The following is a 230,686-nucleotide window of genomic DNA, read 5'->3' as shown; positions in this document are numbered from 1 at the left end:
ATCAGTATCCAGAGATTTAAGAGAACTTTTTCACTGTATTAACAGTGGTGTTTTTTCCGTATGTAATCAACTTTATTACGGAGTTCTTTTTTTCACATTCTCACTAAATAAAAGTATAGATTTATAAAAACATGCGTATGTAGAGCAAATAAACTGACTTAACTATTATCCAACCACAGTCATACGTTATTATGTAAGCATCCAATAGCAAAGTACATAAACATTTTTCTAACTGCATTTAGACTAAAAATAGATAGAGCAATAAAAAACTACTTACAGGATTCAGGAATGCATTCCTCAATTCTGTAAGTTTTTTTGTTTATTTATTGAAATCATGATAGGTGGCAACCTAAAACAGCTATTTTTCGTTTTTCAGTCTCACACCTCAGATCAAAATGATTCTTTTACAATCTTCTCTATAATTTGTTTCATTTTCCCTATGATTTGTTCATTTATTATATCTTTTGAAAGCGCTATAATGACAGTGCGAATGAGGTGAAAGGAGTTTTTATATGAGAAAAAGGAAGGGGTTAAAAGGTTTTTTTGGGAATTTATGGCGCTATAAGGCGCTTGTTTTGATGGCGATCCCTGGGATGATCTGGATGATTTTTTTCTTTTACATCCCGGTATTAGCGAATGTCGTTGCGTTTAAAAATTTCCATATTTCTGCGGATGGCTTTCTTGCCAGTTTAAGAGAGAGTCCATGGGTTGGATTGGAGAATTTCAAGTTTTTATTTTCTTCTGATCAAGCGTTTCTGATTACCAAAAATACGATTTTATATAATGTGACATTTATTTTACTGAATCTTTTGATATCTGTCGTGTTTGCAATCATTATGAGTGAATTGCGAAATAAACGATTGGTAAAAGTATACCAGACCATGTCATTGCTTCCCTATTTCCTTTCTTGGGTCATCATTAGTTACTTTGTCTATGCGTTTTTAAGTCCAGATAAAGGGATCTTCAATCAATGGTTGGCAGCAAGTGGGAGAGAAACAATCAATTGGTACAATGATCCTAAATATTGGCCATTTATTTTAGTCTTTATTGGAACATGGAAAGGGATCGGCTATAACAGTATCATCTATTTTGCTTCAGTTATGGGAATCGATCCGACGTATTACGAGGCAGCGATGGTGGATGGCGCAAGCAAGTGGCAACAAATCAAACATGTGACGATTCCACAATTGGTCCCTCTGATGACGATCTTGACGATATTAGCAGTTGGAAATATTTTCCGAGCGGACTTTGGTTTGTTCTATAATATCCCAAAAAATTCCGGAGCGCTTTATGAAGTGACACAAGTTTTAGATACTTATATCTATAATGGGCTGACATCCACTGGCGACTTTGGTATGACGGCCGCAGCTGGGCTGTATCAATCAGTCGTCGGCTTTGTTTTATTAATGATCACCAATACGATTGCTCGTCGTTTTGACAGCGAATCGGCATTGTTCTAAGGAGGAGAAAAATGAATAAAAAGAAAGTTCAACGAGTAGAGATTCGCTCGTTTAGTCAAACCACCAACTTTTTCTCCAATATTTTGATTGCACTTTTTGCTTTTTCTTGTGTATTACCATTTATTTTTGTCATTGCGATCTCTTTTACAGATGAATCCATTTTGGCCACGCAAGGGTATAGTTTTTGGCCTAAAACACTTAGTACATTTGGGTATACTTTTTTGTTTGACCAGATGCAAAACAAAATTTTTCAGGCTCTTTTCGTCACTGTTCTTGTGACAGTAGTAGGAACGTTGATCAATAGTACAGCAACTTCTTTATATGCTTATGCTATTTCTCGATCCAACTTTCCATTTCGTCGTTTCTTTACAGTCTTTTGTTTGATCACGATGTTGTTCTCACCAGGGATGGTTGCGAACTACTTAGTGATGACGAATTTATTACAACTGAAAGATACGATTTGGGCATTGATTTTACCGATGGCGGTCAGTCCGTTCAATATTATCGTGATGCGAACATTCTTTAAACGTTCGGTGTCTGATTCGATCATTGAATCTGCTAGGATAGATGGGGCGAGTGAACTTCGGATTTTTGTACAAATCGTCTTACCTTTAGCGATTCCAGGAATTGCGACAATCAGTTTATTTGCAGCTTTAGGTTATTGGAATGACTGGTTCAATGCGTTACTGTATATTCAAAACGATAATCTCGTTCCATTGCAATATTTATTGATGAAGATTCAAAGTAATATCCAATATCTTACTCAAAATGCTGGAGCAGGTAGTCAGTTAGCCGGCGGTCTTGCTTCTGTTCCTGGAGAGTCTGCTCGTATGGCAATCGTTGTTATCTCAACATTACCGATTGCGATCAGCTATCCATTTTTCCAAAAACATTTTGTTAAAGGGTTAACGATTGGCGGCGTCAAAGAATAAAGCACTAAAATAGGAGGAAAAAGATATGAAGTTATGGAAAAAATTAGCTTTTACAGGATTCTCAGCACTAACAGCAATCAGTTTAGCAGCTTGTGGGGGCGGTTCAGGTGACAAGGACGATGCAGCGGCCAGTGATACGACGACATTACAAATGTACCAGATCGGTGACAAACCAGATAACCTTGATCAGCTGCTGGAAGTCGCGAATAAACGTATTGAAGAAAAAATTGGTGTAAAAGTCAATATCAATTATATTGGTTGGGGCGACTATGAGAAGAAAATGAACGTCATCATCTCATCCGGTGAAAATTACGATATCGCTTTTGCCAACAATTACGTATCAAATGCACAAAAAGGCGCGTTTGCAGACTTGACTGAATTAGCGCCTAAATATGGAAAAGAAGCGTATGATTCTTTGGATGAAGCATATATCAAAGGCAATCTGATCAACGGGAAATTATATGCCTTCCCTGTAAACGCCAATGTCTTTGCACAACAAGTGTTGACTTTCAATAAGCCATTATTAGATAAATACAATTTATCGATTGATGGTATTGAAACGTATGCAGATGCAGAAAAAGTTTTACAAGAATTCCATAAAAAAGAACCGAATACAGCGGCTTTTGCCATTGGGCAAGGATTTAAAGTACAAGGGGATTTCGATTATCCATTAGGAAATACTTTGCCATTTGCGGTTGATTTGAATGGCGACAAAACAAAGATCATTAATCAATATGACAACGAAAATTACATCGAACTGTTACGGACGATGCATAGTTGGTATGATCAAGGATTGATCCCTAGTGATGCAGCGACTAGTAACAAAGATTATCCGTTAGAAGGTAATACATGGTTGATGCGTGGAGAAACACAAGGACCATACGATTACGGCGATACGATTTTAACAAATGCTGCAAATCAAGAATTAGTATCGAAACCAATTACTGTTCCTTTGAAATCAACAGGACAAGCGCAAATGGCAAATTTTGTTGTCTCTAATACATCAAAAAACAAAGAGAAATCAGTAGAGTTCTTAGCGTTATTGAATAGCGATCCTGAATTGCTTAACGGCTTGGTTTGGGGAATCGAAGGAGAGGCATGGGAAAAAGTTGGCGATGACAAAGTAAAATTATTAGACGGCTATCAGCCAAAAACACACATGTCTGCTTGGAATACTGGAAACAATAAGATTCTTTATACACAAGATACGATTACCGATGAAATGATCGCTAAAAGAGATCAATCGATTGCAGAAGCTGAAACTTCTCCAATCTTAGGCTTCAGCTTTAATACAGACAGCGTAAAAACTGAATTGAGTAATATCTCAAATGTCATGAATCAATACCTTGATGGATTGAACACTGGAACTGTCGATCCAGATGAAACCTTACCAAAACTAATGGACGCCTTAGATAAAGCTGGATACGACAAAGTACTGACAGAAATGCAAAAACAATATGATACATTCCGACAAGAAAACAACTAATCAAAGCTAAGGTTGTGACGGAAGTGTCTAGCTCCGATAAATAAGGCGGAATCCACGGAAATTGCTCTTGAATTTTTGTGGATTTCGTCTTATTTCCGAAGGAGTTACTTCTAGCTGATGACCGAAGATGTGCTTCTTGAACACCATTTATTTGGTTTTATATATTCCAATATGCTCAAGGTTACAGTATGTTTTTGTATAATAGGATATGATGAAGAATAAAGGGGGAAAGTCCTGTGTTAGGTAGAGCATTGGAAACAGTATTCATACGCGTATGGGTCATCATGAAATTGACATTGTATTTTTGGGGCTTAGCTGTGTGTGGCGGCGTCGTTTTAGGAATCGGGCCAGCTTGGAAAGTTGTCAATGAACAGTTTTATCTCCATGGTTTCGAATATAAAGACATCACGATCAGCGAAAGTTGGCAGATGTTCAAACAGTCCTTCGTGCGAGGAAATCAATTGTTTGGCCTTTTTTCGGCTTGTCTTTTTTTGCTTAGTTATAACTTGTATTTATCTGTACAGATTCAAGGGATTCTTTTCTTAGTGATTGATTTTATTATACTGTTCAGCATGTTGTACGCTTATGCGACGTATCAATATAGTATGATTTTAGATAGTGGCTATCAAATGACTTTAAGAAATCTGCTGAAGTTGAGTTTGATTTCCAGTTTCGCAAGTTTTTCAACTTTCTTAAAAATCATCCTTGGCAGTGGTCTGATTCTTTGGGTGACGTGGAATTATAAAGGGTTGATTTTATTTGGTTTGATTGGGTTACTTACAGTTTGGAACGGAACGATCACCAAACAATGGCGGGAAAATCTGGACTTGCAGTTGGAAACATATGAATAGGTTAGATTTTATCTTTTCAAAAGGAACGTTGTTAAACCGTTTATTGCGTAAATATGCGATCATGATGATTGCTTTGACGATGATTGCAACGATCATCATCAGCGTGCATACATTCATCCAAAGACAAATCCAAGCACAACAAGTAGTGAATGAAGCAGTTCAAAGTACGTTGCGAACGCTTAGTGATAAAACAACGTTAAGTAAAGTGATCAAAGATCAATTTGTAGGGGATTCAGATAAAATCGAGAATACCACCACTTATTTAACTAAACCGATCGATCAATATTTGATGTATGCGTACGACCGACAACGACAATCTGCTGATTTTCTTTCATTCCCTAACGTAGTTCGTGATATGTATGTCAATTATGAAGAGGTAAGTAGTGTGTACCTTGTGTTCAACCAATTACCAGAATATTTTGAGTCCACTAGAGAGAACAAAGGCGGGATAGTCAAGCAGGGAACGCCACAATTAAAACAGGCTTTTTATATCAAAATGACGATTACACAAGGTGGCGCAGAAATTGGCAGTATGTTTGTAGGGTTTGATAAAGATGAACTTGATGCAGCGCTGACGAATTTAAATACGTTTAATGGATTATCTCTTTACATGATTTCCGGAACGAGTAATCGGTTGTATACATTTCATGATCGAGCACTGGGCAAAGAACGAATCTTTAAGCAGGAAAAGTTGATCAATCAGACCCTACAAGCGGATTCTACATTACCAGTGGAGAAATTAGAAAAATCGAATTTTATCCAATCGCAAGAGGTGTCCGACGATTATCGTATTTTAGCCACATTAGATAAGCGTACGGTTCGCCAAGTAACAGAAAAAAGCTTAGCACCGTTAATTATTGGCGTCATTTTATTGGATGGTTTATTGCTTTTATTTTTATACAAGACGTTCAAACGTTATTCTCAACAAATCGATCGTGTCATGGAAGCCATGGATGAAGTGGCTAGAGGGAATTTAGATACTCGTGTGGATACTAGTATCACTGAATACGAGCTAAAAGACCTATCAGTCGGAATCAATGAGATGCTAGGCAGTATCAATCAATATGTGGAAGATATCTACAAATTAGAAATCAAACAACAAGATGCGCACATGCGTGCATTACAAGCACAAATCAATCCGCATTTTCTATACAATACATTGGAATATATTCGAATGTATGCCATCAGTGAAGGTAGTGAAGAACTAGCAGATGTTGTCTATGCTTTCTCTGCATTATTACGTAATAACACCAACCAGGAAAAGACGATTCATTTAAAAGAAGAATTGGATTTTTGTGAGAAGTATGTGTACCTCTATCAAATGCGTTATCCTAGCCGTATCGCCTATCATTTCACGATCGAATCATCATTGGAAGAGATTGAAGTACCTAAATTTATCATCCAACCATTAGTAGAAAATTATTTTAAACATGGCGTTGATTTTACTCGTTTTGATAACGCATTGAGTGTAAAAGTATTTGAAGAAAATGGATTTGTTCATCTTTTGATTCGTGATAATGGCAAAGGAATCACAGAAGAGCGATTAGCTGAAATCAGCGCACAGTTGGCGCAAAGCAAAGTAGAACTCAGTGGATCGATCGGCTTACAAAATGTCAATGAACGGTTGCGTGCTAGTTTTGGACCGAGTTATCAGATGACCCTAGCTAGAAATGCAACTGGTGGATTAACGATCCATATTACTTTTAAAATAAAAAGGGGAGCTGCTGATGTCTTATAACGTACTATTAGTTGATGATGAATATATGATCTTAGCTGGCTTACAAAAAATCATCGATTGGCAAAATTTAGGATTTAACGTTGTTGCTACTGCAGAAAATGCTATGCAGGGACTATCGATTTTAGAGACGCAGCCAATTGATCTAGTTGTCACAGATGTAACGATGCCTGAGATGAATGGATTAGAATTTATTGAAGCTGCTCAAAAAGAACATCTTTTTGAATTTATGATCTTATCGGGCTATCAAGAATTTGATTATCTAAAAAGCGGGATGCAGTTAGGCGCTGTTAATTATTTGATGAAACCAGTCAATAAAGCAGAACTGATTACTAGTCTTGAAACCGTCAAGAAACGCTTGGATCATCGAAGACAACAAAAAAATCAACAAGAAGTGTACCAAGAAATTCTATTTAGCCAATGGTTGAATGATGAATTGGATGAACCTAGTGAAGAAGAACTTTTAGAAAAACTAGGCAAGCGTCAGCGACGTGTCTTACTTGCACAAGTACCTAGGCAGGCTGAAACGACAATCAGTCAGTGGCTGACAAAAAGAAAAGAACCTTTTTATTACCAACGGAATTATGGAGAACTTGTTTTATTTGTTTTGTTGCTTCAGGAGGAGGCAGTAGAACTGTTTAGCCATTTTGTTGAACAGTCGCTGATGTGTGAGAATTGGCTGATCAGTATTGGGGATGAATCTTGTGATCCGGAAACGATACCGCAAAGCTTCCAGCATGCTAAAGATAATTTACAACTACATCAATTCTATGGGGATCAAAATCAACGTATTTTCTATGCCGAACAAGCAGAAATTAAACAATCAATTGATTTTGTATCATTTAGTCGTGTGTTGAAAAGTGGTCAGTTAGCGCTCGCACAACAAATGATTTCTGACTTTTTCGAGCAATTCCAACAGGCGGTCATGTCGCCTGAAGATATCCGTCATTTCAGTTTTTTATTATTTATGGATATCTATCGTGAGCTGATCCGTTTAGAAGATGATGAATACTTAACAGGCATCCAAAAAATCAATCAAGCAAAATCTGTCCAAGAGTTGCATCAACTCCTACTATCTTTATTGGAAAATCAGCATAATCAAAAATATAGTCAAAATGTCGAAAAAGTTCTTCAAATCTTACATGAGAAATATAAAGAACCGTTAACCTTGAAAGAAGTCGCAGAACATTTGCATCTGAATGTCATGTATCTAGGACAACTGTTTAAAAAAGAAACTAAAAAAAGCTTCTCTGCGTACTTGAATCACTTAAGAATGGAACAAGCAAAATGGTTGCTGATCCATAGTAATCAAAATATCAATGAGATCTCTAATGAAATCGGCTATAATAATACGACCTATTTTTCAAAATTATTCAAAAAAATCGTCGGACAGTCGCCTTCAGAATACCGAGAAAATCAAAGTCAAACAGAAGGAAGTTTCATCTGAATAAAAAACAGAGATCGTGAGATTTAACATCTCATTATCTCTGTTTTTATATGATTGAATAAGTAAAAACAATCATATAAAAAAACAAAAAACATAAAATATGTGATGGGTTTTATGTTAAAATGGACCATGTAGATTGTTTATGATGGTAGCTACTCAGGGGGTGATGCCTATGAGCATTTTCCTACTTCAACGAAGGGAGTAGCCTTTTGTCTGTTGCGGAAGCACTGGCATTGATGATCCAGTTCGGATCGTTGATGCTTGCGCTTGTTGGCATTATGCTGACAATCAGCAAAAAAGATAAAAAATAACCCCGTCATAAACTTTTAGCAGAAGTTGACGGGTTTATTTTAGCTCAAAACATGCTACCACAAAACGGCTACATTGAAGCGATGTTCACGCATCGCTTCTTTTCTTTAGTATAGCATCTTAACTAGGTATCTGTAAATAAAGAGTCATGGATAAAAAATCATTTGAGTAAGAAAATAAAAAAACAGAGGATATGCGAACGTAGTTCTCTTATATTCTTTTTTATATGATTGAATAAGTAAAAACAATCTTATAAAAAAACAAAAAATAAAAATATGTGAAAGGCAATATGGTAAAATAAACTATGTAGATTGTTTATGATGGTAGCTACTCAGGGGGTGATGCGTATGAGCATTTTCCTACTTCAACGAAGGGAGTAGCCATTTTGTCTGTTGCGGAAGCACTGGCATTGATGATCCAGTTTGGATCGTTGATGCTTGCGCTTGTTGGTATTATGCTAACAATCAGCAAAAAAGATAAAAAATAACCCCGTCATAAACCTTAGCGAGATTTAACGGGGAATTTCCAAATAATTTTGCTACCGTCATGCGGCTACATTGAAGTGATGTTGACGCATCACTTCTTTTCTTTAGTATAGCATCTTAACGAGTCATCTGTAAATAAAGGGTCATGGATAAAAAATCATTTGAGTAAGAAAATAAAAAAACAGAGGATATGCGAACGTAGTTCTCTTATATTCTTTTTTATATGATTGAATAAGTAAAAACAATCTTATAAAAAAACAAAAAATAAAAATATGTGAAAGGCAATATGGTAAAATAAACTATGTAGATTGTTTATGATGGTAGCTACTCAGGGGGTGATGCGTATGAGCACTTTCCCACTTCAACGAAGGGAGTAGCCTTTTGTCTGTTGCGGAAGCACTGGCATTGATGATCCAGTTTGGATCGTTGATGCTTGCGCTTGTTGGCATTATGCTGACAATCAGCAAAAGCGATAAAAAATAAACCCGTCATAAACTTTTAGCGAAGTTGACGGGTTTACTACGTAAAATTTTGCTACCACAAAACGGCTACATTGAAGCGATGTTCACGCATCGCTTCTTTTCTTTAGTATAGCATCTTAACTAGGTATCTGTAAATAAAGAGTCATGGATAAAAAATCATTTGAGTAAGAGGATAAAAAAACATAGTGTGTGCGAATACAGTTCTCTTATATTCTTTTTTTATATGATTTGACAGGTGAAAACAATCATATAAAAAAAACAAAAAATATAAAATATGTGATGGGTTCTATGTTAAAATGGACCATGTAGATTGTTTATGATGGTAGCTACTCAGGGGGTGATGCGTATGAGCACTTTCCCACTTCAACGAAGGGAGTAGCCTTTTGTCTGTTGCGGAAGCACTGGCATTGATGATCCAGTTTGGATCGTTGATGCTTGCGCTTGTTGGCATTATGCTGACAATCAGCAAAAAAGATAAAAAATAACCCCGTCATAAACTTTTAGCAGAAGTTGACGGGTTTATCATACGTTAATACATGCTACCACAAAACGGCTACATTGGAGCGATGTTAGCGCATCGCTTCTTTTCTTTAGTATAGCATCTCAACGAGTCATCTGTAAACAACGAGTCATGAGTGAAATCAATCATTTAATAAAGTCCTAATGAAGTCGCACATGCTCTAAAATTAGTGCTGAAGAGGATGGCAAATGGAATTAACTAAAGAGGAAGCACTGGGGTAGAAGCTTCCTTAACCACGCTTCTTTTCTAGCTGAACCACTGATATTATTCTTGGCGACTTAAAGAATAAGGCAAACTATCCTCTGAATAAGTTTTAGTATGAGGAACAATGCCTAAATGGTAGTTGATCGTGCCACCGTTTAGTAAATCTTGATGAGTAAAATATAGCTTTTCATAAGTGCAGCCATCTCGGCTTACATGGTGAATAAACTGTTGTTGGGGCTGATTAGGCGTAGCATGGATAGTCAATTGATTGCCGTTTGAAAGTGTTAAGATCACTTGATCAAACAGTGGGATACCAATGACATACTCACCGCTTCCAGGTGTAACTGGGTAAAAACCTAAACTGTTAAAGATATACCAAGCGGCCATACTGCCATTATCCTCGTCGCCAGGATAGCCAGTAGGTGATGCATCGAAAAGTTGCGTAAGCAACTGTTTGATCAAAGGTTGTGCCATTTCGGGTTTCCCAAGGTAATGGAAAAGATAAGGGTAGTGAAAACTTGGTTGATTAGAGATGGCTAATTGTCCAAATTCAGTGGCTGCCATCTCACTCATTTCATGGATTTCAAACCCATAACCACCGACTTCAAACTTAGGCGGTTGATTACATAATTCAACTAATTTGTTCTCAAAAGCTTGTTTTCCACCATGCGCTTCGATCAGACCTGCAAAGTCATGGAAAACAGCAAAACTGCTTTGCCATGCACTTCCTTCTGCGTAATCTGTGCCCCAAGAGATAGAGGAGAAATCAGGACGGAATTTTCCTGAGCAGTCTTTTGAACGCATAAAACCAGTTTCTGTATCAAAAACATTGCGATAGTTCATAGATTGTTGCTGATAGTGATGAGTTGTTTCAACATCAGCTAGTGTTTGAGCAACTTGACTGATACAAAAATCACTGTAGGCATAATCAAGTGTGTGATTGATCGATTCATGGTAATGGTTTGGCACGTAGCCATACTTTAAGTAATCGATTGTCCCTTGGCGACCATAATTTTGTTGATCACTTTGAACTGTCGCCCCTTTTTTCATGGCTTCTAAAAATTCCGGCATATTCTGACTGCCGATACCTTTGATGGCAGCATCAGCGATCACTGCATCGATCAATGTTCCAGGCATGAGACCTCGTTCATCTGGAGAAAGCCATTTAGGTAAGAAGCCAGTTTCTCGATAACTGTTTAAAAAACCTTCCAACATCTCTTCATATTTTTCGACCGCAATTAAAGAAAAGAGTGGGTAAACCGTTTTGTACGTATCCCAAAAACCATTATTTGTATAAAGAATCCCATTTTTTACTGTACAACTAGTGGTATCATAATGGATTTTTTTTCCTTCTGGATCAATTTCGTAAAAAGTTTGTGGGAATAGGAATGTCCGATATAAATTGTGATAGAACGTTTGCATTTGTTTTTGATCATGATGGTTGATTTTGATTCGATCAAAGTAGTTTTGCCATTGCTCCTGACTGTCTAAAAGATAGTCTTTTTCTTGTTTTTCTTGCTCTTGTTTCAAATTGTGGTGAGCTTGTTCATTACTAATGAATGACGTCCCTAGCCGAATCGTCTGTTGCTTGATATGACCAAAATAAAGAGCTACGGTGTCTGCTTGTTCGCTAGAATACTCGAGTTCACTAGTTGTCAGAGGCTGTTCGAAGCCCAAAACAAAATAAAAAGTGAAATTCGGATCTTCTGCGCCCGCAAAATGAGTGACTTGGCCTTCTAGTGTGTAGGCATCTTTTGCAGTAAGACGGAAACGGCCAGGAAATGCTAGTAATAAACCGCTATCATTTTGTTGGTAAGTGATGGAAAGGATGCCGCCATACATACTAGGGATCATTGTCGATTGAATACCGTAACGCAATTGGTCAATGGAAAGGTGGGTGGGACAAAAAGTACATTCTTCTGGGCGATACGAACTTTGGGCATGGAACACCGTGGGTTCTTGTAATACTCCACTGAACGGAGTCATCAAAAAGTGGCTGAAATCCCCCATCCAAGGACTAGGTTGATGAGTCAAACGATAGCCTTGGAAAATCCGGTCATCGGGGTGAAACCACCAACTACCTCTTTGTTCATTTGTCTGTGGGGCAAAATAGTTCATACCAAAAGGAACGCCTGTATAAGGCAGGCAATTCCCATTAGAAAAGTTGGCTTGATTCGCAGTGCCATGACGTGTATCAATTTGTTGAATGTCCATGTGTATACTCCTTTGTCGATAGTCGTTGGATCAAAGTAACAGGATGTTTGATGTCAGCCGGTTTTTCTTTTGTTTGTAACCACTGGATCATCGCTTTGCCCGCCAATTCGCCTAATTGGAGAAAATCTTGGGCAATCGTTGTTAAAGGCGGATCAACCAAAGCGGCAGCTTGGATATCATCGAACCCAATGACGGAAAAATCATTGGGAATGGTGTAACCCAATTGTTTTAACGTAGTCATTGCTTGAATTGCAACTAAGTCATTCTCACAAACAAATGCTGTAACGTTATGTGTATGAATATAGTTAGCTAATTCATTAGTGGTCGCCATTGGATCATTTAATGCAGTATGGAACGATAACTCTGCTTTATTCAGTGCTTCAAGATAACCGAGGTAGCGTTGTCTCACGGATTGTGGATGGGATAAATCACCAAAAAGATAAGCGATTTTTTTGTGACCTTGTTCAATCAGTTGATTGGTTGCTAAAGAACCACCTTGAAAGTTATCCGATAAGACAGTTGGAAAAGGTAACTCATATATTTTTTTATCTAGCATGAGTACTGGAAAGTCTTTTAAGGAAAGCTCAAAAAGCAAGTCAAGATGTTGATCTGTTTCAAAAGCATAATAAATCAAGCCATCAAATTCTTGCATCAAATCATTGGCTGTCTTTGTTTCTAAAAAATCTAAAGTCGTCATCATGACCTCGAATTGATGTTCTTGCATGATTGGATTCAAGCCCTGAGTAAAGTCACCCACGGATAAATCAGACAAGTAAGGCAAAAGAAATAAGATTCTTTTATGAGTAGAGAGACTACGTGAAGGCACACCTTTTTTGGGAGCTTTAACAAAACTTCCTTTTCCGCGTACACGATAAATCAATCCTAGTTGTTCTAATTCTGTCAATGCCCGTTTGGACGTGATCCGACTAACATTGTATTGTTGGGATAGTTCTTTTTCAGTGGGAACTTGACTGTCGACAGGTAAAGTTCCATCATGTATTGCTTTTTCTAGCGCTAAAAATATTGTTTTATATAATGGTTGCTCCATAATTACACCTCTTAATGATATATCATAATTAAATCATAGCATAATACTTGAAAAAGTAAATAGAAAAAAGTTTATTGAAAGCGTAGACATTTATAGCGCGAGCAGGTATAATCCATAATGACATATCAAATAAAAGGGAGTTTATATAATATGGTTTATAAAGATATACCTAATTCAGTGAAGCAATTTATGGATGACATCATACAAAAATGTGGAGAAGAGCATGCAGATTGGGCTAAGAATTTTTCTTCGGCTTTTGCGAATACGTTGTTGACCACAGTCAAACGGCAAGAGGATGGGACAACTTTTCTACTCACAGGAGATATCCCTGCAATGTGGTTACGTGATTCCACCGCGCAGGTTCGTCCTTATTTAGTGATTGCGAAAGAGGATGAAGATTTAGCTGACATGATCAGTGGGTTAGTCAAAAAGCAATTTTACTATATCACGATCGATCCATATGCAAATGCGTTCAATGAACAAGCAAATGGCGCAGGGCATCAAACCGATCACACTCAAATGAACGATTGGATCTGGGAAAGAAAATATGAAATCGATTCTTTATGCTACCCTGTTCAACTTGCTTATTTACTTTACAAGAATACCGGACGTACAGATCAATTTGACCACTCATTTATTGAGGGGATTCAAAAAATCTTAGAAGTTTTTCAAGTGGAACAAGACCATCGACAATCGCCTTACACCTTTACAAGAGACACCACAAGAAAAGAAGATACGTTAGTCAACGAGGGACGTGGATCGGCGATTGCGCCCACGGGTATGACTTGGTCAGGATTTCGTCCGAGCGATGATGCCTGTCAATATGGCTATCTTGTCCCATCCAATATGTTTGCTGTAGTTATTCTAGGATATGTGGAAGAGATTTTCACCTCAATTCTTGAAGACCAAGAAATCGTTGCAAAAGCAAACGACTTAAAAACAGCCATCCAAGAGGGGATTGCCACCTATGGAAAAATCGAAAATCAACAAGGTGAAATGATTTATGCGTATGAAGTAGACGGCTTAGGGAATGCCTCATTAATGGATGATAGCAATGTGCCTAATTTGATTTCAGCACCTTATTTGGGTTATTGCTCCAGTATAGATGAACACTATATAAATACGCGAAATACTTTGTTAAGTAAAGAGAACCCTTACTTTTATGAAGGGAAGTATGCAAAAGGAATTGGTTCTTCGCATACGCCCGAGAATTATATTTGGCCAATCGCCCTAGCGATGGAGGGAATGACGACAGAAGACAAACAAGAAAAAGAACGAATCCTTGATTTACTAGTAGCGACCGATGCAGGGACACACTTGATGCATGAAGGTTTTGATGTGAACAATCCGCAAAACTACACAAGAGAATGGTTTTCTTGGGCAAACATGATGTTTTGTGAATTAGTCATGGATTACTTTGATATCCGAGTGGAAAAATAAGGAGGAGAATAGATATGAAGAAAAAAGTGTATATCATTTCTCATAGCCATTGGGATCGTGAGTGGTACATGGCATATGAGCAACATCACATGCGATTAGTGGAGTTAATGGATGATTTGTTGGAGCTGTTTGAAACCGATCCAGACTTCAACAGCTTTCATTTAGATGGACAGACCATTATTTTAGATGACTATCTACAAGTACGTCCTGAAAAAAGAGAAGCAATCCAACAAGCCATCGATGCAGGAAAATTACGGATTGGACCATTTTATATTTTACAGGATGATTTTTTAATTAGCTCAGAGTCAAATGTTCGGAATATGTTGATCGGTATGGAAGAAAGTCGCAAATGGGGAACGCCGGTCATGCTAGGTTATTTCCCTGATACTTTTGGCAATATGGGACAAACGCCACAAATGATGAAGCAAGTAGGACTAGAAGCTGCTGCGTTTGGTCGTGGAGTGAAACCGATAGGCTTTGATAATCAAGTACTAGAAGCTGAGAACTATTCGTCACAATATTCTGAGATGTGGTGGAAAGGCCCTGATCAAACGGAGATCTTTGGGTTATTGTTTGCCAACTGGTACAGTAACGGGAATGAGATTCCAGCTGAGAAAGAAGCTGCGATTCGTTTTTGGGATCAGAAGTTAGCAGATGCCGAGCAATATGCGTCAACCAACCATCTATTGATGATGAATGGAGTGGATCATCAACCTGTACAAAAAGATATATCAAAGGCAATTCGATTAGCCAATGAATTGTATCCTGACTATGAATTTATTCATTCCAATTTTACGGATTATCTAGAAACGGTACAACAGGATCTTCCTCAGGATCTTGGCTCAGTTGAAGGAGAATTGACGAGTCAAGAAACCGATGGCTGGTATACGTTAGCCAATACAGCTTCTGCGAGAGTTTACCTCAAACAGTGGAACACAAAAGTACAACGTCAACTTGAAAATGTCACAGAACCTTTAGCAACGATGGCGTATGAAGTGACAGGAAAGTATCCGCACGATCAATTAGATTACGCTTGGAAAACACTGATGCAAAATCATCCTCATGATAGCATTTGCGGATGCTCAGTTGACTCCGTTCATCGAGAAATGATTCCGCGTTTTGAAAAAGCCAATGAAGTGGGGAGATTTTTAGCACAAGAAGCATTGGATCAACTGGCAACAGCTATTGATACCAGTGGATTTTCGAAGCAAAGCTATCCTTTTGTTATTTTCAATACAGCAGGAATGCCCAAAACAGGGTCAGCCGTAATCACTTTAGAGTTGGAACGAAAACGATTTGCAGAAGGGATTCCAGAGGAGCTATATCAAGAATTGGCGGAACAACCTAAGAAATACTACCATGTTGAAACGTCTGAAAAAAAACAGATCCCAGCTTTGATTTCTGAAGAAGTTGTATCATTTGGCTATGATTTACCGAAAGATCGCTTTAGAGTGCCATATATGGCAAGATATGTCACGATTGAGCTACCGATTGATGAAATGCCTGCATTTTCATGGGAAACATTCGCTTTAGTTGAAGGAGCCACGGATGAAAAACAAGAGTCGATGATTACTCAAGCAGGACGCTGTATTGAAAATCAATTCGTGCATGTATCCATTGAGCAAAACGGGACATTGACCTTATTGGATAAAACGACCGGGCAAGAATTTGAAGAGTTATTGACATTTGAAGACGTCGGTGACATCGGTAACGAATATATCTTCAAACAACCAGAGAATGAACAAGCGATTCTTTCAAAAGACCAACCGAGAAGTACTGTTGACATCATCAAGGATACATCTGAAATCGCTCAAATCAAACTAACTCAAACCATTGACATCCCTATTTCTGCAGATGATCGGTTAGAAAAAGAGCAACAAATGGTACGAGAGTTCCGCTTTAGACAAGCCCAACGCTCAAAAGAAACAAAGCCACTGACAATCACAACACTGATTACGTTGCGTGCAGAGAGCAAAAAGATCGATTTTACAACAACCATCGATAATCAGATGAAAGATCATCGCTTACGTGTCTTATTCCCAACAAAGTTACATGTGGAACAACATGAAGCAGATAGTATTTTTGAAGTCGTAGCTCGTCCAAATCAAGTCTCTGCAAGTTGGGAGAACCCGACCAATCCCCAGCATCAACATGCCTTTGTCCAATTAGGCGATGCAACCCAAGGAATAACGATTGGTAATTTTGGTTTGAATGAATATGAAATCTTGGATAGAAAAACCATTGCGGTGACATTACTGCGTTGCGTCGGTGAGATGGGCGACTGGGGTTATTTCCCGACACCGGAGGCACAGTGTTTAGGTGTTCACCAATTCGATTACAGTTTAGAGGTTCACTCTGGAAAAGATAAATTTGCCACATACAAACATGCTTATGCAGCTCAAATTCCATTTTCGACAAAGCAATTGTCCAATCAAGTAGGCAAACTATCACCGAAAAAACAATATTTATCAATCAAAGGGGAAACGTTTGCAATTACTGCTTTGAAACGAAGCAAACTTAATGATAAACTAGTAGCGAGAGGATTCAATATGTCTAGTCATTTAGAATCGTTGCATTTGACGAAAAATGGCAAAAAAGGCAAACGGTTGAATCTCATTGAAGAAGAATGTCAAGAGACGATTGACGAAATGCTCCAGCCTTATGAGATTCGGACAGTCGGCTTTGAGGAGGAATAATTGATGTATGGTGGAATAGAAGCAGGTGGAACAAAATTTATTTGTGCAGTATCAGATCAGGGAGAAATCATTGAAAAAATCAGTGTACCGACAACTTTACCAGAGGAAACATTGGCGTTAGTGTTTGATTTCTTTGATCGCTTTGAATTAGAAGCAATTGGAATCGGTTCCTTTGGTCCAATCGGTATTGATCCAACGAATGATCGCTATGGCTATGTCTTAGCTACGCCTAAACAAGGATGGCGAGATTTTGATTTCTTAGGAAGCATCAAACAACGATACGACGTTCCTTTGGCATGGACAACCGACGTCAATGCTGCGGCATATGGTGAATTGTTGAAAGGAGCGGCGCAAGGGAAAAACAGTTGCATCTACTTGACTGTCGGCACAGGCATTGGTGGCGGAGTTGTGTTGAATAGCGATATTCTTTCTGGGAGTGCGCATCCGGAAATGGGACACATCATGGTCAAACGTCATCCAGAAGACGACTACGAAGGAACTTGTCCTTTCCATAAAGACTGTTTAGAAGGATTAGCGGCTGGACCATCAATTGAAGCACGTACAGGAATCAAAGGCCAAAATTTACCTGAAGATCATCCTGTCTGGGATATCCAAGCGTATTATCTTGCACAAGCATTAGTCAATTATACGTTGACACTAGCACCAGAAAAAATCATTTTAGGCGGTGGTGTCATGAACAAAGCACACTTACTGCAAAAAGTGAGAGAACAATTTACGACATTGATGGCTAGTTACATGGAAACACCTCCAGTCGAGGAGTATATTGTTCAATGGGGAATGCCAAATGAGAGTGGGATTATCGGAAGCTTGCTTTTAGCGGAAAAAGCACATCGAGAAGGAAACGAATTTGCATAAATCTAAGAAGAAAATAGCGACTTTTAATTTTTAGATGGAAACTTGAATAAAAATAGGTATAGAGAACGACTGTCATTATTGGTAGCCGTTCTTTTTTATTCTCTATATCACGTACTAACGTTGTATTGACAAAAAGATGTATTTTTAGTACGATGTTGTTACAAATTAGAGCGGAGGGATAGATTATGGGACAATCCACAATTACATTTAGAATTCCAGATGATGAAAAAGAACTAGTAGCAGAATATGCTAAAGCACATAACTCATCATTGACGGAACTTTACAGGACGTCAGTTCTTGATAAAATCGAAGATGAGATTGATTTAAAATTATTAAAAGATGCAATGGCACTTTCTAAAAAGAAAAAAGAGAAGGGGATTTCTCAGTCTGACATGGAGAAGTTGCTAGATGAAGTATAAAGTTATCTATATGCCTCAAGCGCAGAAGCAGTTAAGAAAGATGGATCGAAATCAGGCAAGAATAATCGTTGCTTGGATTAGAAAAAATTTGGAAGGAACCAGCACCCCTCGACAACACGGTAAAGGATTGACGGGAAATCGAGGTGGTGAGTGGCGGTACCGCATTGGGAATTATCGCATACTAGCAAATATAATTGACTCTGAAATTATAATTGAAATATTTGCTATTGGTCATAGAAGCATTATTTACAAGAAATAATCGTTGCAAATGAGACTAGTTTGGAGCAACATGAATCCGAACTTAATTGATTGGAAAAACAACTTGTGTCAATAATTGGTCTTCCGGTGTGTCAAGCGGATTACTTAGATAGTAATCATAATAAACGCCAGTACTTTCCGAATGATTTTCTTGGAGATAAACCAGCATTGCCTCGTATGTTGCCTCAAGTGTGGCGTAAGAACCTTGATGTGTGGCGATTACGGCTTTTCCACCGTATGTTTGACTCATATACACCTCATCATTTGCAGAAATCTCCGTATTGATCGGAATCCCTAATTCGATATCAAAGACGGTAAAGTCTTCATTGCTATTCAGGTAAGCGCAGTAGGGGGCGCCAATCAGTTGGGCACCTTGTTCAGCAACAGCGTGCATCAATTTTTCATAGCCAGTATCTATTGTAGCGGTCATGTTCTCCATAGTAACAGCAGTCGCTTTGGTTGCTACAGCAATTTGGGACGAAAGGTTAGTTATTTCAATATTCATATGAATGATCTCCTTAATATTTTTTATATACATACTAATGTAAGTCTAGCATGTATGCGCTTACTGTCAATTCATATTTTTGATAGAAACAGGAAAAAACTGAGAATCGGGATCGTGTTAAGTTCCCAAATCTCAGTTATTTTGTTTATGACTATTTTCAAGTGTTTACCATAATCCCGGCAATGCTCGTGCAATGATTTTTTCTTGTGTAAATGGATGGAGCATATGAAGTTCCAACGCATGGAGCATCAAACGTTTCGCTGACTTCGTTTGATAGAGCGGGTCACCAACAATGGGGTGGCCTTGATTTGCTAAATGTACACGGATTTGGTGGGTTCGTCCTGTATCCAAGACACAATAGACCTTTGTTTTATCTGCCGAAACTTCGGCGACTTGAACATGTGTGATGGCTGGTTGTCCATTTCTTGGATCAACCACTCGTTTGCGACGATCATGACGATCTCTGCCGATTTTGTCTGTGATCGTTACATCTTGAGAAAGTTTACCCCAAACAACGGCTTGATAACGGCGGTAGATTTTTTTCTGTTCCAACATTCTACCTAAAATAGGTAAAATAAAAGGATTTTTAGCAAATAGAACAGCTCCACTCGTTTCCTTGTCTAATCGATGAACGACATATGGACGTTGCTTTTTTTGATCTAAGTAAGCAGCCAGATGATTCAATAACGTATTCGTTTCTGTCGGTTCATTCGGATGCGTTTTGATACCGACTGGTTTGTTGACGATGATCAAGTGCTCATCCTCATATAACACGCTGACTTTTGCTGCCTCCCCCAATTGGATCTCTTGGTAACTATAGTCAGTTTCCTCAAAGTGCAAAGTGATTTGATCTCCAGCTTTTGCTTCGTGATGGAATAAAACAGGTTTGCGATTCAATAAGACGTTTTTACGTATACGTAAAAAGTGTCGGACTTTTCTTGGTACAAGCCACTCATTTTCTAATAATTCTCGAATCGTCATGGTTGGATGAGATTCAGGTAACGTGATCGTGATGTCCACATGCTCACACCTTTCATTGAAATTCAGATTCATTGTAACATTTTTAACAGATATTTAAGAAAAAAATGGAAAAATTCCTTCACTTCATATGCTAAACTATCCACATTGTGAATAAACAAAGCGTACACCTACATCTCAAGCAGGACGTCACGCATAATTAGTTATGTTAAAATGAGAAGAATGAGATCAATAGACAGGAGAAGAAGTGAATGGATTTTCAGAGCATGTTAAGAAGAGTAAAAACTGCGCTCATCAGTTTTTGGCGATGGATTAAGCCTTACCTCGGACAATTCCATCGATGGCGTAAGCGCATTTGGAAAAAATATCATATCAACAAGTTGATTTTACTGATCGGACTGATCTTCGTATTGATCACGAGTATTTATCTATTTGTATTAGCAAAACAAGCGAATGTTGAAACACTGAAATCTGGTTTGAGTCAGTCGACCGTGATTTATGATAAAAACAACGAAGAGGCGGGGACGTTATATGCACAAAAAGGGTCTTATGTGGAGTTAGATGCGATTTCTCCACTGATCCAAGATGCCGTTATCTCGACCGAAGACCGGAATTTTTATCAACATCCTGGTTTTGATATCAAAGGGATTGCCAGAGCAGCAGTAAGGATGATCACATCTGGTGGTACAGGCGGGGGTGGCGGAAGTACCATTACCCAACAGTTAGCCAAAAATGCGTATCTTACACTAGATCAAACGTTTGACAGAAAAGCGAAAGAACTTTTTCTAGCGATTGAGATCGAGAAGAAGTACAGCAAAGAAGAAATTTTAACGATGTATCTGAACAATGCTTATTTTGGTAATGGGGTTTGGGGTGTACAAGATGCATCAAGACGCTATTTTGGAGTGGATGCTAACAATGTCACACTGTCTGAAGCTGCTACATTAGCGGGGATGCTGAAGGGTCCTGGTATCTACAACCCAATCGATCATCCAGAAAATGCCAATAATCGGAAAAATACGGTGTTAAGCGTGATGGCAGACAATGGTAAAATCAGTGAAGAACAAGCAACTGCTGAGTCTCAGACGGACATCACACACTATTTGAATGATACGTATACTGGTTCGGAGTCTGGTTATCGTTATCCTTATTATTTTGATGCAGTGATTGATGAAGCTGTTAGTGAATATGGCTTAGATGAAGCAGATGTCATGAACAAAGGCTATAAAATCTATACGTCATTGAATCAGAATTATCAGCAACAACTAGAAGCGACTTATCAAAATGATGCGTTATTCCCTCCAAATGCGACAGATGGTGCCATGGTCCAATCAGGTTCAGTTGCACTAGATCCGAAAACTGGCGGGGTGGCAGCGCTGGTTGGTCGACGTGGGGAGCATGTCTTTAGAGGATTCAACTTTGCGACGCAGATGAAACGTTCACCTGGTTCATCGATCAAACCACTTAGTGTGTTTGCTCCCGCATTAGAAGCTGGCTATACACCTTCAAGTATTCTTGAAGATAAACCACAATCTTATTATGATGCGCACAACTTTGATGGGACCTATCAAGGGGAAGTACCGATGTATCAAGCAGTAGCCCAAAGTTTGAATTTACCTGCTGTGTGGTTGCTTCATGAAATCGGACTTCAAAAAGGGTTTGATAAGACAAAAGAATTTGGCTTGCCTTTAGCTGATTCAGACAAGTATTACGGGTTAGCGTTAGGCGGTTTGGAAAATGGGGTCTCCCCAATGACCATGGCGGGAGCTTATGGCTCATTCGCCAATAATGGAAAGATGTACACGCCGCATTTGATCACTAAGATCGTCGACTCTACTGGAGCGGTCATCGTTGATAATACTAACAGTAAACCAAAACAGGTCATTTCTGAAGAAACAGCAAATCAGATGACTAGCATGTTACTAGGTACGTTCTCTAATGGAACGGGTGTTGCAGCGAATCCATATGGTTATACGGTGGCAGGGAAAACAGGAACGACAGAAACGAATTTTGATGCAACAAAAGCGAATGACCAATGGATCGTTGGATATACACCAGACGTAGTCATATCTACTTGGTTGGGATTTGAAGAAACGAGTGAACTTCACTATTTAGAAGGTACAAGTGGCAATGTGGTGGGGAAAGTCTTCAAATCAGCAGCAGAAGGCATCTTGCCTTACACCGAGCAAACAAGATTCAATGTTGCGGATGCCTATGCTACCGGCGGTCAAGTCGTCCCAGCAGATCAAGTACCAGATAATTCACAAACCAATGAAGAGAATCAGGGGAACTGGCAAGACAATTTAGATCGTTATGGCGAACAAGCAAAAGATGGCCTAAGGAATTTTGGCGATATGCTGAGAGAAGGCGTACAAGGTATCGGTGATGCAACACGAGATCTATGGCGTCGATTCCAAGGAGAGTAGGCACTTTGAAAACGAATCACCTCATGTTACAATAGAGTTTATTAAATAGAAGAAAAGAGGCCGTCGTATGTCAAATATTTATGATAGTGCAAATCAAATCGAACGTGAGATTCGTGAACTAAAAGAATTCAAAGAGCTAGAAGAAGCTTATGCAAAAGTAAAAGCGAATGAAGAAGCACACCAACTGTTTAAAGATTTCCAAGCGATGCAGATCGAATTACAAGAAAAACAAATGAGCGGACAAGAATTCAGCGATGAAGATGCTGCCAGAGCGCAAGAAATGGCAATGAAAATCCAAACAGAAGAAGTCATCAATGACTTGATGCAAAAAGAACAAGGGTTCAGCACGATCATCAACGATTTAAACCGTATCATCATGACACCAGTACGCGACTTGTACAGCGAATAGTCACCAACAAAATAACTCTCTGGCATGAAATCTCTAAAGGATTTCATGCCATTTTTTTTATGAAAAACAATTTTTTCTTTCAGAAGAAAAAGTGATGGACAGGCAAGGATCATCCTTTGTTATCATTAAGTTGCAGAAAGACACCGATAAACAAACGAGAGGATGTGAACCTATGCGAAAAAAAATGACGATCGAAATTACCGCACCTATTAAAGGATTGAATGTTACGAAACCTTTTGACTTAGCCCTTTTCAATCAATTTATCCTACATAAACGAACAAAAGAGTTACTACAGACACTAAAAAAATTGAAACATCAGCTTGTCGAAGATTCATGGGCCTATGATAAAAATTTTCGTTGGGTATCCACAAAAACGCATTTCGAGCATTATCAAAACAGTTTGATCTGGGCAGAAAAACTGGATCGAGTCATATATCAGCGGTTAACAGAAAAACAAAAGAATCACACGCCTTTTGCTCTTCTTTCATTTATGGTAACTCATCGCTATATTCACGAATATGCACGTTATACAGTGAAAGACCAACGAATGATCTTCCAAGAAATCCGCCAAAGTCCACAAGTAGAAAACAAAGATCTTTTTATGTTTGAAAAATTAAAAGAGGGTGTTAGCTTGGCAATTACGGCTAGAAGACCTTCATTAGCGGAAAAACAAAAGAACAATGATCGAACACAAAGCCTTTGATCGTATCGGTAAGTCCTAATTTAATAGACAAAACAAAAACTTAAAGCATATTACATGCTTTAAGTTTTTGTTTTGTCTGGGTAAAATTGTAAAGCCTTTGAATCATGTTTTAGATATGCGGAGCATTAAGATAATTTGCTAATGGAAGATCAGTTTCTTTTAGTAGTTCAACGACGAGTTGAGCGACTAAAGCAGCGCCTTCTGGACTAAAATGAGTGTTGTCACAAAGGCCTGAGGGATAATTTTCATAAGTATCAACTGGTAAATGCAAGTAGAACTTTTTTGTTTCTTCTTGCGTATACTGTTGAAGAGTTGCCTGTGAACGAGTGAAAACATCCAAAATGGGGTAGTTATTTTTTTCTGCGAATTGCCTCATTGCTTTTGGATATTCTCCTAAGCAATTCGGATCTAATTGTCCATTTTTCAAGTAAAGGCGTCGTGTGACGGGGGTCAAGAAAATTGGCTGTACATTTGAGGATAAGGCTGTTTGTGCATAGATAGCAAGTGCATCTATATACCCACCATATGGTTCTGTTCCTTTTGCTTCAGTGATTTTTTGGTCGTTGTGGCCAAACTGGATCAGCAAAAAGTCCCCTGCTTGAAATTCTTCTTCCAAGCGAGTGAATCGTCCTTCTTCAATGAATGATTTTGAACTACGGCCATTTTTTGCTTGATTGTTTATCTGAATCTTAGGCTGGAAGTATTTACCAAGAACTTCTCCCCAGCCAGTTTCTGGTCGAGCAGTCATGTTTTTGATCGAAGCAGTGGAGTCGCCTGCGATATGAATCGTTTGCATAGTCATTCTTCTTCCTCAAAAAAACCGAAATAGTTTCGCGCATTTGTATAACAGATATCTTCCACTAAGGTTCCTAAAAGATGGATGTCTTCGGGCGCTTCACCTCGTTCCACGATTTCACCGATCAGCTCACAGAGAACGCGTCGGAAATACTCGTGTCGTGTATAAGAGAGAAAGCTGCGAGAATCCGTCAACATACCGACGAAATTTCCTAAAACACCACCATCAGCAAGTTGTGTCATCTGTTCACGCATGCCTTCTCGGGTATCGTTATACCACCAACCAGAACCGAGTTGAAGTTTTCCGGCGGTTTCCTTTTGAAAGCAACCCATCAGAGCAAGAAGTAAGGGATAATCATTCGGATTGAGTGAATAAAGGATCGTCTTTGGTAATTGATTGGTTTGATCGGCATGATCGAGTAACTTTTGCAGGTGGCTGGTTAGTGGTTGGTCGTTGATTCCGTCATAACCAGTATCTGGCCCTAAGCGTGTGAATGCTTGGGTATTGCAGTTACGATAAGCATGGAGATGCAACTGCATCGTCCAACCATGCGCATGATACAAAGTGATCAGCCGGTTGAGTGTTTCCGTTCGATAAGCATCAATTTCTGTTTGTGTCAGTGTTTCTTTCGTCAATGCTTTCTGGAAAATCTGTTCAAGCTCATTTTCCGAAGCTGTATGATAGGACAAGCGATCTAATCCATGATCCGATAGGCGACAGCCATGCTGATGGAAATACTCGATCCTTTGACTCAATGCGGTGATCAAAGAAGTGTAATCAGCGATTGGTTTGCCAATTACGTGAGACAATTTTGACAACCATTCAGAAAATCCCTCGTGGGTGAGATTTAACGCAGCATCGGGACGGAATGCTGGTAATACTTTGAGATCAGGTTCTTCTTTTGCCAATAATTCGTGATAAACTAATTCGTCGATGGGGTCATCTGTTGTGCAAATGACAGTTACCCTCGCATTTTTCGCCATCTCTCGTCGCCGAAACGCTGGTTCAGCTAAACGTTTATTTGCTTGTTCCCAAATGTTAAGGGCGTTTTCTTCATTGATCAGTAAATCGATTTGGAAGAAACGTTTCAATTCAAGATGTGTCCAAGTATACAAAGGATTGCCTATGATTTTCGGTACCGTTTGACACCAAGCATAAAATTTTTCGTAATCTGAGGCGTGACCAGTGATTTTTTCTTCAGGAACCCCGCAAGCTCGCATCAAACGCCATTTGTAATGATCGCCACTCAACCAGGCTTCTGTCAAATTAGTGAAAGGTTTGTTCTCATAAATTTCTTTTGGTGATAGATGACAGTGATAGTCGATGATCGGCATTTTTTCAGCAGATGAATGGTACAGTTTTTTTGACCATTGATTGGTTAATAAAAAATCATCAGATAAAAACATTTACTTCACTTCTTTCAATTTCAGATTAGGTAGTGATAAGAAAAATCAAAGTGTGACACCATTTTTAAAAATAGCTAGTTCTCTTACGTCGTTGGCTTCATTTTTTGTCTCTTCTCCGCTCGCAACACGGATGATCTTATCGATAAATAAAGGTAAGACCTCTGCCATGGATTGAGTCAATAATTCACCAGCATCAAAGTCCATCCAATGTTGTTTTCGTTCGAATAAAGGTGTGTTGGTTGATACTTTCAGCGTGGGAACGTAAGAACCAAAAGGTGTTCCTCTGCCTGTGGTGAACAAGACGAGTTGACAATCAGCAGAAGCTAACGCAGATGCGGCAACAAGGTCATTACCGGGTGCCTCCAGTAAACTCAGCCCAGTTTTACGTACTTTCTCACCATAGGCTAACACATCGACTACCGTTGAATTTCCTGCTTTTTGGGTGCAACCAAGTGACTTGTCTTCTAAGGTAGAGATACCGCCTGCTTTGTTTCCAGGAGAAGGATTTTCATAGACTGGTTCATTATAAGAGAGAAAATATTGTTTGAAATCATTGATCAAACGAACGATCGATTCAAAGACTTCTTGATTTTCTGCTCGTGCCATCAGTACTTGTTCGGCACCAAACATTTCAGGCACTTCCGTCAAGATCGTGCTACCACCTTGTGAAATCAAATAGTCAGAAAAGGCACCTAGCAATGGATTAGCAGTAATCCCTGACAATCCATCCGAACCACCACATTTCAAACCGATCGTTAGTTTATCCAGAGGAACAGGAACACGGAAATCTCTTCGTGCGATTTCTGCTAATTCTTCAAGTAATGATACGCCATGTGCTATTTCATCAGTGACATCTTGGGCAGTTAAAAATTTTACTCGTTGTTTGTTATATTTATTTAAACTAGCCTTTAATTCTTGTATCGTATTATTCTCACAACCTAATCCAAATACAAGCACACCGCCAGCATTCGGATGATGGATGGCATCAGCTAAGATCTTTTTCGTATTCTCATGGTCCTTACCTAGTTGAGAACAACCATAAGGATGTTTTAAAATCGTGAGATGATCGAAAGGATTGTCATCTGCATGTCGTTTTTTAAACTCTTGGATGATCAATTCAGCAATTCCATTGACACAGCCAACGGTTGGAACGATAAAGAGATCATTGCGAATCCCAGCTTGTCCGTCTTCACGAAGATAGCCTTGAAAGGTGCGATTTTCTTGTGGATAGACGATGGGGCGTGATTTTGGTTGGTATTGGTAGCTTTCCTCACCAGAAAGATTTGTTTTGATATTATGCGTATGTATCCATTGCCCCGCTTTGACATCCGTCAAGAGATGACCGATCGAATAGCCATACTTGATCACATCAGCCCCTGCGCTCAAATCAGACAAAGCAATTTTATGGCCTAAGGGGATTTCTTCAAAGGTAGACAACGTAACATCATCGAAGCGAAGTGTTGTATTCGTTGGAATCGTGGTAGTAGCTACGACAACGCTGTCCTGTGGGTGTAATTGGATGATTCGAGTGGAGAAATCTGGATCAGTCATTTTTTTCATCCTTTCAATTCATGTAATACGTTACGAATGCCTTTTTGATCGATCTCTTTCACGTAAAGTGAAACTGTTTCTGTTAAATCTGGAAGTACGGATAGATCTTCGCCCCAAAGCGTTGGATTTTTCAATAGTTGAAGGACAGCAGTCTCTGGCTCAGTCCAAGCTTCAGCGAAACTAGCGAGTACCATAGCGTCATCGTTTACCCGGATTTTCGAATGATCGGAACGATAAAGCAAGATCAAGGCAGCAAATGAGACAGTCAGATAGGAAGGGAGCGCTTCCCTTTTTTCAATGTATTTTTTTAGAATAGGTAGTAATCGTGTTTGAAATTTGGCAACACTGTTCAAAGCAATCGCATGTAATTGATGATGTGCAAAAGGATTTAAGAACCGTTCGTTGATTTGTCTAGCGTACGCCAGCAATTCTTCTTCGGGTAAGCGTAACATTGGGATCAATTCACTAGTCACTAATGTGTTGATGTAATCGGATAGCAGAGGATCTTTCATGACTTCTTCGACTGTTGAGACGTTTGACAGTAGACCAATCGGCACCATTGCAGTATGAGGACCGTTGAGTAGGTGGACTTTCCGCTCACGATAAGGCGTCAAATCATCAGTCAAGACAACATTCAGACCTGCTTTTTTTAATGGTAAGCGTTCATTCAATTCCTCTGGTGCTTCGATCACCCACAACATAAATGGTTCAGCTTTGACCAACAGTTGATCGTCATACCCCAATCGTTGGTGCAATTCATCGATTTCATCTCTCGGGAATCCAGGAACGATCCGATCCACCAAACTGCAATAAAAATGATTTTCTTGGTGTAGCCAATCGACAAATTCTGTTTCAAGCTGCCAATTTTTTGCATACTGTAAAACGAATTTTTTTAAAAGCTCTGCATTGCGATCAATCAATTCGCATGGGATGATCGTAAGTCCGTTTTTATTCATTTTGAATCGATGATACAAAAAGGCAGTCAATTTTGCGGGGAAGCTTGTTGGAGGGATATCATTTCGAGTATCGGCTTCATGATAACTAATACCAGCTTCTGTCGTATTAGAAAAAACAAAGGCTAATTCATCGATTTCTGCCAATGCGAGGAATTCTTGCCATTGCTCGTAAGGGTTGAGCGTACGGTCGATCACAGTGATCGGCTCTGTCGTATCGATGACTTTGCCATCAATTAACCCTTGGAGTAGAACCGTATAGAGCTGATCTTGTTCAGCCAGCTTGTCACTTAAGCCGTGAGCTAGTGGCTGGACGATTGCAACATTTCCATGATAGAGTCCTTGATTGTTTAACTGCTGAAGTTGCCAATCAACGAATCCTCTCATAAAATTTCCTTCACCAAACTGTAGACAAGTGATCGCAGCTTGATTTTTAGGGTACTGCTTTTTAGTTAATCTTTCCATCGAATGATTTCCTTTCTGTGAGACAAAAAATTTATGATAAAATTCTCTGAAACGTAAAGAGAATTATCAATATTTGTTATTTTTATAGCGACTACATGCTTCTTCTTCACTGATTTGGTGTTTTTTTGTTTATAGCAAAATCTATTACTTGTTTTCATGCTTTAAGCAATCAATTGGTGGCGCATTCATCGTAATATGAATAAAAGTTTTAGTCAATAAGGCTTGCTATCGTTAGGTTTTTCTCTTTCAAAAAAACTTATGTTTTTAAATAGTAGTATGTTAATCTGAAAGAGTGAAGATACTCATTGCTTTAGAAGATAATCAATTTTACATAAAATGTAAGCCTTTTAATTCCGGAAGGGGAGAAAGCTGAATGAGGAATAAAATGTTGTTTTATCAAATGTTTATGCCGATTTTTATTATCGGTGTGGTACTGGTCGTTGGCTTTAGTTTGTTTATCTATACAAACACCTATGACTCGATTGAAGAGAACTACTTATTAGATAAACAAAATCTATTGAAACAAATCAAAACAAATGTAGAATGGAAGTTTCGCACGATTGAGTACTCTTTCGCTACATACGGCTCCACTAAAAACTTCTCCGAAATATTTCAATCTCCTTTGAATCATACCGACTACACTATTTATTCCGAAGTACGAAAAGAACTTAATTTTATTGAAACGATCGCAATGGAGGAAAATGCGTTTAAGTTAGTCAGCCTAAAAGGCGGTTGGGGTGTTGTGAATGGCTCGTTGAACCAACTTGAACCACAAAAAGTAACTGATCTGAAGCAACAATATGTCAATCAAGATCAACAAGTTTTTTGGACGAAACAACCAGATGGAATTGAAATGGTTGTTGCACTACCTAAAGCAGTCAGCGAAAAGTATGCGTTAGGTTTTGCTTCGATCGATCATCAGGCGCTGAAACGAATCATTGAACGAAGCAACGAAGACCACTTAACGATCTATTATGGAGAAGAACTGCTCTTTACTGATGCTGAATCATCAAGAGAAGGGATGATAACAGTCAAAAATATAGAAGCGAATGTACCAACAGTGGTTCAAAGAAATGGTCGGAATTTCATCTTGCTTCAATCTGATTACAATCAATGGCAGTATCAATTAGAGATCGATCCTGCAACTATAGGTACGACTGTCCGAAACTTGCAAATCGGATTAGCTACTGTATCCTTTACTTTGATCATTTTAGTGGGGGGCTTGTCCTACATCTTTTCTGAACGCTATGTTCGTCCCATCAGCCAGATTCAAGACCGACTGAATCTTCATTCGGAAGGCTTATCTGGAAAGAAACTAGAGAACGTTGTTCAGTCAGTGAGCCAAGTGATTGGTGAAAATGAACTATTGAGTGCGAATTTGATTACTCAGAAACCACAACTAGAAACATTATTTGTCTTGAGTCTCTTTAGAAATCGTGTGGAAAAACGGGAATTGGATCAACGGTTACGGCAGTTCAACTACGACTCGCAAAATGAATGTTACTATACAGCAATCGTGCAGATCGATCTTTTAGAAGACGGCCATGGAGGAGAACGAGATTTATTGCTATTGGCTATCAACCAAATGATTGCTGAGATCGTTCCTAAAGAAGAACGAATGATTCCTATCGTGCTGAACGAAGAAATGCAAGCAACGATTTATCGAATTTCTAAGGAAGAAGCATTCGCGAATAAAAAAGTAATGGATCACTGTCGTCAGATCCAAAAAATGATCCAAGAATATCTCAAATTGACTGTTAGCATTGGGATCAGTGAATGTTTTACTACGCTCAATGACAGTAAGCAATCTGTCGACCAAGCGAAAGAAGCCTTATACCATCGGGTAAACACTGGACCAAATTCAATTGTGTTCTACCATGAAATCATCTCAGAGCAGCAGGAGAAGACACTGATCAAATATCCAATGGAAAAACAAAATCGTTTATTTGAAGCAATCCGTTCAGGAGACGAACACGTCAGTCGACTTCTTCACGAATTGATCGTTGAGATGTTCACTCAAAATAAAAATCGACTGAATCGAGAAGTTGTCGCTATTCGGTTAGTCAATGAATTTGTTCAGTTGGGACAACTATTGGGTGTGAATATTACGCAGTTTGAAGAATTGAAGCAAATATATGTCAAGGTGTTACACACCTATCATCCTCAAGAACTTGAGCAATTGCTATTAGAATATTTTGTTCAACCAATCACAAAAAGTTCTCAAGAAATCACGGAGCAAGAGTTTAAATCGTTATCAGAAAAAATGATCCATATCATCTATAGCGAATATGATCGTGATCTATCACTAGACATGGTGGCAGACCGCCTGCACTATAATCCTAACTATTTGAGTAACGTGTTCAAAAAAGAAACCGGTGAAAACTTTGGAGATTTCATTCAGAACTACCGCTTAGAGATCGCTAAGAAATGGTTGACAGAAACGACGTTATCCGTGAAAGAAATTGCAGAAAGACTCAAATATCGTAACTCACAAAACTTTATTCGCTTTTTCAAAAAGAAAGAATCCGTCACTCCTGGTGAGTACCGTAAGAAAAACCGCTGAGGACAACTTAGTGAACGCCGATCATTAAAGTCCTAAATAAGTTACTTAGGAAAAATAGTTGTTTCGATTGCGAGAAATAGCACGATCTTTGAAAAATGAATTTTTCTTAGATCGTGCTATTTAAATGAATAATTATTTTTAAACGTATCTTTAAGTATGAAAGGGTCAACCTTTGACTGAGCCGACCAATGCCCCTTTTACAAAGTACTTTTGAACAAATGGATAAGCAACTAACATTGGCACTGTAGCAATTACGATGACGGCCATTTTGATCGTTTGTGCCGGCGGGATGATATCGACAGCACTACTCTCCGCTTGCATCCCGCTTGACACGATCACGATTTGACGTAATAAGATTTGGATCGGCCATTTAGAGGAATCGTTAATATATAAGATCGCCGTCATATACGTATTCCAATAGGTCACAGCATAAAAAAGGGAGATCGTCGCAATGGAAGGTAAAGCAAGGGGCAACATGATTTTGAAAAAGACCCCGAAATCAGTACAGCCATCCATCTTGGCAGATTCTTCTAAACTATTAGGTAAAGCTTGAAAAAAGTTACGCATGATGATCATATTCATGGCGTTGACAGTTACAGGTAAGATCATCGACCAGTACGAATTGATCAATCCCAAGGAGCGCACCACTAAGAATGTCGGAATCATTCCACCACTAAAGAGCATGGAAAAGACAACCATAAAGTTAAAAAAGCCTCGCCCAAAAAGATATTTACGTGATAATCCATAGGCCATCAATGAAGTCACGCACATGCTGACGATCGTCCCAAGCCCAGTAATACCAATAGAAACAGCCAAAGCTCGAAAAATCGTGGGTGTAGATAAGATGTAACGATAGGCATCTAAAGAAAACGTAGTCGGGAAAAGGATGAATTTTTTTGCTACGACTTCTTGTGTAGAGGCAAATGAAGTGGCGATGATATTTAAAAACGGTACGATACAGATCAAAGCTAATAATAGTAGAAAAATAGAATTAAAAATCGTAAAGCTTTTTTCTCCAAGCGAAACCTTTTTTTTCATTTAGAGAGAACCCTCCTTCAAACCATAAGTATTTTTGTACCTCCAATCTATCATCTGCTTGAAATTACGTACATAATCATTTTTTAGTGAGAGGAAATCATGAGGTTTCAATAGAAGAAACAGCATCACCTAACAAATCGATCAGATGAAGCAAAAAAGTGATCAATCAAGTGATGATCGGCAGTTACCTACGTCAGTGAAAATGATTATATACGGAATCACTTTTCTTCCTTTATGCTGTGGATAGCTAATGAAGTCACACAATGTTTAACAAGGAGGGCTTATGGAAAGTGTAAAAAGAGAGCTAGGTTCAATTACCTTATCAAAAAAGGAAGAACGAACAAAAAGAAGAAGGAAGACGATTGCTGGAATCAAAACGAATAAATTTCTGTACTTGATGATTCTTCCAGGAATCCTTTATTTCATTGTTTTTAGATATTTACCTATGGGTGGGTTAGTGATTGCGTTTCAAGACTATCAACCTTATCTGGGGATTCTTGGTAGTCCTTGGGTTGGTTTCAAGCACTTCATTCGATTATTTACTGAACCAACATTTTTTATGCTGTTGAGAAATACGCTGATTTTGTTTGGACTGAACATTTTTGTTTTTTTCCCAATGCCGATCATTCTGTCGCTACTATTGAATGAAGTAACGAACAAGCGATTCAAGAATAGTATCCAAACAATCATTTACATTCCACATTTCATGTCTTGGGTCATCATCGTCTCGATCACCTATGTTTTTTTGAATGTGGACGGTGGGGTCATCAATGAATTTTTGGCAAGTATCGGACTAGACAAAATAAGTTTTTTGACGTCGCCTGATTGGACACGAACAGTCTATATCGGACAGGTGATTTGGAAAGAACTAGGGTGGTCAACGATCATTTACCTCTCGGCGATCACCGCAGTCGATACGCAATTATATGAAGCAGCTGAAATGGACGGGGCAGGGCGGTTACGTAAGACATGGCATGTGACATTACCTGCGATTCGTCCAGTGATCATTACCTTGTTGATTTTGAAAATCGGTCAAACACTTGATTTAGGATTTGAGCATATGTACTTGCTACTCAATTCATTGAATCGCAGTGTGGCAGAAATTTTTGATACGTATATCTATACTGCTGGATTGAAGAACGGACAATTGAGTTTTAGTACTTCAATGGGCTTGTTCAAAGGTGTAGTGGGCTTGTTTATGGTCGTACTTGCGAACAAGCTTGCAAAGAAACTGGGTGAAGATGGTGTGTACTAGAAAAGGAGCAAGCAGATGTTGCAAAAGTTAGAGAGTACAAATAAAAAATTGATCAGACTCCTGCAACTCGTTTACTTAAATTTTTTGTGGGGAATATTAGTCGTTTTGGGTCTCGGACTATTCACATTTGGCCCAGCTTCTTATGCAACGGTCTCGGTGATCCGTAAGTGGTTACGTTCATCCGAAGATTTTCCACTAACACAGACGTACTTTCACTATTTTAAAGAGAATTATAGAGAAACGCTATTGATCAGTTGGTTATATCTTGCAGTTGCCTTCGTCTTATACGTGGATCTTGCCTACATCCAAAATTGGTACTTACGCGTAGTGATTTTGGTCATCAGCTTTTTTTATGTGTTATCTGCGCTGTATATTTTCCCGATTATGGCCCATTACCAATGGCAAGGGATGTTTTATAAAATCAAAATGGCTTTTTTGTTTGGTTTTTCTCAGTTACATTATTCACTCGTTTTACTATTGATCATTATGGGCAGTTACGCGGTAATTATTCGCTTAGCTCCTGGTATGTTGACGTTCATGGGGAGTAGCTTCTTCTTTTTTGCCATCACTTGGACAGCGGTACAACTATTTGATCGCCTTAAAAAGAAAGAAGTAGCAATAGATAAAAATACATTCAGTGAAGGAGAACAATTATGAAGAAAAAAACGTTAGTAACAGCAGGGATCGGTTTGCTCAGCATACTTGCTTTGTCAGCTTGTGGCAATGATTCAAGTGATACATCCGCAGATACAGAGGATGGGAAAACGCGAATCACTTGGTTGAACATTTTACATACAGCTTCGCCACCTAATGATACGATCGTTGATAAAATCGAGGAAAAAACCAATTCAGAGTTGACGTTCAACTGGATTCCTGATGCATCAAAAGAGGAACGGTTGACAACTGCATTAGCATCAAATGAACTAGGAGATATCGTGACATTACAAATTGCCATGTTAAAGAATTCCTCTGTACGAAATGCGTTGAAGTCTGGAGTTTTTTGGGATGTGTCTGATTACTTAGCTGACTACAAAAATTTAAGTAAAATATCAGAGGATCGAATCGAAGCGGCAAGTATCGATGGTGCATTGTATGGCGTACCTATGCAAAAAGATTACGCTCGTGCAGGTTTAGTTATCCGAAAAGATTGGTTGGACAATCTAGGCTTGGAAGTACCAGATACCTTGGATGAACTTTATGAAGTAGCGAAGCAATTCACAGAAAATGATCCAGACGGCAATGGTGTCGATGATACAGTTGGTTTTGGCGATCGCGCCCCAAGTGATATCCGTTATACGAGCTTCAAATTATTTACGTCGTATTACGGTGCGCCGAATGGTTGGAAAGTAGAGAGTAACGGTCAATTTACACCTGAATTTGATACAGATGAGTATATGAAAGCGATGAATTTTTCCAGAGACTTATTTGAAAACGGTTACTTAGCGCAAGACTTTGCAGTGACTCAAAAGACAGACCAACAGGAACAATTTGCACAAGGTAAAACAGGGATCTATACCGGGATGATCGATATCAAAAACCTGAAAAATATGGGGAAAGATATTCAACCAGAGATGGAGCTTGTGCCAGTAAATAAAATATCAGATGGTGAAGATGGGGATTACCATGTATGGTCAGAAGGAAATGGAGTAGGAGGGCTATTGGCATTTCCTAAATCCTCGGTCAAAGATGAAGCACAATTGAAGAAATTACTTCAGTTTATCGATGATTTATTAGAAGAAGATATGTATAAATTGATGACAGGTGGTATTGAAGGAACACATTACCAATTGCAAGAAGATGGCGCGATTGAATACATCGACATGGACCTTTGGCAACAGGAAGTGCAACCATTGTCCAGTTCAAGACCAAGTGAAGTTACATTTTCATTTAAAGATGCTGATCCAGAGAAAGAATTATCCAATCAATTAGTTAAGGAAAATGAACAGTTTGTTGTGTTAGATCCAACCGTCCCATTAGATTCAGAGAAAAACAATGAAGTCGGTTCAGAAATTGAAAAAATCATGATCGATGCAACTGTCCAATATATTATGGGGCAAATAGATGAAGATGGATTCAAACAAGCAATCAGCAATTGGCGTGCCCAAGGTGGCGATCAAATTGCTGAAGAATATGAAGAGGCTTATAAAGCTGCACAGTAATAGTAGATGTATCAAAGAAAGGGCTGTAACTATTCCAACCGCAGCCCTTTCTCTTTTAAAATGATTGATTGGAGGAAGAAGATTGAATTGGTCAGAGAAATTAGCAGATAGTATTATGGCACGTACACCCTATTTGTATCAAGATAAAGGATATGAACGAAAATGGTCATATGATTATGGTGTCGTTTTGAAAGGATTTCAGTTGTTATGGCTGAAAACGAAGGAGAAGAAGTACTTAGACTTCATCCAAACAAATATTGACTACTTCGTACAAGAAGATGGCTCGATCAAAGGCTATAAATTAGAAGAATACAATATCGATCATATCAATACTGGAAAACTGTTCTTTATCCTCTATAAAGAAACAGGAGATGAAAAATATCGCAAAGCAGCAGAAACTTGCGCCAAACAATTGTTGAATCACCCAAGAACATCTGAAGGTGTGTTTTGGCATAAGGCGATCTATCCTTGGCAAATATGGTTAGATGGTTTGTATATGGGGGCGCCTTTTTATGCAGAATATGTCCAAACCTTTACGTCGAAAAAAGACTATCAAGATGTTTTACATCAATTCGAGATCAGTTATCAGCATTTGCTTGATACAAAGACTAGTTTATTGTTCCATGCGTGGGATGAAAAGAAGGTCCAACCTTGGGCGGACACAGAAACGGGATTATCTCATCATTTTTGGAGTCGCTCAATCGGTTGGTATTTGATGGCATGTGTCGATAGTTACGAGCTGTTGCATAAAGAAGTGGACTGTCGATTATTATGGCAAATCTTGACAACCACATTAGAAGCATTATTGCCTTATCAATCAGAAACTGGCACATGGTACCAAGTAACAACCGAAACGAAGCGTAAAGGAAATTATCTAGAAGCTTCTGGTAGTAGTATGTTCGTCTATGCGATGGCAAAAGGGATTCGCTTAGGGATATTGGAAAAAGAAGTATGGCTTCCTCAGTTGAAAAAATCTTATCAAGGCTTATTTGATGAATTTGTTTTAGAAACAAAAGAAGGCTGGCTGAATCTGAATAAAAATTGCCAAGTTGCAGGTCTGGGAGGTGCGGATCGAAGAGATGGTTCTTATGCCTACTATATTAGTGAGCCAATCGTATGTAATGATCAAAAAGGTGTTGGGGCTTTTTTGCAAGCCTTAGTAGAAGTGGAAGGTGTATTTGAGTGATAAATATTTTAAGCTTAGGTGCCTCAGTCGATATACTCAACACGACGGTGATCCAACAAGCCATTGATCAAGTAGCAGAAGCAGGTGGGGGAAGAGTAACCATTCCAAGTGGGCAGTTTTTAACGGGGCCATTGTGCTTGAAAAGTAATGTGGAGTTGTATCTTTCTCCTGGAGCAGTATTGAAATTTACAGATGACCCAGCCCAGTATTCAGCCATTTTATCCAGTTGGGAGGGTGTACCTAAAAAGGTCTATGCTTCATGTATCTATGCGCAACATGCAGAAAATATTGCTGTCACTGGTTTAGGGAAATTAGATGGTAGTGGTCCTAACTGGTGGCGCATGTTTCGAGAGGAGTATGAAACACTTGAGTACCCTCGACCTAAACTGATTGGTTTTGATCATTGCCGACGAGTAACGATTCGTGATATCCAATTGGTCGACTCGCCGAGTTGGACCATCCATCCCAATCATTGCCAAGATGTAACCATCGATCATGTAGCCATCTGCAATCCTGCTGATTCGCCGAATACAGATGGAATTGATCCAGAGTCTTGTCATAATGTGCATATCAGTAATTGCCATATTGATGTTGGCGATGACTGTATTGCGATCAAAGCTGGGACAGAGGATGCCATTAATAAAGTGCCTTGTCAAAATATCACGATCACTAATTGTACGATGGTACACGGTCATGGTGGCGTAGTGTTAGGGAGTGAAATGAGTGGCGGAATTCGGAATGTAACGATTTCGAACTGCATCTTCCAACAAACCGATCGTGGGATTCGATTAAAGACACGCCGAGGTCGAGGGGGGATGATTGAAGATGTCCGAGTAACTAATCTGATCATGGACCAAGTATTGTGTCCTTTTGTCATCAATCTTTATTATTTTTGCGGACCTCGTGGCAAAGATCCTTATGTTTGGGAAAAGGAAGTGTATCCAATGGATGAGCGGACACCACAAGTTCGGCGGGTTCATTTTTCATCGGTAACTGCTCGAAATGTCCATGCTTCCGCGGGCTTTATTTATGGTCTAGCAGAACAAGCAGTTCAAGACATTTCTTTCGATCATGTCGATATTTCCATGGCAAAAGATGCAAAAGCGGGAGTGCCAGCCATGATGACAGGTTTAGAACCCATGCGCCAACAAGGATTTTATGTACGGTTTGGTAAACATATTTCTTTCCATCAGATCACGATCGATCATCATGAAGGACCAGCAATCATGATTGAAGATTCGGAAGATATCGAAATTAAACGTATGCGATCGACAGAGTTGGATAAAAAGAATGTATCTATTATAGAAGGAACTTAAATAAAATGGAGTTGATTGAGTACTTAGGGAGGGACGCACGTTGCTTGAGGCCGAGTGGTAGCTGTTTATCACAAAAAATCAACGATGATCAAGTAATTGAGTATTATCAATTGAGATTAAATGAACTTGAACCTGTTCCGGCCATTCATGTTTATCCAGTAAAAAAGAAGGAACCTTTGCCTGTTGTGATCTATCTGCATTCACATGGGGGTGATTTTTCACTAGGAAAAAGTGAATTGTTAGAAGGTACATCCTATTTTGTGGAGCCTTCGTTTGCGAAGACTTTGACAAGTATGGGATATGGTGTATGGGCAATTGATGCTTGGGGATTTGAAGAACGGGGAGGGATTGCTGAAAGTGAACTTTTCAAGCGATTCTTATTAACGGGGCGAACGCTTTGGGGAATGCGGATCTTTGACGTGCTAAGCTTGGTTGATTATTTGGAAACACGTAAAGATATTGATGTACAACGTATCGCAACGATTGGATTATCTATGGGTGGACTATTGAGTTGGTGGACAAGTGCATTGGATGAACGTGTGAAAGTCTGTATTGACTTAGCTAGTCAAGTGGAGATCGAAACACTCTTGAAACACCAGATGCTAGATTGCCACGGCTACTATTATTATGTTCCTGATTTATTGACAGAATATACGACCCTAGCGATCCAGCAAAAAATTGCGCCACGTAAACGGCTAACTATAGTAGGGAAAAACGATCACATGTGTCCAACAGAAGGCGTCTGTCACTTGAATAAACAGCTAGATTTGTATTATCAACAATTGGGAGTACCAACGAATTTTCAAGGATACTCTTTAAATGGTGGACACTTTGAAACACGTGATATGCGAATGAAGTGGCAAGCATTTTTAAAGGAGCACCTATAATGAAAACAGAAATCGTGATCGACCCGATTCCAAGAAAAGCAGACTATCAGACCATTCAAGCAGGAATTGCTCATCTTAGCTCATTGCCGAATACCGTAAAAAAGACCATGATCATTCGAGAAGGGGTCTATCATGAATATATCGAATGTCGGCTGTCAAATTTCCAAATGCTTGGACAAGGAGAAGTAAAGATTGTTGGGTGCCGTTTTGCGAAACAAAATCTTCCATCTGGCGAAGAAAGAGAAACATTTCGAACAGCGACACTATTTCTTGAGGGAGAAAACGTTCATCTTGAAAATATACAAATCATCAACAACGCCGGTGCAGGAGAACAAGTTGGGCAAGCAGTCGCGCTGTTCAATTACGCGCATCAAGTCCAGTTGATCAATTGTCGGTTGTGCGGACAACAAGATACGTTATGCACGGGACCGTTGCCGGCTACACAAAAAGATGGTCGTCTCTTCCTTACACCAGTGACAAACGAACGTAAGTATTGTCGACAATATTATGAACGATGTTGGATCGAAGGAACTGTTGATTTTATTTTTGGTGGAGCAGATGCAGTATTTGACCATTGTTCCATCAAGAGTTTAGCTTGTTTTTCTAATGGCTATATCACAGCCGCTTCAACGGCAAAAGAACAAGAACAAGGTTTTGTTTTTTTCAGGTGTGCAATCATCGCAGATTCTGAGGAACCTACTAACTATTTAGGCCGACCTTGGCGCCCATATGCTCAGACGACATTTGAAGAGTGTGATGTAGGAGCACATGTCCATCAAAGTGGTTGGCATGATTGGGATAAGAAACAAAACAGACAAACAGCACGCTTTTACGAAAAAAATAATAAATACCAAGGAAAAATTTGTCGCGAATCCTGGATCACTGTTGAAATGGAGGACGATTAGATGACGAAAAAATGGGAAATAAGTTTTGGCTTGATCGGTGGGTCTGCCGCTTTGTTGTTTTTCGGTGGAATTGCTGTGACTTTCAATCAAATGTCCCTTTCAAATTTTCGAGAAACATATCAAGCTCTCTCATTAGAGGGCTTTGGTAGTGTAAAAGAAACCTTTGAGTCACTGCGGAGCATGACGGGGTTGTTTAGCGTTAGCCTATTCCTCTCATTGGTTGGGCTATGTCTGGCTCTTTATCTATCGTTGAAGGGAAAAGCAAGTCCGATGGCAGCGCTCATTTATTTGGTTTCAGGAGTCCTGCTGTTGTTCGGTACACAATTCATTGCTTACCCTTTTGTCTTTTTCTATCTATTAGCAGCGGGTTCAAGCATGTATCGCCAAAAAATAGAGCAAAGGTGGGAAGCAGATGTTTCAAAGTAAAGCAATCAATCCAATCATTCGAGGATTTAATCCTGACCCGAATATTTTGAAAGTGGGTAGCTCTTATTATGTGATCGTTTCTTCTTTTGAATGGTTACCAGGCATTCGTGTATATGAGTCAACGGATCTAATCAACTGGGAACATAAAACGGATATTTTAACTGATCAAGTATCATTAAAGGGTCAACCGATCAATGGAAGTATCTGGGCGCCTCAAATCAGTTACTCAGATGGACGATTTTATCTTATTTATACAGATGTTAAAAGCGTAGCACGTCCTTTTAAAGATACTCACAACTACATGATGATCGCGGAAGCTATCGAGGGTCCTTGGGAACATCCAATCTATCTAAACAGTAGTGGTTTTGACCCCTCTCTTTTTCATGATCCACTTACAGGTAAGAAATGGCTATTGAATGAAATTTGGGATTTCCGACTAACTACACCTAATAAATCAGCAGGGATCGTCATTCAAGAATATGATGCAAAACAAAAACAACTAGTCGGTCCGATTCACACGATCTTTACAGGAACGGAACTTGCAAAGACCGAAGCACCTCATCTTTACTATGTTAATGATTACTATTATTTGTTGACTGCTGAAGGTGGCACTGGTAGTGGGCATGCTGTTACCGTTTGTCGTAGTCGTGATTTGTTAGGACCATACGAAGTCGATCCCCAAAATCCAATGTTGACGGCCAATGGTTATCCAAGCTCAAGTTTACAATGTGCGGGACATGCAAGTTTGGTTCAAACAGAATTCGACAGATGGTATATAGTCCATCTTTGTACTCGTCCTATCGAAGGCGTTGCTATCTTAGGTAGAGAAACAGCTATTCAAGAAGTGTATTGGACAGAAGATAATTGGTTGCGTATAAAAGAAGGAGGAAATCAACCCAGAGAGAGCATCAACATTCCCACACAAGAGAAAGTGATCCAAAAGATCGATTCTTATTTTTTTGATGATTTTGAAGGAGAAATGAGAAAAAGTTGGAACGCACGTCGTTGTTTACCAGACACAACTTGGTGTGATTTGACCAGTCGATATGGTTACTTAAGGATGCTCGCAGGAGAATCACTACAGTCAACGTTTGACCAACACTTATTAGCGATACGACAAACAACGTTTTCATTTATTGCACAAACTAAGATGGAATATGAGCCAAAGCACTTCAACCAAATGGCTGGACTACTTCTTTTTCTAAATGAAGAAAATTACTATTATTGCTGTGTGACATGGGATGAAGAGATAGGGAAATGTCTCCGATTACTTAGTGCAGTTGAAGGCTATGTTACGATCAGCCCTGACATTTATCCGCTAAGAGGAGAAGAGACAGTGATTAAAGTAGTTGTTGAAAAGACTCTTGGACAATTTTATGTAAAACGTTCGCAAGACTGGAAAAAAATCGGTGCTAAAATTGATATGCAGACACTGTCAGGTGGTTTTACAGGAAACTTTGTTGCCATTGGTGTGCATGATTTAAATGTAAGAGGAGGGAGCTATGCTGATTTTGATTATTTCAACTATCAGGAAATAGAAATGGAGTGAAATAAATAAAAAAAGATTAGGTGCAGTGAAAGTTAAATTTTACCTTGACCAATCTTTTTTTTAATGATAGTATAGTCAACGTTGCTGAAACATGAAAACAATCATGAAATTTGTTTAAAAGTTTTGTTGACAATCATATTTTCTTATGATAATATAACGAAGTTGGTTATGAGAAACTAGTTCATACATGTTGATTTCGCAAAGAAAAAAACAAAATTAACTGTTGACAAATAACAAACGATGAGTTATGATAAGTGAGTTGCTGAAACGACCTCGTGAAAAACGAGTTCAAAAAACTTTTAAAAAATAGTTGACAATCATTCGAGAGTTTGCTAAGATATAAAAGTTGCTACGGCAATCACAAACAATAAATCGAAACAGTTGTGTTTCGTTTATCACGTAGACCTTTGAAAACTGAACAAAGTAAGACAAACCAAATGTGTAGGGCGTCTTGATTCAATTCAAGACAACAAACATTTTTAACAAGCAAGCAATATGCTAGCAAACAATTGAGCTTAACAATCGAAAGATTGTTCTAACTTTTATTATGAGAGTTTGATCCTGGCTCAGGACGAACGCTGGCGGCGTGCCTAATACATGCAAGTCGAACGCTTCTTTTCCCACCGGAGCTTGCTCCACCGGGAAAAGAGGAGTGGCGAACGGGTGAGTAACACGTGGGTAACCTGCCCATCAGAAGGGGATAACACTTGGAAACAGGTGCTAATACCGTATAACAATCGAAACCGCATGGTTTCAATTTGAAAGGCGCTTTACGGTGCCGCTGATGGATGGACCCGCGGTGCATTAGCTAGTTGGTGAGGTAACGGCTCACCAAGGCAACGATGCATAGCCGACCTGAGAGGGTGATCGGCCACATTGGGACTGAGACACGGCCCAAACTCCTACGGGAGGCAGCAGTAGGGAATCTTCGGCAATGGACGAAAGTCTGACCGAGCAACGCCGCGTGAGTGAAGAAGGTTTTCGGATCGTAAAACTCTGTTGTTAGAGAAGAACAAGGGTGAGAGTAACTGTTCACCCCTTGACGGTATCTAACCAGAAAGCCACGGCTAACTACGTGCCAGCAGCCGCGGTAATACGTAGGTGGCAAGCGTTGTCCGGATTTATTGGGCGTAAAGCGAGCGCAGGCGGTTTCTTAAGTCTGATGTGAAAGCCCCCGGCTCAACCGGGGAGGGTCATTGGAAACTGGGAGACTTGAGTGCAGAAGAGGAGAGTGGAATTCCATGTGTAGCGGTGAAATGCGTAGATATATGGAGGAACACCAGTGGCGAAGGCGGCTCTCTGGTCTGTAACTGACGCTGAGGCTCGAAAGCGTGGGGAGCAAACAGGATTAGATACCCTGGTAGTCCACGCCGTAAACGATGAGTGCTAAGTGTTGGAGGGTTTCCGCCCTTCAGTGCTGCAGCTAACGCATTAAGCACTCCGCCTGGGGAGTACGACCGCAAGGTTGAAACTCAAAGGAATTGACGGGGGCCCGCACAAGCGGTGGAGCATGTGGTTTAATTCGAAGCAACGCGAAGAACCTTACCAGGTCTTGACATCCTTTGACCACTCTAGAGATAGAGCTTCCCCTTCGGGGGCAAAGTGACAGGTGGTGCATGGTTGTCGTCAGCTCGTGTCGTGAGATGTTGGGTTAAGTCCCGCAACGAGCGCAACCCTTATTGTTAGTTGCCATCATTTAGTTGGGCACTCTAGCAAGACTGCCGGTGACAAACCGGAGGAAGGTGGGGATGACGTCAAATCATCATGCCCCTTATGACCTGGGCTACACACGTGCTACAATGGGAAGTACAACGAGTCGCAAAGTCGCGAGGCTAAGCTAATCTCTTAAAGCTTCTCTCAGTTCGGATTGTAGGCTGCAACTCGCCTACATGAAGCCGGAATCGCTAGTAATCGCGGATCAGCACGCCGCGGTGAATACGTTCCCGGGCCTTGTACACACCGCCCGTCACACCACGAGAGTTTGTAACACCCGAAGTCGGTGAGGTAACCTTTTTGGAGCCAGCCGCCTAAGGTGGGATAGATGATTGGGGTGAAGTCGTAACAAGGTAGCCGTATCGGAAGGTGCGGCTGGATCACCTCCTTTCTAAGGAATATTACGGAGACTACACACGTTTGTCGATACTTTGTTCAGTTTTGAGAGGTCTACTCTCAAAATTTTGTTCATTGAAAACTGGATATTGAAGTAAAAATGTAAGTAATACAAACCGAGAACACCGCGTTGAATGAGTTTTTTAATAAGTTCAATTGCTTATTTTTCTTGATTGGACTTCTATCGCTAGAAGAAAAATCAAAACCCAACCGTAAGGTTGATAAGGTTAAGTGAATAAGGGCGCACGGTGGATGCCTTGGCACTAGGAGCCGATGAAGGACGGGACTAACACCGATATGCTTTGGGGAGCTGTACGTAAGCTATGATCCAGAGATTTCCGAATGGGGGAACCCAGCATCTTTTATAGGATGTTACGTATACGTGAATACATAGCGTATACGAGGTAGACGCAGAGAACTGAAACATCTAAGTACCTGCAGGAAGAGAAAGAAAATTCGATTCCCTGAGTAGCGGCGAGCGAAACGGGAAAAGCCCAAACCAATGAGCTTGCTCATTGGGGTTGTAGGACTCCGATATGGTAGTTCTTTCAGATAGTCGAATGACTTGGAAAAGTCAGTCAGAGAGGGTGAAAGCCCCGTAGATGAAATTTGGAAGGCACCTAGGAGGATCCTGAGTACGGCGGAACACGAGGAATTCCGTCGGAATCCGGGAGGACCATCTCCCAAGGCTAAATACTCCCTAGTGACCGATAGTGAACCAGTACCGTGAGGGAAAGGTGAAAAGCACCCCGGAAGGGGAGTGAAATAGAACCTGAAACCGTGTGCCTACAACAAGTCAAAGCCCGTTAATGGGTGATGGCGTGCCTTTTGTAGAATGAACCGGCGAGTTACGATTGCATGCGAGGTTAAGTTGAAGAGACGGAGCCGCAGCGAAAGCGAGTCTGAATAGGGCGTTTGAGTATGTAGTCGTAGACCCGAAACCATGTGATCTACCCATGTCCAGGTTGAAGGTGCGGTAAAACGCACTGGAGGACCGAACCCACGTACGTTGAAAAGTGCGGGGATGAGGTGTGGGTAGCGGAGAAATTCCAAACGAACTTGGAGATAGCTGGTTCTCTCCGAAATAGCTTTAGGGCTAGCCTCGGAATTGAGAATGATGGAGGTAGAGCACTGTTTGGACTAGGGGCCCATCTCGGGTTACCGAATTCAGATAAACTCCGAATGCCATTCATTCATATCCGGGAGTCAGACTGTGAGTGATAAGATCCATAGTCGAAAGGGAAACAGCCCAGACCACCAGCTAAGGTCCCAAAATATATGTTAAGTGGAAAAGGATGTGGGGTTGCACAGACAACTAGGATGTTGGCTTAGAAGCAGCCACCATTTAAAGAGTGCGTAATAGCTCACTAGTCGAGTGACCCTGCGCCGAAAATGTACCGGGGCTAAACATATTACCGAAGCTGTGGAGTACACCTTTAGGTGTATTGGTAGGAGAGCGTTCTAAGGGCGTTGAAGGTAGATCGTGAGGACTGCTGGAGCGCTTAGAAGTGAGAATGCCGGTATGAGTAGCGAAAGACAGGTGAGAATCCTGTCCACCGAATGACTAAGGTTTCCTGGGGAAGGCTCGTCCGCCCAGGGTTAGTCGGGACCTAAGCCGAGGCCGACAGGCGTAGGCGATGGACAACAGGTTGATATTCCTGTACTCGTTGTTTTTGTTTGAGCAATGGAGGGACGCAGGAGGCTAAGGAATGCAGACGATTGGAAATGTCTGTCCAAGCAGTAAGTCTTGATAGGAGTCAAATGCTTCTAACTTTAAGGACAAGCTGTGATGGGGAGGGAAATAATAGTACCGAAGTTCCTGATGTCACACTGCCGAGAAAAGCTTCTAGTGAGAAAACAACGACCCGTACCGCAAACCGACACAGGTAGTCGAGGAGAGAATCCTAAGGTGAGCGAGAGAACTCTCGTTAAGGAACTCGGCAAAATGACCCCGTAACTTCGGGAGAAGGGGTGCTGATCGTCAGATCAGCCGCAGTGAATAGGCCCAAGCGACTGTTTATCAAAAACACAGGTCTCTGCAAAATCGTAAGATGAAGTATAGGGGCTGACGCCTGCCCGGTGCTGGAAGGTTAAGAGGAGTGCTTAGCGTAAGCGAAGGTACGAATTGAAGCCCCAGTAAACGGCGGCCGTAACTATAACGGTCCTAAGGTAGCGAAATTCCTTGTCGGGTAAGTTCCGACCCGCACGAAAGGCGTAACGATTTGGGCACTGTCTCAACGAGAGACTCGGTGAAATTTTAGTACCTGTGAAGATGCAGGTTACCCGCGACAGGACGGAAAGACCCCATGGAGCTTTACTGTAGTTTGATATTGAGTGTCTGTACCGCATGTACAGGATAGGTAGGAGCCGTAGAAATCGGAACGCTAGTTTCGATGGAGGCGCTGGTGGGATACTACCCCTGCGTTATGGCCACTCTAACCCGCACCACTAATCGTGGTGGGAGACAGTGTCAGATGGGCAGTTTGACTGGGGCGGTCGCCTCCTAAAGAGTAACGGAGGCGCCCAAAGGTTCCCTCAGAATGGTTGGAAATCATTCGAAGAGTGTAAAGGCAGAAGGGAGCTTGACTGCGAGACCTACAAGTCGAGCAGGGACGAAAGTCGGGCTTAGTGATCCGGTGGTTCCGCATGGAAGGGCCATCGCTCAACGGATAAAAGCTACCCTGGGGATAACAGGCTTATCTCCCCCAAGAGTCCACATCGACGGGGAGGTTTGGCACCTCGATGTCGGCTCGTCGCATCCTGGGGCTGTAGTCGGTCCCAAGGGTTGGGCTGTTCGCCCATTAAAGCGGCACGCGAGCTGGGTTCAGAACGTCGTGAGACAGTTCGGTCCCTATCCGTCGCGGGCGTTGGAAATTTGAGAGGAGCTGTCCTTAGTACGAGAGGACCGGGATGGACTTACCGCTGGTGTACCAGTTGTTCTGCCAAGGGCATTGCTGGGTAGCTATGTAGGGAAGGGATAAACGCTGAAAGCATCTAAGTGTGAAGCCCACCTCAAGATGAGATTTCCCATTTCTTTAAGAAAGTAAGATCCCTGAGAGATGATCAGGTAGATAGGTCAGGAGTGGAAGTACAGTGATGTATGGAGCGGACTGATACTAATCGATCGAGGACTTAACCAAAATAAAATGAAAAAACTCGGAGAGTTTCTTACTGATACTTCAAATCCAGTTTTGAGTGAACAAGATTTACTCAATATAGATAACACCAAGTGTGGTGGCGATGGCGAGAAGGATACACCTGTAACCATGCCGAACACAGAAGTTAAGCTTCTTAGCGCCGATTGTAGTGAGGGGTTGCCCCTTGTGAGAGTAGGACGCCGCCACGCAAATGAAAAACAGTTGAACGAAAGTTCAGCTGTTTTTTTGTCTGGATGCGAACAAATTTTCGGTTTTTTGCTGAAAAAAAGCAATGGAAATGTTATGATAAACCATGTATAAACCAAAAAAGCCAACAGATATCGATCTGTTTTAGTAAAGCGATACAGACAAACTTGTATTTTATTATCTTATATTATGGGGAGGTAGTAGCTTAATGGTCAAATTTATTCATGCGGCAGATTTGCATATGGATCGTTCATTTGAAGGATTAGTGGGAATCGATGGAAAAGTTCAAAAGAAATTATTACGGGCTAATTTGACCGTACTTGAAAATATTGTGGAACAGGCAATCAAACATCAGGTTGATTTTGTTTTACTAGTTGGGGATAGCTTCCACCAGCATCGTCCTTCGCTAAAAATCCAAAAGCATTTTTCGGAACAAATCAAGCGTTTAGGAGAACACAATATCTCAGTTTTTTTAACATTTGGTAATCATGATTTTTATCAAAAAGAGAGATATTGGTTTGAATTCCCCGAGAATCTTTCTTTGTTTACGTCGGAAACAGTAGAGACACAGCAATTAACGACTAATGCTGGTGAAACAATCGCACTCAGTGGATTTAGTTACACAAAACAATGGATCACTGATGAAAAAGTATCTGAATTTCCCCAACGTTTTGCTGTTGACTACCATATTGGACTCTATCATGGTGAAATTGGGTCAAATCATGGGAATTATGCACCATTTCAAGCAAAGCAAATGGAAGCAAAAGGCTACGACTACTGGGCGTTGGGACATATCCATGTTCCCACCAAATTAAATGAAAAAGGAACAATTCTTTATCCAGGTGCACCACAAGGACATACCAAAAAAGAAGAGTCTGCGACTTCAGTAGTTCTAGTTGAACTTCAAGGAGCGATTTGTCGAACAACACCTATAAAAGTTGCAGAAGTTTATTGGGAACGCCAGCAAATTTCTCTCAGGGAAGTGAAACAAACGACGGATGTACTGAAGAAAATCCAACAAGAATTAGTGGAACCCAATGCGATGACACTCGTCGAATTTGAGATCATTGATTATGAGCACTTAGATCAGGAAGTGTTGGATCGTATTCACTCCGGAGAATTATTAGATTATTTGAAGGAAGAAACAAATAGGAAATTTTCAAATTTGATTATTTGGCGTATATCTACTTTAGAAAGAGATAATGAGGCGAAAATTTCTTTATCTGCTTCAACAGCGATGTTTGAACAATTATTCGAAAATTACCAAACAAAGGAAGACTTTCAGCATATACTACAAGAAGCCTACACAAATCAAGAGGCAATCAAAGTGTTGGATCTACTACCGGATTTTCAAGAATCTACGATACAAAAGGCCCAAGAAATCATTCGGCAAGACTTTTTGTTTGAGGGGGATACTGAATGAATATTTTAAAAATCGAAATAGCAGCTTTCGGAAAGTGGCGTCAGCAAACCTTTGATTTTACCTCTGGCAATCAGTTGATTTATGGTGAAAATGAAGCGGGAAAGTCAACGATCTATCAATTTATCCAAGCCATCCTTTTTGGGTTTCCATCTAAAGGGAAGAAAAAGAAAGATTACACACCGCGAGACGGTTCTGCATATGGTGGGAAATTATGGCTGAATCATCCCATACATGGAGAAATTTATGTTGAGAGATATAAACAACAAAATAGAGGTAAATCGAAGGTCACATGTAATGGCCAAAGTGGAAGTGATGAACTCTTAGAAAAACTACTTTCACCTTTGACGAAAGAGTTATTCCAACAGGTTTTTACATTTCAACAAGAGCAACTGAGTGAACTTGCTCATTTAACAGAAAAAGAATTACATGACGCGTTGATTTCATTAGGAATCACTGGAAGTTCTCATGTCTTTCAAAAAAGACAAGAATATTATCAATCAGCTGATAAGTTGTTTAAAAGAAAAGGTCAAAAATTAGTGATCAATCAGCGACTAAATGAATGGAAACAACTACAAGAAAAGATTCATCAAAAGCAAGAGCAAGAGGCGATCTATAGTCAATGGATCATGGAGGAGCAACGTCTAGCAGAACAACAACAGCTCTTATTGCATGATATCGAACAAATCAATCAAAGACTTACGTTATATAATCAACAAGAATTGAATTTCTCTTTATATGAAGAATGGCAATCACTGAAAAAAAATATGCTAGCTGAAGTACCGGATGAATCATTGATACAAGATTTAGAAGTATTTACTAAACGTTATCAACAAATGAATGAACGTCTGGAAGAACTTGAAGCTTCATTAGAGCGACATAGTGGGATGGATCAGCAGTCTGCACGTTATTATTTTTATTTAGAACAAGAACAAGAGTTGAAAGCACTACAGCAAAAGCAATTTTCAACTGAGCAATTAATGGATGAATGGCAAAGGCTTCAAGTAGAAACAAGAGAAACAGCGTCCGAATTGACAATCTTAGAACAGCGTTGGCACTGGGATCGTTTGCACCGACCACAGGAATTTATTGATGATAAAGAGTGGCGTTCTTTGTATACGATGGCGCAACAATTAAAGGATCACCATAATCAGTTGGCGATTCGCTTTGATATTGTGAAAGAACAGCAACAAACATTGGAAGCCGAGATCAATGAATTAGAAGTAGCCCACCCAACATTGATCCAAGCAGGACCGATCCAAGAAGTTCCAGAAAAACAATCCTTTTTAAAATTTTACATTAGTGCTTTAGTGTTAGCTGCAATTGGCCTATTCTTGCCCATGCCAGGGAAAATCTTAGGGCCCTTGCTTGCTTTAGGGGTGGTTGCCTATACGTTTACTCGTAGAAAAGGTAAGATACCACCAGCCCAAGGATTACCAGAAATCAAAGGGAAATGGCAAGAAAAATTAGGACAACTGGATATCGTATTAGCACAATTAGAAGAACTTACCCAAACACTCAATGAAAATAAACGTAAACAACAAAATTTAGAGCAATCAGTTACTGATTATGCCTATGGTCATTCATTGGGGACGATGAATACGATTGAAACGATGAAAAATGAGGGCCAAGAAGTAACAGATTACCAAAAGCTTTATGCTGTTTTTCAAAAGAAACAACAACGGGAACGAGAGATACAAGAACAGCTATTACAGATAGAAGAGGCATTCGAGTTAGCAAAAGAGTGGTTACCACTACAACATAAATCGCTCTCAGAAAAAATGGATCTGTTAGCAACATTTATCCAAGAGATGGAACAAATGAAATATGCTAGAAGTTATCAACAGAATACTTTATTGAAACAAGAAATCAATGCCTTGAAAAAGAAACAAAAAATGTGGTTGGAGGAATACAAAGAACAATTTGCTAGAGCAGAACTTTCCTATCCATCAGAAGTACCGATCTTTTTACAAAAGGCGGAGCAAACGAAACAACAACAAGCGCGTTTTGAAGAATTGACGCATATTCTTTCCCCGATTTTTAAAACTGTCATTACTTATAGTCAGTTGCAGACTCAGATTGCTCATGAATCCGAACGATTGCAAGAACTAAAGAGGGAAGAAAGTACGAAGAGTGAGCAACGTCAACGCTTGCAGTTGCAAATTGAAGGACTACAACAAGACGGGACATTAGATGAGTTATATCAACAGGAAAGTCTCCAAAAAGCACAACTACAAGTCTTATTTGAGGAGTGGGGTGGCTTAGTGATTGCTGGGATATTTTTAGGTGATCTTTCGACAGAATTAAGTGAACGGCAATTACCACAGTTACTCAAATTAGCTGGAGACTATCTAAGTATCCTAACTGATCGACAGTACCAAGAAATACAATTGAGAAACGATACATTGACATTAACAAATGGTACAGATGAGTTTCCGATTTATGAACTATCGACAGGGACAAAGGATCAGATGATTATGGCGATGCGGTTTGCTTATCTTGCTTTGGAAGCGAAACGTTCGATCTGTCCAGTGATCATCGATGATGGTTGGCTACACTACGATCATAAGAGAAAATACCGTTTAGCTAAATTGCTAGCTGAATTTAGCAAAACCTATCAAGTAATCTGCTTGTCTTCTGACCAAGAAATGGTAAGCTATTATCATGAGCTTGAACAATCTGTGAGAAAGTTAGAAGGTGCAAATAGTGAAAAAAATACGTGAATTAGTCGTTGATGAACAATTCGAACAATTCGTTTTGATCAAAAATGCAGATGTAAGAATCGCTAAGAACGGTAAGAAATTTATCGCTTTTACATTTCAAGATACATCAGGAACAATTGATGGCAAATATTGGGATGCATCAGAAGACGAGATCAAAAAATTTACACCAGGAACAGTTGTTTTTTTAAATGGTAAACGCGAGGTCTATCAAGGAAATCCGCAAGTAAAAATCTTGCATATGCGTTTAACAAAAGTTGATGAACCGAGTGATCCAAGTTTGTACATGGAAAGAGCCCCATTGAAAAAAGAAGAAATGGAAGAAGAAATCAATCAATTGTTATTTGAGATCACAAATGCACATTGGAATCGAATCGTGCGTTATTTACTCAACAAATATCAAAAACAATTTTTTGAGTATCCGGCAGCCAAACGAAATCATCACGCATTTGCTAGTGGATTGGCATACCATACAGTATCAATGTTACACTTAGGTAAAGCGATTGCTGATGAATACCCTGAATTGAATCGTCCCCTACTTTATGCGGGAATTATCTTACATGATTTAGGGAAAGTGATCGAGTTGTCCGGCTCAATGGCAACTGAATACACGTTAGCTGGTAATTTAGTGGGTCATCTTGTATTGATTGATGAAGAAATCACAAAAGCTTGCTTGGCGTTGAAAATCAGTGAAGAAGAAGAGGATGTCTTGATTTTGCGTCATATGGTCCTATCACATCATGGGTTGTTAGAATATGGTTCACCTGTTCGTCCTCGGATCATGGAAGCTGAAGTCTTACATCAGATCGACACGATCGATGCCTCGATGCAAATGATGACTACTGCGATTCGTCAAACAGAGCCAGGGAAATATACAGATCGAATATTTGGTTTAGATAATCGTAGTTTTTATGTACCAAAACAGAAATGATGGTAATTGTTCGAAAGACAATGAAAGATACGTAACAATTTATTGATATCATCTCACTAGTTTTAAAGAGGTCGAAACAGAAGTATTTACCCTCGATAAATAAGGTGACATCCACGAAAATTGTTTTTCAAACTTTTGTGGTTGTCGCCTTATTTCCGAAGAGGGGACTTTTGTTCCCGTCATTTATTCGCTTTTAGATGGTTCGAATGGATTATTACTCCAAACATTTTTATGAACCCAAATAATTTTTCATTTTCCGTTAGCAGAGACGGATAATGAGAACTTATCGTATTCAAAAAAAGTGGTTTAGGATGAGTTTTATCATCCTAAACCACTTTTTTAATACTTTCTCTAGCATTCATTTTTAAATGCCTAGACGCGCGTATAGTGCTTATTCGTTTGTTGATTCAGTCGTACTTTGCTCTGTTTCAGATGCTTCAGTAGAATCAGTTGATTTTGTTTCAGAAGTCTTTGTTTCTGAGCTTTCTGTTGCTGAGTCTTCAGTTGAAGATGTACTTGTCGTAGCTGAAGTAAATGGTGTCAAGATGTTTTGGAATGCGTCATCTTTGATTTTTACATTCGCTTCTTTTAGTTCTTCACCGATTACTTTTGTTGTAAATTCGCTGTCATTTACTTTTGCTTGAGTCGCAATTTCTTCTAATTGATCTTTGAATTTATCCATGTCGTTTCCTTTATCTTGGTTTTTCACCATTTTAACGACATAGTATTCTGTTGCATAAGTAGAAGGATTTGTTGCAGTGATCACATCTGAGATCTCACCGTCTTTAAGTTTGAAAGCTGCTTCTTTTACTTCAGATGGAACAGTTTGTGTTTCTGAGTCAAACTTGATATTACCACCATCGTCTTTAGTTGTATCTGTTGATTTTTCTTTTGCTAGTTCTTCGAAATCTTTGCCGTCATCAGCTGATTTCTTAACTTCTTTTGCTTCGTCTTCACTAGCAACTTTGATGATTTGTGCTTCTACTTCTGGATGGAATGTTTCCCAAGTTTTCTTCAAGTCTTCATCTGTCAATTTCACATGAGATTCGATCCCAGCTTTAAAGACAAGATTATTACGAAGGAATTCTTTGTAGCTTTCTTCTGTAAATCCAGCAGATTCTAATTGTGTTTCGAAGCTGTCACCATAAGTTTCTTTTGTTTTATTATATTCAGCATCTACTTCTTTATCTGAAACTTTATCGTTGTATTTGCTATTGAATACATCATAGATGACCATTTGTTGAAGTAATTGTTGGTTTGCTGATTCAGATTTTGCTTTTTCATAAAAATCAGCGACGGTGATTGTACCGCCTTTCATGGTTACGATATCCTTATTTGTATCCCCGCCACCAGAACAAGCTGCTAGTGTTAGAATAGCTAACGCACTTGTCGCAGCTAAAATTATTTTTTTCTTTTTCATTTAAGTTTTGCACTCCTGTAATTTATTATTGGTTTTCACAAATATTACTATACCATATCTATGAGCGAATAAAAACGTTCTAACTGATAGTTTCAAACAAAATTCAAATTTTTGTCACATTCCACTCAACTTGGTACATGAAAAAGACACATAGATATCAAAAGTGCTTGTTTTTGCGTCATTATTGCACGTCTGTCAAGGCTTCAGGTAAATGTGCCGAAAGTTTTTCCACTTGCTCTTGGATTTGTGTAACTCGTGGTTCTGCTTGGAATTTGAAATTTTCAATGTCTTTTTCGATTGATTCTTGAAAAGATGGAATAACAGTTTCAGCTGTTCTTTTTGTTTCAGATAACGCCTGCTTAAAATGATTCAAGCTGTTATTTAACTCGTTGGTCAATTCAGTTGCTTCATCTAATTCTGCAATCAATTTCTTTCTGGTCTCATTTCCACTGCGTGGGGCAAATAATAGTCCCGCTGCTGCACCAGTAACAGCACCGAATACTAATCCTTTTAGAAAATTTTTAACCATGAACTGTCACCTGCTCTTTGATTTTTTCTTGGATAGCCGTCATTTCTTCCGCTGTATAATCTGCTTGATGATTTCCAAAGTGAATGGAGAAGTCATCTTTTTTGCTATAACGCGGAACTAAATGGAAATGGGAATGAAAAACGGTTTGATAGGCTAGTTCTCGGTTATTATTGATAATATTTAACCCTTCCATTTCCGGAAATGCTTTTTCAATAGAACGAGCAATTTTGGGGATGCGAGCAAAGACATCACTGGCTAATTCTTCGTTATATTCAAAGATATCAGTTACGTGTTCTTTAGGAATAATCAATGTATGACCTTTGGTTGATTGAGAGATATCTAAGAACGCATAGATTTTCTCGTCTTCATAGATTTTATAGCTAGGGATCTCTTGCTTGATGATTTTACAAAAAATACAATTGTCCATATAAAAACACCTTTCTTCTATTCAAGTTTCGTTACCTCAACTTTAACATAAGTTCATGAGAATGCACGTAAAAAATAATTGGAGGTGATTTGCTTCGTGGTATAATGAAGACAGTATATTAACGGAGGAAGAAATATGAGTTTAAAAATCGAACATGTAACAGGAGGCTATGGTCATTTACCTGTTTTGAAAGATATCAGTTTTAACGTTCAGCCTGGAGAAATGGTTGGGTTGATTGGTTTGAATGGAGCAGGGAAAAGTACCACGATCAAGCATATTATCGGCTTGCTTGAACCAACGAAAGGCAAAATAGAGATCAATCAATTATCCCTTAAAAAGGATGTAGAAAATTACCGTAAACAAATTGGTTATATTCCAGAAACACCTTCATTATATGAAGAACTTACTTTAAAAGAACACATTGAAGTAACGGCGATGGCTTATAACATTCCAATGGATATCGCGATGAAACGGGCAGAAAAGTTGTTACACACATTTCGTTTGTCCAATCGGTTAGAGTGGTTTCCAGCGAATTTTTCAAAAGGAATGAAACAAAAAGTCATGATTTTGTGTGCTTTTTTGATTGAACCATCTTTGTATATCATTGATGAACCTTTTCTAGGGCTAGATCCGTTAGCAATCAATGCCTTGTTGGAATTAATGGTCGAGATGAAAAATGAAGGGTCTGGTATTTTGATGTCTACGCATATTTTAGCCACTGCTGAAAAATATTGTGACCGTTTTGTCGTTCTTCATGAAGGAGAGATCAGAGCAGATGGAACGTTAGAAGAGTTGCAAACTGCTTTTAGAATGCCAGAAGCATCCTTAGATGAAATCTACATCGCGTTGACGAAGGAGCAAGGTTATGAATGATTTTTTTCAAAAAAGACTAGCAAAACATCATAAAAAAATGATGAAATACTTACGCTATGTATTCAACGATCATTTTGTATTAGTCTGTTTGTTTTTGATTGGGGGGCTAGGACTTTATTATTCTAACTGGCTAAAAACACTGGAGGCTCCTTTTTCGCTTGGAGGTATCGTCGTCTCGTTGATTTGGTTGATTTGCTTGGCCGTTGGGAAAATCGCAACTTTTGCGGAACCAGCAGATTTAGTTTTTCTTCTACCAAAAGAAAACGAGATGAAAGGATACTTGCAACGAGCTTTTCGTTATTCTTGTCTTTTCCCGATGGTTTTTCTAGGATTAGTGTGCGGATTTGCGATGCCGTTAGTCGTTGTTTCAACGCAACAACCATTTTCGCTGTTTTTTGTTTATTTACTTATACTATGGAGTTTGAAATCTAGTCATTTACAGCTGAAACGAACAGATTTTTATCGTTTGGAAGAAACACGTAAAAATCTTTTTAAATATGGCTGGTGGGTCTCGTCATTTGGTATCTTACTTCTCTCTTTTTATGGGAATATTTGGTTGGGACTGATTCTTTCATCAGTTCAAGCGGGGATCTATTATTGGTTCTTATGGAGAAATCTGTCCGCTCATTTAGACTGGGAAAAAATGATCCAATTAGAAAAACAACGTTTGCACCAAATCTATCAGTTCATCAATTTGTTTACAGATGTGCCGGAGATCACCGCGAAAGTCAAAAGACGCCGTTATCTTGATCCTGTGTTACAAGGAATCAAGAAAGAAACGAAAAACACGTATCTTTATTTGTTTGCTCGACGTTTTGCTAGAGGGTCAGATTTTATTGGCTTGTATGTACGTTTGACAGTGATCGGCTCGATTATTATCGCCGGAATCAACGATCTATACTTTACTTTAGGTATTGGTTCATTATTTCTATATTTGATTGGCTTTCAGTTATTACCGTTATACAGTCAGTTTCGCTATATGATCTTGGTCCAATTGTATCCTATCCCAGAGAGTCAAAAAAGTGGAGCGCTCCAACGTCTTTTGACGTGGTTATTGACTTTTGTTGCTGTTTTATTTGGAGTGATTGCTGCTGTTGTTCTTGATGGAAATGAGAGATGGCTACCTATCTTGGTCTATCTTGTTGTCAACGGACTCTTGATCAAATGGTACGTGCCATCGCGGATCAAGAAGATTGCGGAGTAGCCTTGAGAAATCAAACAGAAAAATTTTATTATTTTACGAGAATAGATCACAAGAATTGTGGGGAAGTCCGAAATTACTTTATGTTTTTTCGAACTTTCCTATTCTTTTTCATGGTCAAAAAAGGATGCACTAAACCTTATGAATAGGAAGAAATCACTAGGGACTTTTTTTATTTTGATAAAAGTTGGTTTTTTAGAAGGCAAAACATAGAAAAAGAACGTATATGTGCTTGACGTTCAAGACTTGGGCGACTAGAATAATAGATACTGCAAACATATAGTAGAGGACGGGAGAATGCGCGATGGAGTTTCAGTTAGACCAAGAGTGGCGGTTACGCCCCATCAAAGGTGACACAGGAAAAACATACATAGGCATGCGTGATAAAGACAAAGTTTTTATCAAGAGGAACACAACGCCAATGCTCGCTGCACTCTCTCGTGAAGGCATTACGCCTAAATTAGTGTGGACTAAGCGAACAGGAGATGGCGATACCTTGACCGCACAAGAATGGCTGGAAGGCCGCTTGTTGACGCCTAGTGAGATTGGTCAAAGAAATGATGTCATTGATGTACTGTATCATCTACATCATTCGACATCTTTAAAAACGATGCTATCTCGAATCGGTGGTAGGGTAATGACCCCTCAAAAAATGCTCCAATATTATGAACAAGATTTACCCGATAGCTTAAAAAACAATCAATTTTTGCAACTCGTTTATCGCTATTTGTGCCAACAAGTTCCTTCGGTAGACAAGGAAAAATTAGCGGTCGTGCATGGAGATGTCAATCATCGGAATTGGTTAGTCTGTAAAAATTATTTATATTTAGTTGATTGGGATTCAATCATGTTCGCTGATCCAGCGGTAGATATCGCGACTATTTTAGGAAATTACGTGCCATTGTCTAGTTGGAATCAGTGGTTGATCAGCTACGGTATCCGACCAACAGATGAAATTTTAGAAAAACTACATTGGTATGCGGTGATGAACCTATTACAAGAAATCACACGCTACTGCAAACGTGAAGATTATCGACGAATGAATGAAGAGATTTTACAACTCAAACGAATTTTTAGTGGTTAAGCTCGGATATTCAGTTGATTTTTTTATTTTTAGGGGTAATACCAATAGCGGTGTACAATAAATTCAGTGAAATACAAGGAACAATCTTTTATAGGAATAGAGAGGAAGAAAAAGATGCGTGTTCGCAACCGACCAAATGCAGCAGAAATGCTAGCCGCTCATCCAGAGATCGTCATCAGTGAGCCAACAAAATGGCGTGGAAAATGGAAAGAATTATTTGGTAATGATCAACCAATCCATATTGAGATCGGCATGGGAAAAGGACAGTTTATTACTGGGATGGCCAAAGCTCATCCAGAAATCAATTATATCGGGATCGAAATGCAAGTGAGTGTCGTATCCATTGCTTTAGACAAAGTATTGGAAGAACCACTGCCTAATTTAAGATTATTGCATGTAGATGGTTCCGCTTTGACTGAGTACTTTTCAGAGAGTGAGATCGATCAGATTTATTTGAATTTTTCAGACCCATGGCCTAAAAAGAGACATGAAAAACGGCGCTTGACGTATCGTACATTTTTAGCTGTTGACGAAGAGATCCTAAAACCAAATGGCGAAATTCATTTCAAAACAGATAATCAAGGATTGTTTGAATATTCGTTGGCTAGCTTTTCACAATACGGGATGCGTCTAAAAAAAGTCTGGCTTGATTTACATCAAAGTGATTTTGAAGACAATATCATGACAGAATATGAAGAGAAGTTTTCTTCTCGAGGACAACGGATCTATCGTGTGGAAGCACAGTTTGTGGACAAAACCAAATAGAAAAAAGAAGAGAGTAGGAACTGTAAGTTCTTGTCTCTTCTTTTTTATTTTTTTAGTCTTGTTGATCACAGACTGGGATCAAATCAAATTTTGAAAAAGAGAAGAGCCCCATATCAGTGATTTTCAATTCAGGAATAACTGATAATGTTAGAAATGAAAGTGTCAAGAATGGATCGAATGCTTCACTTGCGCCTAAATGATGCGCTTGGTCAGTCAAGTTCAGTAATTGCTGATTAACTGTTTCATAAGATTCAAGTGACATCAAACCGCCAATAGGTAATGGTAAACAAGCTAATTCAGTTTGTTGATCTACAACAATCATCCCGCCGCCTTTTTGGATTAATTGTTCAGCAGCGTAGCACATATCTTCATCATTTGTTCCTACAACGACGATATTATGTGAATCGTGAGCCACCGTAGTAGCTAAGGCCCCCCTTTTTAGTTGGAATCCTTTGACAATTCCTAGACCAATATTTCCTGTAGCATGATGTCGTTCGATGACAGCAATCTTTAGTTGATCATCTGCCACTGAAGGAGTGAAAGAACCGTTCTCGACTTGGACTTGCTCCAATAAATCATTTGTCAGTAAACTATTTGGAATGATCTCGATGACATGAGCGGTTGTTGAAGATAAAGCTAGTTCCAAAGAGTGTGGACCAAATGGTGCAACCGCCATTTTCGGTAACACATCGATGGCTGGCTGATTTTTTGCTTCTGTAAGATCAGGAACCAACTGTCCATCTAGAACAACCGTTTTACCTTGATGGAATACGGTATTGATCGGCAACTTATTCAAGTCATCTGTTAAGAAAAAGTCTGCCTGATAGCCTGGCGCTACTGCCCCTAAATGTTGTAAGCCAAAGCATTCTGCTGCATTTAATGAAGCCATCTGGATCGCTTGTAGTGGGGCCATCCCCGCCAAGATTGCTTGGCGAACAATGTGATCGATGGAACCTTCTGCTACAAGATCATCGATCAATTTATCATCGGTCACGAATAAACAGCGACGTGAATTGTCAGGTGTGATAGCAGGTAAGAGTGCCTGTAGATCTTTCGCGACGGTTCCTTCTCGAACCATCAAATACATACCTAGCGCTAAACGTTCCTCCGCTTCTTGGGCGGTCGTTGCTTCGTGGTCTGTACGAATGCCCGCAGTTAAATAAACGTTTAAGTCGTCCCCGTTGATTCCTGCGGCGTGGCCATCGATTTTTTTGTTCTTTTGATGCATCAGCTGTAATTTATCGATAATCGTTTGCTCATTTGAAGCGACTGCCTGATAGTTCATTACTTCAGCTAGACCAAGTACTTCAGGATACTCAAGAAAAGGAGCAAGTGCTTTTGCATCTAAGACAGCGCCACTTGTTTCAAATGGTGTGACAGGTACACAAGAAGGCAGCATGATAAATATATTCATCGGCGTTTCTTTCGCATCTGCTAACATAAATTCAAGACCCAAACTTCCAGCTACATTTCCGATTTCGTGAGGGTCAGTTACTACTGTTGTCACACCATGTAATAGAGAGATTTTCGCAAACTCTTTAGGTGCTAACAGAGAACTTTCGATATGCACATGACCATCGATCAGACCAGGAACTAAATACTGTCCTTTTGCATCATAGATAGTCGTACCTTCGTATTCCCCAATACCTACGATTCTTCCGTCGCAGACAGCGACATCACCCTCCATGATTGTTTTCGTAAAGACGTTGACGATTTTTGCATGTTTGATAACTAAATCAGCGGGTTGTTTTTTTCCTGCAACTGCAATGTGTTTGTTTAAGTGCGAATCCACTCTGAAACCTCCCCAAATAAATTTTTACTAGTATAACATAAATTCGGATTTAACCTATGATTTTCATTAAATTTTGTAAAAATAAACGATTCATCTTAAAAAGACGTATATTTTCTTGGAGGGCAAAGAAATGAAGATAAAAGATTTAGCAAATGAGATCATTTATGGAGGAGCTAAAAATAAAGTGCAAGATATCTATATTTTGCCATATGTAGAAGATTTTAAGGTTTATTTTCGTACAGGTAAAAGACGAACATTCCAAAAATCGATCTCCCTTGAGATTGGACAACAATTGATCGCTAGTTTTAAGTACCTGGGACAAATGGATATCGGTGAAAGAAGAAAAGCACAACTAGGCTCACTGACTTATTTAGTGGATCAACGAATGATAAGGTTAAGACTCTCGTCCGTAGGTGATTATTTACAAAGAGAGAGCTTAGTCATCCGAATACTCTATGCGTTGAGTGAAAAAAGTTTTCGCTGTTTTGTCCCCAAAGACTTGCAAGTTATTGAGCGGAGTACGAACAACCGTGGATTGTTTTTGTTTAGTGGGCCGGTCGGTTCTGGTAAAACGTCCTTGATGTATCACCTTGCTCGTAGGAATGAGGAACAAGTAATCACGATCGAGGACCCAGTAGAAATTGAAGAGCCATTGTTTTTACAGTTGCAAGTCAATGAAAAAATCGATCAGACTTATGATCAGCTATTAAAACTAGCCTTACGTCATCGTCCTGATTTATTGATTGTCGGTGAAATCAGAGATAAAAAGACAGCAGATGCAGCGATTCGGGCAGCGTTGACGGGCCATCGTGTATTTGCTACCGTCCATGCACGAGATTTCAAGGGGACTGTGGCAAGGATGAAAGAACTAACGAGAAACGATGGATTTGACGAATGTTTGTCCGGCGTTATCTATCAAGAGTTGCTGCCTGATTTTAATGAACAACTGACGGCATTGTGGTCTTATTGTTTTTCTGACAATGAAATCGAAAGAAAAGAATGGAGAGCTAGCTATGAAGAGGCACAAAAAAATGTTTGGCAATCCTATCCATTTTAAAAAGATGGATCACAAACAACAAACTCGTTTTATCCAAACGATCGGTGAGTTACTCTTGAATGGCTTTAGTTTACAGCAAGCAATTGATTTATTGGAATTACTGCAACTGATACCACAAGTTTATGTCCATTTCGCTAAAAGAAATCTTCAAGCTGGCGAATCTTTTCATTTTGTCCTTCAGCAATTGGGATTTAAGCAAGAGCAACTCGTACAGGTGGAACTGGCAGAAGTCCATGGAAATTTAGTCGAAACTTTAAAGGGCATCGCTGAACAATTTCAATTGATTGAACAATTTCGAAGAGAATTAAAAAAGGTCATCAGCTATCCACTGGTATTGTTGGTCTTTTTAGTCGGCATTTTAGTCAGTCTACGTGAGCTCGTCTTGCCACAATTGCTTCAGACCGACATGGTCACCACGACACATTGGGGGATTCGATTGCTTCAAACAAGTCATTGGCTATTCTTAGGTGCCGTTGGTAGTAGTATTTTTTGTGGTTCAATGATTTTTTTTCGCTTGAAAAAGTGGGAAGTTGTCAAGAGAAGTGAGTGGATCAGTAAGCAATGGATGATAGGAAAGATCTATCGTTCCTATCAATCAGCTTATCTAGCACTAGAAATAGGCAAACTATTTTATGAAGGCCTCGACTTGAAACAAATTATTCGCTGTTTGAAAGAAACTAAAGAAGGAAGTTTGGTTCAGTCTTTAGCGTATCAATTAATGGAAGGACTCGAACTAGGTATTCCTTTGGCGCAACAATTTGAGCAATACGGTTTTTTGACGACCGAGTTTAGTCGAATCGTACTGCAAGGAGAAGCCAAAGGAAGTTTAGGCAAAGAATTATTGTTTTACAGTGATTTGACACGTAAAGAATTTTTTCAAAAGATCCATCGTTGGTTGCACTGGGTCCAACCAGTCCTTTTCTTAGGAATTGCTGTATTGATTTTGCTGATTTATGCGGCTATCTTGTTGCCAGTATATGGAAATATCGAGGAGGTTCTAAAATGAAGAATAGAAAAAGAATGGCTCGTCTAAAAGGTTTTACACTGATTGAAATGTTGATCGTCTTACTCGTCATTAGTGCGTTAGTTTTACTATTTATCCCCAATATTTCTCGTTATCGTGATCATGTCAATAAGGAAGGTCGTGAAGCAGTTATGCAACTGATTGATGCTCAAAGTGAACTTTACGCATTACAAAATGATGGAAAGATCCCAAGTATTGATGAGCTATTACGAGAAGGATACATCAAACAGGAACATGCCGATGCATATCGCAAGAACTAATAAATACCTCACCGAAGCTTACACTTTAGCAGAAACGATCATTGTCTTGATTGTCTCCCTTGCTTTCTTTATCTTTCCTGTCCTCTCATTCCATTCTTTAGAAAAAGAACAATCGATCCATCGTTTTTTTGATCAGCTAGAAAAAAGGATCGATCTCGTACAACAAAGTGCTATTATCCATCAACAAGCTACTCGTTTTTATTATGATCCAAAGTGCCATAGTCTTTTATTTGAGGTGCCTCCTTACTCATCAATGGAGTGGCAAGTATTGCCGATCCCTGAAGCTTTGACCATCCAACGTCATGCACCGATTACTTATGCTGCGAAGACAGGGAACGAAAGCTCGTTGAAGGCGTATGAATTTTATTGGCCAGAAAAGAAACAAAGAATCATTTACCAATTCCAACTAGGCGGTGGTCGTTATATCAAAAGAATCCAATCTAGCTAGCTTTGTACTGCTTGAATCATTAACCGCGCTAATGATCACAGCCATGAGTATTTATATTATGAGTTCTGGTAATTTGTTCTTGATCCAACAAGAACAAACTAAAGACCGAGAAATTCTTCTATTGAGGACATTGTATGAAGACGTGAGAAACTATCGTAGATATGGAGAGTTGCCGACAAGACCAGTAGAGTGGGAGCGGGGAACTACAGTAATCGATACGCAAAGCCAGAGAATAAGAAAAGTTTCAATCAATGATGGAAATGAAGTGATCGCTATTGAACGGAAGAAATAAAGTATCTGCTTTTACAATGATTGAATGTCTGATTGCATTACTTATTCTAAATACGATTCTTTTATCATTTGGTCTCTTTATTCGACAAAGCGAAAAGTTGAATACATTTTTTCAAAAAGACGAACAAACAGAATGGTTAATTTTCTTAGCTCAATTCGAAAACGAACTTGCTTCAAGTCAACGTATTTCGATCATTGAGAATCGCTTATATTATGAAAACGAGAAAACGTTCGTCATAGAAGGCTATCAGCAAATGATCAGAAAACGTGGAACTGCTGGTGGCCATCAGCCTATGCTGACAGGTGTTAAGCGTGTCCAATTCAAAGAAGAAGATCAAGTGATTTTACTGCATGTTGAATTTATGAATGGAGATAACAAGTATGGTATTTGGACAAAGCAAAAAACATAAGCGGTTAAAAGGAAATGTGTTGTTTTCGACCTTGGCTCTTTTTCTATTATGTATATTCTTCATGCAAGGATTACTTGAAAGTTATCGTCTAAAAATAGACAGTTATTTACGCATCAAAAAATATTACCAAGCAAAGATCATCAAGCAAATGTTTATGATGGAATCCAATCAGTTGGAAGAGCAAGGCAAAGGGGAGTATGATTACAATGTAGGCACGGTCCAGTATACAGTCAAACAGGACCTAGTGGAGCTAGTAATAACTGTTTCACCTTTCCAATTTGAATTTACAGAGCGAGTCATTGATACAGATAATACTACAGATTAAGAGGTTCCAAAGCAATAACCGTTCTTTTCTGTAATACAGCTGTTTTGAAGGTGTTGAATGTTCGCTATTTCACAAAGAAAAAGGATGAAAACGATTGAAATTTTAGCGATTGTTCGTTAGAATTAAACAGGTAAAATAATTGTTATAATATATCTAGAAATGAGGCGCACGATGTTACCAGAAAAAATGGAACAAGGGTTTGAGCAAAACCTGGAAGCTATTCAGCTTTTACAAAACGCATTGGGAACTTCTTTTTTAGAAGCTTATGTTGAAAATGCCGAAAATTTAAGAGACAACTATCAAGTACGTGTAGTAGATGGTGTACCAAATGAAAAGACAACCCAACAGATCTCAGAGCTTTATCAAAAACTGAGTGAATTATCATTTGAACCGGAAGAGTGGCGTCGTTTATCGCAGTTGCTTTTGTTAAAGGGAAGTCAAACGGAGCACTTACAAGCAAACCATCAATTGACACCAGATAGTATTGGTTTCTTGTTTGTTTTCTTGATCGAACAACTATTCCCTGATCATAAAGAGAAAATCGGTGTCTTGGATATTTCAGCAGGAATGGGCAATTTGTTATTAACAGTTCTTTTAAACCTAAACATTGCTGGATACCATACAGAAGGTTTTGGTGTGGATATCGATGATACACTACTGTCTGTCGCGGCTTCTACAAGTGAGTTGACGCAAGCGAGTGTTCAATACTTTCACCAAGATGGATTACAAGACTTATTGATCGAACCAGTTGATGTCGCTATCAGTGACTTGCCAATCGGCTTTTATCCGAATGATCAAAAAGCGCAAGACTTTTTGACAAGCGCGACAGAAGGTCACAGTTATGCTCATCATCTTTTATTGGAACAGGCAATGAAATACGTCAAGCCAGATGGTTTCGGTTTGTTCTTGATGCCAAGCAATTTCTTGGAGACAGAGCAAAGCGAGTACATTAAAAAATGGTTTAAAGAAGAAGGCTATCTTCAAGGTATGATCCAATTGCCGGATGACTTGTTCCGAAATAAGCAATCACAAAAAAGTATTTTGATTTTACAGAAAAAAGGCAAACAAGCAAAACAAACCAAAGAAGTACTGCTTGTTAAACTTGATTCACTAAAAGAACCAGAGAAGGTGACGAAGTTTTTTAACGAATTTAAAAACTGGAAATCAGCTTCCTTATAACTATTTACCAAAAAGGAGAGTAACATGTCAAAAACAATTGCAATCAATGCTGGAAGTTCAAGTTTAAAATGGCAGTTATACCAAATGCCAGAAGAAACTGTAGTCGCTAAAGGAATCGTTGAAAGAATTGGATTAAATGATTCGATTTTTACAATCAAGTATGGTGAAGGCCAAAAATTTGAACAAATCTTAGATATTGATGATCATGAAGTTGCTGTAAAAATGTTATTAGATCAATTGATCGAATTAAATATTTTAGGCGCATATGATGAAATCACAGGTGTCGGACATCGTGTCGTTCACGGTGGAGAAACTTATGGTGACTCTGTAGTCATTGATGAAGAAGTAATGGCACGCATCCAAGAATTAGCAGAATTTGCGCCATTGCATAATCCTGCCAACTTAATGGGAATCAAAGCATTTAAGAAAATTTTGCCAGATATCCAAAGTGTAGCTGTCTTTGATACGTCTTTCCATGCGACTATGCCGAAACACAATTACTTGTACAGCTTACCAATCGCTTACTACGAAGATTTTAAAGTGAGAAAATATGGGTTCCACGGAACAAGTCACCGTTATGTTTCTGAACGTGCGGCAGACATGTTAGGTAAACCAATCGAAGACTTAAAAATCATTACTTGTCATTTAGGAAATGGTGCTTCAATTACTGCTGTTGACGGTGGTAAATCTGTTGATACATCAATGGGCTTCACGCCATTAGCAGGTGTAACCATGGGTACTCGTTCTGGTGATATCGATCCAGCAATCTTACCTTATCTAATGGAAAAATTATCGATCGATATCAATGAAATGGTTGATATCTTAAACAAAAAATCTGGTCTTTTAGGGTTAACAAATCTATCTAGTGATATGCGTGACCTTGAAAACAATTACGATAAAGAAGAAATCCGTTTGGCTTATGATGTGTTTGTTGACCGTATCCGTAAATATATTGGTGGCTATGTAACAACAATGAACGGCGTTGACGCAATCGTATTTACTGCGGGTATCGGAGAAAATGATGGTCATGTGCGTAACGAAGTGATCAAAGGTATGACATGGTTTGGTTGTGAAATCGATCCAGAATTGAACAAATTACGTGGTGAAGAGTTAGACATCTCAACAAAAGACTCAAAAGTCAAAGTATTAGTCATCCCAACAGATGAAGAATTAATGATTGCACGTGATGTAGAACGCTTGCGTTAATTTGGAAGACGCTAAGAAATTAGTCAGATTAACATAAGGGTTCTAAAAAAAGAGTTGGACATTGTCCAGCTCTTTTTGGTTTTTTGCCTAATTTAAATCAGCTGAACGAAGCTAGAAGCAACGCCCAAGAAAAGTATATCTTCTAGTAATAGGAAAATAGAAGATATACTTTCGTTCAAATCGCTGGTCATCTTATGTCGTGCTTCCTTGGATCAATTTCACTGGTAAGACATAGTTGGATTCAAGTGGTTTTTCTGGATCTTGGATCCGTTGGAGCATTAGGTCGACTAAGATGTCAGCAATATCTGTAATTGGTTGTGCGATGGTCGAGAGCTGTGGGAAATAATTTTGAATCATTTTTGTTCCATCATACCCGATGATTTTTATTTCTTCAGGAATTTTAATATGCAACTCTTGACAGAGATTATAGGCTAAAATAGCAGTTAAATCGTCTGTACAAAATAAAGCATCAATTGTTTCCATTTCTAAAATCCGTTTGATCTCTAAATTTTTTAAAGCAGTTGAGCGGGCAGTAGAATGAAAATGAAACACGTGCGGCTCTAACTGGAATTCTTCCATAAATGCCAAATATCCATTCAATCGTTGATTGGTCGGTGAATTTGATTCTTGGGAGCCAGTTAAGATGGCAATGTTTCTGGCACCTTTTAAATAAAGGTTTTCGGTAGCTAAGTATCCACCACGTAAATTGTCACTACTGATAATTGGAATGCCTTCTGCTAAATAGCGGTCGAAGGAGACAATGGGTAGTTCAATATTTTCGTATTCTTGGATACCCAGATTATGTGCTCCAGCAAGGATACCATCTACTTTGTTTGCAGCTAACATGTTGAGGTAGTTTCGTTCTTTTTCTTTATTGTTTGCACTATCGCATAATATTGAACGGTATCCTAAATCAAATAGCTTACTTTCTAATTGTTCGACTAATTCACCAAAGAAAGGGTTGGCAACTGTAGGAAAAATCAAGCCAATCAATTGGGTGTTTTTTCCTTGAAGAGAACGAGCCAATGAATTGGGTTGATAATTCAATTCTTTCATTGCTTGATTTACTTTATCGATTGTTTTTTGGCTCAATGAGCCATAGTTATTGATGACACGTGATACAGTGGTTGGTGAGACTCCAGCCTTTTTGGCTACATCGGTTAATTTAACAACCATTTAACTTACCCTCTATTCATTCATTTTACGTAACTTCCAAAGCGTTCCTGAGAAGGCATGGTCACATTCGATCAAGAGTGTGGTCTGTTCGCTTGAAGGGAAAATTCGGGCAGTAGCCGTTTGTTTACCGTCATTGATAAAGATTTCGACTACAGAGATATCAACAAAGATTTGTAAAGACAAAGGTTCTTGTGAAATTGTAAATTCTCTTGTGACACCATAATCTTCTGCAAATACTTCTCCTGATAAGCTACGATCTATTTTCATTTTACCATGCCTGCGATCGAAAGAGAGGATCAATCCGTTATTTCCCATGGGATCACTACATAAATGAATTTTTCCACTTTGATTTTCTTTAAACTCTAAGTCGATTTCGTAGCGATTTTGCTCGGTATTTATCTGTGAGACTGATTGATTCAAAGAACATGGCGGATCAATCCGTAATTGACTCATTTCTTTTACAGGACGTTGATGGAGTGTCCCATTTTCGATCGTCAACTCTTTGACGATACTTAAACAATGGGCCCAGCCAAATGGATCAGTCGGATAACTGATTTCAGGCAACCCGATCCAACTAACTGCTAAGGCACGACCATCAGGAGCGTTGAATGCTTGAGTAGCATAAAGATCAAAGCCTTCGTCAAGATTTTTAAGGGTTGAAGGTTGGGTAAGTTGATTCGTTTCGATGTCATAGGCTTCTCCGATGATGTAAGTATTCGGGTATATATTTTGATACTCCAAAATTGACTGTTCTAAGCCTTGTGGACAAAAGAGCAATAGCGCTTTTCCGTCAATGAATACTAAGTTAGGACACTCGATCATAAATCCCATCGATTGTTGCGTAAATTGTAAAGGACCTGCGTAAGACCAAGTGTCTAGATCGGGACTACGGTAAACTAAAATTTCCCCTTGTTTATTTTGATTTTGTGCACCCAACAATAACAAATATTCGTCTTTATAAAAAATCACTTGAGGATCTCGAAATTCTTGTGTATAGCCGTAAGGTGGCTTAGAAATCAGTGGGGTGGTTAATTTGGATAGTTCGCCATTAGGTTGCATCCATGCACCCAACTGATACGAAGTGCGTGCCCAATTTTCATCACGGACATTGCCTGTATAGGCCAAAAATAATTTATCATTAACCGGAAGTGCTGAACCGGAATAGACGCCATGACTATCATATGATGTGCTGGGTAGAAGTTTCAATCCTTCCTCTTGCCAATCGACTAAATTCTTCGAAGTCAAGTGGTACCAAGATTTTAACCCATGAACAGTGCCCATCGGATAAGCTTGGTAAAATAAGTGCCATTTGCCGTTGAAAAAAGAAAAACCATTTGGGTCGTTCAACAAACCAGAAGGTGGTTGAATGTGGTAATCCAAACGCCAAGGAGAATGAGCTACTTGTTCCTTTAACAGTGTTTGATACTCTTGAGGCCACGCCTGATAAGCTTGATAACGTAGTTGACGTGTCCATTTAAAATTATTATTCATAAGTACGACTCCTTGTAAACGTATTCTATTATAGAATAGCTCTAACCAACATCAATGTCAAACGTATATCATTATTGTTGTTTGTTCCATCATTATCTCTAGTTATTTATTATAAAAGATAAGATTTATTTTTGATAAACGTTTGACAATTGTGAAGTGTCGTGGCATACTCAAGCTAGGATAACGGTTACAAAAAAATTGATGTTTAGATTATATAGGGGGGACAAAAAGTGGATTATAAAAAAGTGGCAAAAGAAATCAATGACGCACTAGGGGAAAATAATATCCAAGCTGCCGCACATTGTGCAACTCGTTTGCGTTTAGTATTAAAAGATCAAGCGAAAGTGAATCAAAAGGCACTAGATGCCATTGATGAAGTAAAAGGAACCTTTGAAGCAAACCATCAATTCCAAATCATTATAGGCGCAGGTGATGTGAATAACGTTTACGACGAACTTATCCAGCTGACCGGTACAAAAGAAGCATCGACTGACGATTTGAAAGCGGTAGCACAATCAGGGAAGAAACAGAATCCTTTTATGTCCTTGATCAAAGTACTGTCTGATATCTTCGTACCAATTGTTCCTGCTTTAGTCGCAGGTGGGTTATTGATGGCAATCAATAATGTTTTGACCGCACAAGATCTATTCGGACCACAATCAGTGATTGAGATGTATCCTAATTTAAAAGATGTGACTAGCATTATTAATTTACTGGCTTCTGCTCCATTTGCATTTCTTCCGATCCTAGTAGGTTTTTCAGCAACGCGAAGATTTGGTGGCAATCCTTATCTAGGAGCAGCAATGGCAATGGCGATGGTGATGCCGGAGCTGGTCAATGGGTACAGCGTAGCAAATGCTGTGGCAGAAGGAACAATGCCTTATTGGAATATTTTTGGGTTAAACATTGCTCAAGCAGGTTACCAAGGATCGGTCTTACCAGTTTTAGCTGTTTCATGGATTTTGGCGAATTTAGAGAAATTTTTCCATAAACGTTTACTTAATGCATTTGATTATACATTTACACCGATGTTAGCAATTATCATTACAGGTTTTTTGACATTCGTTGTGGTTGGTCCAGTGATGCAAGCAGTCGGAGACAGCTTAACAGCAGGGTTGAGTTGGTTGTATCAAACAACTGGAGCAATCGGCTTAGGGATTTTTGGTTTGTTCTATTCACCAATCGTGATCACTGGTCTTCATCAAAGTTTTCCAGCAATTGAAACATCTTTATTGGCTGATGTGGCTCGAACGGGAGGAACATTTATTTTCCCAGTTGCTTCAATGGCAAACGTTGGACAGGGTGCAGCCACACTTGCCATCATGTTATTGACTAAAAATACAAAGCAAAAAAGTTTAGCAACTTCTGCTAGCATCTCTGCTTTACTAGGAATTACAGAGCCAGCAATTTTTGGTGTCAATCTAAAATTAAAGTTTCCATTTATTTGTGGAATGATTGCTGCCGGGATCTCCTCCATGTTCATCGGTTTTTTCCATGTACTTGCTATTGCTTTAGGTCCCGCCAGCGTCATCGGCTTTATTTCAATTACGCCTAATCAGATTCCTTTTTTCATGATAGGTATCCTCATCAGTTTACTCGTTGGTTTCACTACAACATATCTTTATGGGAAAAAACATGCATACCTACTTGCTAGTGAAGAACCGGAAACAGCAGATGTACCGAGTGTTGCAAAAGAAGAGGAGGAACGTGTGATAGAAGAAGTAATCGTCGCTCCTGTTTCTGGTGAACTGATATCACTGCAAGCAGTAAATGACCCTGTGTTTTCTCAAGAAATGATGGGGAAAGGAATAGCAATCAGACCAACGGAAGGACTTTTATTTGCTCCAGCCGATGGTGAACTGACTGTTGTTTATGAATCGAAACATGCCTATGGGTTGAAAACAGATGCTGGTGGAGAAATTTTGATCCATATCGGTATTGATACAGTTGAATTAAATGGTCAAGGGTTTTCGACAGAATTTCAGGTAGGAGATAAGGTAAAGAAAGGCCAGCTGTTGGGAAGATTTGATCAGCAAAAGCTCAAGCAGGCCGGTTATGATGATACGGTAATGGTGATTATTACCAATTCTTTGTCGTATGAATCAATTACTCCTGTTACAGAAGGCACAGTAGATAGCAAAGAAAGATTGCTCATGCTACGTTCAAAGACAGAATCTAACTAATAAAAAGCATTGAGAAATTTTTATTTCTCAATGCTTTTTATGAAATAATTACTTATCTTCTTTTTTTGGTAATTGATTTTCTAAGTTTGTACGTACGACTAGAACATCACATGCTGCATTGCGAATAACGTATTCTGAAACAGAACCGATAAATAGACGTTCGACTGCGTTGAGTCCAGTTGCACCTAAAAGGATCAAGTCCACTTCATGGTCTTCAGGGATTTCTTTAGCAATGATATGCTTTGGAGAACCGTATTCTACCACAGTTGTCACTTGATGTAATCCAGCTTTTTTAGCTTTCATCTCATAATCGGCTAGTGTTTGCTTGGCCATCTCTGTTGCTTGTTCTGCCAACATGCCATCAAAGGATGAAACAGTTTGGAAAGATCGTGTGTCAATGACATGAGCTAATAAAAGCTCGCTGTTATTTCTTAAAGCAACGTTTACTGCTTTTTTAAACGCTAATTCGGCTTCTTCAGAACCGTCGACCGCAACCATGATTTTTCTATATTGTTGTAACATCAGCATTCACTCCTTCAAAAAAGATACTTGGTTTACAATTCTATTGTAAAGCAAATCCGTAGAAATGAGAATTATTTACTGTCAGGTTTCGTCATTTTTTTGGCAAAACCGATGCTGAAGACAGAGGCAACAGCAATTACGATGACTAAATAAAGTAATGCAAAAAAACGATGATTGATGGCCACGACAACAAGTCCTAAGAGTCCTAAAAACGCGTAGATCGAACCGAAAATACTTAGAAAATCTTGATTCTTTTTATTCTGTTCGATAAGAACGAAAAAAATCGTTTGTTTTTTAAATAAGTAATAACTGACAAATAATAGCAATAAGGCGGCAATCGCCATCAATAAACGAATCATTGTATCCACTCCTACTTTTTCTAAAACCAATCATACCATAAAAGAGGCAGCACCGATAAATCGGTACTGCCTCTTAATAGATAAAAAAATGGTAATCTCCGTTAATGCCGTTGTTTGTCCTGTAGTATTGATCCCGCGAATTCAAGCAGGTGGGTCCCATGGTCGTCGCATCGAACTACCAAATGATAAGGCATGTTACCAGCTGTGACACAAGACAGGTCCCAAGATATCAATAAAAATGTTCGGTCAACACACAAAGAGGACAATTCGAACATCACAGATTTCCCACTTCTATAGTAGCACATGGATTTAAAAAGAGCAATGTGGGCGCTCAATAATTTTGAACGCTTTCAATGACGGTCGTTATTGTGTTTTTTTCTGCCATTCTTTGATGCGCTGATATTGCTGTCCTAAGGCTTGTTCGTACTTACCTGTATTTTTAGGTTGATAATACTGTGTATGTTTCAGTTTATCAGGTAGATATTGTTGATCGACCCAAGCATTTTCGTAGCTATGAGGATATTGATAGTCTACACCTCGATTCAATGACTTGGCACCTTGATAATGGCTATCTTTTAAGTGATCAGGAACTTCGCCTGCCTTTCCTGCTCTTATGTCTGCAATAGCTGTATCTAATGCGGTATAGGCAGAATTGGATTTTGGTGAAAGGCAAAGATCGACGACTGCATCAGCTAAAGGGATACGACCTTCTGGTAAACCTAAACGTTCGGCAGCTAGCACAGCGTTGACTGTTCGAGCCGCAGCAGCAGGGTTGCCTAAGCCAATATCCTCGTAGCCAATCACCATCAAGCGACGACAAATACTTGCTAAATCTCCAGCTTCGACTAAACGCGCCAAGTAGTGTAATGCAGCATCCACGTCGCTCCCACGAATGGATTTTTGAAATGCGGAGATCACATCATAGTGAGCATCCCCATTTTTATCATGCGTCAATGCTTTTCGCTGGATACATTCTTCGATAATAGCGAGGGTGAGGTGGATCGTGCCGTCTTCTTGTTTTTTAGTGGAACGTACAGCAAGTTCTAAGCCATTGAGTGCGCTTCTTAAATCGCCGTTGGTGGCACGAGACAAATGGAGCAAAGCATTTTCATCTATTTTGATCGACGATTCTCCTAAGCCATTTTCTTTATCTGACAGTGCACGATGAATGGCTGTTTGAATGTCTTCTTCATCTAACGGTTTTACTTCAAAAATCTGTGTCCGACTACGGATTGCTGGATTAATCGTGATATAAGGATTTTCAGTGGTTGCCCCAATCAAGATGATACGACCGTTTTCTAAATGCGGAAGTAAAAAATCTTGCTTTGTTTTATCTAATCGATGGACTTCATCAAGTAAAAGAATCACAGTGCCACTCATTCTAGCTTCTTCGGCGACAACTTGTAGATCTTTTTTAGAATCGGTCGCGGCATTCAACATCCGAAAGGCAAAATTAGTTGAGCCAGCAATGGCACTAGCGATACTTGTCTTTCCTGTGCCGGGTGGTCCATATAAAATCATGGAAGATAACATTTCTGCATCAACCATGCGGCGAATGATTTTACCTTCACCAACTAAATGGCGTTGGCCAACGACTTCATCGATATTTTTCGGACGCATCCGATAGGCTAATGGTTGTTGCATCAGTCTGCCTCCTTTAGATTATTCGTTCGTTTATTATAACATATCTCATAGGATAAAGGGTCGCAAAAGGCGGAGGAATAGTCAGAATAGGGCGAGAAGCTAGAAATAGGTTTCTCTAGTTCAGCAATGGCAATCGCCAACTCGTTGACCCGCTTTTTTCATAGCTTCTTTGCCTAATATTGTGTATGATAAAGGTGGTGAAGCAAATGACAAATCAAAAACAATTAGATGAACTTTTATTAAATAAAACAACGGCAAAAGTGGCAAAAGATTTACTAGGAATGTATCTGGAATATGAAACACCAAATGGGCGCTTAGGTGGCTATATCGTAGATGCAGAAGCTTACCTAGGTCCGGAAGATCTGGCTGCTCACAGTTATGGTATGCGGCGTACGCCTCGAGTGCGTGCAATGTATGAAGAACCAGGAACGATCTATCTCTACACGATGCACACCCACTTGATTTTAAATATCATCACACAACCTGAAGGAGTACCACAAGGAGTGATGATCCGTGCCATTGAGCCTGTAGAGGGGATTGAGCAAATGAGTCTGAATCGCAAAGGGAAGGCGGGTCCTGATATTAGTAATGGTCCGGGGAAATTAGTGGCAGCCTTAGGTCTATCACCAGATTTATATGGACAGTCGATTCGTGATAGCTCGTTGCGTTTGGTTTTTGAGAAAAAACGGCTACCTAAAAAAATCTTGGCGTTGCCGAGAATAGGCATACCGAATAAAGGAGAATGGACGGAAAAACCATTGCGTTTTGTCGTTGCTGGAAATCCGTATCTTTCATTACAAAAAAAGAACCAAGTCGATGAAGACTGGGGTTGGAGGAAACAAAATGAAGAAAACAACAATATTGGATTACCTTGATACAGCCATCGAAAAGAAAATCACAGACTATGATGTGGCGTTAGATTGGGACACAAAAAATCATACGATTGAGATCGTGGTACGTTTATTTGCAGAAAATCAAGCGCATTTTGAATTAGATGATGCCCAAGGTGTTGTCTCAGAGGAAGATATTATTGAATTTGAAGATGGTGTCTTGTTATTCAACCCAGAAAAATCAACATTTGATGAGCAAGATTATCTTGCGGCGATTCCCTATGAAGGTAAGAAAGGTTTAGCGAGTTCTGTAGCTGATGCTTTGATTGACTACTTGAATGATGTTTTAGCACAAGGTCAAAGCGACTTGTTAGATTTTTTAGATGCAGAAGACGACTCAGCTGTCTTTGAATTGAAATGGGACAACCATGAATTCGCACGTTTAGTCGAAGAAAATCAGCAAAATGGTAAAGAGACATATTTACCTTATCCTAGTTATTAAGGAGCAACGTATATGAAATGGAATGAAGTCAAAATCGAAACGGCGAGTGAAGCGGTTGAAGCAGTCGCAAATATTTTAATGGAAGCAGGAGCGAGTGGTGTCGCGATCGAAGATTCATTGGACGTCGAAAATTTTAAATCTGATCCTTATGGAGAAATCCTGACAAAAGAAGATTTTACAACGATTGAAGAGGGTGCCATTGTGATGGCTTATTTCCCTGAAACGATCTTTTTACCGGAAATTTTACCTTTTATCAAAGAACGTGTGACAAAATTACCCGAATTTGGATTAGCGATCGGTAAGAACATTGTGACGGTGAGTGAAGTCGAAGAAAGCAATTGGGCAACGGCTTGGAAAAAATATTATCATCCGGTTCGGATCACACGTCTACTAACTGTCGTACCAAGTTGGGAAAGTTACCAAACGAATGATCCATTAGAAAAAATCATTACATTAGATCCAGGGATGGCGTTCGGAACAGGGACACATCCAACGACTTCTTTGACATTACAAGCACTGGAGTCTACCTTGCGAGGTGGAGAAACGCTTATAGATGTCGGTACTGGTTCCGGAGTGTTGAGTATTGCGGCGAAGCATTTAGGAGCAAAAGAAGTCTATGCGTATGATCTCGATGAAGTGGCAGTGCGTTCAGCAAAAGAAAATATGGATCTAAATGAAGTAGCAAAAGATGTGCACGTGTCAGCTAATGACCTATTGAAAGGTATCGAGATCGAGAGCGATGTGATCGTGGCTAATATTTTGGCAGATATCATTTTGTTGATGATCCCTGATGCGTGGCGTTTACTAAAACAAACTGGGACGTTGATCGTTTCTGGAATCATTGAAGAGAAGAAAGAAATGGTTCTTGCAGCGATGGAAGAACAAGGTTTTGTTGTCGACCAAGTGTTCCAACAAAAAGATTGGTATGCCATTATGCTAAAAAAGCCTGAGGTGGATTAAATGCAACGATATTTTCTAGATGAGCCTTATCGACCACAAGAGCGTTTTGTAATAGAGGATGAAGCCTATCACCATATGGTAAGAGTCATGCGAATGGCAGTGAAAGATCAGGTCTATTTAGCATTTAACGACCAGATCGCGATCATTGCAGAAATCAATGAAATGAACGAGAATGAAGTTTTCTTAGTCGAAGTGGCGAAAGAAAGTGTTCAAAAAGAATTGCCATGCAAGATCACGATTGCTAGTGGATATCCTAAAGGGGATAAATTGGATTGGATCGTACAAAAAGGGACAGAACTAGGCGCTCACGGGTTTGTGGGATTTCCTGCTGCGGCTTCTGTCGTCAAATGGGATGCCAAAAAACGCAAGAAGCGGCAAGAACGATTGATCAAGATTGCACAGGAAGCGGCGGAGCAGTCGCATCGCCAAGTCGTACCGCAAGTATCTTTAATGGAGACAGAAAAGGAATTTTATGCGACGCTCAGTTCGTATGATGTCCTTCTGATTGCATATGAAGAATCAGCAAAACAAGGGGAAGCTGCTAATTTAGCCAAAATCCTTCAATCTGTTTTACCAGGTACTCGGATCCTTGCAGTGTTTGGCCCAGAAGGCGGGTTATCTCCAAAAGAAGTTGCTTATTTTGAAGCACAAGGTGGCATTCTTTGTGGCCTTGGTCCAAGAATCCTACGAACAGAAACTGCCCCATTGTATTTGTTAAGTGCCGCAAGTTTTCAACTTGAATTACAAGCACCTAGCAAGTAATAGGCGAGTTAATCGTCAGGGATAACGATCTTCTACAAAACAAATGTATGAATTTTCCTATTTTCTTGATCCCTCAAAGTGAAAGTGGCATTTTGCCTTTTGTACGGAATTGAAAATCATTGACACAATCGGTATAATAAGAACAATTATTTAATCCTAAGCTATAAAAAAATGCTTTCTCACGACAAAAAATATCTGTTTTGATTATGAATAGAAAGGGGGATGTTTCCCATGCCAAAAGAAGAAATATTAACAGGGCCTGACGTCATTAAGATGGTTAGCCAATACATGGGACCTGAACATGTCGCTTTTGTGCAAAAAGCATGTGACTACGCGACCACTGCACATGAGGGACAATTTCGTAAATCAGGAGAACCTTATATCATCCATCCGATCCAAGTTGCAGGGATTCTTGCAGATCTACGAATGGACCCCCATACGGTTGCCACTGGTTTTTTACATGATGTGGTAGAAGATACAGAAGTAACCTTAGAAGATTTAAGAGAAGCCTTCGGGAACGACGTGGCAATGTTGGTGGACGGAGTGACGAAGTTAGGTAAAATCAAATATAAATCCCACGAAGAACAACTAGCGGAAAATCATCGCAAAATGTTATTAGCTATGGCTCAAGATTTACGTGTAATCATGGTGAAGTTAGCCGATCGTTTACATAACATGCGTACGTTAAAGCATTTGCGGGAAGATAAACAACGACGCATTGCGCAAGAAACATTGGAAATATACGCACCGCTTGCTCATCGTTTAGGGATCAGCCGGATCAAATGGGAATTAGAGGATACGGCGCTGCGTTATCTCAATCCGAAGCAATATTATCGAATCGTCCACTTGATGCAAACAAAACGAGAAGAACGTGAAAATTACGTCAGTGGTACAGTGGAGGATATCCGTTTAGCAACGGAAGAATTGGGGATTTTTGCAGAGATCTATGGTCGCCCGAAACACATCTATTCGATTTACCGTAAGATGAAAGACCAAAAGAAGCAGTTCAATGAAATCTACGATCTACTAGCAATCCGAGTGATCGTGGATTCGATCAAAGATTGTTATGCAGTACTAGGAGCGATCCATACGAAATGGAAACCGATGCCAGGTAGATTCAAAGATTATATCGCGATGCCTAAAGCGAATATGTATCAATCGTTGCATACGACTGTTATCGGACCAGCTGGCAACCCTGTCGAGATCCAGATCCGTACCCAAGAAATGCACGAAATCGCTGAGTTTGGGGTAGCTGCTCACTGGGCGTATAAAGAAGGAAAAGGCGACAAAGTCGAACCAGATGGGATGACAAAACAGTTAAGTTGGTTCCATGAGATCATCGAGTTGCAAGATGAAAGTTACGATGCTTCTGAATTCATGGAGGGTGTGAAGGGCGATATCTTTAGTGATAAAGTCTATGTGTTCACTCCAAAAGGTGACGTGACTGAGCTTCCTAAAGGTTCAGGACCGTTAGACTTTGCTTATAGTATCCATACAGATATCGGGAACAAAACGACTGGCGCCAAAATCAATGGGAAAATGGTCCAATTAGATTACAAATTGAAGAATGGCGATATCATCGAGATTCTGACTTCGCCAAATTCATTTGGACCAAGTCGTGATTGGCTGAAACTAGTAGCTACAAGTAAAGCTAGAAATAAAATCAAGCGTTTCTTCAAAGGACAAGATCGAGACGAGAATGTGACGAAAGGTCATGAAGCTTTAGTGAAGTGTATTATGGATCTTGGTTTTGTACCAAAGGAGATTCTTTCAAAAAATAAATTACATGACGCATTAGAACGCTTGAATTTTCAAACAGAAGAAGATATGTATGCTGCGATTGGTTATGGCGAAGTAAGTCCATTGACGATGGCTAATCGCTTGACTGAAAAAGAGCGGAAAGAACAAAAAATCGAGCAACAAAAACAAGAAGCAGAAGAGTTGATGAATCAACCTAAAAAAGAGCCTGAAAAAATGAAGGTTCGTCATGAAGGTGGCGTCGTCATCCAAGGTGTTGAAAACTTGTTGATCCGGATCAGCCGTTGTTGTAATCCTGTACCAGGGGATGACATCGTGGGCTATATCACCAAAGGACGTGGTATCTCGATCCATCGTAAAGACTGTCCGAATGTCCAACCGGATAAACCAAATGTGGAAGAACGGTTGATCGACGTTGAATGGGAAGACACTTCAAATACGAACAAAGAGTATGATGCTGATTTAGAGATCTATGGCTATAATCGTTCGGGCATGTTAAATGACGTCTTGCAGACAGTGAATGCGATGACTAAAAATCTGAACAGTGTCGAAGCACGGACGAATAAGGACAAAATGGCGACGATCCATTTGACAGTAGGGATACGTAACTTGTCACACTTGAAAAGTATTGTCGATAAAATCAAGACCGTACCGGATGTATATAGTGTACGCCGGATGAATGGCTAGGAGGTAGTACCTTGCGCGCAGTAATCCAACGAGTGAGTCAAGCAGCTGTGTCAATCAACGAACAGGAAGTTGGTCGTATCGATCATGGTTTGTTGATTTTGCTAGGTGTTCATGAAACAGATACGCAAACAGATGTGGATTATTTGATCAAAAAAATCGCACAGATGCGTATCTTTGAAGATGAACAGGGGAAAATGAATTTAAGCATTGAAGATGTCAAAGGAGCGCTTTTGAGTATTTCTCAGTTTACTCTTTTTGCAGACACAAAAAAAGGCAATCGGCCAAGCTTTATCGCAGCAGCACGTCCGGAAACAGCGATTCCTTTATACGAAGCATTTAACGAAGGGCTAAGACAACGAGGAATCACAGTTGAAACAGGAGAATTTGGTGCAGATATGGCGGTTTCTCTTGTGAATGATGGCCCAGTGACGATCATTATTGATTCTCAAAATAAATGATAAATGAATAAAAAAGATCAGTCTGATTTTGATGGAGTTTCTCAAAATCAGACTTTTTTGTTTGCTTTATCCCCAATTTTAGAATGCGCTTTCGGTTTTTGTTCGTCATGAGTACTGAGATGCGATAAAATGGATCATAGGAGGTGCTTGCCAATGGCTAGTGGAAATCAAGCAACTATAGATGAAATACTGTCACATCGTTATGATAATGGCTTTGATTATTGGGCAACGCCAGATAAAAAACTGATCAAAGGAGCCCCGTTCACTACATTAGAATGCCCATTGTATCTTTTAGATGCCGGGGTGTTACCTAGAGAAGGATACTTGCAAGAAACGGCGAATTTGATATTTGAAGCATGGCGGGAAGATGGACGATTCAAAGTTTCGCCAAAAGGGGCAATCTACCCTTGCCATACGGCTGCTGCACTTCGGACATTGTGTTATTTAGATCATGCAACAGACAAGCGAATCAAAAAAACATTTGATTATTTTCTCGATACCCAAGAAAAAGATGGTGGATGGAAGTGTAACAAATATAGTTATGGTAAAGGTCCTGAAACTGAATTTTCTACACCGATGACGACATTGACTGCTTTAGATGCTTTTCGTTTCTCTGAAGGGGTGAACAAGGATGAACGGTTGGATCGAGCAGTGGAATTTTTATTGGCACATTGGACGATCAAACAACCGATCGGACCTTGCCACCATGGAATCGGAACATTATTCATGCAAGTAGAGTATCCTTTTAGAAGCTATAATTTATTTTATTATGTATATGTTTTATCTTTTTACAAATACGCTAGAAAAGACGCACGTTTCAAAGAGGCATTTCATGTCCTGACTTCAAAGGTAGACGAGGGAATGATTCGAGTGGAAAGAGTGGTGCCTAAGTTAAGGAAATTATCTTTTTGTGAAAAAGGACAAGTGAGTGACAGAGCTACAGAACGTTATAATGAAATCTTATTTAATTTGAATGAGTTATGAGGAAGCCGTTTATTTGGGATTAGGCAGCGCAAGAGGAATAAATGGTATAGTTCCGTCTCAAACACTTCTTTTGTCAGTTTTATTGTACAAGGAGTATCCTAATAATATCTAAAGTTATTTATTAGGAGGAGCAAAAAACATGCAAGAAATTCCCGTGGTCGATATCAAAATGACCGAAATCAAAAAATACTATAACGAGGGCTACAAAATGCTTGGAAAGCTAAGAGAAGAAGCCCAATCACCTGTTGTGAAAGCAAAGATATTCAATAAGGAAGCTGTGATCATCTATGGAGAAGAGGCAGCGAAGCGTTTTTATGATCCAAGAAATTTCAAACGAGAAGGTGCAATGCCTAAAATGGTCCAAAAAACATTATTTGGAAAAGACGGTGTGCAGTCTTTAGATGGCGCGGAACATCATCACCGTAAAGCAATTTTTATGGATTTGATGACGCCAGAGCGAATGGAAGACTATCATCAAATATTGGATCGAGTATTGGCACATGAATTAGAACAACAACATGGTACTTTTGAGTTATTTGACCTGAGTAAAAAAGTACTTTTTACCGCCATTTGTGAATGGTCGGGAATCAACTTAGCGGATTATTCAGAAGAAGAGATCAACCAACTGGCAGATTATCAGATCTCTATGATCAGTGGGACAGTCACTTCGCCACTCGATCATTTTAAAGGTGTAGAAAATCGGAAAAAATCAGAAAAATGGGCACAAGAGTTGTTGGAAGAAGCGCGAGAAAATCCAGTAGCCGGAAAAGAAAATGTAGCGCTTTATGCTTTTGCGCATGCGACTGACCTTAAAGGTAATCTTTTGCCTTTGGATATTGCGGCGGTAGAATTATTGAATATCATTCGGCCGACCGTGGCATTGACCGTATGGGCGGCGTTGATGGGGCATGCTCTTTTCAGCCGACCAGATCTCTATCAACAACTAAAAAACGATTTTAAGGAACTGCAAGATCCTTTTATTCAGGAGATGCGTCGGTATTACCCATTTTTCCCAATGTTACCCGCCTTTGCTTTGCAAGATGTAGAAGTAGATGGCTATCGGATTCCTAAAGACAGTTGGGTGATCTTAGATTTGTATGGAACAAATCATGATGAACGGACAGTGGATTCACCAGAGGCATTTTTGATCAAACGGTATATTGGTAAAGCGAAAAAAATCTCTTATGAAGAAGAGTATGAGATGATTGCACAAGGTGGCGGTGACTTCCGAAAAATGCACCGATGCGCAGGTGAATGGATCACGTTGCATAGTTTACGCGTTTTTTCCGATCAATTAGTGAATCGTTTTGCCTTTTCTGTGCCAGAACAAGACTGGACGATTCCATTCAATCAATTTCCGACTTATCCAAATAGTCGAGGATTGTTATATAAAGAGTAACGTGGGTTTTGAGCTTAGGCTACTCAGTGAGGGAGAGATAAAAGTAACATTCGCTTTTATCTCTTACGTAAGAATCGATTAGGTAGTGGGCAGAGAAGTAGCCTCTTAGGTAATTAGAGTCCTTCTCTCCCGACCTCGTTCTATAAAAATATACAGGAGGTTGAAGGAATGAGCGAAATTACAATTCGTGTATCAGAGGAAGAAAAAGCATTTATGTTGGCAATGGCTGATTTGAAAGGACTGACAATATCGGAATTAGCCAGAACGATGATATTAGGTACGTTGGAAATACAAATTGACTTGGCCATCTATAATGAAGCGATGAAGGATCATCAGAAACTTGATGAAAGTCTCTCACATGAAGAAATGAAAAAAAAGCTAAGGTTATGCTGAAATATCTTGTACATAATAAAGAACAGCCACATCATTTTCTTGATGTGGCTGTTCTTAAGTATTATTTAAACTCTCGGAATAACTGATCGATTGTTTGGGCATCTTCTAAAGATAAATGAATATCCAAAGCTTTGGCATTGTCTGCGACTTGTTCGGGTTTCTTTGCGCCAGGAATGACAAATGAAATCCGCGGGTGCGCGATATACCAAGCTAAGACTAATTGAGCAGTAGTTGCTTGGTACTTTTCAGCAAGCGGTTTGAGTTGATCGACCGCTGTGATGATTTGTTCATATCGTTCACCTTGAAAGTTTGGTTTGTTCTTTCTAGGATCATCTTCAGAAAAATGTTTTGGACTTTCTAGATCATACTTGCCAGTCAATAAACCTGAAGCAAGTGGGAAATAAGGCACAAAACCAATCTCGTTAGCTTCGAGGTAAGGGAATAATTCTTTTTCCGCTGTGCGATGGATCAAACTGAATTGATCTTGTACGATATCGACATAGCCGTCTTGGTTGGCTTCTTTCAATTGCTCTAAAGTGAAATTAGACACACCGATAGCACGGATCTTCCCTGCTTCTTTTAGTTCGTGTAAAGCGGCAACTGCTTCATTTTTAGGTGTTGCTTCATCTGGAAAATGGATATAAAAAATATCGATATAATCTGTTTGCAGACGTTCTAACGCTTCATCGACTGATTTCTTCAAAAATTCAGGAGAGTTATCAAATTTTTTCGGTTGATCTGGAAGATGTGCTGCTTTGGTGGCAATAATAATACGGGAACGATCATAAGCCGGTTCTTGCAAGACTTCTCCAATCAATTGTTCCGAACGACCTTCGCCATAAATATAAGCAGTATCAATAAGGTTCAAGCCATTATCTAAGGCAGCTCTGACGACTTCTTTTCCAGTTTCATCCGCTAATCCTGAAAAAAGATTGTGCCCTCCGACGGCATTTGCACCTAAGCCGATTGCTTCGGCATATACTTGAGAATGACCAATTTTTACTTCTGACATTTTTTTACCTCCTTTTTTATTTAGTCTAAATCAAAAAGAAAAAAAGCTAAATCAAAATGACTTTGAAAAAGAAATCAATAAGAATCTACTTGACTTTGCGCTGTGTTTTTAGTAGGTTATAATTAATATCTAAATATCGATGAAAGAGCGAGTAAGTAACTAAATGCTTTATAAGAGAGGATCGTCGTGGCTGAGAGCGATCTAAAACAAGTAGTTTCTGAAAGACACTCTGGAGATGGACGCGTGCAAAGCCGTCCCGTAAACGAGCGTTAATCGTGAGAGGAAAGAGCAATCTTTCAAATATAGGTGGTACCGTGTATGAAATAATCATTCACCCTTGTTCATGGCGAACAAGGGTGTTTTTTGTTTGCATTGATTACATAGCGTGAAGAAAAGGAGAGAAAAAGATGAGCTTCCAAAGACCAAAAGGAACAAATGATATTTTACCTGGAGAATCTGAAAAATGGCAATTTGTTGAAGAAACTGCCCGTTTATTATTTAAAGATTATCAATATAATGAGATCCGCACGCCGATTTTTGAGCATTATGAAGTGATTGCTCGTAGTGTAGGGGATACGACTGATATCGTTTCAAAAGAAATGTATGATTTTTATGACAAAGGCGAGCGTCATGTTACGCTTCGTCCAGAAGGAACTGCACCAATCGTTCGTTCATTTGTTGAGAATAAATTATTTGGACCAGAATATACAAAACCTTACAAAACATTTTATATGGGACCAATGTTTCGTTATGAGCGTCCGCAAAAAGGTCGTTTACGTCAATTCCATCAAATCGGTGTCGAAGCATTTGGCTCAGACAATCCTGCGACGGATGTTGAAAGCATGGTGATGGCATTAGACTTCTTCAAACAATTAGGAATCAGTCAAATCCGTTTAGTGATCAACTCTTTAGGCGATCAAGAAACGCGACAAGCGTATCGTCAAGCGTTGATCGATTACCTTGTACCGTTTGAAGCAGAATTAAGCGAAGATTCACAACGTCGTTTACATGAAAATCCATTGCGTGTATTGGATAGTAAAGACAAACGTGATCAAAAATTCGTAGCAGAAGCGCCTTCGATCTTAGATTATTTAAGTGAAACAGCAAAAGCGCATTTTGAAACAGTGATTGCCATGTTGGATGCGTTAGATGTACCTTACGAAATCGACAGCAACATGGTTCGTGGATTGGATTATTATACGCATACGATTTTTGAAGTAATGAGTGACGCACCTAAAATGGGCGCACAAGCAACGATCTGTGCTGGAGGTCGTTACGACAACTTAGTTGAAGAACTAGGCGGACCAGCGACACCTGGATTTGGTTTTGCGATGGGGATCGAACGTATTCTATTAACGATGGAAGCAGAGGAAGTCGCTGTCCCTGTACTGAATTCATTAGATGCTTATGTTGTCGCACTAGGTGAAGAAACAAATATCGAAGCATTGAAAATCGTTCAAGCAATCCGTGATTTTGGTTTTTCCGCAGATCGTGATTTTATGGGACGTAAAGCCAAAGCACAATTTAAGACAGCAGACAAAGCCGATGCGAAGTTGGTCTTGGTGATTGGTGCGGATGAACTAGCAAATCAAACGATCAACGTCAAATCAATGGCTAATCGTACAGAGAAAAGTTTTGCACTAGAAGATATTTATGACCACTTTGATAAAGTCTATGATGAAATGACATTATCTACTGAACAGGAGGAAAAATGATGGCACAACGAACAGTTTACTGTGGACTGGTTTCAGAAAAGCAGTTAGGACAAACAGTTACATTAAAAGGTTGGGTACAAAAAAGACGTGACTTAGGTGGCGTGATCTTTATCGATTTACGTGATCGTGAAGGGATCGTTCAACTTGTCTTTAATCCAGAAATCAATAAAGAAGCATGGGAAATCGCAGATAAATGCCGTAGTGAATATGTCATTGAAGTGACAGGTACAGTAAAAAATCGGGATGAATTGGCAATCAATCCTAAAATGGCAACGGGTGAATTTGAGATTATCGCGGATGAAATCATTATCTTGAATCAAGCCAAAACACCACCTTTCTTGATTGAGGATGAACAAACGATCAGTGATGAGATTCGTTTGAAATATCGCTATCTTGATTTACGTCGTCCAAAAATGACGAAAAACATCAAATTGCGTAACGATACAACAAAAGCGATCCGTCACTATTTGGATGACCATGATTTCTTGGATATTGAAACACCATATCTAGGTAAATCAACACCTGAAGGAGCAAGAGATTACTTAGTTCCTTCACGTATCCATGCAGGGCATTTCTACGCATTGCCACAATCACCACAACTATTCAAACAATTATTGATGAACGCTGGATTTGATCGTTACTATCAAATCGTTCGTTGCTTCCGTGATGAAGATTTACGTGGCGATCGTCAACCAGAATTTACGCAAGTCGATATCGAAACAACGTTCTTGACCGCTGAAGAAATCCAAACGTATACAGAAGGTTTGATTGCTAAAGTGATGAAAGACGTACGTGGCATCGAAGTCACTTTGCCATTCCCACGCATGACGTATGATGAAGCAATGAGTCGCTATGGAAGTGACAAACCTGATACACGTTTTGACATGGAATTAATCGACTTGAGTACTGTTGTGAAAGACGTTGAATTTAAAGTCTTCCAAATGGCACTTGAAAATGGCGGAGTGGTCAAAGCATTGAATGCGAAAAATGCAGCAAGCAAGTATTCTCGCAAAGACCTAGACAATCTTGGTCAATATGCCACTCAGTTCGGAGCAAAAGGCTTAGCATGGTTAAAAGTGGAAGAAGATGGTTTGAAAGGCCCGATCGCGAAATTCATGGGCGAAGCATCTGAAGCATTGATTGAAGCAACCAACGCTGAAGTTGGCGATATTTTATTATTTGGTGCGGATAAAGAAGAAGTCGTTGCTGCAACGCTTGGCGCGATCCGTTCCCGCTTAGGAAAAGAATTAGGCTTGATCGACGAGTCAAAATTCAATTTCTTATGGGTGACAGAATGGCCACAATTTGAATATTCAGCAGAAGAAGGCCGCTATGTTTCCGCGCATCATCCGTTTACGATGCCTAAAGCATCCGATGTCGAGTTATTGGCAACTGATCCGGCAAAAGTCTACGCAGAAGCGTATGACATCGTCTTGAACGGCTATGAATTAGGTGGGGGATCGTTACGTATCCATACAAGAGAATTACAAGAAAAAGTATTAAAAACACTAGGCTTTTCTGAAGAAGAAATGGAAGAGCAATTTGGTTTCTTATTAAGTGCATTAGACTATGGCTTCCCACCACATGGAGGAATTGCCTTGGGACTTGATCGCTTTGTGATGTTGCTTGCAGGTGAAGAAAACATTCGTGAAGTGATTGCTTTCCCTAAAAATGGTAAAGCAGCTGATGTCATGAGTGATGCGCCAAGTACTGTTTCTGATCTTCAATTATTTGAATTGAACATCGACGTTACAGATGTTGAATAACAAATAAGAAAGAGAAGTTATTTTCATAGGAATACCAAGGTTGTGAAGGAGTCACTGATAAGTCGCGATTGATTCGTGCTAGTGACACTGGAGCAACCTTTTTTTCTCTTATATTGGAATTTCCAATCTTTTTTTCAAAGAAGTCTCTTGATTATATTCTAAAAGATCATATAATAAGGGCATACCAGATAAAGCGAGGCTTTTTTCATGAAAAAAACTTTCGAAAATTGGGCGTATCATGATTATACGACCAAACTTTCGGTGTCGATCGTCTATGCTCTGATTGCTTCAGTTGCATTGAACTTTTTTTATCAACCAGGAAACATCTATTCAAGTGGGATAACCGGTCTTGCACAAATCTTAACGACCCTTTCTAAATCAGTGATTGGTTTTGAAATCCCTGTTTCAACCACATTATATTTATTGAATATCCCGTTATTTTTTTTAGCTTGGTTTAAACTTGGAAAGAAATTTACGATTTTTACATTTATCACTGTGACATTAACCTCGCTTAGTATCCATCTTTTGCCACAAACGATTCTTTCGACTGATCCGATCATTTGTGCGATATTCGGTGGTGCCGTCAATGGGGTTGGTATTGGTTTAGCATTAAAAAATGGGTTGTCTTCTGGCGGATTAGATATCGTGAGTATTACGATCCGTAAAAAAACAGGTCGATCCATCGGTTCGATTTCCATTTATTTCAATGCACTGATTGTTTTCGTAGCGGGCTTGCTCTTCGGCTGGCAGTATATGTTTTATAGTGCTTTGTCGATTTTTGTGAGTGGTAAGGTGACGGATGTCGTCTATACGAAACAAAAAAAGATGCAAGTCATGATCGTGACTAAACATCCTGAAGCAGTGATCGAAGCCATCCAAAAATGTATGCGTCGTGGGATCACGATCATCAATGAAGCAGAAGGTGCGTACAAGCACGATAAACAAACAGTCTTAATGACGATCGTTACTCGCTATGAGCTTCCTTTGTTACGTGAAGCAATGAAATCTTCTGACCCGCAAGCATTTGTCAGTATTGCGGAAAATGTTCAAATTCTCGGACGTTTTTATGAAGATGGGATTTAGATTTTAGTAACCTAGTTAGATAAAACACAGTGGATAACTTGATTGGTTATCGCTGTGTTTTTTTGATCTTCTTGTCGCTAGAATACCAGAAATGATTGTTGCGATTAAGGAATTGAAAATAATCATTTATGCTATCGATATTTCAACAGGCAATAGGCGTCTTCTTTCATAAGATTTATGAAGTATGATCAACCTGATCTTAGATAGCCACAATGCAATTCAAATTGGATTAGTAGAATTGGCTAGTGATGATGTAGGCCTAACGACGATTGGTAGTTTCCTTGACTATGTACCTGTTCAAGACTGGTTAGAAAAAATTCCTCCTAGCTTGGTTGCTAAACATATGCAAGAATATATCTTAAAACAAGTGACAATAATTGATTGATACAAAAATGATAAATGAGTGCAATAACATAACCAAAAAACTACAAAAAGATAAGATATTGAACGAAACCGAAGTTTACGATTTTACAATTAGAAAATCAAAAAGCGAACTTCCTTTATTGAAGTCTTTAAAGTGATCATAGAAAAGGAGTGACAGAGTGCTTGCAACTAAGTAGCATAGATGTTTATCCATGTTAAGAGTAGATATCTTTCAATTATTTCTCGCCCATCAACGAAAAATAATAGAAAATAATGAAACCCTATCCAAGCAACAATTAGCCAACTTGTTATATTTGAAATTTTGTTAAAGTTACTTAAAAATGTGTTCTTTTTTGATGAACTATGGGATTATAGTATAAAGTGGCAACTTTTATGAAGTTTTTGCTTGCTATTTTTTGGTAATGCACGTATATTACGAATGAAAAAAGTTTATGAAAAGTTGGAATATTGAATGGAAAAACAAAAAAGATTAAAAAATAGCCGGTATATCACGGGCTTCGATGGGATTCGTTCATTAGCGGTCATCGGGGTTATTTTATACCACTTGTTGCCAACAAGTATGAAGGGTGGTTACCTCGGAGTTCCGATATTTTTTGTCGTTTCAGGTTATCTTATTACCGATCTCTTACGACAAGAGTGGGAACAAAATGGAAAAATCAATATTTGGCAATTTTACGTTCGGCGAATGAAACGTCTGTATCCTGGGCTCGTTTTCTTGCTTATTACTGCATCAGCATATATTACGCTATTCCAGCGAGGATTGTTGAATAATCTTCGGGGCGTTGTACTCAGCAGTTTATTCTATGTCAATAACTGGTGGCAGATCAATAATGGATTATCCTATTTTGATCGTTTTGCAAATGAGTCGCCATTTACCCATATTTGGTCCTTAGCAGTAGAGGCGCAAAACTATCTGATCTGGCCGATCATCTTTGTATTACTGATGGTATTTGTCCGTAAGAAAAAAAATATTTTTTATGTCATTATGGGTACAGCTATTGCATCAGCGATTTTGATGATGGTGCTATACTCGCCAAATGGCGATCCTACCCGTGTGTATTATGGGACAGATACTCGCTTGTTCTCGATTTGGATGGGTAGTGCATTGGCTTTTGTTTGGCCAAGTACGCGATTAAAGAAAAATATTCCTAAACAAGCAAAGAAAGTATTGAATTTAGCGGGTTTTACTTCATTGATCACGTTGATCCTCTTTTTCTTTTTCTTAGATGACCATTTGAGCTTTATCTATTATGGCGGGTTCTTTTTAGTCAGTCTTTTATGTATGGTTCTTGTGGCAGTCACAGCGCATCCAGGTGCGAGCTTGAATCGCTGGTTGACGAATCCGGTCTTTAGTTGGATCGGTAAACGAAGTTATGGGATCTATTTGTACCAATTTCCGGTGATGATTTTTTACGAAGCGAAAGTATCAGGTATCGCTGATCATGTGTTATTACACACGGTCATTGAAATCACGTTGATTTTATTGATCAGTGAACTGTCGTACCGCTTTATTGAACGTCCGTTGGCACGCTTTGATTATAGTAAAACGTTTCGTGTCGTCAAAGGCTGGTTCACTAAACCTATTTTCAGTTGGAAAAAGCCATGGGTGGTCCCTGGAACCTTAGTCGTAGCGATTGCATTAGTCGGGTTCGTAACAGCACCTAAAAATGCTGTGACAGCCGACCAAGAGCAATTACAAAAGAATATTGCTGAAAGTAAAAAATTAGCTGAAAAAAGTCAGAATAATCAAGGCAATAATGTAGCACCTATTGACCAAGCGATTTTGGATAAATATGATTTGACCAAAGCGCAAGGGGAAAAAGCCCAACAATTAGAGCTGACTGCATTTGGTGATTCAGTCATGTTAGATGCTGCGGCAGATTTAAAAGAACTATATCCGCAAGTAGTCGTAGATGGCGATGTCGGTCGTCAACTCTACACAAGCCTTCCTTATATCGAAGAACTGAAAAATAGAGATCTATTGAAGGATACGGTATTAATTGGGTTAGGAACAAATGGCTCTTTTTCTGAGGCGCAATTTGATAGCTTGATGAGCGCGATCGGGGATCGAAAAGTTTATTGGGTCAATGTCCGCGTACCAACGAAGCGCTGGCAAAATGAAGTCAATGCCATGCTCGCAGAAATGGAAAAGAAATATGACAATATGACAGTGATCGATTGGTATGGTTATAGTAATGACCATAGTGAATGGTTCTATGATGATCAAGTCCATCCAAATCCAGATGGTATGTTGAATTATATCCATCTAGTCAGTGAAGCACTATTAGGTGGAACAAAAGAATCTGAGACAAGTCAAACCAGTGAGACTTCTTCAACTAGTACGAGCGATACTTTATCTAATAGTACTCAAGCAAGTGAATAAAAACTGAAGTTGTGACAGCAATGTTTTGACCTGAGCAGTAGGATAACTCTTACAAAAAAGTGCCTCAACGAAAATCGTTCTCCGATCTTTCGTTGAGGCATTCTTTTTCTCTAGAATTCTTTTTACTCCGTTTGATCAGGTAAAGAAAGAGAAGGATGTGTCTTCAAATAGGTTTCTTTTTGCCGGCGTGTTTGTTTTTTGAACGCGGCTTCGGCTTTCGTGGCTTCACTTCTTGTAGCGTATCCTTCTGCATGGATCATTTTTACAGGACGTCTCTTTTGCAGACGTGTGTATTTAGCGCCTGTGCCATTATTATGTTCTTGTAAACGACGAGCCAAATCGGTGGTATATCCTCCATAGAACGTATTATCTTGGCAGTGCAACACATAAAAGTAATGGTTATTCTCCATAAAGCATCTCACGGAGTTCAGGGGTATACTCACCTTGCGTATCATAGGTGAATAAAGGTGGAGAAACTTTGAAACCATCGGCTTTTCCTTGCTTGATTCCTTCAATCAATAAAATATTTGCTTCTTTGCCTACTTTAGGATAAACAAACTGAACACGTTTCGGTGCAATCTGATAGGTTTGCATAAGGTTCAAAATCTCTAGGAAACGTTCTGGGCGATGTACAAGAGCTAAGCGACCATTTGTTTTTAATAACTTGCCGGAGATTTGGATCACTTCTTCCAACGTTGTATGGATCTCATGTCGGGCAATTGCTAGATGCTCATTTGGATTTTTTTTGTTTGTAGGTAAGCCTTTAAAGTAAGGGGGGTTACAGACGACTAAGTCACAAGAGTTGTGTGTGACAACCGATAAACTTTCTTTTAAGTCAATCGTATGCACGGTCATTTGTTGTTCTAAATGATTCAAGGAAATGCTCCGTCGAGCCATGTCAGCTAAGCGTGGCTGTAGTTCGATTGCATCGATCTTTGCCTGTGTTTGTTTGCTTAAAAATAGTCCGACAGCACCATTCCCCGAACAAAGGTCAACGATTTGACCGGTTTTTGGCGCACGAGCAAAATGAGCAAGCAATACGGCATCTAAAGAAAAGGAAAAAACTTGGGAACTTTGGATAATCTTAATATCTTTTGCATATAATTGGTCAATACGTTCATGTTCGTGAAGCATCTAATTCCCTCCAAATGAAAAAACTAATCGTATGTAGTATACTATTTTTGTTCAAAAGAACCAAGAGAACTTGTCAAATCGGTCTTTTTTAGGCATACTATAGGAACGAGAAGTAAAGAAAGGAAGAGGATATGTTCTATCGATTTATGCGCGGGCTCGTTAAAGTGATTTTGGCTGTTATCAATGGCAATGCCCGTTATGAAAATAAAGAAGTCTTACCCAAAGACGAGAATTACATACTTGTTGCACCACACCGCACTTGGTGGGACCCGTTGTATCTCGCTGTTGCTGCATCACCTAAATCGTTTAGTTTTATGGCGAAAGAAGAATTGTTCAAAAACCCTGTTTTACGATTCATTTTAACACGTTCGAATGCTTTTCCGGTCAAAAGGGATAATCCCGGACCAAGTGTGATCAAGACACCTGTCAAGATTCTAAAATCAACCGATCTAGGATTGATCATGTTTCCTAGTGGAACGAGACATGCGACCGAGTTGAAAGGCGGAATGGCATTGATTGCCAAAATGGCCAAAGTAAAAATCGTTCCAGCTGTGTACCAAGGCCCGCTGACGTTAGGCGATTTATTCAAACGAAAACGTGTGATTGTTCGCTTTGGTGAACCAATCGACTTGTCAGATATCAAAAAGACTGACAAGGAAGGAATGGCAGAAATCGAACGACGCACACAAGCTGCGTTTGATAAACTAGACAAGGAAGTAAATCCTGATTTTAAATATGAGATCATAAAAAAGAATGAAACAGAATAATTGTTCTTTATTCGATAAGTGATAAAAGAAATGGATGGTCTAAGACACCGCTTCTTTATCGCTTTTTTTGTTATAAAACTCTCTTTTTATAAGTGATTCTAGCTGTCATGTCCTTGATGGAAGTGTTATAATAGTAAGAAGGATATTTTTTTGAGGTGATGAGATGCGTTTTTTACATACAGCTGATTGGCATATAGGGAAAAAATTGCAGGGCTACGATTTACTTAAAGAGCAAGAACATGTACTATCTGAGATTTTAACGATTGCGAAAAAGGAAAAAGTGGATGCGATCGTTATTGCAGGTGATCTCTATGATCGAAGTATTCCGGCCGTAGAAGCCGTAGAGATATTCAATCGATTGATGATCGACTGGAACCTGAACGAAAAATTCCCGATTTTTGCTATCTCAGGAAACCATGATAGTAGTGTTCGATTATCTGCTGGAACTGAATGGTTCAGCCAAACAAAATTCTTTTTACAAACACGATTTGCTGAAGCTTTCCAACCTATCGACTATCACAATACTCAATTTTTCTTATTGCCTTATTTTGAACCAATCTCTGCTAGAAGTTATTTTGAAGATGATACGATCCGCACGGTTCAACAAGCAATGGAAAAAGTAGTTGAACAGATGCAACTCGCCTTTGATCCTGCCAAAAAGCAGGTGCTGGTCAGCCACTTTTTTGTGACAGGGAGTAAGAAGTCAGATTCAGAAACAAAAATCGAAGTGGGCGGACTAGATGCGATTCCAGGTAGTTTATTGGAGCCATTTGATTATGTCGCTTTAGGCCATCTTCATAATCAAGCAGCCTTGCAACAAGAAAATGCTAGATACAGTGGTTCGCCACTTAAATTCTCACTTTCAGAGATCAATCAGAAAAAAGGTGTATGGATCGTTGATCTAACTGACACCTTGGTGTTGGATTTTCAAGAAATCACACCTTTGTATGATATCGCTGAAGTAACTGCTAGTTTTAAAGAATTATTAGACCCAAGTTTTTACCATACGATCAACCGAGAAAATTATTTGCAGATTTATTTAAAAGATCGCGCAGTTATTCCTAACATGATGAACCAACTACGAGCAATCTATCCTCGAATACTTGGTGTCGAACGTGTCAATGGACGGCATCGTTCCACAAGCAAACGACAGACACTTGAAATCAAGCAACCAAAGAAACTCGCGGAAACATTCTTTACCGAAATGGTGGATGAACCGATGACAGAACAACAAATGAGCTGGTTAGAAGAAACGTTGCAAGAACTAACAGAAACGGAATGATCAAGTATGAAACCACAGACGTTACGATTGAAAAATTTTGGCCCATTTATTGATGAAACGATTGATTTCTCAAAATTGACCCAAGCGGCCTTGTTTTTGATTACAGGAAAAACAGGGGCTGGCAAAACAACGATTTTTGATGGCATGACTTATGCGCTTTTTGGAGAAACATCTGGAAGGTTGCGGTCTGGCAAAGAGATGCGGTCATTATTTGCGACACCAGAAGACGAAACGAGTGTCTTTTTTTCGTTTGAACATCAACAGTTGCGTTATGAAGTCGAACGTAAGCCTGAACAATTGTTAGCTAAACGCAAGGGTGAGGGCATGAGAAAACAGGCGGCAAAAGTCAGTTTAACGATCTTTGATGAAAAAGGAAAAGAAATTCGACAATTAACAAAACGTAGTGAAGTCGATCAAGAAATCAAAGAACTATTGAATTTAGATGCGAAACAATTTTCACAGATCGTCTTACTGCCGCAAGGAGAATTTCGGAATTTCTTGATTTCCTCTAGTAGTGAAAAAGAAACAGTTTTACGTAACTTATTCGGCACACAATTCTTTCAACGATTCACCGAACAATTGAAAGAAAAAGCCAAGAACAAGCAAAAAGGACTGGATTATTTGGAGCAAGAATTAGTCTTATTGCAAAGGCAATTTAGTTCCTATGAAGAGAAGCAACCGGCTGGTCTACAATCTTTTGAGACAGTGATCAATGAGTGGAAAGAGTATCAAGATCAAGTTTCAACAAGGCTCGCCTCAGAGCAAGAAGTATTAGAGCAACTGAAAGAAGAACAAAAAATCAGCGAGACGGATTACTACCACGGGAAAAATCAAAAATCTGCTTATGAAGAAAAGCAACAATTATTAGCAGAACAACAAGTGCTCAATGAGCAACAACAAGTGATCGAGGAGCACCAAAGATGGATTTCTCATTATGAAGTTGCTCAGCAATTGCGCACCCCGCTTGAACGTAGCCAAGAATACCAAGAATCACTTACCACACAGGAAAGTGAGAAACAGCAACTAATTATTGCGTGCAATAAGGTGGCAAGTGATTTACAGAAATGGCAAGAACAGGCGGACTTACGAGAAAATCTCGAACAAAAAATAGCAAAAATGAGTCAAACGTTCCAAGAAAAGCAACGATTGATCCCAGTAGCCGATACTTTCAGAGAAAAACAATCGGAACTTTCCGTAATGGAAAAAAAACTTAGTGAATTACAGCAAGAAATCCAACAACTGGCAGATCAGCAATTGATCCTTCAAGAAAGACAACAAACGAGTCAAACCGTTTTAGCAACCCAAGGGGAACTACAAGAAAAACAGTTGGTTTATGAACGTTTACGTTTAGAAGGGGAACGTTACTGTGAACAACAGCAACACCTTGATCACCTTGACAAAGAACTAGTGAAAAATCATCAGTACTTTGAACAAACAACAGAGCAATTGGTAGAAAAACAACGATTACTTGAACAACAAACACACGAGTTCAATCAATGCAAAAGCGACTGGGCAAAGCAACAAATTACTTATTTACAAACCCTATTGATACCTGGTGAACCTTGTCCAGTGTGTGGTGCAACGGAGCATCCATTGACACCGGATAATCGTGAATCAGTGCAGGAAAACTTAGCTGTGCTTGAAGAAAAAATGGTCCAAGCAGAACAATCGATCGAAAAAACGCATCAAGAAATTGGTCGAAAAGAAGCAGAAATCGAAGAAATCAACCAACAGCTTGCTCGCTTAAGCCAGCAACAAGTGGAAACAAGTCAACAGTTGGATCAACAAGCAATTTATTTGAACACAGAGTTAAAAGCCATCTTCCAAATAGACGTGCAAGAAGATATTGTTCAAGGGTTGGCGGAAATAGAGAAAACCCTCAATGCTCGTTTAAAGGAAATCAAAAAAGCAGAAGAAGCACAAGTAAGGGTCATGGAAGAACTAGCCAGCAACAAAGAACAAAGTGAACAGATCAAAGCTCAACAAATGCTCCATAATGAAAAAATCCAACGACTCCAAGGTGAGATGGCAGGATTGAGTCAACAATTAGGAGCAGAAGACCTTGATACTTTAGTAAAAGAAGCTGATCAATTAGCCGAACAGTCGAGCAAGAGCAAGCAAGAATTGGAAGAGCAAATGGCGCAAGGTGAGAAACTCCAGCAAGAATCAGCTGTTTTGACGACTAAAATCGAAGCGTTGACTGAACAAATCGAAAAGACAACTGCTCAATATGAAAAAGAACAACGGAAAATCTCTAGTTTCTTGGAGCAACACACTGATTTTTCTTCGCAAGAAGCAATAGCAGCATTGTTAAAAGAAACAGTCACATACGAAAATAGAAAAACAACGATCAAGGAGTATCAAACGAAACAGTTGGTTCTTTCCACTCGCTTAGAACAATTGGAACATGTCACTTATGATGAAAAATCCCAAGATTTGACAGTGTTGAGTGAACGAATCGAAAAAATCAAACAACACATTGAAGAGCAGCAACAATTGATCTATCACTTGCAACAAGAGTATAAAACCAATCAGAAAGTGATCATGGAATTTACTACAAGTTATCAAAATAGTCAGGAACAACTAGATGAATTGATCCAGTTGCAACAATTATCACAGACGATGAATGGCGAAAATCCTAAAAAGACAAGCATTGAACGTTATGTCTTGCAAGTTTATTTACAAGAAGTCTTACAAGTCGCTAATGAACATCTGATACGATTGACAAAAAGCCGCTATCAGTTTGAATTAGATGAAGAAGTCGGTAGCTACCGCGGAAAGACTGGTCTGGAAATCAACGTGTACGATGATGAAGCAGGAACGACCAGAGGATCGCATACTTTATCTGGAGGCGAAAGCTTTATTGCTGCATTATCATTAGCTTTAGCTTTGGCAGAAGTGATTCAAGCGCAAGCTGGTGGGATCACGATCGAAGCATTGTTTATTGATGAAGGGTTTGGTTCACTGGATGAAGAAGCCTTGGAAATGGCGATGGAAGCATTAGAAACAGTTGAAAGCGAAGGCAGGATGATTGGGATCATCAGCCATGTACGTGAGTTGAAAGAACGTGTCTTGCAACAAATACGAATTGATACAAAAGGTAGTGGACAAAGTGAGATACGCTACCATTTTGGTTAAGAAGGGAGATTGATAACAATGAAATGGAGTATTCCGGAAAAAGTCATTGCAAGAGGGCGTCAATATTTGCAAGAAGACCGTGTGTTATCGGTTGTCCCAGATCCAGAAGAGAATGTGTGGCATGCAGAAGTTTTAGGTAGTGAGCTGTATTTAGTTGATTTAGATGGTACAGCAAAAGAAATAGATTACTGTCAATGCCCATACTGGGAAGAACATCATTATTGCAAGCACACTGTTGCAGTAGAACTTTATTTACGATCGAAACAACTTTCTCGTATCATGCAGAAAGATCAAAAAATGATCGAACCAACGAAAAAGACCAGTGAAGGAGAACTATTGACAAAAGGCTTTGCCCGGTTAAAAGGGAAGACTTCTACTAAAACCTTGCAACCCTTAGTGATCGACTATCATGTCGAACAGATCGAAACCAATCAATACCATCCAGAACTTTCTATTTTGGCGGTGTATCTACGTGTGGGCTTTCTAGAAACACCTAAGAAGACATACATCGTAAAAAATATTTATGAATTTCTACAGGCGTACACAGAAGAGGAAAACTATACGGTCAATAAACAGTATCAATTCCGTTTAGAGCACCGAGTTTTCCAACAAGAAGATCAACAACTAATGGATCTATTCGCGGGTATTGCACAGACGCAAACATTATTAGGCGCAAACGGTGTCTTGGTAAAAGGGAAATTAGACAAGCGTTACTTACTTTTGCCAATCGATCAGTCGAAATCTTTGTTAGAGCGTATGAATCAATCGACACGTTTGAAACTACAGATCAATGATCAAACTTATCATGGCATCCAATTTTCAGACGATACGAAACCGCTAAGTTTTCAAGTCAAGAAGAGAGAAACACAGTATCAATTGACTGCCGTAAGTGACTTTGATTTGTTCTTGTCTCACTATCAGTGGGGGATCAGACAAGGTACTATCTATCATTTGACTAAACAGCAACAGACGATCTATTTGACTTGGAAACAACTGATGAAACGTTTTGAAGAGCCAGAAGTTGCCTTTCATAAAAAAGAATTATCTTCTTTGTTTAAAGAAATCTTACCGCTTTTAGATCAGATAGGAACCGTTGCTATTGATGATGAAGTGACAGCAGAAGTCGCAGACATTCCAGTAGAGTTTGTCTTTGTTTTTAAAAAAATGAAAGGGCAAATTCAAGCAAGGATCGATTTTGTATATGGAGATGTTGTGTTCTCCACAGATGAACGACATGAAACGCTTGCTGAGCAAACTACCGAAATATTGAGAGATACGGCGCAAGAACAGCGGGTCCTTGATTTGTTTCGTATGTACCGTTACCGGAAAAATAAAACGGGCTACGAACGTCCATTACCTGAAGGCGAAGCATTGTATCAGTTTTTCCGAACAGAATTAGCTGTTTTTCGTCAATTTGGAGAAGTCCGTATAGGAAAAAAATTACGGGAATTATATCTAGATGCACAAAAACACCAACCACAGATCGAAGTAGAAGAAACAGGCTCATGGCTAGATATCCGCTTTGATGTGACAGGAATCAACGAGCATGAAATCGACAATGTTTTGCAGAGTTTGTTAAGAAATGATTCATTTTATACCTTAGAAAGTGGCCAAGTGTTATCGTTTGATTCAGAAGAATTCCAACAAACAAGCAAAATCCTACAACAATTCAGAGATACGATCCGTTCAGACGATGGCGTTATCCAAGTGCCAAAAAATCAAGGATTGATGATCAAAGAACAATTTACAGGAAGTAATGCTAGTTTTGGCGATTCTTTCCAACAGATGACTCAAGACTTGATCGATCCTACGAATTACGAAGCCGCTTTACCAAAGAATTTGCATGCAGAGCTTAGAGACTATCAGAAGCAAGGATTCCAATGGTTGAAAATGTTAGGTCATTATCAATTTGGTGGCATTTTAGCTGATGAAATGGGTCTAGGGAAAACGTTACAGACCATTGCTTTTCTACTTTCGGAGAAAGAAGAAAAAGGTTCACTGGACGCCTTGATCGTAGCACCGGCGAGTTTGATCTATAACTGGCAAGCCGAAGTGAAAAAATTTGCTCCCTCATTGAGTGTCCAAGTAATCAATGGCAATAAGAAAGAGCGAGAAACTTTGTTAGCGGAAAAAGTAGATATTCGTGTTACTTCTTATGCGAGCCTACGTCAGGATCTTTCAGAATATCAATCATCAACGATTAATTATTTAGTCCTAGATGAAGCACAAATGGTGAAAAACAGCAGCACAAAGACTGCGCAAGCTTTACGAGAGTTGCATATTCCGCAACGATTTGCTTTAAGTGGGACACCGATTGAAAATAGCCTCGAAGAACTATGGTCATTATTTGCTACAATCATGCCAGGGTTCTTTCCAAATCGTACACGTTTTAGAGAATTGACGACTGATGAAATCGCGCAGATGATACGTCCTTTTGTTTTAAGAAGAGACAAGCAAACAGTTCTTAAAGATTTACCGGAAAAAACAGAGATGAATCTTTATTCTGCATTAACAGAAGAGCAAAAAACAGTGTATCTTGCTTATTTAAGACAAATGCGTGAAGAAGTATCAGCTATGGATTCAGAATCATTTAAAAAGAATCGGATCGGTATCTTGGCAGGACTCACACGTTTACGTCAAATTTGTTGTGATCCTCGTTTGTTTGTAGAAGACTACCAAGGTGGCTCAGGTAAGTTAGAACAAGTAAAAGATTTATTACTAGCTGCCAAAGAAAATAACCGCCGTGTCTTGTTGTTCTCCCAATTTACAGGTATGTTGACGATCCTCCAAGAGGAATTAGCTGAATTAGGGCTAAGTACATTTTATTTACGAGGAAGTACAAAGGCGCAAGATCGTTTAACCATGGTTGATGCTTTCAATGCAGGTGAAAAAGATGTCTTTCTTATTTCACTTAAAGCAGGTGGGACTGGATTAAATCTAACTGGCGCAGATACTGTCATCCTTTATGATTTATGGTGGAACCCAGCAATCGAAGAACAAGCTGCTGGAAGAGCCCATCGTATTGGACAAAAAAATGTCGTTGAGGTCTGGCGTATGATTGCTGAAGGAACAATCGAAGAGCGAATGGATTCTTTACAGCAAGAAAAACGGGAATTGTTCCAAAAAGTAATTCAAGGAAACGAAGAACAATTGACGAAATTAACAGAAGACGATATTCGTTTGATTCTAAGCATAGGTGAAAATGACGAATAAAATGTAAAGATGATTTATTGAGTAATTGATTCATTGTATAGGGAACAATAAATAAGCCAAGAAAGGTAGCCTCGCAAATCTGCGAAGTTATCTTTCTTGGCTTCTTGTTTATTTATATAGCATGTGCTTATTTGATCAGACAAGCTGAGCTTCGCCTACAGCAGTTTGTATAGCTGATAGCAGTTGATCGAATTCATTGATCTCTACATCACACACCGGACGCTCATTGATGGAGCGTTTGCGGTGGTTGAACCATAACGTCTGCCAGTTGGCACTCTTAGCCCCTAACACATCGTTTTCGTAATTATCGCCAACGTATAGTGTTTCATCAGGTGACATATTGAAAGTTTTCTCGGCTAATTGGAAGATTTCCTTTTCTGGTTTTTGAAAGCCAGTTGCTTGAGAAACTAGCATACAATCAGCAGGAATCCAATTTGTTAATTGAAGTTGATTTAATTTTTTTGTTTGATGATCAGTTGGCCCATTGGTAATGATCCCTAATAGAATATTTTTTTCTTTAAGAAAATCAAGTGTTTTCTTTACTTCAGGATGAAGAGAGATATTCGCTAGTTCCTCTTCGTAGACTTCTTGGAAAACTAAGCATTTTTCATCGGAGATAGGCGAATAACCTAGATCGATCAAGGACTGACTGATGCGGTGTGCACGCATATAATCAAGTGTCCATTCTCCAGCCATGACTTTTGGGAAATTCTCGTCGCTATGATGACGGAAACGGATATATAATCCATGCATATCTTCTTCTGCTACTTGAGGTACCACATTTTTAACTGAATTCTTAAATGGTTGTTGCTGATCATACATTGTATCGTCAACATCAAATACAACTGATTTAATCAAATTATTACACGCCTTTCAAAATTCTATCTTATTCACAAATCCTCGCTTATTGTAACAAAAAAAAGCCAAGAAAAACGTTGTAAATTAAAGGTTTTTATTACTATATTTCTAATTACTTGACAGAATAAGGTTTGTGTATTTTAGTTTTTTTAACTAAAAATAATTAATTTTATTATAAAGAAATCAACAAATCTATTTCGACTTTGTCAAATGGATTATAATAGTAAAAATAAATAAAACAAAAGATAACTTGTTTTTTTAATACAGAAAAAATAAAATTAGTAAAATATAAAATAACGTTAATGTGTAAGATAACGAATGATTTTTCACTTCGCCAAAGGGTTCGTGTGTAAGATCAATTTTATTGTGGCGCTAAAATCAACATTTTATTAGTTTTACATATTTTCTGAGTTTTTTAAATTGTCTGTTATTAAAATAAATAAAAAACATTAAATGCGAAAAAAGCGCTCTCATTTTTTGACTTTCAAAAAAGATTAGTACAGATTTAAATGCTGTGTTATGTTTTTGTAATATTGTAAAAGTATTTGAAAACTCTAATTTTTTAACTGGGAATAAAGTAGAAACCTTGGTTTAACTGTATATCTGTCTTAGATAACTTTCATTTTTTTAAAAAATATTTTTAAAAAAAGCTAGCTATTTAATTGTTGATTAGGTATAATAGGAACAGATAGAAGATTTTCAGGATCTTCTGTTACAAAAATGTGGCTATAATCACAAAAAGGAGTGATGCACGTTGTTAACACTATATACTTCCCCAAGTTGTACTTCCTGCAGAAAGGCTCGTGCGTGGTTGCAAGAGCATCAGATTCCATTTGTAGAGCGAAATATTTTTTCAGAACCTCTAAATAGCTCTGAATTAAAAGCAATTTTACAAATGACGGAAGACGGAACAGAAGAAATTATTTCTACCCGTTCAAAAGTTTTCCAAAAACTAAACATGGATCTTGATGAGTTACCATTACAAGAACTTTTAGAGCTTGTACAAAACAATCCTGGTTTGTTACGTAGACCAATTATGATCGATGACAAACGTCTACAAGTCGGCTTTAATGAAGATGAAATCCGTCGTTTCTTACCGCGAGATGTTCGTCAATTAGAATTACGTCAAGCCCAGCTAATGGCTGGTTTATAGAAAAAACAGAATGAAACTTAGGAGGATGAGATGTCTTCCTAAGTTTTTTTTATTAAAAATAAATTGCGTTTTTTGAGTACTTAATGATTTTTTCTTTACATTTATTCTTATTTCGCTACAATTAATCTATATGGATAGTTGGGATAAAGTGAGGTGTAGCAAATGGAAATGGAACATATCAATGAGAATACGATTCGTGTAATGATCGGCCATGAGGATCTAGAAGAACGTGGTGTCTCATTTTTAGATTTATTAGGTAACCACAGAGAAATAGAAAACTTTTTTTATAGTATTTTAGAAGAAGTGGATATTGAAGAGGAGTTCCAAAGTAGCGAAGCTGTCACTTTCCAAGTTTTGCCAAAAGGGGATGGCCTAGAACTGTTTATCAGTAAGAATATGCCAGACGAAGAGATAGGTCAAAACAATGAATCGACGTTGAATAGCGCAGATGTTAGTGAGTTTCTTCAAGGCCAAATGCTTGCGAATGAAGAGGAAAGCGACTTAACAGAATCAACTACTGCAAGTGAACAACGAGCAATTTTTGTATTCAGTGACTTTGAGCAAGTGATCCAGCTTGCGAATGATGTTCAATTAGAATCTGCTTGGACAGATCTATACCAATTAGAAGAACGTTATTATTTAGTTGTTCACTTTTGGATGGAAAATCTAAATCAAACTGATGTTGAAAATCAATATGCACGTATTTTAGAATTTGCTGAAAAAAGTACAAGAACCCCTGAAGCATTGAACGAATACGGACAGCAATTGATGGAACGTAATGCTCTGGAACGAGTGAAATTTTATTTTGAATAAAGCATAGGATAAGCTAATATAGCGACAGTGACATTGCTAGGTATGCTTTGTCAAGGGTCTCAACATTTGTTGAGACCTTTTTTTCGTTGGCGTATTTATCTAATGAAAGGAAGTGAGTCGATGCTACTCGCCAAAGACAAAGAAGGGTCTGTTTTTTTAGCAACTGATGCAACAAAAGAGTACGACTACTATTGTCCAAACTGTGGGAATCAAGTGTTTTTAAAAAGAGGAATGAAGAGGATCGCCCATTTTTCCCATCATGATACTTCGGACTGCCAAGTATTTAGTGAGGCGGAATCTGAAGAGCATCTTAATCTAAAAAGACAATGTTTCCGATGGTTGAAAAAAAGCTATCCAAGAGTAGAAATGGAAGGATATCTATCACAACTGATGCAACGTCCGGATATCTTGGTTGGTCATCATGTGTTTGAGATCCAATGTTCTCCATTGTCTTATGAGCGAATGATCGAAAGGACGATCAATTACAAAGTAAATGGGTATGTTGTTTGGTGGCTATTAGGAATGAAATTTTTCAAAAGGAAAGATCGCTTAAGATTAGAAAAAAAGTTTTGCTACTACGACGATTTACGACAGCTCCACTTTTGGCAAATCGACTGGTCTACGCAAAAGGTTTACTTATATAGTCAGATCTTCACAGACTTATCGGGGAAAATCAGGTTTGAACAATCTTCTTGGTCCTTTTTTGAGAAAGAGCTATTAACAATATTAGAAGTCGAAAGTGGCTCATTGCGAAAAATACCAAGTCCTTCTTCCGTGAAAACAAAAGACTGGTTAGCAAAACAAATCATTCGAAAAAATAAAAAAGTATTAGGACTACAAGAACAGTGCTATCTAAGAAAGAAGCATGTGCTTTATCTTGAGTCGTGGATCTATGAAGGAAGTGATTTCTTTTGCTTTTTTTCTGAACAAGTATTCTTTTATCGGTTGCTGTTTTCGCAGATGGGATGCCATGAGATTGATAAGAAAACAAGTTATTTCGCTAAGTGGTATCAAGAAATCAAAGAACATAAAAATGAGTGGTTATTTCCTTTGATTGATGAGGAAAAAATATATCGCTTATTTTATGAAGAGTGTAAACGTTTAGTCGGAAAATAATAATCGGAAAAGAATTCCATATACAAATCATGAAAGAGTTATGATAAACTCAGAAGAGTAAGTAAAAAAGTAACTATTATTTTTTATTCAGAGAAGCATAGTTGCAAAGATGATCAAAAGGAGTGGAACAGATGAGCGAAACAACGAAGTTACCAAACAGAGAAGATTTGCCTGAGAAATTGACGTGGGATTTAACACCGATCTTTTCAAGCGATCAAGAATTTGATGAAAAGTACGAAGAATTGACTGAAGAATTAAAAAATTCTGAGCAGTACAAAGGAACATTAGGTAATGGAGCAACAGCATTTTTGGAGGCGCTTGAATTTGTCTTAACAATGTATCGTAAAGTTGAGCTTATTTATGTCTATTCCCATTTAAAAAATGACCAAGATACGACCGATACCACGTATCAAGCATTGTATGCTCGTGCGGGAAGTTTGCTTTCAAAAGTGAGTGAAGCAATAGCTTGGTATGAGCCAGAAGTGTTGCAACTTTCTGATGAGCAAATTTGGCAATATTTTGAAGAAGAACCAAAATTAGAAGTTTATCGTCATTATGTCAAACAAATGGTTGATAACCGCGCACACATCTTGTCGGCAGATCAAGAAGCATTACTTGCTGGAGCAGGAGAAATCTTCGGTGCTTCAAGTGGTACTTTTGCAGTGTTGAATAATGCTGATTTAGAGTTCCCAACAATCACTGGCGAGAATGGTGAAAAGATCCAATTATCACATGGTGTATATGGTCAATTATTAGAAAGTACCAATCGTGAAGTACGTGAAGCGGCGTTCAAAGGACTATACAGCGTATATGCACAATTTAGAAACACTTTTGCTTCCACACTTGGAACACATATCAAAGGGCACAACTTCAAAGCCAAAGCACGTCGATACGCTTCTGCCAGAGAAGCTGCACTAAGCAATAACCATATTCCTGAAAGTGTGTATGATACTTTAGTTACTGTTGTGAACAAACATTTGCCGTTATTGCATCGATATATGGAACTACGGAAACGACTATTAAACGTAGATACATTGCATATGTATGATCTGTATACGCCAGTATTAGGTGAAGCACCAATCAAATTTACGTATGAAGAAGCAGTAGAAAAAGCCATTGAATCACTTGCGCCAATGGGAGAAGAATATCTGGCTGTCGTAAAAGAAGCATTTTCAAACCGTTGGATCGATGTAGTCGAGAATAAAGGGAAACGCAGTGGCGCTTATTCTTCTGGTAGTTATGATACCAACCCTTACATTCTGATGAACTGGCATGATACGTTGGATCAACTGTTCACCTTGGTCCATGAAATGGGCCATAGTGTCCACAGCTATTTCACACGTTCGAACCAACCTTTCGTCTATGGTGATTATTCAATCTTTTTAGCCGAGATCGCGTCAACAACAAATGAAAATATTTTGACCGAACATTTATTAGCGACCGAAGAAGATCCTCGGGTTCGTGCCTATGTCTTGAATCATTATTTAGATGGTTTTAAAGGAACAATTTTCCGTCAAACACAATTTGCAGAGTTTGAACACTTCATGCATCAAGAAGATGCAAAAGGAACACCTTTGACGAGTGAGTACCTAAGTGAAAGCTATGGCGAATTAAATGCTAAGTATTATGGTCCAGCTGTTGAAAAAGATCCAGAAATCAAAGATGAATGGGCGCGTATCCCACATTTCTACTATAATTATTATGTCTATCAATACTCAACAGGATTTTCTGCTGCATCTGCTTTAGCGAAGAAAATCTGGGAGAAAGAACCAGGCGCATTAGATGCTTACCTAACGTATCTAAAAGCAGGAAACAGCGATTATCCAGTAGAAGTAATGAAGAAAGCTGGTGTGGACATGACCCAAGCAGCTTATATTGAAGATGCAATGGCCGTGTTTGAACAACGATTAAATGAATTAGAAGCATTAGTGGAAGAATTATAGAAATCATGTGTTGAGTGATCTATTGATTGGATCTTTCTAGGTCCGTTCTGATCCTGCCAAAAACCGGAAAAGTTTGTGAGTTTCTCACTCAACACTTTTCCGGTTTTTACTGTTAAAAATAACATGATAATTCAAAAATTAAGGTTTAGATTTTCAGCTTATAGTATACTGACAGGGATAGTAAAGTTGATGCGGTGGCTAGCCTTTAGAAAAGAGGTGATGCCTATGTTGATTTGTGGCTTTCTCCTAGAAAGGAATAAGCATGTCTGTGTTTGAGGCATTGATGTTTGCATTATCATTTGCAACATTGGTCTTGATCGTCAGCGACAAAGACAACAAAAAATAACCGCCATTTAAACTTTGGAAGGTTTAACGGTTATTTTTTGAATCAATATCAAACTAGCCATTGTTTTGAACGATGCTATCTGAAGGGGAGTTGTTGATGCAACTCCTCTTTTCAAAGTCATGATACCATAGTTGCTACATAAAAGCGAGTTCACTTTCTTTTGTTATGGTAGAAGAACAAAAAGAGGTAGAAATCGCAATACCAAAAATAACGAAAAAATCTAAAAATTAAGGTTTAAATTTTCGGTTTATAGTATACTGACAATGATAGTAAAGTTGATGCGGTGGCTAGCCTTAAGAAAAGAGGTGATGCCTATGTTGATCTGTGGCTTTCTCCTAGAAAGGAATAAGCATGTCTGTGTTTGAGGCATTGATGTTTGCATTATCGTTTGCAACATTGGTCTTGATCGTCAGCGACAAAGACAACAAAAAATAACCGCCACTTAAACTTTGGACAGTTTAACGGTTATTTTTTGTAACTGAAATAAACTAGCCACCAGTAAAACGGTGCTATCTAAAGCGGAGTTGTTGACGCAATTCCGCTTTTCAACGCTATGATACCATAGCGAGTACATAAAAGCGAGTTCATTTTCTTCCGGCTTATTGGAAAAAGACTGGCTATAATTGTTTTTATTTGACTTGGAGTTGACTCAAGGGGATATACTAGAAGCAATTAATCTAAGGAGTGGAAGCGATGAAAGCAACAGTATTTTTAGAACCAGGGAAAATGGCTATCAAAGAAATGCCTAAGCCAGAATTGAATCAAGAGAACGAAGCAATCATTCGTGTGGTACGTGCAAGTGTATGTGGTTCTGATTTATGGTGGTATCGTGGCATCTCTAAAAAAGAAGCAGGATCTGCTGCGGGACATGAAGCGATCGGTATCGTAGAAGAGGTAGCAGAAGGTGTTACAAACGTTGAACCGGGTGATTTTGTTATTGTGCCTTTTACCCATGGTTGCGGGGAATGTGAGGCTTGTTTAGCTGGGTTTGATGGTGATTGTTTATCAGATACTTCAGGTTCAACAGGCTATCAGGCAGAGTATATTCGCTATCGCAATGCGAATTGGGGGTTAGTAAAAATCCCTGGTAAACCAGAAGATTATTCCGATGATATGTTAAATTCCTTTGTTACGTTGGCGGATGTTATGGCAACGGGCTATCATGCAGCAGTGAGTGCTGAGGTGAAAGAAGGAGATACAGTCGTTGTGATCGGAGACGGTGCTGTAGGTTTATGCGGAGTTATTGGAGCAAAATTGTTAGGCGCATCAAAAATCATTGCGATGAGTCGACATGAAGACCGTCAACAGCTAGCTTTGACATTTGGAGCAACGGATATCATTGCGACTCGTGGAGAAGAAGCAATCGCTGAGGTCATGAAATTAACAGGTGCCGGCGCGGATGCAGTGTTAGAGTGTGTAGGGACGCAACAAGCGATTGAAACGGCAGTGAAAGTTGGTCGACCAGGTGCAGTTGTTGGACGTGTGGGGGTTCCTCACGTAGATGAGTTGGATACGAACGCTTTGTTTTATCGTAATATCGGCTTACGTGGAGGGATTGCGGCTGTGACGACTCACGACCGAGCTTCACTATTAGAAGCAGTCTTATCAAATAAAATCGAACCAGGTAAAGTCTTTACGCAACAATTCGAGTTAGATCAAGTTCAAGCTGCTTATGAGGCAATGGATGAACGAAAAGCAATCAAATCATTATTAGTTATGTGATGGTTCCCCCGTTCGTCTAGTGAGAGGAAATCATTCTTTTCTCCATCCTTCAAGAATTGAAGGATGGTTTTTCAGAAATTTGATGTCTGTCACGCTTTTAAAATCGTTTGTCAAACGGTTTCAATCATGATAAAATAAATGTAATTAGAGAAAAGGAGCGATGTGACATGTGGTTGTTTTATTTGGATCAAGTATTTTTAAACAATTAATTGAATCGTTTAAAAACAACTTGTAAATGACAATTCACGGGAACTTTGCTGTTTTTCTATGCTTTTTTAGTATGGACAAATTTCTTGAAGAAGCAGTCTTTCACAGGCTGCTTCTTTTTTGTGTTTCCGTCAAAAGGATGTTCATTTGCACAGAAGGAGTGCAAACAATGGAAACATTAGCAATACAATTAAAAGATATTGAGATTACGTATAACGGAAAAGAAGTATTAACAATCAATGAGCAAGCGATTTATGAGCATGCGAGAATCGGTATCGTCGGAGATAATGGTAGCGGGAAATCGACGTTACTTAAATTATTAGCTGGAGAAATCCTACCAGAAAAAGGAAGAGTAGATCGAAGGATTGATTTTAAATATTTTGCACAGATCGATACCGTTGGTCAGCATCTAGTCGAAGAAATCGATTTTGAGTTACTCAGCCGTTTCCGAGTTCCCAATCAAATGGCTCACTTTAGTGGTGGTGAAGAAACGAAATATCGTTTGACACAAGTATTATCTACGTACACGACAGGTTTGTTGTTAGATGAACCAACCACTCATTTAGATCAACGAAGCGTGCAAATGTTGATTGAAGAACTTCGGTATTATTATGGAACCTTAGTTTTTGTTAGCCATGATCGCTTATTTCTCAATGAATTAGCTGACAAAATATGGGAAGTATCGGGACATACGATCAAAGAATATACAGGGAATTATGATGATTATCTAAAGCAAAAAGAACAAGAAGTAATTGCTCAAGAAAGAGCGTATGATGACTATTTGAGAGAACGTAAAAAATTAGAAAACAGCATGATCAAAAAAGAGCAACAAGCCAAAAAAATGGCACAATCTTCCAATCAAAAAAGCAGAAGTAATAAAAACAGTCGGAAACCTGATCGTTTGTCAGGAACAAAACAAAAAGAAAGTGGTCAAAAAGGGATAATGAAAGCGGCGAAGTCAATGGAGAAACGTTTAGAAAAATTAACGGAAGTCGCAAGAGTACAAAAAAAGCATCCGATTGATTTCCCGCAGTCAGAAACAACTGTTTTACACAATAAGTTCCCAGTCGTAGGTGAATCAGTGACGATCCATTATGATGAAAAAATCCTGCTTGATGAAGTTAACTTTGCCTTCGCACTAGGAAAAAACATCGCGATTAATGGACCTAATGGGAGTGGGAAATCTAGTTTATTACGACACATCTTACAGCAAAAAAATGGAGTGAAGCTTAGTCCCAAAGTTACTTTTGCTGTCTATGAGCAAAGGGATTATCACTATGTTGAGGATCTGACCGTCCTACAGTATTTGATGCGTCAGACCGAATATCCAGAAAGTTTGATCCGAAGTATGCTACACCATTTAAGCTTTTCACCGGAGGCTATCCAACAATCAGTTTGTTCGTTAAGTGGAGGAGAAGCTACACGGTTGTCACTAGCAACCTTGTTTGCTAAGCCTTCCAACGTATTGATTCTAGATGAACCGACTAATTTTATTGATCTGCGGACAATGAATGCGCTAGAGTATTTTTTGAAACAATATCATGGAACTATTTTGTTTACCTCGCATGACCCTTATTTTGTTCAACAAGTGGCAGATCAAGTCTATGAAATAAAGGATCGAAAACTGATTCAACGAGATTGAATCAGCGTAAAACGAGCTTGCTATTGTTGCTAAGTGAGAGTCAAAGGGAGTGCCAAAATAGGCAACTGAAATAAGCAGTGAAATCCGGAAATCGTTTTTCCTATTTTGGGATTTCGCTGTTTCTTTTTGCAAGATTTTTTTCTGGTGACTTACTTTTTTTATTTTAATTTTAATACACGGCTGCGTCGTTGACTCTGTTCGGTCCATCAAAATGGAAAAAGCACGAGTCAAATTGGGCTGAAGTGTGATAGCGTTTCCAGTAAAAAGTCATTATAGTTGAAATGGGGGGACGGGGATGATCAATTACCGCTTGAGTTATCTGTTTGAGGAAACGAACAGACAAAAATTGATAAAACTGACGAACTTGGAGGAAGAGACTCTAAAAATAGAATTAACCAAAATCAATCATTTTTGTGAAAAAAAGCTAGGGAAAAAAATAAATATCTCTGGAGAGGAGATACTGGTTCCAGAGGCGATTCAACGACGATGGTCTGAAGTCCTCTTCGAAGTGTCAAAACAGGAACTATATTTTTCTGAAGAGGAAAGACAAGCCATGATCTATCTTCTTGCTTTTTCGATGGTTGATGACTTATCTGTTTATTATTTTCAAGAATTATTCAATGTAAGTAAGAATACAGTTTTAAAAGATGTCAGAAATTTAAGAATGAAACTCCAAGAGGAAGACATTCGCCTGATTTATTCGAGAAAAAAAGGCTTCTACATAGATGGCGCTGAACTTGATGTTCGCCGCGTAGCTTATTCAACTGTGGGAGTACTAACAGACACCAAGAACGGCCACTGGTTACTTTTTGAAGGGATCTATGGCATTTCTAGAACGAATTATGTTGTGGTGAGAGACCGCCTGCTTCGTATTTTAAAGGAATTTGATTTAATCATCGTTCCTAGTCGTTTTGAGGAAATGTTGTATTTTATTACTTTTTTATTGTCACGGATCACAAAAAAAGCAGTTTTTCTAACTGAAAAAGACAAAGAGATGCTGACCTCTTTGAATGTCTATCAAGCAAGCAAAAAATTCTTAACAGATTTTGGTCAAATCAAAAATCAAGTAGAAGAAGAGTGCTATTTGACTGTGCTGTTAAAGACTGTCTTACAAGGCGATATCGAGGATCACTCTGTAGAATTTTTATTGGAATGTGCAAGAGAGGTCATCCATGAGATGGAACGTTTATCCGCTGTCCGGTTTGTTGACTATCGGAAATTATTGATGAATTTCTTTTATCATCTTGTTCCCGCTTATTTTCGTATCCGCTATCGATTCACATTGAATAATGTGTTGATCGATGAAATAAAAACCCAATATCGAGAATTATTTGAATTGACTCGTTTAGCGCTTTATCCACTCAAACAATTAGTTGGCGAGATTCCGGATACAGAAATTGGTTATTTTACGATTTTATTTGGTGGAGAGATCAGAAAACAAAAGGAGCGACATCATTACCAACGATTAAAGGCGATGATCGTCTGCCCGAGTGGCATCAGCTCTGGCTTGATCATGGAATCGGAATTACAAGAGCTATTTCCACAAATCGAATTTTTGCCGGCACGATCAACAGAAGAATATCAGATGCTTCGTTTTTCGGAAGACATTGATATGGTGTTTTCCAGTGTCCCACTAAAAACACCGGTGACCAGTTATGTTGTGAAACCCATCATGACTCCTTTAGAAAAAAATGAATTAGTTAAAAAGGTCCAACAAGCATTTTATGTTTCAGAAAGAGGTGTGCATTCGATCGAAGAAATTTTGGAAGTGATTTTTCCATATATTGATTTGAAAGAGGGAATGACAAAGAGGAAACTGCGACAGATCGTCGAGAGAAAAATAAACAAAGAATTGAACAGAAGGGAAGATCAACGGCCGATGTTATCAGAATTATTAACAAAAGAAACCATACAATTTACGGACAAACAACTGACATGGCAAGAAGCCATCACCGAGGCAGCTCAGCCTTTGTTAACGACCAATAAAATCGAAGAAAAGTATGTGGGGGCGATGATCGAAAAGGTCATTGAACATGGGCCCTTTATCCATATTGGAAAAGGAATTGCTTTGCCTCATGCACGACCAGAAGATGGAGTAAAAGAAATTGGGATGTCATTACTGAAGGTAACTGATCCAGTCTTATTGAGCGACGATGAAAAACATCCCATCCAATTATTTATCTGTTTAGCAGCAGTGGACAACGAGATGCACTTGAAAGCTTTAGCTAGCTTGACGAAAATTTTGTCGAATAAAGAACGTTTAGCGTCATTACTCGAAGCGAAAGATGTAGAAGAAATCATTCATGTGATCAAAGAAGGGGAAGATGAAAAATGAAATTTGCAGCAGTATGTGGTTCAGGATTAGGATCAAGTTTTATGGTGGAGATGAATATCAATTCAGTATTAAATGATCTAGGGGTAAGTGGAGTGGAAGTTGCTCATTACGATCTAGGAAGTGCAGCACCAGAATTAGCAGATGTCTTTTTTATCGGTAGAGATTTAGCAGATAGCGCACAACATTTAGGTGAAATCGTCGTGTTGGAGAGTATCATCGATCTAGATGAATTGAAAGAAAAAGTAGCGGAGACATGTAGACAAAAAGGATTACTATAAAAAATTTTTTTGGGGGAGGAAAAATAAATGAATAGTATTTTAGATCTATTGATCGATATTGCGAGTACACCAGCAATCTTAGTGGCATTGATTGCTGTATTGGGGAATATGTTGCAGAAAAAAGATGTGGCAACGACTGTTAAAGGCGGAATCAAGACCTTTGTAGGATTTCTGGTTGTGACAGCTGGTGCAGGGGTCATAGAAAGTTCGTTGGCGCCATTTGGAGAAATGTTTCAAGTCGCATTCAATATGCAAGGAGTTGTTCCTAATAACGAAGCGATAGTAGCGTTAGCTCTAACTACCTATGGAACATATACAGCACTTATTATGTTAGCGGGGATGGCATTCAATATTTTGATTGCGAGAATCACTCGGTACAAATACATTTATTTGACAGGGCATGCAACGTTATACATGGCATGTATGATTGCAGTCATTTTAAGTGTAACAGGAATGAGTACGTTTAGTCTGGTTTTATTCGGTGGGTTAGCACTAGGCATCTGTAATACGATTTTTCCAGCAATCGCACAACCGTTTACACGTCAAATCACAAAAAATGACTCTGTAGCTTTAGGTCATACAGGGAACTTTGGCTACGCTTTGAGTGGCTTGATCGGTAAATATGTTGGAAATAAAGAAAAATCAACAGAAGACATCAATTTTCCTAAAGGGTTAGCTTTTTTACGTGACTCAACAGTAAGCATCACGATTACGATGGCAATCGTCTATGTGATCGTTGCGTTGTTTGCCGGAAGTGACTATATTACTACCACATTGAGCGATGGCACGAATTATATTATTTATGCGTTACAACAAGCGGGTTCATTTGCCGCAGGTGTTTTTGTGATCTTAGCCGGTGTACGTTTGATTTTAGCTGAAATCGTTCCTGCATTTAAAGGAATATCTGAAAAATTAGTACCAAATTCGATTCCAGCGTTGGATTGTCCAATCGTGTTCCCTTATGCACCAAATGCCGTATTGATTGGCTTTTTAACAAGTTTTGTTGGTGGATTAGTTAGTTTAGTGATCATGGTCTTTACCGGGACAACAGTGATCATTCCTGGCGTAGTTCCTCATTTCTTCTGTGGCGCGACAGCCGGTGTTTATGGAAATGCGACTGGGGGCGTACGTGGCGCGGTCATCGGTTCCTTTATCCACGGGATCATCATTAGCTTCATGCCGATCTTGTTGATGCCAGTAATGGGCGATCTTGGGTTCCAAGGTTCGACTTTCTCAGATACAGATTATGGTGTTTCAGGAATCTTTTTAGGAAACTTAGCAAATATGGGCGGACAAATTGCAGTTATTTCTGGTGTGGTCGCTGTACTTGCTGTTTTGATCGGTTTGACACTTTTAAAGAAAAGTAAAAAATCAGATACAGTCGCAGAGTAAGGGGGTATCATTTTGACCATCAAGGAAGAGCAGCTAAAAGAACTGGAATTATTAGCAACTAAAATACGATTAGATACATTGATCAGTATCAAACATATGGGGCAAGGGCATTTAGGTGGTTCATTTTCGATCGTTGAGTTGTTAGCCGTCTTATACGGTAAGCAGATGAAGGTCGATCCTAAAAATCCACAATGGGAAGAACGCGATCGGTTGGTCTTATCTAAAGGACACGCAGGAGCTGGGTTATACAGTGCTTTAGCAAATGTTGGTTATTTTGACAAAGAATGGTTACTGACGATAAATGAAGGTGGAACAAGACTGCCTTCTCATCCGGATCGCCAAAAAACACCTGGTGTTGATGCAACTACAGGTTCTTTAGGTCAAGGGACTTCAATAGCTGCGGGGATCGCTACAGGTTTTAAGCAGGCTAACAAAGACAACTATGTGTACTTGATCGTGGGAGATGGAGAGTTGAATGAGGGCCAATGTTGGGAAGCATTCCAATATATCGCTCATTTTAAATTAAATCATTGTATCGTGATCATCGATGATAATAAGAAGCAATTAGATGGAGAAACAAAGGACATCCTTGACCCGTTCGATTTACAGAAAAAAATGGAAGCATTCGGTTTCTATACCTTAAAAGTAAAGGGTTCCGATATACAAGCCATTGATAATGCAATCAACGAATGTAAAGAAGTGACGGATCAAGCAGTTTGTCTTGTACTTGATAGCGTGAAGGGACAAGGGGTTCCATATTTTGAAACTTTAGACGCGAATCATTCCGTGAAATTCATTACGGAACAAGTCAATCAAGCTGCAGATCAAGCAATCCAAACATTAGAAGAAAAAATCGAGAGGATGCGATAAGGGATGTTCCATTTAACTAAATCGACAGCGATCGAAAAAGAATTACGAACTTGTGTCGTGGAAACCATCAATGAATTGATGGAAAAAGACGAAAAAGTCATTGCGTTAGATGCTGATCTAGGTTCTGCAAGTGGTTGGACAGCGATTGGAAAGGAACACCCTGACCGCTTTATCAATATGGGGATTGCCGAAGCAAATATGGTTGGCGTCGCAGCAGGATTAAGTTTGACGGGGTACACACCATTTATCCATACTTTTGGTCCATTTGCGACACGCCGGGTATTTGATCAACTGTTTATTTCAGGTGGCTACGGCGGGAATACCATCAATATTTATGGTTCAGATCCGGGATTTGCTGCAGGGCACAATGGGGGAACTCATACGACTTGGGAGGACGTGGCCTTAATGAAAGCCATCCCTCATTCCGTAGTATGTGATGCGGCAGATGACGTACAAATGGCATGGATCATCAAAGAATTTCATCAAATGTCAGGAATCCATTATGTACGAGGAAATCGTAAAGGCGTCACGCCTGTTTATGAGAAAGGTTCCACATTTGTATTAGGCAAAGGAACCGTTTTGCGTAAAGGGACGGATTATCTGCTGATTGCAGCAGGGCAACTCGTTTCTGAAACATTACAAGTCGCTGAACAATTGATGGAACAAGGAATCAGCTGTGAAGTGATCGATATGTTTACCATCAAACCGATTGATCGAGAATTGATCCTCAGTGAAGCAATTGGCAAGAAAAAAATCATAACCATCGAGAATCATTCGATCACTGGCGGCTTAGGTAGTTCAGTCGCTGAAGTTCTTGCAGAAGAAGGGATTGGCGTTCCTCTGAAACGAATTGGTGTCAATGAACGTTTTGGTCAAGTTGGCACACCAGATTTCTTGCAACAAGAATTTGGGTTGGATGTTGCGGGGATCAAAAAGCAGATGATGGAATAAGTTAACGTATTGACTACGATTATTTGATAGCGAAAAGGAGTAATGAAAGGGCAGCCCTTTTTTACTCCTTTTTTGAGTTGGTGATCTATTAGTAGTACAATGGATTTGTATAGGATAAATATGTTGTCTTATGTTATAAATGTGAGGAGATGAAGAATGTTGATTAACGAATTAGGAAATGATCTATGAATGTCTACGGCTTTTCTAATTAGAAAGTAATATGTACATATTTTTTATGGTTTGTTATTTAAAGGTAAAATGGATTTCTAGTTAGAGCAAAGAAATTTTTATTGACCGATCATGGAAACAAAAAGAGAAATCCGATCAATAAACACTAGATGGAGGAACAGAAATTATCGAAATCAATAAAAAATATCCTTATAGCAGGAGTAGGTGTGGCTATGTATTTATTTACTGCGTATGTTTATCGCCATGTGAGCGTGTTTGCAGAGCCTTTGGATCAAATGTATCAATCGGATTCTACCATTGTTCAAGGATTTGCTAATTTGATGATCTTTCTATTATTTACTCCCGCACTAAGAGTCATTAGTCTTCTTATCTGCTTGGTTTTGTTAGTTGTTGTCAATAAAAAAAGAAAGAGGAATCATTCTACTGTTTAAGGAAGTTAGTCCGGCAGTGTGTATCATTTATAACTTAATAGAAGTAATTAGAGAATTGTAGGTGTTTCAAATAGCCGACGATTCTCTTTTTTATACAGTTGGCAAACAATATATTTTTATGTTTAATAATAAAAATAAAAAAACATAAAAAGATTCATAGTAAATTTACTTTTTATTGTGCGTGAAAAAGCAAAAACAGCCTATAAAACAAGCACTTTTTATTATAATTAACGCACTTATTAAATAAAAAATAAATAGTGTTGTATTACCACTCAAAATAAATTTACTAAATAAAAACATGGCATACTGTGTTCAACAAATCGATTTGTATCAAACAAAAAACAAAAAGGGGAACAAAAAATGAAAGTGTTCACAAAATTAATGGTAGGAGCATTTGTAGCAACGACATTAGGAGTAGTTGGAGGAAGTCAAACAGTCTCGGCAGATTTGGATCAAAGCATACCAGGTTCTAATGTTGCGGACGCCTTTAAAAATAAAGTGGTGAGAATTGAAAGTGCAATGGATTTGGACAGGGCGTTGGATTGGGATCAATCTAATCTTGACCAAGTAATCATGTACAATAATACTGGCTCATGGAATCAAAAATGGAATATGTTTTATGATTCTAGTGCTGATACATATACTATCTCAACTGATCCTCACCAGATCAACGGCTATATCAGATCAGCAGAATTGGCTGTATCAGACAAAGTTTTTGACAGTAAAGGAAATCCAAAGATTGCTACGACTGGATTAAAAGTAAATTGGAAACTTTACAGAGTAGGCGATGCTGTGGGTGCTGGTGTTTATGTTTTAAAAAATGCTGAATCAGGTAAAGTATTAGATCTGGAAAATGGCAACCCGTACGACACGAAAGGCCTAGTCGCGCGTGAAGGACAAGGTACTGGAACTGCTAGTCAACGATTTATTCTTAGAGTAGTAGGTAACCTTTGATCCTTCGCTAACTGTATTTCATTTAAATCGAAGAAAAACAAAAAAAGACAGAAAAACAAAAAGGGGAATAAAAAAATGAAAGTGTTCACAAAGTTAATGGTAGGAGCGTTTGTAGTAACGATATTAGGAGTAGTAGGAGGAAATCAAACAGTCTCGGCAGACATAGAAGAAAATATACCAGGATCTAATGTTGCTAACTACTTTAATAACAAAGTTGTAACGATTCAAAGTGAAATGAATAGAGGGATGGTATTGGATTGGGATCAAAGTAATTTAGACCAAGTGATTATGTACAATAGTGCTACCTCATGGAATCAAAAATGGAATATGTTTTATAATTTTGCTACTGAGACGTACACTCTCTCAACTGATCCTCATCAGTTCAACGGATTTATCAAATCAGCATCCTTATCTGTATCTGAAAAATCTTTTGATAGCAAAGGAAATCCAAGAATTGCAACGACAGGTCTAAATTCAAATTGGCGATTGTATAAAGTAGGTGTAGATGATCTTTTAGGTGATGGACTTTTTGTATTACAAAATACTGAAACAGGTAAAGTACTGGACATTGAAAATGGCACTCCTTCACAAGGTCAGAAAGTAGTTGCTACCGAAGGAGAGGGTCGTGGTACATCAAGTCAAAGGTTCCGTATTCATATTGTAGGAAATGTTTAACCATATACAATATATTTGATTTAAAAAAATAGTAAAAAAGACATAAAACAGTTTACCTTGTTTTGTGTCTTTTTATTTTGTGTGATACACACATCTATGATTTAATTTGAAAGCAAAGATAAATGGCTATTTCCGGAATGAAGTTGTGGATTCGTTGCTTGCAATGGATGGCTTTCAAACAGCTGATAGCTGTCTTCTTTTCCTTGACAGATCGCCATGATTTGGCGAACACTGTTCATGCCTTCAACTAATACTCCAAAATTTTGTTCACGATTATAATTATAAACAACAGCAGATGGATGTTTCTTTATTCCCATTTCACGGGCCATTTTTTGGTCTGAGAAAAATGCTTCTTTGACAAATTCAGATTGGCGATCTTCTTTGAACATATTTAGATCTCCAATTTCTGAAAAAATCGATTCAGAAAGCTGTTGAGAATATGGAATTTTTTTACAACTGACTGCTTCTTGTAAACGGCTAAGAAATTGTCTTCCTTTTTTCTTTCCTTGAAAATGCGCAGCTTTGCAATCTAATGCGGCTGAATAAGTAATGGAAAATAGTTTGTTGCGCTCTTCAAGATTAGTTTGAGAAATCCCGTTAGTCTGCATGACATCCCCGATTGTCTGCAAGTTAACTAGTGGTAGAAAACGAAATTGTACTTTGTCTTTCGGCTTCTTTCCATATTCCTCATCAATAAATTGAACGAGCTGTTGCTCTAAATGAAAGCAGTTTTTCCCCAATGGATTAACAAAAAAATAGATTTCGATCATACGAATCTCCCCCAAATTAGATTCTATGCAAATCATGAATAATATTCACAACGTATAACTTACCAGAAAATCCCGAAAAAATGAACTCATGAGCCTTATGAAAATGATAGAGTTCTAATTTTTGGCCTCAAACATTCGTTGGATTTTATTTTTTGAAGGATGATAAGGAATTCCTTGACGTTGAAGGAAGCGCTCAAATGCTACTTTTCCACTGGCAGCATCAGTGACTTCTAATTCTAATTCATAGTCGTGAAGGTGTTCCCCCCAACTTTCGTCAATGGCTAACAAGCCTTCATCAATAGGAAATTCAACACGCTTAGTCGTCAGTTCTCCGATTTTGAACAATTGATTGGAATCGATCGATAGCTCATGAAGTTTTTTTAAAACAGCGCCCGTTCGTGGCAGTGTCTGATCCTCGATCATTTTAGTGGCTTCTTGGAGCGTATAGGTGTCTGTTGTTTCTAATTTTCCTTCTGCAGCTGGTGTTTTTAATGTGTACTCCGCATAGGTATCTAATAAGCGGATACGTAACCCACAACCACGCTGTTTTAATTGGAAATCAGGCGTGTCATAATAAATATTGGTTTGGATATGGAAGGATTCCGTTGTAAGTTGATAGTGCGAAAGCAAACGCGTGTAATCTTCCTTAGCTAACAATGTTTTAAATTCGATCTCTAACATTTCAGTCATTGGCTTCGCCCCTTTTCTTTTATTTTGCCTAATTTTTTGTTTTTGGTCAACTTCAAAGACAGAAGGTGCAAAAAAACTATGTTTATATGTTAGAATATCTATGAATGTTAACAAAGTAGAGGTATAGATTATGGAACGAGACTGGGAAGAGTTTTTAGCACCTTACGAACAAACAGTATCAGAATTAAAAGTAAAACTAAGAGGAATACGTAAACAATTTAGAGAACAAAATCGCCATGTCCCAATCGAGTTTGTGACGGGGCGGGTCAAACCGGTAGAAAGCATCGTTACCAAGTCTCAATTGCGTCATATCCCAATGGCGCGTTTAGAGGAAGAAATGTCAGACATTGCTGGGCTAAGAATCATGTGTCAATTTGTAGAAGATATCCATCAGGTGGTTGAGATCATCCGTAACCGAAAAGACATGAAAGTATTACAAGAGCGAGATTATATCACCAATAAAAAAGCGAGTGGGTATCGCTCGTATCATTTAGTGATCGAATATCCAGTCCAATTGATCAGTGGTGAAAAGAAAATCTTAGCAGAAATTCAAATTCGAACGTTAGCGATGAACTTTTGGGCAACGATCGAACATTCGTTGAATTATAAATATCAAGGTGTATTTCCGGAAGAAATGAGTGAACGATTACAACGTGCAGCTGAAGCCGCGTATCAACTCGATGAAGAAATGTCGAATATCCGTGAAGAAATCCAAGAAGCACAACGGTTATTCTCACATGGCAGAGGCAAATCTGAAGATGCCTATTATCGCTCATTGATCAATCAAGAGAATAAACATGAGGAGGCAAAAGATGAAGGTAGCGATCGTTCATAACAAGGAACCAAAAACATTAGCAGTCACCGAACGATTGAAAAATCTTTTGGCTCAAGCAAATATCAAAATCGACGATCAACAGCCAGAGTTAGTGATTTCAGTTGGTGGGGATGGAACGCTATTAGCAGCGTTCCATCAATTTAGCCATGCTTTGAACGATGTGCGTTTTTTAGGCGTCCACACAGGGCATCTAGGCTTTTATACGGACTGGCGGGACTATGAATTAGAAGAACTAGTCGATAGCCTGAAAACTAATCGTGAGCAAAGTGTCAGCTACCCGTTGCTGGACGTTCGAATCAGCTATTTAGATGATAAGCCTGATCAACATTTTTTTGCTTTGAACGAGTCGACAATCAAGCGTTCTAACCGAACGATGGTAGCAGATGTGTATATCAAAAACGAACTATTTGAAAGCTTCCGTGGTGATGGTTTGGCATTATCTACGCCTACCGGATCGACTGCTTATAATAAGAGTGTTGGTGGGGCTGTGATCCATCCAAGTATCAATGCATTTCAATTAGCAGAGATTGCTTCATTGAATAACCGTGTTTTTCGTACGCTAGGTGCGCCGATGGTCATTGCTCAAGATGAATGGGTGGAAATTCGTTTAGAGAATACCGCAGATTATTTGGTGACGATTGATCAATTGGACGTTTCAAAAAATAATATACGAGCCATTTATTATCGGATTGCAGAAGAAAGAATCCACTTTGCTTCTTATCGACATATGCATTTTTGGCACCGTGTGAAAGATGCCTTTATTGGTGAGGTTTAGCAATGGAGTTTACATGGATCTACGAAAAAGAGCAAGCGCAACAAGTAAAATATTTTTTAAAAGAAAAAGGGATCTCCAAAGGGCTACTAGCAAAAATCAAGTTTCAAGGCGGCACGATCATGGTCAATGATCAGGTTGAGAACGTCTTGTTTTCTTTGGCTCAAAATGATAAGGTAACCATTGTGATCCCAGCAGAAGGCGAGCACGAAACGGTTCTGTTAGACGAAACGCCGATCGTGATTGTTTATGAGGACGATCATATCTTAGTCGTCAATAAACCAGCTGGAATATCCTCGATACCGGCACAATACCATCCTAACGGTACGATGGCGAATCGAGTAAAAGCTTATTATAAACAACAAGGCTATGAAAATCAGGTGATCCATGTAGTGACTAGACTGGATCGTGATACTTCAGGATTGATGCTTTTTGCAAAGCATGGCTTTGCTCATGCAAAATTGGACGTACAGCTTCGTGAAAAGAAGTTCGTCAAAAAATATCAAGCTTTAGTCAGCGGTGATGTGGATAAGTTGAACGTGCATGGGCAGATCGATTTACCAATTGCTCGTGATATGACATCATTATTAAAACGTAAAGTTTGTTCTACGGGGAAGAGTGCGCAGACGGAATACTGGTTGGAGAACAGGTCAGCAGAGATTGCACTCGTTGATATCCAATTGCATACGGGACGCACACATCAGATCAGAGTGCATTTTTCTGCGATCGGGTGTCCTCTTTTAGGCGATGACATGTATGGGGGAAGAATGGATCTAGGCATAGCTAGACAGGCCTTGCATTGTTATGACTTACGGTTTTATCATCCATTTACAGAAAAATTATTAGAATTCAAACAGCCTTTAGCAAAAGATATGGCAACAATAGTGAAACGATTTGAAGATTAAGGTGAGGTGAGATTGGTTTGGACGAAAATCAAGAATTAGAGGAAAGATTTGCCCAGTTAGCTCAAGATCTAAGAGAAAACAATATTCAGGATTTTAGAAATAACTTCTTGGAGATGCATATCTACGAACAGGGGCAATTCTATCAATCCCTTAAGGAAGCAGATCGTCAACAGATTTATACCTATCTTTCGCCAAAGGAATTGGCGGATATGTTCGATGTCATTGAAGAAGATAACGAATATATGAAGGAATATTTAGCAGAAATGCGTCCTAGTTATGCCGCGGAAATGCTCTCAGAGATGTATACCGATAACGCGGTCGATTTGTTGAATACTTTAGATAAGAAACAAGTGGCGAAATATCTTAGTTTGATGACAGCAGAAGATGCGAGTGAGATCAAAGACCTCTTGCATTATGAAGATGAAACGGCTGGGGCGATCATGACGACCGAATTTATTTCGATCGTTGCGAATCAAACTGTTCGTTCGGCGATGTATGTCTTGAAAAATGAAGCAGATGTGGCAGAAACGATTTATTACATTTATGTAGTCAATCAGGACAATCAACTCGTTGGGGTTATCTCGTTGCGTGACTTGATCGTCAATGATGATGATGCGATGATCTCTGATTTGATGAGTGAACGGGTACTGTCTGTTCACGTAGGCGACGACCAAGAAGACGTGGCGCAAACTTTCCGTGACTACGACTTTCTTGCATTGCCTGTCACGGATTATGATGATCATTTATTAGGGATCGTGACTGTTGATGATATCATCGACGTTATCGATGATGAAGCAGCGAGTGACTATTCTGGACTAGCGGGGGTCAACGTCGAAGAAATCAATGAGAATCCAGTGAAATCAGCTTCTCGACGCTTACCTTGGTTGATCACTTTATTATTTTTAGGTATGTCGACTGCCTCTTTGATCAGCCATTATGAAGAATTGGTCAGTGAAGCAAGTATTTTAGCTGTCTTTATTTCTTTGATCACAGGGACGGCTGGAAACGCCGGTACACAATCGTTAGCGGTCGCTGTACGTCGCTTAGCGATTTCGGATGAAAAAGACCAAGGATTTGTTCGCTTGATCGTGGCAGAAGTGCTGACCGGTTTAGTGACTGGTGCTGTAACTGGTCTAACGATCTTCTTGATCGTAGGATTTTGGAAACAGAACTTTATTCTCGGCTTTGTAATCGGTATTGCGATGCTATTTGCGATCACAGTGGCAAATCTTGCGGGAAGTTTGATTCCGATGTTGATGGATCGTTTAGGCTTTGACCCTGCCGTTGCCAGTGGGCCATTTATTACGACCTTGAGTGACTTGACCAGTGTATTGATCTATTTCAATATCGCTTCGTTGTTTATGGGGTATTTTATGTAAGAAAATAAAGTAAAATAAGCGAAACGATTCTTATCTCAGACAAGAGTCGTTTCGCTTATTTTTTGTTTATTCAGATAAAGGAACGATTTTGGTACCGTGGACTTCGTGTACGTCTAAAGCATCAGCAACTACTTGTGCATTTTCTGAAGTGATACCACCACCAGGTAAAATGATGATTCGTCCGTCTGCATGAGCGATCAACTGTTTTAAGTGTGCAAAATTATCTTCGATGTTTGTACCGGCAACACCGCCATGTGTCAAGATACGATGAACGCCATGTTCAACCAACCAATCGATGGCTTCGTATTGACGTTCTTGAGGAATCGCATCAAACGCCATGTGGAAGGTGATCTGTAAGCCTTCTGCGGAGTCGATCAAGACTTCCAGTGCTTCTTCATCTAACCATCCAGAAGGAGTCAAGCAACCGATCACTACACCGTCAGTTCCTAGTTTTTTTGCTTCAATCAAGTCAGTGTGCATGATTTTCAATTCGATATCATTATAAACAAAATCGCCACCACGTGGTCGGATGATCGTCATAACAGGTACGCTTTTTTCATTAGCATAGCTCAATACTTCTTCAATGACACCGGTACTTGGTGTAGTGCCACCTACTGCTAGGTTGTCACATAATTCGATCCGGTTGGCTCCATTTGCGATGGCTAATGGGATCGATGTATAATTCTCCGCACAAAATTCTTTGATCATATTCTTGCTCCTTTGTTTTGCCTTCTTTTTTTGAAATTATACCATAGTTTTTACAGTTGCTAAAGCGTTCGTCAAACGGTAAGATGAAGGGGATAGCATGATAGGCAACATCAGATAACGAATGTTTTTAAAGAAGGTTTTTTATCTTTATATGACTATCTCACTACGTATTTTAAAGGAATGAATAATCACTATGTTAAAGAAAATAGACCAGAGTCGACTATTTTTATCAGAGAATGCCCAAATGTTCCGTTGCCCGTTATGTCAAGAATCCTTTTTATCGACCACGAATGGGCTTATTTGCCAAAAGAATCATCGTTTTGATTTATCTAAAAAGGGAACGTTGTATTTTTTATCTCACGCAATCAAAACCGAATATGATCAAGGTATGTTTGCTCCAAGAAGGCGAATGATCCAATCAGGTATGTATCAACCATTGATCGAACAGTTAGCTAAGCATCTACCAAGTGATGCGACTGTCCTAGATGTCGGTTGTGGAGAAGGGAGTTTTTTGAAGGCCATCGATCAATTACAACCACTAAAACAAGCAATCGGCTTTGATATCGCGAAGGAAGGCGTCTATGCAGCCACGGAACAGCCGATGCAAGCATTTTGGTGTGTCGCGGATTTAACCAATTTGCCTTTTGCAGATCAACGATTTTCGGCGATATTGAATATTTTCTCGCCTTCTCACTATCAAGAATTTCAGCGAGTACTTGCAGATGACGGTATGGTGTTAAAAGTCGTTCCGCAATCAGGCTATTTAAAAGAATTACGCCAGGCTTTTTATCCAGATCAGCCAGAAAAACACCATTATTCTAATGAACGTGTTGTTGACAAATTCATGGAATCAATGGCGTCAGTGGAACGTCAACGTGTGACGTATGAATTTACGATTCCTGAAGAAAATCGCCGTGATCTCTTGGCAATGTCGCCACTGGAATGGCAAGTAGCAAAAGAAATAAAAGAGGCTCTGATGAAAGAACCTCTTAGAAAAATTACAATTGACGTAGAATTGTTAAAAGGAAATAAGAGAAAACGATTCCAATAAGAATATTGTAGAGTTAAGGTTGCAAAAAGCGTTTAATGGTGATATAGTAGCAACAAGTTGTTTTTTCATTGGTTTTTATCAGGTTCCTGTTCTGATAAAAGATAGTGAAAAGAGCTTCACTAACGTAACGACTCGCAGTGACTGACACCGAGTTGATACGTTTTTTTTTATGCAAAAATCAAGATTTAGGCTAAAATGGATTTCACATATACATGAGAGGATGGATAGTATGAACCATATTGTTTTATTTGAACCTTTGATTCCAGCGAACACAGGAAATATTGCACGAACATGTGCAGCGACCAACACACCGTTACACTTGATCGAACCACTAGGATTTTCAACAGATGATAAACAGCTGAAACGAGCGGGGCTTGATTATTGGCATGATGTGGATATCACGTATCATGCAGATCTACCAGCATTTATGGCTTACTTAGGCGATAGAAAGTTACATTTGATCTCCAAATTTGCGAATAAAGTATACAGCGATGAAAACTTTGCAGATGGCGAAGAGCATTTCTTTTTGTTTGGGAAAGAAACAACTGGATTACCGGAACCCTTTATGCGCGAGCATGAAGAAAAATGCTTACGTATCCCTATGAATGATACACACGTCCGTTCATTGAATCTATCGAATACAGCGGCAATGATCGTGTATGAGGCATTGCGTCAACAAGGTTTCCCAAATTTAGAGTTAACACATCATTACGAAAATGATAAGCTAGACTAAAGGTTGTAAAGAGAGGTTTCGCTCCTATTAAGAAGACGAAGTTGAGAAAATAGTTTCTCTTGCTGCTTAACCTTCGTTTTGATAGAGTAGGAGCTTCCTTTTGCCTTTCCTTGATCGAGGGTGTGGATGAAGTATATTTCGTGAACATCGCTGATCGAAAACAAGACTACATAAAGGATAGCACAGTTTTTTTACAGTCGATTTTTAGCGATATTCAATTGGCGAAAGCCTCTATTTTTTAGAAACAAGCTTTTCTACACGGTCCAACGGGAAAATCCTATATGATAGTATATATACAAGTACGGAGTGAGGAGTCTAACATCTATGGAACTATACTTTACAAGACATGGTAAAACGGAATGGAATCTTGAAAGACGCTTTCAAGGAAGCCAAGGAGACTCACCGTTGTTACCTCAAAGCTATGAGGAGATCAAGACATTCGGCCAAATGGTCAAGTCTGTTCCTTTTGAAGCTATTTATTGCAGTACGGCAAAACGTGCAAGAGATACAGCAAAAGGGATCAATCAAGAATTGGACCATCCGACAGAAATCATTTATACAGATAAATTAAGAGAATTAGGTTTAGGAAAACTGGAAGGACAGTCGATCGAAGAGATGTACAAAAAATTTCCAGAGAACTTACCTAATTTACGAAATCATTTAGATAAATATGATCCAACACCTTTTGAAGGAGAGCCGATCACCGAAGCAATCACGCGGATCGAAGCAGTTGTTGCAGATGCAGTCTGTCAACATCAAGGGCCTATTCTATTTGTAGGGCATGGTGCCTCTCTAACTGCTGCGATCCAGTGGATGACTGGTAAAGAATTAAGTCAGTTGCGAGAAATGGGTGGCCTATTCAATAGTAGCTTGACGATTTTAGAAACAGGAGAACCAAACAATCTGTTACCATATGATCTTAAAGTATGGAATCAGGTGGATTTTTTAGGTAATGGACAGCCAGAGCCTTTACTATAAATAAAGGAGGCGGCCTCGATGGAGCCAGAAGAAATGCCTTATTTTGTCGGCACAGTTGCCGCTATCTTTTTTCAAAATCCTAGTAATTTTTATAAAGTATTGCTCATTCAAGTCAGTGAAACAAGTGTTGATTATCGGGAAAAAGAAATTGTCGCAACTGGTAGTTTTGGCGATATCCAAGAGAACGAAGTGTATCGTTTTTATGGTGAGCTAGTTGATCATCCCAAATATGGTAGACAGTTGAAGGTAGAGCGTTACGAACAGGAAAAGCCGACGACAGCCAATGGGATCGTCAACTACCTATCAAGTGACAAGTTTCCCGGTATTGGAAAGAAAACCGCAGAGAAGATAGTAGAACTGCTTGGTGAAGATGCGATTGAAAAAATCATCGAAGATCCTTCACAATTGCAACAGATTTCAGGTTTAACGAAGCCCAAAAGAGAGATGATTGCTGAAACGATCCGTTTGAATCATGGAATGGATCAAGTGATCATGGGGTTGAACCGCTATGGATTTGGTAGTCAATTAGCCTTCAGTATCTATCAAGCTTACAAAAATGAAGCGTTGGATATCATTCAAGAAAATCCTTACCAATTAGTGGAAGAGATTGAAGGAATCGGCTTTAAACGTGCAGACAATTTAGCGGAACAGATCGGTATTGCTGCTGACTCGCCAAGAAGGATCAGAGCAGCAATCTTGCACCAGATTTTCCAACAGGCGATCCAAACCGGTGATACTTATGTTCCTGCTGAATCTTTGTTGCAGCAGACGATCAAAATCTTGGAATCAAGTCGTCCAATCGAAATCGAACCGGATCAAGTAGCGACTGTCATTATTCAGTTAGTGGAAGAGGGAAAGATCCAACAAGAAGAAACGAATCTATATGAAAATAGTTTGTATTTTTCTGAATGGGGGATCGGTAATTCGATCCAACGCTTGCTGAGTCGAAAAAAGGAAATCAAGTACGAACCAAAAGAAATTAAAAAGAATATTCGACGAATTGAGAAAATGTTTGGTATCCAGTATGGGGATTCACAAGAAGAAGCGATTTCTGAAGCGATTCGCTCACCACTATTTATCTTGACTGGTGGTCCAGGAACTGGAAAAACTACAGTGATCAATGGCATCGTTCATCTGTTTGCAGAGTTAAACGGCTTAGATCTTGATCCGACGAAATATACACAAGAGATTTTTCCGATTCTCTTAGCTGCACCCACAGGACGGGCTGCTAAACGGATGAATGAAACGACTGGCTTGCCAGCTAGTACGATCCACCGGCTTTTAGGTTTGAATGGTCGTGAGAAAACCCCTTCGATCAGTACGAAGGAATTAGACGGTGGCTTATTGATCGTCGATGAAATGTCGATGGTTGATACATGGTTGGCCAATACACTGTTCAAGGCGATCCCTACGAATATGCAAGTGATCTTAGTAGGGGACAAGGATCAGCTACCATCAGTAGGTCCTGGGCAAGTCTTGCATGATCTATTAGAAATCGATCAAATCCCTAAAATCGAATTGAATCAGATCTATCGTCAAGGCGATGGCTCAAGTATCATTCCTTTGGCTCATGAGATCAAAGAAGGAAGATTGCCAGCAGATTTTACGAAAAATCAAAAGGATCGCTCTTTCTTTGCAAGTGATGCGTACCAAATCGAACCATTGATTTCTAAAATCGTGGAAAAGGCGAAAAACAAAGGATTTACTGCACAAGATATTCAAGTGTTGGCACCGATGTATCGCGGTGCCGCTGGTATCGATGCCTTGAATAAAATGATGCAAAATATTTTCAATCCAGGCGGTGGGAATCGGAAAGAAGTTCACTGGAATGATACAGTTTATCGAATCGGAGATAAGGTACTCCATTTGGTCAACACGCCAGAATTGAATGTGTTCAATGGTGACATGGGAGTGATCACAGGGATCATCTTAGCGAAAGATTCGGAAGATAAAGTGGACGAACTTGTCATCCAATTTGATGCCAATGAAGTGAGTTACAAACGAAATGAATGGAATAAGATCACCCTGTCTTATTGTTGCTCGATCCATAAATCCCAAGGTAGCGAGTTTAAGATGGTGATTTTGCCGATGGTTCATCAATACCAGCGAATGCTCCAAAGGAATCTGTTGTATACAGCGGTTACTCGTAGTAAGGAATTATTGATTTTGTTAGGGGAAGAGCAAGCGTATTTGACATGTGCAAAAAACGAATCCGCTGTTCGATTGACGACACTGAAGAAGCGGATCGAAGATAATGAAATGACTCTTAATCTACGTACGAAATTAGCCGCTTATGAAGATTCCTTGACAGGTGATGACCCATTTGAAGAAGGAACGTATTCGGCAGCCATTGAACAAGTAACTGAGCCAACAAAACAAATAGAGGACCGTAAAGAGGCAACCGATCAAGCACAGGAAGTTTCGCTTTTTGCTGTTGAAGAAGAAAAAAATGAAGTGAAAGAAGCTGAAATGCCAAAATTACCTGAAAACTATATTCTCACAACCAAAGCTGTGGAACAGCAAAGGATTGATCCAATGATTGGTATGGAAAACATCCGACCATAAATAGGAAACGTAAGTTGGAAGTATGAAGCATCAGCCAAAAAAAGCCACCCGAAACGCTATCGTTTCGGGTGGCTTTTCATTGGAATGGTAGACGATCTACCAGAAAAGCATACATGGATCAAGAGGTTGGTTGTTCTTCGCTCATTACTATTTTTTCACACCACAATAACTGTGTGTTATTTGTTAGTTGTAAATCAAACGATTGTTTTTCTAAATCTTCCCCATCTTCTTGACCATATTGGGGAATAGTAGAAACAATTCGAAGTTTGCTTGTTGTATAGTGATGGAAATACTTCGAGTGCATTTGTTTCTTTTGTAATAATAAAAGAAGCAACCAAGCGATTTTAAATAGATTTACTCGTTCGACAACCACGAAGTCGATAGTTGGCTTGGTCACATCTGCAGTAGGAACAATCGATACTCCTCCACCAAAATAAGGATGATTAGTTGCCGTACATAGAAAGGCTTTTTTAAAATTCACACGTTTCCCACCAATATCTACAAGAATCGGAAAGCCTTTTTGTGAGAAAAGAACATATAGTAAAGAAAAAATATAAGAAAGCGAGCCTAAATTATACTTATTCAATCGTTTTTTTGCATTGGAATGATTCGTAGTATGAACGATTGCTGCATCTAAACCAATCCCAAAATTATTGAGTGCCAGCCCTTCGCGATCGTTTACTTTTTCTTCATAATGCAACACATTTATTTTTTGTGGTTCTTTAGTTGCTAAAATCGTTTCTAAAGCTTTTTCTGGATCTCTACTTAACCCAATTCCACGAGCAAAGTCATTGCCTGAGCCGGCTGGTATGAAGCCGACAGGAAAAGATACACATAAATGATGAAACGTATTCAGGACTTGATGAAGCGTACCATCTCCTCCAATGACGATGAGAAGTGGGTACCATCCGATAGTATCAGCATCGATATCCTCTTCCCATTCAATGAGGGTATCTTCGGCTAAATGTTCCGCTATAAGGGCATCGTGCCCTTTATATTCACTATAGTGAACCGTATAGGAAAGTTTCTTTTGATCCAAAATTGGTAAAATCTTATCCGCTGTTTTCTTTCCGTTTCCGCTACCAGCAGCTTGGTTGATTAATAGGTGATAATGAAAATTCATTTTTTCCTCCTGGAATGCACCAAAGTATCGTGTACCTGAGTTGAGAAAAAAAGTCTTGTCGGGCTCCTTCATGAGTTCTCATTAACATACGATAGCAAGGCGACATAGTCAAAAGGAGAGCAAGCAGTGTCAGATTTAATCAACAGCTGTGAATACTTGTGGTTTTAGTCATGTAAATAGATCAACGATGCTTTACTAAATCGTCTTACCCTGAGTAAGCAGTGGTTGAATAATAGAGTCAACCACTGAAGGTTCAACAAAGCATCTCGTCATTATTGTCAAAAGAATTACAATCTTGGTTATTATAGCAGAGGTTTGGGGAAATGAAAAAGAAGTTAAGTTAGAAAATACAATAAAGAACAAACGAAAAAACGTAGGTAAAAGATAGAAACGAAGAATTGTCTGGGAAGTGTTAGTCAACGCTGGCACCCATTTTTTTGATAAGAAGAGCGCGATTCCTTTATCTATCAAGCCCCAATCTCTCAACGATGCTGTTCAGTAAGGTCTTGCACTAACTAATCGAGGTGTCTTGCTTGTTTTTACTTCTTTTATTTTTTATAACAATCTTTTCAAGTTAAGGTAAAAATGCTGAAATGGGTGTATAGAGGGAAGGTTGTAATCTAGAATTGTTATGTTATAATACGCCTTGCGGTTCGTCGACCATCCCGCATTAACAAAACTAGGAGAAATGAGGAATAGAATATGGAGAGAACAAAGAGTAGGCAACGACTGATGGTAGTCGTTGTCAATGGGCTGATCATGGCATTATATCTAGCGTTAACGATTTTGGTAGCACCTGTATCTTCAGGACCAATCCAATTTCGTATTTCAGAAAGTTTGAATCATTTAGTTGTATTCAACCGAAAATTATTATGGGGTGTCTTAGGTGGCGTGATCGTTTATAATGCCATTTATGGTTTTGGTGTCATGGATGTGATTTTCGGTGGTGGTCAAACACTACTTGCATTAGGACTAACGGCACTTATCCAAAATAAAGTGAAAAATGTCAAAGTGCGCTTAGCATTAAATACAGCGTTCTTTACAATCAGTATGTTTATGATTGCTTATATGTTAGTACCAACTGGCGGTCAAGCGTTTTGGACAACGTATGGTACACTTGCGTTAAGTGAATTTATCGTGATGGCTGTTTCTGCGCCATTGATGTATTATTTAGACCAAGCAGTGAAATTCAACGATCGTGTATGATTGTTTTTAATCGAGTAAAAAAGCCAGGAATTCCAAAAGTCGTAAATTATTTTGGGATTTCTGGCTTTTTTGAAATATGATTTTTCGAAAAATAGTTAGTAAATATCAACCACTAAACAGGTTTTTATTTATCAGTATCTTGTAAATTTTCAATTTCGATCACTTTGTAATTTTTCTTTTCTAAGTGATTGACGATCGAATCACAGACACTTTTTTCTGTATGAGCTGGTAGAGTGATCAAGGTACGACGGATGTATTCATCTTTTTCGATATCCAAAGTGATACAACTAGCAATGCTACTATATTTTGCGATGATCTTTGAAATCGCCGCTAAGTCACCTTGTTTACCTGTCGAAGCAATCGTCAAGACGTAGCTTCCTTGTTCTACGCTCCAAGACTGAGACAACATACCAAGTAAGGTACTGTGTGTCAAAATCCCATAGAAATGGTTTTGGCTATCAAGTACAGCAATGTATGGAAGCTCTTTGATCGTAAAGAATACTTTAAAGAAAGAAGTATCTAAATAAATGAATTTTGTTGCGTTTTTCAATAGATGAGTGACTGGTAAAGTCATATCGCCGCCATTTGCTTTGTGACGATAGATGTGCATTTTATAAATATTCCCACGGAAAATATTCCCGGAAGTATCAAGAATCGGTACACAACGGTAACCGGATGTTTCTAAAATTTCTAGTGCTTCTTCCAAGTTGCTTGTCTCAGAGACGGTAGTCAAATCTTTTTTCTTGTAAACAAGAGTTTTTAATAGCATAGTCATACCTCCAGATTGTTCATTTTTAAAATCCTTTAAGTAATCATATCATAACTAAAATAAAAACAGTAGAGCGTACGATCACTAATTGACATAAAATAATTTACATGATAATGTAGTATGGTATAAATTTGGTTTTCAGTGAGGAGGGGAAACGGATGGCAAAGAAAAAAGCGGCATTAGCATGTTCCGTTTGTGGTTCTCGAAACTATACTAAGTCGATTAGTGAAGGAAAAAGCGGCGAGCGTTTGGAAATCAACAAATTTTGTAAATATTGTAATCAATACACATTACATAAAGAGACAAAATAACAAGGAGGAGGCGTACGATGAAATTTCTTAAAAGTGTAAAAGATGAAATGAAACAAGTAACTTGGTCAAGTAAAAAACAATTACGTAAAGATACACTAGTCGTTATCGAAACATCGATCATCTTCGGACTAATGTTTTTCGTGATGGATACAGCGATTCAAAGTCTGTTTGCATGGATCTTGAAATAATTCAATAAGTTTATCTAAATAAAAGGCGAGCTATCCATGATTATCAATCAATTGGAAGCTCTATTTTTTTATATGTCACTTAGTTATTAAAATAAAAGGTGTGGCAATAGAAAGAATTTATTGTGAATAATTTAACAAACAACTAATCCATTAATTGATAAGTAAGGAGGGAACGATGGAAGTTCATGAATTATTAAAAAAAATGCGTGTGGATAGAGGCCTCTCTCAAAAAAAATTAGCCCATGGAATTGTTTCGAGGGAAACGTTAGCTAAATATGAGAATGGGAAAAATCATTTACCATTATTAGTCTTTTTAGAATTATTAGAACGATTGAATATGACGATCGATGAATTCATGTTTTATCTTGATGGAGATAAAGTATCTCAAAAAAATTTGAGTTTGAAGAAAATGTTCCGGAATCTAGAAAAAAATAGTGGTGCAATCAATTATCAATTAAAAAAACTAGCCCAAGAAGTAGAATACTCAGATGATTTAGTCGTCATAAGAAATTATCTTGTTGTCAAAACTTATAAGTGGTATGAGGAAATCGATGGTGTAAAAAAATTAAATAAAAAAGATACTAACTATCTGAAAAGATTATCTGATTATTTAGAGAAAATCGATGAGTGGGGAAGATTTGAAATGACGACCTTTGCTACTCTCCTCTATTTATTTGAAACAAGTTACATCAAACAGCGATTAAAAGAAGTAGAAAAAAATGTGATGAAAAATGGAGAATTTGAGATCTTCCATTCCATATTATCAGGTATTTATAATAATGTGTTTTTACTGATGATTGAAAGAGAAGAGCTAAAATTAGCTAAGTATTATTTGGAAAAACTATTTGAGACTCGACGTAGAATTATTTTTCAGCGAGAAACTGAAATATATCATCGGTTTTATCAACTTTTACTTGCGCACATCGAAGGAGAGGCTGTCAGTAAAAAAATAAAGGATTATATTATGGGATTAGAATTGATTGGAGCGAGCAAGTTGAAGAATGAACTTTTAGCTGATTTACATAGATTTGAAACACAATACGAGATCGAACATATTTTTAATATATTAGATAAAAATTTTTAGAAGTAAACATAAACCGAAAAGTTTGCTATCTTTTCGGTTTTTTTTGGTTTATCTAGAAAGTGTTTGAACGGATCGGACTATCTGGAAATGTAGATATGTACTGATTTGAATCATACAACATGACTCTTATTTTGAATGGTTTTTAAAAGTATTCTTTAGTATTTTTACTTCTTTTTCCAAAGACGAGACTTTTAAACTTAAAAAGAAAACAGTGAGACAGCAAAGAATCAATGCGAAAGAATCTAACCAACCAAAAATCGATGCAATGAGTTGTCTTATTGTTTCCATCGGGATACCTCCTCTCGTAAATTTCTATAAAGCTCAATAAGATTCCTTACGACTATAATTGTACGTTGTAGGAATAAATAATATTGACTTGGGTATGTATTTTCATAGGTCTTTTTGTCTAATAACAAAAAATTTTTGATTCATCTTTATAAAATAAGCTTTTTAAGAAATTATTTTCAAAAAAAAACAGTAGATAATACAATTTCTGCACCAAAATAAGAATAAATAACGCTTTTTAAATTACTAGGGAACAAAAAATAAGTCACTAGTAAAAACCATCAAACGGTGCTATAATCAAAGAGAGGAAAAGCTTCGGGGAACTGAGGTTTTTTTATTTTACAAATGAAATGAGGAGCCTTCAATGGAATCTTTTGAAAAAAATTGGTATGTATTACATACATACTCTGGATACGAAAACAAAGTAAAAGCAAATATCGAGTCACGTGCGCAAAGTATGAAAATGGCTGATTTTATTTTCCGTGTCGTTGTTCCTGAAGAAACAGAAACTGAAGTGAAAAATGGGAAAGAAAAAGAAATCGTTCATAAAACATTCCCTGGATATGTCTTAGTAGAAATGATCATGTCAGATGCTTCATGGTATGTTGTCCGTAATACACCGGGCGTTACTGGTTTTGTTGGTTCTCACGGAGCAGGAAGTAAGCCTGCACCTTTATTACCAGAAGAAGTAAATCATATCTTACGTTCAATCGGTATGAGTTTACGTCAAAACGAACTGAAAGTAGAAGTTGGCGAAGTTGTTAAGATCATCGAAGGAGCTTTTGCTGGATTAGAAGGTCAAGTGACAGAAGTCGATGAAGAAAAAGAAAAACTAAAAGTAAACATTGACATGTTCGGTCGTGAAACAAGTACAGAGCTTGATTTTGATCAAGTAGACAAGATCGACTAAACAGTGATCAGAATAATGGAGGAGTTGGGATGCTTAGTCATCTCAGCTCTTTTTTGTCTTGAATGAAAGGAGTGAGAAAGGTGATAAAACAAAATAAAGTAACTTTTAATCGGGTGCTAAGTCGCATGGTGTTGCTTGTACTGCTAATCCTATCTGGTTGCCAAACGCAAGAAAACAAGAGCCAAAAAGAAACTGCCTCCACGGAAACAACGGTGACAAGCCAAGTGAAACCAGTGGAAAAAGGAACTATACCTACCTTATTTGTTCACGGATATAAAGGGACAGTGAATTCGTTCAAAGGAATGATCGATCGGTTAGAAACGGAAAGCAAAGGGCAGCAAGAATTGACATTGATTGTAGATATCAATGGAAACGTTCAAGCCCAAGGTGCTTTATCAAAAGAAGCAACCAATCCGATGATCCAAGTACTTTTCGAAGACAATGAAAATAATGAGTGGAACCAAGCAGAATGGATTCGTGCATGTCTGGTTTATTTGCAGACAACTGATCAAATCAACAAGGTGAACATTGTCGGACATTCAATGGGTGGGGTCAGCGGACTTCGTTATCTAGTCACGTATGGGCAAGAAACCACTTTACCGCAAGTTGAAAAGTTTGTAGCACTAGGCGCACCTTTCAATGATTTTGTGGATGATAGCGGTCAAAATTTAGCTGATTTACTCGAAAATGGGCCAACAGTGGTGTCTTCAAGGTATCAAGATTATCAAACCATGGTAGGAAATCTCCCAACCAGCACACAATTTTTATTGGTTGCAGGGCAGTTGAGTGAAGTAGAGCTAAGTGATGGAACTGTTCCGCTGAATAGTGCATTTGCAGTCTATGCCTTGTTGAAGCAACACGGTAATCCTGTAATGGAAAAGGTCGAAGAGGGTGAAGGGGCCTCACATAGTATGCTTCATGAAAATGAAGAAGTGGATCGAGAAGTTAGTCGATTTCTTTGGGGTATTGATTGAAGAAGAAAAGGCTGAATTCAGATGATCCACTAATAATATCAGATTTTTTAAATCCAATAGGGTGTATGCTATATAAATTTATTCATTCATTTTATTTGAAGTAGCGTTTGATTTTCAAGTTCGTAGATGTGATCTGCAAAGTCTTCCATCATATCGTTATGACTAGAAAAAATTAGAATTCTTTGAGCATCTTCACTAAGGTAATTATCTAACAAATCCAAAACATTTTCTCGACTGTTTTTATCAAGAGCATCAAAAGGTTCGTCTAGAATCAAATAGGTAGGTTCATCCATAAGCGCTTGAATGATTCTTAATTTTTGTTTCATACCAAGTGAATAATATTTATACTTTTTATTCAGATCTTTTTCTAGATTCAATTGACTTGCTAAAAAACGAATTTTTTTTTCATTAGCTACTTTGCGGATATTTGCTAAATACAACAAATTTTCTGCACCAGTCCAACTTTTAATAAAATCAGGTGCGTTAATGAAAACTCCGGCATCAGGTATAAAATCTTGATCTACGCCTATTATTTTTCCAGCAACTTTGACCATCCCCTTTGTTGGGGTAGAGTATCCTACAATGAGCTTCATAAGTACACTTTTTCCTGAACCATTTATTCCTTTAATAAAAGATTTTTTTCCTTCATTGAAGATAACATTCACATCTTGAAATAAAATTTTTTGCTTATACTGTTTTCCCAGATTAATTAATTCAATCAATAAAATTCATCTCTTTTCTTAAATCTAAGATTCAAAATCGTCATAGAAATACCTAGTATCGTTAAATCACAAAGCAAGTACAATAAATTTTCTATTATACTATCTGAGATACGAATCAATCCAAAATTTAAAAGTAAATCTACTATCAAAACTGATAATAATAAAAAGGTTGACACTGGAAGAATAAATATATTATTTGATTTTAGCTTAAAGTAATCATAGTAAATTAGGAATATAAATAGTATAGTGAAATATTTAAAAAATAGGATAGTAAAAGTTACAATATTGATGCCTGAAGATAGGCCATATATATATCCCCAAAAAAATAAAGTACTAAAAAAGCTTATAAATTGAATTGCGCTATTTAATAAAAGTACAGAAAAAATATGTTTTATCCTTAGTAAAAAAAATCCTGATTTTTTATTTCTATATAGAATCATAGAATACATCGAAGCTGAAGATGTCAAATTATCTATAGTGAATAGTAAGGTAAATATATTCACTAAAAGATAAAAAACAATGAATTTAGGATTTACTAATTCGATCAAGAACTTCTTATAGACAGATGAATTAAAAGCAATCAGGCTGAATACTTCCTGTAAAGCGATATTACTAGAAAAAATATAGATAACATAGATTACTTCTAGTGAATAAACAATTGTGTAACCTACTATTTTTTTTGTCATAGATCGATCTTCCGAGTTTTGATATGAAAAATAAGATGTCCAAGTCCCCAAAAAAGTAAATTTGAGAATAGAAAACCAATTATTCCAAAATGACTAAAATAGGTAGGTTCAGTTCCATATCCTTGAAATTCGCTGAAACTTGTTATGTACGAAATAAAAGGGTTAAAGTAGGGTGATAAATTTATGTTTACAAAAGCATAAAAATAAAAACTATATATCATAATAATAGTAATGTACGGTGCCCATATATTTTTGAAGGAAAAGGATGTTACTAACATGAGATACCCTGATAAAGATAATAATAAAATCAACGCCAGAGAATAGATTGAAATTATTTTGAAGTCCGCATTGCCAACTTTAATGTAACTTAATGTTGTAAATGTGATAGAGAGTATCGCCGTGTAAATGACATTACGATTAAATAATAGAGCCAACTTATACCGAAAAAAACGAAAAATATTCTCGCATTTCACTACTTCCATTTGAATAAAACTATGTTTTTCAAATAAATAAAAAAATGATATCGTAAGTATTACTGACATTGATAGGAAATTAGAAAAAATCCATCCTGTAGTGATGATGGTTTTAGGCATAAAACTGACAAATAAAATTATTATTAAAGAAGAAATAGTCGGATAAATCAAAAACTTATAATTCAACATTCTGACTCCTTCCGTAAATCAATACTATACCAATAAATAATGGGATCGAGTTTGCAAGCAACAGAAGATATGTGTTAAATGTATAATAATCACCAGACGCCATAATCACTGTAGGATTAAAATACAACGAAATATCTTCAGAAAAAGCTGTCATCCCTGTACCGATAGCCGACATGCTATAGTAATATAAAGGTGCGGCTAATAAATATATTTTCGCTTCTGAAACGATTAATGAGATAGAAGTACCGAAGATAGTATATATAAATGGTATCCAGAAAAAACGAACAACTCCTTCTAGAAAAGACTGCAAAAACCTATGATTGACATAAAAATTGGATCCGAAAATATCTTCAAACATTGGACGTGTCACAGTATTGTTGATAGAATCATGTAATGCAATAAAGCAAAATAAGTAATAGATAAAGAAACCAAAAAATGTTGCCAATGCTATTTTTGTAGCCGTTGATAATATTTTCTTATAAACAAAATTTCTAAAATTTAAAACATGATAAATCTCAAATTTATAAATAGTTTGCCATTTTTGAGCAAATATTGCCGTTCCAATAGAGGCTACTAAAGGGATGAACATTTGAAATAAATTCGTTCCAAAAATCAAGCTATAATCAAAAGACCAAACAGACTCTGTTAAACTCCTCCAAAAGAAATCAAAAACATTAATAAAGGCTTGACCTTGATTCATTTCTTGTCTAAATGCTAAGTTTGTTACATAAAGAAAGGCATTTGAAATATATTCATTTAAAATAGAGAATACCATTATGAAAAATATGACTAAACTAAGTGAAATGTGATATTTATTTAATCTCCAAAAATTCTTCAAACATACATCTCCTTTTTTCAATCGGTATGTGACAAGAAGACGGTGCAAAAGTGTTCAGTCTCTATAAATAGGACGTAATCTCCAAAAATTTCTCTTTGAATTTTTGAGATTACGCCTTATTTAAAGAAGGCATATCCTTTCTCGCTATTTATTTGGTTCTAAGAGAAAATAGCGAAGTTGTTTTGACACGGATTCTTGTCCATCATCTTTAAGGGGTCCATGTTCCTGAAATGTAAGTCGTAGGGTCAATGATGTTTTCTCTTTGCGAAGCTAAATGGACAGTCGAACCCGCTGAACCGTTCCCAGGAAATGCAGAATTTGTAAGATAATTAAATAATCCTTGTCCTTTTCTTGATCCATTCTGATAAAGAGCGAACCATTGTTTGTGCCTTTTTTGGTTGGAACTATTCCAATTAACGTATGTAGTAGCACTTGATGAAGTTTTAGTTACATTTGCAGATACTGCTGTATACGTATATGCAGTTGTTCCTCCAAAAGATTCAGCTTCAACTCGTTTTGTACCACCTAAAAGCAAAATTCCTAAAATACTTGTAATGTGGGTAGTAATAGTTGTTTTTTCTTTGATAGAATCATGTTCTTGACTTCCAGCTATTTTTTAGGATATATCCAAAAAAAATATATCATATCAATATAAAAACGTAAACCTTTTCATTGAGTTTTTTTGTTTTTTTTAATATGTATTCGTTATTGAAATAATAGTTTTATTGTGACGTTATTGGAAAATGTAATTGTTGTTTTATAAATGGATTTGAAGTTCTGGAATAATGAATAGCTCAAATGATTAATGACATGCCTCACGAGATCGGGACAGAAGTGGATCGACAAGTTGTCAGTTTTTATGGAATAGTTGAGTCGAATAAAAAGAGCAATTAACGAACGTTTTGGACGAATGTTCGGTAATTGCTCTTTTTGTTTTTATGGAAAGTTGATTTTTTCTTTCGGTTGAGATGTATTTCTCAACGCTTTTGATAGTTAATTCGCATTATCTGATAATAATCGTTCGCCTAATAAACATGAACTACTAAAAAACAAGTAAAGTGAGTGTGAATGTTTTTGAATAAAACGGATAAAGACAGGTTTTCCATGAGTTATTTCATATAACTTGAGTTTTTTTCTGAATATATCGCAAAGTTTTCTTGAAAATGTTCGTATTTTTTCTTATAATGAGACAGAACACGAATGAGGGGGAGAACAATGAGGAAGAATGTTCCGTATTTGATCATTGCGCCAGGAACGATCTTATTACTATTTTTTATGATTTTGCCATTGGTCAATATTATATGGCCAACTATTTTTACTGAAACAGGTGCTAGTCTAAGTGCTTACACCAGTTTTTTGACAGATGATTTCAATTTGAAGATTTTTCTTCGAACAATTCGCGTTTCTGTCATTGTGACTTTGATTTCTGCCGTTTTAGGTATTCCAACTGCTTATTTTATTGCAGGTGTGGGTAAAAAGTGGAAAAGTTTATTGATGGCAATGACGATGTTTCCATTATTGACCAATTCAGTCATCCGTAGTTTTGCTTGGATCAACATTTTAGGAAGGACAGGAGTAATCAATAATTTCTTGATTCGCATAGGACTGATCGAACAACCCATCGCCTTACTATATACGGAGTTTGCAATTATTATCGGGTCTGTCTATTTATTCTTACCTACCATGGTCATGACACTTGTTGGCGTGATGGAAAATATTGAGAAAGAAACACTGGAAGCTGCCGAAACGTTAGGTGCGAGTCCGTTTAAAACGTTCTATAAAATTGTCATGCCGCTTTGTATACCTGGAGTGATCGTTGGCAGTATTTTAGTATTTACAGGCACATTGACGGCTTATACGACACCACAACTTTTAGGTGGGAACCAAAATATGATGATGGCGACTTTCTTATACCAGAAAGCATCGACTTTAGGTGATTGGACTTCAGCAAGTGTCATTGCATTGATCATGATCATCACGACTCTGATCGTGAATAAAGGATTGAATATGATTGCTGCACGTTTAGATCGGAGGGAAATGAATCATGCGTAAGCAAAAAGGGATGACGATCATCGCAGTCTTAGTTTTTGCGTTTTTGTTTTTACCATTAGTGATTATTGTTGTAACGTCTTTTGGACAATCATCGACGATACAATTTCCGATTGATGGATTCTCATTAGAATGGTACAAGAAAGCACTAAGTTCTGAAACATTTATGAATAGCTTTAAATTGAGTTTAAGTATTGGCGTAGGGGCTACTCTGTTAGCTTTATTAGTAGGCGTGCCGACTTCTTACGCACTTTCTCGTTACCACATGAAGAGTAAACAGCTTTTTAAAAATTTCTTTTTGTCACCAACGATGATTCCGGGTATCGTTGTCGGCTATTCCTTGTTCCAATACATTGTGATCAAGTTTAACTTGCCGGTGATCCAAGCTTTATTGATTGGTCATTTTTTGATCAGCCTACCGTATATCATTCGCGTCGTAGGTTCAAGCATGGAGCAATTAGATTTTTCGATTGAAGAAGTTGCCTGGACGTTGGGTTGCACCAAAACCCGTGCTTTTATGCAAGTCGTCTTACCAAATGTTTCTTCTGGAATATTTGCGGCGTTTATGCTGGCTTTTGTCAACTCATTCAATAATGTACCAGTTTCAATGTTTTTATCTGGACCAGGAGTAACGATGTTGCCCACTTCATTGTTGAGCTACATTGAATATACGTATGACCCGACTGTGTCGGCGATTTCAGTAATGATCATGGTATTAACCGTTTTCTTAATGTTTATTATTGAGAAAACGTTAGGATTGGCTTCAATCGCTTAACTATTGGGTGAAGAAATCGAACCGTACTTGAGAATGACTGGAAACTATGAGGGGGAGAACCGTGAGTTTTGTAAATTTGAACAATATCCGTGTGAGTTATGACGGAAAACAAAATATATTAGAAGATTTGTCTATTTCAATGGAAAAAGGAGAGCTAGTTTCTTTATTAGGCCCCAGTGGTTGCGGTAAAACAACGACGCTACGTGTGATTGCTGGATTGATTTTGCCGAATGAGGGCTCTTTTGTTCTGGAAGATCAAGAATTAGTGAAAGTTCCTGTGCATAAACGTAATTTTGGTATGGTATTTCAGAGCTATGCGTTGTTTCCTCATTTAACGATTGCTGAGAATGTTGCTTTCGGTTTGAAATTGCGTAAAGAAAATAAAGCGGATATCGCCAAGAAAGTAGCAGATATGTTAGCAATCTGTGGCTTGGAACAGTTGGGTGATCGTTACCCGAAACAACTATCAGGTGGGCAACGTCAACGAGTGGCATTGGCTCGAGCATTGGTTATTGAACCTAAGTTACTACTCCTAGACGAACCATTAAGTAATTTAGACGCGAAACTACGTGTCCAAATGCGGATCGAGATCAAACGTATCCAACAACAACTTGGTATCACAACAGTTTTTGTGACCCACGATCAAGAAGAATGCTTTTCGATCTCGGATAAAGTCGCGGTCATGAATAATGGCGTTATCGAGCAATATGATACACCGGAAACAATCTATCGGCATCCCAAAACTCGTTTTGTTGCACATTTTATCGGTTTTGAAAATTTCTTTCCAGTTGAACAAATCGAAGGCATCCGCTATCAAGCTGCAGGGAATGTCATTGAGACACCTTATGAGCAACCGATAGCAGAGCGATTAGTAGCGACGATCCGTCCCGAAGATATCGAGATTGCCACTGATGCGACACATAACGTTGTAAAAGGTGAAGTGAAAGTCAGAACATTTTTAGGGAAAAGTTACCAGTATGAAGTGACAACGGCTTTAGGTAAGTTCTTAGTAAACGGTACGGATAAACAAATTTACCAAGCAGGGGATCAAATCAACCTGCATTTCCCAAAAGATAAAATCGTTCTTTTGGAAGATAAATAAGCAAAGAAAAGGGGAAAAATCAGTGAAAAAAGGCTTTCTAGTAAGTTCAGTAGTTTTAGCGAGTATGTTTGTATTGACAGCTTGCGGTGGAGGATCTGAAACTAATTCATCCGAAGCGAAAGAGTCAAAAGATCTAGTTGTATCAACATTTGGTTTAAGTGAAGATATCGTGAAAAGCGATGTAATGGATCCTTTTGAAAAAGAATTCGATGCGAAGATCACAATGGATCTAGGGAACAGTGGCGATCGCTTCAACAAATTAATCAGTAATCCTAGAGGAATCGACGTGATTGAGTTAGCGCAAGCGAACTCAGCGGATGGCGCTTCTCAAGAATTATTTGAAAAACTAGATGAATCAAAAATCCCGAATTTAGCGGACTTAACTGAAGGAGCGAAGGAAGTCTTTGATAGTGGTGCGGGTGTTCCGATTGCTGTAAACAGTGTAGGTATCGTTTACGATAGAGAAAAAGTTGGAAAAGAAATTACTAGCTGGTCAGATCTTTGGGATTCAGCATTAGAAGGAAAAATCTCGATCCCGGAAATTACTACGACTGCCGGTCCTTTGATGATGTATATTGCAAGTGATCATGCGGGTGTAGCGATTGAAGATGACAATGGCGAGGCAGCATTTGAAGCCTTAGAAGAATTGAAACCAAATATCGTTAAGACCTATGCTAGATCTTCTGACTTAGCAAACATGTTCCAAGCAGGAGAAATCGAAGCAGCGATCGTGATGGATTTTGCTTATGATATCGTCAAAGGGGATTCTGACACGATCGAATACGTGGTCCCTGAGAGTGGCACATATGCGAACTACAATACGATCAATATTCCAAAAGAAGCAGCGAATAAAGAATTGGCTTACTCATTCATCAACTATAGAATTAGCGAAGAATCACAAAAAACAAAGGCACTTTCATTAAATGAAGCACCGACGAATGATAAAGTGGAGTTGAGTGAAGAAGAAGCTGGTAATATGACGTATGGGGCAGTTGCTGATCGTGCAAAAAATATTGACTTTGATTTCGTGAATAGTCAAATGACTGACTGGATCGATCGTTGGAATCGTTTGATCAACCAATAAACATTTTCCTATCAACGGAAATCATTGAAAAAATAAACATTGGGGTGGTTGTGTCGGAAACGCACAGCCCCCTATTCGTGTCTAAGGACAATAAAAGTGAGGGAAAAATGTGAAGATTGACTTATTGATTAGAGATGCTCAAGTGTATAACACAGCCAAACAATGTTTTGAGAAGAAACATGTCACAGTCAGCGGTGAAAAATTTTATTACATCACAACAAAGGATCTGAGTCACTTGGAGATCCTTCATGAAATTGATGGCCGAGGGAAATACATGATTCCTGGCTTGATTGACAGCCACATGCACATTGAGAGTTCAATGACTACGCCAAGTATTTTTTCAAAGGCCGTTTTACCATTTGGTGTGACTACAGTGATTGCGGATGCGCATGAGATGGCAAATGTTTTTGGGCTTGAAGGGTTGACTGAATTTATGGCTGCAGAAACGGAATTAGATATTTTCCATGCTATCCCATCGTCCGTTCCTTCCACTACACCTGAACTAGAAACTACCGGTGGCATCATTGGGTTAGCTGAAACAGAAAAGTTGTTAGACAATCCAAAAGTGATTTGTTTAGGCGAAGCCATGAATTTTCACGGCATTGCCCATGAACCAACTTCGCTGATTCGCCAAATTATTGACCTATGTAAAGAAAAACGTCCGACGATGCCGTTAGAAGGACATTGTCCTAAAATTTACGAAGAAGAATTGGCAGCATTTATGTATAGCGGGATTTCTTCTGATCATACGCATCAGTTTCCAGAATCCTTAGCAGAAAAAATTGAGAACGGCATGTTTATCCAATTTCAAAACAAGTCGATCACACCGGAAAATATGGCGGTGATCACAGAAAATGAATATTATGACTATGCTTGTCTGATCACTGATGATGTGATGGCAGACGATTTACTCACTGGTCACTTAAATGAAAATTTGAGAAAGGCAGTAGAGGCGGGGTTACCGGTCGAACAAGCGATCTATATGACGACTTATACGCCTGCACGTAGAATGGGTTTGAATGATCGTGGATTGATTGGACCTGGACGAATGGCTGATTTTATTTTGTTAGATGATTTATCTACATTCGCTATTTCTGCGGTCTTTAAATCGGGCAAAGAAGTCTACAGGCAAGGTGAGGCGATCACTTATCCAGAAAAAATCGAACAATTTCCTGCTTCATACAGTCAAACGGTCCATTGTAAAAAGCTTTCTTTAGATGATCTAAGGTTGCCAGTCAAAACGGATTTGGCAAGTGTTCGTTGTAATGTTATTCGTAAACATGAGGTTGGTACGTTTACAGAACGGATCACGAAGGAAATTCCGGTGAAAGATGGATACCTCGATTGGGAAAATTCAGATTGCGCCTTATTGCTCGTGATGGAACGTTATGGAAAGAATGGCAATGTGGCGTATGCTTTGATGGAAGAACCCATTTCAAAACCAGGAAGTATTGCGACGACTTGGGCGCATGATCATCATAACGTGATGGTGATGGGGAATAACTGCCAAGACATTCTGCTGGCTCAGCAAAAATTGTTGGAATTACAAGGTGGCTATGTGGTAGTTAACGAGGGCAAATTAACAGCAACTTGCCCGCTACCGATTGGCGGGATCGTTTCACAAGCGCCAATTGAAGAGTTAGGCCAAGATTTAAAAACTGTGCGTAGAGAAATGCAAAATCTTGGCTATAAAAACATGAATGAGATCATGTCATTTTCTACGTTGTCATTACCAGTTTCACCTGCAATCAAAATGACAGATAAAGGAATGATGAATACGAAAACACAGGAATTTTATCCGTTGGTTTTTCCAAGTGATGGTGTTTTGTTATGAGTACATTGATAAAAAATGTCCACGTTCTAACGATGGATGATCAACTGACTGAATACAAAAACGGGTATGTACGGATTGAAGAAAATCGCATCATTGAGATAGGAGAATGGAGGAAAGGGATAGCGTCTGCGGAGGAAGTCATCGATGGAGCAGGGGGTATCTTGTTGCCGGGTTTTGTGAATACACATACCCATGCTGGGATGATTCCTTTTCGATCTTTAGGAGACGATGTACCAGATCGATTACGTCGGTTCTTATTTCCATTAGAAGCGTTCATGACCCCAGAGCTAGTGGCAGCTAGTACAGCCTATGCAATCAGTGAGATGTTGCTTAGTGGTGTGACAGGTTTTTGTGACATGTATTATTTTGAAGATCAAGTCGCGCAAGTATGTGATCAGTTTAAGATTCGTGCGATTCTTGGTGAAACGATCATTGATATGCCTGTGTGTGATAATGTAGAGCCTTCTGGTGGTTTGACTTATTGTGAGACATTCTTGCCAAAGTGGAAAGATCATCCATTGATTACGCCTGCGTTGGCTCCTCATGCGCCGAATACCAATACCTATGAAGGGTTGAAGCGGACAGTCGAATTGAGTGAACGATTCGATGTGCCGATCACCTTGCATGTGGCAGAAATGGACTATGAAATGCAGGAATTAGCGAAGCAGTATCAACAAACCCCATTCGAGTTGTTGAAAGACTTAGGTTTTATGAACAGACCGTTGATCATGGCCCATTGTATCCATATGACAGAAGCAGATATTGCTTTAGTCGCTACAGCAGGAGAGCAAGTCGGAATTGCGCACTGTATCGGTGCGAACACAAAATCAGCGAAAGGTGTAGCGCCAGTTAAAGCGATGCTTTCTGCGGGTTTAACTGTCGGTTTAGGTACAGACGGTCCAAGTAGTGGCAACACTTTAGACCTCTTTGCACAAATGAAGCTATTTGCCAATTTTCATAAAACCTTTGAAAAAGATCGTGCGCTTTTCCCAGCAAAGGAAATCGTCCGTTTAGCCACTAGAGGTGGGGCGGAGTTGTTAGATTTTAAAGAGACTGGTCAGCTTGTTGTAGGGAACAAGGCAGATTTTATTATCGTTGAGACGCAGTCTGTGAATATGTTTCCGATTTTTGATCCATACTCTGCTTTAGTTTATTCAGCGAATGCTTCCAATGTAGCACATGTATGGGTAGATGGCAGACAGCTTGTACGTGATCATCAGTTAGTCCATCATGACTTTGAACAAATCAAAGCTGACCTCTATGAACAAATGGGGCAATTTGTGTTTGAAGCAAAGCAGAGGATGTAAACAAATAAACCGAATAACTATGGCAACGAATTTGCTACCATGGTTATTCGGCATGTCTTTGGCGATAATGAATTTTGTGCATTTTCTGATTCAGCTTTTTTATATAAGAAGTAACTATACTTGTTTTTCTAAGATTTCTTTCGTCAATCGTTTCGCGGTAGGTGTCACTGCAAGTCCGCCTTCTGCGGTTTCTTTGAAGATCGAAGGCATCTGTCTGCCAACTTGATACATGGCAGCGACCACTTCATCAGGTGGGATCACACTTTCGATGCCAGCTAAAGCCATATCAGCAGAGATGAATGCTTGTGACGAACCTAAAGCGTTTCTTTTGACGCAAGGGACTTCGACGAGGCCAGCGACAGGATCGCAGATCAAACCCATCATATTTTTAAGCGTGATTGCCACAGCTTGAGCGGCTTGATGAGCGGTGCCGTTTTTCGCGCAAACCAAGGCAGCGGAAGCCATCGCACTCGCCGATCCGACTTCTGCCTGACAGCCACCTTCAGCCCCGCTGATCGATGCGTTGTTCGCAATGACCAAACCAAAAGCACCTGCTGTAAATAAGAAGTCGAGTTGTTGTTCATGGGTTAATTGCAAACGATCACGTATGGCCATCAAGACACCAGGGACCACTCCTGCGCTGCCCGCAGTAGGAGTTGCACAGATCAATCCCATTTTGGCATTGACTTCATTCACAGCAATCGCATTACGAACCGCAGTCAAGATTGTTTCACCACTAAGGAAATCAGCGTGAGAAAGGTAGTTATCCATTTTTTTTGCATCGCCGCCAGTGATTCCTGTAACAGAGGTCACACCAGCATTTCCTTCGGCGATCGACTGTTCCATCACGAGTAGATTCTTTTCCATGATCTCGATGATCTGCTCACGAGAACGGTGACTCATTTCCATTTCGACTGCGATCATCAACTCGGCAACGTTAGGATAGGCTTGGGCTTGTTGGACTAATTCTTCAATTGATAAAAACATACCTGGTCTGCTCCTTTACTCGAAATAATTGACACTGTCAATATTTGGTAGCTGTTTTAGTTTTTTTACGGTGTCTTCTACTTGAGGATCGTCCACTTCAATGATCATGATGGCATTTTCACCTTTTGATTCACGAGTGACCGTCATGGTCCCAATATTGGTATTGGTTTCTGAAAGAATATTAGTGACTTTAGCAATCATGCCGGGAACGTCTTGGTGGACGATGATCAAGGTCGGTGTCCCCATGCTCAATGAAATCTTGAAGCCGTTCAATTCAGAGATCTGAATATTGCCTCCACCAATCGAGATACCTGTAACCGAAAGTTTTCGATTGCCTTTTTTTAACAACATTTTGACGGAATTAGGATGATCGGCTTTTTCACTTTTAGGTACAAATAATACTTCCATGCCTGCTTCATGAGCGAACCTTAGCGACTCCGCTAAACGAGAATCATCTGGTTCCATACCCAACAATCCTCCAACTAAGGCAATATCAGTGCCATGTCCACGATAGGTTTTGGCAAAAGACTCATAAAGGTAGATGTCAACAGAATCTGGTTGATCGCCAAAAATACTACGGACGACCTTTCCGATTCTTGCAGCCCCAGCGGTATGCGAACTGCTTGGTCCAATCATGACAGGACCAATAATATCAAATACACTTCTGTATTTTAGCTCTTTCATTATTTCACCTCATTAGAATAGAAGAACTTATTTATTATATATAATATGTATTAGGTTCATACAGGCGTAAGTTTAGCATAAATAAGCGATTTATAAAGAGATTTCTTCACGTTTTAACCAGATATTTAGCTTTTTTTTGGATAAAGGTGAAAATAATCAGAAAAAATTGTTGAAAAAAGAGAAAAATTTGCTATACTGTATCAGTGTGCATTCGTTATGTACATGATATGTCAATTGATTTTAAGATCAACTGACAATACGTGGGAGGAGAAATATGCATCTCCAATTAACCACATCACGGACTTAAGGAGGTATGTCTCGTGGCAAAGAAAGTAGAAAAAATCGTTAAATTGCAAATTCCTGCAGGTAAAGCAACTCCAGCTCCCCCAGTAGGTCCTGCACTAGGTCAAGCGGGTATCAATATCATGGGATTCACAAAAGAATTCAATGCTCGTACAGCTGATCAAGCAGGTTTGATCATTCCAGTTGTGATTTCTGTATACGAAGACCGTTCATTCACATTCGTTACAAAAACACCACCAGCTGCAGTATTATTGAAAAAAGCAGCGAAAATCGAAAAAGGTTCAGGCGAACCAAACAAAAATAAAGTTGCTAAAGTTTCTAGCGATCAAGTAAAAGAAATCGCTGAATTAAAAATGGAAGACCTAAACGCAGCGAACGTTGAAGCAGCAATGCGCATGGTTGAAGGAACTGCACGAAGCATGGGGATCACTGTAGAATAATCTGCACCCTAAGAAAGTAGCTTCTCAGTTGGCCCTGTATTGAAAGGTATAGGACACGTGGGAGGTACAACCGTTATAACCACAATCAAGGAGGAACCAAAATGGCTAAAAAGAGCAAAAAAATGCAAGAAGCATTGAAAAAAGTGGATTCAAGTAAAGTTTATTCTGTCGCTGAAGCAGTAGCATTAGCGAAAGAAACAAACATTGCAAAATTTGATGCAACAGTTGAAGTTGCATACCGTCTAAACGTAGACCCTAAAAAAGCAGACCAACAAATTCGTGGAGCTGTTGTATTACCAAACGGAACTGGTAAAACACAAACTGTTTTAGTATTTGCTAAAGGAGACAAAGCAAAAGAAGCTGAAGCAGCTGGTGCAGACTTCGTTGGTGACGACGACATGGTTCAAAAAATCCAAAACGGATGGTTTGACTTTGACGTAGTTGTTGCAACACCTGACATGATGGCTACTGTTGGTCGTCTAGGACGTGTATTAGGACCTAAAGGCTTAATGCCAAACCCTAAAACTGGTACTGTAACAATGGACGTAACAAAAGCAATCAACGAAGTAAAAGCTGGTAAAGTAACTTACCGCGTTGACAAAGCTGGAAACATCCACGTACCAATCGGTAAAGTTTCTTTCGACAACGAAAAATTAGTTGAAAACTTTGCTGCGATCCATGATGTATTAGTGAAAGCTAAACCATCTGCAGCTAAAGGTCAATACATGAAAAACATTACTGTAACAACAACATTTGGACCTGGTATCCATGTAGACCAAGCTTCTTTCTAATCCAACGATTAGGACGTTGATTGATCCAACTGAAAAATAATTCTTGACTCAACTAGTTTAGCGTGCTAAGCTAGTTGAGGTTAATAATTAACTTGTACCGAAGACAGTAGGTGGCTTAGCCTTAATTTCCTACCGAGGACGTTTATTGAATATATTCAATAGTCCCTCTATGTCTACGGTGGCATAGAGTTTTTTGTTGTGAATCACTAAGAACGAAGAGATTAGATGATGAACAATACTCATTGAGTTGAGCGAAAGGAGTTTCCTTTCGAGCGCAAGCGAGTAGAATCACTAAGAACGAAGTGATTAGATGATGAACAAACGATTCAGTCGTAAAAAACTCTTCCATCAAAATTCAGGAGGTGAAACTCAAAAATGAGTGAAGCAATTATCGCAAAAAAAGCAGCAATCGTTGACGAAGTAAGTGCAAAATTTACTGAAGCAGCTTCTGTAGTCGTAGTTGACTACCGTGGATTAACTGTTGATGAAGTAACTCGCTTACGTAAACAACTTCGTGAAGCTAACGTTGAAATGAAAGTTATCAAAAACTCAATCCTTTCACGTGCAGCGAAAAAAGCCGGCCTAGAAGGCATGGACGAAGTTTTCACTGGCCCTACAGCCGTTGCATTCAGTAACGAAGATGTAGTAGCACCAGCGAAAATCATGGACGAATTTGCTAAAGAAGCAAAAGCATTAGAAATCAAAGGCGGTATCATCGAAGGTAAAGTATCTACATTGGAAGAAATCACAGCATTGGCAAAATTGCCAAACCGCGAAGGACTTCTATCTATGTTGCTATCTGTACTACAAGCGCCAGTCCGCAACGTGGCTTACGCTGTCAAAGCAGTCGCAGACAAAGAAGATGGAGATGCAGCTTAATCGCCGCATAGCATAAACAATAAATAAAAAAAGAACATTTAAAATGGAGGAAACAAAAATGGCATTGAACATTGAAAACATCGTTGCTGAGTTAAAAGAAGCAACTATCCTAGAACTTAACGACCTAGTTAAAGCTATTGAAGAAGAATTTGGCGTATCTGCTGCTGCTCCTGTAGCTGCAGTTGCTGCTGGTGGCGGTGCTGCTGCTGAAGAACAAACTGAATTCACTGTAGAATTAACTGCAGCTGGAGACCAAAAAGTTAAAGTTATCAAAGCAGTTCGTGAAGCAACTGGCTTAGGCTTGAAAGAAGCTAAAGCTGTAGTTGATGGCGCTCCTGCACCAGTTAAAGAAGGCGTTTCTAAAGAAGAAGCTGAAGAATTAAAAGCTAAACTTGAAGAAGTTGGCGCTTCTGTAACAGTTAAATAATTTTATTGATTTTTGATTGGCTAAAAACCTTATTGATTAAGGTTTTTAGCCTTTTTTTTTGTTTTTTGAAATGCTTTTTATTTCTAGTTCTAAACCGTAGCAACACAAGTGAAAATACAAACACCATCTGATCATGAGCAGAAAATAAAGGCGTTTATCAAATCTATTGCTAAAACTTATTCGATATTAGATATAGTTGACGATAGATGATAGTAGATAAAAGGTATTTCGGTTCATGTACATTCTTCTTATAACTCAACTATTATCCAGACGATTTCTGATAGTGTTTTTGTATAAAAAAAACGACTCATTTTGAGTCGTTTCAGATTGTAGACAAAGTACTTATTTATAGTGCTTTGTCTTTTTTTATACGTTAAAATAAAACTATGAATTGGAGGTGTAACCCGATGCTCTCAAAACAAGATATGAGTAAGCGTGCACAGATGGGCTTTTTTGCTCTTGAAGACTTAGTTCCCCAAGACCATTTATTACGACAAATGGATCAGTTTATTGATTTTTCTTTTATTTACGATTTGGTAAAAGATAAATATGATGAAACCCAAGGACGGCCAAGCTTAGATCCCGTTCTTCTAATTAAATTACCGATGATTCAATATTTTTTTGGTATTAAAAGCATGAGACAAACCATCAAAGAAATTGAAGTGAACAACGCTTATCGATGGTTTTTGGGGTTAGGGTTAGAAGATGCAGTTCCTCATTTTTCTACATTTGGTAAAAACTATACGAGACGGTTCAAAGGAACCACTACATTTGAACAAATCTTTTATGAGATTTTAGCACAATGTATGATGGAAGGAATCGTTTATACCTCTGAAGTTTTTATTGATGGGACGCATATTAAAGCACATGCGAATCGAAACAAGAAAGAATCCGTCGAAGTGATGGATCAAGCCTTCTTTTATACGGAAAAATTGACAAAAGAAATTGAAAAAGATCGAGAAAAACGCCTAAAAAAGCCCTTAAAAGAAACAAACGCAGAAACTAAAATAGCTATGAAAAAAACAAGTACGACTGATCCCGAAAGTGGTTGGTTTCATAAAGGTGAGCATAAAGAAGTTTTTGCTTATAGCGCACAAGTAGCATGTGATAAAAATGGCTGGATACTAGGCTATACGACCCACCCAGGAAACTTACATGATAGTCGTACGTTTATTACTTTATTTAAAAAGCTCAAAGGAGCTTTTACTCTAGATAAATTGATTATGGATGCTGGGTATAAAACGCCAGCAATCGCTCAATTACTTCTCGAAGAGAAGCTGACGCCTGTTTTCCCTTATAAGCGACCCATGACGAAAGCGGGTTATTTCAAGAAGAACGACTATGCCTACGATGAATATTATGATTGTTATATCTGTCCTAATGATAAGATCCTCACTTATTCGACAACGAATCGAAAAGGATATTTAGAATACAAAAGTAATCCAGAAGAATGTAAAAATTGTCCTGTTCTATCTACTTGTACAAATTCAAAAAATCATACAAAAGTAATCACCAGACATATTTGGGCGAAAGCAATCGAACGATGTGAGGAAATACGTCACCAAAGAAATTTTAAAGACCTATACAGAAAAAGAAAAGAAACAATTGAACGAATTTTTGGTACAGCAAAAGAATTTCACGGATTACGTTATACGAATCAAATAGGAATTGAAAAAATGCACATGAAAATTGGGCTTACTTTTGCCTGCCTAAATATGAAAAAACTAGTAAAAATCAAAAAAGGCAGAGCAAGAAAGGAGTGTTTTTCTTTAGAAAAACAAAGCTATTTCTCTTTAATTCTTGAAAACATACATATAAAAAAGACAAACCTCATTTTTACATAAGGTTTGTCTACAATCTGAAACGACTCATTTTGAGTCGTTTAAATAGATTATTGTAATAGATCATTAATTTCTTTAAACTCTTTATCGAGTTCTTTTTCATCATATTTTTCGTATTTATCAGCTTCATGAAGAATTTTTTTGATTTCATGGATCGCCTTACGTTCAACTAACCATTTTTTTAGGTTGTGTTTTTTTTCTGGATTTTCAGATAACGTATCAAGTTCATTTAATTCTTTATCCAGTTTATTGACTGTAGCAACAATTTCGTCTAAAGTTTTTTCTTCTTTGTGTTCTAAATCTGACATTTATCTTCACGTCCTTTTTATTTGATAATTCAAGTATAGGACGTTGCCAAAAATTCTTCAAAATAAAACCCCTGTATATGTTTATTTGCATAAAGGAGAAGAACATAATAAAAGTACATAATACTATATGTGAATAGCTTATATGAACTAATGCTTAGTGACAAAGGTAAAAATTATTCAACAAAATATTTTTGTCATCATATCAAAATAATCAATTTCATAACCGTCCATACACGTACCTTTATTATGATAACAAGTTTGTTGCCGCGATTTCTCATTTACATACTCAAAAATAAATTAGTGGTAACAACCTGTACCTTTAGCTTAGTTAGATAGAGTATTTAGCTCATAATAGAAGGGGTGTAGGTTCGAGTCCTAGAGTATACAAAAAAACCTCTCATTAAAGTTATTCTCTATCTAATGATGGGCATAATATTCAGATTAAAATATATTAAACCTAAAATTATATCTCGAATTTTTATATTGTCAATTCTTTTGAAATACTTTTGATTTATCTAGACTATTGAGTATATTTATTTTGGAAAGGTTGAAATAGCAACTTTTTTCAAAGAAGAATACTTTTGAAATGCTTTTGAATTAAGATCAGGGGGTGTAAAAAATTAAGTTTATTGAATTGAAAGATGAAATCTTCACAGAACCAAGAGAAAATTTCCAACTTGAGTTTAAAAAGTCTCAAACTAAACTATCGAATGATGTATGGTCAACTTATAGTGCGTTTGCAAATACTAATGGCGGAATTATAATTTTAGGTATAGAAGAGCTAGTATCCAAAAAAGAATACCAAATAGTTGGAGTCGACAACCCAGAAAAAGTTATTACGGAATTTTGGAATTGTATTCATGATAAACAAAAAGTTAGTGTTAATTTACTTACTAATGAAGATGTTCAAACATTCAAAGTATCAGGTAAATCTATTATAGAAATAAATGTACCCAAAGCATCGTATGAAAGAAGACCTGTTTATATAAACAATAACAAAAGTAAAACATATATTAGAACAGACGATGGAGATCGTATTGCAGATGATGCACAATTTAAATATCTAATCGTAGACTCGCAGAATGATATTGATAGTGAGCTGTTGCAAAACTATGACATAGACGATTTAAATCTTGAAACAGTGAACGAATATAGAAATCTACTTTATAAAAATACGAATAATTCTAAATATTTAGAGCTTAGTAAAGTAAAATCTCCCTCAATGACACTTGTGGGATATTTTCCGTTTTTTAATTAATGTTCTGAATAATTTTTATACTAAAATCGTCGCGCAAACCAACTCCCAACTAAATGCCATTCCCATCCACCTTCGGGTGGTATTTTTTATAGCAGATATAATTAAAACGAATAAAAATCCTTGTTTTTATAGACTATAATTATGTTGTGGTACATGATCTTCTGTGTTTTCTGACACTTTTTTCTCAGCTGCTTGAAAGAGTAGCCTTTACATAAATAATTTAACAAAGAAGGTATAGTTATGTATTATGTAGAAGTCCAAACGCGAGGAGTAAAAAATAAACAGTATGTTAAAACAGTACGCCATAATTATCCATTATTAGGATCATGGGAAGAAGCTGAACCATTTTCAAAAGAATGTGCATTGCAAATAAAGTCAATATTAGAACAAGAATTAACTTGTGGAAAAGCAAATGTCACTATCATAGAAAAGTGACAATGATTGAAACTTTAATCAGGCAAAGCAATAGAAGGACAACACGTACTTAATTTCATAAAGGTTATCAGTGAGAAAGTGTGGATAGATAAACTTTAAAAATATATGTAAGAAGGGATAGGCATGACATATGAAGTTAAAGTCAGTAAAGAAATTCTGAATATATTTTCTGAGAATCAATCAAAAAGGTATCAAGAAATAATCTTATATAAAGTGAATGAGTACTTGACACACAACTTTTATCGAATCAAACTTGTTGATACACCTGTAAAACAATCAATTTATGAAATGAAAATCCGCTTAGGAAAAGAAAATTTCCGAATTGCTTTTATGATAGAGGATAAAAAGGTACAAGTTTTTTATATTAGTCGAACGTTAAAAAAAGAATTATTTGATAAAGAAGTAAACAAATTTATTCATCGATTCAATAAAAATCACAGAATTACTAAGTCTATCAAGAAAGTAGAGGCATAGTAAAATGAACATGATTTGTAAAAAGCAATTAAAGCAATTTTTGAAAAGAAAATTTAAATCGAAGGATTGTTTTAAGTTAAAAATTCTTACGTTCAAAAAAGATCGCTATTTACTTATCAGTTATGATCAAGAACGATATACAATAGTTGAAGATGGATTCGAAAAGAGTAAGTATGAATTCGACTCTTCAGATGAAGCAATAAAAGCAGTGATGAAAATGGCAAATATTGAATTTAAACGTAGCTATAGACTTCATGTACAATAAATCTTCTGATAGTAAAGTCTGATGAATCGAAAAATCCTCTTACGATGTAGAAAGAAATAGGAAATATTAATAAATGAAAAATTAGAAAGCCAGATATTAAAGCCACCAAGGTAAACTAAAAGCAGTGAATTATTGCAAAATAAAAGTAATTAAATCTTTTTCTATTCATGATTATGAACCGAAACTTTAACATGAGTAGTTCCGGTATTTTTTGAGCGAATTGTATTGTCTTCAGCAAGTTTAGAATAATAGTGATTGAAAGTCTGGTATTTTAAGTATCACGTTTGTTCTGTTTCCTCATCTAATGATACACTAACAGTGAGTAAGTCTGAGGAGGAGAAGAAGTCGCTATGAAAAAGCAATATATACGTAATACACTGATTGGTTTAGGATTACTGCTGATTTTGTTTGTTGGCTATCAACTTTATTTAGAGTATCGACCAGATATCCACTTATTGCTAGATCCACGGGCAAGTCGCAAAGAATGGATGCGAGAAATTCGTTCACACGGAGTATCTGCTGCGTTTATTTTGACGTTATTGATCAGTTTGATGTGTGCGGTGCCAGGTATTCCTACTTCTGTGATCGGTGTGGTCGTTGGCCTAAGTTATGGTCCATTTCTAGGAACAGTTATCAATGTAACAGGCAATGCACTTGGAAATATCTTATCGATCGTTTTGATGCAACATTTAACCTTTATGGATCATAGTAAAAAAGAGAATCGTTGGGTCAAAGCAATACGTCGGATGAAGCATCCAAAAATAGGAGTCATGATCGGCTATATGGTACCGGTGATTCCGTCTTCTGTCGTTAACTTTGCCGCAACCTCCTTAAATCTTTCGGTTCGTGAGTTATTATTATCGATCCTTATCGGCGTAGTGCCATCTTCCCTTTTATATGCGTGTGGCGGAGAAGCATTGTTTCATGGGGAACATATAAAAGCACTTGTTTTGGTCGCTAGTGTGTTAGTTTTAACAGTATTGGTGGTCATTATCTATCGAGATCGAAGAAAACATTTAGTTAAATAACTTTATTTATTTTATTTGAGCCTCCCTGTTTTCAATTATTCTAAGAAGTTGTAAACTAAGAAAGGAAATGGGGGAATCCGATGGAAATGAATAAGCAAACACCGCTTTCGAAATCATTGATTTTATTATTAGCGATCACCTGTGGGGTAGTCGTCGCAAATATGTATTATATCCAACCAATTGGCACAAAAGTAGCGGCAAATTTATCAGTCAATACGAGTGCTGTGGGTTTGTTGACGATGCTGACTCAGTTAGGCTATGCATTAGGATTATTATTTTTAGTTCCATTAGGGGATGTCGTCGATCGACCTAAATTGATCATTCGCATGGCGGGATTATCTGCACTATCCTTATTAGCAGCCTTTTTCGCACCAAACTTTGCTCTATTTGCAGTTGCTTCTTTCTTGATTGGTCTACTATCGATTGTTCCACAAATCATTATTCCTTACGGCGCCGTACTTGCAGGACCAGCAGCGCGAGGAAAAACCATGGGGATCTTATTGAGTGGTTTACTAATGGGCATCTTGCTCTCTCGAACTGTTTCAGGACTTCTTGCTAGTTGGTTTTCTTGGCGTAGTGTTTACCTATTTGCCCTTTGCCTAGTTGGAGCGCTCACTGTGCTACTCTATTTAAAATTACCGAGAACACAAGGAACGTTGGAAAAAGAGTCAACAGTCTCTTATCTTGCCTCACTAAAAAGCTTACCGAAACTCGTCAAAGAGCAACGATTGTTGCGTGAAGCTGCAATCAATGGCTTTTTTATGTTTGGAACGTTTTCGCTTTTTTGGTCAACGCTGATCTTTTATATCAGTAGCCCAGCCTATGGTTGGGGAACTTTTGAAGCAGGGATCTTGGCAATCTTTGGTTTGTCGGGAGCAGTAGCTGCGCCGATCGTGGGCCGCTTGGCGGATAGTTATTCAGAAAGAAGAATCGTTGGCATGGGCTTAGTGATGCAGACAATCAGTTTCCTAGCCTTATTCATTGCGGGTGACTATGTTGCTGTCCTATTAGTTGCAATCATTTTATTAGATGTTGGGAACCAGTTCGGGCAAGTAGCGAATCAAAGCAGAGTACAAGGTCTTGGCGAAGCAACAAGTAACCGCAACAACACGATTTTTATGTTTATGTACTTTATCGGTGGAGCAACAGGCTCTTTATTAGGCTCAATGATGTGGCAGCATTATGGTTGGGTAGGTGTGACTGTTACGGGACTGATTTTCCAATTGTGCGCGTTTATCTTTCAAGCAATTATTTATCCTGATAAAAGAAAAATAAGCTAGAATAAATTAATTAACTATATAAATTTTGTATACCAACTAAAGGAGAGGATAGGTTCTTTTTAGTTGGTATATTTTGTTATAGCATAATTATGGATTTATATCTTGGTTATCAAGAAAAAATTGCATTCTATTTTAATAAATGGTTTTTTTATTAAAATAGAGTGAAGGAGAAGTGGTGAAAATGAGCTATATACCATTAAAAATTACTTTTTATGAAAATAGAAACGAATTCGAGGAAGAGTATAACTCTAGATTTAACTTTTTTTCTACTTTTAACTGGGATCACAATTTCAAATGCAATCACACATGATAAAAAAGCTTATGGAAAGTTATTCGAAGAAGTTTCAAATCCGAGAAATAAAGCGGATTTGACTCTGTTTGTACAAAATATGTATCAATTGATTATTGATGGACAAACTAAGGTGATTGAAGAGCTACAGATAGCAAAAGCCAAACTAGATAATGCAATTAATAATCTTAAACAATTGGATCTGAAAGACAAAGATATGGTTGAAGTATTATTTGTATTGATTCAAGGTCATTTATATAATGAGGTAAATGAATATATTACAGATATTGAATTGAGAAAACACCTTAATATATCTTATCCTAAATTAAAACAAATCAATCAATATTTGATCGCTAAAAAGCTCATTGTACAGATTAAAAAGAAACCCTCAATCCATATCCTTTCATCAGAATTTCAAGAGAGGCTAGAATCATTCTCATAAGAACGAAATTTTGTGATATGTTTTGTTTACCTATTATTTATTTTCAAATTTGTAGGGGATTGTTTTGGTAAACGGAATAATGATAGTTACACCTTAATAAATGATTTTTTTATATTTGGTCTATACAGATATTGCCATTTTGAAATAAAGGTGCTATAATTGGGCTATACCAAAACAAAAGGAGTAATCGTTATGGAAATCATTCGTGTGAAAAATGCTGAAGAAGGCGGAAAAAAAGCTTTTGAGATAATTAAAGATGGAATGGAAAATGGTGCGAAAGTTCTAGGTTTAGCCACAGGGAGTACGCCGATCACTTTATATAAAGAAATGACTTCAAGCGACATGGATTTCAGTAACATGACTTCTGTTAACTTGGATGAGTATGTTGGACTAGGTGGCTCAGATGATCAAAGCTACCGCCATTTTATGAATGTTGAATTATTTGACAAGAAACCATTTAAAGAAACATTCGTACCTGATGGAAAAGCAGCTGATTTAGATCAAGCTTGTCAATCCTACGACCAAATCATTGAAGAACATCCAATCGATATCCAAATTTTAGGGATCGGTCAAAACGGTCACATCGGTTTTAATGAGCCTGGTGCTCCATTTGATGGGAAAACAAGTGTTGTTGATTTAACTGAATCAACAATCAATGCCAATAAACGTTTCTTTGATAAAGTGGAAGACGTCCCAACGAAAGCAGTTTCTATGGGAATCGGCTCAATTCTAAACGGTAAAAAAATCGTCTTGATGGCTTATGGCGAAAGTAAAGCAGAAGCAATCAAAGGAATGATCAACGGACCTGTTACCACAGATATGCCAGCAAGTGCTTTGCAAAATCATGATGACGTGATAGTCATTGTTGATGAAGCAGCAGCAAGCAAATTATAATAGAAAAGATTTCAGTCACTGGAGATCATCTGGTTTTTATCAGATGATCTGGCACAGTGGCTTTTTTTAGGTCATAAAAAATAGTTATATTTTGTTTGTTTTTTTTAGTCGTGCTATATTTGATAGGAGGGGGGATATTCATGGAGGATATGGTTTTATCCATACCAGAAATTATTATAAGATTGAGTATCGCATTGCTTTTTGGCGGAGCAATTGGTTTTGAGCGACAATATAAAAACCGTCCAGCAGGGATGCGTACACATATTTTGGTTTGTATGGGGGCTTGTATTATTGCCTTGATCCAAGTGGAAATTGCCAGTGGTGCGTTGAGAAATGCATTAGAGTATCCTGAATTAGTTGGGACCCTCCGTTCAGATGAAGCTCGCTTGATCGCACAAGTTGTCAGTGGCGTCGGCTTTTTAGGAGCAGGTACGATCATTGTTACGAAACAATCAGTGACTGGGTTAACGACCGCAGCATCACTTTGGGCAATCGCAGGATTGGGTATTGCAATCGGAATGGGTTTTTATGCCATTGCACTCATTAGTTTCGTCGGTATTGTGTTTGCATTGACTGTAGTGAAGCGCATCATCCATGTACCAACAACAAAAAAATTAGTGATTCAATTTATTCATCGAAAAGAAACCAAGGATTTCTTGAATGATTATTTTGAAAAAAGAAACATTACGATCGAGGATGTCAATTTTGATGTAAAATTTGTGGATGATTACCGTATTTATAAGAATGTTTATACGATCGATTTACCAAAAGGATTGACGTATGCAGAAGTGATCGAAGAATTATCCACGTATAAAAATATTACTAACTTACATCTGGTTAGTTTATCTACCTGAGTAACCACTTTTTTTAAATAACAAGAAATAAAAGAAAAAATAGCGCTTTACCGATGAATAAATGATAAAATAAGAGTATCTGTAAGCATGAAATTTGGAGGATATCTATGTATTCAAGGTTCAAAGAGTCAAAATTGTTGTTTTGGACAGTGGAATTAGTCTTAACGATTATTGGCGTTTTCTTTATTTTACGTATGCCAAATGTGTTTCACCCGATTTTGAGAATGGCATCTGCAATCATTATGCCGTTGATCATTGCTGGATTTTTCTATTACATGTTTAATCCAGTTGTCTTGTTTTTAGAAAAACATCGAGTACCACGCGTGTTGGGCTATCTATTGACATTGATCGTTTTATTAGTGATCGTCTTTTTGACCGTCATGAACATCTTGCCTCAATTGGTTGATCAAGCAGTGCAATTAACCAGAAGTATCCCTGCATATGCAGACGAAACAAGTCGTTGGTTGACTGAGATCATGCAAAGAGAAGAGTTTCGTTCATTGAATCTAGAAGAACAGTTTGCGTCTGCCAATTTGTCGTTGAGCAACTTGTTCAATATCTTGTTGGTTAGTCTGACAGGGAGCGTTTCAAGAATTCTTTCTTTTATGATGCAATTCTTTATTTTATTGTTTACTGTCCCATTCATCTTATTATTTATGTTCAAAGATGGACATAAATTTATCGATGCGTTATCGCCTTTCTTTCCTCAAGCAATTCGAGGAGAATTACGCCAAACGGTCAGAGAGTTGAATGAAACACTATCTGCTTATATCAGTAGCACGATCGTGGATGCAGTGATCATTGGCGTGATGAGTTTTATTGCAATGACGATTTTCAAGCAGCCGTATAGTTTGTTGCTGGCAGTCGTTTGCGGAGTGACGAATATCATACCGTACGTTGGCCCTTTTATTGGTGCAGTACCAGCTATTATTGTCGGACTGTTTATTTCGCCATTTCAAGCACTCTACATGGCGTTATCTATTCTTGTTATCCAACAATTGGATGGCAATGTGATCAAGCCATTACTCTTCGGAAAAACAATGAACATTCATCCACTAACGATCATTTTAGTATTGATCGGTGCAGGAAGTGTTGCTGGGATCATGGGAATGTTGATCTGTATCCCTGTGTATGCGGTGATCAAAACATTAGTATTGAACATTCGTAAGATTTATTTATTGCGGAAGTTTGAACAAGTTCCAGCAGAAGAACAACCCAAGAAAATTGAATTAGAACATGAATAACTGTCAACGAAAAGAGACGAGGGTCATCAGATGATGACCCTCGTCTTTGTTTAGTTATCATTATCAAACACTTTGCTCAACTTTCGGTTCTGCGAGAAAATCTAAAGAGTGGATCTCGACGCCTTCTGTTTCGAAAATCACCACTTCATTTTTCCCTTTTTTAAGGAAATCTTTTGGACAATAAAGTGAATAGATCGGTCCACGATTCCAATAGCGGCCAAGGTTGATCCCATTGACAAAAATCACTCCTTTACCATAGTTGGAACAATCGATATACGTATCTACCGGCTCGGCTACATCAAATGATACCTGGTAAAACGAAGGGTGAGCTGGATTTTTGCCAGCTTGATAGTCGATCAGCTGAAGTTGCTCGGCTGATAGTGGCAAAGGATAATGTAGATAGCCTTGATGGAAATGGATATCTTGCATGATTCCGCCACGAATCCCTTTTGTTTGGGTCGGGTTATTCAATTTTGAGCCATAATTGACTCTTCCATGATTTTCTACTAATACATCTAATTGGATTTCTTCGCTTTCTGTCTTTCCTTGGATCATGAACTCTTCACCGATCGTTGTTTGGTCTTGCGTCAATTGATAGGTTTCGTCCACATAAACGGAAACTCGATCACTTGCTTCGATGATCCGCACTTTGTTTTCATGGTAATAGTTTTTCAGCACTAAGGAATATAAGACATAGCCATATCCATTGCTGACTTGTTCCATCGTCATAGGATATGCGGTAGGTACCGCTTTTGCTAGTGTTTCTTTTGTATTTAGTAAAGAAACGCTAGTATCAATTGGGTAACTCCCAAGAGAGTCTAATTGTTTTGTACGTGGTTCTGCTTGCCATACGTCGGGGCAAACTTCTTTGATTGCTTGTTGGACAGCATAATATTTTTCTGTAGGTTCACCAGCTTCAGTGAGCAACGCATCGTAGTCATAGCTTGTCAATTGCGGTAAGTCGGTATTTCCACGAGCAGAACAGCCATTATAAAAACCAAAATTGGTGCCTCCATGGAACATGTACAGATTCAAAGAACCAACTTTTAACATATCTTTGACTTCATTCGCTAGGTCTTGAGCATCTCGTTTGATGATCGGCTCGCCCCAGCGATTGAACCAACCATCCCAATATTCCATACACATCAAGGGCCATTTTTTCCCATGCTTCTCAAAAAAGGCTTGCAAGACCGCACTATTCTCTTTAGAATGACTACCAAAATTACCAGTGACGAATACATCATCTTCAATCAGCGTTCCAGCATCCAATACTTCATTCCAAGCACCATCAGAAGTAAATAGAGGAACAGTGATTCCGGCATTCTCTAGTAGTTGCTTCGTTTCACGTAGATACGCTTTTTCCATTCCATAAGAACCATATTCATTCTCGATTTGGATCATGATAACAGGGCCACCGTTTGAAATCTGCAAAGGTAGGATCTTAGGCAGTAAGGCATCATAGTATTTTTTGACTTTTGTCATAAATCGTTCATCCGTCGAACGCAAACGAATACCTGGTTCTTTTAATAACCAAGCGGGTAGACCGCCAAACTCCCATTCTGCACAAATGTATACAGAAGGACGTAGGATCACCATTAGTCCGAGTTGTTGAGCAAGTGCAACAAAAGCAGTGAAATCATTCATTCCTTCGAAGTTGAATTCGCCTTCTTTGGGTTCATGGATATTCCAAGGAATATAGGTTTCGACAGTATTTGCGCCCAATGCTTTCAAGTTATATAAGCTATCTTCCCATTGTGATTGAGGAAGACGAAAATAGTGAATGGCGCCACTGATCAATTTGATCGGTTGCCCATCTAAAAGAAAGTCTTCTTTTATTTCAAAAGTTTGCATGTTGGTTTCTCCTTACCAATATTTTTTCCACGAGGGTTTTGCTAAACGCATCAGAGCTTCTAGGTAGAAATAATCGCCCCAAAGATTAGGTTCATCGATTCCTTTACCTTCTGCATGGGCATACACGCCATGTAGTAGTAGACCTTCATTATCAGGTTCGGACAAGGATGTGTAATGTTCGCCTAATTGGTAGAGCATTCCTTTCGCTAATTCTTCAGACTGAGGATACGCTTCCATTTTTGCGGCTTCTAATAATCCACAGGCGGTGATTGCTAAGGCGGAACTATCTTTGTCAGAAGGATGTTCATCTGTGAAATCAAAATCCCAATAAGGAACAAGGTCTTCTGGTAAATGTGTCAAAAAGACATCAACGATTGCTTCATAATTTTTAGGTAAAGATGAAGTTCTTAAATAACTTTCATTTAAAGGAATCCCAAGAACAGCCCAACTTTGTCCACGTGCCCAAATCGACGCATCGCTATTTCCCTGATGTGTGGCACCGTGAGTTGGTGTACCGGTTGAAGGATCAAAATAATACGTATGGAAAGTTGTTGCGTTTTCTCTAACAACGGTACGTAACACTGTTTCGTAATGTTTCTTTGCTACTTCTCGATAATGATCATTACCTGAAATCTCAGAAGCTTGGAACAGTAAAGGTAAGTTGATCAATGAATCGATGATCAAGCGATACTCTTTTGGATCGCCATACGCGCCCCAGGCTTGGATAAATTGTCCTTTTTCTTGAAAACGTGCAAGTAAGACATCTGCAGCTTGAAGCAATTCTTCTTTGCATAATAAGCTGTTGGTTAAACGATAGCCTGCACCAGCAGATAAACTATATAAGAAACCAATATCATGATGATCTAATACGTGATGTGTGGTTAAACGCTCTTTGAAACTATGGATATTTTCCATGGCACGTACGAGAAATTTCTCTTTGCCAGTCCATTCATAAGCCAACCATAACATGCCAGTCCAAAAGCCATTCGTCCAGTCATCATTAGGTTTGATCCGATAGATCCCATTTGTTGCGCAAGCCGACGGAAAATCTAGACCGTAGCGTGTCATATTATGTTCGATTTTTTGGCAACACCAATCAATTTGCTTCGCTAGCCAGGCGCTATCGACAGACTGACTGATGGAAATAAGGGAATCTTTTGTTTGTTGTAATCCCATCATACCACTCCTCTTAATTTGTTAACATATTAACTTTAAACTAGTATAACCTAAATAATCAGAAAAAGCGAATGGCAAAATAAAAAAACAGAAAGCTTGGAAAATAAATAACCTTATTTATTTTTTTAAGTAGGTAACTCTGATCATGGATAGATATATATATAGTTAAGAAGGAATCCACAAAACGTTCAAAGAACGGTCTGATGGATTCCTTCTGGTTTTGCTTATTTCATTCAATGGGTGCGAAATTAAGGCTATTACCGTTCTACTTATTCTGCTTCAACTTCGATTTTCGTCTTAAAGTATTTCCAGTGCTTATAACTAATGATATATTCGGCTACGCTTCGATCGGCTAGGAAAGAATGCTTGATTTGCTTTACTACCGGTTCGCGGAAGCTTAATTTCAACAAATTCAATAGTTCAGGATCATCAGGAAAAACAATCTCATTCGTCTCGACAGATGAAAGAGAGAAGAGGTCGATCCCGAAATCTTTTCGCACTCGTTCGTAAATGCTAGAGTAATGGGCTAAGTCTTTACTAATAGGTTCCTTGACCAAACGTTTTGGCAGATGAGTGATATGCACAAGGAAAGGGATATCCTCAAAATATCGCACTCGTTTGATGCGATAATAAGAACCAATTTTTGGTAGTCCAAGTTCTTCTAAAATTTCAGGTTCTTGCGCTTCTTCTATCGAAACGACCTTGACCTTCTCTTTATCTAATGAATGTAATTCGATATCTGAGAATTTGACTGATTGAGAGACTTTTGATTTAGAAACAAAGGTCCCTTTCCCTTGGACGCGATAGAGATAGCCAGCGGTTGTAAGTTCATTCAATGCTTTAACGGCTGTGATCGAGCTGACAGAATATTTTTTCTTGATATCTGCTTCTGAGTAAAACTTATCTCCAGGAACAAATAAATGATTTTTGATTTCAGCTAATAATTCTTGCTTAATTTGTTCATATTTGGGAATCACCACATGAGACCTCCTTTTTTTGCGGTATTCAATTAATCTTACCATAACATGTTAACTTGTTTGTGGCAATGGATTAATTTTGGATCTAAATTTTTTAAGAAAAAAATATAATATGTTAAGATGTTAGGTTTACGTTTGAGTTGATATGTGATATAGTGTACGTAATCAATAGCTAACATGTTAAGTAGCTTAGATGTTTATTTAAGGGGGAAGAGAGATGAGAAATATCTTATTGGTCAGTCATGGTAGCATGGCCGATGGAGTCAAAGCCAGTTTAGAGATGATTGTTGGCGTGCAAGAACATGTCCACACACTTTCTTTAAGACCAGATGGCGATAATTTACAATTTGAACATGAATTAACTGAGAAAATGAAAGCCCTTAACGGTTCGACCTTGATTATTGCAGATCTGTTAGGTGGGACACCATGTAACACAGCGCTAAAAAATTACCTAGAAGATGAAGAAGTTACAATTATTGCTGGGATGTCTTTACCTTTAGTCATGGAAGCGACCCTTAATCCACAAGCAACGATCGAGGCGTTGATCGATTTGGCACGCGGGGGTATCGTAGATGTCAAAAACAAGATGATCGCAACAGAAGCGGAAGAAACGCAAGCCGTAGAGGGAGATCTAGCACAATATAAGGAATTTAAAGGCAAAGCGAATATTGTCAATGTAAGGATTGATGAACGCTTGATTCATGGTCAAGTTGCAGGAATTTGGTCCACAAGTTTGAATACACAACGGATCATCGTGATCAATGATGAGGCAGCAATGGATTCTTTACAAAAATCTTCATTAAGAATGGCAGCGCCTACATCTATGCGGCTATCCGTTTTAACTATTGCTGCGGCGGCAAAAAATGTTCAATCTGGCAAATATGGCAAGCAACGTATTTTTTTACTTTTTAAAAATCCGACAGATGTCTTGCGGTATTTAGAAGCGGGCGGTGAGCTGGCTGCAATCAATGTAGGAAACATGAGTCATAAAGAAGGTGCGAGAGAAATCACGAAAAGCATCAAGGTCATGAAAGAAGAAGAAGCAGTGTTTGAAGCAATCGCAGCCAAAGACATAAAAGTGACCGCTCAACTGGTACCAAATGATCCAGTCATCGATTTTATGGAAAAACTAAGAAAGTGATTTAGGAGGAAATAATCATGCAACATTTAGCCATGTATCAAATTATTCTTATTACAGTTTATGCTTTTATTGCAATCAATGATTCACTTATTTCAAATACGTTGACACAACCAGCCATTGCGGGAATGATCTCCGGGATGATCATGGGAGATTTAGAAACTGGCTTGATGGTAGGGGGAACCCTTCAATTGATGCGTTTAGGGATTGCGGCTTTTGGAGGTGCATCTGTACCCGACTTCTTTACTGGCGCTGTATTAGGAACGGCGTTTGCTGTGATTTCTGGTAAAGGCGCGGAATATGGGATCGGTCTAGCTGTACCAGTATCATTACTGATGCTACAGCTTGATGTCGTTGCTCGCTTCTGTAATGTCTTTTTGCTACACCGTGTAGATCGTGCGATTGAAGATATGCGTATCAACAGTATCCCACGGTTAGTATTATCTGGTTCATTCCTATGGGGGCTTTCTCGAGCAATTCCGATCTTATTGATGTTACTAGTCGGTGATGCAGCAGTCTCAACAATCACAGAAAATACACCTGAATGGTTGATGAATGGATTACGTACAGCAGGTGGCGTACTACCAGTTGTCGGTGTGGCCATCCTTTTACATTATTTACCAGCAAAACAGTATATTCCTTACTTACTTTTAGGTTTCTTCTTATCAGCCTATCTACAAGTACCAATGCTTGGTATTTCAATCGTTGGTGTTATTGCTGCATTGTTAGTATTCAAACGAGATAACGAAAAAGAAGCAACTGCTCAAACAGTGACAACCACTGGAACACTTGAAGGAGGTTTTGATGGCGATGAGTAATCAAAAGTTAACGAAAAAAGAATTGAATGTCATCAGTTGGCGCTATATCCTTGGTAGCCAATTGAATTGGAACTATGAGCGTATGATGAGTACCGGTTATCTCTATGGTATTTTACCTGTACTGAAAAAATTCTATGGGGAAGACAAATCACAATTACAAGATATGATGAATACCCACAATCAATTTTTCAATACGAATGCGATTTTTGGGAACTTGATCATGGGGATCGATGTGGCAATTGAAGAAGAAGATGGTTACAAAGCAAAAGATACGATTGTCGCGTTGAAAACAGCGTTGATGGGTTCATTGGCAGGGGTAGGCGATTCATTATTCCATGTCATCTGGGGAACGATTTTTGGTTCAATCGCAGGTACATTGGCACAAAGCGGATCAGTCGTTGGCTGTGTGATCTGGATCATTGCCAATATCGCTTTACTTTTTGGACGAGCAGCATTATTACCACTTGGCTATAAGCAAGGAGTTAAATTAGTTACGACTCTGAAAAATAAACTAACAGCATTCACTAACGCAGCAACTGTTTTAGGGATCACAGTTATTGGTGCCTTGATTCCGTCAGTTATCAAAGCAACGGTTCCTTTCGTTTACAAACAAAATGGGGTGGAGTTAGTTGTTCAAGATACATTAGATGCGATCTTACCTTCATTAGTACCGGTTTTATTAGTCTTATTGACTTACTGGATGTTAGGTCAGAAGAAATTGAATTCAACTCGCGTGATCTGGATCATTTTGATTCTTTCGATTGCATTAAGTGCTGCCGGGATCTTAGCTTAAATGATTCATAAAAAATGAATGAAGTGATCGCAAGGTCGTGATCCGATCTGCAAGAAAGAATCGTTCGAAATAAGAATGCGCCTTTCTTGCAGATTTTTTTAGTTCAAAAAATATCTATAATCAAAAAGGAGAACAAAATGAAGCGTTGGTCAACAAAATTAGTGGTGACATTAGGGTGTAGTTTATTCGTTGGTATTGGGTTAGGGTACAGTCAACAAGTCGGTGCAGAAGAAACACAAACTGAAACACAAAAAAGTACGACATCAGGAAACTATGAGTCAGATTTTTCGCAGTATTTAGGTACTTGGCAAGACATTGTTGGAAAAGCAGATAAACATACCAACGAGAATCGGTTACAGATCGCCAATCAGAAGGTTAATCAACAATTTGAGTCTGTGTCGTTATTACTAGATGCAGGTGTCCGCAGCTCAGGTGATCTAGAATACACGTTTCTATATGAGGGACAGACCAATTTTGGACTAGTTTTTCGAGGAAACGATCAGACGACATCGAACTGGCAATCGTTTGCCTATATGCGCGATGGTGAATGGCAATTGGGGCAGCCTGGGGGGAAATGGTTGACAGCCATCAAAGGTCCTACACTGATTTCAGGACAAACCTATAAATTGTTACTAAGATATGAAGGAACATCGTTCCAAGCATATTTGAACGACCGTTTGTTGTATGAAAATCAAGAAGTTCTTTATTCTGATGGGACAACGATCAATGGGGACTGGTCAGGTTATTCAGGGATTCGGTTATTTGGGAATGAGAGTAAATTAACTATTTATTCCATGCGTAGTGGAGCGGTCAATAGTCTGCAAGTGGAAGAACCGACAGAAGAATTTCAAACAATGAAAGCAAACTGGAAAGATCAACTTGTGTCAACAACGACCGATTTAGCTAATCCAGCGATTGCCAATTATGTAAACGCTCTTTCTGACGAAACAGAAAAACTTTACGAGACAATGAATCAAGATCCTGACCGCACGTATCTGTGGCCATTAGAATCTGGGAATACCGCTTCGGCAGATTTAACCACGCAATTTACAAAGTTGCAAAAACTAGCGTTAGCATATGGAACGAATGGGACAAGTTTTTATCAAGATGAAGACATCAGTCAAGCGATTCAAAGTGGGTTAGATTTTATGATCACAAAAAAAGGCTATGATGGAACAAAGTATCATGGCAATTGGTGGGATTGGCAAATCGGAGTAGCTCAAAAATTTGTGGCGATTTTGATGATACTTGATGGAGAAGTGCCAGGAGAGAAGCTGCACGAGTATACGACTGTGTTGAGTAAATATGTACCCGATCCATTTAAACAACTATACACTAAACCACAAGGAACTTTTGTCGCGCTTGATTTTATACCAAATTTTTCAACAACTGGTGCGAATCGCACAGATTTAGCGCAAACTGTCTTAGGACTAGGTCTCTTACAAAATGATCCCGCGAAAGTTACACAAGCAGTTGAGAGTATTACAGACGTCTTTAAATTAGTGAACCATGGAGATGGATTTTATCAAGATGGTTCGTTTGTCCAGCATGAAACGATCCCTTACACAGGTTCTTATGGGAATGTACTAGTCAAAGGCGTAGGCCAAATTTTATCGATCGTCAAAGAATCTCGCTATACGTTGACAGCTGATCAAATAAAGTCCTTTGTTGATAACGTACAATCGGCATTTATCCCATTAGTGTATCAAGGTGAAATGTTGCCTTTAGTCAACGGTCGCTCCATTTCTCGAGCACCAGCAGCGACAAAAACGGGTTACGGATCGACAACGATGTACAATTTAATGATCGTGGCGAAATTTGCACCTGAAACACAGCAAAAAGCGTTACAAGAAGCAGTGAAATATTGGATGTTGTCTAATCCTAACTATTATTTGACGAATACGAGAGATTACAATGATTTGATGATGACAACGGAGCTATTGGCTAATACCACGGTGATGGGTAAGCAACTACCGTTCATCGGAACAAAGATGTACCATGCAATGGATCGGTTTGTCCAACGAACAGAGAATTACCATTTAGGATTAAGCATGTATTCGAAGCGAATCTCTTCATTTGAAGCAGGAAATCTGGAAAATCAACGAGGCTGGCATACGTCTGACGGGATGATTTATCTTTACAATGATGACCAAGTCCAATTCGGTCCGAGTTATTGGCCAACAGTCGATCCTTATCGTTTACCTGGTACGACCATTGATACAGTACCTTTAGCAGATGAAATTTCAGCATTTACTACAGTGACTTCAAATGAAACATGGATAGGCGGTGCCGCTGCTGGAGATCAAGGTGTAGTAGGAATGGCTCTTAACAAAGAAGGAACAAAAAACAATGGAACGACCTTACCGATGAATGTTCAAGGGAAGAAGTCATGGTTTACATTGGATGGGCAAATCATTGCCTTAGGTGCCGGTATTACAGGAGATACAACTGCTTCAATCGAAACAATCGTTGATAATCGCTTATTAAATGATTCATATACGTATCAAGTGCTTTCGGATAAAGGAATGATTGATCAGTCACAACAAGCGAAGGAAGCCTCTTGGTTATTGTTAGAATCAGATCATCAACATGCGTCGATCGGTTATTATTTCCCACAAAAGGAAACAGTCGATGTGATCAGTGAGACACGTACAGGTACTTATCGAGAAATCAATGAAGCATTTCCTAGTGATACACCATATACAGGTGACTACCGCACCTTCTCAATCAATCATGGACAGCAACCAAAAGATGCAGAATATGCTTATGTGATGTTGCCCGGCAAGACTCAATCGGAATTAGCAGATTATGCAGCAAAACAGCCAGTTGCGATTTTGCAAAATACCAAAGAAATCCAAGCAGTCGAAGTGAAAATCTCTGGTTATTTAGGCATCAATTTTTGGCAAGAACAAGGCGGAGAAATAGCAGGGATCAAAACGAATAAACCAATTTCTTTACTAAAACAAACGAAGGCAGAACAAACAGTTTATACAATTGCCAATCCAACGCAACAAACTGAACCAGTAACACTTACTTTACCAAGTGATTTTACTGACGTGGTGTCTACGAGTGAAGGGATTGTCTATGATAGTCAAACGCACACATTCACCATTGACTTCGCACAGTTTGAAAGTAAAACGATTGTTGTTAAATAGATCTACCTTTCTAAGTCATAATTAAACACAGATCAATTGAAAAAAACAGAAGCTTCCCAATCGTTTTCGTATTGGAGGAGCTTCTGTTTTTTTATAAAGTACGCTCTTTCTTAAGCCCACTTGAGATCACCGATAAAGTTGATATTCAGCCATAAAGAATAGTCAGAGAAACCTTCAGTTACTTTGCGGTTGAGTTTATCTCTAAGCCGATCTTGCGCGCGGATACTATCTAATTCACTATCAGGCAAAATCACGATATCTAGTTCAAGAATGACTTGATCCCCTACTTTTGCGATTCGTAAGACATAGGTTTCGATGGCGACATTTTGCAAGAGCTTATCAACTACTAACAAGATTTTTTCGCGTAATTCATATTTTGGGGGTGCATAAGTAAGTTCTAACGTGGCATTTTTGATTTCAGTCACCGATAGATAAATATAAAAAATGGTGATTCCAATAGAAATCACTGGGTCAATCAGTTGTGCGATGGCAAGATATGGCGTTCTTGCTAGTAAAGCAGAGACGATGATCGAGACCACGACTCCTAAACTGAATAGAAAACCGAAGCGCCATTGTTCTAGTTCTACCTTATAAAAGGAATGATTGATCGGATTTTTTTTCAAATAAAGATAAAAGACAAAACAAAAGAGTGTCCCAAACAAAGAAAAGGGCAAGCCAATCGCTAAATCAACGTAGGTATCTGCATAAAGCAAACTGAAAAAAGACTCAATCAGACCATAGGAAGAAATCAATAGGATGACACTGTATTGGATAAAAACAACCAAGGGCATCAGCGATTCCTTTCCAAATGGAAAACGTTCAAAATCTTGTGTCTGGATAAACTTAGCAATATATAATGCGATCAGAGACATCAGTGCACCGACCATCGTATAGACACCATCAAGCAAGAGGACATTGTAATTGATCATCAATCCCGTAAGTAGCGCTAAAAGACCATAAACGGTTCCTGCAATGATGGAGGCGGTTAATAATTTTTTTATTTTTTGCGTATTTTTCATATAACTAAAACCCTTTCTGGAATAGATGCTTTTTTGAGAATAATACTGATTGTAATAAAAGATGCGAATAAATACTTGCGGTTAGAGTCGTTCTAAGCCTTATACTTTACTCATCTTATCAAAGGAGGAGCGTTGTACAAGTAAAAAATCAAAACTAAAGGTGGAAATAGATTGAAAAAGAACGTATTGATTCTTGGTGCATCGGCACCAATTGCTAAATATAGCTATGAATTTTTAAAAAATGATCCTACTGTGAATATAACTTTATTTTTGAGAAATCCGGATAAAGTCTTTGATAAGGAGCGAAGTATCATTGGTGATGCGATGAATCTAGATGATTTGGTTCATGCAATGAAAGGCATTGATATCGTCTATTCTTGCTTAGGTCCTTATAATATGGTGCCTTTAGCTAAACATGTGATCGAGGCGATGAACCAGAATAAGATCAAACGCGTATATTGGATGGCAACACTTGGGATCTACGGTGAAGTTGACTTCAATGACGAAGAAGCAGTTGCAGAGTTGGGCGACTATCGCGATCCTGATACTTATTTAGGGGATCAGCGTATTGCAGCAGATTTGATTGAGAACAGTCAGCTAGACTTCACCATCATCCGCCCTAATTGGCTAACCGATAATGAAACTATCGAGGATATTCGTATCGAGAATAGAAACGGAAAAAGTCTCATTGGTGAAATCAGCCGACAAACTGTAGGGAAATACCTTGCAACTTTGATCAACGAGCCAAATACTCATATGTATGACTCTATTGCATTAACGGCAAAGGGAAAAATACACGAGTAAATAATTGAGGTTGGACGGAAGTATTCAGCTTTGAAAAATAAGGCAGGATCCCCAGAAAGTATTCTTTGATTTTCTGGGGATTCTGTCTTACTATTTTTTGTGATGATTGAAAGAAAAGTAGTTAAAACACACGTAAGATTCACTTTCGTCTGTGATTATAGAAATGAGTCAACGGCGGGAATCAAGTAGTCTCTTTTAAAATAAGGCAACAGCCACAAAAATTGGAAGAGCAATTTTTATGGTTGCCGCCTTATTTGTTGAGGGGAAACACTTCTGTCCCAATATCAGATCGCTAGTTCTTTGACGTCAATGCTCCAGCCTAACTAGAAAGCATGTTGGCACAGTCCAATTGATTGAACATTTTATAGAGATTGTCAAAACTTGTTTCGATCATATTAGATACTGCTTCGTCGGTGTTAGAACCAATATGTGGTGTAACGATCACTCGCGGATACATATCGATCAGCGCTTTAGCTGTTGCATCGATCAATAATGGATCTTCATCAAAATTTTTGTTGAAAATCAGCGCTTCATTAGGCAAGACATCTGTACCAAATCCAGATAGTTTTTTGCTCGTCAACGCATCAAGGATTGCTTGATTATCCTGTAATTCCCCTCTAGCAGTGTTGATCAAAATCGCATCATCCTTCATTTTTTCGATAAAATCTTTATTAATGAAACGTTCATTTTTACCCGGGATGTAAGGTATATGGATACTGACGATATCACTTTCTGCCAGTAATTCATCAAGAGACTTAAATTCGATGAATGCTTTTGCTTCTTCACTTGGATATAGATCATTACCAATCACCGTTGCGCCTAATCCTTTGAAAAGTTTTGCTTCTGTTAGTCCGATGTTCCCTACACCAATGATCCCAACTGTACAGTTTCGGACTTCTTTACTGAACATAAAGCGATCAACGGTAAAATTATAAGAAGCTGTTTTATTCGTTGTATGAGTTGTTCTACGTAAAAGCATCATTGCTAAAGTAACAGATAATTCAGCGATTGCATTTGGTGAATAAAATGGTACATACGCCACTTGCATTCCATGATCGTGAGCTGCCATTAAATCAATGTGATTTGTCCCAACTGTACGCGTGAGTAGGAACTTGATCCCGAATTGGGCAAAACGTTCGATATTTATGCGATTTGCTAAACAGTTACCTCTAAGAATGACGGCATCCATTCCTTTGGCTTCTGTATAGTTTGTCTCATTTAATAATTCTTCTACGAGATTCAAATTGAATCCGTGGATATTCAACTGCTGAAAGAGTGATCTTTCAGCAGGGCGAACACCATAACATACAACATTTAAATTTTTCATAGTATAGTTTCCTTTCGTTAATTAATTATATAATGGGCTTTAATTTCCAAGCAAGTTTAAGACGATGATCCAGATAGGGATCAACACGATCGAGAAGAGTGTAGAAAGTAAAGAGGCGTTAGAGGCAAGTACTGCTTCTTTTTCAAAGTTGATGGCATAAGCAACCGCAACTGTTGCAGCCGGAGTAGCCATCATAATGATCATTGTACTTAGACCAACTGCGTTCACTGGTAAAATATTCATTACGTTCAACAGTAAAAGTGAAAGTAAAATCACAAGTGGGAAGACAATGACTTTGATGAATGAATAGTACCAAGAGGTGTGACTGCTGAGGGTTTTTCCGAATGGCAGATCGCCTAATGTGATCCCGATTGCCAACCAAGCGAGTGGGGAGGCTAAACTAGAGAGGAACGTCAAAGGTTTAAATAGCCATGGCAACGTCTGATCGATTCTTAAAAAAGCAATAGATTCAGAACTAGACTGAGCAATTTGAGGTAAGCTATCTTGGAAGAGCCAAATAAATAATCCGATAAACGTTGCCAATACGATTGGGTTCAAGATCATTTCTCTAATATTCTTGCGTGCCATTTTCAATCCGCTCATTTTTAGATAAGCATAAGAGTATAAAAAGATACGATAACCAATGTTAAAAATCGATGCGTACAAAATCCCTTCTGCGCCAAAGACTGCACCGACGACAGGAATACCGAAGAATGTTGTTGACCCGAAAATAGAGAGTACACGCAATGTGTCTTCTTTATTTGGTGCATATCTAAAAAAGAAGAATTTACTTAGAAAAATCAAGAAAACGTGGACTAAGATTCCGAGAATCAAAATGTTGATTCCTTGATTCAATACTTCATCATTCAAGTCCTGCATAAACGAATTAAAAGCTAATGCAGGAATTGCGACAGTTAAGACGACCTTAGACAAAGTCTTTCCGACATCTGATGAGAAAACCTCACGCTTTCTTAAAAAGTAACCTAATAATATAATAAACAGTGTGGAAGTGATCGCACTGATAATTTCCATGTTGATGACATTGCTTAATGTTTCTGATAGTGACATTTAAATTTTCCTCCTCAATTCTTGTGAATGTTTTAATTTGTTTATTTAATCAGCTGTGCATGTGTACCACTCCTCCTCAATTACATCCTAGAGGTTAGAATCGTTATAAGGTCAATATGCTTTACAAATAAAATCACAAAAGTATTTTTTCTTCTATATAAGTGATTTTTTACTTTTTTTAATGTAAGCGATTTTATTAAAAGAATAAAAAAAGATTGACCTTAGAGTTGTTCTACCCTTTAGTCTTAACATGTAAACAGGAAAGCAGATAAAGGAGAGAATAATATGAACAATCGCAAGAAAAAGTATTTTTGGCATCCGATGACGGATACTCGAGCAAGTGAAGAGGAAACGATCGTTATCGAACGTGGAGATGGGAATTTTATCTATGATGATACGGGGAGAAAATTACTCGATGGTGTCGGTGGATTATGGTGTATGAACGTTGGTCATAATCGCCCTGAAATGAACCGAGCAATTGCTGATCAAATGGAAAAATTATCTTACTATCAATTGTTTACGAATATTGCCCATCCCAAGGCATATGAATTGGCAGAAAAAATCATTCAAATGACGCAAGAAGAAGAGATGGCGAAAGTATTCTTTACTTCTGGAGGAAGTGATTCAGTAGATACTGCTTTAAAAATCACAAGACAATACTGGCAAGCAGTCGGTAAACCGACAAAGAAAGTATTTCTGTCATTGGAAAAAGCCTATCATGGGATGCATTATGGTGGAACGTCGATAGGTGGCAACCCAATCTATCGGGAATTTATTGGTCCAGGTTTACAAGATTGTGTACGTGTCTCTTCCCCGCATTTGAAGAAAAATAAATGGAATTGCCAAGATCCAGAAGAATTAACAAAACACTGTATCGCTGAACTAGTTGAAACGATTGAACAGATTGGCGCAGATCACATTGCTGCATTTATTGCTGAGCCGATCCAAGGTGCTGGCGGTATCATCGTTCCACCAACTTCTTATTGGCCAGCTTTAAGGGAAGTTTGTGACACTTATGATATTTTATTGATTGCAGATGAAGTGGTGACAGGGTTTGGTCGTTCAGGATATCTTTTTGGTAGTCGTGGCTGGGGCATCAAACCAGATGCCATGGTGCTAGCGAAAGGATTATCTTCTGGATATGTTCCACTAGGGGCTACTGTTTTTAACAAACGCATCGTTGAAGGAATCGAATCAGCGACCAATGGAGCTAATGTCATTATCCATGGGCATACTTACGGTGGACACCCGCTGGGCTGTGTGGCAGCATTAGAAGCTTTACGTATTGTGGAAGAAGAAAACTTAGTTGAAAATGCCCGTGAAGTCGGTGCATATTTATTGGCACGTCTAAAAGGACTTGAAGGAACATATGACTGCATTAGTGATGTTCGTGGAAAAGGCTTGATGATCGCCATCGATTTTGAGAATACAGGGAAATATGATGTGGAACAAACAGCAAAAAATGTGCAAGCAGTTGCTGATTATGCCATCAATGCAGGAGTCTTGCTCCGCGATGAACTACAAACGATCATCATTTCACCATCGTTGACCTTTTCAAAGGAAAACGCAGATCAACTATTCGATGCGATCCATATGGGCTTTGAGGAGTGGCAAAAGCAACAATAATTCAAAGGAGGATATAATATGACAATCATTGGTGTACCAAAAGAAATCAAAAATTCAGAGAAACGTGTAGGCGTGACACCCGCAGGAGTCAAAGAGTTAGTAACAGCAGGTCATATCGTTTATGTAGAAGAACGTGCAGGGGAAGGATCAGGCTTTACAGATAGTCAATACCGTGAAGCTGGCGCTCAAATCAAAGCTGATCCAGAGACAGTCTGGTCGGCAGAAATCGTCGTGAAAGTCAAAGAACCACTAGCATCAGAATATCAATACTTTAGAAACGATTTGATTTTGTTTACGTACTTGCATCTAGCCGCAAATCTTGAATTGACTGAAGCATTGATCAAATCTGGAACAACAGCGATTGCCTATGAAATGGTTACGAAAAACGGAGCATTCCCATTACTCGCACCAATGAGTGAAGTCGCTGGCCGTTTAGGCGGTCTATTGGGTGCGGAGATTTTAGCGAAGCAAAGTGGAAAATTGATTTCAGGTGTAACAGGTGTTTTACCAGTTCAGGCAACTATTTTAGGTGGTGGGATCGCCGGAGTGAGTGCGGCACATTACTTGCACGGATTAGGAGCAGATGTGACGATCTTAGATATCAATGTCGACCGCTTACGTGAATTGTCAGAGATGTTCAATGGACAAGTAAAAACCCTCTACTCAAGCCCAGCGAATATTGAGAAAATGGTGTTGACTAGCGATATCGTGATTGGTTCAGTCTTATTACCAGGTAAAAAAGCCCCACATCTTATCACAGAAGAATTAGTGAAACAGATGAAAGAAGGAACGATCTTAGTGGATATTGCGATTGACCAAGGCGGCTGTTTTGAAACGAGCCAGCCAACCACCCATGAAGAACCGACTTTCGTTAAACATGGAGTGATCCACTACTCGGTTGCGAATATGCCAGGTTTAGTTCCTCAAACGTCTACGTTAGCTTTAACGAATGTCACGATGAGATATATCAAGGGCTTAGCCTCCCAATCACTGACAGAAGTCATCCAAACGTATCCAGAGATCCTACCAGGAATCAGTACCTATAAAGGAAAACTGACCTGTCCTGAAGTGGGGGAAGTTTTTGAGCGAACCGTTGACGATATTCGTGAGCTCGTTTAAAAATTTTCTAAAAAGTGAAGGAAATACAATGACTAAAAAAACTCGTATGGTCCAAGTCGGCTGTGGAAAAATGTCGAAAGAGATTATCAAATATGCCATGGCAAAAGATATTGAAATCGTTGGAGCTGTAGACAATCGTCCAGAGGCGATCGGTCAGGATCTAGGGCTATATTTAGGATATGACCAAGCTTTAGGAGTGAAAATCTCTAACGATCCCCACGAAGTATTTCAAAACTGTGATGCCGATGTGGCATTAGTCACGATAGCTAGTTATATCAAAGATTTCATGCCAAGTTTAGAGATACCCTTGACCTATGAAGTCAATGTTTTAACAATCAGTGAAGAAACTTTATATCCTTGGACGACTTCGGTTGCAGAAACCAATCGTTTGGATAAAATCGCAAAAGCCAACAACGTTACGATTTCAGGAACAGGAATGCAAGATATTTACTGGGTGTTGTTTCCAACGCTGCTGGCTGCTGGCATGAATGACGTACAAAAAATCAGTGGGGAAGTCAGTTATGATGTCGAACACTATGGAAAAGCGTTAGCAGAAGCACATGGTGTGGGCTATGACCAAGCAAGATTTGACAAAGAAATTGCCAATGCAACCGATTTGCCTTCCTATTCTTGGATGACCGCAGAAGCCATCTGTGCCAAAATGGGTTGGACGATCAAACGCATTGCTCAAAAGAACGTTCCAATCGTTTTAGATAAAGATATTCCAAGGTTGTCAGTTGGTTAAAGAGAAACAAAAAAAGAGCGAGGATGCAATATCCAAGCTCTTTTTCGTTTAGTCTAAACCAATCAAGTAATCTTCATCTTTCATCGCTTCTACGTTACCTAATAGGTAGCCGTTTCCGACTTGAGAGAAGAAATCGTGGTTACTTGTACCAGTAGAGATCCCATTCATCACGATCGGGTTGACATCATTTGCTGTATCAGGGAATAGTGGGTCCATTCCTAGATTCATCAATGCTTTATTTGCATTGTAGCGTAAGAATGTTTTGACTTCTTCCGTCCAACCGATTGGATCATACAATTCTTCTGTGTAGCGCTCTTCGTTTTCGTATAATTCATATAACAAATTATACATCCAGTCTTTCAATGTTTCTTGTTCTTCTTCAGGTAATTCGTTGTAACCTAGTTGGAATTTATAGCCAATATACGTGCCATGGACAGATTCGTCACGAATGATCAACTTGATGATCTCTGCCACATTGGCTAATTTATTATTTCCTAAATAATAAAGTGGTGTATAGAATCCTGAGTAAAATAAGAAGGTTTCTAAAAAGACACTCGCAATTTTTTTCTCTAACGGCGTACCGTTTTTGTAGATCTCATTGATACGCTCCGCTTTTTTCTGTAGATAAGGATTCGTATTCGTCCATTCAAAGATTTCTTCGATTTCTTTTTTCGTATTCAATGTACTGAAGATCGAAGAGTAACTTTTCGCATGGACAGACTCCATAAATTGGATATTGTTCAATACCGCTTCTTCATGGGGCGTGCGGACATCTTTACGTAATTGATCCATCCCGCTTTCTGATTGAACGGTATCAAGTAAAGTCAATCCACCAAATACGTGACCAACTGTATCTTTTTCTAATTGGGAAAGCGTACGCCAGTCGTCTAAGTCATTTGACAAAGGGATACGTGTGTCTAACCAAAATTGCTCAGTTAATTTCTCCCAAGTCGATTTATCAATGATATCTTCAATTTCATTCCAGTTTATCGCTGCATAATAAGTTTCTGACATGAGAATGCTCCTTTATTAAAATCCAGTAACGGTTCTATCACTAAGTGAAATTAGATTACACAGCTTTCACATTGGTTGCTGCCGATTTCTTCTGCATCGTCTGTAAACGTACGTACATAATAAATCGATTTGATTCCTTTGTGGAAAGCATAGTGTCTTAGAATATTTAGATCACGTGTGGATTGTTTTGTCGTTTCTTTCCATTCGTACAAACCTTCTGGGATTTCTGAACGCATAAACAACGTCATACTCATTCCTTGATCCACATGTTTTTGTGCTGTGGCATAAATATCGATCACTTTACGCATATCCATATCATAAGCAGAAGTGTAATACGGGATTGTTTCATTTGATAAATAAGGCGCTGGGTAATAGATTTTCCCAATTTTCTTTTCTTGGCGTTCTTCGATCATACGAGTGATCGGATGGATACTTGCACTAGTATCATTGATATAAGAAATAGAACCATTAGGTGCTACAGCTAAACGATTTTGGTGATACAAACCATCTTTCATGATTGCTTGCTTCAAGTTTTCCCAGTCTTGGGCAGTCGGAATAAAGATACCATCAAACAAAGCAGCAACTCGTTCAGATTTTGGTTGGAATTCGCCAGTGACATATTTATCAAAATAAGTGCCGTCTGCATAAGCTGATTTTTCAAAATTATGGAAGACTTGTTTTCTCTCACGTGCGATATTGTTACTTTCAACAAGTGTCCAGTAATTCAACAACATGAAATAAACATTGGTAAAATCAAGTGAATCTTCGGAACCATATTCCATTTGCTCTTTGGCAAAATAAGTATGAAGTCCCATGGCACCAAGTCCGATCGTATGATTCAATTTGTTTCCGTTTTGGATCGGTGGAACCACGTCAATATCCGAAGCATCTGTGATATACGTCAATGCACGAGTCATCGTGCGGACAGAACGACCAAAGTCAGGGCTATCCATCAAATTGACGATGTTTGTAGAACCTAAGTTACATGAGATATCTGTTCCTAGTTCTTCATATTCTTGCTTGCCGTTGATGACAGAAGGTGTCTGTACTTGTAAAATCTCAGAACATAAGTTACTCATGATGATTTTACCGTCTACAGGATTTTCACGATTTGCCGTATCAATATTGATGATATACGGATAACCAGACTCTTGTTGTAATTTAGAGATCTCGTTTTCTAAATCACGGGCTTTGATTTTTTGTTTACGGATATTTGGATTTGCGACTAAATTGTCATATTCCGCAGTGATATCTACGTAAGAAAATGGCACACCATATTCTTTTTCCACACTATAAGGACTGAATAGATACATTTCTTGGTTTTTACGTGCTAATTCATAGAATTTATCTGGGACGATCACACCAAGTGATAAAGTCTTCACGCGAATCTTTTCGTCTGCATTTTCTTTTTTTGCTGAAAGGAACATCATGATGTCTGGGTGGAAGACGTTTAAATAAACGACACCCGCACCTTGACGTTGTCCTAATTGGTTCGAATAACTAAAGCTATCTTCAAACAATTTCATGACTGGAACAACACCGCTAGCTGCACCTTCGTATCCTTTGATCGGCGCTCCGGCTTCACGTAAGTTAGAAAGTGTGATCCCAACACCACCACCGATTCGTGAAAGTTGTAAGGCAGAGTTAATCGAACGACCGATCGAATTCATATCATCCGTTACTTGAGTCAAGAAACAAGAAACAAGTTCACCACGACGTTTACGTCCAGCATTCAAAAATGAAGGGGTTGCTGGTTGATAACGTTGGTGGATCATTTCATCAGCTAAAGCTAAGGCTAGTTCTTCGTCGCCATTCGCAAAGTACAACGCATTGAATGCGACACGATCTTCATAAGATTCCAAGTAGGCAGAACCATCATTTGTTTTTAACGCATATTGAGAGTAGAACTTATAGGCTGCCATGAATGATTTAAATGTAAAGTTTTGTTCGAATAGGAATTGATAAAGTTTTTCAATAAATTCACTACTATATAATTGAATGAACTCTGCTTCTAAATATTGGTTGTCGATCAAATACTGGATTTTGTCGATCACTGTTGGAAACGTCATCGTATTTGGTTTGACATTTTCTTCAAAAAAAGCAGCTAAAGCTTCTTTATCTTTATTTAAAGGGATTTGCCCGTTGACTGGTCGATTGATTTCATTGTTCAGCTTAAAGTAGCTGACATCTTTTAGATTTTTAAGACTCATACATACGCCCAACCTTCTTTTTGATTTTGATGATACGTGTTTGACCACAAGATATAGTGGTGTTCATTGCTGTAAAAAAGGATTTGGGGAGGTTACGGACAATATCCGTAAGTCCATCAAATCCATGGTGGCAGAGGATCAAGTAAATCCTCGATCTATTTGACAACTGTTTGAATGATTCTTAGCTAGCTAAGTGACGTAGTTGATCTGGTCTGAAACCAATGACAGTCGCTGCGTCTGAAGTGATGACCGGAACACTTTGGAATCCTTGGTCTTTTAACCATGAGATTGCTTCAGGTTGCTCGTCGATATTTACTTCTTCAAACTCGATTTTATTTTCAGCTAAAAAGCGTTTCACCATTTTACATTGCATACAATTATTTTTTGAAAAGATTTTTACGTTCATTATTATTTGCCTCCTTGCTCGTGTGTTTTCTCTATAATCAATAGTATAAATCTATTAGTAAAAAAGTCAATCAACAAACACTACATCTTGTGTTGTGGAAATTGTGGAATACTATGTTTTGTGGTTTTTGAAAAACAATGAAAACAAGTATCTCGTGCAGATTCGCTTGTATTAATACAGAAATGCTTGTGGAAAACTCCGTTAAAAAATATTTTTTTAACCTTTGCTTGCCAATAAATGAATGTTCGATCGAAAAATCACAAACGAAAAAGGTATGCAAAATGATGGAAAGAAGAAGAGAAATAAATGCAGATCAAAACCAGAAGAAAAAGGTATTTATACATTTAGAGATAGAAATTTTTTCACAAAACGAAAAATGATCATGAAGTGTCTAAGGATCATCGAAAAGAGAAACCCGAATCAAAATAGCAAAAGTCAAAAGAGTGCTCACTATATATAGTAGTAAGATGATAAATGTTGTAAAAATTGAACTAACAATATTTTTTAAATTTTTAATAACAATGTTATGTTTAAAAATTGGTTAATTGTCATGTTATCTGTTTTTTTATTCCTAGATTTTTGTTTAAATAGAGCCAACAGGACGTCTTGTTGATGCTTTGAAAATTCAATAAAAGGAAGCGATCCAGGATGCGTACAATGGTCAAATGGGTAGGTGTTATTTGTTTTACTTTACTAGTTTACGTTGGAGGAACAGTACAGGCAACTTCGATTCCAATCAAACCTACGATTACTGAAAAAAATCAACATGTGTTAGGTAGCAGCAGCCAATTCTCAGAGTCATTCACTCGAAGTCTGACAGACGATTCAGGAATCTCCGCTGCAGAACCAGGCAGACCAGCTAAAGATTTTATTGACATATCTTCCAATAATGGCAAGATATCGAGTGAAGAATTTCAAACGATGAAAAACTACGGCATTAAAGGGGTAGTCATAAAATTGACTGAAGGAGACTCGTATAAAAATCCGCTTGCTCCTGAACAGATTGCTTCAGCCGTTGCGGCAGGCCTAAAAGTAAGTGTCTATCATTATGCGTGGTTCAATGAAGAAGCTGACACAAAAGGGGAAGCTCAGTTTTTATTGGATTATATGAAAGAGTTGAACCTGCCATCGTCAACTGTTGTTGTCAACGATAGCGAAAATCCAAAGATGAACGTGGACAAAGTGACAGATAATGCATTGGTTTTCCAAAAAGCGATCCAACAGGGGGGCTATCAAAACGTCGTCCATTATTCGAGTGCTTCTTGGTTCACCGAAAACAAATTGGATATGACACGTCTAGGAAAAGAAAATTGTTGGGTTGCACAGTGGCCCTACGATCCTTCTGATAAAAATCCTTTGCATACAGATACAGCAGCTTGGCAGTGGGCAAGTGATCTTTATTTCCCAGAATTTCCTAGCCGTCATTTTGATGTAAGTAGTGACTATTTGAAAAAATTTACAAGTTAAATGAAATTTGTTTTTTAGCGCAAGAAACAAAAAGACAACCACGAAAATTTTTTGATTTTCGTGGTTGTCGCTTTATTCTCGAAGTGAGTGATACGAACTGTTTAGTTTGGGAAATCAACTGATAACTACCGGATTTCTTGTATAGAAGAAAAAAATAAAACCAGTTTACTTTTGCTTCTTTGAAGCGTCCATAGTAAGATGTTAGCTGACAAGTAGATGAAAGAGGAAGAATAAAATGAGTGAAAAAACCAAACTGGTTCGCCCACGTTATCAACAGATCGCTGTTGATTTGGCTGAACGAATCGTAGAAAATCGTTATCAAATCGGCGAGAAGATCCATGCAAGATCCACTTTAGCAAGCACGTATAACGCTTCGCCAGAGACGACTCGTAAAGCAATCAATGTTTTGGTCGATCTGGGGATCATGGAAGTCCGTCATGGCAGTGGTGCGTTTGTAGCATCTAAAGAAAAAGCAAAGGATTTCCTTTTACAATACCAAGATGTGCAATCGATCCAAGAAACAAAAGCAGAAATCATGGAAAGCGTGAAAAAACAACAAGAAGAATTGAACCATTTTTCACAACTATTGGATCAACTGGTGAGTCAAACGAAACGAATACATAAGATGAACCCACTTCTGCCTTTTGAACTTGCTTTGACAGAGGAAGCGGCTCACTTAAACCAATCCATCAGCGAATTGAATATTTGGCAAGCCACTGGTGCAACAGTGATTGCAATTTCCCACGATCAAGAACTGTTGGTCTCGCCTGGTCCGTATGCTAAATTTTCAGCGGGGGATACTGTCCACTTTATTGGGAACGAGTATACGCTGCAACGAATGACAAACTTTTTTTATCCAGATGGACAGTGAACGAGCGGATAAGAAAAATCTCATTTAATTCTAATTTTGGTCAATCCCTATACTGATAAGGGATTGACCATTTTTTTGTGTAGTTTCCCTAATAATACAGATACTTGGATTTTGACAAAGTGACTACATGATGTTATCGTAGTGTGGTCACTTTTTTCAGAAAGAAAAATGAATTTACATACAAAGGAGAATTTGTTTGGTAAAAGTAGAAGTAAAAAACTTAACGAAAATATTTGGTAAACGAACACAAACTGCTTTGGAAATGATGAAAAAGCACCAATCGAAAACAGAGATTTTACAAAAAACCGGCGCAACTGTCGGTGTATATGAAGCGAGTTTTGATGTACAAGAAGGTGAGATCTTCGTGATCATGGGACTTTCGGGGAGTGGGAAATCAACCTTGATCCGTCTATTGAATCGTTTGATTGAACCAACATCTGGCAATATCTTGATTGATGGAGAAGACATCTCAACACTTAGCAAAGAAGAACTTCGCGAAGTTCGTCGTCACAAAATCAACATGGTGTTCCAAAACTTCGGTCTATTCCCACATCGTACGATTTTAGAAAATACAGAATACGGTCTTGAAGTTCGCGGTGTTCCTAAAGAAGAACGTCAAGCGAAAGCAGAAAAAGCGTTAGAGAACTCAAGCTTGTTATCCTTTAAAGATCAATATCCTAGTCAATTATCTGGTGGGATGCAACAACGTGTAGGGTTAGCCCGAGCATTGGCAAATGATCCAGAGATCCTATTGATGGATGAGGCTTTCTCAGCACTTGATCCATTGATTCGTCGTGAAATGCAAGATGAATTATTGGAACTACAATCCAATGTGCAAAAAACGATCATCTTCATCACACATGATTTAAATGAAGCATTGCGTATCGGGGATCGCATTGCATTGATGAAAGACGGAGAAATCATGCAAATCGGTACTGGGGAAGAAATCTTGACTAATCCAGCCAATGATTACGTGAGAGAATTCGTTGAAGAAGTCGATCGCTCGAAAGTCTTGACGGCGCAAAACATCATGGTTCCTGCACTAACAACAAACATCGAATCAGATGGTCCAAACGTTGCATTGACACGTATGCGTAATGAAGAAGTCAGCATGTTGATGGCTGTTGATAGAAAACGTAACTTAAAAGGGATCATTACAGCAGATCAAGCATTAGAAGCAAGACGTCAAAAACGTCCATTGATCGATTTCCTTGATGAAAATGTTACCGTGATCGGTAAAGATATGTTAGTTAGTGATATTTTCAATATTATTTATGATTCGCCGACTCCATTAGCCGTGGTTGATAACGGGAAATTAAAAGGCGTTATTATCCGAGGTAGCGTAATCGAAGCATTAGCAGCAACAAGTGAGGTGAGCGAACATGAATAATCTATTGAACTATCAAATACCCGTCGCTGACTGGGTCGAAACGATCACTGATTGGTTGACAACAACGTTCGCAGGACTGTTCTCATTCCTTCAAACGATTGGTCAAGCAGTGATGACAGCTATCACGAATCTTTTATTAGTGATACCAGCACCACTATTTATTCTTTTAATGGCAGTTGCAGCGTTCTTTATTTCAAAAAAACGTCCCGGATTGACATTATTTACGTTGATTGGCTTATGGTTCATTTATAATCAAGGGCTATGGACAGATTTGATGAATACTGTCACATTGGTTTTACTATCGAGTGTGATCTCGATCATCATTGGTGTACCTCTTGGTATTCTCATGGCAAAAAATGATAAAGCGCAAGGAATCATTAAACCGATCCTTGACTTTATGCAAACAATGCCTGGTTTTGTTTATTTGATTCCAGCGGTTGCCTTTTTCGGAATTGGTATGGTTCCAGGGGTGTTTGCCTCAGTGATTTTTGCCTTACCACCAACTGTTCGCTTTACGAACCTAGGTATTCGCCAAGTACCGAAAGAGTTAGTAGAAGCGTCTGATTCATTTGGTAGTACGAGTTGGCAAAAACTAGTGAAACTTGAATTACCACTAGCAAAAGGAACGATCATGGCAGGGATCAATCAGACAACTATGCTTTCTCTTTCAATGGTCGTGATTGCCTCAATGATCGGAGCGCCTGGTTTAGGTCGTGGTGTCCTTTCTGCTTTACAACGTGCACAAGTCGGAAATGGTTTTGTCAATGGGGTAGCATTGGTGATCTTAGCCATTATCATTGACCGTTTTACGCAACACTTGAATCAACCAAATGATCAAAAAGCAGCAGGTACTGCGAAACAAAAAAATAAAAAGCGCCAAGGAGTGATCATTGGTGCAGTAGTCGTTGTTTTATTAGGTGCGATCGGTGTTGGAAGTTTTAGTTCTTCAACAAAAGAAACAAACACGATCAATCTTTCTTATGTGGAATGGGATACAGAAGTTGCTTCAACAAATGTCGTAGCAGAAGTCTTAAAAGAGATGGGCTATGATGTGAAAGTGACGCCTCTTGATAATTCGATCATGTGGGAATCCGTTGCAAAAGGAGAATCAGATGGAATGGTGGCTGCTTGGTTACCTAAGACTCATGGTTCTCAATATGAACAATACAAAGATCAAGTCGATGATCTAGGTGCAAACTTGAAAGGTGCCAAAGTCGGGTTAGCTGTTCCAACATACATGGATGTTAATTCGATCGCGGATCTAACCGATGAAGCAGGCAAAAAAATCACCGGTATCGAACCTGGTGCAGGTGTGGTGAATGCCGCAGAAAATACGATTGCCCAATATCCAAATCTTGAGGGTTGGACAGTTGAGACCTCTTCTTCAGGTGCGATGACGGTTGCATTAGGACAAGCAATCAAAAATCAAGAACCAATCGTCTTTACTGGTTGGACGCCACACTGGATGTTTGCGAAGTATGACTTGAAATATCTAGAAGATCCAAAAAATGCGATGGGAGATGCGGAAGAGATCCACACGATCGTCCGCCAAGGCTTAAAAGAAGATCAACCAGAAGCATACGCTGTGTTGGACAAATTCAATTGGACAGAAAAAGACATGGAAGAAGTCATGTTGGAAATCAACAGCGGCAAAGACCCACAACAAGCAGCAAGAGAATGGATCGATAAGAACCAAGAAAAAGTTGCTAGTTGGAAAAACTAAATAAATAAAAAAAATCGACTTTACTGAAACAAAAACTGTTTCGGTAAAGTCATTTTTTTTTATCACCGTGTTTGATCCGCAAATAAAACTGTTTTGAACATGTCAAACAATTGGAAAAATTTAAAAAACCAAGCCTATATCGTTGCTTCAGAAGTCGCTTGGATCGATATCTCAAATCTTAATGTCCATAAAGGAACAACAGTGACAGAATTGCAAAGAATCCTCCACGTCACACCAGAAGAAACCATGGCATTTGGCGATGGTCTAAATGATGTCGAATTATTAGAATGTACCGCTTACAGCTTTGCGATGAGCAATGCCTTTGAGCAAATCAAAGAAGTTGCACAATTTGTGACAAAGTCGAATGATGAAGATGCGGTGCTCCATACCATCAAAAAAATGATTGCTTTACAAGCATGAAAACCCAGTGAGTTGATGTCAGAGAAAGAGCCTTCAACCATTTAATTGGCAGAAGACTCTTTTTTTGTTTGTAAATAATCAACGAATCCATCAAGTGATAAATCAGCTGCATGAGCTAATAAGATCATTGTGCCAAATTTTACACTGTTCCAGTCATCTGATTGATTTAGACGTGTAAAGCTACTAGCGGTGATCCCAGTTTTCTTACTCAATTGGTAGTTGCTTTTAAACCCAAAGTCTTGTTTATATTGTTCAAACCAATTCATAAAATCGCTCCTTTGCTATGTACTCATTAAAATATACAAATTTTACTAAATCAACCGATAAGAGGTAAATTGAGAAAATAGGGTAGATACAATCATTGTATCACTACTGACAGATATGACCACCTGTTAGCGGATAAAGATTTTTGTTCAGCTATAAAAATAAAAGTGTTGGAAGAAAGCTGCAAAATATATAAAATCTTACGTTATAATGTATTTATTCAATTTGAGATGCTGCCATAGTTAATTGATTGGATAGATCACGAAGAAAGGGGGCAGTTTCAAAGAACAAACGACAGATCCAAAAGGTTTTCTCACATTGTTTGATGTTTATCTAATTTTAGGAGATGACATCTGGCTAATATTAGGCCGGTTTTTTGTTTAAAATTGAAAGGAGCTTGTGGTATGGAAGACATAAATGATAGTGAAGTTTATTTAAATCAATCCAGTGACTACTTAAATCTATCCCTTACTATAATGGCGAGTTTAGTTATCGGTGTGCTAGTGAGCATGAATATGGAGAGTTGACGCATGGAGAATAAAAAGAGAATAGCCATTACATTCATTGTTTTCACGCTGTTTTTTACCCTGTTTAGAAGCTCAATGTCAGGGATTTTTTCTCTCTATTACTCAAATTTTGGTGTGATAGATAACAATATCAGTCTTATAAAGAGTTTTCAAAATATAGGGATTTTACTGGGTTTATTACCAGCAGGATATTTGGCAGATAAAATTGGAAGAGTAAAAATCATTATTATTTCTTCAGTAGTGATTGCATCTAGTTTTTGTATTATTTTATTTTCAAACGATCTTATTGGATTTTCATTAGCTGAATTTCTTTATGGTATAGGATTAGCTATGAACTCAGGGGCAGTACTAGCATATACAAATGACTTGGAGAATCATTATAATATCAGACTTGAGAAGAAAGTAATGGGGAGAAGAACGGCATTGCAAAATATTGCAACTCTAGCGGGAGGGAACATCGGTACTTCGCTTTTTCAAATCGATAATCAATTTCCCTTATATTTCTCCATTATAGGCTTGCTTTGCTATCCGCTGTTTATTTATGGCTGGATCAAATATAATGATTTTTCTAATTTAAATCCCAGAATACATAAAAAACGTAAACTTAAATCCATAGATATTTCTTTTTTACTCAAGAAAAATGTTTTATACGCGATATTTATTTCGTTATGTTTTGAAGGGGCAACACAATTTGTTTTAGTTTATTGGTCGATCTTTTATGTTAATAGTCTGAATTTCAACCTATCCACAGTATTCACATTAAGTATGATTTCTGTCGTCTTGGGAAGTGAGATCTATTCACAATTAACGAAAAGTATTAAATCAAATAATAGGATACTGATTGGTACACTGTACATCTTATCATTCTCCTTGTTTGGAATGGGTATTCTTGAAAACCGTTGGCTTTCTATCGTGCTTTTTGCTCTTGTTGAGGTATGTATTGGAATTGTTAGTAGCTCGATACTTACGTTGGAAAGCGAGATCATCACTTATGAAGAAAAAAAATCTTCTATTTTAGCAACGATTTCTTTTGTAACAGAGATTGGTGTGATTAGCATTTTATTAATTAATAAAATATTAATGAGGTCGTTATCCTTACAAAATATGTTTCTTGTTAGTTCAGCATTTATAGCTGTAGGGCTTCTATTGATTTATATAAATCATTTAAAAGGAAAAAAGAGCAAAGAAATGATCTGACAATGTTGGAGGGTTCGTAAAAGAAGACACGAATGATTATAAACAATAGTTATAGAACTATTTTGTTAGTACTTTTGAAGGCTTGAAGTTTTCCAAGCACAAAAAAATGCCACCACGCACACTCTTTTCCAAACTACCGAAGTAGCCAAGAGTGTACTGGTGACGTGGGTTTGGCACCCAATGGGCCGTGAGGGGCTCGAACCCGCGACCCGCTGATTAAGAGTCAGCTGCTCTACCAACTGAGCTAACGGCCCATATGAAAAAGTACTTTATTATAGTAGCACTAAGCATTTTAAAATGCAAGGCACGTACAATAAAAAATCTACGAAAACTTTACTACTTCCTAGAAATTCATTCATAGTTTATTCATAAATGACCGTTATGATAAATGTATCCCAACCAACAAAGTTCTTGCAAAAGAACAACCCATAACACTTTTTCATTTTTTTACTCCTTTTCCCGTCATGAAAATGGCGGGTCTTTTTTTATTCCCAGAAGAATCTAGAACAAACCGCATTTAAACACTTGTTATTGGTGTTTGATTTTGTTATTAATTTATCTAGTTTGAGTAACTAGATTGAATGTTTTTGAAAACTTTGATAAGATATTAATGAGAACATTAAAGGAGCTTTCATAATGGAAAAAATGCGCCAGCAATTAATTGATTGGGCTGTCAGTATCGAAACGTTTCGTTTACCACATTGGGAAGAACTTCCAGACTTGGAGCTATACATGGATCAAGTCAAGACACTAGTAGATCGTCATTTATCACCAGTTATCCAAGGAGAAAAACATCCTTTGTTAACTTCTTCAATGGTTAATAATTATGTGAAACTAGGTTTAGTACCGGCGCCAATCAAAAAGCGATACAACAAACAACATGTGGCATTTCTGATTGCTATCACAACGCTTAAACAAGTGTTGACGATTCCTGAAATCAAAGAAGGAATTTTGTTTCAAGGAAAAACAGTGGGCATCCGTGAAGCATACAATCTTTTTTGTGATGAACAAGAAAATGCGGTACGAATGGTCAGTCAATTAGCCCAAGGAAAACAACATGAACAATTATTGAATCAAGAACTTCCATTAGAATATGTTGCTGTACGTTCAGCGACGATTTCTTTTGCAATGAAGCTACTAGCAGAAAAAACGATCAGTTTAGAAAGCGAATATTTACAAGAGGCAAAAAAGGAGAAAGAAAATGAAGAATAAGATTGCGATTTTAGTAGACTCAGGAACAGATGTGCCACAAGAAATCATCGATATGTACAATATTTATGTGATCCCTTTGAAAATCATTTATAAAGATAGAGAATATACAGATAAAGTCGATATTACTCCTGAAGAGATTTATAAGCGTTTACCTGAGGAAATTCCGGGTACCTCGTTACCTGATGGAGAATCAATCACTAAGATTTTTGATCAAATCAAAAATGATGGCTATGATAAAGTTCTAGCAATCACTATTTCAAGTGGTTTGAGCGGGACGAATAATGTGGTTCGTCTTGTCGCACAAGAACAAGAAGGAATCCAAACACATGTATTAGATACTAAAAATATTGGTATTGGCGCCGGTTTTACAGCAATCCAAGCCGCAAAATGGATCGAAGATGGCATGGAATGGGACACGCTGATCGATGAATTAGTTGCATTAGCTGAACGCACGAAAGTCTTTTTCAATGTAGCAACACTTGAATACCTGCAAAAAGGCGGACGTATCGGTCTAGTTGCCTCAATTTTAGGAAATGCCTTAAAATTGAATCCTATCATCTCTTGTAATGAAGAGGGCATCTATTATACAGTAGGTAAAGCACGAGGCAGAAAGAAAAGTTTAGACAAGACAATGTCCTATGTGAAAGAAGCTGTCGGGGATGCAAAAGTCTTCAACTTGGCAGTCGCACATGGTGCGGCGGAAGAAGAAGCAATTGAAATGAAGGCTCGTTTTGAACGTGAATTCCCTAATGTCCAAGAGATTTATTTTGGACAAATCTCACCGGCATTGGTTGTCCATACTGGCCCAGGTTTATTAGGGATCGGTGTGCAAATACTTGAAGCATAATATGATCGAAGCGAAGTGATCATCAAAGAACAGCATTATTTTTTATCTAAAATAATTAGAAAAAAATAGTGGACACTAAAAGAATTGCAAATAGAATTCCGCTCTTTAGAAGTTAGATATTCGTCTGACTTCTCTGGGGCGGGATTTTTTATGGGGAAATTTAATTTTTGAATTTAATGGAACATGCTTCAAGAGTTTTTGGAGAAGAAAAAACACTATTCCGGCATTTTTGATTTGGTATAAAAAATTAGGTTGACCTTAGAATCGCTCTAACCAATATCATTAAAGTAGGCATAGAAATGCGGACCATATCGATTGATCACTATGCCAGTTTATTTTTAGGTAGAAAGAAGGAGTTTAAAAATGAATTATTTAGAATTAAGTGCCCACAGAGAAAATCCAGCGGTAACGATCATGTTAGGGATGCCAAATGACGAAAAAAGTGCTGAAAAATATAAACTAGTGTTAAAAAATCTAGTAAAACAGATTATTTTAGAGTTGGAAAAAAGGGAAGGAACAGCGGCGAAAACAATGATTCGTAAAATCGATCAAGTGTTAAAAGACTTTCAACCTACGCATAAAAGAGGAAGCATTGTCTATTTTATTTCGCCAAGCGTCAATGAACAAATCGAAGTACCATTTGTGTTGGAGAGTCAATTTGTTATTGATGCGTATTTCCATACAAAAGAAATCTTACGAAGTGAAAGTAAAATGAACCATTATTATGTGTTAACGATTGGGATGGATTGTTCACGTCTACTAGAATATGTAGATGATACGCTGATACAAGAAGTGAAAGACGCACATTTCCCAATCAGGAATAAAGGCTACTGGACAAAAGACCGCGTATTGAATTCAATGGGAAGTGTTCAAACGAATTACAAAAAAGAGTTCTTCAAATGGATTGATTCTGAGTTACAACCTTATTTGAATCGTCATCCACACCCGATCATTTTAGCTGGAACAACAGAAAATATTGCGACATATAAACAGATTTCACATAAAGATGAACGGATTGTTGGAGAAATCTATGGGAACTTTACAGTTGATAGTGGCGAAAATGAGTTGGCAATAGGAGAGCAAGCAAATCAGGTGATTCACGAATACATTCGTCATCAAAAAGAGACGATACTACACACTATAGTAGGAATGGAAAACCAAGGGCGTATAGAGCGTGATGTAGCCAACATCTACAGACAAGTAATTAAAGGAAAAGGGCAAAAATTGATTGTGGGTCACGCTTACTATCAAGAGGCGGTGATTAGAGATCATCAAGTCAAATTAGTAGATATCTCACCGAGTGACGAAGGCTACGTCGAAGATATCGTCAATGAAATCATTTATGAAGTCATGCGTTACGGAGGAGAAGTTATCTTTGCCGAAACAGAAGTATTAGAAAATCAATCGCCGATCCTATTACAATTACGCTATTAAAAATCGATTCATACAAATGGGAAACTAGGAAACTTAGAAGAATAAGGAGATAGCCCAACACTCGGATACATTCGGAGGTTGGGCTTTTTGATGAAAGATAAAGTCTAAAAAGTTTGGAATAGCTAAGAAAACACTCGTAATCTTAAAAGATAGTATAAGATTCTTTTCAAATCAGCCTTGAGGCGTAGGTTATCTTATAGACCTTATAGTACAATGTTTAAAACAGAAAACAGCTACATGGAGGTTATGTATGAAGAAAACAAAACTTATTGCCACTCTCTTGGTCTCAAGCCAAGTTTTACTAGCAACACCAATCGTATTAGCAGACGAGACAGCAACAACGCAAAGTATTGTCCCAATTTCAGGAACGGTCGACTCGACAGTTGCTACGGATTCTTCCGATTCAACAACGACAACCAGCTCTAGTGAACGATTACAGATCAATGCAGTAGCAATCGGTAATGCGTTAACGAAAGAACAAGAAACTTATACATTAGATAAATTAGGGATCAAAGGAGAAACACCGATCTATAAAACGTCCGGTACAGACTTGATGTCCTATATTCCTGACGGTGGATTTACCAAAGACTGGGCAGTTTACAGTTCTGTACGTATGCAGACGCTCGCTGAAGGCGAAGGGATCACTGTTGATATCGCGACACCAGAAAATATCACACGAATCACAGCCGCTCAATATCAAAATGCAGCGTTAACAGCTGGGATCACCGATGCAAAATTGACGGTCGCATCTGCAGTACCAATCGATGGTTCAGGTGCTTTAGCTGGTGTGTACAAAATCGTTGAAGAATCTGGTGGAATCATCAATCAGGATAGAGTATCAGTCGCTCAAAATGAAATGGATGTGTTATCCTCTATCACAGAAGAAAACAAAGACAAAGATGGCTATTCCGATGAAGCATTAAATAAAGCTCAGGAGCAAGCGAAAGAAGAGTTAGCAGCTAAGACTGCTGACGGCAAAGAACTGACACAAGCGGATATTCAAACGACAGTAGAAAAAGCTCTAAAGGATAATGGACTAGAAGATGTAATGACAAGCGATCAAGTCACAGAAATAACTTCGTTGATGAGTGAAATGAAAGATAAAAATATTTTTGAAGACTTCGTGAAAGAATTAGACTTGACTGAGGCGAGCAAGCAAATTCAAGAAAAATCAAAAGGGCTTTGGGAAAATATCAAAGGGTTCTTTAGTGGCATATGGGATTCGATCACTGGCATGTTTTCTGGTGACTCTCAATAATTGAAGTAGTGTTTTTTCTCGGGTAAAACAATTATTCAGATTTATCTGATGTGGATCATGGATAAACGAAACAAAGATAAACCGCTGGAACTTTGACGAGTTAGCGGTTTATTTTTATCTATATCAGTGTTTCCTGTAAGGAGATTTTTATTAATAACGTGCTATTTTTTAAGAAAGATGAAACCTGATAAGAAATGCGGTATAATAGAACAGAATGACAATACTAACTAAGAGGTGGCTCTTTATGAAAAAAATACTAGTTGTCGACGACGAAAAACCGATTTCGGATATCGTCAAATTTAACTTAGCAAAAGAAGGCTATGACGTCTATACAGCATATGATGGGGAAGAAGCTTTAGCAAAAGTAGCCGAAGTGGAACCTGATTTGATTTTACTAGATTTGATGTTACCAAAAATGGATGGCTTAGAAGTGGCTCGTGAAGTACGAAAAACGTTTGATATGCCGATCATCATGGTGACAGCTAAGGATTCTGAAATCGATAAAGTGTTAGGCTTGGAACTGGGAGCAGATGATTATGTGACCAAACCGTTCTCTAATCGTGAATTAGTGGCACGTGTGAAAGCAAATCTTCGACGTGGCGCTTCTGCTACCAAAGAAGTGGAAGAAGTCACACCTTCTGAACTGATCATTGGGGACTTAACGATCCATCCAGATGCGTATATGGTGACGAAACGTGGCGAAACGATTGAATTGACTCACCGTGAGTTTGAACTGCTCTTTTATTTAGCAAAACACATTGGTCAAGTCATGACACGGGAACATTTGTTACAAACCGTTTGGGGCTATGATTATTTTGGTGATGTTCGTACAGTAGACGTGACCGTTCGTCGTTTGCGTGAAAAAATCGAGGATAATCCAAGTCATCCTAGCTATTTAGTTACACGCCGAGGCGTAGGGTATTACTTGCGTAATCAAGAACAGGAGTAATTGGATGAAAGGAAAAGTCCGTTTTTTTCGATCAGTAAACTTCAAAATAGCGATTACATTTATTTTGATTTTACTGATCTCAATTGAAATTATAGGTGCATATTTTATTAGAGGATTGGAACGTTCAACGATCAATACCTTTATCAAAGATATGAACCAAACAGTCGAAACATTAGCGACAACGATCAGTCCAGAACTGAATGGGAAAGGCAATGAAAGTGCGACTATCGATGATGTCAATGGGAATATCAAGCGTTTTATTGAGACCAGTGCTTCAAGTGATATCATTGAGATCCGTGTCGTGGATGAAAAAGGCATCATTCGAGCAACGACAGAGGTAAGCGAACAAGGTTCAGTCGGCAAAAAGAATGATTACGTCGATATGAATGATTTTACAACCAAACGATATGTCGCATTAGATGATGACGGAAAACGAGTAAATATCAATATTCAACCGATTTTGTCCCCGACCGGCGACGCCGTCATCGGGGCTCTTTACGTCAAAAGTGATATCGAACAAAAATATTCAGAAATCAATAATACAGCACTGATTTTCTTTACGGCTTCGTTAATTGCAGCATTTATCTCAATGGTTGTGTCTGTTCTGGTCGCACGTTCCATTACGCAACCGATCGGTGAGATGCGTGAGCAAGCGATCCGCATTGCGCGTGGTGATTATAGCCGTAAAGTAAAGGTCCATGGTCAAGATGAATTAGGTCAGTTGGCTGAAACGTTCAACCAACTAGCAGAACGGATCGAGGAAGCGCAAGATACGATGGAAGCTGAACGAAATCGGTTAGACAGCGTCTTGTCACATATGACAGATGGTGTTATTGCAACCGATCGTCGTGGGAAGATCATTACGATCAATGATATGGCTGTCTCATTATTAGACTTGAAAAAAGAAGAAGCAATCGGACAGTCAATCTTGACTCTTTTAGCAATTGAAGAAGAATACACGTTACGAAAACTGTTAGAAGATCCGAATGAAATGATTTTAGATCGATCCACTGGAGCGAGAGAAGCTGACCAGATGATTTTACGCGTCGATTTTTCGATGATTCGTCGAGAATCTGGCTTTATCAGTGGGTTGGTTGCAGTTTTACATGATGTAACGGAACAAGAGAAAACAGAACGGGAACGTCGTGAGTTCGTATCGAACGTTTCCCATGAGTTGCGTACGCCGTTAACAAGTATGCGTAGCTATATCGAAGCACTGAGTGAGGGTGCTTGGAAGGACGAGGAAGTCGCACCGAACTTTCTAAAAGTGACCTTAGATGAGACCGATCGTATGATCCGCATGATCAATGATCTACTGAACCTATCTCGCATGGATACGGGGAATACTCAATTACAATTAGAATATGTCAATTTTAATGAACTCGTTAATTTTGTGTTAGATCGTTTTGATATGATGGTTGGTAATCAAGAAAAAAATTATACGATCCGTCGAGAATTTACGCAACGAGATCTGTGGGTCGAGATCGACACAGATAAAATCATCCAAGTTATTGACAATATCATGAACAATGCAATCAAATATTCACCCGATGGGGGAGCAATCACCTGCCGGTTGCTTGAAACACATAACAATGTGATTTTAAGTATTACAGACCAAGGGCTAGGTATCCCTAAAAAAGATTTGAATCGTGTATTTGAACGTTTTTATCGAGTGGATAAAGCAAGAGCTAGAGCGCAAGGTGGAACAGGATTAGGCTTAGCAATCTCTCGCGAAGTAGTGAAAGCACATCGTGGCGCAATCTGGGCAGAAAGTAAGGAGGGACAAGGTTCAACCTTCTATATTTCTTTACCTTATGAACCGTATGAGGAGGAATGGTGGGAATGAAGATTTCTGAAAAATTTATACGAATTGGTTTGATCTTGATGGTTGCATTAAGCCTGTACTTCTCTTATGCAATTTGGTTGAGTCCAGCAGGGAAAACTTCAATCAACTTAGAAGAGAGCAATTCACAAGTGATTGAATCACAAAGCTATCGTAAAGCATCAGAAATTTATTTGCCTTTACACCTCACATGGTTTCAAACCGATACAGTGAAAGAAACGAATAGTGAGAACCTGATTTCTCAAATACATGGGTTGATCGAAGGTGCTCGTTTTGGCAAGCTGACAGAAGTCGTGGAAGCAGACCAAGAGAAGTTCAATCAAAAGAAGTCTCTCAATGAAGGAATCGAATTCTCTTATAACGCACCTTATCTACTCAGTGGCTATGTGAAAGCATTTGGTTTGAATATTGATCTAGGTTCAGTCCAAAATGAAGATGTCTATTTTACGAGTGTCCAATTTAATCTAAAAGACGAAAAAGTTAGTTTTATTGATTATGATCAGCGGACGATTTACGAAGCCAGTCTATCGATGGATTGGAAAGAAATAGAACATGATTTGAATTCTTCAGATGTCAACTGGACACCTGTATTCAGAACGCCAGAAAGTATTGAAACACAGCACAGTATCAAAGAACCAATGAAACTAAAAAAATACAGTTATATCTTATCTCAGCAACCATACACCGTCTTTCGGAATGCTTTTTTTTCCCAGCCAGATGCGGTTAAAAACAATGATGAAAGTACGGAATTGATTTTTTATGATGGCAATGAAACAATGACGATCCATTCAGAAAATCAGATCGTCGATTTTAGAGGAGATTTACCGACGATTGATGAACCAAACAATATTTTTACGGACAGTTTTCCTTATGTCAGCAAACTAGGTGGCGCGTTAGGCAATGTTCGATATTTTGATCGTAATAAGAATACAATCGATTATCGTATTTTTGTAGAAGGATTTCCCGTATTTGGTTCAGACAGTAAAGGAAAAGTTGGAATCGAAATCGGTAATGAGCAAGTGAATAATCAAGTAAGTATCCAAACGAGTTTAAATACTATCCAAGTTCCGATTCCTTCAGATGAAGAAGTTGAGTTGCCTAGCACCGACGATGTATATCAGGAATTAGTAGATAATGGGGCAGAAGAATCGAAAATCGAGTTGATTATTGTTGGCTATACATGGCAAAACATCGAAGAAACGAATCGGGTGGTTGATCTATTCCCAGAGTGGTATGTGAAATATCAAGGAGAATGGTATTCTGCAAATGAATTATTGACCAAACTACCTGAGAAGGAGGCGGAGTAACTATGGATTTCAAAAAAATTGAATGGATTTTCTTCGTCGCCTTTCTAGGATTGAATGTTTTTTTATTTAGTAGTTATCATGAATCGATCAACCAAGAGCATACGGTAATACGCTCAGATCAGACAGAATCAATCAAAAAACGGTTAGCAAATGATGATATTACTTATACGGGTGATTTCTCTTCTGAAAGTAAGCAAGGCTACTATTTAAGTGCGGAAGAAACGGAACTGAGTCAAACGTTGTTCAAGTATCGCCAAGATAATAATCGACGTGGTTTATTAGAGAGTGGAGTTTCCATCAATGATAATATATTGACTAAAACGTTATCGGACTCTGAATCTGAAAGCAAAGTCCTTGATCCAAATCGTATAGCAAGTTCACTCAATGACTTTTTGGATAACGAGGAAGATGTTTTATTTGGTAATGAGTATATCTATATGAAAAATTTCTCTGTATTAGAAGGTGATTCTCCTGAAATCACAGCGAGCCAAACGTATGAAGGATTGCCATTCTATGATGATACAGCTAAACTTATTTTCTCCCTCGAAAAAAAGGGGGATGAGTATCGCATTTTGAAGTATACTCAAACCCATTTAACGAATATTGAACAGTTGCGAGAAAAAACAGAATTGCATACGGAAGAAGAAGCTATTAATACATTGTATGTAAATAATAAAATCTCTCGAGGATCCAATATCCTTTGGCGTCAGCTGGCTTATTCTCGTATTTTGAAAGTACGAGAGAAAAATGTGTATGTACCAGTGTGGTATGTCGCAATTGAAACGCCGGATAAGACTTATCAGATCGAAACGGTCAACGCATTTAGTAATACGATTATTACAAATAATTCGATCCCAAAGGTGGAAGATCATTAAAAAAGTAGGTATAATGAAAAAAGTTTACAAAGTAAGAAGGGAAGTAGTAGTAAAATGGCTGAAGGAAATACAGCTTTTAAAATCAGTATCCTTGCAAGTGGGAGTTCAGGAAACTCATTATATATCGAGAGTGACAAAAAGCGACTTCTGGTAGATGCAGGACTGAGTGGGAAAAAAATTACTTCCTTAATGGCACAAATCGGTCGGACGCCCGATCAATTAGACGGTATTCTTGTGACACATGAACATCGAGATCACATTCATGGGGTCGGTGTTTTGGCGCGTAAGTACCATTTAGATATCTATGCAAATGAAAAAACATGGGAAGCAATGGCTCCGATGATCGGAAATGTCCCAATTGAACAAAAACATTTATTTCAGATGGGGAAAGTCCAAACGTTTGGCGATTTAGATATCGAGAGTTTTGGTGTTTCTCATGATGCAGCTGCACCACAGTTTTATCGTTTCCACAAAGAGAATCGTTCATTTGTCATGCTGACGGATACAGGTTATTGTAGTGATCATATGCGAGGGATCATTGAAAATGCTGATGGGTACTTGATGGAAAGCAATCATGATCTAGAGATGTTGCGTATGGGGCCTTATCCTTGGAATTTGAAACAACGTATTTTAGGCGATCGTGGTCATTTATCGAATGAAGATGGTGCGTTAGTGATGACTGATGTAATTGGCGATCGTACAAAACGAATCTATTTAGGCCATTTAAGTAAAGAAAACAATATGAAAGAATTGGCCCATTTGACTATGGAAAATATTCTTAAGGAAAAAGATCTAGGTGTGGGATATGATTTCAATGTGTACGACACTGACCCGGATGCTGCAACAGAATTATTTTCAATTTGATCAATCAGTTGTGACGGAAGTGATTGGCTCATAAAAATAAGCAGTAAAGTCCGAAAATTTGAAGGAATTTTTGGGCTTTACCGCTTTTTTCGTAAGGAGTTACCTCCTGAATGCTATTTATTTTATTATAGGGAGTGCCTGATGATGAAAGTCACAGGCTTTTTTATTATATTACAGTAAACCTTGTTGCAATGCCAATTGTACAATGACAACTAGAGTGTTCATACCAATATGGGTGATCATTGGTGCCCAGATCCGCCCAGTGGATCGGTATAGTAAACTAAAGAAAAATCCTAAAAAGAAGTAGACGAGTAAATGCCCATCATTGTGTGCTAATGCAAAGAGCAAGGAACTAACACTTGCACCTACCCAAAAGTTGGTATAGTGACCAACGATGCCAAGAATACTCCGACGAAATACAAATTCTTCCATGATTGGTCCGGCAATAGTTGTAGCAATAATAAAAGCAGGAGTATCTAAAATCAGTTGGATAATATTTTGCGTATTTTCAGATGGAGAGACTTCTCCAAAAAAGAAACTCTCGATCATAACCGCAATACTTTGTAAAATCAGAGCGATAAAGATACCAACGACTCCGTATAAAATGATTTTCGAGCGAGAAGCAACCGGTACGTTTGCTTCGATTTCGATTGGTTCTTTATGTTTGAAGTACAAGAACCACAGAATGATTGCACCTAAGATATACGCAACTGTTGTCGCATTAATCAAACCTGACGTTGAATTTACAAGTCCGACAGATGTCAGAAGTAAAGGCGAGACAAATACTAGCCCGTAACAAAAAATGCTAAAAAAGCTATATTTTTTTAATGACATATGAAACCTCCTTGAGCTAAGTGAAAAGCCAAGTATAACTTTCTTTCTTGCTCTAATAATATAGGAAAAGAAACCTTTCGTTGAACGTTAAGTGAAGAAACTTAGTAGCTTAATCAACTTCTGTGTTACTAAACACTATCCATTATTCATTATACCATATCAAGATGTTTCTCTGATCAGTTAGTATTGATCGGATTTTTCACAACCTAATAAACGGTGTTCAAGAAGCAACACTTCAATAATAAGTCAAAAAAATCCAAAATGAAAAAGCCATTTTTGATTTTTCTGTCTTATTACTCAGTGCTGAGCGCTTCTTTCACAACCTAGATAAACGGTGTTTAAGAAGCTGACCTTCAACATTAAGCTAGAAAATCAAAAAATAGGAGGAGCTATTTTCTGATTTTCCATCTTACTGCTCAGGTCAAAGCGCTTCTTTCACAACCTATGATAAACGGTGTTCAAAAGCCAGCTCCTTCAATATTAAGTCAAAACTTGAAAAAATATGAGAAGCTATTATCTCAAATTTTGTCTTAATACTTGGAGCTGATCGGCTTTTTCACAACCTAATAAACGGTGTTCAAGAAGCAACACTTCAGTAATAAGTCAAAAAAATCCAAAATGAAAAAGCCATTTTTGATTTTCTTGTCTTATTACTCAGTGTTGAGCGCTTCTTTCACAACCTTCTTTAAAAAATTTTTTTCTATGATTTAAAAAGCTTGCAAAAGAATAGGAGAATGAGTATTATTAAAAATGTAGGTTAGCACTCGATGTGATAGAGTGCTAATGGATTCAAAAAAAGAGTTATCGGAGGGATTTATCGTGTTAAAACCATTAGGTGATCGCGTCATCATTGAAGTCGCGCAAGAAGAAGAAAAAACTGTTGGAGGAATCGTTTTAGCTTCATCAGCGAAAGAGAAACCTCAAACTGGAACAGTTGTAGCAGTGGGTGAGGGACGTTTGCTAGAAAACGGCGAAAAAGTTCCTGCAGCTATTAAAGTAGGCGACCAAGTAATGTTTGAAAAATATGCCGGTACAGAAGTGAAATTTGAAGGAACAGAATATTTGATCGTCTCTGGAAAAGATATCATGGCGATTGTTGAGTAAGTACAAAACAAAAATAATTGATGAGGTGACGAAAAAATGGCAAAAGAATTGAAATTTGCAGAAGATGCACGTGCAGCAATGTTACGTGGTGTAGATAAATTAGCAGATACAGTAAAAGTGACATTAGGACCAAAAGGCCGTAATGTTGTTTTAGAAAAATCATATGGTTCTCCATTGATCACAAATGACGGTGTGACGATTGCAAAAGAAATCGAATTAGAAGATCATTTTGAAAACATGGGTGCAAAATTAGTTTCAGAAGTTGCATCTAAAACTAATGATATCGCTGGAGATGGTACAACGACAGCGACTGTATTGACACAAGCAATCGTTCGTGAAGGCTTGAAAAACGTAACAGCTGGTGCGAACCCATTAGGTATTCGTCGTGGGATCGAATTAGCCACTAAAACAGCAGTGGAAGAATTACACAACATCTCAACTGTTGTTGACTCAAAAGAGGCTATTGCACAAGTTGCGGCTGTTTCTTCTGGTTCAGAACAAGTGGGCCGTTTGATTGCGGATGCAATGGAAAAAGTCGGCAATGACGGTGTCATCACAATTGAAGAATCTAAAGGGATTGAAACAGAATTAGATGTCGTAGAAGGTATGCAATTTGACCGTGGTTACTTGTCACAATATATGGTAACAGACAACGACAAAATGGAAGCTGTTTTGGAAAATCCATACTTGTTGATCACTGACAAGAAAATTTCAAATATCCAAGATATCTTACCTTTATTAGAACAAATCTTACAACAATCACGTCCTTTATTGATCATTGCAGATGATGTGGATGGCGAAGCATTACCAACATTGGTATTGAATAAAATCCGTGGAACATTCAATGTTGTTGCTGTAAAAGCACCAGGTTTCGGCGACCGTCGTAAAGCAATGTTAGAAGATATTGCTGTCTTGACTGGTGGAACAGTGATCACAGATGACTTAGGATTAGAATTGAAAGATGCAACAATCGAAAACTTAGGGAATGCTTCAAAAGTTGTTGTGGATAAAGATAACACAACAATCGTTGAAGGTTCAGGCGATAAAACAGCCATTGATGCACGTGTTCAATTGATCAAAAACCAAATCGCTGAAACAACTTCAGACTTTGACCGTGAAAAATTACAAGAACGCTTAGCGAAACTTGCTGGCGGAGTAGCTGTCGTAAAAGTCGGAGCAGCAACTGAAACAGAATTAAAAGAATTGAAACTACGTATTGAAGATGCATTGAACGCTACTCGTGCCGCTGTTGAAGAAGGCATGGTCTCTGGTGGTGGTACAGCATTAGTGAACGTGATCAACAAAGTAGCGATGATCGAAGCAGAAGGCGACGTAGCAACAGGTATCAAGATCGTTACTCGTGCGTTAGAAGAACCAATTCGTCAAATTGCTGAAAATGCTGGATACGAAGGATCAGTTATTGTTGATAAATTGAAAAATGTTGATTTAGGAACAGGATTCAATGCAGCAACTGGTGAATGGGTAAACATGGTGGAAGCCGGAATCGTTGACCCAACAAAAGTAACTCGTTCAGCATTACAAAATGCAGCATCTGTTTCTGCATTACTATTAACAACTGAAGCAGTAGTTGCAGACAAACCAGAACCAGCAGCGCCTGCTGCACCAGCTATGGACCCATCAATGATGGGCGGCATGATGTAATAACTCCAGAAGAACCTTGTTCAATCAAGGTTCTTCTTTTTTTTGTCTTCTTAGAAAAAAGCATAAATAGGGTAAAATCGAGTGTGACGTAATGAGATTGTGCATTTATATTGTAAATAAAAAATAGGCAAGTCACTAAATTGACAAGTCAATCATCAAATCGTTGTATTATTATTTCATCGATTTAATCTATGATAGAAAATTTATTTCCTTTAACATTTCTTTCACTCTTTCGCTAGCGAAGTTCACAAAGTTATGCTATATTTGTGATATCATTATAATGTATACGCATTCATGATGATGGAAGATCGAATTGTAGGAGGATGAAAATGAATAAATTGATGGAATGGATGGAGAGATATATTTTGCCAGTTGCCACGAAGATTGGTTCGGAAAAGCATCTGGTTGCTTTACGTGATGCGTTTATTGGAACCATGCCGGCAACGATGGCTGGGGCAATTGCGGTGCTATTGAATGCGTTTATGCGTGATTTTCCTAACACGTATCTAGGTGAAGGGAATGCCATTACAACTTTCTTTACACCAGTAATTGGTGTCAATGGCCTGATTTGGAATGGGACGCTAGCGATTATGGCAGTCGTATTCGCATTGTCACTAGGCGCAAATTTGGCAAAGGCATATGAAGTGGACCCTGTATCAGGAAGTATTGTATCTTTAGTTGCATTTATTATTGGATTACCTGATGCTGCCACAGCTGTTCTGACGTTGCCAGAAAAATTGTCACAAGATGCTATGGACATGATCACTACCGCAGGCGGCGTGATTGCTGATGGAACTGATGGTGGACAGACGCTTTCGATGGGCGCATGGGGTTATTTCAACTTTGGGAAATACATGGGCGGTTCTGGTCTTTTTACAGCTATGATCTTTGGTTTTATTTCTGTTATCATTTTTGCACTATTGATGCGTAAAAAAATTATTATCAGAATGCCAGAATCAGTGCCACCAGCAGTTGCACGTGCTTTTGCCGCAATCATTCCTGCAGTTGTTTCTTTATATGTTGTGGGAACGATCAATTATATCTTCCGACAAACAGCAGGAGTACCATTGATTGACTGGATCTCTGAAGCGATTCAAAAACCTTTGATGAATTTATCGCAAGGGTATGGCGCAGTATTTATTATCGTATTACTTGTTCATGTGCTTTGGTTCTTTGGATTACACGGAACAAACATCATGTCACCAGTGTTACAGACGCTTTATGGTACAGCGATGGTCGAAAATACCAATGCTTTTCAAAATAATGAACCAATCCCCTTCAAATGGGTAGCAGGTTCATTTGAAGCATTCGTATGGCCTGGTGGTGCTGGTGTAACGTTGGTATTGATCGTCATGATTTTATTTTTATCAAAACGTGCCGATTATAAAACAGTCGGTAAGCTGGGGATTGCTCCTGGTTTGTTCAATATCAATGAACCAGTGATGTTTGGTCTACCAGTCGTATTGAATCCATTGTTGATGATCCCATTCATCGTCGCACCACTTGTAACGGCAACCATTGCTTACTTTGCGACAATGGCAGGCCTTGTTCGCCCAGTGGTGGTAAATGTGATTTGGGTCATGCCAACGATTATCAGTGGGTTCTTAGCAACCGCAGGTGACTGGCGTGCCATTGTCTTGACGATCGTCAATCTCTTAGTCGCTGCTTTGATTTGGGCACCATTTATCTTGGCTGCAAACCGTTTAGATCCTAATCTAGGTGAACCAGAAGAATAAAAGAAGCAAACTCCTTGCTATGAGACGCGTTTCATACCGTATACTCAAAGCATAAATAAAGGAGGGCTTCTTATGAATACCTATATCAAAGCAACGCAAGGCACCAAGAATCAATGTTTTTACGCATTTGTTGAGTTTAAAGATTCCATGCTCGTGTTGTCTAGTTTTCAAGGCCTTAATCGATCGGTGATCAAAAAAATCAATTTAGCAGATATTTCTGGTTTGACCAAGGATAATTATTGGGGTGGTCAACGAATCAGTTTCTATGACCAAGGAACATTGTATCAATTTTTCGAATGTGGACCTGCTGTGGTAGACTATCTACAAGAAAATCTTTTTGTATAGGTGGCGAACAGTAGTCATGGCAAACATCCGAGATATAGCCAAACGAACAGGATATTCTGTTTCGACAGTATCCCGTGTCATCAATCAACATCCTTATGTCGATGAAGCGAAACGAACAGAGATCTTGAAAGTGATCAAAGAATTAAATTATGTACCGAATGCCAATGCCAGACAACTAAGTTCTGGAAAAACTAAAAATATTGGTGTCATTTTACCTTACACAAATCACCCATATTTTGATCAGTTGCTCAGTGGAATCATTGAAGTCGCTTTTAGTGAGGGCTATAAAGTGACGTTGTTGCCAACAAACTACCAAATAAAACGGGAACAACAATATTTAGAAGAGTTTGCGGCGAAAGCATTTGACGGATTGATCATTACATCAAGAGCAAATCCCTTAGAGTTGTTGCTTGATTATCAACGCTATGGCCCTATCGTCTTTTGCGAAAAGATCGAAGACTTGGAAGTAACGAGTGTCTATATTGATCGCAAACAATCGATTACTGATGGCTTATCCTTTTTAAAAGATCAAGGTGTCAAACGTTTAGGTGTCACCTTAGGAAGAACCGGTCGAATGAGTTACAATTCGAAAATCACATTAAAACTGTGTAAAGAGATTTTTCCTGAATTTAATGCAGCTGATGTCTATTGGCAGTGTATTGATACCGAACATGGGAAATTGGCTGGGAAATTTTTTAAGGAACGAGGAATTGATGGCATTTTCACGAATTCAGACACAGTAGCAGCGGGAATCCTGCAAAGCTACAAAAAACAAAAAATACCAATCGTTGGTAGGGAAAATATGCTGATCAGTGAAATATTAAATTTTTCAACAATTGATCACCATCTGAAACAATGTGGTGAAACCGCTTTTCGTTTGTTTTTGAATGATACAGTCGAACAAGTAAAGATTCCGTATACTTTTATTCAACGTCCGTGAAATAAAAAAGACAAATCCTTTTTGTGGATTTGTCTTTATTTATTTATGCATGGGCTTGGATGATCTCATTCAATGCTACAGCGGCGCCTTTGCCACTGCGAGAATCATAGTATTCAGTGAAGCGTTCATCAGAGATATAAAGCATACCTAATCCTTTGTGGGCTTCTGCTTGATACGTGGGCCAACTAAATAATAGCCATTTTTTATGTGCATCAAAAATTTCTTTTGCAAGTACTTGATTTGATTGGTCAGACAAATACGTCTTTAAGTTCGTTAGTAGTCGTTGCTCTACTTCTTGCATCTCTTGATACTTTTCTTGAGACAGGTTTTGCCATTGTTCGTTTGCTTTATCAATGGTTTCTTCTCCGTATTTTTCACGGATCTCTGTGCCATAGTTTGTTTCATTTTCAGTTATTTTTTGTTTTTTAAATCCTTCAAATTTTTCTTGGTCAGTCATCTTTTTTCCTCCTTTGAATTGTGCTAATGTTTGTTGGACGGTTGCCAGGAGAGTATCAATTTCTGCTCGTTTCTCTAATAGTTTTCTCTGGTGTTCGATGAGTGCATGTTGATGATCAAAGGTAGGATCATCTAATAATTCGCGAATTTGGTTCAGTGGAAAATCTAAGGATCGATAAAATAAAATTTGTTGTAGACGATCGATTTCTTGAGAACCATAGATACGATAACCAGCTGAATTGATCCGTTTGGGTTTGAGTAAATCAATTTCATCGTAAAAACGTAGTGTACGACTACTTACTCCTGAGAGCTGTGCCATTTTCTTAATTGTGTATTCCATTGTTTTCCCTCCTGACAAAACTAGCATAATCCTTGACGTAACGAGAAGGTCAAGTGAAAAATCATCTTTTTTATCTAATTGATTATATGTTATACTATTAAACGAAGAGAGGGAAATCAAATTGTTTTTTTATCGTCTTTATGAAAGCGATTTATTTTATTGGTTGAAAAAATTAAGAAAAGAGGAAAAGTATGAAACTGATTGAAACCCCGATTACGAGCAACTTGAATATCAAAACTTTTTATCCAAAAATCGTTGATTTCTTTTTTAGAAATTCTGCTATTCGATTTTATAAACTATTTTCTTTAGATCGTACACAGATTTTGTTGATCGATACCTATAATCAAGTCCAATTAGTGATGATCAATACAAAAAAGAAAATCACTAAACAGGAAATTGATTATGCAATCAAAAAAGTGTTGAAAACAGAACGATCAGCGGTCAATATCCATGTAGGTGTCAAGCAAGAATTAGAAGAAGCGGGTGTTCAGTTCAAACGGCCGAATAAGGACATCGTCATTGTAGAACAAGCCATTGCAACGATTGCATAGCTCGATCAATACAGCAAGAAAGTTATGGATGATCCTAAATTGAATAAGCGATAGGAAGTAAAGCGCCTAAATTCCAAGATAGTTTGATCTTTGGGATTTAGGCGTTTTTTTACAACCTCGATAAACGGTGTTCAAGAAGCAACACTTCAATAATAAGCCAAGAAAACCCAAAATGAAAAAGCCATTTTTGATTTTCCTGTCTTATTACTCAGTGCTGAGCGCTTCTTTTACAACCTAGATAAACGGTGTTCAAAAAGCTGACCTTCAACATTAAGCTGAAAAATCAAAAAATATGAAAAACTATTTTCTGATTTCTCATCTTACTGCTCAGGTCAAAACGCTTTTCTCACAACCTCCTATCTTATTTCTTCACTTTGTACAAAATAAAACAAGATTTCTTTTACTAGGGTATTTTTTTGTTATAATGGATAAGAAATGAAAATTGGCTAAGAGGAGCAATAAAAAAGATGACGACAACTTACTCAGATGACAGTTTGACGCTACATACGGATCTTTACCAGATCAATATGATGCAGACTTACTGGGAATTAGATAGAGCAGATAAACATGCAGTTTTTGAATGTTACTTTCGAGAGATGCCATTCAATCATGGTTATGCTGTTTTTGCAGGTTTAGAACGATTAGTGGATTATTTAGAAAACTTGACATTTACTGATACAGATATTGCGTATCTTCGCGAGATGGCTGTTTATCCGGAAGGCTTTTTGACGTATTTACGTGAATTCAAATTCAAAGCGACTGTCCGTTCCGCTCGTGAAGGAGAACTTGTTTTTGCGAATGAGCCATTGATCCAAGTGGAAGGCCCATTAGCCCATTGTCAATTAGTAGAAACAGCCTTATTGAATATGGTGAACTTTCAAACGTTGATCGCGACGAAAGCGGCTCGTATCAAATCAGTGATCGGTGACGATCCATTATTGGAGTTTGGTACACGCCGTGCACAAGAATTGGATGCTGCGGTTTGGGGTACTCGTGCTGCTTATATTGGTGGAGCAGATGCAACGAGCAATGTTCGTGCAGGGAAAATTTTCGGGATTCCAGCAAGCGGTACTCACGCTCATTCTCTTGTTCAAAGTTATGGGAATGACTATGAAGCATTTATGGCGTATGCAAAGACACATAAAGATTGTGTTTTTCTAGTGGATACTTACGATACCTTGAAATCGGGTGTTCCTAGTGCGATCCGTGTGGCAAAAGAACTTGGCAACAAGATCAATTTCCAAGGCGTACGTATCGATAGTGGTGATATGGCGTATATTTCGAAACGGGTCAGAGAACAATTAGATTCCGCTGGTTTTACAGAAGCGAAAATCTATGCCTCAAATGATTTAGATGAAGCGACGATTTTAAACTTAAAAATGCAAAAAGCAAAAATCGATGTTTGGGGCGTTGGGACAAAGTTGATCACCGCCTATGACCAACCGGCTTTAGGTGCAGTCTTCAAACTGGTATCCATCGAAAATGAACAAGGTGAAATGATCGATACGATCAAATTGTCTAGTAATGCAGAAAAAGTTACTACACCAGGTAAAAAACAAGTATGGCGTATCACTCGTAACTTTGATGGGAAATCAGAAGGCGATTATGTGACACTATGGGACGAAGATCCTCGACAAGAAGAAGAGATCTTCATGTTCCACCCGACACATACCTTTATCAATAAAACCGTTCGTGATTTTACAGCTCGGCCAATTTTACAAGATATTTTTGTTGAAGGAACGAGAGTCTATGACTTACCAACATTAGAAGAAATCAAAGAGTATACCAGAGGAAACTTAGATTCTCTTTGGGAAGAATACAAACGTGATTTGAATCCGCAAAAATATCCTGTGGATCTATCAACAGATTGCTGGAATCATAAGATGGCAATCATGGAACGAATGAAAAAAAGCGTCACACAATTAACGAGTGAACTATAGGAGGAATGGAAGATGAATCATTTACAACAAGCAATCATCGAAGAATTAGGCGTGAAATCAGTCATCGATCCTCAAAATGAAATTCGTGTGAGTATCGATTTCATGAAAGAATATTTGAAAAAGAATCCCTTCTTAAAAACCTTGGTCTTAGGTATCAGTGGAGGACAAGATTCTACTTTAGCCGGACGTTTAGCACAATTGGCGATGGAGGAAATGCGGGAAGAAACGAAAGATGACAGTTACCAGTTCATCGGTGTACGTTTGCCATATGGAGAACAGGCAGATGAAGAAGATGCTAAAGCTGCGTTAGATTTTATCCAACCAGACGTCCAATTACGTGTCAATATCAAACCTGCAGTCGATGCGCAAACGCAAGCGTTGATTGATGCAGGTGTAGAAATCAGTGATTTCAATAAAGGAAATATCAAAGCGCGCCAACGAATGATCACACAATATGCGGTTGCAGGACAACGCGCAGGGGCTGTGATCGGTACCGACCACGCAGCTGAAAATATTACTGGCTTCTTTACGAAATATGGTGACGGTGGGGCAGATATTTTACCATTGTTCCGCTTGAATAAACGCCAAGGAAAAGCATTGTTGAAGGCTTTAGACGCGCCAGAACATCTCTATACCAAAGTGCCAACAGCTGACCTTGAAGAAGGCAAGCCGATGATTGCCGATGAAGTCGCATTAGGTGTCACATATGATGAGATCGACGACTATTTGGAAGGGAAAGACATTCCAGTCGATGCACAACAAAAAATCGAGCAATGGTGGAATAAAACACAGCATAAACGTCATTTGCCAATTTCGATCTTTGATGATTTTTGGAAATAAATAAAGTGAATAAACGAATCAAATAAACCGTTAATCCTTTGTTGATCAAGGGATTAACGGTTTATTTTTGTTTGTATTCGTTTTTTGCTCTCCAGTGTATTTCTAAGGTGAAGATTTTTATTGCTGTGCTTCATTCTCATAGAAAAGAAGGCTTAAAAAACAAGTTGTCCACATTGGAAGAGTCAGCATGGAAAGAAACAAAATAGGATCGGCTATAATTAATGGGCACTCTTTGACAGTCTGAAACAAATCGATGTTCCTTAAGAAAATCATTTGATAGCGACAATAGCATCTATTTCTACTTTGAATCTTGGATCAATCAATCCGGCTACTATTACTACTGTCATTGCTGGTTTATTTTCTCCATATAGTTTTATAAGTGTCGTCCTAAGTGATCCTAAAAAGGAAGCATCAGTTAAATACACGTTCATTTTGACAATATTTTGGGTACTCGCTTCGTTATCCATAATGATGGAATTTATTTTTTCAACAACGATTTGTATTTGCTCATTGATACCATCGGGAATGTAATCCTCTTTTTGAGGTGTCTGTCCGGAAATAAATAATAAAGGTGAATCTGTCATAACACTATTTGAATAGATAGCCATAAAATTACTCCTTTTCATTGATATTATTATGCAGTGATGAACGCTTCTTTCATAACCTAGATAAACGGTGTTCAAGAAGCAACACTTCAATAATAAGTCAAAACCATCAAAAATGAAAAAGCCATTTTCGATGATTCTGTCTTATTACTCAGTGCTGACCGCTTTTTTCACAACCTATGATAAACGGTGTTCAAAAAGCTGATCTTCAACATTAAGCTGAAAAATCAAAAAATATGGAAAGCTATTTTCTGATTTCCCATCTTACTGCTCAGGTCAAACCGCTTTTTTCACAACCTATGATAAACGGTGTTCTAAAGCCAGCTCCTTCAATAGTAAGTCAAAACTTGAAAAAATATGAGAAGCTATTTTCTCAAGTTCTGCCTTACTACTTGGAGCTAAACGGCTTTCTCACAACCTAGATAAACGGTGTTCAAAAAGCTAACCTTCAACATTAAGCTGAAAAATCAAAAAATATGGAAAGCTATTTTCTGATTTTCCATCTTACTGCTCAGGTCAAACCGCTTTTTTCACAACCTAGATAAACGGTGTTCAAGAAGCAACACTTCAATAATAAGCCAAAACCATCAAAAATGAGAAAGCCATTTTCGATGGTTCTGTCTTATTACTCAGTGCTGAACGCTTCTTTCACAACCTTAACTATAATACACCTTCATCTTGATATCTTGGTCGTAGTTGCCGAAGCCTTTGCCGAATAGGGTGCAGCCACCGACGTTTTTGGCGTCTTCTTTGACTTCGATGCGGAAGGTCCAGACGTCTTCGTTTCTTGGGATGTCATTGATCGTAACTTCAGATAATGGTTCGCCGTTGATATTGGTCAAATGTTTAGTGATACGGATCGTTTTCAATAGTCCGTATTGGTTTAGATTATCTGGATACCAGTCTGGGGTATGTTTTCCACGAATGTCTGCGAAATCTCCTGGGCTTGTCCAGTTCCCTAATTCCACACCGTTTAGGCTGAAAGTGATATCCGATGGCCAATTGTCGTTCGAAAAGGGAAACTCGGAAGACAGTTCAACAGACAATTCCAACATTTCCAAAGTATCTTCTTCGTTTAGGAAGTTTGGTGTTTGATATTCAACAAATCCGCTTGTAAACCACAGAATCCGTGCATCCATTCGTCGTGGATCGGCAAAGTAACGTGGTTCATCGACTTTGCCGATAAAATCATGGATCGTTGCCATACCGCATGTCGGCTCGATCGAATAGCGGGTATAATGACCGATAGGGATCGATGTTTCTTTCGTATCAAAGGCATTGAAGATTTTTTCTGGAAACGTGATGTTGATTTTATCGACACGTAAGCTGGAAATTTTTTTTTGGCCTATTTTTTCAGATTTGATGATATTTGCTTCTTCAAGTTTTTTTACATGCATTGTTGTAATCGCACTACTGATACCGAGTGCTTGAGCAAGCTCTTTGATATTCATTTTGTTTTTTGAAAGTAACTGGATGATTTTTATCCTTGTTTTACTAGCTAAAGCTTCATAAACAGGTAATGATTCTTCATTGATTTGGAGTTGCATGATTTTTCACCTCTTATTTAGGTTTTTGTTTAACTATATATTAACATAAATATTAATTTATAGGTTAATATCATAAAACTAATATATGTAATTAATGTTTATGTTAATTATAACTTAAAAATATTTTTATATTTAATAATATTATTATTGACAACGCTTTCAAATAAAGATATGATTCATGTATAAATTAAAGGAGGGGAATCATGGAAGCTGTAATGTCAGTTAGTCGTGTGCAAAAGATAGGGGAAATCGATCGTCGTTTGTATGGCTCGTTTATTGAGCATATGGGACGTGCAGTGTATGGAGGGATCTATCAACCGGATCATCCGACTGCAAATGATAAGGGATTTCGCCAAGACGTTATGGAGCTAGTCAAAGAATTATCGGTACCATTGATCCGGTATCCAGGTGGGAATTTTGTTTCTGGGTTCAATTGGGAAGATAGCGTGGGGCCTATAGCGGAGCGGCCGAAAAGATTAGACCTTGCTTGGCGATCTTTAGAAACAAATCAAGTGGGTGTGCATGAATTTGCTGCGTGGTGTCAAGAAGTGGGCGCTGAGATCAATATGGCGGTCAATCTTGGAACACGTGGCTTAGATGCTGCAAGAAATCTAGTAGAATATTGCAATTATCCTAGTGGTACTTATTGGAGTGAGCAAAGAATAGCAAATGGACAAACTGAACCTTTTGCGATCAAGACGTGGTGTTTAGGCAATGAAATGGATGGTCCTTGGCAAATCGGTCATAAGACAGCAGCGGAGTACGGACGGCTGGCAGAAGAAACAGCGAAAGCAATGAAACTTGTCGATGAATCGATCGAAGTCGTTTTATGTGGCAGCTCGAATAGTCAAATGCCAACATTCGGTGAGTGGGAATTGACTGTATTGGATCAAGCCTATGAACAAATCGATTATCTTTCATTGCATCAGTATTATGGCAATCAAACAAATGATTTGAAAAATTATTTAGCTCGTTCAGTCGATATGGATCAGTTCATCTCTGGTGTTGTTGCGATGTGTGATGCAATCAAGGCGAAAAAACACAGCAAGAAACAAATCAATCTATCTTTTGATGAATGGAATATTTGGTATCATTCGACAGAACATGATCAAACAGTCAAGCCATGGCAAGTTGCCCCACCTTTATTAGAAGATCACTATAATTTTGAGGATGCTTTAGTATTGGGCTGTTTATTGATCACTTTGTTAAAACATTCTGATCGAGTAAAAATTGCTTGTCTGGCGCAGCTAGTCAACGTGATTGCGCCGATCATGACAGAAAAAGACGGTGAAGCATGGCGTCAAACAATCTATTATCCATTTATGCAAGTCGCGACTTTAGGACAAGGTATTGCTTTACGACCTGAAATCACTGTTGATACGTATGCAACGAGTGAATTTGATACAGTTCCATATTTAGAAAGTATCGCGGTGCTCAATGAAGAAATAAATGAGTTGGTGATCTTTGCAGTGAATCGTGGAGAAGAAGAGATGAGTTTAGATCTACAATTTTCTGACTTAAAGATTGAGCAAGTCATTGATTTTTCAGAGATGTCTGGCTATGAAATCAAAGCGGTCAATCAAGCAGGAAATGAGCAAATCAAACCTGTGTCTTCAAAAGCCTACGAACATAAAGAAAATCAGTTGAATTGCAAGTTGAAACCGTTATCTTGGAATGTGATCCGTACAAGCATGACCCCGAACAAATAAGGAGGAGATAGAGATGCGAGGAAAAAAATTGATTATTGGTTCATTGTTGTTAGCTGCGACTGGAATATTAGGTGCTTGTGGCGGTGGTGCTTCTTCTCAAAGTAAAAATGACGGAGAAGTCACACTCTCTTTTTGGAATGGGTTTACAGCTTCTGACGGGGAAATCTTACAAGAGATTGTCAACGATTTTAATAAGAATAATGACAAAAACATCACGATTGAGATGGATGTGATGACATGGGCTAATTTGAATGAAAAATTACCAACGGCTATTTCTTCAAGAAAAGCGCCAGATTTTGTTGCACTGAACTATGCTGATTTTGCTCAATATGTGGAGAATGGGGCTGTGCAGCCTGTAGATGATTTCTGGGACTACGACGGTGTGGATAAAGGAGATTTCAAAGATACTGCGGTAGATCTAGGAATGGTGGATGATCAGCAATATTTTATTCCGATGCAAGTACAAGGGATGTATATGTATTGGAACAAAGAATTATTCAAACAAGCTGGCTTGGATGAAACAACACCACCAACTACTTGGACAGAATTAACAGAGATGGCTCCGCAACTGACCGATAGTAGTAAAAATGTCTCAGGTTTTGTCTTCAATAAAGACGGTACTGCGCCACTTTATAACTGGATGAAGGCAAATGGAGGAAAACTTGTCAGCGATGATTATACAAAATCTGAGTTCGCTTCACCAGAAAATCTTGAAACACTAACAGCCATCCAAAAAATGATCCATGTCGATAAAGCAGGACCAGAATCGATTTCAGGAGCAGAGATGGATAACTTGATGAACGCTGGGCAATTATCGATCATCATCAACGGACCGTGGTTGAATAACGGCTTGAAAGCAAACGAAATCGATTATGGTGTAACGACATTACCGCAAGCAAGTACGGACGGTGAAAAAACAGCGATTTTAGATGGTGTTGGTTATGCCATCCCAGCAAGTACAGATAGTGACAAAAAAGAGGCAATCTATGAATTCCTAAAATACTGGAACACAAGTGAAATCGGTAAAAAATGGAGTATTGAAAATGGCTTCCCTGCCTATTTATCATCTGTCGCAGAAGATGAAGAAGTGAAGAATGATCCTATCGTATCGGAACTATCCAAACAAATGGAATATGCTGAACCTTATCTACCAGGATTCACGAAAATCGCAGCAATCAATAATGATATCATCAATCCATTGATCGAAAAATTGTTGGCTGGTGAAGATCCAGAGCAACTCATGAAAGATGCAGATGATCAGATCAATGATCTATTGAAGGAATAATCGAGTAACAGTTCATAATGAAATCAAAACAACGAAGGAAATAGAAGGAATCTCGTAGAAGATAAGGCGAAAGTACTATAAATTGCAAAAACATATTTATTGCTTTCGCTTTCCTTTTTCGAGAAAAACTTCTTTCCTTTCTTGGGCTGATTTTTCATCGCTTGAACTGTTCATCAAGGAATCCATCGAATAAGAAAGAGGGGAAATAGACGAAATGAAAGCATTCACCAGATACTGGAACCGACCGAATCGAGCGGCTTATTTGTTTTTAGTGCCATCCTTTTTGATTCTACTGTTATTCACAGTGGTGCCACTGATTGGTACATTTGCGATCAGTTTTACTGATTTGAACATCTTTTTTACTTCAAGAGAGTTCGTAGGCATGGATAACTTTTTGCGGATCTTTGGGGATGAACGTGCGGTCAATTCACTTTTCCATACGTTGTATTTTACCTTACTTGAAACACCAACACAGATTATCGTTGGTTTATTAGCTGCGGTGATCTTGTCAAAGAATACTCGTTTCAATCGCTTTTGTCGCTCAACTTTTTATATCCCTGTTATTTGTTCCTTAACATCCATTGCAATCATCTTTTCAATGTTGCTTGACCCAAACGTTGGGGCTATCCCTTACCTTTTTTCACAAGTAGGTTTGCCGATTCCACAATTTTTCCGTGATCCAACATTAGCAATGCCAACAGTTGCGCTGATGACGGTTTGGAAAAATTTCGGTGTCACGATGACGATCCTGATCACTGCGATTCAAGGAATCTCCCCTTCGCTTTACGAATCAGCGCAAATGGATGGAGCAACCAATCGTCAACAATTCTTTAATATCACGTTACCGCAGATCGTCCCTTCTCTTGGTTTTTGTATCTTGACCAACTTGATTGGTTCCATGCAAGTGTTTGACCAAGTATATGTGGCAACGAACGGCGGACCACAATTCAAAACGGAAACAGCTGTCCAATACATTTATAGTCGCGGCTTCACCGCTCCATATGAGTTAGGCTATGCTTCCGCATTATCTTCAGTACTGTTTGTCATTGTAGCTGTGCTGGCAATTTCGACCAATTTATATATGTCAAGAAAAGAAAAACAAATGAAATAGGGGGGAGTAATAATATGCTTTCGGAAAGTTATACAGCAGTTTCAACGAATCGTCGGAAAAAGTTTGATGGAAAGAAATGGTTGCGTGTCGTCGGAATGTTACTCGTATTATTGATTATCGCTTTTCCTTTTCTATGGTTGATCATTTCCTCATTCAAATATGAAAAAGACATTATTTCTTTTCCCCCGAGAATTTTTGCAGATGAATATACCTTTGAGAATTATATCAAGGTTTGGACGACTATTCCGTTGTTAGATTACATCAAAAACACAGTAATCTTTGCAGGTGGGACAGTGATCACTTCTGTTTTTTTTGATTCTCTTGCAGGGTATGCTTTTGCTCGGATGCGCTTCAAAGGGAAATCGGTGTTGTTTTACTTTGTTTTGTTAACGATGATGATCCCATTTCAAGTCTTCATGATCCCACTGTTCATCCAAGCAAACTTTTTAGGCATGTTAGATACGTATGCCGGATTGATCATTCCTCGGATGACTACTGCTTTTGGGATATTTATGATGCGGTCGTTTTTTGTAACTTTACCAGATTCATTGGAAGAAGCCGCACGTATTGACGGGTTAGGTGAGTTCAAGATTTTCTTGAAGATCATGTTGCCTTTGAGCAAGCCAACACTTCTATCACTAGCAATCTTTACGTTGATGAACAGTTGGAATGATTTATTGTATCCACTGATTTTGACAACAAGTTCGAAAATGCGGACGTTACCTGCAGGATTAGCTTTATTCACCGGACAAAATATATCATTTTATGGACCGGTGATGGCAGGAACAGTTATTTCGATGTTGCCATTGTTGATCATTTATATTTTTGCTCAAAAATACTTTGTACAAGGAACTGCAATGTCTGGCATGAAAGAGTGAGAAGATGAAATTAGTCGAAACAAAATGGTATGGTCAATTGATCCAAATTTCCGATCATATCTTATTAGGGATTTTATGGGTCGTCGTTTCTTTGCCTTTAGTCACAGTAGTACCAGCCACAACAGGGGTCTTTACAGCGTTGAATAAATGGGAGAATGGCGAATCAGGGCATGTTTGCTATTCCTTTTTGCAGGGCTTTAAGCGTAAGTTTTTCCTTCAATTAGTGATGAGTTGCGTGACCATCATCAGTTATTTTGCGATGAATCTTATTTTGCAAGAATCTGCTATTTGGTTAGTGATTTGTGGGTATGTAACAATGTTGGTTTTTACGATGTTTTTACTTTCTTGGTGTAGTTCTCTTGCCCAAAATGACGCTCTTTCCGGAAAGGAACTTTTTCAAGAAAGTACGTTGTGGGTGTTGACCAACTTTTTGAAGAATCTTGTATGTTGTGGCATATTATTAGTTTTTCTTGTGCTTGTGTTTATGTTTCCGCCGATTATTTTTGTATTAGCAGGTGGGGTTTGGTGGTTGATCAATCATTTAGTGGGAAACATAAATAGGAAAGGAGTGTGGCAATGAAAAAAGTTGAATTAAAGGTACGTCAAGGATTTTCTAAAGGAGCTATCAGTCCACGACTCTTCGGTTCTTTTGTTGAACATATGGGAAGTGTCGTGTATAACGGAATATTTGAACCAGGACATCCGACCGCGGATAAGAATGGCTTTCGACAGGACGTGCTTTCTTATGTAAAAGAACTGTCTTTAGGGGTGATCCGTTATCCTGGAGGGAATTTCACTTCAGGATATGACTGGCAAGATACGATTGGTCCAGTCACCGAGCGTCCAAAAAAAATCGATCTTGCATGGCAAGGAATCGAACCAAATACATTCGGGCTACATGAATTTTTCAAATGGTTAGACATGGTAGAAGCGGAGCCAATCATGACGGTGAATCTAGGCACAAAAGGAATCGATGATGCGCGTAATCTAGTAGAGTATTGTAATTTTCCTGAAGGAACCTCTTGGAGTGAGTTACGCAAACAAAACGGACAAGAGCAACCTTTTAACGTGAAACTTTGGTGCTTAGGAAATGAGTTAGACGGTCCTTGGCAAATTGGCGCAAAAAGTGCCTATGAGTATGGCAGGTTAGCCAATGAATCTGCCAAAGCGATGAAATTAGTCGATGAATCGATCGAAACGATTTTAGTCGGTAGTTCGACGCCACGCTTAGCGTCTTATCCTGAATGGGACCGAATCGCCTTAGAAGAAGCATATGAAAACGTAGATTATATCGCTTTGCATAATTACATCGATAAATATGACGAAGAAGATTTGACTAAACCTCCAAAAAATGAGCGAGCAGATACCAAAACTTACTTAGCTAAAGCGGAACGGTTTGATCGACAAATCGAAGAGATCATTGCGACGTGTGACTATGTGAAAGGCTATCTACGCAGTGACAAGACGATGTACTTAGCTTTTGATGAATGGAATGTTCATAGCCAACCAGAACAAACCTATCAAAAATTCCAAGAGGGGTCACCAATTGACTGGTGCCAGTTCACTATGGAAGATACATTGTTGTTCGGCACATTGGGTCTTGCGATTTTACGGCATGCAGATCGTGTGAAAATTGCTTGCCAATCGCTTTTAGTCAATACCATCCCGCTTATCCTAACAGAGAAAAATGGGATCGCATGGGTAAATCCGACCTATTATGTGATGCAACATCTGGCAAAATATGCGAAAGGCACTGTATTAGATCAACAAACGTTTTGTCCCACTTATGACTGTGATACTGGAAAAGAAGTGCCGATCATTGATAGCGTAGTTGTCGAAAATGAGCAAGAAATCGTACTGTTTCTAGTGAATCGTACAGAAGAGAAAGTGTCCATTACGACAACGCATGATTTTGAGCTGGAGACTAAAGCAGTCCAACTAGTCGTAAAAAGTGATCATTTACTAGATAAAAATACGAAAGACGCTCCGAATACGATCCAGCCGATAGAACAAGTAATCGATGTAAATGAAAAGAACAAGATCCATATGGTGCTTGAAGCATATTCTTGGAATGTCATCAGACTAAAAAAATGTGAGGAACCTTTATGAAAAAAACAACTTATGCTAATCCAATCGTCCTTGAACGAGCCGATCCTTGGATCTACAAACATACGGACGGCTACTATTATTTTACGGGTTCTCTACCTGGTTATCAGTCCATCGAATTAAGACGTGCGAAAACGATCGATGGCTTGAAGCATGCAGAAAAGTTACTGGTTTGGCATGCACCTAAAACTGGACCCATGAGTCAGTTGATCTGGGCACCAGAAATCCATTATATCCAAGGAAAGTGGTATATCTATTTTGCAGCCAGTGATCATGCAGAGATTCGTGATCGGGATCATCACCATCGGATGTTCGTTCTTGAAAACACGTCCATTGACCCAATGAATACTGATTGGGAAGAAAAAGGGCAAATCATCACTGCTACAGACACGTTTAGTTTAGACGGCACGACTTTTATACATCAAGGAAAGTTGTATTACGTTTGGGCGCAATTAGACCCGCGTATTCCGGGAAACTCCAATCTCTATTTATCAGAAATGGCAAATCCTTGGACACTGACCGGAAAACAACTATTATTAGCCATCCCAGAATTTTCTTGGGAAAAGCAAGGTTTTGCAGTCAATGAAGGACCAGCCGTACTGGTTCGTAACGGGAAAATATTCATCACTTACTCAGGGAGTGCCACGGATGAAAATTATGCGATGGGTTTGCTGTGGGCAGAAGAGTCAGCGGATTTACTTGACGGTTATTCTTGGCATAAAAATCCTGAACCTGTCTTTGTCTCTTCGGAGAAAAATAAGCAGTTTGGACCAGGACATAACTCCTTTACTCTCTCAGAAGATGGCAAAGAAGATGTCTTAGTTTACCATGCACGACCAGAAAAAAATGAAGGAATCGATCCTCTGAACAATCCCAATCGTCATGCCAACGCACAAGTATTTTCGTGGGACCCAGAAGGGTTCCCGGTTTTTGGAGAACCAGTTGCGTATTCGGCTGATGTTTGAGCGTCATTTCAAGTAAAGTGATATAAATCCTTTCAGGAAATAAACGGTAATAGCTAAAATTTGTTCTTCAAATTTTGAGCTATTACCGTTTATTCTTTGAGGGTGGGAGAGGCTAAGACGCAGTTCCATTTCTTTTGTTTTCTATTTATTTTTTTATAAAATTGGTAGCTGAAATGACTTGTTTTTTGAACTTTACTTTCATTTAAAGAGCGACTAGAATAAAATAAGCTTTAAAGAAGTTTAGAAAAAATGAAGGAGCGCTCTCTTGAAAAGATACTTAGATAAGCTTTCAGCAAAACAACAACAAATTTTACGGATCACTACTCTCGTGGTGGGAACCATAGTAGTGATTCTTTTAAGTAACTTATTTTTGCAATGGTGCCAGAATAATCTTTCGGTTGACTTGGCCTTGAAATTTGCTTTTTCTTGGCACACAGAAAAATTTTTACTTGCTTGTTTCGTATTACTTACTGTCTTTTTATTTATGGTCGCTTTTGCAGGTTCCTATTTGTTCGGTCTGCTTTTTTATCTCGTAAGTATCGGAATATTAGGTTTTGCGAATTACTTGAAAATGAGCTATCGTCAAGAACCAATCTATCCAGATGACTTAAAGATGATCACAGAGTTTAATTTACTCAAAGACATGACCGGAACACCGATTTTTATTGGGTTGATGCTACTAGCGATCCTTGCCTTTGGTGGAGTGGTCTGGGCAATTGTCCGTAGTTTCAAAAAAGATCGAACATTCCAAATCTATCGTATCTTGACTTTAGTGATGACCGTTGCAATGATGGGTTATTTCAGTAACTTCAATAATCCCAATAATTTGTTGCGTAAAGCTTATAATCAAACGGCTTTGTGGATTCCTTATAGTCAAAAAATGAATTATTATAATACAGGATTCATTGGTGGCTTTTTGTACAATCTAAAAGTTGAACCGATGGAACGGCCAGAAGGTTATTCAAAAGAAAAAATCAATGAAATCACTGAAAAATATCAAGCAATCGCAGACAAAAAAAATCAAACGGCAAGTGATGAGCAGCCAAATATCATTTATGTGATGAGTGAAAGCTTTTCTGATCCAAGTCATCTAAATGGTGTCACGGTGACCGGTGATCCCTTAGCTGACTATCGTGAAGTGGCAAATCAAACCTATAGTGGCCGAATGCTTTCGCAAAATTATGGTGGTGGAACAGCAAATATTGAGTTTGAAGCCTTAACGGGTCTATCCATGGCACTATTCAATGGTCAAATGACCACACCATATACGATGCTCGTTCCAAAGCTGGATCAATTACCATCGCTTGTTTCCACACTTAATGCACAAAACTATCGAACAACGGCGATCCATCCTTATAATACATCGATGTATAAACGTGAAGATGTCTATCAGACGCTAGGGTTTGATTCGTTTATCAGCGAGGGAAATATGACTTACACCGATACCATTGATAATAATCCATATATTTCAGATGAGTCTGCCTATAAAGAAATTTTAGACTTATTAAAAGATGAGGAAACGCCTCAGTTTGTCCATCTAGTCACGATGCAGACCCATATGCCTTATGCAGGGAAGTATTCGCAATTGGATTTTTCTGCTACAACAGAAGATAACAATGGAACGGATACACTCGACAACTATTTACAAGATATTGCTTATAGTAGTCAAGCATTGAAAGCATTCACTGAAGCGCTGAAAGATACGCCAAGAAGAACGCTAGTCGTTTTTTGGGGAGATCATTTACCGGGGATCTATTCGGACGAGATCAAAAATAAAAATGAGAAACAAGCCTTACATCAGACAGAGTTTCTCATGTTCGATACAGCAGGTGAGTTAGAGAAACGTGAAACCAATGATGCTGTCACTAGCCCTTTTTATTTTGCAGCGAATCTTTTAGAACAAACGAATCAAAAGACCACTGGTTTTTATCAATTACTGCTTGAAATGGAGTCGGCTATTCCCGCGTTCGAACGAGAACTGTATTTTCAAAATGGCCAATGGGGAAAAGAAGCTCAGTTGAATCAGGCGCAAGAGGAAGTTTACGAGGCGTATCGCTTGATCCAATATGATCTAGTTTCAGGAGAACAATATAGTTTGGATGCAGGATTTTATGAAAAATAAACGATAAAAATAACATTTTATTGATGTAATGACTTGTTTTCTACTAGAATAAACAGGTAAAATAGAGAAAGAAAAAGAAGAAAGTAGGAAAACCTATGTTACCGAATCTCGGTTATTACGTGCAGACAGTCGATAAAATCGTGAAAGAAACAGAAGCAATCGGCGAAACGATGCACCCAAAATATGAAAAAATCAGAGAAGCAATCGATCAAAAGAAAACAGCTGAACTAACGCAAGCCGAGCTTGTTGAGACGGTTGAGCTATTTGACCAAGGTACTGAAAAATATCGCAATATGCTAAAGAAAATCAGTACGTTGCGTCCACCAGCCAAAGTAATGGGTATCCATAAGAACTTTGAAAAAGCCTACAAAAATTATGTAGCTGGTTGTGAAGAAATGACTCAAAGTATTCAACCAGAAAAAGGCATCGATGCTGAACAATTCGATGCGTCAGAAGCAAAACAAGACCAAGCGACAGATGATATTTCCGCAGCGATCCAAAAAATGACTAACTTATTGATGAAATAATCAAAAAGCCGAGACGACTGAAAATAGGGTTCCTATTCTCGATCATCTCGGCTTTTCATTTATTCTTGTTGCTTTTCTTCATAAAGGGAAGAAATCGTAGTGTACCATTCAAAAATGTGAGAAATCAATACTTTCGCTGCGGCATAGACAGGTATCCCTAAAATCACACCGACCACACCAAATAATTTTCCGGATGTTAATAGGACAAGTAAAATCGTCACTGGATGGATCGACAACTGATTGCCAAGTACAAGTGGCGAGATCAAACGGCCTTCGATGGTTTGCTCTAAGGCGAAAACGATCAATACTTTGACCAACATGATTGGTCCTGCAACGATGGCTAAAAATACCGCAGGGATCATCGCTAAAAATGAACCTAAGTAAGGGATCAAGTTCAAGAAACCGGCAATGATTCCTAAAGTGACAGCATAATCTAACCCGATGATTGCAAATCCGATCATGAACATCACCGCAACTGCGAAAGCCACAGTCAGCTGTCCACGAATATAAGAAGAGACTTGGCTGTTCATCTCACCTAAGACTTTTAACGTAGGCACTCTCATACGAGTGGGTAAGAACTTGACCAAATAAGGTGCTAATTGTTTTCCATCTTTCAACAGATAAAATAAAATAAACGGCATCGTCAATACGGCAACAACGATCGTAGCTACAGCGCCAACAAAACTCCCTAAGCTTTGAACGGTGCTTTTTGATAGATTCTGTAAAATATCGCCAGCAGAATTCATAAACTGATCGCCTGTATTTTCCAGTTGCTCTCTAAATTGACTGAATAGTGGATCACGAAAAATCTCGGTTAATTTGTCATCGATAGTCTCGACGTATTGTGGAAAATTGCTGACAAAGCTGACGGTTTGCTCTTGGATTTTCGGAATGATCACCACACTTCCCCAGACGATCAAAGCGACTACTAGTATAAATAAACCGATGATGCTGTAGAGCCTTGGGACCTTTCTCTTTTCAAGATAGTCTACAACAGGATTCATCAGGTAATACAGAATACCTGATAGAATGATCGGTAAACCAACGATTGCTAGAAACTGCCAAATTGGTTCAAAAAGATAAGAAACTTTCGTAAATAAGAAAACGATCAGTAAGACCAAAAGAACGACTAATAAAGCCGTCACTACTTGATTGTTCAAGAACCAACGCCAAAACCAAGAAACAGGTTTGATTTTTCTCTTTTTATCCTCTTCCATTAGTTCACCTGCTTATAGTCGATGGTCGTGCCGACAGTGATTTCTGGTAGTTGATAGGGGGACAAATAGATTCCATTGACGATTTTGTCACCTGCTGGCGGTTCTTCAAAAACCAGAGTCACATGACCAACCGTAGTCAAGTTTTCATTGGCCAACGGACCAACATGTTCGATAGTATATTCTTGCTGATCAAAAGAAATTTGATCACCTTGTTGAAGTGAAAAATTCTCTTTTGTACTAAATTCTTGAATGATCGTATAGTCACGCAACGCTGATGTTGCCGACTGATCGAATAAAATCAGCAAAGGTTCCTCTGGATTGATTGCTGACCTACCAATTTCTGTTATCGTTGCTTGAGTCATCTCATTTCTCTCCTTTACTCCTAAAAAAATCAATGATTCTATGGTTACAAAAACAGTATAACATATTCTCTTTGATTAACGTCATGAATGGATGTATGATAGAATAAATTAGAATTCTTAATTTGAGGAGGATCAAAATGATAAAAAAAATCATTCTAGGAACATATACAAGACGAAAAAGTGAAGGGATTTATCAAATCGAATTAGATACAGATAAAAGCACTTTAGAGAATCTAACGTTAGTAACAAAAGAAAATAGCCCAACGTATGTGGCAAAAAGCGATGCAGGTAATCTTTACACAGTAACAAGTGTCGATGGGTTAGGTGGAGTCGGTGCATACGATCATTCATATAATTTTTTGAATGCGGTAACAGAAGCCGGAGCACCTTTGTGTTACGTGACAGTCGATGAGCAACGCCAACTGGTTTATGGCGCAAATTATCATAAAGGAGAAGTCAATGTTTATCGTATCACTGAAGACGGTAGTTTAGAGGCGACAGACGCAGTCTTTCATCAAGAACCGACTGGTCCACACAAAAACCAAGATCATGCCCATGTCCATTACACAGACTTAACACCTGACCAACGATTAGCTGTCTGTGATCTAGGAACTGATCGTGTGTACACATATGATGTAGATGAAAATGGGAAATTAGCTGTAAAAGCTGTATTAGAAGTAGAGCCAGGAACCGGCCCACGTCATTTAGTTTTTCATCCTAATAATCAATTCGCCTATTTGTTTGGTGAGTTAGATAGTACAGTTCGTGTTCTTTCCTATGATGAAACAACAGGCGAATTCAAAGAAGTGCAAAAAATCAGCACATTGCCTGAAGGATTCACCGAAGAAAATGGTGGGGCTGCCATCCGTATTTCAAACGATGGACGTTTTGTCTACGCATCAAATCGGGGACATAATTCGATTGCTGTATTCGCTGTGAATGAAGAAGGTTCACATTTAGAACATGTACAGACGATCTCAACTGAAGGAGATTTCCCAAGAGATTTCGCCTTAGATCCAGAAAATGATTACGTGGTATGTGCCAACCAGAATACGGATAATCTTACCTTGTACAAACGTGATGCTACAACTGGAGAATTGACATTGATCCAAAAAGACATCTATGCACCTGAGTGTGTTTGTGTTTACTTTGATTAAGGAGTAGTGACATGAATAAAGAAGAAGTATTAGACCGTTTACGTGAAGAATTAGAGATTCCGTTTTTTCAAGGAAAAATAGAAGACAAAGAGTATAGTGAAGAAGAATACCAAAAGATCAAAAATGATTTGATCCAGTATTTTGATGACTATGTTCGTAATGTTGAGAATTAAAGAGGCAAATATAGTTTAAAAGAAAGTGTTTTTTTCTTATCTTGAACCAACCTGACCGTATATTATAAAACTGGAGGGCATATGAAAGAGTGGAAAATGATTTTTTGCGCTTTTCTTTTAACGCTGCTCTTAAACTTTGGGCTAGCTTATCTGTTTGATAGACCATTCAAATGGTGGATTACTTTAGGTATGTTCATAGGTTTCTCCATTGCCTATTTACTTGGTTCAAGAAGGAATAGCAAAAAGAATTAGTTCTGTTAGAAACACTTTATTTTAAGTATCAAAAATTACGATATTCTTCCTTGAAAAAGTTAGATAAGGAGCATAAGTAAATGAGTAATCTAAGCTGGTTTTCTGGTGGAGACGATCGACGCAAAAAAGCAGAAGCGTTAATAACGGAATTAATCGGTGACTTAGAGGTAGATTCGGAAAACCAATCGCTTAGAGTGGTACTAAAATCCAATCTAAGAAATCTACAAAATGAAGGAGCGTCAGTGCTATTGCTACTAAGCCGTATGAATGTAGAAATAGCGAATGCAATAAAAAAAGATGGCGTATCTTTAGATGAAGCTTATTCTAAAAAGCTACAGGAACTGATCTCTATATCAAATATTAGATACGGTTAATCGTTTTTTAGATCAATCAACTCTATCTAACCAATAAAAAAGGACTTCATGAACATTCGCAATGAATGTTCATGAAGTCTTTTTTTCTCCACAAGTTCAAGAGAAACAGTTAATCGATCACGACTAGAAGTCTTTACCGAATGCAGTTGCTTTATCTAAGGCAGCTTGCATCAATTCTTCTGCACGATCAGGTGTATAGTCGATACCTTCGATAAATAATTGGTCGACTTGTTCAATACCGACAAAATTCAAGATTGCTTTTACATATTGAGAAGCAAAATCTTGACCATTGTAGATTCCGCCGTTTGATTGGATGTGTAGTGCTTTCTTACCAGTAACTAAGCCAACAGGACCGTTTTCAGTATACTTGAAAGTTTTACCAGCAACATTGACAGTATCAAACCAAGCTTTTAATTTTGTAGG

At 38.4% G+C, this 230,686-nt stretch carries 205 protein-coding genes, 1 tRNA gene, 3 rRNA genes, 1 other RNA gene, 2 pseudogenes and 2 other annotated features (1 of these 214 running past the window's edge); of the genes and pseudogenes, 158 read left to right on the top strand and 54 right to left on the bottom strand.

Annotated elements, in window-relative coordinates; all coding sequences use genetic code 11:
- Positions 1 to 512 precede the first annotated feature (512 nt).
- The 10 genes from IGI79_RS12565 to IGI79_RS12520 all read left to right on the top strand — a co-directional run bounded on the left by IGI79_RS12565 (position 513) and on the right by IGI79_RS12520 (position 9,672).
- The gene (locus IGI79_RS12565; protein WP_019723329.1) at positions 513 to 1,460 is read left to right on the top strand and encodes an ABC transporter permease; all 948 of its coding nucleotides are present in this window, start codon (positions 513 to 515) and stop codon (positions 1,458 to 1,460) included.
- Positions 1,461 to 1,471: 11 nt separating this feature from the next.
- Positions 1,472 to 2,392, top strand: coding sequence for a carbohydrate ABC transporter permease (locus IGI79_RS12560; protein WP_065095927.1), 921 nt, complete (start codon positions 1,472 to 1,474; stop codon positions 2,390 to 2,392).
- A 25-nt stretch (positions 2,393 to 2,417) separates the two neighbouring features.
- Positions 2,418 to 3,878: an ABC transporter substrate-binding protein gene (locus IGI79_RS12555; RefSeq protein WP_065095928.1), complete on the top strand. Its 1,461-nt coding sequence runs from the start codon at positions 2,418 to 2,420 to the stop codon at positions 3,876 to 3,878.
- A 236-nt stretch (positions 3,879 to 4,114) separates the two neighbouring features.
- Positions 4,115 to 4,729, top strand: coding sequence for a YesL family protein (locus IGI79_RS12550; protein ID WP_065095929.1), 615 nt, complete (start codon positions 4,115 to 4,117; stop codon positions 4,727 to 4,729).
- Positions 4,722 to 6,467 (top strand): sensor histidine kinase, encoded by a 1,746-nt coding sequence (locus IGI79_RS12545; protein ID WP_065095930.1) that lies wholly within the window; start codon positions 4,722 to 4,724, stop codon positions 6,465 to 6,467. The genes IGI79_RS12550 and IGI79_RS12545 overlap by 8 nt, the downstream gene beginning before the upstream one ends.
- Positions 6,457 to 7,911, top strand: a complete 1,455-nt coding sequence (locus tag IGI79_RS12540) for a response regulator transcription factor (RefSeq protein ID WP_195274073.1) — start codon at positions 6,457 to 6,459, stop codon at positions 7,909 to 7,911. The genes IGI79_RS12545 and IGI79_RS12540 overlap by 11 nt, the downstream gene beginning before the upstream one ends.
- A 209-nt stretch (positions 7,912 to 8,120) precedes the next feature.
- Entirely contained in the window at positions 8,121 to 8,222 is a 102-nt protein-coding gene (locus IGI79_RS12535) for a putative holin-like toxin (RefSeq protein ID WP_071867541.1), read from the top strand.
- Between the two features lie 380 nt (positions 8,223 to 8,602).
- Positions 8,603 to 8,707 carry a putative holin-like toxin gene (locus tag IGI79_RS12530; RefSeq protein WP_317742953.1) on the top strand — a complete coding sequence of 35 codons (105 nt, stop codon included), beginning with the start codon at positions 8,603 to 8,605 and terminating at the stop codon, positions 8,705 to 8,707.
- A gap of 379 nt (positions 8,708 to 9,086) precedes the next feature.
- On the top strand, positions 9,087 to 9,188 hold the full coding sequence (locus IGI79_RS12525; RefSeq protein ID WP_074801375.1) for a putative holin-like toxin: 102 nt from the start codon (positions 9,087 to 9,089) through the stop codon (positions 9,186 to 9,188).
- A gap of 382 nt (positions 9,189 to 9,570) precedes the next feature.
- Positions 9,571 to 9,672, top strand: a complete 102-nt coding sequence (locus tag IGI79_RS12520) for a putative holin-like toxin (protein WP_071867541.1) — start codon at positions 9,571 to 9,573, stop codon at positions 9,670 to 9,672.
- A 299-nt stretch (positions 9,673 to 9,971) separates the two neighbouring features.
- Here the strand turns inward: IGI79_RS12520 and IGI79_RS12515 are convergent, their stop codons facing one another.
- Positions 9,972 to 12,125: a GH92 family glycosyl hydrolase gene (locus IGI79_RS12515; protein WP_065095585.1), complete on the bottom strand. Its 2,154-nt coding sequence runs from the start codon at positions 12,123 to 12,125 to the stop codon at positions 9,972 to 9,974.
- The gene (locus tag IGI79_RS12510) at positions 12,106 to 13,173 is read right to left on the bottom strand and encodes a GntR family transcriptional regulator (protein WP_065095586.1); all 1,068 of its coding nucleotides are present in this window, start codon (positions 13,171 to 13,173) and stop codon (positions 12,106 to 12,108) included. Before IGI79_RS12510 ends, IGI79_RS12515 begins: the two co-directional genes overlap by 20 nt.
- A gap of 150 nt (positions 13,174 to 13,323) precedes the next feature.
- Here IGI79_RS12510 and IGI79_RS12505 point away from each other — a divergent pair, with 150 nt between their 5' ends.
- From IGI79_RS12505 to IGI79_RS12485, 5 genes are all read left to right on the top strand, one after another.
- The gene (locus IGI79_RS12505) at positions 13,324 to 14,613 is read left to right on the top strand and encodes a glycoside hydrolase family 125 protein (protein ID WP_065095587.1); all 1,290 of its coding nucleotides are present in this window, start codon (positions 13,324 to 13,326) and stop codon (positions 14,611 to 14,613) included.
- Between the two features lie 14 nt (positions 14,614 to 14,627).
- On the top strand, positions 14,628 to 17,309 hold the full coding sequence (locus IGI79_RS12500; protein ID WP_438846036.1) for an alpha-mannosidase: 2,682 nt from the start codon (positions 14,628 to 14,630) through the stop codon (positions 17,307 to 17,309).
- A gap of 3 nt (positions 17,310 to 17,312) precedes the next feature.
- Positions 17,313 to 18,185, top strand: a complete 873-nt coding sequence (locus IGI79_RS12495) for an ROK family protein (RefSeq protein ID WP_065095589.1) — start codon at positions 17,313 to 17,315, stop codon at positions 18,183 to 18,185.
- A gap of 185 nt (positions 18,186 to 18,370) precedes the next feature.
- On the top strand, positions 18,371 to 18,604 hold the full coding sequence (gene relB, locus IGI79_RS12490; RefSeq protein ID WP_019723047.1) for a type II toxin-antitoxin system RelB family antitoxin: 234 nt from the start codon (positions 18,371 to 18,373) through the stop codon (positions 18,602 to 18,604).
- Positions 18,594 to 18,863, top strand: coding sequence for a type II toxin-antitoxin system RelE family toxin (locus IGI79_RS12485; RefSeq protein WP_019723048.1), 270 nt, complete (start codon positions 18,594 to 18,596; stop codon positions 18,861 to 18,863). Before relB (IGI79_RS12490) ends, IGI79_RS12485 begins: the two co-directional genes overlap by 11 nt.
- Positions 18,864 to 18,905: 42 nt before the next feature.
- Here IGI79_RS12485 and IGI79_RS12480 read toward each other — a convergent pair whose 3' ends face one another.
- Entirely contained in the window at positions 18,906 to 19,367 is a 462-nt protein-coding gene (locus IGI79_RS12480) for a GyrI-like domain-containing protein (RefSeq protein WP_195274075.1), read from the bottom strand.
- A gap of 165 nt (positions 19,368 to 19,532) precedes the next feature.
- Positions 19,533 to 20,387 carry an RluA family pseudouridine synthase gene (locus IGI79_RS12475; protein WP_065095591.1) on the bottom strand — a complete coding sequence of 285 codons (855 nt, stop codon included), beginning with the start codon at positions 20,385 to 20,387 and terminating at the stop codon, positions 19,533 to 19,535.
- Between the two features lie 209 nt (positions 20,388 to 20,596).
- Between IGI79_RS12475 and IGI79_RS12470 the strand changes: the two genes are divergently transcribed.
- The 3 genes from IGI79_RS12470 to IGI79_RS12460 all read left to right on the top strand — a co-directional run bounded on the left by IGI79_RS12470 (position 20,597) and on the right by IGI79_RS12460 (position 23,883).
- The gene (locus tag IGI79_RS12470; protein ID WP_195274077.1) at positions 20,597 to 22,771 is read left to right on the top strand and encodes a PBP1A family penicillin-binding protein; all 2,175 of its coding nucleotides are present in this window, start codon (positions 20,597 to 20,599) and stop codon (positions 22,769 to 22,771) included.
- 67 nt (positions 22,772 to 22,838) lie between these two features.
- Positions 22,839 to 23,180, top strand: coding sequence for a YlbF family regulator (locus IGI79_RS12465; protein ID WP_010734167.1), 342 nt, complete (start codon positions 22,839 to 22,841; stop codon positions 23,178 to 23,180).
- 172 nt (positions 23,181 to 23,352) lie between these two features.
- Positions 23,353 to 23,883, top strand: a complete 531-nt coding sequence (locus IGI79_RS12460; protein WP_195274079.1) for a hypothetical protein — start codon at positions 23,353 to 23,355, stop codon at positions 23,881 to 23,883.
- A gap of 109 nt (positions 23,884 to 23,992) precedes the next feature.
- Here IGI79_RS12460 and IGI79_RS12455 read toward each other — a convergent pair whose 3' ends face one another.
- Genes IGI79_RS12455 through IGI79_RS12440 form a run of 4 tightly spaced genes read right to left on the bottom strand, consistent with a single transcriptional unit; the run spans position 23,993 to position 29,054 of the window.
- Complete coding sequence (locus tag IGI79_RS12455) at positions 23,993 to 24,679, bottom strand: rhamnogalacturonan acetylesterase (protein ID WP_195274081.1); 687 nt, start codon at positions 24,677 to 24,679, stop codon at positions 23,993 to 23,995.
- Positions 24,680 to 24,681: 2 nt separating this feature from the next.
- A complete protein-coding gene (gene uxaC / locus IGI79_RS12450; protein WP_195274083.1) occupies positions 24,682 to 26,085 on the bottom strand; it encodes a glucuronate isomerase in 1,404 nt (467 codons plus the stop codon).
- 45 nt (positions 26,086 to 26,130) lie between these two features.
- Complete coding sequence (locus IGI79_RS12445) at positions 26,131 to 27,636, bottom strand: UxaA family hydrolase (RefSeq protein ID WP_195274085.1); 1,506 nt, start codon at positions 27,634 to 27,636, stop codon at positions 26,131 to 26,133.
- A 5-nt stretch (positions 27,637 to 27,641) separates the two neighbouring features.
- Positions 27,642 to 29,054 carry a tagaturonate reductase gene (locus IGI79_RS12440; protein ID WP_195274087.1) on the bottom strand — a complete coding sequence of 471 codons (1,413 nt, stop codon included), beginning with the start codon at positions 29,052 to 29,054 and terminating at the stop codon, positions 27,642 to 27,644.
- A gap of 373 nt (positions 29,055 to 29,427) precedes the next feature.
- Between IGI79_RS12440 and IGI79_RS12435 the strand changes: the two genes are divergently transcribed.
- Entirely contained in the window at positions 29,428 to 31,617 is a 2,190-nt protein-coding gene (locus IGI79_RS12435; protein ID WP_195274089.1) for a helix-turn-helix domain-containing protein, read from the top strand.
- Positions 31,618 to 31,782: 165 nt separating this feature from the next.
- Here the strand turns inward: IGI79_RS12435 and IGI79_RS12430 are convergent, their stop codons facing one another.
- A complete protein-coding gene (locus IGI79_RS12430; protein WP_104872525.1) occupies positions 31,783 to 32,655 on the bottom strand; it encodes a carbohydrate ABC transporter permease in 873 nt (290 codons plus the stop codon).
- 283 nt (positions 32,656 to 32,938) lie between these two features.
- Between IGI79_RS12430 and IGI79_RS12425 the strand changes: the two genes are divergently transcribed.
- From IGI79_RS12425 to IGI79_RS12355, 15 genes are all read left to right on the top strand, one after another.
- The gene (locus tag IGI79_RS12425; protein WP_104872526.1) at positions 32,939 to 33,910 is read left to right on the top strand and encodes an ABC transporter permease; all 972 of its coding nucleotides are present in this window, start codon (positions 32,939 to 32,941) and stop codon (positions 33,908 to 33,910) included.
- A gap of 15 nt (positions 33,911 to 33,925) precedes the next feature.
- Positions 33,926 to 34,567, top strand: coding sequence for a YesL family protein (locus IGI79_RS12420; protein ID WP_104872527.1), 642 nt, complete (start codon positions 33,926 to 33,928; stop codon positions 34,565 to 34,567).
- The gene (locus IGI79_RS12415) at positions 34,564 to 36,069 is read left to right on the top strand and encodes an extracellular solute-binding protein (protein ID WP_195274091.1); all 1,506 of its coding nucleotides are present in this window, start codon (positions 34,564 to 34,566) and stop codon (positions 36,067 to 36,069) included. Before IGI79_RS12420 ends, IGI79_RS12415 begins: the two co-directional genes overlap by 4 nt.
- A gap of 82 nt (positions 36,070 to 36,151) precedes the next feature.
- Positions 36,152 to 37,255, top strand: a complete 1,104-nt coding sequence (locus IGI79_RS12410; RefSeq protein ID WP_195274093.1) for a glycoside hydrolase family 88/105 protein — start codon at positions 36,152 to 36,154, stop codon at positions 37,253 to 37,255.
- The gene (locus tag IGI79_RS12405; protein WP_195274095.1) at positions 37,252 to 38,571 is read left to right on the top strand and encodes a glycoside hydrolase family 28 protein; all 1,320 of its coding nucleotides are present in this window, start codon (positions 37,252 to 37,254) and stop codon (positions 38,569 to 38,571) included. The genes IGI79_RS12410 and IGI79_RS12405 overlap by 4 nt, the downstream gene beginning before the upstream one ends.
- A gap of 5 nt (positions 38,572 to 38,576) precedes the next feature.
- The gene (locus tag IGI79_RS12400) at positions 38,577 to 39,458 is read left to right on the top strand and encodes an alpha/beta hydrolase family protein (protein WP_438846035.1); all 882 of its coding nucleotides are present in this window, start codon (positions 38,577 to 38,579) and stop codon (positions 39,456 to 39,458) included.
- Positions 39,458 to 40,363, top strand: a complete 906-nt coding sequence (locus IGI79_RS12395) for a pectinesterase family protein (RefSeq protein WP_195274099.1) — start codon at positions 39,458 to 39,460, stop codon at positions 40,361 to 40,363. The genes IGI79_RS12400 and IGI79_RS12395 overlap by 1 nt, the downstream gene beginning before the upstream one ends.
- Positions 40,364 to 40,789 carry a DUF4064 domain-containing protein gene (locus IGI79_RS12390; RefSeq protein ID WP_195274101.1) on the top strand — a complete coding sequence of 142 codons (426 nt, stop codon included), beginning with the start codon at positions 40,364 to 40,366 and terminating at the stop codon, positions 40,787 to 40,789.
- Positions 40,776 to 42,338, top strand: a complete 1,563-nt coding sequence (locus IGI79_RS12385) for a glycoside hydrolase family 43 protein (protein ID WP_065095606.1) — start codon at positions 40,776 to 40,778, stop codon at positions 42,336 to 42,338. Before IGI79_RS12390 ends, IGI79_RS12385 begins: the two co-directional genes overlap by 14 nt.
- A 543-nt stretch (positions 42,339 to 42,881) precedes the next feature.
- A 16S ribosomal RNA gene (locus tag IGI79_RS12380) occupies positions 42,882 to 44,442 on the top strand.
- A 230-nt stretch (positions 44,443 to 44,672) separates the two neighbouring features.
- Positions 44,673 to 47,587: ribosomal RNA gene (locus IGI79_RS12375) — 23S ribosomal RNA — on the top strand.
- A gap of 90 nt (positions 47,588 to 47,677) precedes the next feature.
- Positions 47,678 to 47,793: ribosomal RNA gene (rrf, locus tag IGI79_RS12370) — 5S ribosomal RNA — on the top strand.
- The 16S, 23S and 5S rRNA genes sit together here, the layout of an rRNA operon.
- A gap of 206 nt (positions 47,794 to 47,999) precedes the next feature.
- Entirely contained in the window at positions 48,000 to 49,214 is a 1,215-nt protein-coding gene (locus IGI79_RS12365; protein ID WP_065096615.1) for a metallophosphoesterase family protein, read from the top strand.
- The gene (locus IGI79_RS12360; RefSeq protein ID WP_065096616.1) at positions 49,211 to 51,934 is read left to right on the top strand and encodes an ATP-binding protein; all 2,724 of its coding nucleotides are present in this window, start codon (positions 49,211 to 49,213) and stop codon (positions 51,932 to 51,934) included. The genes IGI79_RS12365 and IGI79_RS12360 overlap by 4 nt, the downstream gene beginning before the upstream one ends.
- Positions 51,918 to 52,862 (top strand): 3'-5' exoribonuclease YhaM family protein, encoded by a 945-nt coding sequence (locus IGI79_RS12355; RefSeq protein ID WP_065096617.1) that lies wholly within the window; start codon positions 51,918 to 51,920, stop codon positions 52,860 to 52,862. Before IGI79_RS12360 ends, IGI79_RS12355 begins: the two co-directional genes overlap by 17 nt.
- A gap of 391 nt (positions 52,863 to 53,253) precedes the next feature.
- Here IGI79_RS12355 and IGI79_RS12350 read toward each other — a convergent pair whose 3' ends face one another.
- The 3 genes from IGI79_RS12350 to IGI79_RS12340 form a co-directional block, all read right to left on the bottom strand.
- Positions 53,254 to 54,282, bottom strand: coding sequence for a peptidylprolyl isomerase (locus IGI79_RS12350; protein ID WP_065096618.1), 1,029 nt, complete (start codon positions 54,280 to 54,282; stop codon positions 53,254 to 53,256).
- Positions 54,283 to 54,463: 181 nt separating this feature from the next.
- Positions 54,464 to 54,811, bottom strand: a complete 348-nt coding sequence (locus tag IGI79_RS12345) for a YtxH domain-containing protein (RefSeq protein ID WP_438846034.1) — start codon at positions 54,809 to 54,811, stop codon at positions 54,464 to 54,466.
- Positions 54,804 to 55,238, bottom strand: coding sequence for an HIT family protein (locus IGI79_RS12340; RefSeq protein ID WP_065096620.1), 435 nt, complete (start codon positions 55,236 to 55,238; stop codon positions 54,804 to 54,806). Before IGI79_RS12340 ends, IGI79_RS12345 begins: the two co-directional genes overlap by 8 nt.
- Positions 55,239 to 55,373: 135 nt before the next feature.
- On the opposite strand from IGI79_RS12340, the gene IGI79_RS12335 reads away from it, so the two are divergent.
- The 4 genes from IGI79_RS12335 to trmB all read left to right on the top strand — a co-directional run bounded on the left by IGI79_RS12335 (position 55,374) and on the right by trmB (position 59,161).
- Complete coding sequence (locus IGI79_RS12335; RefSeq protein WP_065096621.1) at positions 55,374 to 56,111, top strand: ABC transporter ATP-binding protein; 738 nt, start codon at positions 55,374 to 55,376, stop codon at positions 56,109 to 56,111.
- Positions 56,104 to 57,315 (top strand): ABC transporter permease, encoded by a 1,212-nt coding sequence (locus IGI79_RS12330; RefSeq protein ID WP_065096622.1) that lies wholly within the window; start codon positions 56,104 to 56,106, stop codon positions 57,313 to 57,315. Before IGI79_RS12335 ends, IGI79_RS12330 begins: the two co-directional genes overlap by 8 nt.
- A gap of 301 nt (positions 57,316 to 57,616) precedes the next feature.
- On the top strand, positions 57,617 to 58,396 hold the full coding sequence (locus IGI79_RS12325) for a phosphotransferase family protein (protein ID WP_019722623.1): 780 nt from the start codon (positions 57,617 to 57,619) through the stop codon (positions 58,394 to 58,396).
- 114 nt (positions 58,397 to 58,510) lie between these two features.
- Entirely contained in the window at positions 58,511 to 59,161 is a 651-nt protein-coding gene (gene trmB, locus IGI79_RS12320) for a tRNA (guanosine(46)-N7)-methyltransferase TrmB (RefSeq protein ID WP_065096623.1), read from the top strand.
- Positions 59,162 to 59,213: 52 nt separating this feature from the next.
- Here the strand turns inward: trmB and ade are convergent, their stop codons facing one another.
- Positions 59,214 to 60,953, bottom strand: coding sequence for an adenine deaminase (gene ade, locus IGI79_RS12315; RefSeq protein ID WP_195274495.1), 1,740 nt, complete (start codon positions 60,951 to 60,953; stop codon positions 59,214 to 59,216).
- Between the two features lie 130 nt (positions 60,954 to 61,083).
- On the opposite strand from ade, the gene comGA reads away from it, so the two are divergent.
- The 9 genes from comGA (at position 61,084) to IGI79_RS12270 (ending at position 67,153) form a co-directional block, all read left to right on the top strand.
- Positions 61,084 to 62,010, top strand: a complete 927-nt coding sequence (gene comGA / locus IGI79_RS12310) for a competence type IV pilus ATPase ComGA (RefSeq protein WP_065096625.1) — start codon at positions 61,084 to 61,086, stop codon at positions 62,008 to 62,010.
- Positions 61,967 to 63,016 carry a competence type IV pilus assembly protein ComGB gene (gene comGB, locus IGI79_RS12305; RefSeq protein WP_065096626.1) on the top strand — a complete coding sequence of 350 codons (1,050 nt, stop codon included), beginning with the start codon at positions 61,967 to 61,969 and terminating at the stop codon, positions 63,014 to 63,016. Before comGA ends, comGB begins: the two co-directional genes overlap by 44 nt.
- The gene (gene comGC, locus IGI79_RS12300; RefSeq protein WP_010734198.1) at positions 63,013 to 63,294 is read left to right on the top strand and encodes a competence type IV pilus major pilin ComGC; all 282 of its coding nucleotides are present in this window, start codon (positions 63,013 to 63,015) and stop codon (positions 63,292 to 63,294) included. The genes comGB and comGC overlap by 4 nt, the downstream gene beginning before the upstream one ends.
- Entirely contained in the window at positions 63,275 to 63,742 is a 468-nt protein-coding gene (comGD, locus tag IGI79_RS12295; RefSeq protein WP_081277458.1) for a competence type IV pilus minor pilin ComGD, read from the top strand. The genes comGC and comGD overlap by 20 nt, the downstream gene beginning before the upstream one ends.
- A 58-nt stretch (positions 63,743 to 63,800) precedes the next feature.
- Entirely contained in the window at positions 63,801 to 64,034 is a 234-nt protein-coding gene (locus IGI79_RS12290) for a hypothetical protein (protein WP_065096628.1), read from the top strand.
- Positions 64,018 to 64,443, top strand: a complete 426-nt coding sequence (gene comGF / locus IGI79_RS12285) for a competence type IV pilus minor pilin ComGF (RefSeq protein ID WP_267472076.1) — start codon at positions 64,018 to 64,020, stop codon at positions 64,441 to 64,443. Before IGI79_RS12290 ends, comGF begins: the two co-directional genes overlap by 17 nt.
- Positions 64,415 to 64,768 carry a competence type IV pilus minor pilin ComGG gene (gene comGG, locus IGI79_RS12280; RefSeq protein WP_195274493.1) on the top strand — a complete coding sequence of 118 codons (354 nt, stop codon included), beginning with the start codon at positions 64,415 to 64,417 and terminating at the stop codon, positions 64,766 to 64,768. Before comGF ends, comGG begins: the two co-directional genes overlap by 29 nt.
- Positions 64,769 to 64,939: 171 nt before the next feature.
- Positions 64,940 to 65,947 (top strand): class I SAM-dependent methyltransferase, encoded by a 1,008-nt coding sequence (locus IGI79_RS12275; RefSeq protein ID WP_195274492.1) that lies wholly within the window; start codon positions 64,940 to 64,942, stop codon positions 65,945 to 65,947.
- A 24-nt stretch (positions 65,948 to 65,971) separates the two neighbouring features.
- Entirely contained in the window at positions 65,972 to 67,153 is a 1,182-nt protein-coding gene (locus IGI79_RS12270; RefSeq protein WP_062806107.1) for an acetate/propionate family kinase, read from the top strand.
- 192 nt (positions 67,154 to 67,345) lie between these two features.
- Here the strand turns inward: IGI79_RS12270 and IGI79_RS12265 are convergent, their stop codons facing one another.
- Together IGI79_RS12265 and IGI79_RS12260 are read right to left on the bottom strand one after the other, a co-directional pair.
- Positions 67,346 to 68,329, bottom strand: a complete 984-nt coding sequence (locus IGI79_RS12265; protein ID WP_071867717.1) for a LacI family DNA-binding transcriptional regulator — start codon at positions 68,327 to 68,329, stop codon at positions 67,346 to 67,348.
- Between the two features lie 12 nt (positions 68,330 to 68,341).
- A complete protein-coding gene (locus tag IGI79_RS12260; RefSeq protein ID WP_195274490.1) occupies positions 68,342 to 69,820 on the bottom strand; it encodes a sucrose-6-phosphate hydrolase in 1,479 nt (492 codons plus the stop codon).
- A 230-nt stretch (positions 69,821 to 70,050) separates the two neighbouring features.
- Here IGI79_RS12260 and IGI79_RS12255 point away from each other — a divergent pair, with 230 nt between their 5' ends.
- Positions 70,051 to 72,003, top strand: a complete 1,953-nt coding sequence (locus IGI79_RS12255; protein WP_104776317.1) for a sucrose-specific PTS transporter subunit IIBC — start codon at positions 70,051 to 70,053, stop codon at positions 72,001 to 72,003.
- 48 nt (positions 72,004 to 72,051) lie between these two features.
- Here IGI79_RS12255 and IGI79_RS12250 read toward each other — a convergent pair whose 3' ends face one another.
- From IGI79_RS12250 to IGI79_RS12235, 4 genes are all read right to left on the bottom strand, one after another.
- Complete coding sequence (locus IGI79_RS12250) at positions 72,052 to 72,525, bottom strand: universal stress protein (protein WP_010734215.1); 474 nt, start codon at positions 72,523 to 72,525, stop codon at positions 72,052 to 72,054.
- A 71-nt stretch (positions 72,526 to 72,596) separates the two neighbouring features.
- Positions 72,597 to 72,884, bottom strand: coding sequence for a hypothetical protein (locus tag IGI79_RS12245; RefSeq protein WP_010734216.1), 288 nt, complete (start codon positions 72,882 to 72,884; stop codon positions 72,597 to 72,599).
- Positions 72,885 to 72,975: 91 nt separating this feature from the next.
- Positions 72,976 to 73,170: non-coding RNA, 6S RNA (gene ssrS, locus IGI79_RS12240), on the bottom strand.
- Between the two features lie 77 nt (positions 73,171 to 73,247).
- On the bottom strand, positions 73,248 to 74,528 hold the full coding sequence (locus IGI79_RS12235; RefSeq protein ID WP_104872319.1) for a replication-associated recombination protein A: 1,281 nt from the start codon (positions 74,526 to 74,528) through the stop codon (positions 73,248 to 73,250).
- Between the two features lie 206 nt (positions 74,529 to 74,734).
- Here IGI79_RS12235 and IGI79_RS12230 point away from each other — a divergent pair, with 206 nt between their 5' ends.
- From IGI79_RS12230 to relB (IGI79_RS12190), 9 genes are all read left to right on the top strand, one after another.
- Complete coding sequence (locus tag IGI79_RS12230; protein ID WP_195273356.1) at positions 74,735 to 75,403, top strand: DNA-3-methyladenine glycosylase; 669 nt, start codon at positions 74,735 to 74,737, stop codon at positions 75,401 to 75,403.
- On the top strand, positions 75,372 to 75,860 hold the full coding sequence (locus IGI79_RS12225) for a DUF3013 family protein (protein ID WP_104872321.1): 489 nt from the start codon (positions 75,372 to 75,374) through the stop codon (positions 75,858 to 75,860). Before IGI79_RS12230 ends, IGI79_RS12225 begins: the two co-directional genes overlap by 32 nt.
- Positions 75,861 to 75,872: 12 nt before the next feature.
- Complete coding sequence (gene prmA / locus IGI79_RS12220) at positions 75,873 to 76,820, top strand: 50S ribosomal protein L11 methyltransferase (RefSeq protein ID WP_195273355.1); 948 nt, start codon at positions 75,873 to 75,875, stop codon at positions 76,818 to 76,820.
- On the top strand, positions 76,821 to 77,582 hold the full coding sequence (locus IGI79_RS12215) for a 16S rRNA (uracil(1498)-N(3))-methyltransferase (protein ID WP_195273354.1): 762 nt from the start codon (positions 76,821 to 76,823) through the stop codon (positions 77,580 to 77,582). It begins immediately after the preceding gene.
- Between the two features lie 231 nt (positions 77,583 to 77,813).
- Positions 77,814 to 80,027, top strand: a complete 2,214-nt coding sequence (locus tag IGI79_RS12210) for a RelA/SpoT family protein (protein ID WP_010734222.1) — start codon at positions 77,814 to 77,816, stop codon at positions 80,025 to 80,027.
- A gap of 11 nt (positions 80,028 to 80,038) precedes the next feature.
- Positions 80,039 to 80,485 (top strand): D-aminoacyl-tRNA deacylase, encoded by a 447-nt coding sequence (gene dtd, locus IGI79_RS12205; protein WP_104776313.1) that lies wholly within the window; start codon positions 80,039 to 80,041, stop codon positions 80,483 to 80,485.
- A 153-nt stretch (positions 80,486 to 80,638) separates the two neighbouring features.
- Positions 80,639 to 81,469 (top strand): prenyltransferase, encoded by an 831-nt coding sequence (locus tag IGI79_RS12200; protein WP_195475551.1) that lies wholly within the window; start codon positions 80,639 to 80,641, stop codon positions 81,467 to 81,469.
- Between the two features lie 139 nt (positions 81,470 to 81,608).
- Positions 81,609 to 82,868, top strand: coding sequence for a cytochrome P450 (locus IGI79_RS12195; protein WP_065096636.1), 1,260 nt, complete (start codon positions 81,609 to 81,611; stop codon positions 82,866 to 82,868).
- Positions 82,869 to 83,036: 168 nt separating this feature from the next.
- Positions 83,037 to 83,261 carry a type II toxin-antitoxin system RelB family antitoxin gene (gene relB, locus IGI79_RS12190; RefSeq protein ID WP_066025830.1) on the top strand — a complete coding sequence of 75 codons (225 nt, stop codon included), beginning with the start codon at positions 83,037 to 83,039 and terminating at the stop codon, positions 83,259 to 83,261.
- A gap of 61 nt (positions 83,262 to 83,322) precedes the next feature.
- Here the strand turns inward: relB (IGI79_RS12190) and IGI79_RS12185 are convergent, their stop codons facing one another.
- Entirely contained in the window at positions 83,323 to 84,273 is a 951-nt protein-coding gene (locus tag IGI79_RS12185; protein ID WP_023520427.1) for an aldo/keto reductase, read from the bottom strand.
- Positions 84,274 to 84,403: 130 nt separating this feature from the next.
- Positions 84,404 to 84,615: a binding site (T-box leader), on the top strand.
- A 65-nt stretch (positions 84,616 to 84,680) separates the two neighbouring features.
- On the opposite strand from IGI79_RS12185, the gene hisS reads away from it, so the two are divergent.
- The 5 genes from hisS (at position 84,681) to IGI79_RS12160 (ending at position 91,604) form a co-directional block, all read left to right on the top strand.
- On the top strand, positions 84,681 to 85,988 hold the full coding sequence (hisS, locus tag IGI79_RS12180) for a histidine--tRNA ligase (protein ID WP_438846033.1): 1,308 nt from the start codon (positions 84,681 to 84,683) through the stop codon (positions 85,986 to 85,988).
- Entirely contained in the window at positions 85,988 to 87,754 is a 1,767-nt protein-coding gene (gene aspS, locus IGI79_RS12175) for an aspartate--tRNA ligase (RefSeq protein WP_438846032.1), read from the top strand. Before hisS ends, aspS begins: the two co-directional genes overlap by 1 nt.
- Before the next feature lie 207 nt (positions 87,755 to 87,961).
- Complete coding sequence (locus IGI79_RS12170; protein ID WP_010734230.1) at positions 87,962 to 88,837, top strand: YitT family protein; 876 nt, start codon at positions 87,962 to 87,964, stop codon at positions 88,835 to 88,837.
- Positions 88,838 to 89,021: 184 nt separating this feature from the next.
- A complete protein-coding gene (locus tag IGI79_RS12165; RefSeq protein ID WP_207463593.1) occupies positions 89,022 to 89,222 on the top strand; it encodes a hypothetical protein in 201 nt (66 codons plus the stop codon).
- 450 nt (positions 89,223 to 89,672) lie between these two features.
- Positions 89,673 to 91,604: an acyltransferase family protein gene (locus IGI79_RS12160; RefSeq protein ID WP_438846031.1), complete on the top strand. Its 1,932-nt coding sequence runs from the start codon at positions 89,673 to 89,675 to the stop codon at positions 91,602 to 91,604.
- A 122-nt stretch (positions 91,605 to 91,726) separates the two neighbouring features.
- Here IGI79_RS12160 and IGI79_RS12155 read toward each other — a convergent pair whose 3' ends face one another.
- Entirely contained in the window at positions 91,727 to 92,014 is a 288-nt protein-coding gene (locus IGI79_RS12155; protein ID WP_010734234.1) for a GIY-YIG nuclease family protein, read from the bottom strand.
- Complete coding sequence (locus IGI79_RS12150; protein ID WP_438846030.1) at positions 92,004 to 92,738, bottom strand: tRNA1(Val) (adenine(37)-N6)-methyltransferase; 735 nt, start codon at positions 92,736 to 92,738, stop codon at positions 92,004 to 92,006. The genes IGI79_RS12155 and IGI79_RS12150 overlap by 11 nt, the downstream gene beginning before the upstream one ends.
- Before the next feature lie 131 nt (positions 92,739 to 92,869).
- On the opposite strand from IGI79_RS12150, the gene IGI79_RS12145 reads away from it, so the two are divergent.
- The 4 genes from IGI79_RS12145 to IGI79_RS12130 all read left to right on the top strand — a co-directional run bounded on the left by IGI79_RS12145 (position 92,870) and on the right by IGI79_RS12130 (position 101,138).
- Positions 92,870 to 93,505 carry a lysophospholipid acyltransferase family protein gene (locus tag IGI79_RS12145; protein WP_010734236.1) on the top strand — a complete coding sequence of 212 codons (636 nt, stop codon included), beginning with the start codon at positions 92,870 to 92,872 and terminating at the stop codon, positions 93,503 to 93,505.
- Between the two features lie 163 nt (positions 93,506 to 93,668).
- Positions 93,669 to 94,787, top strand: coding sequence for an exonuclease SbcCD subunit D (locus IGI79_RS12140; RefSeq protein ID WP_195475560.1), 1,119 nt, complete (start codon positions 93,669 to 93,671; stop codon positions 94,785 to 94,787).
- A gap of 6 nt (positions 94,788 to 94,793) precedes the next feature.
- Entirely contained in the window at positions 94,794 to 97,925 is a 3,132-nt protein-coding gene (locus tag IGI79_RS12135; RefSeq protein WP_195475562.1) for an AAA family ATPase, read from the top strand.
- 18 nt (positions 97,926 to 97,943) lie between these two features.
- Positions 97,944 to 101,138 (top strand): DEAD/DEAH box helicase, encoded by a 3,195-nt coding sequence (locus IGI79_RS12130; protein ID WP_195475564.1) that lies wholly within the window; start codon positions 97,944 to 97,946, stop codon positions 101,136 to 101,138.
- Between the two features lie 135 nt (positions 101,139 to 101,273).
- Here IGI79_RS12130 and IGI79_RS12125 read toward each other — a convergent pair whose 3' ends face one another.
- On the bottom strand, positions 101,274 to 101,996 hold the full coding sequence (locus IGI79_RS12125; RefSeq protein ID WP_438846029.1) for an HAD family hydrolase: 723 nt from the start codon (positions 101,994 to 101,996) through the stop codon (positions 101,274 to 101,276).
- A gap of 754 nt (positions 101,997 to 102,750) precedes the next feature.
- On the opposite strand from IGI79_RS12125, the gene spxA reads away from it, so the two are divergent.
- The 14 genes from spxA (at position 102,751) to IGI79_RS12055 (ending at position 119,013) form a co-directional block, all read left to right on the top strand.
- Positions 102,751 to 103,149 carry a transcriptional regulator SpxA gene (gene spxA, locus IGI79_RS12120; RefSeq protein ID WP_005877288.1) on the top strand — a complete coding sequence of 133 codons (399 nt, stop codon included), beginning with the start codon at positions 102,751 to 102,753 and terminating at the stop codon, positions 103,147 to 103,149.
- 162 nt (positions 103,150 to 103,311) lie between these two features.
- On the top strand, positions 103,312 to 103,962 hold the full coding sequence (locus tag IGI79_RS12115; RefSeq protein WP_074801313.1) for an adaptor protein MecA: 651 nt from the start codon (positions 103,312 to 103,314) through the stop codon (positions 103,960 to 103,962).
- Positions 103,963 to 104,064: 102 nt separating this feature from the next.
- Positions 104,065 to 105,078: a competence protein CoiA gene (locus IGI79_RS12110; RefSeq protein WP_438846028.1), complete on the top strand. Its 1,014-nt coding sequence runs from the start codon at positions 104,065 to 104,067 to the stop codon at positions 105,076 to 105,078.
- A 131-nt stretch (positions 105,079 to 105,209) separates the two neighbouring features.
- Positions 105,210 to 107,021 carry an oligoendopeptidase F gene (gene pepF, locus IGI79_RS12105; protein WP_438846027.1) on the top strand — a complete coding sequence of 604 codons (1,812 nt, stop codon included), beginning with the start codon at positions 105,210 to 105,212 and terminating at the stop codon, positions 107,019 to 107,021.
- Positions 107,022 to 108,060: 1,039 nt separating this feature from the next.
- Complete coding sequence (locus tag IGI79_RS12100) at positions 108,061 to 109,089, top strand: zinc-dependent alcohol dehydrogenase family protein (protein ID WP_438846026.1); 1,029 nt, start codon at positions 108,061 to 108,063, stop codon at positions 109,087 to 109,089.
- A gap of 376 nt (positions 109,090 to 109,465) precedes the next feature.
- On the top strand, positions 109,466 to 110,938 hold the full coding sequence (abc-f, locus tag IGI79_RS12095; RefSeq protein ID WP_195339031.1) for a ribosomal protection-like ABC-F family protein: 1,473 nt from the start codon (positions 109,466 to 109,468) through the stop codon (positions 110,936 to 110,938).
- Positions 110,939 to 111,233: 295 nt separating this feature from the next.
- Positions 111,234 to 113,273, top strand: a complete 2,040-nt coding sequence (locus tag IGI79_RS12090; protein ID WP_195339030.1) for a BglG family transcription antiterminator — start codon at positions 111,234 to 111,236, stop codon at positions 113,271 to 113,273.
- Positions 113,270 to 113,551, top strand: a complete 282-nt coding sequence (locus IGI79_RS12085; protein ID WP_010734248.1) for a PTS sugar transporter subunit IIB — start codon at positions 113,270 to 113,272, stop codon at positions 113,549 to 113,551. The genes IGI79_RS12090 and IGI79_RS12085 overlap by 4 nt, the downstream gene beginning before the upstream one ends.
- Positions 113,552 to 113,578: 27 nt before the next feature.
- Positions 113,579 to 114,943, top strand: coding sequence for a PTS ascorbate transporter subunit IIC (locus IGI79_RS12080; protein WP_104775740.1), 1,365 nt, complete (start codon positions 113,579 to 113,581; stop codon positions 114,941 to 114,943).
- 12 nt (positions 114,944 to 114,955) lie between these two features.
- The gene (locus tag IGI79_RS12075; RefSeq protein ID WP_195339029.1) at positions 114,956 to 115,813 is read left to right on the top strand and encodes a transketolase; all 858 of its coding nucleotides are present in this window, start codon (positions 114,956 to 114,958) and stop codon (positions 115,811 to 115,813) included.
- 3 nt (positions 115,814 to 115,816) lie between these two features.
- Positions 115,817 to 116,764 carry a transketolase family protein gene (locus tag IGI79_RS12070; RefSeq protein WP_195339028.1) on the top strand — a complete coding sequence of 316 codons (948 nt, stop codon included), beginning with the start codon at positions 115,817 to 115,819 and terminating at the stop codon, positions 116,762 to 116,764.
- A gap of 401 nt (positions 116,765 to 117,165) precedes the next feature.
- Complete coding sequence (locus IGI79_RS12065) at positions 117,166 to 117,384, top strand: hypothetical protein (protein ID WP_229048765.1); 219 nt, start codon at positions 117,166 to 117,168, stop codon at positions 117,382 to 117,384.
- A 360-nt stretch (positions 117,385 to 117,744) separates the two neighbouring features.
- Positions 117,745 to 118,338 carry an RICIN domain-containing protein gene (locus IGI79_RS12060; protein WP_438846024.1) on the top strand — a complete coding sequence of 198 codons (594 nt, stop codon included), beginning with the start codon at positions 117,745 to 117,747 and terminating at the stop codon, positions 118,336 to 118,338.
- Positions 118,339 to 118,413: 75 nt separating this feature from the next.
- Positions 118,414 to 119,013 (top strand): hypothetical protein, encoded by a 600-nt coding sequence (locus IGI79_RS12055; RefSeq protein WP_438846023.1) that lies wholly within the window; start codon positions 118,414 to 118,416, stop codon positions 119,011 to 119,013.
- 101 nt (positions 119,014 to 119,114) lie between these two features.
- Here the strand turns inward: IGI79_RS12055 and IGI79_RS12050 are convergent, their stop codons facing one another.
- Together IGI79_RS12050 and IGI79_RS12045 are read right to left on the bottom strand one after the other, a co-directional pair.
- Positions 119,115 to 119,783: a DsbA family protein gene (locus IGI79_RS12050; protein ID WP_023520411.1), complete on the bottom strand. Its 669-nt coding sequence runs from the start codon at positions 119,781 to 119,783 to the stop codon at positions 119,115 to 119,117.
- A gap of 114 nt (positions 119,784 to 119,897) precedes the next feature.
- On the bottom strand, positions 119,898 to 120,473 hold the full coding sequence (locus IGI79_RS12045; protein WP_195475570.1) for a CYTH domain-containing protein: 576 nt from the start codon (positions 120,471 to 120,473) through the stop codon (positions 119,898 to 119,900).
- A 130-nt stretch (positions 120,474 to 120,603) separates the two neighbouring features.
- Here IGI79_RS12045 and IGI79_RS12040 point away from each other — a divergent pair, with 130 nt between their 5' ends.
- From IGI79_RS12040 to mgtE, 4 genes are read left to right on the top strand one after another with little or no spacing between them, the layout of a single operon-like run.
- Positions 120,604 to 121,308, top strand: coding sequence for a GTP pyrophosphokinase (locus tag IGI79_RS12040; RefSeq protein WP_019722324.1), 705 nt, complete (start codon positions 120,604 to 120,606; stop codon positions 121,306 to 121,308).
- Positions 121,286 to 122,083: an NAD kinase gene (locus tag IGI79_RS12035; RefSeq protein ID WP_010734258.1), complete on the top strand. Its 798-nt coding sequence runs from the start codon at positions 121,286 to 121,288 to the stop codon at positions 122,081 to 122,083. The genes IGI79_RS12040 and IGI79_RS12035 overlap by 23 nt, the downstream gene beginning before the upstream one ends.
- 2 nt (positions 122,084 to 122,085) lie before the next feature.
- Complete coding sequence (locus IGI79_RS12030) at positions 122,086 to 122,985, top strand: RluA family pseudouridine synthase (RefSeq protein ID WP_438846022.1); 900 nt, start codon at positions 122,086 to 122,088, stop codon at positions 122,983 to 122,985.
- Positions 122,986 to 123,002: 17 nt separating this feature from the next.
- Positions 123,003 to 124,364 carry a magnesium transporter gene (mgtE, locus tag IGI79_RS12025; protein WP_071866467.1) on the top strand — a complete coding sequence of 454 codons (1,362 nt, stop codon included), beginning with the start codon at positions 123,003 to 123,005 and terminating at the stop codon, positions 124,362 to 124,364.
- A 66-nt stretch (positions 124,365 to 124,430) separates the two neighbouring features.
- On the opposite strand, the gene IGI79_RS12020 is transcribed toward mgtE, so the two are convergent.
- Positions 124,431 to 125,072: a copper homeostasis protein CutC gene (locus IGI79_RS12020; RefSeq protein WP_065096660.1), complete on the bottom strand. Its 642-nt coding sequence runs from the start codon at positions 125,070 to 125,072 to the stop codon at positions 124,431 to 124,433.
- 193 nt (positions 125,073 to 125,265) lie between these two features.
- On the opposite strand from IGI79_RS12020, the gene IGI79_RS12015 reads away from it, so the two are divergent.
- From IGI79_RS12015 to recD2, 4 genes are all read left to right on the top strand, one after another.
- Positions 125,266 to 126,123, top strand: coding sequence for a methyltransferase domain-containing protein (locus IGI79_RS12015; RefSeq protein ID WP_438846021.1), 858 nt, complete (start codon positions 125,266 to 125,268; stop codon positions 126,121 to 126,123).
- A 229-nt stretch (positions 126,124 to 126,352) separates the two neighbouring features.
- The gene (locus IGI79_RS12010) at positions 126,353 to 126,856 is read left to right on the top strand and encodes a tRNA (cytidine(34)-2'-O)-methyltransferase (protein WP_010734263.1); all 504 of its coding nucleotides are present in this window, start codon (positions 126,353 to 126,355) and stop codon (positions 126,854 to 126,856) included.
- Between the two features lie 324 nt (positions 126,857 to 127,180).
- Positions 127,181 to 127,834 carry a histidine phosphatase family protein gene (locus IGI79_RS12005; RefSeq protein ID WP_066025585.1) on the top strand — a complete coding sequence of 218 codons (654 nt, stop codon included), beginning with the start codon at positions 127,181 to 127,183 and terminating at the stop codon, positions 127,832 to 127,834.
- Positions 127,835 to 127,852: 18 nt separating this feature from the next.
- Positions 127,853 to 130,399, top strand: coding sequence for an SF1B family DNA helicase RecD2 (recD2, locus tag IGI79_RS12000; RefSeq protein WP_438846020.1), 2,547 nt, complete (start codon positions 127,853 to 127,855; stop codon positions 130,397 to 130,399).
- 118 nt (positions 130,400 to 130,517) lie between these two features.
- Here recD2 and IGI79_RS11995 read toward each other — a convergent pair whose 3' ends face one another.
- Entirely contained in the window at positions 130,518 to 131,522 is a 1,005-nt protein-coding gene (locus IGI79_RS11995; RefSeq protein WP_438846019.1) for a diacylglycerol/lipid kinase family protein, read from the bottom strand.
- 702 nt (positions 131,523 to 132,224) lie between these two features.
- Between IGI79_RS11995 and IGI79_RS11990 the strand changes: the two genes are divergently transcribed.
- Positions 132,225 to 132,728 (top strand): QueT transporter family protein, encoded by a 504-nt coding sequence (locus tag IGI79_RS11990; RefSeq protein WP_065096665.1) that lies wholly within the window; start codon positions 132,225 to 132,227, stop codon positions 132,726 to 132,728.
- 124 nt (positions 132,729 to 132,852) lie between these two features.
- Here IGI79_RS11990 and cbpA read toward each other — a convergent pair whose 3' ends face one another.
- Entirely contained in the window at positions 132,853 to 133,497 is a 645-nt protein-coding gene (gene cbpA / locus IGI79_RS11985) for a cyclic di-AMP binding protein CbpA (RefSeq protein WP_010734268.1), read from the bottom strand.
- A gap of 158 nt (positions 133,498 to 133,655) precedes the next feature.
- Between cbpA and rpmG the strand changes: the two genes are divergently transcribed.
- From rpmG to IGI79_RS11970, 3 genes are all read left to right on the top strand, one after another.
- Positions 133,656 to 133,808, top strand: coding sequence for a 50S ribosomal protein L33 (rpmG, locus tag IGI79_RS11980; protein WP_005878997.1), 153 nt, complete (start codon positions 133,656 to 133,658; stop codon positions 133,806 to 133,808).
- 17 nt (positions 133,809 to 133,825) lie between these two features.
- Complete coding sequence (gene secE, locus IGI79_RS11975) at positions 133,826 to 133,996, top strand: preprotein translocase subunit SecE (protein WP_065096667.1); 171 nt, start codon at positions 133,826 to 133,828, stop codon at positions 133,994 to 133,996.
- A gap of 175 nt (positions 133,997 to 134,171) precedes the next feature.
- Positions 134,172 to 135,080 (top strand): helix-turn-helix domain-containing protein, encoded by a 909-nt coding sequence (locus IGI79_RS11970; protein ID WP_438846018.1) that lies wholly within the window; start codon positions 134,172 to 134,174, stop codon positions 135,078 to 135,080.
- Between the two features lie 126 nt (positions 135,081 to 135,206).
- On the opposite strand, the gene IGI79_RS11965 is transcribed toward IGI79_RS11970, so the two are convergent.
- Positions 135,207 to 135,368 (bottom strand): hypothetical protein, encoded by a 162-nt coding sequence (locus tag IGI79_RS11965; protein ID WP_438846017.1) that lies wholly within the window; start codon positions 135,366 to 135,368, stop codon positions 135,207 to 135,209.
- Positions 135,369 to 135,729: 361 nt separating this feature from the next.
- On the opposite strand from IGI79_RS11965, the gene nusG reads away from it, so the two are divergent.
- Together nusG and IGI79_RS11955 are read left to right on the top strand one after the other, a co-directional pair.
- Entirely contained in the window at positions 135,730 to 136,275 is a 546-nt protein-coding gene (gene nusG / locus IGI79_RS11960) for a transcription termination/antitermination protein NusG (RefSeq protein ID WP_010734272.1), read from the top strand.
- Positions 136,276 to 136,400: 125 nt separating this feature from the next.
- A complete protein-coding gene (locus IGI79_RS11955; RefSeq protein WP_423221688.1) occupies positions 136,401 to 137,249 on the top strand; it encodes an alpha/beta fold hydrolase in 849 nt (282 codons plus the stop codon).
- Positions 137,250 to 137,335: 86 nt separating this feature from the next.
- Here the strand turns inward: IGI79_RS11955 and IGI79_RS11950 are convergent, their stop codons facing one another.
- The 4 genes from IGI79_RS11950 to IGI79_RS11935 all read right to left on the bottom strand — a co-directional run bounded on the left by IGI79_RS11950 (position 137,336) and on the right by IGI79_RS11935 (position 140,692).
- Complete coding sequence (locus IGI79_RS11950; RefSeq protein WP_195475585.1) at positions 137,336 to 137,971, bottom strand: ATP-binding cassette domain-containing protein; 636 nt, start codon at positions 137,969 to 137,971, stop codon at positions 137,336 to 137,338.
- Complete coding sequence (locus IGI79_RS11945) at positions 137,968 to 138,657, bottom strand: hypothetical protein (protein WP_195475587.1); 690 nt, start codon at positions 138,655 to 138,657, stop codon at positions 137,968 to 137,970. Before IGI79_RS11945 ends, IGI79_RS11950 begins: the two co-directional genes overlap by 4 nt.
- Positions 138,658 to 139,305: 648 nt before the next feature.
- Positions 139,306 to 140,157 carry a hypothetical protein gene (locus tag IGI79_RS11940; RefSeq protein ID WP_195339020.1) on the bottom strand — a complete coding sequence of 284 codons (852 nt, stop codon included), beginning with the start codon at positions 140,155 to 140,157 and terminating at the stop codon, positions 139,306 to 139,308.
- Between the two features lie 208 nt (positions 140,158 to 140,365).
- Positions 140,366 to 140,692 carry a hypothetical protein gene (locus IGI79_RS11935; RefSeq protein ID WP_438846016.1) on the bottom strand — a complete coding sequence of 109 codons (327 nt, stop codon included), beginning with the start codon at positions 140,690 to 140,692 and terminating at the stop codon, positions 140,366 to 140,368.
- Positions 140,693 to 141,372: 680 nt separating this feature from the next.
- Here IGI79_RS11935 and IGI79_RS11930 point away from each other — a divergent pair.
- From IGI79_RS11930 to IGI79_RS11905, 6 genes are all read left to right on the top strand, one after another.
- Positions 141,373 to 142,209 carry an ABC transporter permease gene (locus IGI79_RS11930; protein ID WP_010734274.1) on the top strand — a complete coding sequence of 279 codons (837 nt, stop codon included), beginning with the start codon at positions 141,373 to 141,375 and terminating at the stop codon, positions 142,207 to 142,209.
- Entirely contained in the window at positions 142,202 to 142,981 is a 780-nt protein-coding gene (locus IGI79_RS11925) for an ABC transporter permease (protein ID WP_010734275.1), read from the top strand. Before IGI79_RS11930 ends, IGI79_RS11925 begins: the two co-directional genes overlap by 8 nt.
- Before the next feature lie 61 nt (positions 142,982 to 143,042).
- Positions 143,043 to 144,083 carry an ABC transporter ATP-binding protein gene (locus tag IGI79_RS11920; RefSeq protein WP_066025580.1) on the top strand — a complete coding sequence of 347 codons (1,041 nt, stop codon included), beginning with the start codon at positions 143,043 to 143,045 and terminating at the stop codon, positions 144,081 to 144,083.
- Between the two features lie 22 nt (positions 144,084 to 144,105).
- Positions 144,106 to 145,167 (top strand): ABC transporter substrate-binding protein, encoded by a 1,062-nt coding sequence (locus IGI79_RS11915; protein ID WP_023520403.1) that lies wholly within the window; start codon positions 144,106 to 144,108, stop codon positions 145,165 to 145,167.
- 109 nt (positions 145,168 to 145,276) lie between these two features.
- The gene (locus tag IGI79_RS11910; protein ID WP_065096677.1) at positions 145,277 to 147,001 is read left to right on the top strand and encodes an adenine deaminase C-terminal domain-containing protein; all 1,725 of its coding nucleotides are present in this window, start codon (positions 145,277 to 145,279) and stop codon (positions 146,999 to 147,001) included.
- Positions 146,998 to 148,308: an amidohydrolase gene (locus IGI79_RS11905; protein ID WP_065096678.1), complete on the top strand. Its 1,311-nt coding sequence runs from the start codon at positions 146,998 to 147,000 to the stop codon at positions 148,306 to 148,308. Before IGI79_RS11910 ends, IGI79_RS11905 begins: the two co-directional genes overlap by 4 nt.
- 114 nt (positions 148,309 to 148,422) lie before the next feature.
- Here IGI79_RS11905 and sdaAA read toward each other — a convergent pair whose 3' ends face one another.
- On the bottom strand, positions 148,423 to 149,295 hold the full coding sequence (gene sdaAA / locus IGI79_RS11900; RefSeq protein WP_438846015.1) for an L-serine ammonia-lyase, iron-sulfur-dependent, subunit alpha: 873 nt from the start codon (positions 149,293 to 149,295) through the stop codon (positions 148,423 to 148,425).
- Positions 149,296 to 149,310: 15 nt separating this feature from the next.
- Complete coding sequence (sdaAB, locus tag IGI79_RS11895; protein ID WP_019722302.1) at positions 149,311 to 149,979, bottom strand: L-serine ammonia-lyase, iron-sulfur-dependent subunit beta; 669 nt, start codon at positions 149,977 to 149,979, stop codon at positions 149,311 to 149,313.
- Positions 149,980 to 150,299: 320 nt separating this feature from the next.
- Between sdaAB and rplK the strand changes: the two genes are divergently transcribed.
- From rplK to IGI79_RS11870, 5 genes and pseudogenes are all read left to right on the top strand, one after another.
- Positions 150,300 to 150,722 (top strand): 50S ribosomal protein L11, encoded by a 423-nt coding sequence (gene rplK / locus IGI79_RS11890; RefSeq protein WP_010734282.1) that lies wholly within the window; start codon positions 150,300 to 150,302, stop codon positions 150,720 to 150,722.
- Positions 150,723 to 150,823: 101 nt separating this feature from the next.
- The gene (gene rplA / locus IGI79_RS11885) at positions 150,824 to 151,513 is read left to right on the top strand and encodes a 50S ribosomal protein L1 (RefSeq protein ID WP_010734283.1); all 690 of its coding nucleotides are present in this window, start codon (positions 150,824 to 150,826) and stop codon (positions 151,511 to 151,513) included.
- A 79-nt stretch (positions 151,514 to 151,592) separates the two neighbouring features.
- Positions 151,593 to 151,718, top strand: a sequence feature (ribosomal protein L10 leader region).
- Positions 151,719 to 151,888: 170 nt separating this feature from the next.
- Positions 151,889 to 152,392, top strand: coding sequence for a 50S ribosomal protein L10 (gene rplJ / locus IGI79_RS11880; RefSeq protein WP_010734284.1), 504 nt, complete (start codon positions 151,889 to 151,891; stop codon positions 152,390 to 152,392).
- A gap of 58 nt (positions 152,393 to 152,450) precedes the next feature.
- Positions 152,451 to 152,819, top strand: coding sequence for a 50S ribosomal protein L7/L12 (rplL, locus tag IGI79_RS11875; RefSeq protein ID WP_010734285.1), 369 nt, complete (start codon positions 152,451 to 152,453; stop codon positions 152,817 to 152,819).
- A gap of 407 nt (positions 152,820 to 153,226) precedes the next feature.
- Positions 153,227 to 154,709 (top strand): annotated as a pseudogene (locus IGI79_RS11870) (IS1182 family transposase).
- A 1-nt stretch (position 154,710) separates the two neighbouring features.
- Here the strand turns inward: IGI79_RS11870 and IGI79_RS11865 are convergent.
- Positions 154,711 to 154,968 (bottom strand): hypothetical protein, encoded by a 258-nt coding sequence (locus IGI79_RS11865; RefSeq protein WP_438846014.1) that lies wholly within the window; start codon positions 154,966 to 154,968, stop codon positions 154,711 to 154,713.
- Positions 154,969 to 155,602: 634 nt separating this feature from the next.
- Between IGI79_RS11865 and IGI79_RS11860 the strand changes: the two genes are divergently transcribed.
- From IGI79_RS11860 to IGI79_RS11820, 9 genes are all read left to right on the top strand, one after another.
- A complete protein-coding gene (locus IGI79_RS11860) occupies positions 155,603 to 156,226 on the top strand; it encodes an AlbA family DNA-binding domain-containing protein (RefSeq protein ID WP_019722299.1) in 624 nt (207 codons plus the stop codon).
- 240 nt (positions 156,227 to 156,466) lie between these two features.
- The gene (locus tag IGI79_RS11855) at positions 156,467 to 156,661 is read left to right on the top strand and encodes a hypothetical protein (RefSeq protein ID WP_019722298.1); all 195 of its coding nucleotides are present in this window, start codon (positions 156,467 to 156,469) and stop codon (positions 156,659 to 156,661) included.
- Between the two features lie 123 nt (positions 156,662 to 156,784).
- Complete coding sequence (locus IGI79_RS11850; protein WP_019722297.1) at positions 156,785 to 157,135, top strand: hypothetical protein; 351 nt, start codon at positions 156,785 to 156,787, stop codon at positions 157,133 to 157,135.
- 615 nt (positions 157,136 to 157,750) lie between these two features.
- Entirely contained in the window at positions 157,751 to 158,428 is a 678-nt protein-coding gene (locus IGI79_RS11845) for a TVP38/TMEM64 family protein (protein ID WP_019722295.1), read from the top strand.
- A gap of 80 nt (positions 158,429 to 158,508) precedes the next feature.
- Positions 158,509 to 159,708 (top strand): MFS transporter, encoded by a 1,200-nt coding sequence (locus tag IGI79_RS11840; RefSeq protein ID WP_019722294.1) that lies wholly within the window; start codon positions 158,509 to 158,511, stop codon positions 159,706 to 159,708.
- A 212-nt stretch (positions 159,709 to 159,920) separates the two neighbouring features.
- Entirely contained in the window at positions 159,921 to 160,439 is a 519-nt protein-coding gene (locus tag IGI79_RS11835) for a hypothetical protein (protein WP_019722293.1), read from the top strand.
- Positions 160,440 to 160,631: 192 nt separating this feature from the next.
- Positions 160,632 to 161,333, top strand: a complete 702-nt coding sequence (gene nagB / locus IGI79_RS11830; protein ID WP_019722292.1) for a glucosamine-6-phosphate deaminase — start codon at positions 160,632 to 160,634, stop codon at positions 161,331 to 161,333.
- A 140-nt stretch (positions 161,334 to 161,473) separates the two neighbouring features.
- The gene (locus IGI79_RS11825) at positions 161,474 to 162,187 is read left to right on the top strand and encodes an MgtC/SapB family protein (RefSeq protein ID WP_019722291.1); all 714 of its coding nucleotides are present in this window, start codon (positions 161,474 to 161,476) and stop codon (positions 162,185 to 162,187) included.
- 107 nt (positions 162,188 to 162,294) lie between these two features.
- Positions 162,295 to 163,431, top strand: a complete 1,137-nt coding sequence (locus IGI79_RS11820) for an AI-2E family transporter (protein WP_019722290.1) — start codon at positions 162,295 to 162,297, stop codon at positions 163,429 to 163,431.
- A 63-nt stretch (positions 163,432 to 163,494) separates the two neighbouring features.
- Here IGI79_RS11820 and IGI79_RS11815 read toward each other — a convergent pair whose 3' ends face one another.
- The 3 genes from IGI79_RS11815 to IGI79_RS11805 all read right to left on the bottom strand — a co-directional run bounded on the left by IGI79_RS11815 (position 163,495) and on the right by IGI79_RS11805 (position 167,435).
- Complete coding sequence (locus IGI79_RS11815; protein ID WP_019722289.1) at positions 163,495 to 165,282, bottom strand: glycoside hydrolase family 35 protein; 1,788 nt, start codon at positions 165,280 to 165,282, stop codon at positions 163,495 to 163,497.
- Between the two features lie 12 nt (positions 165,283 to 165,294).
- A complete protein-coding gene (locus IGI79_RS11810; RefSeq protein WP_438846013.1) occupies positions 165,295 to 166,458 on the bottom strand; it encodes a glycoside hydrolase family 88 protein in 1,164 nt (387 codons plus the stop codon).
- A 269-nt stretch (positions 166,459 to 166,727) separates the two neighbouring features.
- The gene (locus tag IGI79_RS11805; protein WP_195475595.1) at positions 166,728 to 167,435 is read right to left on the bottom strand and encodes a GntR family transcriptional regulator; all 708 of its coding nucleotides are present in this window, start codon (positions 167,433 to 167,435) and stop codon (positions 166,728 to 166,730) included.
- A gap of 217 nt (positions 167,436 to 167,652) precedes the next feature.
- Here IGI79_RS11805 and IGI79_RS11800 point away from each other — a divergent pair, with 217 nt between their 5' ends.
- The 4 genes from IGI79_RS11800 to IGI79_RS11785 all read left to right on the top strand — a co-directional run bounded on the left by IGI79_RS11800 (position 167,653) and on the right by IGI79_RS11785 (position 173,339).
- Positions 167,653 to 168,576, top strand: coding sequence for a PTS mannose/fructose/sorbose transporter subunit IIAB (locus IGI79_RS11800; protein WP_019722286.1), 924 nt, complete (start codon positions 167,653 to 167,655; stop codon positions 168,574 to 168,576).
- Between the two features lie 17 nt (positions 168,577 to 168,593).
- Positions 168,594 to 169,391, top strand: a complete 798-nt coding sequence (locus tag IGI79_RS11795; RefSeq protein ID WP_010734299.1) for a PTS mannose/fructose/sorbose/N-acetylgalactosamine transporter subunit IIC — start codon at positions 168,594 to 168,596, stop codon at positions 169,389 to 169,391.
- Positions 169,384 to 170,184 carry a PTS system mannose/fructose/sorbose family transporter subunit IID gene (locus IGI79_RS11790; protein WP_029593929.1) on the top strand — a complete coding sequence of 267 codons (801 nt, stop codon included), beginning with the start codon at positions 169,384 to 169,386 and terminating at the stop codon, positions 170,182 to 170,184. Before IGI79_RS11795 ends, IGI79_RS11790 begins: the two co-directional genes overlap by 8 nt.
- Positions 170,185 to 170,321: 137 nt before the next feature.
- A complete protein-coding gene (locus tag IGI79_RS11785; protein ID WP_195475597.1) occupies positions 170,322 to 173,339 on the top strand; it encodes a polysaccharide lyase 8 family protein in 3,018 nt (1,005 codons plus the stop codon).
- A gap of 110 nt (positions 173,340 to 173,449) precedes the next feature.
- Here the strand turns inward: IGI79_RS11785 and IGI79_RS11780 are convergent, their stop codons facing one another.
- Positions 173,450 to 174,358, bottom strand: coding sequence for a cation transporter (locus tag IGI79_RS11780; RefSeq protein WP_271552652.1), 909 nt, complete (start codon positions 174,356 to 174,358; stop codon positions 173,450 to 173,452).
- Positions 174,359 to 174,529: 171 nt separating this feature from the next.
- Here IGI79_RS11780 and IGI79_RS11775 point away from each other — a divergent pair, with 171 nt between their 5' ends.
- Positions 174,530 to 175,162, top strand: a complete 633-nt coding sequence (locus IGI79_RS11775) for an NAD(P)H-binding protein (protein WP_104871550.1) — start codon at positions 174,530 to 174,532, stop codon at positions 175,160 to 175,162.
- Positions 175,163 to 175,481: 319 nt separating this feature from the next.
- Here the strand turns inward: IGI79_RS11775 and IGI79_RS11770 are convergent, their stop codons facing one another.
- Both IGI79_RS11770 and IGI79_RS11765 read right to left on the bottom strand, forming a co-directional pair.
- Complete coding sequence (locus tag IGI79_RS11770) at positions 175,482 to 176,489, bottom strand: NAD(P)-dependent oxidoreductase (protein ID WP_335883084.1); 1,008 nt, start codon at positions 176,487 to 176,489, stop codon at positions 175,482 to 175,484.
- Positions 176,490 to 176,528: 39 nt separating this feature from the next.
- Entirely contained in the window at positions 176,529 to 177,557 is a 1,029-nt protein-coding gene (locus IGI79_RS11765; protein WP_438846012.1) for an AEC family transporter, read from the bottom strand.
- 285 nt (positions 177,558 to 177,842) lie between these two features.
- Here IGI79_RS11765 and IGI79_RS11760 point away from each other — a divergent pair, with 285 nt between their 5' ends.
- From IGI79_RS11760 to IGI79_RS11750, 3 genes are read left to right on the top strand one after another with little or no spacing between them, the layout of a single operon-like run.
- Positions 177,843 to 179,183 (top strand): aminotransferase class III-fold pyridoxal phosphate-dependent enzyme, encoded by a 1,341-nt coding sequence (locus IGI79_RS11760; RefSeq protein ID WP_104775725.1) that lies wholly within the window; start codon positions 177,843 to 177,845, stop codon positions 179,181 to 179,183.
- A gap of 18 nt (positions 179,184 to 179,201) precedes the next feature.
- Positions 179,202 to 180,302 (top strand): alanine dehydrogenase, encoded by a 1,101-nt coding sequence (gene ald, locus IGI79_RS11755; protein ID WP_104775724.1) that lies wholly within the window; start codon positions 179,202 to 179,204, stop codon positions 180,300 to 180,302.
- A 28-nt stretch (positions 180,303 to 180,330) separates the two neighbouring features.
- Positions 180,331 to 181,047: a hypothetical protein gene (locus tag IGI79_RS11750; RefSeq protein ID WP_229053926.1), complete on the top strand. Its 717-nt coding sequence runs from the start codon at positions 180,331 to 180,333 to the stop codon at positions 181,045 to 181,047.
- A gap of 48 nt (positions 181,048 to 181,095) precedes the next feature.
- Here IGI79_RS11750 and nrdF read toward each other — a convergent pair whose 3' ends face one another.
- From nrdF to nrdH, 3 genes are all read right to left on the bottom strand, one after another.
- Positions 181,096 to 182,061, bottom strand: a complete 966-nt coding sequence (gene nrdF, locus IGI79_RS11745; RefSeq protein WP_010734316.1) for a class 1b ribonucleoside-diphosphate reductase subunit beta — start codon at positions 182,059 to 182,061, stop codon at positions 181,096 to 181,098.
- A 50-nt stretch (positions 182,062 to 182,111) separates the two neighbouring features.
- Positions 182,112 to 184,271, bottom strand: a complete 2,160-nt coding sequence (gene nrdE / locus IGI79_RS11740) for a class 1b ribonucleoside-diphosphate reductase subunit alpha (RefSeq protein WP_066025561.1) — start codon at positions 184,269 to 184,271, stop codon at positions 182,112 to 182,114.
- Between the two features lie 181 nt (positions 184,272 to 184,452).
- Complete coding sequence (gene nrdH / locus IGI79_RS11735) at positions 184,453 to 184,677, bottom strand: glutaredoxin-like protein NrdH (protein WP_019723093.1); 225 nt, start codon at positions 184,675 to 184,677, stop codon at positions 184,453 to 184,455.
- 648 nt (positions 184,678 to 185,325) lie between these two features.
- Between nrdH and IGI79_RS11730 the strand changes: the two genes are divergently transcribed.
- The 5 genes and pseudogenes from IGI79_RS11730 to IGI79_RS11710 form a co-directional block, all read left to right on the top strand.
- Positions 185,326 to 186,144, top strand: a complete 819-nt coding sequence (locus IGI79_RS11730; protein ID WP_438846011.1) for a GH25 family lysozyme — start codon at positions 185,326 to 185,328, stop codon at positions 186,142 to 186,144.
- A 235-nt stretch (positions 186,145 to 186,379) separates the two neighbouring features.
- A complete protein-coding gene (locus IGI79_RS11725) occupies positions 186,380 to 187,015 on the top strand; it encodes a GntR family transcriptional regulator (RefSeq protein WP_010734320.1) in 636 nt (211 codons plus the stop codon).
- A 196-nt stretch (positions 187,016 to 187,211) separates the two neighbouring features.
- Positions 187,212 to 188,405, top strand: a complete 1,194-nt coding sequence (locus IGI79_RS11720) for a quaternary amine ABC transporter ATP-binding protein (protein WP_019723090.1) — start codon at positions 187,212 to 187,214, stop codon at positions 188,403 to 188,405.
- Positions 188,398 to 190,128: an ABC transporter permease/substrate binding protein gene (locus IGI79_RS11715; RefSeq protein ID WP_104775722.1), complete on the top strand. Its 1,731-nt coding sequence runs from the start codon at positions 188,398 to 188,400 to the stop codon at positions 190,126 to 190,128. Before IGI79_RS11720 ends, IGI79_RS11715 begins: the two co-directional genes overlap by 8 nt.
- Before the next feature lie 46 nt (positions 190,129 to 190,174).
- Positions 190,175 to 190,548: pseudogene (locus IGI79_RS11710) on the top strand (HAD hydrolase family protein); the annotation flags it as partial.
- 41 nt (positions 190,549 to 190,589) lie between these two features.
- On the opposite strand, the gene IGI79_RS11705 reads toward IGI79_RS11710, so the two are convergent.
- Positions 190,590 to 190,814, bottom strand: coding sequence for a hypothetical protein (locus IGI79_RS11705; RefSeq protein WP_019723088.1), 225 nt, complete (start codon positions 190,812 to 190,814; stop codon positions 190,590 to 190,592).
- Positions 190,815 to 191,342: 528 nt separating this feature from the next.
- Here IGI79_RS11705 and IGI79_RS11700 point away from each other — a divergent pair.
- Positions 191,343 to 192,536 carry an MFS transporter gene (locus tag IGI79_RS11700; protein WP_108145441.1) on the top strand — a complete coding sequence of 398 codons (1,194 nt, stop codon included), beginning with the start codon at positions 191,343 to 191,345 and terminating at the stop codon, positions 192,534 to 192,536.
- Positions 192,537 to 192,717: 181 nt separating this feature from the next.
- On the opposite strand, the gene IGI79_RS11695 is transcribed toward IGI79_RS11700, so the two are convergent.
- Positions 192,718 to 192,790: transfer RNA gene (locus tag IGI79_RS11695), tRNA-Lys, on the bottom strand.
- A 382-nt stretch (positions 192,791 to 193,172) separates the two neighbouring features.
- Here IGI79_RS11695 and IGI79_RS11690 point away from each other — a divergent pair.
- The 9 genes from IGI79_RS11690 to IGI79_RS11650 all read left to right on the top strand — a co-directional run bounded on the left by IGI79_RS11690 (position 193,173) and on the right by IGI79_RS11650 (position 203,125).
- Positions 193,173 to 193,748, top strand: a complete 576-nt coding sequence (locus IGI79_RS11690) for a DUF1836 domain-containing protein (RefSeq protein WP_108145440.1) — start codon at positions 193,173 to 193,175, stop codon at positions 193,746 to 193,748.
- The gene (locus IGI79_RS11685) at positions 193,738 to 194,595 is read left to right on the top strand and encodes a DegV family protein (RefSeq protein WP_438846010.1); all 858 of its coding nucleotides are present in this window, start codon (positions 193,738 to 193,740) and stop codon (positions 194,593 to 194,595) included. The genes IGI79_RS11690 and IGI79_RS11685 overlap by 11 nt, the downstream gene beginning before the upstream one ends.
- A 363-nt stretch (positions 194,596 to 194,958) precedes the next feature.
- Positions 194,959 to 196,029 carry a baeRF3 domain-containing protein gene (locus IGI79_RS11680; RefSeq protein ID WP_438846009.1) on the top strand — a complete coding sequence of 357 codons (1,071 nt, stop codon included), beginning with the start codon at positions 194,959 to 194,961 and terminating at the stop codon, positions 196,027 to 196,029.
- 250 nt (positions 196,030 to 196,279) lie between these two features.
- On the top strand, positions 196,280 to 197,287 hold the full coding sequence (locus IGI79_RS11675) for a DUF1002 domain-containing protein (RefSeq protein ID WP_074799383.1): 1,008 nt from the start codon (positions 196,280 to 196,282) through the stop codon (positions 197,285 to 197,287).
- Positions 197,288 to 197,531: 244 nt separating this feature from the next.
- Complete coding sequence (yycF, locus tag IGI79_RS11670; RefSeq protein ID WP_019723593.1) at positions 197,532 to 198,236, top strand: response regulator YycF; 705 nt, start codon at positions 197,532 to 197,534, stop codon at positions 198,234 to 198,236.
- A gap of 4 nt (positions 198,237 to 198,240) precedes the next feature.
- Positions 198,241 to 200,082, top strand: a complete 1,842-nt coding sequence (gene walK / locus IGI79_RS11665) for a cell wall metabolism sensor histidine kinase WalK (RefSeq protein ID WP_010736691.1) — start codon at positions 198,241 to 198,243, stop codon at positions 200,080 to 200,082.
- Positions 200,079 to 201,386 (top strand): YycH family regulatory protein, encoded by a 1,308-nt coding sequence (locus tag IGI79_RS11660; protein ID WP_438846008.1) that lies wholly within the window; start codon positions 200,079 to 200,081, stop codon positions 201,384 to 201,386. Before walK ends, IGI79_RS11660 begins: the two co-directional genes overlap by 4 nt.
- Positions 201,387 to 201,388: 2 nt before the next feature.
- Positions 201,389 to 202,261 carry a two-component system regulatory protein YycI gene (locus tag IGI79_RS11655; protein ID WP_010736689.1) on the top strand — a complete coding sequence of 291 codons (873 nt, stop codon included), beginning with the start codon at positions 201,389 to 201,391 and terminating at the stop codon, positions 202,259 to 202,261.
- 54 nt (positions 202,262 to 202,315) lie between these two features.
- Complete coding sequence (locus IGI79_RS11650; protein ID WP_010736688.1) at positions 202,316 to 203,125, top strand: MBL fold metallo-hydrolase; 810 nt, start codon at positions 202,316 to 202,318, stop codon at positions 203,123 to 203,125.
- 171 nt (positions 203,126 to 203,296) lie between these two features.
- Here the strand turns inward: IGI79_RS11650 and IGI79_RS11645 are convergent, their stop codons facing one another.
- Positions 203,297 to 203,959 carry a CPBP family intramembrane glutamic endopeptidase gene (locus tag IGI79_RS11645; protein ID WP_065096053.1) on the bottom strand — a complete coding sequence of 221 codons (663 nt, stop codon included), beginning with the start codon at positions 203,957 to 203,959 and terminating at the stop codon, positions 203,297 to 203,299.
- Positions 203,960 to 204,778: 819 nt separating this feature from the next.
- On the opposite strand from IGI79_RS11645, the gene groES reads away from it, so the two are divergent.
- The 5 genes from groES (at position 204,779) to IGI79_RS11620 (ending at position 209,746) form a co-directional block, all read left to right on the top strand.
- Positions 204,779 to 205,063 carry a co-chaperone GroES gene (gene groES, locus IGI79_RS11640; protein WP_019723198.1) on the top strand — a complete coding sequence of 95 codons (285 nt, stop codon included), beginning with the start codon at positions 204,779 to 204,781 and terminating at the stop codon, positions 205,061 to 205,063.
- Positions 205,064 to 205,099: 36 nt separating this feature from the next.
- The gene (gene groL / locus IGI79_RS11635; RefSeq protein WP_010736685.1) at positions 205,100 to 206,725 is read left to right on the top strand and encodes a chaperonin GroEL; all 1,626 of its coding nucleotides are present in this window, start codon (positions 205,100 to 205,102) and stop codon (positions 206,723 to 206,725) included.
- Positions 206,726 to 207,054: 329 nt separating this feature from the next.
- Positions 207,055 to 208,461 (top strand): PTS sugar transporter subunit IIC, encoded by a 1,407-nt coding sequence (locus IGI79_RS11630; RefSeq protein ID WP_019723199.1) that lies wholly within the window; start codon positions 207,055 to 207,057, stop codon positions 208,459 to 208,461.
- Between the two features lie 72 nt (positions 208,462 to 208,533).
- Positions 208,534 to 208,806 (top strand): hypothetical protein, encoded by a 273-nt coding sequence (locus IGI79_RS11625; protein ID WP_010736683.1) that lies wholly within the window; start codon positions 208,534 to 208,536, stop codon positions 208,804 to 208,806.
- A gap of 16 nt (positions 208,807 to 208,822) precedes the next feature.
- Positions 208,823 to 209,746 (top strand): LacI family DNA-binding transcriptional regulator, encoded by a 924-nt coding sequence (locus IGI79_RS11620; RefSeq protein ID WP_335883064.1) that lies wholly within the window; start codon positions 208,823 to 208,825, stop codon positions 209,744 to 209,746.
- Positions 209,747 to 209,789: 43 nt separating this feature from the next.
- Here IGI79_RS11620 and IGI79_RS11615 read toward each other — a convergent pair whose 3' ends face one another.
- Complete coding sequence (locus IGI79_RS11615; protein ID WP_410300919.1) at positions 209,790 to 210,542, bottom strand: MerR family transcriptional regulator; 753 nt, start codon at positions 210,540 to 210,542, stop codon at positions 209,790 to 209,792.
- 191 nt (positions 210,543 to 210,733) lie between these two features.
- Between IGI79_RS11615 and IGI79_RS11610 the strand changes: the two genes are divergently transcribed.
- The 3 genes from IGI79_RS11610 to nadE all read left to right on the top strand — a co-directional run bounded on the left by IGI79_RS11610 (position 210,734) and on the right by nadE (position 213,873).
- The gene (locus IGI79_RS11610; RefSeq protein WP_023520312.1) at positions 210,734 to 211,093 is read left to right on the top strand and encodes a DUF1827 family protein; all 360 of its coding nucleotides are present in this window, start codon (positions 210,734 to 210,736) and stop codon (positions 211,091 to 211,093) included.
- 467 nt (positions 211,094 to 211,560) lie between these two features.
- Complete coding sequence (locus tag IGI79_RS11605) at positions 211,561 to 213,033, top strand: nicotinate phosphoribosyltransferase (RefSeq protein WP_010736679.1); 1,473 nt, start codon at positions 211,561 to 211,563, stop codon at positions 213,031 to 213,033.
- A 12-nt stretch (positions 213,034 to 213,045) separates the two neighbouring features.
- On the top strand, positions 213,046 to 213,873 hold the full coding sequence (gene nadE, locus IGI79_RS11600; protein WP_335883061.1) for an ammonia-dependent NAD(+) synthetase: 828 nt from the start codon (positions 213,046 to 213,048) through the stop codon (positions 213,871 to 213,873).
- A 269-nt stretch (positions 213,874 to 214,142) separates the two neighbouring features.
- On the opposite strand, the gene IGI79_RS11595 is transcribed toward nadE, so the two are convergent.
- A complete protein-coding gene (locus IGI79_RS11595; RefSeq protein ID WP_335883060.1) occupies positions 214,143 to 214,481 on the bottom strand; it encodes a RidA family protein in 339 nt (112 codons plus the stop codon).
- Between the two features lie 653 nt (positions 214,482 to 215,134).
- Positions 215,135 to 216,025 (bottom strand): ArsR/SmtB family transcription factor, encoded by an 891-nt coding sequence (locus IGI79_RS11590; protein WP_335883059.1) that lies wholly within the window; start codon positions 216,023 to 216,025, stop codon positions 215,135 to 215,137.
- Positions 216,026 to 216,228: 203 nt separating this feature from the next.
- On the opposite strand from IGI79_RS11590, the gene arfA reads away from it, so the two are divergent.
- The 9 genes from arfA (at position 216,229) to IGI79_RS11545 (ending at position 226,728) form a co-directional block, all read left to right on the top strand.
- Positions 216,229 to 217,734, top strand: coding sequence for an arabinosylfuranosidase ArfA (arfA, locus tag IGI79_RS11585; protein ID WP_335883057.1), 1,506 nt, complete (start codon positions 216,229 to 216,231; stop codon positions 217,732 to 217,734).
- Positions 217,735 to 217,747: 13 nt separating this feature from the next.
- Complete coding sequence (locus IGI79_RS11580) at positions 217,748 to 219,019, top strand: ABC transporter substrate-binding protein (RefSeq protein WP_335883056.1); 1,272 nt, start codon at positions 217,748 to 217,750, stop codon at positions 219,017 to 219,019.
- Positions 219,020 to 219,233: 214 nt separating this feature from the next.
- A complete protein-coding gene (locus IGI79_RS11575; protein WP_438846007.1) occupies positions 219,234 to 220,130 on the top strand; it encodes a carbohydrate ABC transporter permease in 897 nt (298 codons plus the stop codon).
- A 14-nt stretch (positions 220,131 to 220,144) separates the two neighbouring features.
- Positions 220,145 to 221,008, top strand: coding sequence for a carbohydrate ABC transporter permease (locus IGI79_RS11570; protein WP_010736672.1), 864 nt, complete (start codon positions 220,145 to 220,147; stop codon positions 221,006 to 221,008).
- Between the two features lie 4 nt (positions 221,009 to 221,012).
- Positions 221,013 to 221,588 carry a DUF624 domain-containing protein gene (locus tag IGI79_RS11565; RefSeq protein ID WP_104775708.1) on the top strand — a complete coding sequence of 192 codons (576 nt, stop codon included), beginning with the start codon at positions 221,013 to 221,015 and terminating at the stop codon, positions 221,586 to 221,588.
- Positions 221,585 to 223,117, top strand: coding sequence for an alpha-N-arabinofuranosidase (locus IGI79_RS11560; protein ID WP_019723599.1), 1,533 nt, complete (start codon positions 221,585 to 221,587; stop codon positions 223,115 to 223,117). The genes IGI79_RS11565 and IGI79_RS11560 overlap by 4 nt, the downstream gene beginning before the upstream one ends.
- A complete protein-coding gene (locus IGI79_RS11555) occupies positions 223,114 to 224,079 on the top strand; it encodes a glycoside hydrolase family 43 protein (protein ID WP_195475617.1) in 966 nt (321 codons plus the stop codon). The genes IGI79_RS11560 and IGI79_RS11555 overlap by 4 nt, the downstream gene beginning before the upstream one ends.
- A gap of 265 nt (positions 224,080 to 224,344) precedes the next feature.
- Entirely contained in the window at positions 224,345 to 226,201 is a 1,857-nt protein-coding gene (locus IGI79_RS11550) for an LTA synthase family protein (RefSeq protein ID WP_195475619.1), read from the top strand.
- Between the two features lie 95 nt (positions 226,202 to 226,296).
- A complete protein-coding gene (locus IGI79_RS11545; protein ID WP_019723602.1) occupies positions 226,297 to 226,728 on the top strand; it encodes a hypothetical protein in 432 nt (143 codons plus the stop codon).
- A gap of 59 nt (positions 226,729 to 226,787) precedes the next feature.
- Here IGI79_RS11545 and IGI79_RS11540 read toward each other — a convergent pair whose 3' ends face one another.
- Together IGI79_RS11540 and IGI79_RS11535 are read right to left on the bottom strand one after the other, a co-directional pair.
- Entirely contained in the window at positions 226,788 to 227,945 is a 1,158-nt protein-coding gene (locus IGI79_RS11540) for an AI-2E family transporter (RefSeq protein ID WP_065095918.1), read from the bottom strand.
- Positions 227,945 to 228,307 carry a PTS glucitol/sorbitol transporter subunit IIA gene (locus IGI79_RS11535; protein ID WP_195475621.1) on the bottom strand — a complete coding sequence of 121 codons (363 nt, stop codon included), beginning with the start codon at positions 228,305 to 228,307 and terminating at the stop codon, positions 227,945 to 227,947. The genes IGI79_RS11540 and IGI79_RS11535 overlap by 1 nt, the downstream gene beginning before the upstream one ends.
- A 137-nt stretch (positions 228,308 to 228,444) precedes the next feature.
- On the opposite strand from IGI79_RS11535, the gene IGI79_RS11530 reads away from it, so the two are divergent.
- The 4 genes from IGI79_RS11530 to IGI79_RS11515 all read left to right on the top strand — a co-directional run bounded on the left by IGI79_RS11530 (position 228,445) and on the right by IGI79_RS11515 (position 230,263).
- Positions 228,445 to 229,464 (top strand): lactonase family protein, encoded by a 1,020-nt coding sequence (locus IGI79_RS11530; protein WP_195475623.1) that lies wholly within the window; start codon positions 228,445 to 228,447, stop codon positions 229,462 to 229,464.
- Between the two features lie 11 nt (positions 229,465 to 229,475).
- Positions 229,476 to 229,637: a hypothetical protein gene (locus IGI79_RS11525; RefSeq protein ID WP_019724465.1), complete on the top strand. Its 162-nt coding sequence runs from the start codon at positions 229,476 to 229,478 to the stop codon at positions 229,635 to 229,637.
- An 81-nt stretch (positions 229,638 to 229,718) separates the two neighbouring features.
- The gene (locus tag IGI79_RS11520; protein WP_181264974.1) at positions 229,719 to 229,889 is read left to right on the top strand and encodes a hypothetical protein; all 171 of its coding nucleotides are present in this window, start codon (positions 229,719 to 229,721) and stop codon (positions 229,887 to 229,889) included.
- 80 nt (positions 229,890 to 229,969) lie between these two features.
- Positions 229,970 to 230,263, top strand: a complete 294-nt coding sequence (locus IGI79_RS11515) for a bacteriocin immunity protein (RefSeq protein WP_108145422.1) — start codon at positions 229,970 to 229,972, stop codon at positions 230,261 to 230,263.
- 123 nt (positions 230,264 to 230,386) lie between these two features.
- Here IGI79_RS11515 and IGI79_RS11510 read toward each other — a convergent pair whose 3' ends face one another.
- Positions 230,387 to 230,686, bottom strand: partial view of an NAD(P)H-dependent oxidoreductase gene (locus IGI79_RS11510; protein WP_034686954.1) — the final stretch only. The gene runs 321 nt beyond the window's last position; 300 of the gene's 621 nt are visible here — the last part of the coding sequence; the start codon falls outside the window, past its right edge — the gene reads right to left on this strand; its stop codon occupies positions 230,387 to 230,389.

The sequence above is a fragment of the Enterococcus sp. AZ084 genome (assembly GCF_051714905.1).
Taxonomy (GTDB): Bacteria; Bacillota; Bacilli; order Lactobacillales; family Enterococcaceae; genus Enterococcus_B; species Enterococcus_B pernyi.
The sequence above is the reverse complement of the archived record's forward strand: the minus strand, read 5'-3'. Positions and strand labels throughout refer to the sequence as shown.

Bases quoted from the DNA above. Each gene is read 5' to 3' on its own strand.
- IGI79_RS12565 (WP_019723329.1), top strand. From the start codon at position 513: ATGAGAAAAAGGAAGGGGTTAAAAGGTTTTTTTGGGAATTTATGGCGC.
- IGI79_RS12260 (WP_195274490.1), bottom strand. From the start codon at position 69,820: ATGAATAATAATTTTAAATGGACACGTCAACTACGTTATCAAGCTTAT.
- IGI79_RS11655 (WP_010736689.1), top strand. From the start codon at position 201,389: ATGGATTTCAAAAAAATTGAATGGATTTTCTTCGTCGCCTTTCTAGGA.
- hisS (WP_438846033.1), top strand. From the start codon at position 84,681: ATGAGCTTCCAAAGACCAAAAGGAACAAATGATATTTTACCTGGAGAA.
- IGI79_RS11675 (WP_074799383.1), top strand. From the start codon at position 196,280: ATGAAGAAAACAAAACTTATTGCCACTCTCTTGGTCTCAAGCCAAGTT.
- IGI79_RS11785 (WP_195475597.1), top strand. From the start codon at position 170,322: ATGAAGCGTTGGTCAACAAAATTAGTGGTGACATTAGGGTGTAGTTTA.
- sdaAB (WP_019722302.1), bottom strand. From the start codon at position 149,979: ATGAAAGAGCTAAAATACAGAAGTGTATTTGATATTATTGGTCCTGTC.
- nadE (WP_335883061.1), top strand. From the start codon at position 213,046: ATGAATCATTTACAACAAGCAATCATCGAAGAATTAGGCGTGAAATCA.
- relB (WP_066025830.1), top strand. From the start codon at position 83,037: ATGAGCGAAATTACAATTCGTGTATCAGAGGAAGAAAAAGCATTTATG.
- IGI79_RS12460 (WP_195274079.1), top strand. From the start codon at position 23,353: ATGCGAAAAAAAATGACGATCGAAATTACCGCACCTATTAAAGGATTG.
- IGI79_RS11865 (WP_438846014.1), bottom strand. From the start codon at position 154,968: ATGTCAGATTTAGAACACAAAGAAGAAAAAACTTTAGACGAAATTGTT.
- IGI79_RS12115 (WP_074801313.1), top strand. From the start codon at position 103,312: ATGGAAATGGAACATATCAATGAGAATACGATTCGTGTAATGATCGGC.
- trmB (WP_065096623.1), top strand. From the start codon at position 58,511: ATGCGTGTTCGCAACCGACCAAATGCAGCAGAAATGCTAGCCGCTCAT.
- IGI79_RS12545 (WP_065095930.1), top strand. From the start codon at position 4,722: ATGAATAGGTTAGATTTTATCTTTTCAAAAGGAACGTTGTTAAACCGT.
- IGI79_RS11800 (WP_019722286.1), top strand. From the start codon at position 167,653: ATGAGAAATATCTTATTGGTCAGTCATGGTAGCATGGCCGATGGAGTC.
- IGI79_RS12480 (WP_195274075.1), bottom strand. From the start codon at position 19,367: ATGAATATTGAAATAACTAACCTTTCGTCCCAAATTGCTGTAGCAACC.
- sdaAA (WP_438846015.1), bottom strand. From the start codon at position 149,295: ATGTTTTTATCAATTGAAGAATTAGTCCAACAAGCCCAAGCCTATCCT.
- IGI79_RS12390 (WP_195274101.1), top strand. From the start codon at position 40,364: ATGACGAAAAAATGGGAAATAAGTTTTGGCTTGATCGGTGGGTCTGCC.
- IGI79_RS12345 (WP_438846034.1), bottom strand. From the start codon at position 54,811: ATGGTTAAAAATTTTCTAAAAGGATTAGTATTCGGTGCTGTTACTGGT.
- IGI79_RS12290 (WP_065096628.1), top strand. From the start codon at position 63,801: ATGAGTTCTGGTAATTTGTTCTTGATCCAACAAGAACAAACTAAAGAC.
- IGI79_RS11750 (WP_229053926.1), top strand. From the start codon at position 180,331: ATGACTAAAAAAACTCGTATGGTCCAAGTCGGCTGTGGAAAAATGTCG.
- IGI79_RS12430 (WP_104872525.1), bottom strand. From the start codon at position 32,655: ATGAAAAAAAAGGTTTCGCTTGGAGAAAAAAGCTTTACGATTTTTAAT.
- IGI79_RS12385 (WP_065095606.1), top strand. From the start codon at position 40,776: ATGTTTCAAAGTAAAGCAATCAATCCAATCATTCGAGGATTTAATCCT.
- IGI79_RS11930 (WP_010734274.1), top strand. From the start codon at position 141,373: ATGAGGAAGAATGTTCCGTATTTGATCATTGCGCCAGGAACGATCTTA.
- IGI79_RS12485 (WP_019723048.1), top strand. From the start codon at position 18,594: ATGAAGTATAAAGTTATCTATATGCCTCAAGCGCAGAAGCAGTTAAGA.
- IGI79_RS11970 (WP_438846018.1), top strand. From the start codon at position 134,172: ATGGAAGTTCATGAATTATTAAAAAAAATGCGTGTGGATAGAGGCCTC.
- IGI79_RS11835 (WP_019722293.1), top strand. From the start codon at position 159,921: ATGAAAATAGAAACGAATTCGAGGAAGAGTATAACTCTAGATTTAACT.
- nrdH (WP_019723093.1), bottom strand. From the start codon at position 184,677: ATGAACGTAAAAATCTTTTCAAAAAATAATTGTATGCAATGTAAAATG.
- IGI79_RS12160 (WP_438846031.1), top strand. From the start codon at position 89,673: ATGGAAAAACAAAAAAGATTAAAAAATAGCCGGTATATCACGGGCTTC.
- IGI79_RS11615 (WP_410300919.1), bottom strand. From the start codon at position 210,542: ATGGAATACACAATTAAGAAAATGGCACAGCTCTCAGGAGTAAGTAGT.
- IGI79_RS11645 (WP_065096053.1), bottom strand. From the start codon at position 203,959: ATGTCATTAAAAAAATATAGCTTTTTTAGCATTTTTTGTTACGGGCTA.
- IGI79_RS12540 (WP_195274073.1), top strand. From the start codon at position 6,457: ATGTCTTATAACGTACTATTAGTTGATGATGAATATATGATCTTAGCT.
- IGI79_RS12155 (WP_010734234.1), bottom strand. From the start codon at position 92,014: ATGGAGAATAACCATTACTTTTATGTGTTGCACTGCCAAGATAATACG.
- IGI79_RS11530 (WP_195475623.1), top strand. From the start codon at position 228,445: ATGATAAAAAAAATCATTCTAGGAACATATACAAGACGAAAAAGTGAA.
- IGI79_RS12150 (WP_438846030.1), bottom strand. From the start codon at position 92,738: ATGCTTCACGAACATGAACGTATTGACCAATTATATGCAAAAGATATT.
- secE (WP_065096667.1), top strand. From the start codon at position 133,826: ATGAAATTTCTTAAAAGTGTAAAAGATGAAATGAAACAAGTAACTTGG.
- IGI79_RS12030 (WP_438846022.1), top strand. From the start codon at position 122,086: ATGGAGTTTACATGGATCTACGAAAAAGAGCAAGCGCAACAAGTAAAA.
- IGI79_RS11565 (WP_104775708.1), top strand. From the start codon at position 221,013: ATGAAATTAGTCGAAACAAAATGGTATGGTCAATTGATCCAAATTTCC.
- IGI79_RS12185 (WP_023520427.1), bottom strand. From the start codon at position 84,273: ATGTCAGAAGTAAAAATTGGTCATTCTCAAGTATATGCCGAAGCAATC.
- IGI79_RS11820 (WP_019722290.1), top strand. From the start codon at position 162,295: ATGTATTCAAGGTTCAAAGAGTCAAAATTGTTGTTTTGGACAGTGGAA.
- IGI79_RS11965 (WP_438846017.1), bottom strand. From the start codon at position 135,368: ATGGAAACAATAAGACAACTCATTGCATCGATTTTTGGTTGGTTAGAT.
- IGI79_RS12265 (WP_071867717.1), bottom strand. From the start codon at position 68,329: ATGGTTGTTAAATTAACCGATGTAGCCAAAAAGGCTGGAGTCTCACCA.
- IGI79_RS11925 (WP_010734275.1), top strand. From the start codon at position 142,202: ATGCGTAAGCAAAAAGGGATGACGATCATCGCAGTCTTAGTTTTTGCG.
- IGI79_RS12470 (WP_195274077.1), top strand. From the start codon at position 20,597: ATGGATTTTCAGAGCATGTTAAGAAGAGTAAAAACTGCGCTCATCAGT.
- rplL (WP_010734285.1), top strand. From the start codon at position 152,451: ATGGCATTGAACATTGAAAACATCGTTGCTGAGTTAAAAGAAGCAACT.
- IGI79_RS11765 (WP_438846012.1), bottom strand. From the start codon at position 177,557: ATGTCACTATCAGAAACATTAAGCAATGTCATCAACATGGAAATTATC.
- IGI79_RS11730 (WP_438846011.1), top strand. From the start codon at position 185,326: ATGCGTACAATGGTCAAATGGGTAGGTGTTATTTGTTTTACTTTACTA.
- abc-f (WP_195339031.1), top strand. From the start codon at position 109,466: ATGGAAACATTAGCAATACAATTAAAAGATATTGAGATTACGTATAAC.
- nrdE (WP_066025561.1), bottom strand. From the start codon at position 184,271: ATGAGTCTTAAAAATCTAAAAGATGTCAGCTACTTTAAGCTGAACAAT.
- IGI79_RS12505 (WP_065095587.1), top strand. From the start codon at position 13,324: ATGGTTTATAAAGATATACCTAATTCAGTGAAGCAATTTATGGATGAC.
- IGI79_RS11790 (WP_029593929.1), top strand. From the start codon at position 169,384: ATGAGTAATCAAAAGTTAACGAAAAAAGAATTGAATGTCATCAGTTGG.
- IGI79_RS12050 (WP_023520411.1), bottom strand. From the start codon at position 119,783: ATGATCGAAATCTATTTTTTTGTTAATCCATTGGGGAAAAACTGCTTT.
- IGI79_RS11840 (WP_019722294.1), top strand. From the start codon at position 158,509: ATGGAAATGAATAAGCAAACACCGCTTTCGAAATCATTGATTTTATTA.
- IGI79_RS11545 (WP_019723602.1), top strand. From the start codon at position 226,297: ATGTTACCGAATCTCGGTTATTACGTGCAGACAGTCGATAAAATCGTG.
- IGI79_RS12045 (WP_195475570.1), bottom strand. From the start codon at position 120,473: ATGACTGAAATGTTAGAGATCGAATTTAAAACATTGTTAGCTAAGGAA.
- IGI79_RS12215 (WP_195273354.1), top strand. From the start codon at position 76,821: ATGCAACGATATTTTCTAGATGAGCCTTATCGACCACAAGAGCGTTTT.
- IGI79_RS12465 (WP_010734167.1), top strand. From the start codon at position 22,839: ATGTCAAATATTTATGATAGTGCAAATCAAATCGAACGTGAGATTCGT.
- arfA (WP_335883057.1), top strand. From the start codon at position 216,229: ATGGAAGCTGTAATGTCAGTTAGTCGTGTGCAAAAGATAGGGGAAATC.
- pepF (WP_438846027.1), top strand. From the start codon at position 105,210: ATGAGCGAAACAACGAAGTTACCAAACAGAGAAGATTTGCCTGAGAAA.
- IGI79_RS12395 (WP_195274099.1), top strand. From the start codon at position 39,458: ATGAAAACAGAAATCGTGATCGACCCGATTCCAAGAAAAGCAGACTAT.
- IGI79_RS11770 (WP_335883084.1), bottom strand. From the start codon at position 176,489: ATGAAAAATTTAAATGTTGTATGTTATGGTGTTCGCCCTGCTGAAAGA.
- IGI79_RS12060 (WP_438846024.1), top strand. From the start codon at position 117,745: ATGAAAGTGTTCACAAAATTAATGGTAGGAGCATTTGTAGCAACGACA.
- IGI79_RS11515 (WP_108145422.1), top strand. From the start codon at position 229,970: ATGAGTAATCTAAGCTGGTTTTCTGGTGGAGACGATCGACGCAAAAAA.
- IGI79_RS11580 (WP_335883056.1), top strand. From the start codon at position 217,748: ATGCGAGGAAAAAAATTGATTATTGGTTCATTGTTGTTAGCTGCGACT.
- cbpA (WP_010734268.1), bottom strand. From the start codon at position 133,497: ATGCTATTAAAAACTCTTGTTTACAAGAAAAAAGATTTGACTACCGTC.
- IGI79_RS12425 (WP_104872526.1), top strand. From the start codon at position 32,939: ATGGAAAGTGTAAAAAGAGAGCTAGGTTCAATTACCTTATCAAAAAAG.
- IGI79_RS11815 (WP_019722289.1), bottom strand. From the start codon at position 165,282: ATGCAAACTTTTGAAATAAAAGAAGACTTTCTTTTAGATGGGCAACCG.
- IGI79_RS11630 (WP_019723199.1), top strand. From the start codon at position 207,055: ATGAATAAATTGATGGAATGGATGGAGAGATATATTTTGCCAGTTGCC.
- IGI79_RS11535 (WP_195475621.1), bottom strand. From the start codon at position 228,307: ATGACTCAAGCAACGATAACAGAAATTGGTAGGTCAGCAATCAATCCA.
- IGI79_RS12510 (WP_065095586.1), bottom strand. From the start codon at position 13,173: ATGGAGCAACCATTATATAAAACAATATTTTTAGCGCTAGAAAAAGCA.
- IGI79_RS11780 (WP_271552652.1), bottom strand. From the start codon at position 174,358: ATGAAAAATACGCAAAAAATAAAAAAATTATTAACCGCCTCCATCATT.
- IGI79_RS12435 (WP_195274089.1), top strand. From the start codon at position 29,428: ATGAGGAATAAAATGTTGTTTTATCAAATGTTTATGCCGATTTTTATT.
- IGI79_RS12560 (WP_065095927.1), top strand. From the start codon at position 1,472: ATGAATAAAAAGAAAGTTCAACGAGTAGAGATTCGCTCGTTTAGTCAA.
- rplA (WP_010734283.1), top strand. From the start codon at position 150,824: ATGGCTAAAAAGAGCAAAAAAATGCAAGAAGCATTGAAAAAAGTGGAT.
- IGI79_RS11845 (WP_019722295.1), top strand. From the start codon at position 157,751: ATGAAAAAGCAATATATACGTAATACACTGATTGGTTTAGGATTACTG.
- IGI79_RS12225 (WP_104872321.1), top strand. From the start codon at position 75,372: ATGAAGAAAACAACAATATTGGATTACCTTGATACAGCCATCGAAAAG.
- IGI79_RS12100 (WP_438846026.1), top strand. From the start codon at position 108,061: ATGAAAGCAACAGTATTTTTAGAACCAGGGAAAATGGCTATCAAAGAA.
- groL (WP_010736685.1), top strand. From the start codon at position 205,100: ATGGCAAAAGAATTGAAATTTGCAGAAGATGCACGTGCAGCAATGTTA.
- aspS (WP_438846032.1), top strand. From the start codon at position 85,988: ATGGCACAACGAACAGTTTACTGTGGACTGGTTTCAGAAAAGCAGTTA.
- IGI79_RS11605 (WP_010736679.1), top strand. From the start codon at position 211,561: ATGACGACAACTTACTCAGATGACAGTTTGACGCTACATACGGATCTT.
- IGI79_RS11905 (WP_065096678.1), top strand. From the start codon at position 146,998: ATGAGTACATTGATAAAAAATGTCCACGTTCTAACGATGGATGATCAA.
- IGI79_RS11660 (WP_438846008.1), top strand. From the start codon at position 200,079: ATGAAGATTTCTGAAAAATTTATACGAATTGGTTTGATCTTGATGGTT.
- IGI79_RS11520 (WP_181264974.1), top strand. From the start codon at position 229,719: ATGAAAGAGTGGAAAATGATTTTTTGCGCTTTTCTTTTAACGCTGCTC.
- IGI79_RS12365 (WP_065096615.1), top strand. From the start codon at position 48,000: ATGGTCAAATTTATTCATGCGGCAGATTTGCATATGGATCGTTCATTT.
- IGI79_RS12235 (WP_104872319.1), bottom strand. From the start codon at position 74,528: ATGCAACAACCATTAGCCTATCGGATGCGTCCGAAAAATATCGATGAA.
- IGI79_RS12275 (WP_195274492.1), top strand. From the start codon at position 64,940: ATGTTACCAGAAAAAATGGAACAAGGGTTTGAGCAAAACCTGGAAGCT.
- IGI79_RS12360 (WP_065096616.1), top strand. From the start codon at position 49,211: ATGAATATTTTAAAAATCGAAATAGCAGCTTTCGGAAAGTGGCGTCAG.
- IGI79_RS11705 (WP_019723088.1), bottom strand. From the start codon at position 190,814: ATGAATTGGTTTGAACAATATAAACAAGACTTTGGGTTTAAAAGCAAC.
- IGI79_RS12500 (WP_438846036.1), top strand. From the start codon at position 14,628: ATGAAGAAAAAAGTGTATATCATTTCTCATAGCCATTGGGATCGTGAG.
- IGI79_RS12335 (WP_065096621.1), top strand. From the start codon at position 55,374: ATGAGTTTAAAAATCGAACATGTAACAGGAGGCTATGGTCATTTACCT.
- IGI79_RS11560 (WP_019723599.1), top strand. From the start codon at position 221,585: ATGAAAAAAGTTGAATTAAAGGTACGTCAAGGATTTTCTAAAGGAGCT.
- IGI79_RS11955 (WP_423221688.1), top strand. From the start codon at position 136,401: ATGGTGTTGCTTGTACTGCTAATCCTATCTGGTTGCCAAACGCAAGAA.
- IGI79_RS12415 (WP_195274091.1), top strand. From the start codon at position 34,564: ATGAAGAAAAAAACGTTAGTAACAGCAGGGATCGGTTTGCTCAGCATA.
- IGI79_RS12210 (WP_010734222.1), top strand. From the start codon at position 77,814: ATGCCAAAAGAAGAAATATTAACAGGGCCTGACGTCATTAAGATGGTT.
- IGI79_RS12350 (WP_065096618.1), bottom strand. From the start codon at position 54,282: ATGAAAAAGAAAAAAATAATTTTAGCTGCGACAAGTGCGTTAGCTATT.
- IGI79_RS11650 (WP_010736688.1), top strand. From the start codon at position 202,316: ATGGCTGAAGGAAATACAGCTTTTAAAATCAGTATCCTTGCAAGTGGG.
- comGB (WP_065096626.1), top strand. From the start codon at position 61,967: ATGAAGAGGCACAAAAAAATGTTTGGCAATCCTATCCATTTTAAAAAG.
- walK (WP_010736691.1), top strand. From the start codon at position 198,241: ATGAAAGGAAAAGTCCGTTTTTTTCGATCAGTAAACTTCAAAATAGCG.
- rpmG (WP_005878997.1), top strand. From the start codon at position 133,656: ATGGCAAAGAAAAAAGCGGCATTAGCATGTTCCGTTTGTGGTTCTCGA.
- nagB (WP_019722292.1), top strand. From the start codon at position 160,632: ATGGAAATCATTCGTGTGAAAAATGCTGAAGAAGGCGGAAAAAAAGCT.
- IGI79_RS12130 (WP_195475564.1), top strand. From the start codon at position 97,944: ATGAAATGGAGTATTCCGGAAAAAGTCATTGCAAGAGGGCGTCAATAT.
- IGI79_RS12325 (WP_019722623.1), top strand. From the start codon at position 57,617: ATGGAGTTTCAGTTAGACCAAGAGTGGCGGTTACGCCCCATCAAAGGT.
- prmA (WP_195273355.1), top strand. From the start codon at position 75,873: ATGAAATGGAATGAAGTCAAAATCGAAACGGCGAGTGAAGCGGTTGAA.
- IGI79_RS11540 (WP_065095918.1), bottom strand. From the start codon at position 227,945: ATGGAAGAGGATAAAAAGAGAAAAATCAAACCTGTTTCTTGGTTTTGG.
- IGI79_RS11620 (WP_335883064.1), top strand. From the start codon at position 208,823: ATGGCAAACATCCGAGATATAGCCAAACGAACAGGATATTCTGTTTCG.
- IGI79_RS11590 (WP_335883059.1), bottom strand. From the start codon at position 216,025: ATGCAACTCCAAATCAATGAAGAATCATTACCTGTTTATGAAGCTTTA.
- IGI79_RS12005 (WP_066025585.1), top strand. From the start codon at position 127,181: ATGGAACTATACTTTACAAGACATGGTAAAACGGAATGGAATCTTGAA.
- IGI79_RS12070 (WP_195339028.1), top strand. From the start codon at position 115,817: ATGTTCCATTTAACTAAATCGACAGCGATCGAAAAAGAATTACGAACT.
- IGI79_RS11685 (WP_438846010.1), top strand. From the start codon at position 193,738: ATGAAGAATAAGATTGCGATTTTAGTAGACTCAGGAACAGATGTGCCA.
- IGI79_RS11725 (WP_010734320.1), top strand. From the start codon at position 186,380: ATGAGTGAAAAAACCAAACTGGTTCGCCCACGTTATCAACAGATCGCT.
- IGI79_RS11810 (WP_438846013.1), bottom strand. From the start codon at position 166,458: ATGGGATTACAACAAACAAAAGATTCCCTTATTTCCATCAGTCAGTCT.
- IGI79_RS12420 (WP_104872527.1), top strand. From the start codon at position 33,926: ATGTTGCAAAAGTTAGAGAGTACAAATAAAAAATTGATCAGACTCCTG.
- comGD (WP_081277458.1), top strand. From the start codon at position 63,275: ATGCATATCGCAAGAACTAATAAATACCTCACCGAAGCTTACACTTTA.
- ald (WP_104775724.1), top strand. From the start codon at position 179,202: ATGACAATCATTGGTGTACCAAAAGAAATCAAAAATTCAGAGAAACGT.
- IGI79_RS12200 (WP_195475551.1), top strand. From the start codon at position 80,639: ATGGCTAGTGGAAATCAAGCAACTATAGATGAAATACTGTCACATCGT.
- comGG (WP_195274493.1), top strand. From the start codon at position 64,415: ATGGTATTTGGACAAAGCAAAAAACATAAGCGGTTAAAAGGAAATGTG.
- relB (WP_019723047.1), top strand. From the start codon at position 18,371: ATGGGACAATCCACAATTACATTTAGAATTCCAGATGATGAAAAAGAA.
- IGI79_RS12250 (WP_010734215.1), bottom strand. From the start codon at position 72,525: ATGTTACAACAATATAGAAAAATCATGGTTGCGGTCGACGGTTCTGAA.
- IGI79_RS12140 (WP_195475560.1), top strand. From the start codon at position 93,669: ATGCGTTTTTTACATACAGCTGATTGGCATATAGGGAAAAAATTGCAG.
- IGI79_RS12555 (WP_065095928.1), top strand. From the start codon at position 2,418: ATGAAGTTATGGAAAAAATTAGCTTTTACAGGATTCTCAGCACTAACA.
- IGI79_RS12515 (WP_065095585.1), bottom strand. From the start codon at position 12,125: ATGGACATTCAACAAATTGATACACGTCATGGCACTGCGAATCAAGCC.
- yycF (WP_019723593.1), top strand. From the start codon at position 197,532: ATGAAAAAAATACTAGTTGTCGACGACGAAAAACCGATTTCGGATATC.
- IGI79_RS12495 (WP_065095589.1), top strand. From the start codon at position 17,313: ATGTATGGTGGAATAGAAGCAGGTGGAACAAAATTTATTTGTGCAGTA.
- IGI79_RS12170 (WP_010734230.1), top strand. From the start codon at position 87,962: ATGAAAAAAACTTTCGAAAATTGGGCGTATCATGATTATACGACCAAA.
- IGI79_RS12090 (WP_195339030.1), top strand. From the start codon at position 111,234: ATGATCAATTACCGCTTGAGTTATCTGTTTGAGGAAACGAACAGACAA.
- recD2 (WP_438846020.1), top strand. From the start codon at position 127,853: ATGGAGCCAGAAGAAATGCCTTATTTTGTCGGCACAGTTGCCGCTATC.
- IGI79_RS12445 (WP_195274085.1), bottom strand. From the start codon at position 27,636: ATGACTGATCCAGATTTCTCCACTCGAATCATCCAATTACACCCACAG.
- IGI79_RS12110 (WP_438846028.1), top strand. From the start codon at position 104,065: ATGAAAGGAAGTGAGTCGATGCTACTCGCCAAAGACAAAGAAGGGTCT.
- IGI79_RS11825 (WP_019722291.1), top strand. From the start codon at position 161,474: ATGGAGGATATGGTTTTATCCATACCAGAAATTATTATAAGATTGAGT.
- IGI79_RS12270 (WP_062806107.1), top strand. From the start codon at position 65,972: ATGTCAAAAACAATTGCAATCAATGCTGGAAGTTCAAGTTTAAAATGG.
- IGI79_RS11855 (WP_019722298.1), top strand. From the start codon at position 156,467: ATGTATTATGTAGAAGTCCAAACGCGAGGAGTAAAAAATAAACAGTAT.
- uxaC (WP_195274083.1), bottom strand. From the start codon at position 26,085: ATGTTTTTATCTGATGATTTTTTATTAACCAATCAATGGTCAAAAAAA.
- IGI79_RS12080 (WP_104775740.1), top strand. From the start codon at position 113,579: ATGAATAGTATTTTAGATCTATTGATCGATATTGCGAGTACACCAGCA.
- IGI79_RS11610 (WP_023520312.1), top strand. From the start codon at position 210,734: ATGAAACTGATTGAAACCCCGATTACGAGCAACTTGAATATCAAAACT.
- comGC (WP_010734198.1), top strand. From the start codon at position 63,013: ATGAAGAATAGAAAAAGAATGGCTCGTCTAAAAGGTTTTACACTGATT.
- IGI79_RS11990 (WP_065096665.1), top strand. From the start codon at position 132,225: ATGGAGAGAACAAAGAGTAGGCAACGACTGATGGTAGTCGTTGTCAAT.
- IGI79_RS12055 (WP_438846023.1), top strand. From the start codon at position 118,414: ATGAAAGTGTTCACAAAGTTAATGGTAGGAGCGTTTGTAGTAACGATA.
- IGI79_RS12230 (WP_195273356.1), top strand. From the start codon at position 74,735: ATGACAAATCAAAAACAATTAGATGAACTTTTATTAAATAAAACAACG.
- IGI79_RS11525 (WP_019724465.1), top strand. From the start codon at position 229,476: ATGAATAAAGAAGAAGTATTAGACCGTTTACGTGAAGAATTAGAGATT.
- IGI79_RS11555 (WP_195475617.1), top strand. From the start codon at position 223,114: ATGAAAAAAACAACTTATGCTAATCCAATCGTCCTTGAACGAGCCGAT.
- IGI79_RS12330 (WP_065096622.1), top strand. From the start codon at position 56,104: ATGAATGATTTTTTTCAAAAAAGACTAGCAAAACATCATAAAAAAATG.
- nrdF (WP_010734316.1), bottom strand. From the start codon at position 182,061: ATGTCAGAAACTTATTATGCAGCGATAAACTGGAATGAAATTGAAGAT.
- IGI79_RS11850 (WP_019722297.1), top strand. From the start codon at position 156,785: ATGACATATGAAGTTAAAGTCAGTAAAGAAATTCTGAATATATTTTCT.
- IGI79_RS11760 (WP_104775725.1), top strand. From the start codon at position 177,843: ATGAACAATCGCAAGAAAAAGTATTTTTGGCATCCGATGACGGATACT.
- IGI79_RS12455 (WP_195274081.1), bottom strand. From the start codon at position 24,679: ATGCAAACGATTCATATCGCAGGCGACTCCACTGCTTCGATCAAAAAC.
- IGI79_RS12340 (WP_065096620.1), bottom strand. From the start codon at position 55,238: ATGGACAATTGTATTTTTTGTAAAATCATCAAGCAAGAGATCCCTAGC.
- IGI79_RS12065 (WP_229048765.1), top strand. From the start codon at position 117,166: ATGTATTTATTTACTGCGTATGTTTATCGCCATGTGAGCGTGTTTGCA.
- IGI79_RS12085 (WP_010734248.1), top strand. From the start codon at position 113,270: ATGAAATTTGCAGCAGTATGTGGTTCAGGATTAGGATCAAGTTTTATG.
- IGI79_RS12145 (WP_010734236.1), top strand. From the start codon at position 92,870: ATGTTCTATCGATTTATGCGCGGGCTCGTTAAAGTGATTTTGGCTGTT.
- rplJ (WP_010734284.1), top strand. From the start codon at position 151,889: ATGAGTGAAGCAATTATCGCAAAAAAAGCAGCAATCGTTGACGAAGTA.
- IGI79_RS12400 (WP_438846035.1), top strand. From the start codon at position 38,577: ATGGAGTTGATTGAGTACTTAGGGAGGGACGCACGTTGCTTGAGGCCG.
- IGI79_RS12035 (WP_010734258.1), top strand. From the start codon at position 121,286: ATGAAGGTAGCGATCGTTCATAACAAGGAACCAAAAACATTAGCAGTC.
- comGA (WP_065096625.1), top strand. From the start codon at position 61,084: ATGAAGATAAAAGATTTAGCAAATGAGATCATTTATGGAGGAGCTAAA.
- IGI79_RS12015 (WP_438846021.1), top strand. From the start codon at position 125,266: ATGTTAAAGAAAATAGACCAGAGTCGACTATTTTTATCAGAGAATGCC.
- IGI79_RS11995 (WP_438846019.1), bottom strand. From the start codon at position 131,522: ATGAATTTTCATTATCACCTATTAATCAACCAAGCTGCTGGTAGCGGA.
- IGI79_RS11625 (WP_010736683.1), top strand. From the start codon at position 208,534: ATGAATACCTATATCAAAGCAACGCAAGGCACCAAGAATCAATGTTTT.
- IGI79_RS12040 (WP_019722324.1), top strand. From the start codon at position 120,604: ATGGAACGAGACTGGGAAGAGTTTTTAGCACCTTACGAACAAACAGTA.
- IGI79_RS11715 (WP_104775722.1), top strand. From the start codon at position 188,398: ATGAATAATCTATTGAACTATCAAATACCCGTCGCTGACTGGGTCGAA.
- IGI79_RS11680 (WP_438846009.1), top strand. From the start codon at position 194,959: ATGAATTATTTAGAATTAAGTGCCCACAGAGAAAATCCAGCGGTAACG.
- IGI79_RS12440 (WP_195274087.1), bottom strand. From the start codon at position 29,054: ATGGAAAGATTAACTAAAAAGCAGTACCCTAAAAATCAAGCTGCGATC.
- IGI79_RS11570 (WP_010736672.1), top strand. From the start codon at position 220,145: ATGCTTTCGGAAAGTTATACAGCAGTTTCAACGAATCGTCGGAAAAAG.
- IGI79_RS11595 (WP_335883060.1), bottom strand. From the start codon at position 214,481: ATGGCTATCTATTCAAATAGTGTTATGACAGATTCACCTTTATTATTT.
- IGI79_RS11795 (WP_010734299.1), top strand. From the start codon at position 168,594: ATGCAACATTTAGCCATGTATCAAATTATTCTTATTACAGTTTATGCT.
- IGI79_RS11945 (WP_195475587.1), bottom strand. From the start codon at position 138,657: ATGACAAAAAAAATAGTAGGTTACACAATTGTTTATTCACTAGAAGTA.
- IGI79_RS12020 (WP_065096660.1), bottom strand. From the start codon at position 125,072: ATGATCAAAGAATTTTGTGCGGAGAATTATACATCGATCCCATTAGCC.
- nusG (WP_010734272.1), top strand. From the start codon at position 135,730: ATGGAATCTTTTGAAAAAAATTGGTATGTATTACATACATACTCTGGA.
- IGI79_RS12135 (WP_195475562.1), top strand. From the start codon at position 94,794: ATGAAACCACAGACGTTACGATTGAAAAATTTTGGCCCATTTATTGAT.
- IGI79_RS12165 (WP_207463593.1), top strand. From the start codon at position 89,022: ATGATCAACCTGATCTTAGATAGCCACAATGCAATTCAAATTGGATTA.
- IGI79_RS11700 (WP_108145441.1), top strand. From the start codon at position 191,343: ATGGAGAATAAAAAGAGAATAGCCATTACATTCATTGTTTTCACGCTG.
- IGI79_RS12195 (WP_065096636.1), top strand. From the start codon at position 81,609: ATGCAAGAAATTCCCGTGGTCGATATCAAAATGACCGAAATCAAAAAA.
- IGI79_RS11575 (WP_438846007.1), top strand. From the start codon at position 219,234: ATGAAAGCATTCACCAGATACTGGAACCGACCGAATCGAGCGGCTTAT.
- IGI79_RS12245 (WP_010734216.1), bottom strand. From the start codon at position 72,884: ATGATTCGTTTATTGATGGCGATTGCCGCCTTATTGCTATTATTTGTC.
- IGI79_RS11690 (WP_108145440.1), top strand. From the start codon at position 193,173: ATGGAAAAAATGCGCCAGCAATTAATTGATTGGGCTGTCAGTATCGAA.
- IGI79_RS12010 (WP_010734263.1), top strand. From the start codon at position 126,353: ATGAACCATATTGTTTTATTTGAACCTTTGATTCCAGCGAACACAGGA.